Source organism: Actinomadura rubteroloni (genome assembly GCF_002911665.1).
In the GTDB taxonomy this organism is placed as follows: Bacteria; Actinomycetota; Actinomycetes; order Streptosporangiales; family Streptosporangiaceae; genus Spirillospora; species Spirillospora rubteroloni.
The window spans coordinates 1-230686 of record NZ_MTBP01000005.1; the positions used below are offsets into that span (position 1 = coordinate 1).

Sequence of the window (230686 nt, forward strand, 5' to 3'; positions counted from 1 at the left end):
TTTGGCGAGAGGGAAACACCCGGTTCCATTCCGAACCCGGAAGTTAAGCCTTTCAGCGCCGATGGTACTGCATGGGAGACTGTGTGGGAGAGTAGGACACCGCCGGACTTATTGTGGTTGAGGGCCATCCTTAGGGGTGGCCCTCAACGCATTTCCAGACACCTTTTCGGGCCCCGCCGACGGCGGGGCCCTTTTCGTGTTTCCCGGGGCGAGGCAGGCTCGGGGCAGTGGTGCGGAGCAGCGGGCGGTGAGGGTGGGTTGTCCACAGGTTGGCGGGCGGGTTGAGAAGCGGGTCGGGGGGCCGGGAGACTAGAGAGGTACGGTCCGCCCCCGGGTGGGAGGGGTTTGGTCTTGCGGGTTGAGTTGGTTGGGGGTGGTTCGGGTGCGGTTGAGCTGGGGTTTCTCTGGTGAGGGTGCGGCGTGGTGGCGTCCGGGTTGTGGCATTGTGGGTGTGTGAATCTGGACGACCTCGTCCGCCTGCGTCGGGCCCGTGACCTCATGGACCGTGAGTACGCGCAGCCGCTGGACGTCCCGGCGCTGGCGCGTGCCGCGCTCATGTCGCCGGGCCATTTCTCTCGGAGCTTCCGCGCTGCGTTCGGTGAGACGCCCTACAGCTATCTGATGACGCGTCGGATCGAGCGGGCCAAGGCGCTGCTGCGGCGTGGCGATCTGACGGTGACGGAAGTCTGCTTCGAGGTCGGGTGTACGTCGCTCGGGTCGTTCAGTTCGCGGTTCACCGAACTGGTCGGTGAGAGCCCGAGCGCCTACCGGGCCCGGAGTCATGATGACGGGGCGGCGATCCCGGCTTGCATCGCGAAGATCCATACGCGCCCGGTCCGGTCCGGAGGGGCGAACCCGGCCGGCCGGTCGTAGCATGACCTGCATGGACATCCAGCTCGCCCAGTGTTTCATCGCCGTGGACGACCATGACAAGGCGCTCGCGTTCTACCGGGACGTCCTGGGCTTCGAGGTGCGCAGCGACGTCGGGTTCGAGGGGATGCGCTGGGTGACCGTCGGTTCTCCGTCTCAGCCCGATGTGGAGATCGTGCTGGAGCCGCCACTGGCGCACCCGAACTCCTCGCCGGCCGACAAGGAGGTCATGGCGGAGTTGCTGGCCAAGGGCCTGCTGCGCGGCGTCATCTTCCGGACCGACGATTGCGACGCGGCGTTCGAGCGCATTCGCGCGGCGGGCGGTGAGGTGTTGCAGGAGCCGATCGACCAGCCGTATGGGGTCCGGGACTGCGCGTTCCGCGATCCGTCGGGGAACATGCTGCGGTTCAACCAGCCGCTCAAGAAGTAGCCGCAGTCTGCGGGGCGGTCGGTCGCGGGCTGTTGGGCGAGGAGCGGAATGACGTCGCGGTCGGTCAGGGCGTGGGCGTCAGGATTCCGTCGAGGGTCCGGGCCCATTGGCGCAGGAGGCGGTCGCGGCGGGCCGAGTCGTCGGTGAGCAGGTCGGCCAGGCCGAGGCCGCGCACCAGGTCGAGCGTCGCCTGCACGGCCTCCCGGACGCCGGGCACGGATTCGTCCGCGCCGAGCGCCTCCACCGTCAGCCGGTGCGCCTCCCGGCCGACCCGGGCCTCCAGCGGGACGACGCTGGCGCGGAGCTGATCGTCGGAGCTGGCCGCCACCCAGAGTTGGAGTGCTGCGCGGAACAGCGGGCTCGTGTACATGTCGCCCAGCATCAGGACGACCTCGAGCGTGGTCGGCCGCCGGCCCGGCGCGGTGTCGAGGCGTTCGCGCATCCGTGTCCGGCGCACCTCGCTGCCGTATTCGACGGCGGCCGTCACGAGTTCTTCACGCGTCCGGAAGTGGTGCTGCGCGGCCCCGCGCGAGACCCCGGCGCGTTCGGCGACGACGGTGACGGTCGTGCCCGCCCACCCGATCGAGGCGAGGCAGTCGATCGCCGCCTCCAGGAGGCGTTGCCGGGTCGCGCGGCTGCGGTCCTGGCGGGGCTGCCGGGGGGTCGCCTGGGTGGTCATCGCGTCCTTCGGTCGGTGGTCCACCAGTCAACCAAACCGGCGGCACAGAAAACAATCATGCACGATTGATTTTTTCTTGCCGGGCTGGCAGGCTGCGGGCCATGACGCGACCCTTGCGGATCGGGAACGCCTCCGGCTTCTACGGCGACCGGTTCTCCGCGGTGCGGGAGATGCTGGACGGCGGCCCGCTCGACGTCCTCACCGGCGACTACCTCGCCGAGCTGACCATGCTCATCCTCGGGCGCGGCCGGATGAAGGACCCGGACGCCGGCTACGCGACGACGTTCCTGCGGCAGATGGAGGAGTCCCTCGGGCTGGCGGCCGAGCGCGGCGTCCGGATCGTCACGAACGCGGGCGGGCTCAACCCGCGCGGTCTCGCGGCGCGGCTGCGGGAGATCGCGGCGCGGCTCGGCGTCGACGTCCGGATCGCGCACGTCGAGGGGGACGACCTGCTGCCGCGCGCCGCCGACCTCGGGCTCACGTCCCCGGCGTACGGCGCGCCGCTCACCGCGAACGCCTACCTCGGCGCGTGGGGGATCGCGGCGGCGCTGGAGGCGGGTGCGGACGTGGTCGTGACGGGACGGGTGACCGACGCGTCCCTCGTCGTCGGGCCGGCCGCCGCGCACTTCGGGTGGGCGCGCGACGACTGGGACGCGCTCGCGGGCGCGACCGTCGCCGGGCACGTCCTCGAGTGCGGCGCGCAGGCGACCGGGGGGAACTACGCGTTCTTCACGGAGGTCCCGCTGGGGGAGCCGGTGGGTTTTCCGCTGGCCGAGGTCCGCGCGGACGGGTCCAGCGTCATCACCAAGCACCCCGGCACGGGGGGCGCCGTTACGACCGAGACCGTCACCGCGCAGCTTCTGTACGAGATCGGCGGACCCGCCTATGCGGGGCCCGACGTGACGACGCGGTTCGACACCGTCCGGCTGCGGCAGGACGGGCCGGACCGCGTCGAGATCGGCGGCGTGCTCGGCATGCCCCCGCCCCCGGACACCAAGGTCTGCCTCAACCATCTCGGCGGGCACCGCAACGAGATGACGTTCGTGGTCACCGGGCTGGACGTCGACGCGAAGATCGCGCTTGCGCGGCGGCAGCTCGACGCGGCGTTCGGCGCGCGGCGGCCCGCTCGGATGGAATGGACGACGATCGGTGTCCCGGCGTCCGATCCCGTCACGCAGGGCGAGGCGACCGTGCTGCTGCGGTGCGCCGTCCTGGACGCCGATCCGGGCCTGGTGGGACGGACGTTCAGCGGCGCTGTCGTGGAGCTGGCGCTCGCCGGGTATCCCGGGTTCACGATGACGTCGCCGCCGGGGAAGGGATCGCCGTTCGGCGTGTACACGGCGGCGTTCGTGCCGAACGCGGAGGTGCGGCAGGTCGCCGTGCTGCCGGACGGGCACGAGGTGGCGATCGAGCCCGCGCCCGTCACCGCACCGCTCCCCGAAGCGCCGGACGGGTCCGAGCGGCGCGCGGCGGAGGAAAGGAAAGCTGGCCCAGATCAGCCCCCTCCCGCCCAGGGGGGCGACCCCACTTCCATTGTCCAACGCCCGAACGCCCCCGCGACACCCACCGCCGAACCTGTGGATAACCCGGAAGCCCGCACCGTGCGAGCCCCCCTGGGACGCATCCTCGGCGCCCGCAGCGGCGACAAGGGCGGCAACGCCAACATCGGCGTCTGGGCCCGCACCGACGCCCAATGGCACTGGCTCCACTCCTACCTCACCATCGACCGCCTCCGCGACCTCCTCCCCGAAACACGCCACCACCCCGTCACCCGCCACACCCTGCCCCACCTGCGCGCCCTCAACTTCGTCATCGAGGGCGTCCTCCAGGACGGCGTCTCCGCCTCCACCCGCTTCGACCCCCAGGGCAAGGCCCTGGGCGAATGGCTGCGCGCCCGTCGGGCCGACATCCCGGAGTCACTCCTATGACGTTCAAAAGCGCCCTGGACCCCCAGAGCCCCGACTACCAGAGCCGCCGCGCCGCCATGCTCGCGAAGATCGCCGAGCTGGACGCCGAGCACGCCAAGGCGCTGGCGGGCGGCGGCGAGAAGTACGTGACGCGGCACCGCAAGCGCGGCAAGCTCCTGGCCCGCGAGCGCATCGAACTCCTCCTCGACCCCGACTCCCCGTTCCTCGAACTCAGCCCGCTCGCCGCCTGGGGCAGCGACTTCCAGGTGGGCGCCAGCGTCATCACCGGCATCGGCGTCGTCGAGGGCGTCGAATGCATGATCGTCGCGAACGACCCGACCGTCCGCGGCGGCTCCAGCAACCCCTGGACGGTCAAGAAGAGCTTCCGCGCGTCCGACATCGCCCTGGAGAACCGCCTCCCGGTCATCAACCTGGTCGAGTCCGGCGGCGCCGACCTGCCCACCCAGAAGGAGATCTTCATCCCGGGCGGCCGGATGTTCCGCGACCTCACCCGCCTGTCCGCCGCCGGAATCCCGACGATCGCGCTCGTCTTCGGCAACTCCACCGCAGGCGGCGCCTACATCCCCGGCATGTGCGACCACGTCGTGATGGTGAAAGAGCGCGCGAAGGTGTTCCTCGGCGGCCCGCCGCTGGTGAAGATGGCGACCGGAGAGGAATCCGGCGACGAGGAACTGGGCGGCGCCGAGATGCACGCCCGCACGTCCGGCCTCGCCGACTACATGGCCGCCGACGAGCCCGACGCGCTGCGCCTCGGCCGCCAGATCGTCCGCAACCTGAACCACCGCAAGCACGGCCCGAAGCCCGCCGCGACGGTCCCGCCGCGATACGACCCCGAAGAACTCGCCGGGATCGTCCCCGAAGACCTCAAAGTGCCGTTCGACCCCCGCGAGGTCATCGCCCGCGTCACCGACGGCTCCGCGTTCGACGAGTTCAAGCCCCTCTACGGGACGAGCCTGGTCACCGGCTGGGCGCGCGTCCACGGCTACCCGATCGGGATCCTCGCCAACGCCCAAGGCGTCCTGTTCGGGGACGAGGCCCAGAAGGCCGCCCAGTTCATCCAGCTCGCCAACCAGACCGACACCCCGCTGCTCTTCCTCCACAACACCACCGGCTACATGGTCGGCAAGGAGTACGAGCAGTCCGGGATCATCAAGCACGGCGCCCTGATGATCAACGCGGTGGCCAACAGCAAGGTCCCGCACATCACGATCGTGATGGGAGCGTCGTACGGGGCGGGCAACTACGGCATGTGCGGACGGGCCTACGACCCCCGCTTCCTGTTCACCTGGCCCAGCGCCAAATCCGCGGTCATGGGCCCGCAGCAGCTCGCCGGCGTCCTGTCCATCGTCGCCCGCCAGGCCGCCGAGGCGCGCGGCCAGGTCTACGACGAGGACCAGGACCGGGCGATGCGCGAGCTGGTCGAGACCCAGATCGAGGCCGAGTCCCTCCCCTTCTTCCTGTCCGGACGGCTCTACGACGACGGTGTGATCGACCCCCGCGACACCCGCACCGTCCTCGGCCTGTGCCTGTCCGTCGTCCACAACGCGCCAGTACGCGGAGCCGACGGCTTCGGCGTCTTCCGGATGTGAGCCGATGATCGAGACAATTCTGGCGGCCAACCGGGGCGAGATCGCCCGCCGCGTCTTCCGCACCTGCCGCGACCTCGGCATCGGCACGGTCGCGGTCCACTCCGACCCCGACGCGGGCGCGCCGCACGCCCGCGAGGCCGACCGGGCTGTCCGGCTCCCCGGCGCCGCGCCGGCCGACACCTACCTGCGCGGTGACCTGGTCATCGCCGCCGCCCGGGCCGCCGGAGCGGACGCGGTCCACCCCGGCTACGGCTTCCTGTCGGAGAACGCCGCGTTCGCGCAGGCCGTCCTGGACGCCGGGCTGACGTGGATCGGCCCGCCGCCCGCCGCCATCGCGGCGATGGGCTCCAAGATCGAGGCGAAGAAGCTGATGGCCGCGGCGGGCGTGCCCGTCCTGCCCGAACTCGACCCCGCCGCGGTCACCGAGGACGACCTGCCGATCCTCGTCAAGGCGTCGGCGGGCGGCGGCGGACGCGGCATGCGCGTCGTCCGCGCCCTCGCCGACCTGGCCGGCGAGGTCGCCGCCGCCCGCCGCGAGGCCGAGTCCGCGTTCGGCGACCCCGCCGTCTTCTGCGAACCGCTGCTGGAGAACGCCCGCCACATCGAGGTGCAGCTCCTCGCCGACGCGCACGGGACGGTCTGGGCGCTCGGCGAACGCGAGTGCTCGATCCAGCGCCGCCACCAGAAGATCATCGAGGAGGCGCCGTCGCCCGCCGTGGACGCCGGCCTGCGCGCCCGCCTGTGCGGCGCCGCCGTCGACGCCGCCCGCGCGATCGGCTACACCGGCGCCGGGACGGTCGAGTTCATGCTGACCGCCGACGGACGCTTCTACTTCCTGGAGGTCAACACCCGCCTCCAGGTCGAGCACCCCGTCACCGAGTGCGTCTACGGGCTCGACCTCGTCCGCCTCCAGATCGAGGTCGCCGAGGGCGCGCGGCTCCCCGCCGAACCGCCCGCGCCGCGCGGCCACGCCATCGAGGTCCGCCTCTACGCCGAGGACCCCGCCGCGGACTGGCGGCCCGGCACCGGCACCCTGCGCGCCTTCGACGTCCCCGGCGTGGACGCCGAGTTCGCCGTCCCCGCCGCCCACGGCCTCCGCCTCGACAGCGGCGTCGCGGCCGGCGACACCGTCGGCGTCCACTACGACCCGATGCTCGCCAAGGTCATCGCCTGGGCGCCGACCCGCGCCGCCGCCGCGCGCCGCCTGCGCGCCGCCCTCACCGGCGCCCGCCTGCACGGCGTCACCACCAACCGCGACCTGCTCGCCACCATCCTGCGCGAGCCCGCGTTCCTCGCCGGGGACACCCACACCGGCTACCTGGACGCGGTCGGCCTCTCCGTCCTCGCCGCCCCGCTCGCCGGACCGGACGCCGTCGCCCTGTCCGCGCTCGCCGCCGCCCTCGCCGGCGCCGCCGCCGACCGCGCCGCCGCGCGCGTGCTCGGCGGGCTGCCGTCCGGGTGGCGCAACGTCCCGTCCCAGCCGCAGCGCAGGACCTACGAGACCCCGGACGGCGCGACGATCGACGTCGAGTACCGCCTCACCCGCGACGGCCTCCACGGCCACGACGCGGAACTGGTGTCCGCCGCGCCGGGCGAGGTCGTCCTCGACGCGGGCGGCGTCCGGCACCGCTTCGCCGTCGCCGCCGCCGGGGACCGCGTGGACGTCGACTCCCCGCTCGGGCCCGTCGCGCTGCGCGCCGTCCCGAGGTTCGCCGACCCCGCCGACCTCGTCGCGCCCGGCTCCCTCCTCGCCCCCATGCCCGGCACGGTCGTCCGCGTCGAGACCGCCGCCGGGGCGGACGTCGCCGAGGGCCAGACCCTCGTCGTCCTGGAGGCCATGAAGATGGAGCACCGCATCACCGCCCCCGCCGCCGGGACCGTCGCCGTCCTCGACGTCCGCGCCGGACAGCAGGTCGAGGCCGGGGCCGTCCTCGCCGTCATCGCCGCACCCCCCGAAAGGACGCCCGCGTGAACTACACCGAATCCGAGGAGCGGCAGGCCCTGCGCGCCGCCGTCGCCGACCTCGGCGCCAAGTACGGCCCCGAGTACTTCATCCGGAAGGCGCGGGCCGGGGAGAAGACCGACGAGCTGTGGCGGGAGGCCGGACGGCTCGGCTACCTCGGCGTGAACGTCCCCGCCGAGTACGGGGGCGGGGGCGGCGGCATCGGCGACCTCGCCGCCGTCTGCGAGGAACTGGCCGCCGCGGGCTGCCCGCTGCTGCTCATGGTCGTCTCGCCCGCCATCTGCGCGACGATTATCGCGCGGTCCGGCACCGAGGACCAGAAGAAGCACTGGCTGCCCCGCTTCGCCGACGGCTCGGTCAAGATGGCGTTCGCGATCACCGAGCCCGACGCCGGGTCCAACTCCCACCGCATCACCACCACCGCACGCCGCGACGGCGACGGCTGGGTCCTGAGCGGGCAGAAGACGTTCATCTCCGGTGTGGACGAGTCCGACGCCGTCCTGTTCGTCAGCCGCAGCTCCGACCAGAAGGGCAACCTGCGGCCGTCGCTGTTCATCGTCCCGACCGACACGCCGGGCTTCAACTGGTCGCCCATCGAGATGGAGATCGTCTCGCCGGAGAAGCAGTTCGTCTGCCACCTCGACGACGTCCGGCTGCCCTACGACGCGCTCGTCGGCGACGAGGACGGCGGCCTCCTCCAGCTCTTCGCCGGCCTCAACCCCGAGCGGATCATGGCGTCGGCGATGGGCGCGGGCATCGGCCGCCTCGCGCTCGCCAAGGCCACCGGCTACGCCAAGGAACGGCAGGTCTTCAAGACGCCCATCGGCGCGCACCAGGGCCTCGCCCACCCCCTCGCCGCCGCCAAGATCGAGATCGAGCTGGCCCGGCTCATGGCGCAGAAGGCCGCCGCGCTCTACGACGCGGGCGACGACCTCGGCGCCGGCGAGGCCGCCAACATGGCCAAGTACGCGACCGCCGAGGCCGCCGTCCACGCCGTCGACACCGCCATCCAGGTCCACGGCGGCAACGGCCTCACCAGCGAGTACGGCGTCGGAATGCTCGCCGGGGTCGTCCGGCTCATGCGCATCGCGCCCGTCAGCCGCGAGATGATCCTCAACTTCGTCGCCCAGCACACCCTCGGGCTCCCCAAGTCCTACTGATCCACCGCGCCGACGGGCCGCCTCCCCGGACGGGGGAGCGGCCCGTCGCCGTGTCCGGGAACGAGTGAGATGGCCCACAGAAGCCCGTTCGGGTGTGAGATATGCCACGAGAGCGGGCATCCAAACCCACAGGTCAACGGCGACTCGCGAACCTGCCTGCCAAGAAACCGGCTAAAACCTCGCCTGAATTGAGGCATTGCATGTGCTAAAACCCGTCTGAGGTTCGCGGGAAGGCACAAGACGGCGGACGGGAAGCGCCCCGTTCCGCCCGACCGCCCGTGCCCGCGCGGAGAGGATCTTCATGAGCACCGTGGAAGTCCCGACCATCGGGCAGGTCGTCGACACCGATCGCTATCCCCTCGAAGAACCCGGCGGGCCCGCCTGGAATTCCATTGTCGCCCGCACCCGGAAAGAACTGCGCGAGACCGGCTGCAGCGTCCTGCCCGACTTCGTCCGCCCCGCCGGCCGGGCCGCGCTCCGCGACGAGGGCGCCGCCATCGCCCCGCACGCCCACTACGACGTCGAGACCGTCAACGCCTACAACATCGACGTCGCGACCCCGCTCCCCGACGGCCACCCCGGACGCATCACCGTAGAACGCGGCAACGCCTTCGTCCCCCGCGACCGCATCCCCGCCGAGCACATCGTCCACCGGCTCTACACCGACGCCGGGTTCCAGCGCTTCGTCGCCGAATGCTTCGGGCTGCCGCGCGTCCACGAACTGGGCGACCCCCTCGCCGGCCTCTGCCTCAACGTCGTCGCGCCCGGCATGGAGCACCCCTGGCACTTCGACACCAACGAGTTCACCGTCAGCATGCTCACCCAGGAGGCCGACGAGGGCGGCGTCTTCGAGTACTGCCCCGGCATCCGCAGCGCGGCCGACGAGAACTTCGACGACGTCCGCGCCGTCCTCACCGGGCACGGCGGCCGGCTCGTCCGGCGGCTCGCGCTGCGCCCCGGCGACCTCCAGCTCTTCAAGGGCCGCTACTCCCTGCACCGCGTCAGCCCCGTCGCCGGCCGCACCGCCCGGCACTCGGCGATCTTCGCCTACAGCGAGCGCCCCGGCGTGATGGGCAGCGTCGCCCGCACCCGCCAGCTCTTCGGCCGCGTCCTGCCCGAGCACCTCGCCGCCGAGGGCCGCGCCGTCCGGGTCGACGCGCTCCTGGACTAGGGCGGCTCCCCGGCGGCCGGCGCCCCCGCCGGCCCCCGACCGCCCCGTCCCCTCCCGGAAGGACCCTTCGTGCAGTCCAGCACCGCCACTGGAAAGATCTCGCTCGACCACATTTACACCCAGCCCGACCCGCGCGATTACTTCACCACGCTCCGCAGGCTCGAATACCAGATCCCGCAGCAGGCCCAGCCGTTCTTCCGGGCGCTCGTGGACGAATACAAAACGGTGACCGGCACTCCCGTGCCCACCGTTCTCGACATCGGCTCGTCGTACGGGATCAACGCCGCGCTGATGAAATGCGGCGCCACGATGGAGGACCTCTACGACCGCTACGCCGGTGCGGACGCCGCCGCGCTGGAGCACGTCGCCCTCCTCGACCGCGACCGCGCGCTCGTCCGCTCCCGCCGCGACCCCGGCGTCCGGTTCACCGGCCTGGACGCGTCCGGGGAGGCCCTGGCCTACGCCCTCGCCGCCGGGTTCCTCGACGACGCCGTCCACGCCGACCTGGAGGAGAACGACCCGACGCCCATGCAGCGCGCCCGCCTGTCGCGCGCCGACCTGGTCGTCTCCACCGGCTGCGTCGGGTACGTCACCGAACGCACCCTCGCGCGCGTCATCGAGGCCCAGGACGGACGGCGCCCCTGGATGGCCCACTTCGTCCTGCGCATGTTCCCGTTCGACTCCGTCGAGGACGTCCTCGACAGCGCCGGCTACACCACCACCCGCTACGAACGGCTGTTCCCGCAGCGCCGCTTCGCGAGCCCCGACGAGCAGGCCGACGTGCTCGGCACGCTCCGCGCCGAGGGCGTCGACCCGGCCGGACGCGAGACCGAGGGCTGGTTCTACGCCCGCCTGTTCGTGTCGCGGCCCCGGGAGACGGCCGGCCGCGCCATCATCGACCTCGCGTCCGCCGCGACGGGCGGCACCGCCGCAAACCCCCACACCAAGGAACGACGTGAACACGACTGACGAACCCTCCGCCCGCACCTTCGGCAACGAGGACGCCCTGCCGCGCGTCCCGCTGCCCGCGCTGGAGGACACCTGCGAGCGGTTCCTCGCCTGGAGCGCGCCGCTGCTGACCCCGGCGGAACTGGAGGAGACGCGCGCGGCCGTCGCCGACCTGCTCGCCCCGGGCGGCGCCGGACGCGTCCTGCACGCAGCCCTGGAGGAGTACGACCGGAGTGAAGGCGTCCACAGCTGGCTCGACACCTTCTGGCCCTACCGCTACCTCGGCCGCCGGGACCGCATCGCCCTGAACGCCAACTTCGTCTTCCTCTTCCAGGACGCCGACCTCACCCAGGAGGACCGCGCCGCCGCCCTCATCACGGCGGCCGTGGACTACAAGCTGCGGCTCGACACCGAGAGCGTGCCGCCGGTCGCGCAGCGCGGACGCCCCCTGTCGATGGAGCAGAACAAGTACCTGTTCTCCGCCACCCGGATCCCGGGGGAGAAGCAGGACACCGTCCGCCTGCCGTACACCGACGCGTGGCCCGGCCCGTCAGACGCGCGGCACATCGTCGTGTTCCACCGCGCCAACATGTTCCGGATGGACGTCATCGGCCCCGACGGCGTCCCGCACACCCCCGCCGACCTCGCCGCCGGGCTCCGCGCCGTCCGCAAGGAGGGCGCCGCCCGCGCCGCCGCCGGGACCGCGCCCGGCCACCTCACCACCAAGGCCCGCGCCGCGTGGGCCGCGTCCCGGGCCGCGCTGCTCGCCCTCGACCCGGCCAACGCCGACGCCCTGGACACCGTCGAGACCGCGCTGTTCTGCGTCTGCCTGGACGACGTCGCGCCCAAGGACGACCACGAGGCCACCGACCACCTCCTGCACGGCGACAGCGGCAACCGCTGGTTCGACAAGGCCGTCTCGCTGATCGTGTTCGCCGACGGGTCGGCCGGGATCAACATCGAGCACTGCGGGCTCGACGGCACCACCGTCCTCAGCTTCGTCGACGACATGATGAACACCTCCACCGACGACCACGCCCGCAGCTCCGGCGCGCGGGCCCAGGGCGTCCCGGCGATCGAGCCCGTCCGGTTCGTGCTGGACGACGCGCTGCGCGCCGACGTCCACGCCGCCGCCGTCGCGTTCGCCGACTACGCCGCCGCGACCGCCACCGAGACCGTCGCCTTCGAGGACTTCGGCGCCAACGACGCCAAGAAGCTCGGGATCTCGCCGGACGCGTTCGTCCAGATGGCCTACCAGCTCGCCCACCAGCGCGCGAAGGGCCGCGTCGGCGCGACCTACGAGTCCATCGCGACCCGCCAGTACAACCGGGGACGCACCGAGGCGATGCGCGTCGTCACGCCCGAGGTGCTGGCGTTCGTCCGGACGCAGAACGACCCCGCCGCCACGGCCGACGAGCGCCGCGCCGCGCTGCGCGCCGCCGCCGAGGCCCACGTCGCGCGCGCCAAGGACTGCCAGGCCGGCCGCGCCCCCGAGCAGCACCTGTGGGAGCTCCAGCTCATCGCCGAGCGGCGCGGCGCGGAACTCGGCGTCGCCGAGGCGCCCGCGCTGTACTCCTCGCCCGGCTGGCGGATCATGCGCGACGACTACCTCAGCACCAGCTCCGCGCCGTCGGTCAACGTCAAGTACTTCGGGTTCGGCTCCACCAGCCCGCAGTGCATCGGCGTCGCGTACGTGCTGCTGCCCGACCGGTTCAACGTGTACCTGAGCACGCCGCGCACGGTCGCGGACGCGATGGAGTCCTTCGCCGGGCACCTGCGCGCCGCGGTCGCCGAGCTGCGCGAGCTGCTCGCCGGCGGCTGACGCGTCCGGCGCGGCGCCGGCGGGCCCTCAGCCCGCCAGCGCCGCGACCTGGGCCGCCAGCGGCGCGGACGCGGCCAGCCGGTTGTCGATCGCGTCGTGCGGGACGGGCGGCGGCTCGTCCGGGCGCATCCGCTCGGTGAACGCCGCGAAGGCCGCGAGCTTGCCCGTGTCGCGGGGCGAGGCGCGGGCGCGGAGCCGGTGCCGCAGCGTCGCGGCGTCCGAGCGGATCCACACCAGGCGGACGTCCGGGCCGCCGAGCGCCTCCGTCCACGCCGCCCACCGCGCCGGGTCGCGGATCTGCGCGGTGAACGGGCCGCTCAGCAGCACCGGGCAGCCCGCCGCGCGGACATCCCGCGCCGCCGCCGTCAGCCCCGCGTACTCGTGGGCCTTCACGTGCTCGTCGTACCAGGGGCCCTCGCGCTCGCCCGGATCCCGTCCGTGCGCGGCCAGCGTCGCCGCGACGAACGGGCCGAACAGCGTGTCCTTGTCCAGCAGGGCCGGGACGGGCCGCAGCCGCTCCAGCAGCAGCCCGCACACCGTCGACTTGCCCGCGCCCGGCGGCCCCGCCACCACCCACGCGGTCCCGGTCACGCGGGGAGCCTCATGCGGCGGGTGGCGAGCTTGCCGATCCGCTCCTCGTCGATCGCGTGGCCGAGGCCCGGCTGCGTCAGCGGCACCCCGACGACACCGCCCGCCGACCGCACCGGGGGCGTCACGAACACCGGGCCGCCCGCCGGGTCCGTCACCCCGCTCGGCAGCGTGCAGCCGGGCAGCGCGGCCAGCGCCACGGCCGCCGCCTGCCCGATGCCGAACACGCCGACGCCCGTGCACCACACGTCCCAGCCCGCCGCGTAGGCGCGGTCGTGCGCCGCGCGGGCCGCCGTCAGCCCGCCCAGCCGGTCGTAGCGCAGGTCCAGGACGCGGCCCGCGCCGAGCGTGATCGCGGCGTCCAGGCCCTCCAGATCGCCCACCGCCGGGGCCACCGCCGCGTCCACCCGCCGCTGGAGCCGGGCGTGGGCGGCCAGGTCGTCCGCCGGGAACGGGTGCGCGATCGCCAGCGGGCCGTAGGCGTCCAGCGCCTCCAGGGCCGCCAGGTGCGCCGCGTCCTCGGTGTAGGCGCAGCCCCCGTCGGCGACGACCGCGAGCGCCGGGAACGCCGCCCGGACGGCCCGCAGGAGCTCCACGTCCCGGCCCGGCCGCACGTCCAGCGTCACCCGCGTGTGCCCCGCGCCGACCGTCCGGTTCACGAGGGCGGGCAGCGCGTCGGGCGCGGCGTCGGCGGGGATCCGCGCGCCCGTCACGATCGACGTGCGCGTCCCGCCGAGCGCGTGCGCCAGCGGCAGGCCCCGGCCCCGGCACCACAGGTCCCAGCACGCCACGTCCACCGCCGCCGCCGCGCCGCGCCCGCCGAGCTCGGCCGCCGCCGACACGTCCTCGGGACGGTCCCAGTCCAGCCCCAGCAGCGCCGGGCCGAGCCGTTCCTCCAGATCCGCCCACGCGCCGCCCGCGACCGCCGGATCGGCGCCCGGCGCGACCTCGCCCCAGCCCACCGAGCCGTCCCCGCCCGCGAGCCGGACGAGGATGCTCTCCGGCCGCCGTCCGTGCGGCATCCGCACCCGGAAGGCGTCACAGCCCACGATCTGGGGCACCCGAACACGTCCTTCCACAGTCGGCCATCGTCACGTTCCATGATTCACCCGCCGCGCGGCCCGCCGCGCCACGGGGCGGCCGTCAGCGCCGGAACGGCCACCGGACCCGGTGCGGCGTGTACCCGCCGTCGGCGAGCCCGGCTTGCCGCTCGAACGGGTTCGCGGACGCGTGGTCGCCGCACAGCACCAGCGACACGCCCGCGCACACCAGGTACAGGGGGATCATCAGCGGGCCGAGCAGGAACGCGTACTGCGTCGCGTGCCGCCCCTCGTGCCGCAGCAGCGCCGGACGGTCCAGCAGGTCCGCCGCCGCCCGCCGCGCCGTCACGACGTTGCCGACCGTGAAGACCGGCGCCGCCGGGAGCGGCCAGCGGTAGCCGCCGGCGAGGATCAGCCCGTCCGGGCCGCGGCACCGCCCGCGCGCCGGCGAGCCGCGCGACCCCGCCGCCGCGAGCAGCAGCCCGAGCGGGGTCGACAGGTTGACGGCGTTGACGATCCGGCGGATCCGGAGGGGACGGTCCACCCTCCCATTGTGCCCCGCGTCACGACGGGCAGGTCGCCTCCAGCGACACCGGATGCGAGTCCCCGCCGCCGACCGCGCTCTCCCCGCCGCCCGCCGCCACCGGCCGCGAGGTCGAGGGCGACGCCGCCGCCTGCGGCGACTTCTCCTTCGGCGCGACGGCCTTGGCCGCCAGCCGCCGGATCAGCGCGTAGTCCGGGTTCGCCGTGCTGATCAGCGGCGGGACGAACTGGAGGCTGTCGATCTTGGCGCCGTCCTTCATCTTCCCCGACAGCTCGATCAGGCCCGGCAGCAGCTTCTGCGGGATGTCGGTGGACAGCGTGTGCTTGGCGGCCGTGGCGAGCTTGTCGAACTTCGTCAGGACGGTCCGCGCGTCCGCCTGCCGCGCGATGGCCCGCAGCAGGCACTTCTGCCGCCCCATGCGCGTGTAGTCGTCGCTGTCGGTGCGGGACCGCCCGTACCAGAGGGCCTCCTTGCCGCCCAGCGTGCGGTAGCCCGGCTGGAGGACGCCGCCGTTGCGCCCGTAGGGGATCGGCTGGGTGACCCGGACCTTGACGCCGCCCATCGCGTCCACGATGTCGGCGAAGCCGAACATGTCCACGAGGATGTAGTAGTCCACCGGCTGCCCGAGGACACCGGAGATCGTCTTGGTCAGCAGCTCGGGGCCCCGGTGGTTGCGCGCGACGCCCGGCACGACGTCCGGGTGGTCCTCGGCGTACTCGTAGACCTCGTTCAGCAGGCCGGGCGTGCCGGGGCCGTCGCCGGTGAAGCCGTAGGGGAAGCGGTCGCGCGCCGGGCCCGGCGGCAACTGCACCCGCTCCAGGTTGCGCGGCAGGCTCAGCAGCACGGTGTCACCGGTCTTGGTGTCGATGCTGGCCACCGTCATGCTGTCGGTGCGCACGCCCGTCCGGTTCGCCGCCGCGTCGCCGCCGAGCAGCAGGATGTTGACGCGCGACCGGTCCTTCCACGGGTCGTCGGCGTCCACCGGACGGCCGTCGCCGCCGAACCCGCCCGTCTTGAAGATGCTGGTCAGCGTGTCGCGCCAGACGTACATGTGGTGCGTGGCGAGCGCGAACGGCGCCGCGATCACCAGGCACATCGCGAGCGTCGCGGTGACGCCCGCGACGCGGGACACCGCCGCGAGCCCGTCCGGCCGCACGACCAGGTAGCTGCGCACGACGACCGCGATCCACACCGCCGCCAGCACGACGACGCCCGCCGCGATCGAGTTGATCAGGTCCGGGCGGCCGGCGAGCGGGTACAGGTCGTCGCGGTAGGACGACCAGACGACCAGCCCCGCCGCCACCAGCGCCCCGTAGAGCGCGAGCAGCAGCGCGCCCGCCGCGCGGCGCCCGGCCCACAGGTGCGCGATGCCCCACACCAGCGCGGACGCGAGCGTCAGCACGAGCGCCGTGGGCAGCCCCGCCGCGCGCCCCCCGGCCGGGCCGTCCTCCCCGGGGTCGTCGCGAGGTGTTCGCCCGTCGTTGGTACGACTCGCCATGTACGCTCCGATTCCCCGGGCGGGGTGCTGTCAGCACCAGACCTACTCTATGGACGCGCAAAACCGGGGCAAGGTTGGCGCGAACGGGCATCCGGTCGCCCCGGATGATCTTCTACCAGCTCGTCGCGAGCGGCATCCCCTCGGCGTAGCCCGCCGCGCCCTGCACGCCGACGGTCGCGCGCTCGTGGAACTCCTCCAGCGTCCGCGCGCCCGCGTAGGTGAACGAGCTGCGCACGCCCGCCACGATCGCGTCCAGGAGGTCCTCGACGCCCGGCCGCGCCGGGTCCAGGAACATGCGGGACGCGGAGATGCCCTCCTCGAACAGCGCCTTGCGCGCCCGGTCGAACGGCGAGTCCTCGGCGGTGCGCAGCGCGACCGCCCGCGCCGACGCCATCCCGAAGCTCTCCTTGTAGAGCCGGCCGTCGGCCGCGCGCTGCAGGTCGCCCGGCGACTCGTAGGTGCCCGCGAACCACGAGCCGACCATCACGTTGGACGCGCCCGCCGCGAGCGCCAGCGCCACGTCGCGCGGATGCCGCACGCCGCCGTCCGCCCACACGTGCCGGCCGAGCCGCCGCGCCTCGGCCGCGCACTCCAGCACGGCCGAGAACTGGGGGCGGCCCACGCCGGTCATCATCCGCGTCGTGCACATCGCGCCCGGCCCGACGCCGACCTTGACGATGTCGGCGCCCGCCTCGACCAGGTCCCGGACGCCCTCGGCCGTCACCACGTTGCCCGCCGCGACCGGCACGGCCGGGTCCAGCTTCCGGATCGCCGCCAGCGCCGCCAGCATTTTCTCCTGGTGGCCGTGCGCGGTGTCGACGACGAGGACGTCCGCGCCCGCCTCCAGCAGCGCCGCCGCCTTGGCCGGGACGTCGCCGTTCACGCCCACCGCCGCCGCGATCCGGAGCCGTCCGGCGTCGTCCACGGCCGGACGGTACAGGGTCGCGCGCAGAGCGCCGGTACGGGTCAGGAGCCCGGCGAGGTTCCCGGCGGCGTCCACGACGGGCGCCAGCCGGTGCCCGCCCCCGTGCAGCCGCGTGAACGCCTCGCGCGGGTCGATGCCGAGCGGCAGCGTCAGGACGTCGGAGGACATCACGGTGCGGAGCTGGGCGAAGCGGTCCACGCCCTGGCAGTCCGCGTCGGTCACCACGCCGACCGGGCGCTCGCCGTCCACCACGACGACGGCGTTGTGCGCCCGCTTGCCGAGCAGCGCCAGCGCCTCGCCGACGGTCTCGGTCGGCGACAGCCGCAGCGGCGTGTCCACGACGAGGTCACGCTGCTTCACCCACGCGACGACCTCGGCGACGACGTCCAGCGGGATGTCCTGCGGCAGCACGGCGATCCCGCCGCGCCGCGCGATCGTCTCGGCCATCCGCCGCCCCGACACCGCCGTCATGTTCGCGACGACGATCGGGATCGTCGTGCCCGACCCGTCCCCGCTGGCGAGGTCGACCTCCAGCCGCGAGCCGACCGCCGAGCGGCGGGGGACCATGAAGACGTCGTTGTAGGTGAGATCGTGAGCGGGACGCTCACCGTTCAGCAGACGCACGGCCGGACCACACACCAATCGGAGATCGAGGGTGTCTATCACCTCACATTCTCCTTCATACCGGGACGTGCCGCCGACCACGCCCCCGGTTGCCCCCGGAGCGGGCGTCCGTCTGGCCGGTTCCGGAAGCGTGCCGCTGACCTGCGACGTTGCGAATCGCCTGCCCCGCAGGGGCTCCCAGAGGTGACGCCGGTCCCGACGTGCCGTTGACGGCTGGGTAAAGTCACCTCTTGACGTTCTTGGACGCTCGTTGCACTTTTCTTACATGTGCTTCGGGAGATCAAGGGTTCGCCATGGGCCGCCGCAGAGGAAGACCGGGAGTCGCGCATGCAGGTCACGCCGCAGGAACCTGCGCCGCGCGCACCCGCGCCGAGGGGGCGCCGCGGCCCGTCCGGTGACCGGGGCCACGCACCGGCGCGCGGGCCGCCCGGTCGCGCGCCCCCGGTGATCCTGTCTCGTTGCGCTCTCGCACCGGTCGGAACCGCGTCGGAAACGTCGTCCCCGAAGACGTGCGCCGACGCTTCGACGGCCGCGGGACACCCGAAACACGAGCAGGATCAATATTTGACGGGATACCGCCCGGAAATGGAATGATCTTGCAGTTACCAAAAAAACGATCTTTCTACGCATGTCGAGGAGGAGAGCCGTGCTGGATGCGGTCGACGCCGTGCTCGTCCGCGAGCTCCAGCGGGATGGCAGGGCGACGTTCCAGGCGCTCGCCGACCGGGTCGGGCTGTCCCGGACGGCCGTGCGCGCGCGTGTGCAGAACCTTCTCGAAACCGAGGTCGTCCGCGTGGTGGGCATCGTGCACGCCGCGGTCGTGGGCGCCGAGGCCATCGGGCATGTGTCGGTCACCGTGGAGGGAGCCGCGCGCGAGGTCGCCGCGGCAGTCGCCGAACGTCCCGCCGTCAGCTTCGCCGCCCTCATCGCAGGGCCGTACGACCTCGTCGCGCAGGTCCGCACCCGCGACGACAACGCACTGGCGACCGAGATCGACCAGATCCGCGCCGTCCCCGGAGTCCGCTCCGCCGAGGTGTTCCGGTCGGTGGCCACCGTCCGGGACGCGCACGCCGTCGTCCGCGACCTCGGCGAGGTCACGCTCGACGACATCGACTGGCGGCTGCTCCAGGAGCTGCAGCGCGACGGACGCGCGCCCTACACCCGCCTCGCGGGCATCATCGGGCTGTCCCAGGCCGCGACGCGGGCCCGGGTGGTGCGGCTGATGCGGTCGGGCGTGATCCAGGTGACCGGCCTGGCCGACCCGCTCGCGCTCGGCGCCGCCGAGCAGGGCGGGTTCGGGCTGTCGATCACAGGGTCGCTGCGGCGCGCGGCCGAGGCGGTCGCCGAACTGGAGGGGGTGCGCTACCTCGCCACCGGCTTCGGCCGGTACGACGTGGTGGGGCTCGCCGAGGCGGCCTCCCGCGCCGAGCTGGTCGCCGTGTTGGACGCCGTCCGCTCGGTGCCCGGCGTGACGGTCCGGGAGTCCTGGCACCACCTGGACGTCGTCAAGGAGTCCTACGCGGTGGAGCTGCCCGAGAAGCCGCCGAACGGAATGTGAGGGACGGACCCGGGGAGGCCGCTCACCGACGGCTGAGAGCGGCCTCCTCCAGGTCCAGTTCGTGCAGGACGCGGTTCAGCACCTCGTCGTCGATCCGCCGTTCGTCGCGCATCCGGACGAACGTGGCGCGCTCGGCCGCGAGCATCTCCAGCCGCAGCCTGCGGTAGGCGGCGCTCGGGACCTCGGCGCCGCCCTGCCCGGTGCCGCCGCCGAGCCGCTCCCACGCGCGGAGCTGCTGCTGCTCGGCGAGGCCGCGCAGGCGCTGCACGACGTCCTCGTCCAGCGGCTCCTCGCTCGCGTCCGCCAGCTCGTCCAGGCGCTCCAGCGCGGCGCGGGCGGCGGCGTGGTGCGCGCCCGCCTCGGCCACCGTGTCCTCGTAGCGCTCGCGCTCGCCGCCGATCCCCAGCCGGCGGATCAGCGCCGGGAACGTCACGCCCTGCACCAGCAGGGTCGCGAGGACGGTCGTGAACGTCAGGTACACGATCAGGTCGCGGCCGGGGAAGCGGGCGCCCGAGGAGTTCGCGAACGGGATCGCGAACGCCGCCGCGAGCGACACCACCCCGCGCATCCCCGCCCAGCCCACCACGACGTGGCTCCGCCATCCGGCGCGGCGCTGCACCTCCCGCTGGCGCTCCGACACCAGCGCCGGGCCGTACGTCGTCGCGAACACCCACACGAACCGGGCGGCGACCGTCGCGCCGAACACCGCGACCGCCCACCAGGCCAGCTCGCCCCAGCCCCGTCCCGACAGGCCCTGCACGACGGGCGGGAGCTGCAGGCCGATGAGCAGGAACACCACCGACTCCAGCAGGAAGACGACGACCTTCCAGAACGACTGGCCGATCAGCCGCGTCGCCGCCGGGGACTCGGTGAACCGGTGCCCGAGGTACAGGCCGCTGACGACCACCGCGATCACGCCCGACGCCTCGACGACCTCGGCGATCAGGTAGGCGGCGAACGGCGCCACGACCGCGACGGTGTTCTCGACCAGCGGGTCCCGCACGCGCGTCCGCAGCCAGTGCAGCGGCGGGCCGAGCGCGAGGCCGACCACCGCGCCCGCGACGGCCGCGAACGCGAACCGGCCGAGGCCCTCGGCGATCGAGAAGCCCGCGCCGACGGCCGCCGCCAGCGCGACCCGGAACAGCGTCAGCGCCGTCGCGTCGTTGAACAGGCTCTCGCCGACCAGGATCGTGACCGTCCGGCGCGGCAGCCCGAGCCGCTGCGCGACGCTCACCGCCGCGACCGCGTCCGGGGGCGCCACGATCGCGCCGAGGACGAACGCCGACGCCAGCGGCAGCCCCGGGACGACCAGCCACGCCACGTAGCCCACGACGAGCGTCGTGAACAGGACCAGGCCCACCGACAGCAGGCCGATCGGGCGCAGGTTCTCCCGCATGTTGTAGTACGAGCTCTGCCAGGCCGCCGAGAACAGCAGCGGCGGCAGGAACGCGTACAGGACGAACTCGGGTTCCAGCCGGAACTCCGGGACGCCCGGCAGGTACGCGAGGGCGAGGCCGGCGACCACCAGCGCCAGCGGCGCGGCGATCCCGGCCCGCCGCGCGAACCCCGCGACGACCAGCGCGGTCACGGGTACGGCGAGCAGCCAGAGTGCGTGTGTCGCTCCCACCAGCCGATCATGGCACGAACCGGGCGCGGCCCGGTCCGGCGGCCGGGCACGGTCAGACCAGGGTCTCGTCCACGAAGCACCAGCGCCAGTCCTCGCCCGGCTCGAACGAGCGCATGACGGGGTGCCCCTCCTTCTCGAAGTGCGCCGACGCGTGCCGTCGCGGCGAGGAGTCGCAGCAGCCGATGTGCCCGCACGTCAGGCAGAGGCGCAGATGGACCCAGCGGGTCCCCTCGGCCAGGCACTCCGCGCAGCCTTCGGGCGTCTGCGGCGCGGGCGTCTCGGCGGGCAGCTCCGCCAGGTGGTCGCAAGCGGTCATACGGGTATCGTCGCACGTCCCCGGCCGCGGACGATCACCAGTGGTCGGGGCTGGCGGGCTCCTCGTCGGGCCGGCGCGAGCCGCCGAGCAGCCGCAGGTCCGACTCGACCATCATCGTCACCAGTTCCTCGAACCCGACCTCGGGCTCCCAGCCGAGCTGCTCGCGGGCCTTCTTCGGGTCCGCGCACAGCAGGTCGACCTCGGCGGGACGGGTGTACTTGCCGTCCAGGACGACGTACCGCTCCCAGTCCAGGCCGGCCGTGCGGAACGCGAACTCCACGAGGTCGCGGACGGACCGGGTCCGCCCGGTGCCGATCACGTAGTCCTCGGGGGACTCCTGCGCGAGCATCATCCGCATCGCGCGCGCGTAGTCGCCCGCGAAGCCCCAGTCGCGCCGGGCGTCCAGGTTGCCGAGGCGCAGCTCGGCGGCCAGCCCCAGCTTGATCCGCGCGACGCCGAGCGACACCTTCCGGGTGACGAACTCGGCGCCCCGGCGCGGGGACTCGTGGTTGAACAGGATCCCGCTCACCGCGAACATCCCGTACGACTCGCGGTAGTTCTGCGTGATGTAGTGCCCGTAGGTCTTCGCGACGCCGTACGGGCTGCGCGGATGGAACGGCGTCTTCTCGTTCTGCGGCGTCTCCCGGACCATGCCGAACATCTCCGAGGAGGACGCCTGGTAGAAGCGGATCTGCTCGCGGCCCGGCGTGCGGGACGCGCTGACGCCCGACACCACCCGGATGGCCTCCAGCGTCCGCAGGACGCCCATCCCGGTGACCTCGGCGGTCAGTTCCGCCTGCTGCCAGGACATGGGCACGTAGGAGATCGCGCCGAGGTTGTAGACCTCGTCGGGCTGGACCCGCTCGACCGCGGAGATCAGGCTGCCCTGGTCCAGGAGGTCGCCCGTCGTGATGCGGACGTCGCCGATGTGCTTGCGCAGCCGCGACACGTGCGGGTTGGCCTGACCCCGCACCAGACCCCACACCTCATACCCCTGCTCCAGCAGATGCTCGGCGAGGTACGAGCCGTCCTGCCCGGTGATGCCGGTGATGAGTGCTCGCCTGGACAGCGGATCCTCCTGGCTGAATAGGTCAGACGACGGACCCGTACCGGACGAAATCCGCAACGGGCATGAAACACGAGGTTAGCGACCCGGGGGCGATGCTGACGAGCGAGGGCGCCCGAATTGAACCGAATTTGCGTCGACCGGCCGGTGGTGGGCGCGTGGCGCGCCCCGGCGGGATGTGCGACCGTTCGGTCATGCCTTCCGCCGAGACCGCCGCGCCGCTGCGCCCGAACGGCCGTCCGCTGCCCCGCCGCGCGGTGATGGCGGTGGTCAACCGCACCCCCGACTCCTTCTACGACCGGGGCGCGACGTACGCGTTCGAGGCCGCGCTGACGGCCGTGGACCGCGTCGTCGCCGCCGGGGCCGACATCGTGGACATCGGGGGCGTCCGGGCCGGGCCGGGGGAGGACGTGGACGCCGCCGAGGAGCGCCGCCGCGTCGTGGACCTCGTCGCGGCCGTCCGGGAGCGGCACCCGGGCGTCGTGCTCAGCGTGGACACCTGGCGGGCCGAGGTCGGCGCGGCCGTCGCCGCGGCCGGCGCGGACCTGATCAACGACACCTGGGGCGGCGCGGACCCCGAGCTGGCCGCCGTCGCCGCCGAGTACGGCACCGGGCTCGTGTGCGCGCACCCGGGGACGCTGGAGCCCCGGATGCGCCCGCACCGGACGGCGTTCGACGACGTCGTCGCCGACGTCCTCGCCAAGGTCCTCGGGGAGGCCGAGCGGGCGCTCGCGCTCGGCGTGCCGCGCGACGGGATCGTCATCGACCCCGCGCACGACTTCGGGAAGAACACCCGCCACTCGCTGGAGATCACCCGGCGGCTCGGCGAGCTGACCGGGACGGGCTGGCCCGTCCTGGTCGCGGTGTCCAACAAGGACTTCGTGGGGGAGACGCTGGACCGTCCGGTGGACCGGCGCGGGCCGGGCACGACGGCCGTGCTCGCGCTGTCAGCCTGGCTCGGGGCGAGCGTGTTCCGCGTCCACGACGCCGCCGGGACGCGCCGGGCGCTGGCCGCCGTCGAGCGGCTCGCCCGAAACTGACCGGGGACTAGCCGGGGGCGGCGTGGCGCCGCCGCGCCCGGTAGGCCGCGACGTGCGTCCGGTTCCCGCAGGTGCGGCTGTCGCAGTAGCGGCGGCACCGGTTGCGCGACAGGTCCACGAGGACGCGCTCGCAGCCGGGCGCCGCGCACGCGCGCAGCCGGTCCAGCTCCCCGGCCGACACCACGAACGCCAGCGCCATCCCGCAGGCCGCCGCGACCCGGTCGCGCAGCGGGGCGCCCGGCGCGGAGAAGTGGACGTGCCAGTCGTGCCCGTCGTGGTCGGTGAGGTAGGGGCTCGCGCGCACCTCGGAGATCACGGCGTTGACGAGCCGCGCCGCCGCAGGGACGTCGGGCGCCAGGAACACGGCGTGAAGGCCGTCGCGCAGGCGCCGCACGGCGGCCAGGTCGGCGTCGGCGGGCGGGACCGTGCCGCCGAGCCCGGTGCGGTCGGCGAAGGCGCGCAGCGCGGGCAGCCCGTCCAGCCGCTCCGCGCCGCACGCCGCCGGGCCGGTGTTGACGAGGTCGGCGGCGGCCGTGAGCGCGTGGACGGCGTCATGGGCGAAGACCAACGGGGGACTCCCGTCTCCGGGGGGCCGGGGGGTCCACAGCCTATGCGGCGCCCCCGCGGCCGGTCAGCGCGCGTAGTGCGGATCGGCCACCACGGGATAGAACGAGCCTTCGTGCTGGACGCGCATGGTGAGCGTCTGGCCCTCCAGCGCGTAGTCGGCCTTCACCGGGCGGAACATCGCGTCCGACGCCCACGGGTTGTACAGGCGCCCCACTGTCGCGCCGTACCGCAGGTGGACGATGTCGTACCCGCCGGACGGCATCGCCTCCAGCGCGAGCCCGTCGGGAAGGGAGAGCGAGAACCGGAACTCCGTCGGGGCGTCCGGGCCGTGGATCACGGTCAGGAGGCGCACGCCGCCCACCGTCGTCTGCGCGAGCAGGTCGGTGTCGACGTCCACGCCCACGAACGCGCGCAGCGTCGGCCGCAGCACCTGCGCGACCGCGTCGCCGCCGACCGCGCCGAGGCCGATGTGGACCCGCTGCCCGTCCCGGGTCGGCACCCAGACGCCGTCGCGCGCCCGCTGCCCCCAGGCGACGTCCGGGTCCTCCTGCTCCTGGGGCTCGTTCCTGCCGCGTGCGACGAGCACGCGGGACGCCGCGCTCATCGCCGCGGCGGCCCCGTCCTGCGCGTGCCTCATGGCGGCCCCCTCGCCTTCCCGGCGCCACCGTCGCGCCGCCGACCCGATCCCGCGGGCGGGCCGCCGGACCGGCCCGGCCGACCCCGCGTTCCACCCGCGCGACGTTGGACTTTACACCAGGTTTATCTGATTCCGGTGCAGGTCGCCCGGTGGTCGGGGCCGTCCGGCGCGGCCCGTCACCGACCGTGGCGCGGCAGTTCCGCCAGGACGTCCGAGAGCCGGTCCAGGGCGCCCGCGATCCACGGCAGCGCGGCCGGGTCGGGGGCGGCGAGCGCGGCGAGGCGGTGCTCGTCCGTCGCGCCGTAGAGCAGGCTCGGCGCGACCCGCATCCGCAGCGCTCGCGGGTCGTCGCCGAACACCGCGCCGGGCAGGACGCCGACACCGTGCCGCTCCAGCAGCAGGGACGCCAGCTCCGCGCCCGTCCGGACGCCGGCCAGCGCGTCCCGCAGCGGCTCCAGGTCGGGGTAGAGGTAGAACGCCGCCGCCGGCTCGGGCACCAGCGCGCCCGCCGCGCGGAAGCGGAGCGCCACCGCCCGCGCCACGGCGGCGTGCAGGCGGCGGCTCCGGTCCACGCGCTCGGCCAGCTCGGGCGGCTCGCTCAGCGCGAGCGCGGCGGCGTGCTGCATCGGCGCGGGCGCGCTCGACCAGATCTCGCTGCCGACGCCGAGCAGGGACGTGCGCAGCGCCCGCCCGAACGGCCCGTCGGGCAGCCGGGCGACGCCGATCCGCCAGCCGCCCGCCGCGAACTGCTTGCTCAGCGCGGTGGTGACGACCGTCCGCTCCGGGGCGCACAGGGCCGCGCGCGGGACCGGGCTGGACGGGTCGTGCACGAGGTCGCCGTAGATCTCGTCGCTGATCACCGCCAGGTCGAGGTCGCGGGCCGCCGCGCACACCCGGCTGACCGTTTCCGGCCGCGCCAGCGTTCCGGTCGGGTTGTCGGGGAGCGTGAGGACGACCGCCCGGACCGTCCGGCCCCCCGCCCTGGCCCGCGTCACGGCGGCGGCGAGCGCGGCCGGGTCCGGGACCCCGCCCTCGCCCGGCGGCGTCGGGACGCGGACCGGCGCCGCGCCCGCCAGCGCGGTCTGCGCCGCGTAGGTGACCCAGCTCGGCGCGGGCACGACGACGTCGCCGCCGAGCGCGGTCAGCAGGCCGAACAGCAGCGCCTTGCTGCCCGGCCCCGCGACGACCTGGCCGGGGTCGGTGGGCAGGTCCCGGCGCGTCCAGTACCCGGCCGCGGCGGCGCGCAGCTCGGGCGACCCCGCGACCGGGCCGTAGGCGCCCCGCCCGGCGGCGGACGCCAGCGCCTCGGTGAGCAGCGGGTGGACGGGGATCCCGGCCTCCCCGAACCCGAGCGGCAGCACGGGGGCGCCCGCGCGGCGCCTGCGGTCCAGCGCCTCGTTCACCGCGAGCGTGGGCGACAGCGGAACGGGCCGGAGCGAGAATGACGGATCGGTGGTGGAAGTGCCGTCTGAAACGACGGAAACGGACATCCAAGGGCTCCAAGGACGGTGGAAGAAAGGAGTGAACCGGCCGGTTCCTTTCTCTCAGCCTGCCCGGCGCCTAGCATCGAGACAAGCGAGTCTCTTCGATGCCGACCCCAGGGAAGTCCGATGCTCGAACTGCGCAGGCTCCGGCTGCTCGCCGAGTTCGAGCGGCGCGGCAGCATCGCGGCCACCGCCGCCGCGCTCGGCTACACCGCGTCCTCGGTCTCCCAGCAGCTCGCCGCGCTGGAGCGCGAGGCGCGCGTCCCGCTGCTGGACCGCACCGCCCGCAGCGCCGAGCTGACCGACGCCGGCCGTCGCCTGGCACGCCGCGCCGAGGAGATCCTCGACCTCGTCGAGCGCGCCGAGGCCGAGCTGTCCGCGCACGCCGACGCCGTCACCGGACGGGTCGTCGTCACCGCGTTCCCGACGGCGGCCGTGGCGTTCGCGCCCGCGCTCGCCCGCAGCCTCGCCGAGCACCGGGGGCTCACCTTCGTGCTCCGGCAGGGCCGCCCCGACGACGCGATCCGCCAGGTCCGCGGCGGCGAGGCCGACATCGCGCTCGTGGACGACTGGACCGGCACGCTGCCCGACGAGGCCCCGCCCGCGCTGGAGTTCTTCCGGCTGCGCCGCGACCCGCTCGTCCTCGCCGTCCCCGCCGACCACCCGCTGGCCGACCCGGCCCGTCCGGTGGACCTGCGCGAGCTGCGCGACGAGCCGTGGATGGCGGCGCCGCGCGGCGAGCCGTCCCGCGAGGCGTTCGAGCGGCTGCTGGACGCGGCCGGCGGCGCGCGGCCCGTCCCGTGGGAGTTCGAGGGCCTGCACGCGATCCTCAGCCTGGTCGCGCGCGGCATCGGGATCACCGCCGTCCCCGCGCTGGCGCTCGCGGCGGGCGACGAGGGCATCGCGGTGCGGCGCATCCCCGGGACCGAGCTGTCGCGCGAGGTGCACGCCGTGACGCGCGGCGCGAGCGTGCGGCGCCCGCCGGTCGCGGCGACGCTGCGCGCCCTCTACGCGGCGGCCCGGACGGCCTGGCCCGGACCGCCCGCCGGATGATCACCCCTGGTCGAACCAGCCCTGCAGCCGCGCCGCGAACAGCAGGTCGCCCGAGACGCGGATCCGGCCCGTCATCAGCGCCTTGACCCCGTTCAGCGTGCCCGCCGACAGGCGCAGCAGGTCGGGCAGGCTCAGCGCCAGCGCGACCTTCGGACGCCCGTCCGGCGCGCCCCGGACGCTCTCGGCGCGGCCCTGCCCGATCCGGACGGTGTAGACCGCGACGCCGTCGGGTCCCTGGACGTCCCACCGGACGGCCCCCCGCGCCCGGCCCGCCTTCTCCGGCAGGAACCGGGACGCCATCACGGTGAAAAGCCGGTCGAGGATTCCGTCAATTCCGGCAGATTTGGCGAAATCACCGATCATCGCGTCGTCGACCCCCGGAACCGCCAGCAATGCGCGCAGTTCGGCCGGCGTCCCGACCGCGTGGAGCACCTGGTCCGCCCAGCCGTCGCCGGGGTCCTGATCCGCCTCGCCCATCGTCGTCCCCTCCCTCGTCACCCGGAACTATTCAATCCTTCATCCAATAAGGTCAAGGGGGAGAGGGTTCCGTGCGTCCCGCTGTGACCACGCCCGACATCACGTACCGTGGTGCGAAAGTCCGAGACACACGACCCCTGGCCGGCGGGCCGGGCCGACCTCTCGGGGGGAGCACGCCCGATGGACGACGCGACCTCGCACACGCACCCGCACCGCCCCCACACGTTCGAGCTGCCACGCCTGCGCGCCCTGCTCCTGCACGCCGCCCCCCGGTTCCTGGAGGGCGTGATCGCGCCCGTCGCCGTCTTCTACGCCGCGTTCGCCGTCCTCGGCCTGACCGGCGGCATGGTCGCCGCCGTCGCCTGGGTCTACGGCGGGATCGCCTGGCGGCGGCTGCGCGGCCACCCGGTCTCGGCGACGCTGCTGATCGCCGCCGTCGGCGTGACGGTCCGCGCCGCGCTCGGCGTCGTCACGCACAGCGCGGTGATCTACTTCCTCCAGCCGACGCTCGGCACCCTGCTCATGGCCGTGGTGTTCCTCGCGTCGGTGCCGCTCGGCCGTCCGCTGGCGCAGAAGCTCGCCACCGAGATGGTGCCGATGCCCGAGGCGTTCCTGAAGCACGCCCGCGTCCGCCGGTTCTTCCTGCGGATCTCGCTGCTGTGGTCGTTCGTGCTGTTCGCCAACGCCCTGGTCAGCCTGTGGATGCTGTTCCACCAGTCGGTCGGGACGTACGTCTGGGCGCGCACCGGGCTCGTCGTCGGCATCGGCGCGGTCGGCGTCTTCGTCTCGGTGTGGGGATTCCGCCGTCTGCTCCGGCATGTGAACGCGCGCCCCGCGCCCGCCTGATCCGTCCCGTTCCGACGGCCGTGAACTTTTCCGAGTTCACGGCCGTCTTTGTGTCTGGAGAACGGGACGCGCTCGGCGATCCGTCGCATCCCGGTCTCCGGTGACGGCGCGCTCGCGGGCCGTCACGCACGGCCGTCATCGGGTCCCGCGAGTCGAGTTGCAACGCTTTGATCTCAGACGTCGCGGAAACCCCATGACGTGGCAGAATCGTCGGCTTTTATCGCTAATGTCGGTGCCGATGACGGCGGGGTTTCGGGAGGAATGACGGTGCAGCGACGGGTGACCGCGGGAGTAAGCGTGGCGGGGGCGGCCGTGCTGGTCTTCGCGTCGGGCTGCTCCGGCGGCGAGAAGGGCGACGGCGTCACGGTCGGCGACACCGCCGAGGCCGGCGTGCCCCAGGTGACCGTCAGCCCCGGAAACGGCGAGGGTAAGGCGCTGCCCGAACGCGGCGTCCAGGTGAACGTCGCGGGCGGCACATTGCAGCAGGTCACCGTGACGCGGAAGGGCAAGCCCGTCACGGGCCAGCTCACCGCCGACAAGACGGGCTGGAAGTCCCGCACGCTGCTGCCCGGCTCGCAGTACGACGTCTCCGCGACCGCGACGAGCCCCAAGGGCAAGACCACCACGGTCACCGCGCGGTTCAAGACGATCAAGGCCGCGAACGAGCTGCGCGTCCTCGACGTCACCCCGAGCGCGAACGAGAAGGTCGGCGTCGGCATGCCGATCCAGGTGACCTTCAACCGGGCCGTCGCCGACAAGAAGGCCGTCGAGTCGGCCCTCGAGGTCAAGTCCGACAAGCCCGCCACCGGCGCCTGGTACTGGGTCAGCGACACCCAGGTCGTGTTCCGCACCGAGAACGGCAAGTACTGGCAGCCGAACCAGCACGTCCGGCTGCGGGCGAACATCGGCGGCGTGAAGACCGGCAAGCGGACGTACGGCACGGCCGACTTCACCCGCACGTTCCGCATCGGCGACGAGCACATCATCAACGCCAACACCAAGACGCACCGGCTCACCGTCACCAGGAACGGCGTCAAGGTCAAGAGCTGGGGCATCAGCGCCGGGCGCGGCGGACGCGTCGTCAACGGCGTCGACACCTACCTCACGACCAGCGGCGTCCACCTGACGATGGGCAAGGAGAATCCGGCGATCATGACGTCGGAGTGGATGGGCGTCGACCCCGAGGACAAGAAGAACGGCGGCTACAAGGAGGTCATCCCGTTCGCGGTGCGGATCTCCAACAGCGGCGAGTACATCCACTCGATGGCCGCGACCGTGTGGGCGCAGGGGCACCAGAACGTCAGCCACGGCTGCCTGAACTCCCCGCCGTCCGCCGCCCAGTGGTTCTACAAGTTCTCCTACCGGGGCGACCCGGTGGTCATCAAGGGGACGTCGCGGAAGCTCCAGTGGGACAACGGCTGGAGCTTCTACCAGATGTCCTGGTCGAAGTGGGTGAAGGGCAGCGCCCTCGACCGGACGGTCACCACCGGCTGATGATTGCGCGGACGGCGCGCGGGGCACGGGGCTAGGCACACCGCCCGTCTCAGATCGGGGGACCCGTGCCGGGCCGTACCCTGCCGCGCCGCGCGCTCCGCCGCGCCGGACGCGTCCCGCTCGCCGCCGCGCGCCGCGCGGCCCTGGCGCTGCTGCGGACGCTCGTCCGGCGCCGTCCCGCGCCGCCGCCCGCGGGGCGCCCGCGCGTCCGGATCCTGCTGCGCCACGCGTACGGGACGGGCGGGACGATCCGCACCGTCCTCGCCACGGCGGGCCACCTCGCGCGCGACCACGACGTGGAGATCGTCAGCCTGCTGAAGGAGAAGGACGCGCCGTTCTTCCCGCTGCCGCCGGGCGTCGCGGTGTCCTTCGCCGACGACCGGACCGTCCCGCCGGGCCGCGCCGCGCGCCTGCTGGGACGCCTGCCGAGCCTGCTGTTCTCGGTCGGCGGGAACCGCGCCACGCGCGAGACGCTGTGGACGGACCTGCGGGTCGCGCGGCTGCTCCTGGCCGGAAACGCCGACGTGCTCGTCGGCACCCGGCCCGCGCTGAACCTGCTCGCCGCCGAGATCGCCCCGCCCGGCGCGGTGACGATCGGGCAGGACCACATGAACCTGCGGGCCTACCCGCCCGCGATGCGCGCGGCGATCCGGCGCGCCTACCCCCGGCTGACGGCGCTGGCCGTGCTCACCGAGGCGGCCCGCGCGGAGTACGCGGCGGCGCTGGCCGGGACGGCGGTCCGGATCGTCCGGATCCCGAACGCGCTCGCCACCCCGCCCGGCGCCCCGTCGCGCCGCACGGCGAAGGTCGTGCTCGCGGCGGGCCGGCTGACCCGGCAGAAGGGCTTCGACCTGCTGCTGCGCGCCTACGAGCCGCTGTCCGCCGAGCATCCGGACTGGACGCTGCGGATCTTCGGCTCCGGCCCGCACCGCGCCCGGCTCGCCAGGCGCATCGCCGCGCGGGGCCTCACCGGGCGCGTCGAGCTGAACCCCCGCACGGCCGACCTGCCGGGGGAGATGGAACGGGCGGCGGTCTATGTGCTCTCGTCCCGGTTCGAGGGGATGCCGATGGTCGTGCTGGAGGCGATGAGCAAGGGCCTGCCGGTCGTCGCGTTCGACTGCCCGACCGGCCCGGCCGAGATGATCTCCCACGAGAGCGACGGGCTGATCGTCCCGCCCAAGGACGTCGCCGGGCTCACCGCCGCGCTGCGCCGCCTCATGACGGACGGCGACCTGCGCGACGAGCTGGGCGAGCGGGCGCGCGCGTCCGTCCGCGCCTACGACCCGGAGTGGATCGTCCCGCGCTGGACCGACCTCATCGACGAGCTGCTGGCCCCGCGCCGGCGCCGTCCGGTCACACGGCCAGTGCCAGGGCCGTCCCGGTGAACGCGGCGGCCAGGCCCGCCGCGACGCTCGCCGCCGCGTAGGCGACGGCGGTCCGTCCCGCTCCCGTCTCGGTGAGCCGCAGCGTCTCGTACCCGAACGTCGAGTAGGTCGTCAGCGCGCCGCAGAGGCCCGTCCCGGCCAGCGCCGACACCGCGTGCCCCGCCGGGAGCGCGGTGACGAAGCCGAGGATCGCCGAGCCGACGACGTTGACCGTCAACGTGCCCCACGGGAACGCCGACCGGTGCCGGGCCTGGACGGCGCGGTCGGCGAGGTAGCGCAGCGGCGCGCCCACGGCGGCGCCGAGCACGATGAGAAGAAGCGTCACCGGCGTCCTCCCGCGATGCGGCGCGTCACGGCGGAGCCGAGCGTCACGGCGGCCAGGGCGGCGGCCAGGGTGGCGGCCAGGTAGGCGACGGCGACGCCGGGGGCACCCGCGCGGACGGCTTGCTGCGCGTCCACGACGTACCCGGAGAACGTCGTGTACCCGCCGAGCACGCCGACGCCGAGGAACGGCCGCGTCAGCGCGGGCAGGCCCGGACGCGCCGCGAGGACGGCCATCAGCACGCCGATGAGCAGGCAGCCGGAGACGTTGACGAGGAACGTCGACCACGCGAAGCCCGTCGCGGCGTGGGGGAGCGCGGTGCCGGCGCCGTAGCGGGCCAGCGCCCCGAGCGCCCCGCCCGCCGCGATGACCGCGAGCACCGGCCACGGCACGCCGGGGACGATCTGCGGTTCGACGTCGGGATCGACGGGCTCCTGCGGCATGGCCACTCCCACCAGGACGGACACTGGCAGGGACCGTTGGCGGCGGTGCCGCGGTTCTCCCCGGACGACCTTCCGGGGGCGGCAGGCCCCACTGCCGCGACCCGGCCGATTGTAGCGACGGGCGGCGCGCCGTGCTTCGACCGCGAACCAGCGGGCATGTCACCGCATCTCAACAGGAGGACGGCGCACGGGGAACGCGCCGCACGCGACACCGAGGGGGATGCCATGAAGAGGACGATCGCAGGGGCGGCGCTCCCGCTCGCACTGCTCGGCGGCACGCTGACCGCCTGCGGCGGCGGGAACACCCCGAAAGCGAACGGAACGCCCACCCAGGGGGCGCCGGACTCGCCGTCGGCGATGCCCTCCGCCGGGGATCCGAACGCGCCCGCCGCGACGCCCACGACGACGGCGCCGAACGGGGGGCCGACGTCCCGTCCCGTGGCGCAGCCCGCGATCTCCCGCTGCCACACGTCGATGCTGTCGGCGTCGCTGGCCGCCACGGACGCCGCCGCCGGGCACCGCTACGCCTACCTCACGCTGACGAACCGCTCCGGGACGCGCTGCCGCCTGTACGGGTACGTCGGGATGCAGCTTCTCGGGTCGTCCGGCGCGCCGCTCACGACGAACGTCGAACGGCTCGGCCAGCCCGCGCCCGCCACGGTGACGCTCGCGCCCGGCACGTCGGTCCGCACGCGGGTCGGCTGGACGGTCGTCCCGACCGGCGCCGAGCCCACCGACGGCCCGTGCGCGCCGACCCCGGCCAGCGTGCGCGTCACGCCGCCCGACGAGCTGGACCACCTCACGATCCCGTGGACCCAGGGCATGGTGTGCGGCCTCGGACGGCTGGCCGTCACACCGGTCGGCGGCGTGTGAGATGCGTGAACCGAGTGGCGTTCGGTCTTGGCGGGCCCCCGCTTTAGCCCGGCGAAGGCGCGCTCGCCTACGATCCGTCCCATGACGGTCCCGCCTGATGAACTCGACCTGGCCGCCGCGTTCCCCCCGGTCGACCGCGACCGCTGGCGGGAGCTGGTCCGGGGGGTCCTGCGCAAGTCCGGGGCGGCGACGGACGACACGCCGCTCGCCGACGTCGAGGGACTGCTGACCCGCGACTCCTACGACGGCGTGCCGCTCGCGCCGCTCTACACCGCCGACGACGCGGTGCCCGGCCGGCCCGGTCTCGCGCCCGCGCCGCGTCCCGTCCGGCCGGACGGCGAGGGCCTCGCGGGCTGGGACGTCCGGCAGCACCACGCCGACCCCGACCCCGCCGCGACGCGCGAGGCGATCCTCGCCGACCTGGAGAACGGCGCGACGTCGGTCTGGCTGGCGCTCGGCGCGGGCGGGCTGCCCGTCGCGTCGCTGGCCGACGCGCTGCGCGGCGTCTACCTCGACCTCGCGCCGGTCGTCCTGGACGCGGGCGCCGAGACCGCCCTCGCGGCCGAGGCGTTCTTCGAGCTGCTCGCGGCCCGGGGCGCCGCCGCGTCGGCCGCCGGGAACCTCGGCGCCGACCCGCTCGGCCGCACCGCGCGCACCGGCGCCGCCGCGCCCGTCGCGGAGGCCGCCGACCTCGCCGTCCGGTGCGTGCGCGGCTTCCCCGCCCTGCGCGCGATCACCGTCGACGCCACCGTCTACCACGACGCGGGCGGCTCGGACGCCGACGAGCTGGGCGCCGCGCTCGCCGCCGCCGTCGCCTACCTGCGCGCGCTGACCGACGCCGGGCTGACCGTGGACGAGGCGTTCGGCCAGATCGACCTGCGCCTCGCCGTCAACGCCGACCAGTTCCTCTCGATCGCCAAGCTGCGCGCCGCGCGCCGCCTCTGGGCGCGGGTCGCCGAGGTCTGCGGCGCGGCCGAGGACACCGCCGCCCGCGTGCACGCCGTGACGTCCGGCGCGATGATGACGCGCCGCGACCCGTGGGTGAACATGCTCCGCACGACCGTCGCGGCGTTCGCGGCGGGCGCGGGCGGCGCCGACGCGGTGACCGTCCGGCCGTTCGACGCGCGGATCGGGCTGCCCGACGCGTTCTCCCGCCGCATCGCCCGCAACACCCAGACCCTCCTGCTGGAGGAGGCGAGCCTGGCCCGCGTCATGGACCCGGCGGGCGGTTCCTGGTACGTCGAGGCGATCACCGACGGCCTCGCGCACGCCGCCTGGGACTGGTTCACCGAGATCGAGCGGGCGGGCGGGCTCGGCGCCGCGCTGGCGTCCGGGCTCGTCGCCGGCCGGGTCGCGGCGACCTGGGAGCGCCGCCGCGCCGACATCGCGCACCGCCGCGCGCCGCTGACCGGCGTCAGCGAGTTCCCGAACCTCGCCGAGAAACTGCCCGAACGCCCGGTCGCGCCGGCGGCGCCCGGCGGGGGATTGCCGGTCGTCCGGTACGCACAGGACTTCGAGGACCTGCGCGACCGCGCCGACGCCCACGCCGCCGCGACCGGCGCCCGGCCCCGCGTCTACCTCGCCGTCCTCGGGCCCGTGGCCGTCCACACCGCGCGCGCGAGCTTCGCCGCCAACCTGTTCCAGGCGGGCGGGATCGAGACCGTCAGCGGGCCGCCGGAGGAGTTCGCCGCGTCCGGCGCGACCGTCGCGTGCCTGTGCTCGTCCGACCGGCTGTACGCCGAGCAGGCCGAGGACGCCGCGCGCGTCCTCAGGGACGCGGGCGCCCGCCGCGTGTGGCTCGCGGGCAAGGGAACCTTCCCCGGCGTCGACGACCGGATCTTCGCCGGATGCGACGCCGTCGCGGTGCTGACGACGACCCTCGGCGACCTGGGAGTGAACCGATGATCCCCGACTTCTCCGCGCTCGGCCTCGGCGACGCCGAGCCCGCCCGCAAGGCCGCCGACCGCTGGCGCGCCGGGGTCGCCGCCGCCACCGGCGCCGACCCGTCCGCGCAGGCGTGGGACACGCCCGAGGGCATCGCCGTCGCGCCGCTGTACACCGCCGACGACCTGGACGGCGTCGACTTCCTCGGCACCCACCCCGGCGTCGCGCCCTATCTGCGCGGCCCCTACCCGGCGATGTACGCGACGCAGCCGTGGACGATCCGCCAGTACGCCGGGTTCTCCACGGCCGAGGAGTCCAACGCGTTCTACCGCCGCAACCTCGCCGCCGGGCAGAAGGGACTGTCGGTGGCGTTCGACCTCGCCACCCACCGCGGCTACGACTCCGACCACCCGCGCGTCGCGGGCGACGTCGGCATGGCGGGCGTCGCGATCGACTCCATCTACGACATGCGGCAGTTGTTCGACGGCATCCCGCTGGACCGCATGAGCGTGTCGATGACGATGAACGGCGCGGTGCTGCCCGTCCTCGCGCTCTACATCGCGGCGGCCGAGGAGCAGGGCGTCAAGCCCGAACAGCTCGCCGGGACCATCCAGAACGACATCCTCAAGGAGTTCATGGTCCGCAACACCTACATCTACCCGCCCGCGCCGTCGATGCGGATCATCTCCGACATCTTCGCGTACACGTCGCAGCGGATGCCGAAGTACAACTCCATCTCGATCTCCGGCTACCACATCCAGGAGGCCGGGGCCACGGCCGACCTGGAGCTGGCGTACACGCTCGCCGACGGCGTCGAGTACATCCGCGCGGGCCGCGACGCGGGCCTGGACATCGACGCGTTCGCGCCCCGGCTGTCGTTCTTCTGGGCCATCGGCATGAACTTCTTCATGGAGGTCGCCAAGCTGCGCGCCGCGCGGCTGCTGTGGGCGCGGCTGGTGAAGCAGTTCGACCCGCAGAACCCGAAGTCGCTGTCGCTGCGGACGCACTCGCAGACGTCCGGCTGGTCGCTCACCGCGCAGGACGTGTTCAACAACGTCGCCCGCACCTGCGTCGAGGCGATGGCCGCCACGCAGGGCCACACCCAGTCGCTGCACACCAACGCGCTGGACGAGGCCCTCGCGCTGCCCACCGACTTCTCCGCGCGCATCGCCCGCAACACCCAGCTCCTGCTCCAGCAGGAGTCCGGCACGACCCGCACGATCGACCCGTGGGGCGGCAGCGCCTACGTCGAACGCCTCACCTTCGACCTCGCCCGCCGCGCGTGGGGGCACATCACCGAGGTCGAGCGGGCGGGCGGGATGGCGCGCGCGATCGACGAGGGGCTGCCGAAACTCCGGATCGAGGAGGCCGCCGCGCGTACGCAGGCCCGCATCGACTCCGGACGCCAGCCCGTCATCGGGGTCAACAAGTACCGGCCGGACGCCGAGGAGTCCATCGACGTCCTCAAGGTCGACAACGCGTCCGTGCGCGCGCAGCAGATCGAGAAGCTGCGGCGGCTGCGGGCCGAGCGCGACGAGCCGTCCGTCCGCGCCGCGCTCGCCGCGCTGACCGCCGCCGCCCGCGCCGCCGAGGACGGGACGCGCCCGTCCGACCTGGCCCACAACCTGCTCGCCCTGGCCATCGACGCCGCCCGCGCCAAGGCCACCGTCGGCGAGATCTCCGACGCGCTGGAGGCCGCCTACGGGCGCCACGCCGCGCAGATCCGTACCATCTCCGGCGTGTACCGGGAGGAGGCGGGCGAGGTGAGCGCCATCGAGGAGGCCCGCGCCGCGACCGGCGCGTTCGCCGAGGCCGAGGGCCGGCGGCCCCGGATCCTCGTCGCGAAGATGGGCCAGGACGGCCACGACCGCGGCCAGAAGGTCATCGCGACCGGGTTCGCCGACCTCGGCTTCGACGTCGACGTGGGCCCGCTGTTCCAGACGCCGGCGGAGGTCGCGCGGCAGGCCGTCGAGGCCGACGTCCACGTCGTCGGCGTGAACTCCCTCGCCGCCGGGCACCTCACGCTGGTGCCCGCGCTGCGGGCGGAGCTGGCCGCGCTGGACCGCGCGGACATCATGATCGTCGTCGGCGGCGTCATCCCGCCGCAGGACTTCGACGAGCTGCGCGCCGCCGGGGCCGCCGCCATCTTCCCGCCCGGCACGGTGCTCGCCGAGGCCGCCCTCGGGCTGCTCGCCGACCTGGCCGGACGGCTCGGGCACGAGGCGGCGTGAAGCCCGGCGCCGCCGACTACGCCGCCGGTGTCCGGGACGGCTCGCGCGCGTGGATCGCGCGTGCGATCACGCTCGTTGAGTCGTCGCGTCCCGACCACCGCGCGCTCGCCCAGGAGGTCCTGGTCGCGCTGACCCCGCACACCGGCGGCGCGCGGCGCGTCGGGATCACCGGGGTGCCGGGCGTCGGGAAGTCCACGTTCATCGACGCGCTCGGGACGGACCTGACCGCCGCCGGGCACCGCGTCGCCGTCCTCGCCGTCGACCCGTCCTCGACCCGGACGGGCGGCAGCATCCTCGGCGACAAGACCCGGATGCAGCGGCTCGCCACCGATCCGCGCGCGTTCATCCGTCCGTCTCCCACCGCCGGGACGCTCGGCGGCGTCGCCCGCGCCACCCGCGAGGCGATGGTCGTGATGGAGGCCGCCGGATACGACGTCGTGCTCGTGGAGACGGTCGGCGTCGGGCAGTCGGAGACCACCGTCGCCGACATGGTCGACTCGTTCCTGTTCCTCACCCTCGCCCGAACCGGGGACCAGCTCCAGGGCATCAAGAAGGGCGTCCTGGAGCTGGCGGACGTCATCGCCGTCAACAAGGCCGACGGCGACCACGCGCGGGAGGCGCGCCGGGCCGCGCGGGAGCTGGCGGGCGCGCTGCGGCTGCTGCGCAGCTCCGAGCGCGAGCACGACGTGCCGGTGCTGACGTGCAGCGGGCTCGACGGGACCGGGCTCGACGACGTCTGGACCAAGCTGGTCGAGCACCAGGACCGGATGCGCGCCTCGGGCGAGCTGGACCGGCGGCGCCGCCGACAGCAGGTCGGCTGGACGTGGGCGATGGTCCACGACCGGCTGCTCGGCGAGCTGCACGCGTCCCCGGCCGTCCGGGCGCTGACGCCGGAACTGGAGGACGCCGTCGCCGCCGGGACGCTCACGCCCGCCCTCGCCGCCGAGCGCCTGCTGGCCGCGTTCGGGCGCTGAGGCGCGGCGCGCCGCCGGTTCGCCGCGTGTCGGACGCGGCCGATCCTGTAAAAAAGGCGAATGGACGTCATCGAGCTGTCCGACCCGACCGACGCGCAGATCCGGCAGTGGCACGACGTGCTCGTGGCGGTGAGCGCGGGCGACCCGTCCGCCGGTCCGGCGCCCGGGGCCGAGCACACCGCCGCGCGGCTGCTCGGCGCCGACCGGGGCTCGCCGGAGCGGTTCTGGGCGGTGCCCGCGGGGGACGGCTTCGCGGCCGTCGCGGCGCTGCGGCTGCCCGGCGGGCCCGGCGCGGACCGGCCGGGGGAGATCGACGTCCAGGTGCGTCCGGAGCGGCGCCGCGCCGGGCTCGGACGGTCGCTGGTGCGCTCGGCCGCGGGCGCGCTGCGCGCCGACGGACGGCCCGGGGTCATCGCGCAGGTGTCGGCGGGGACGCCCGCCGTGCCCTTCCTGGAGGCGCACGGCTTCACCTGCGTGCTGACGCTGCGGGGGCTCGTGCTGCGGCTGGCCGACCTGCCGCCGGGACGGGTCGCGGGGCTGCTTTCCGCTGGTCCGTCCGGGTACACGCTCGTCCGGTGGCGGGGGACGGTGCCCGACGAGCACGCCGGCGCCCTCGCCCGCGCCAAGGACGCGATGGCGGACCTGGTCGAGTACGAGGGCGTGCCGTGGGACGCCGACCGCGTGCGCGAGATGGGGGAGCTGGTCGCCAAGCGCGGGGACTCCCTCTACACCGTCGCGGCCTTGCACGACGGGGCGATCGCGGGGTTCACCGAGCTGGTCGTCCCGGCGGGCGGCGGGGACCGCGCCGCGCAGTACGACACGGCGGTCGTGCCCGAGCACCGGGGACGGCGGCTCGGGATCTGGATGAAGGCCGCGATGCTGGACTGGGTCCGGTCCGAGCTGCCCGGCATCCGGGAGATCGAGACGGACAACGCGGGCGACAACCCGCACATGCTCGCGGTGAACGAGGAGCTGGGGTTCCTCCCGGAGCGGGAGACGCGGGAGTACCACGCGCTGGTCGCCGACCTGCCCTAGCGGGGTTATCCCCAGAACGAGGTTCTGGTTTCGGTGCCGGGGGTGTTCCGGCGAGCCTGGTCGCACGGTCCCCGCCCGGGGGCCGTTCCGACGGGAGGCCCGCCATGCACGCTTTTCTGGAGATCCCCGCGCCCGGCGCCCCGGCCGGCCGGTTCCTCGTGGCCGGCCCGGTCGCGCCGCCCCGCGCCGCCGCGCTGCGCGCGTCGCTCGCCCGGGGGCGGGGACGCACGGCCGCGCTCGCCCTCGACCTGCTCGGCTCGCCGTACCTGACGCTCACCGCCTGTCCCGCGCCGCCGGTGCCGGACGACCTGACCGGGCCGGGGATCGCGGCGGTGCGCCGGGCCGCGCGGCACACCCTGGTGACGCTCCGGCCGGACCCCTCGGCCGGGCCTTCGCGGACGGGCCGCCGGTTCCTCGCGCAGCGGCTCGTGGCCCGCGCCGCCGCGCACGCGTCGGGCGGATGCGCCGTGGACCTGGACGCCCGCCGGATCCTCGACCGCGACGTCGGGCCGCCGCGCGAGCCGGACGCCTTCGTGCTGGACTTCACCTGGCTGAGCGTGTTCGTCATGTGGGCGGGGTCGGGGCGGATCCGCGCGTTCACGCGGGGACTCGCCCGGTTCGGCCTGCCGGAGTTGTCGGTGCGGACGGCGCCCCTCGGTCACCTGCTGACGGCGGCGAACGTCCTGCGCGGGACGGCGGCGGGCCTGCTCAACGAGTACCTGACCACCAGAACGCGTCCAAGACCGTCCGGCGCCTCGCCCGGCCGCGCCTCCGCCGACGCGACCACCAGCGCCGCACGCGCCGACCCGTCCGTCCGCCCATGCACCTGCCCGCTCGGCACCGCGCCCGGCAGTCCGTCCGGCTGCACGTGCGGCAGCGCGTGCGGCAGCGCGCCCGGCAGCGGGTCCGGCACCGCGTCCGGCGACACGTGCGGCAGTCCGTCCGGCTGCGGGTCTGGCAGCCCGCCTGGCGGTGCGCGCGTCCGTTCGTCCGGCAGCCCGTGCGGCTGCGCGTGCGGCGGCGTGTCCAGCAGTCCGTCCGGCTGCGTGTGCGGCGGCCCGTCCGGCAGCCCGCCTGGTGGTGCGCGCGTCCGGTCGTCCGGCAGCGCGGCTCGTGGCGCGTGTGGGTGTCCGCCTGGCAGCCGGTCCGGCAGTTCGTCTGGCGATCCGGGCGGCGGCACGGGCGGCGGCCCGTCCGGCGGCCCGTTGAAGAGGGCGTCCGAGAGTTCGGGTGCGGGGTTGTGGCGTCTTCGTGCGGATCGGATCGTCGACCCGGACGACGTGCTGCGCTACTGGGGGGCGGAGCCGCTGTGGCGGAGGCGAGGGCTCGCGGTGCGGCTGGTCATGCCCGGTACGGCCGGCCTTCCCGGGGGCTCGGGCGGGTGGACGCTGGAGGTCGTCCCGCCGCCCGACGGCGACGGGGCGCGGTGGTGGGACGAACGCGCCGCGCGGCTGATTCCGCCGCTCAGCCGCCCCGTGAAGAACCGGTGAATACTCGCGCCGCCCGTCCTTTCCGCAGGGGAAACCCGCCGGGTTCTCGTTGCGGCCCGCGGGTTCCCGGCGGATATCCCGGCACCCGAAAAACAAGGAGCGAACGGTTGATCGCGCGTCTTCTCGGCGTCGGACGCCCCACGCGCGCGGGCGCCGGGGCCGTCGGGGACCGCCCGCGATCGGCGGAAACGTCGCCGCGACCCGGAAAATGGCGCCGCGCGCGCGGTATCCTCCAGATCGTAAATACCTTGCCGTCACCGGCCCGGCTGGGCATTCTGAGGACGCCCGCGAACGCGGGAACGAAACGGAATGCCATTTCCCCCGGCCGCCGGAACCGGCGGCGCGGGAAACCGGGTTCGAGTCCCGGCGGGGGAGCGGGCGCACGAGCGGCAGGAGGCGACCGATGGACGTACTGGTCCTCAACGCGTCGTACGAGCCCTTCCAGAAGGTGGACCTGCGACACGCCATACGCATGCTGGTCCGCGAGGTGGCCGTGGTCGAGGAGGCGGAGGAAGGCCGCACGATCGGGCGGTTCCCCGTCCCCCGCGTGCTGCGCCTCGTCCGCTACGTGGCGATGCGCTGGCGCCACGGCCGCCGCCCCCCGTGGAGCAAGCGCGGCGTCTACCTGCGCGAACGCGGCACCTGCGGCTACTGCGGCGGGCGCGGCCACACGATCGACCACGTCTTTCCGCAGTCGCGCGGCGGCGCCGACACCTGGGAGAACACCGTCCTCGCCTGCGGCAAGTGCAACAACCGCAAGGGCAACAAGACGCCCGGCGAAGCAGGCATGCGCCTGCGCGTCGCCCTGCGCGTCCCGACCTGGAACGAACTGTTCGACCTCTGACCGGCCCTTCAGCTTCCCTCTGCGGGAGGGCTTGATCATCCGTAGGATCGGGCGCCCCGGCCTTCCCCGAATCCCGGGGAAGGTCGGCGGAAACCTGCTGCGGTCCCGCCGCAACAACCGGCGTCTGCGGCGCCTGCTCCTCCTGGTCTGCGCTGAGACGAATCACATGACAAGACGCACACGCGAGGACCACGGCCTCCAACCACGCCGTGACGGGCCTTCAGGACGGACGGGATCAAACCGCCCTGCGCGATCGGGGGAAGTCCGGTCGGCTGCGCCGCGCTGTTGCCGTTCGGCGCGCATGGTTGCCGCGAGCCGGCCTGCGCGCCCAGCATGGGCGCATGAGGCTGACGACGATGACGCAGGTGACCGTGGACGGTGTGATGCAGGGCAACGGTCACGCGACTCCCGAGGAACTGGCGAGCGGGTTCACCCGGGACGGCTGGGCGCTCGGAGCATTCGCCGACGACACCGGCGAGATGATCACCGAGACCTACCAGCGGGCGGACGCGTTCCTGTTCGGGCGGCGCACGTACGAGATGTTCGCCGAGACCTGGGGCACCCGGCCGGAGATGCAGGCGCACCCCATCGGGGTGGCGCTCAACGGGGCGCAGAAGTACGTCGCGTCCAACAGCCTCAAGCAACCATCGTGGGGACCCGTCACACTGCTCGCCGGGGACGCGACCACAGCGATCAAGGAACTGAAGGAATCGTCACCGGGCGAGATCCAGGTGCACGGGAGCGCGACCCTGATCCGCTCGCTGCTCGCCGCCGACCTGGTGGACGAACTGACCCTGCTGGTCGTCCCCGTGCTTCTCGGACAGGGGATGCGGCTGTTCCCGGACGACGGGCCCGCCGCCGCGCTCGAAGTCATCAGCTCCCACACCGACGCGAGGGGCGTCGGCGTGCACGTGTACCGGCCGACCGGACAACCGGAGTTCCACCCGGCGCGGCCGACGTAGGCGGACGGCACCGCCCGCCTCCTACGCGGCCGGACCGCCCGGCGGGACCGCCCGGCCGTCCGATCCCGGCCGGCCGGGACGCGTGCCACGCGTGCCGCATGCGCCGGAACCCCGTGTCTCTCGACGTTCGGCGGCTTCAGGCTTGAATGCGGGTGTCGTTTACTCTTGTCGTCCGGCGTGCAGCGGCTCGGGTGGGTCAGGGGGCCGGGGCTGTCGGGGTGCCGGTGCGGGCGGCGGTCTGGGCGGCTTCGATGATCTCCAGGCCGGTGATGGCGTCGGCGAGGGTCACCGGGGGTGGTTCTTCGCCGGTCAGGGTGCGGGCCACTGCCGCGTAGAACTCTTGGTAGGCGCCCGGGGCGGTGGGTTCGGGGGTTGTCGCGCCGGGGGTTCCGAGGCGGCCGTAGCGGGGCGGGGGGACCTGGCCCCAGCCTGCGTCGAGGGGGGTGCCGCCCGCGCGCAGGGCGTCCTCCTGGGGGTCCATGCCGTGGACGGTGTAGGACGCCGCGGAGCCGAGGACGCGGAAGCGCGGGCCGAGGTCGGACGCGACTGCGCTCATCCACAGGTGGGAACGTTCCCCGCCGGGGTGGGTGAGGGCCACGAAGACGTCGTCGGGGGTGCGGGCGCCGGGACGGCGCGTGTCGATCTCCGCGTGGACGAGGTCGGGGCGGCCGAACAGCGCGACGGCCTGGTCGATGAGGTGGGAGCCGAGGTCGAAGAGGATCCCGCCCGCGTCGCGCGGGTCGCCGCTCTCGCGCCAGCCCGTCTTCACCTCGGGCCGCCAGCGTTCGAAGCGCGACTCGAAGCGGCGGACGGTGCCGAGCGCGCCGCCCTCGACCAGGCGCCGGACGGTCCGGAAGTCCCCGTCCCAGCGGCGGTTGTGGAACGGGATGACCGGCAGGCCGCGCACGGCGCTCAGCGCGGCCAGCGAGCGGGCGTCGGCGGCGGACGCGGCCACCGGCTTGTCCAGGACGACCGGGATGCCCGCCGTCAGCGCGGTGCGCGCAAGCGGAACGTGGTACCGGTTCGGGGCCGTCACGACGACGAGGTCGTACCGGCCGGTGGACTCCCACAGCCGGTCCGCGCTGTCGAGCACGGACGCCTCGGGGTACCGCTCGCGCACCGCCGCCGCCCGCCCCGCGTCCGCCGTGACGACGGCGTCGAGCCGCAGCCCCGGCGTCGTCGCGATCAGCGGCGCGTGGAACGCCGAGCCTCCGATTCCGTACCCGATGAGCGCCACCCGCAGTGTCATGCTCCGATCATGGCCGATCGGGTGACGGGCCGTGCCGCCGGGGGCATCGGCGAACCGTGATGATCCGCGCACGTCGTACGCTGTCGGGACGTGCCGCAACGCAAGGGGTGAACGTGTCCAAACCTGTGATCCTTACGGTCGACGACGACCCGAGCGTCTCCCGCGCGGTGGCGCGCGACCTGCGCCGCCGCTACGCGGAGGAGTTCCGGATCGTCCGGGCCGAATCCGGACCGCTGGCGCTGGACGCGCTCGCCGAGCTGAAACTGCGCGGCGACGACACGGCGGTCCTGCTCGCCGACCACCGGATGCCCGAGATGACCGGCGTCGAGTTCCTCGAACGCGCGATGGACCTGTACCCGTTCGCGCGGCGGGTCCTGCTGACCGCCTACGCCGACACCGACGCCGCCATCCAGGCGATCAACGTCGTGGACCTCGACCACTACCTGCTGAAGCCGTGGAACCCGCCGGAGGAGAAGTTCTACCCGGTGATCGACGCGCAGGTCGACGCGTGGCGGCGGACCGAGCGGCGCCGCCCGGCGGACCTGCGCGTCGTCGGGCACCGCTGGTCGGCGCGGTCCTACGAGGTCCGCGACTTCCTGGCCCGCAACCAGGTCCCGTACACGTTCCTGCTCGACACCGTCCCCGAGGCGGTGGAGCTGGTGAAGGCGGCGGGCTCCCCGGACCTCCCGCTCGTCGTGACGGCCGATGGATCGTTCCTCGCCGCGCCGTCGGACGCCGAGCTGGCCGCCGCCGTCGGCCTCACCACCGAGGCGGGCGCGGACTTCTACGACCTGGTCGTCGTCGGGGCGGGCCCGGCCGGGCTCGGCGCGGCGGTGTACGGGGCGTCGGAGGGCCTGCGGACGGTCCTGATCGAGCAGCACGCGTCCGGCGGGCAGGCCGGCCAGAGTTCGCGGATCGAGAACTACCTCGGGTTCCCCGACGGCGTGTCCGGCGCGCAGCTCGCCGACCGCGCCCGCCGCCAGGCCGAGCGGTTCGGCGTCGAGCTGGTCACGACGGGCCGCGTCACCGGGCTGGAGGCGCGCGGGCAGGCGCGGGTCGTCCGGCAGGCGGACGGCACGGAGATCGCCGCGCACGCCGTCATCCTCGCGACCGGCGTGTCGTACCGGCGGCTGACCGCGCCGGGCCTGGACGCGTTCACCGGGCGCGGCGTGTTCTACGGCGCCGCGACGGCCGAGACGCCGGGCTGCGCCGGGCAGGAGGTGTTCGTCGTCGGCGGGGCGAACTCGGCCGGGCAGTGCGCGGTGCACCTGGCGCGGACGGCCGAGCGCGTCCACCTCGTCGTCCGCGCGGCGGGCCTGGAGACGTCGATGTCGCACTACCTGATCGAGCAGATCGCCGCGCTGCCGAACGTCCGGGTCCACTGCCGCACGGCCGTCACGGCGGCCGACGGCGACGACCACCTGGAGCGCCTCACGCTGAGCGGCCCGGACGGCGAGTGGACGGCCGACGCGCAGTACCTGTTCGTGTTCATCGGCGCCGAGCCCCGCACGGACTGGCTGGGCGCCGACGTGGAACGCGACGCGGCCGGCTACGTCCTCACCGGCCCGGACATATCGGCGCCGGGCGGGACGGCCGTCCGCGCGCCCTACTTCCTGGAGACGAGCCTGCCGGGCGTGTTCGCGGCGGGCGACGTGCGCGCCGGGTCCATCAAACGGGTGGCGGCGGCGGTCGGCGACGGTGCGATGGCGGTGGCGCTCGTCCACCGCTACCTGGAGGGGTCATGACGGAGGTCGCGCCCGCGCGGCTGGGCGAGCTGTTCCTGTTCGAGGACCTGGACGAGCGCAAGCTCGCGTGGCTGGCCGAGCACGGCGCCGTCCGCTCCTACGCCGAGGGCGAGTCGGCGTGCGTGCAGGGCGAGCCCGCCGAGTTCCTCTTCGTGCTGCTGGACGGCTCGGTGTCGATGGTCCAGATGGTGCGCGGCCATGAGGCGGAGCTGACGCGAAGCTCCCAGCCCGGCGTGTACGGCGGCGCGGTCCAGGCGTACATCGGCGACCGGATCGAGCAGCGCTACCAGCACACGCTGCGGGCGGTGCGGCCGTCCACGATGTTCGTGCTGCCCGCCCGCAAGTTCGCGATGGCCGTCCGCAAGTGGTTCCCGATGGCGACGCACCTGCTGGAGGGCGTGTTCTTCGGGATGAACAACGCCCGCCGCATCGTGGACCAGCGCGAGCGGCTGACCGCGCTCGGCACGCTCACGGCGGGCCTGACGCACGAGCTGAACAACCCGGCCGCCGCCGCGTCCCGCGCGAGCGCCGAGCTGGGGGAGCGCCTGGGGTCGGCGCAGCGGCGGCTCGGCGAGCTGGCGGCGGGCGGCGTGGACTGCGAGCGGATCGCCGCGATCGTGTCGCTGCGCGAACGCCTCGCCGGATCGGCCGCGTGCAAGGTCGCCCGCGACCCGATCGCCGTCAGCGACGCCGAGGACGAGATCGGCGCATGGCTGGACGAGCACGACGTCCCCGACGCGTGGGACCTCGCGCCCGAACTGGTCGCCGCCGGGATCGGCCCGGCCGAGGCCGAGCAGGTCGCGGCGGCGGCGGGCGACCGCCTCCCGGCGGCGATGGCGTGGCTGGCCGAGGTCCTGGAGGTCGCGCAGCTCCAGGCCGAGATCGCCGAGGCGACCGGGCGGATCAGCGCGCTGCTGGAGTCGGCCCGCCAGTACTCCCAGCTCGACCGCGCGCCCTACCAGCCCGCCGACCTCGGGTCCCTGCTCGACAGCACGCTGACGATGCTGCACCGCAAGATCGGGCCGAAGGTGACGGTCCGGACGTCCTACGACCCGGACCTGCCGCCCGTCCCCGCGTTCGCCGCCGAGTTGAACCAGGTGTGGACGAACCTCATCGTCAACGCCCTCTACGCGATGGAGGGCGCGGGCACGCTGACGATCACGACGGCCCGCGACGGCGACACGGCCGTCGTCGTGGTCGGCGACACCGGAGCGGGCGTCGCCGAGGAGGACATGGACCGCCTGTTCACGCCGTTCTTCACGACCAAGCCGGTCGGGCAGGGCACCGGGCTCGGCCTGGACATCTCCTGGCGGATCGTCGTGGACCGGCACGGCGGCGACATCCGCGTGACGTCGCGTCCGGGCGACACGCGGTTCGAGGTCCGGCTGCCGCTGACGGCCGACCGGACGCCGTGACGGGCGCTCACCTCCGGAACGCCAGGTCGTGGCCGGGGCCGGACGTCCGGTAGACGGGCCCGGCCCCGAACGCGAGCACCTCGAACCGGACCGGGACGGCGTGGACGCGCCGTCCGGTGAGCGCCGCCATCATCGGCTCGGACAGGTCGATGATCGCGGGCGGCGCGTGCTGCGCGACCGCCCACGCGGCGGGCCCGAAGTCCTGGACGACTCCGACCGCGCTCCGCCCGCGGTAGCTGACGCGGACGCGCGTGCCGAGCGGCCAGTACGGGCTCGCGACCGTCCGGGCCGACATGCGGGCGCCGCGCGCGGTGGCCGCGTCCCAGAACGACGTGGCGGTGGCGACGCCGCGGGGCAGCCGCGCCCCGCGCCCGGCCCGGTACGAGGCCCGGGGCGAGGTTCCGTGCGAGACCCGGTGCGACGCGTAAGGACGCGCCGGACGGTACCCGGCGGCAGCGGCGGACCGGGTGCCGTCGGGGAGCGGCCCGGTGCGCACCGGGCGCGGCGCCTCGGCCTCCGGGACCTGCAGCGCGAACGCCGCCGCCCCGCCCGCGACGATGAGCGCCGTCGCGCCCGGGGCGGCGAACAGCGCGAGCATCCCGCGCCGCCGCCGGGCGCGCCGCACGTCCGGCGGGGCCGGGACGGGCGCCTCGGGGAGCGCGAAGTCGCCGAGCAGAGCCCGCAGGTGGTCCTCGACGGCGCGCTCGCTGATCTCCAGCAGCGCCGCGAGCCGCGCCGTCCGGCGGCCCGCCACGAGCAGGCCGAAGACGTGCTGCTCGGCGGCGGTCAGCTCGGCCCGGTTGTGCCGCAGGACGCGCGTCCGGGGCGCCGCGACGCCCGGCGGGACGCCGTCGGCCCGCAGGAGCAGGCGGGTGAGGAGCATGAGCTGATCGGCGGCGTCCCGAGCGCGTGCGTCCACCGCGTCCCTCCGGTCCTGCTGGCCCCGTCCGTCATGGATCGGGTACTCAGCGTAGGGATCAGGACGCGCACGAACGGCGGAACGACGAAACGCTATGAAAAGTCAGGAAAGTCGGATTGCTACTCGAACAGGTCCGGCTGCTCCCGCGTGATCTGGTCGTGCAGCGGCTGGTAGTTCACCCAGCCCGCGATGTCGTTCCCGATCTGCTTGTGCGTCAGGGCCGCGTTCGCCGGCTCGATCGGCACGACCGTCCCGGCCGCCTTGGCGACGAGCTGCACCTGGCACGACCGCTCCATCGTGATGAACCACCACGCGGCGGCGTCCACCGTGCTGCCGACCGTGAGCAGACCGTGGTTCCGCAGGATGACGGCCTTGTTGTCGCCGAGGGCGGCGGCGATGCGCTTGCCCTCCTCCAGGTCGGTGACGACGCCGGTGTAGTCGTCGAACAGGCCGTGGTCCTCGTAGAACGCGCAGACGTCCTGCGTGATCGGCTCCAGCTTCTGACCGAGCGCCGACAGCGCGCGCCCGTAGGTGGAGTGGCTGTGCGCGGCGGCGACGACGTCCGGACGGGCCTGGTGCACCTGCGAGTGGATCGCGAACGCCGCCTCGTTCACCGGGTAGCGGCCCTCCACGACCTGGCCCTGGTGGTTGACGAGGATCAGGTCGCTGACGCGGACGTGCTTGAACGACAGCCCGAACGGGTTCACCCAGAAGTGGTCGGTTTGCTCGGGGTCGCGCGCGGTGATGTGCCCGGCGACGCCCTCCTCGAACCCGAGCTTCCCGAACAGCCGCAGCGCCGCCGCCAGCCGCTCCTTGCGGTGCCGGCGCTCCTCCTCCACCGTCGCGAAGGACGGCGGCAGCCGGAAGATCAGATCGGTCGGGATGTTCCTCGTCAGATCCTCGTTGTTGGCCATGAACCCTCCTCGGCGAGCGCGATGCCTCCACCTTACGGCCGGATTCCTGCCCTAACGAGCCTGCTGACCGAAACGGCGGCCGGTCACTCGTAGAGCTGCCCGCAGACCGCGATCCGCGCCAGGTCCTCCCAGGTCACCGTGGTCAGCGGCCGGACGGGCGACCGCGTCGGCCCGCCGTCGGACGGGACCCGGGCGCCGTCGGACACGTCCCAGCCGCCGACGGCGCCCGCCACCGCGCACTCCAGGTACGTCGCCGGGTCGAAGTTGCACCAGCGCGGCGGGGTCGGGCGCGGTCCCGAGCCGGACGGGCGCGGCGCGTCCACGCCGAACCGGCCGCGCGGCCCCGGCGGCGCGGTGACGAAGTCCTCCAGATCGGCGATCTGGGCGATCAGCACGCGCTCCCAGTCGGCGTGGTCGCGGGGCCCGGCGCCGGGCAGCAGCAGGTCCCGGCCGGCCCACTTGGGGTCGAACGGCGCGGGGGAGACCGCGACCGCCGCCGAGAACAGCGCCGCCGCGTCGTCGGCCTCCAGGTCGTCGCGCTCGCGCAGCGGCAGGCTCACCTTCCACAGCGCGCGCAGGAACCCCGACAGCGACCACGAGCCCGCCCGCGTGTCGCGGCCGACCCGCAGCACGTGGAGGTACAGGTCGCGGTTGGTGCGGACGGACGGCGCGAACGGCCCCTCCACCCAGTACATCTGGCGGTGCGGCACCCCGCTCTCCAGGACGAGCACCTGCGCGAGCGCGGCGACGCGGGAATCGTGCGCGGACACATGGAACTCGTTGCCCAGGTCGTCCTGACGCATGACGTCCCATGTGCCCATACGGTCTCCCCGTTCTGCTGTCGCCGGCGGTGACGCCGATGCCCGTCCGCGCGATTGTCGCATCGACGGGCCGGTCGCCGCGGCGCGGGGCGCGCCGGTCATCCGCGCGCCCGGTGGACGACCTGCAGTTCGGTGAACCCGTGCAGCCCGTGCGGCCCGTTCTCGACGCCGAGCCCGCTCCACTTGAACCCGCCGAACGGCTGGTGCGGCGCGAGCGCGAGATGGGTGTTCACCCAGGCGGTCCCGCATTCGAGCCGCCCGGCGATCCCGGCGGCGCGGTCGGCGTCGGCGCCCCACACCGAGCCCGAGAGCCCGAAGAGGGTGCCGTTGGCGCGGGCGACGGCCTCCTCGACCGTCCGGTACCGGAGGACCGGGAGCGCCGGGCCGAACTGCTCCTCGTCCACGACCCGCGCGCCGTCGGGGACGTCGGCGAGGATCGTCGGCGCGAAGAAGTAGCCGGGGCCGGGCAGCGGCCCGCCGCCCGCCGCCGCGCGGGCTCCGCCCGCGAGCGCCTCGGCGACCAGCTCCCCGACGCGCTCGAACTGCGGACGGTTGTTCACCGGCCCGTACTGCACGCCCTCGGTCATGCCGTCGCCGACGCGGGCGGCGCGGGCCTGCGCGGCGAGCGCGTCGACCACGTCGTCGTACAGGGCGTCGGGGACGTAGACGCGCTTGACCGCCGAGCAGACCTGGCCGTTGTTGGCGAACGCGGCGCCGAACAGCCGTCCGGCGACGGCCGCCGGGTCGACGTCGTCCAGCAGGATCGCCGCGTCGTTGCCGCCGAGCTCCAGCGTCACGCGCTTCAGGTCGGGCGCCGCCGCCGCGGCCACCCGCCGCCCGGTCGCGACGCTGCCGGTGAAGCTGATCTTGCGCGGGACGGGATGGGACGTCATCCACGCGCCCAGCTCGTCCCCGCCCGTCACGACGTTGAGGACGCCGGGCGGCAGGACGTCCCGCAGCGCCTCGCCGAGCACCAGGCTGGACAGCGGCGTGTACGGCGACGGCTTCAGCACGACCGTGTTGCCCGCGAGCAGCGCCGGGGCGAGCTTCCACGCGGCCAGCAGCAGCGGGTAGTTCCACGGCGTGATGGCCGCGACCACGCCGACCGGGCGGCGCACGACCTCGACCAGCGCCCGCTCGTCGTCCTGGATGATCTCCCGGGGCAGGTCCAGCTCGGCGTAGTACTTGAACCAGACCCCTGCCCCGGCGACCTCCAGCGCCGCCTCGCCGAGCGGCTTGCCCTGCTCCAGCGTGACGATCCGGCCGATCTCCTCCGCCCGCGCGAACAGCAGGTCGGCGACGGCGAGCAGGGCCTTTCGCCGCGCGTCCTCGTCCGCCCGCCAGCCGGGCAGCGCCCGGGCCGCCGCCTCCATCGCCGCGTCGAGCTGGGCGCGCGAGGCGCCCGGCGCGTGCCCGGCGACGCGGCCGGTGGCCGGGTTCACCACGCCGAACGCGGCGTCCCCGGCGACGGCCCGGCCGTCGATCGTCATCGTCAGGTCGGCCACCGCGGTTCCTCCTCGGGCGAATCCGAATGGTGTTCAGTCAGTATTCACCCGGGACGGCGGCGGACTCCACGGAACTCAGGATCCGAGGACCCGGTCCAGGAGCGTCCGGTACTCGCGCAGCGCGAGCCGCAGCCGCTCGGTGTCGGACGCGGCGTCGTCCTCGTCGCGCGGGGAGAGCGCGAGCCTGCGCTGGGCGAGCGCGCGGCCGAGCGCGTCCACGGCCTCGCCGGTCAGCTCGTCGGCGCGGCGGACGGCGTCGCCGGGGTCGTCCACGAACGCGGCCTGCACGTCGTGCCAGCGCCGCCGGAACCCCTCGGCCTCGCCGGTGTCGAGCAGCCGGTCGCTCGGCGCGGGGCGCGCGTCGGCGTCCGGGCGCGGGTGCTCGCCGGGGACGGCGGCCGGACGGTCGGCGACCGTCCGCAGCGGCCCGGTCCCGGGTCCGCCGCCGGGGCCGTGGCCGGGCCCGGAGCCCGCGACGCGGCGGTCCGGCGTGCGCCGGGGCAGCTCGGGCGGCGCGACGGGCGCGGCCGGTGCGGCGGGCGGCGCGGCCGGGCGGCCGGCGGCCGTCCCGTGGCCCGCGGCGTGGCCGGTGGTCGGGTCCGTGGTGAGGTCCGTGCGCTGGTCGGTCGAGTGGCGGTCCATGAGGTCAGCTCCTCCGGGCGGTGTCGCGGGCGGGCTCGGCGGACTGGATCGGGCTGTCGGGGCGCGTGGCCTCGGCGGGCCGGACCTTCGGCGCGTCGGCGCGCTCGCGCTCGGGGACGGCCAGCAGGTCCTCCACCAGCGCGCGGTAGTGGACCATCGCCTGCCGCAGGTCCTCGGTCGAGGCGCCGCCCCCGGCGGCGCGGGCCCCGAGGGCGTGGCCGCGCCGGTAGTGGTCGAGCGTGCGGCCGTGCTCGACCGACAGCTCGCGGACGTTGGCGTCGAAGTCGCCGGTCGGGTAGCCGCGCTCGGTCATGACGACGGTGACGAGCTTGTCGGCGTCGGCGACGGCCGCGACGGGCTCGTCCACGAAGCGCTCCTGCAGCCCGGTCCACCAGGCGCGGTACTCCTCGCGCCGGGCCGGCTCCAGCTCGCGCAGGTCCAGGTCGCGGTGGTGGCGCTCGCGCTCCATCAGCTCGTGCTCGGCGCCGGCGCGGCCGTTGTGGCGCTCGACGGCGCGGTCGTACTCGGTGCCGAAACGCGACCTGAGCCGGTGGGTGCGGGCCTGGCGCCAGAGCAGATACCCGAGCCCGGCGAGGACGGCGGCGGCGATCACGATGACGACGACCATGAGGGCGGTCGGCATGGGGGATCCCTCCTGTCGGTGTGACGTCCGGATGGACCTTGCGCCGATGCCCTGGTCAAGGGAAGGTAAACCGACGGAGCGCACGTGGCCTCCTCAGCAGGGAGAACACGGACGCACCGGAGGAAATGACGGATAAGTCGGGATGTACTGCGCAAGTCGCGCGGGTCGTGTTCTGATGGACCGTCGACCGCCCCGAGGGCCGGGTCCGCGGCCCCCTTCGAGAGGTGATGCGTCGTGCGCCACGCCTTCGGTCTCGTCCTCGGCCTCCTGCTGACCCCCGCCCTGCTCTACGGCGCCGCGTGGGGCTTCGTCCAGGCCGGGAGGTCCTTCGACGCGCTGGAGGGGGCGGTCACCGACCCGCGGCGCCTCTACGGCTCGTTCGCGCTGCTCGCGGCGGCCGGGCTCGTCGTCGGCGTCATCGTCGTCGCGCGCTGGGCCTCGCCGCTCGTCTCGTTGGTGCCCGCGCTCGCGCTCATCGCGCTGTCGGCGTACTTCCTCGCCGACCCGGCCGGCGCGCTGGACCTGCCCGGCCGCGTCCCGCCCGGCGGCGCGCTCGACACCGGCCTGCAGGCTCTGCTCGGCTCCGGCGTGGACGCGCTGCTCGGCTTCGCGCTGCTCGTCCCGGCCTGGGCGCCCGGCCGCTGGGGCGGGCGCGGCGCGGACGGCGACGCCGCCTGGCACGAGCGCGCGGCCGGGGCGCACGGCCGCTGACATGCGGAAGGCCCCTCCGGGGTGTAGGTGCCGGAGGGGCCTTCCATCCTCAGGTAAGCCTTGAGGACTGCACCGGATCAGATCCGGCGGATCAGTGGAACTGGCCCTCTTCGGTCGAGCCCTTGAGCGCCGTGGTGGACGAGTCCGGGGCGATCGCGGTGCTGACCTGGTCGAAGTAGCCGGTGCCCGACTCGCGCTGGTGCTTGACGGCCGTGAAGCCGCGGTCGGCCGACGCGAACTCGCGCTCCTGCAGCTCGACGTAGGCGGTCATGCCGTTGCGGGCGTAACCGTAGGCCAGGTCGAACATCCCGTGGTTGAGGGCGTGGAAGCCCGCCAGCGTGATGAACTGGAACTTGAAGCCCATGTGGCCCAGCTCGCGCTGGAACTTCGCGATGGTCGCGTCGTCCAGGTGCGCCTTCCAGTTGAAGGACGGCGAGCAGTTGTAGGCCAGCATCTGGTCCGGGTACTCGGCCTTGACGGCCTCGGCGAACTTGCGCGCCAGCTCCAGGTCCGGGGTGCCGGTCTCCATCCAGATGAGGTCGGAGTACGGCGCGTAGGCCTTGGCGCGGGCGATGCAGGGCTCCAGGCCGTTGCGCACCCGGTAGAAGCCCTCGGAGGTCCGCTCACCGGTGATGAACTCGCGGTCGCGCTCGTCCACGTCCGTCGTGATCAGGGTCGCGGCCTCGGCGTCGGTCCGCGCGATGATCAGGGACGGCACGTTGGAGATGTCGGCCGCGAGACGGGCCGTGTTGAGGGTCTTGATGTGCTGCGAGGTCGGGATGAGGACCTTGCCGCCGAGGTGGCCGCACTTCTTCTCGGAGGCGAGCTGGTCCTCCCAGTGCACGCCCGCCGCACCGGCGGCGATCATGCCCTTCATCAGCTCGAACGCGTTGAGGACGCCGCCGAAGCCCGCCTCGGCGTCGGCCACGATCGGCGCGAGGAAGTGGGTGTCGCCCTCGCCCTCGGCCCACTGGACCTGGTCGGCGCGCAGCAGCGCGTTGTTGATGCGGCGGACCACCTGCGGCACGGAGTTGGCCGGGTAGATGCTCTGGTCCGGGTAGGTCTGGCCGGCCAGGTTCGCGTCGGCCGCGACCTGCCAGCCCGACAGGTAGATGGCCTTGAGGCCGGCCTTGACCTGCTGGACCGCCTGCATGCCCGTCAGCGCGCCGAGCGAGTGGACGTAGTCCTCCTCGTGCAGCAGCTTCCACAGGCGCTCGGCGCCGAGGCGGGCCAGCGTGGCCTCCTCCTGCACCGAGCCGCGCAGCCGGACGACGTCCTCGGCGGAGTACGTCCGCTCGATGCCCGCCCAGCGCTCGTCGGTCTCCCACTGCCGCCGCAGCTCGTCGGCTGCGCCCTTGAGGCGACTGTCGCTCATCGCATTGCCCTTCTGTGTCGTCCCCTGGGTGCTTGTCCATGACTATGCCCCGAAATCTTGGCATCAAGAAACCCGTAGGTAACGAAAGAACTGCGATATTTCCGCTACCATCAACCCATGACGACCTTGCGGCCAGAAGAACCCCTCAACTTGACGAGTGACGTCGATCTCGTCACCTTCGGGCAGCGGCTCCGTCATCTCCGCCGCTCGCGGGGGATGACCCTCTCCGACCTGGGCGGACGCGTCGGCCGCGCCCCCTCGCAGCTCTCGCTGCTGGAGAACGGGCGGCGCGAGCCGAAGCTGTCGCTGCTGCAGTCCCTCGCGTCCGCGCTGGACGTCCCGGTCGAGGAACTTCTGCGCCGCCAGCCGCCGAGCCGCCGCGCGCAGCTGGAGATCGCGCTGGAGGAGGCCCAGCGCGACCCGCTGTACCGGACGCTCGGCCTGTCGCACCTGAGGGCGGGCAAGCGGCTCCCCAACGAGGTCATCGAGCATATTCTCGCGCTGTACGGAGAACTGCGCCGCAGCCGCACCAAGCCGACCGCGAGCCCGGAGGAGGCCCGCAAGGCCAACGCCGAGCTGCGCCGCCAGATGCACGAGCGCGGCAACCACTTCGCCGACATCGAGAAGGTCGCGGCGCAGACTTTGGACGCGGTCGGCTACCGCAGCGGCGCGGTGTCGCAGGGGACGCTGATGACGCTCGTCGGGCACTTCGGGTTCGGGCTCCAGTACGTCAAGGACCTGCCGCGCTCGGTCCGGTCGATCACCGACCTGCGCAACCGGCGGATCTACCTGGAGCGCGAGCAGCTCGGGATGCACACGCCGCGCACGATCCTGCTCCAGACGCTCGGACACATCGCGCTCGACCACGACCAGCCCCGCGACTTCGCCGACTTCCTGCGCCAGCGCGTCGAGGCGAACTACTTCGGCGCGGCGATCCTCATGCCCGAGCGGGCCGTCGTCCCGTTCCTGCAGGAGGCCAAGGCCGCGCGGGAGCTGTCCGTGGAGGACCTCGCGGACGTGTTCTCGGTCTCCTACGAGATGGCCGCGCACCGCTTCACCAACGTCGCGACCCACCACCTGGGCCTGCAACTGCACTTCACCAAGAACGACGAGAACGGCACGATCTACAAGGCGTACGCCAACGACGGCCTGGTGTTCCCGCAGGACGAGGACGGCGCGATCGAGGGCCAGCGGATGTGCCGCGAGTGGGCGGGCCGCCACGTCTTCAACGCCGAGGACCGGTTCTCGGTCTACTACCAGTACACCGACACCCCGACCGGGACGTACTGGTGCCTGTCGCACATCGACCCGAGCCACGAGCGGGACTTCGCCATCACGCTCGGCGTGCGGTTCGAGGACTCGCGCTGGTTCCGGGGACGCGAGACCACCAACCGCGTCCGGTCGGCGTGCCCGGACGGCGACTGCTGCCAGCGTCCGCCGCAGGACCTCGCCGACCGGTGGGAGGGCATGGTGTGGCCGTCGGCGCGGGCGCACTCGCACGTCCTGTCGGTCCTGCCGCCCGGCGCGTTCCCCGGCGTGGACGAGGCGGACGTCTACGCCTTCCTGGACAAGCACGCCACCGAGTAGGGGGCCGGGAGGCGCGGTGCGGAAGATGGCGGCGGTGTGACGGCGCGGGGCGGACGGCCCGGTCGAATCCGGCGTGGAATGACCACTGTGTTGTGCGGGTGTTAACTCTTCGGGTCAGCCGCTTCCGGCCCGTTCCAAGAGGGGGCCATCTGCGATGACATCGGGTTCTCTGTGATCAGGAGCCCGTCAGGGACGTTCGCCCGAAGGGGAGGAGTGCCCATGCTGCCCGAGGCCGCGTCGTGGATGCACCGCCGTACGAGTTGCTCGGCCGACTGGCCGGTCGAGGCGCTGCTCACCGCCAAGGAGACCACCCGGATCAGCGTCGTGCTGCCCGCCCGGAACGAGGAGGAGACGGTCGGCGCCATCGTCGGCGCCATCCGCCGGGACCTCGTCGAGCGGGCGCCGCTCGTGGACGAGATCCTCGTCGTCGACTCCCGCTCCACCGACCGCACCGCGCAGGTCGCGGCGGCGGCCGGGGCGGAGGTCGTCGCGCAGGACGCCGTGCTGCCCGGCGAGGGCCGGATGTCGGGCAAGGGCGAGGCGCTGTGGAAGTCCCTCGCCGCCACCACCGGCGACATCGTCGTGTTCGTGGACGCCGACCTGCGCGGCTTCAGCACCACCTACGTGACGGGACTGCTCGGCCCGCTGCTCGCCGATCCCGAGGTCGGGTTCGTCAAGGGCTGCTACGACCGGCCGCTGATCACCGCGTCCGGGACGGCCGAGGGCGGCGGCGGCCGGGTCACCGAGCTGGTCGCGCGCCCGCTGATCAACCTGCACTGGCCCGCGCTCGCCGGGGTGATGCAGCCGCTCGGCGGCGAGTACGCGGGCCGCCGCGCGCTGCTGGAGCGGCTGCCGTTCGTCACCGGCTACGGCGTGGAGCTCGGGATGCTGCTGGACGTCCTGCAGACGGCGGGCCTGGACGCCATCGCCCAGGTGGACCTCGGCCGCCGCGTCCACTCGCACCAGACGACCGAGGCGCTCGGCGCGATGTCGGGCCAGATCCTGCTGACGGCGTGGTCCCGGTTGCAGCGGCACGGCCGGATGCTGCCGCTGGAGGAGCCCGCCACCGCGCTGACCCAGTTCCGCCGCTCGCCCGGCGGGCACGACCTCCGGGTGAGCGACGTGGGGGTCGGCGAACGCCGTCCGATGATCGAGGTGCCGGAGTACGCGGCGGGCCGGCGGTCGCTCCTGTCGTGAACGAGTGAGTGGCCGCGCCGCGTTCTTGCGCAATTTCCCGACAATCTCGCAGTTCACGCTGCGGAATCCCTGTGACCCTGGCCACGGTGTTACCCGTGGTAACTCGTCCGGGTGCTACCGTTGGTAACACGCGATATTGGAGAAAGGGTCAATAGATGAGCAACGAGGGAGCCCCGTTCTCGCTGGACCTCAGCGAGGACGTCCGCGAGGTTCAGCAGTGGGTCCACGAGTTCGCCAAGGACGTCATCCGTCCCGCCGCGGAGGAGTGGGACGAGCGCGAGGAGACCCCGTGGCCGATCATCCAGGAGGCGGCCAAGATCGGGATCTACTCCCTCGACTTCTTCGCCACCCAGTGGCTGGAGCCGACCGGCCTCGGCGTCCCGGTCGCCTTCGAGGAGCTGTTCTGGGGTGACGCGGGCATCGGCCTCGCGATCGTCGGCACCGGCCTGGCCGCCGCGTCCGTCGCCGCCACCGGCACGCCCGACCAGGTGACCGAGTGGGTCCCGCAGATGTTCGGGACCGCCGACGACGTCAAGCTCGGCGCGTTCTGCGCCTCCGAGCCCGACGCCGGGTCCGACGTCGGCTCCATCCGCGCCCGCGCCGTCTACGACGAGGCCAAGGACGAGTGGGTGCTCAACGGCACCAAGACCTGGGCCACCAACGGCGGCATCGCCCACATCCACGTCGTCGTCGCGTCGGTGTACCCCGAGCTCGGCAGCCGCGGCCAGGCCAGCTTCATCATCCCGCCGAACACGCCGGGCCTGAAGCAGGGCCAGAAGTTCAAGAAGCACGGCATCCGCGCGTCCCACACCGCCGAGGTCATCCTCGACAACGTGCGCATCCCGAGCCACCTCATCGTCGGCGGCAAGGAGAAGTTCGACGAGCGCATCGCCCGCGTCCGCGAGGGCAAGCGCGCCAAGGGCCAGGCCGCGATGAAGACGTTCGAGACCACGCGGCCGACCGTCGGCGCGATGGCGCTCGGCGTCGCGCGCGCCGGCTACGACTACGCCCTCCAGTACGCCCAGGAGCGCGAGCAGTTCGGCCGCAAGATCGGCGACTTCCAGGCCATCGCCTTCAAGCTCGCCGACATGAAGGTCCAGGTCGACGCCGCGCGCCTGATGGTCCACCGCGCCGCGTGGATGGCCCGCAACAGCAAGGACTTCAACGCGGCCGAGGGCTCGCAGGCCAAGCTCATCGCGTCGGAGACCGCCGTGCGCGTCACCGAGGAGGCCATCCAGATCCTCGGCGGCAACGGCTACACCCGCGAGTACCCGGTGGAGCGCATGCACCGCGACTCCAAGATCTTCACGATCTTCGAGGGCACCAGCGAGATCCAGCGCCTGGTCATCGGCCGCACCATCACCGGCCTGCCCATCCGCTGACCCTCTTTCCCAGGGGGGACGAACGTCCGGCGAGGCCCGGCACCGCACGGTGCCGGGCCTCGTCCCGTCTCCCGGCGCATAAGGCCGCCGTATCCGGGCAGGAGCCGGATCCGATGCGCTGGGAGGTGGACGAGATGACTTCGATCAGACCCGACCTCGACGGCCAGGCCCGCACGACGCAGCGCCGGACGTCGGAGGAGAACACCGGCGAGCTGGTGCGCCAGGCCGCGCAGCAGACGTCGGAGCTGCTGCGCGCCGAACTGCGCCTGGCGGTGGCCGAGGTCAAGGAGAAGGGCCGCAGCGCCGGGAAGGGCGCCGGGATGTTCGGCGGCGCCGGCCTGGTCGCGCTGTACGGCCTCGGCGCGCTCGCCGCGGCGGCGATCGCGGCGCTGGCGCTGGTGCTGCCGGTCTGGCTGGGCGCGCTGATCGTGGCGGTGGTGCTGTTCGCCGTCGCGGGCGTGCTCGCGCTCGCCGGACGGCGCGAGACGGCCCGCGCGGTGCCGCCCGTGCCGCAGGAGGCGATGGCGAGCGCCCGCCGCGACGTCGCCGAGATCCGGGAGAGGAGCCACCGATGACCGACGGCCCCGACCTCACCCCGACCGAACTGCGCGCCGACGTCGAGCGCGCCCGCGCCGACCTCGGCGACACCGTCGCGGCGCTCGCCGCCAAAGCCGACGTGAAGGCGCGCGTCCTGGACCGGGCCGAGGGCCTGCGCGACGGCGCCGCCGCCCGCGCCCGGCGGTCGGCCGAGTCCGCGCGGGCGATGGCCCGCGACGACTCCGCCCGCCGGGGCGCCGAGCGGTTCGCGCTGGCGGCCGGCGGCGCGGCGCTCGCCGCCGGGGCCGTCGTGTACGGGATCCGCCGGCGCCGCAGCTCATGACGGCCGGCACCGCCGGAGCGTCCCGGCGGGCGGCCCTGCGGCGCGCGGTGACCGGCTACACGCGCGACGGGCTGCCCGACCGGGCGGCGGCACTGACCTACTACGCCGTCCTGTCGATCTTCCCGGCGATGCTGGCGCTCGTGTCGCTGGTGGGCCTCGCGGGGACCGACACCGTCCAGCACATGATCGACAACGTGCGCCGGACGGCGCCCGCCGCGATCCGGCCCGTCCTCGTGAACGCGCTCACCGACCTGCAGGGCGGGCGCGCGGGCGCGAGCGTCGCCGGGATCCTCGGGCTCGCGGCCGCGTTCTGGTCGGCGTCCGGCTACGTCGGCGCGTTCATGCGCGCGGCCAACGCCGTCTACTCGGTGGAGGAGGGACGGCCGATCTACAAGACGCTGCCGGTCCGCGTCGGCATCACGTTCACGACGCTCGTGCTGCTCGCCGCGTCGGCCGTCATGGTCGTCGTGTCCGGGCCGCTCGCGCGGCGCGCCGGGGACGCTCTCGGCCTCGGCTCCACGGCGGTGACGGCCTGGGACATCGCCAAGTGGCCCGTCCTGCTGCTCGTCGTCGGCTTCGTGTTCGCGCTGCTGTACTGGGCGGCGCCCAACGTCCGGCAGAAGGTCCGCTGGGTGACGCCGGGCGTCGGCCTCGCGCTCGTCCTGTGGCTGATCGCCTCGGCGGCGTTCGCCGTCTACGTGGCCAATTTCGGCAACTACAACAAGACCTACGGCAGCATCGCGGGCGTCATCGTCTTTCTGGTGTGGCTGTGGATCAGCAATCTGGCGCTTCTGCTCGGCGCCGAGTTCGACGCCGAACTGGAGCGCGGACGGGCGATCGCCGCGGGCCGTCCGCCGGAGGAGGAGCCGTTCGCCGAGCCGCGCGACACCCGTGCGTTCGACGGCAGGTGAACCGTCCGCCACGCGTTGACACCCTTGTCATCACCGGACAGCGCGAACGGCCGAAAACCATTCGTTCCGGACAGTTCTCCGTCCGGTGCCCCGTCCTAGACTCCGGGCACACCACCCCTGGACCACGAGGCGGACACCAGTGGCAACAGCCGACGGCACGCTCCGGAAAAAGTCCCCCGAACAAATAGCCCGGCACTATTACACGCTCGTGGACGACGGGGACGTGGACGCGCTCGTCGCGCTGTTCCACTCCGCCGTCCGCTACGAGCGGCAGGGAACGCCCGACATCGACGGGATCGACGCGCTGCGCCGGTTCTACACGGGCGAGCGCGTCATCGACCGCGGACGGCACACGCTCGACCAGGTGCTGAGCGGCGGCGACTGGGTCGCGGTGCGCGGCCGGTTCGCCGGGGTGCTGCGCGGCGGCGAGGCGGTCGAGCTGCGCTTCACCGACTGGTGGCACTTCACCCCGGACGGCCTGGTCGACCGGCGCGAGAGCCTGTTCCCCGGACGCCGCGTCTGAGGGCGGACGTCCGAGGGAGGACGTGCGGGCGCGCGCCCCCAGCGGGGACGCGCGCCCGCGGCCGGGCGCTCAGCCGAAGCCGATGCCCCACGGGTCGCCCTGCGGGGCCGGCGCCGGGACGGCGGCCGGCGCGCGGTCGGCGCGGTGCGCGCGTCCCGCCTCCGGCCGGTCCGCCGCGGCACGGGCCCTGCGGAGCGGACGGCGGCCGGTCTCGGCCTCGCGCGCCTCGGGGCGGCGCGGGACGGTTGCCGTGATCTCGCCGGGCATGGTGCCTCACCTCGTTCTCTGCGACGGGGACGTGGGGGGACCGACGTCGAGTGTGACGGTTGCGCCTACCGAGAGCAAGGAAGATGTAACTGTTTGTATATCGTGTCGCCGGGGCAGGCTTCCACGCGCTCCGTGCCCGGCACCCGTTCGCAGGCCAGGCGGTGTTGTCACCGGGTAACACCCACGAGTAGCGTTCGCCTATGCCTCCGACCCGCCACCGTCCGCGCCCCCGCCGCCCCGCCCCCGGGACGCCGTCGTGACGGGCCAGGGAACGGCGCGCCCGGCCCCGCGCCGCGACCCCGGCCGCCGCCGGGCGCTGCTGGAGGCCGCCGACCGCGTCATCCAGCGCGAGGGCCCGGAGGCGTCGATGGCCGCCATCGCCGCCGAGGCGGGCATCAGCAAGCCGATCCTCTACCGCCACTTCGGCGACAAGAGCGGGCTCTACCAGGCGCTCGCCGAACGGCACACGCGGCGGCTGATCGCGGGCATCCGCACCGAGTTCTCCGGCACCGGCTCGCCGCTCGCCCGCGTCCGCTCCACGATCGACACCTACCTGACGACCGTCGCCGCGAACCTGCACCTGTACCGGTTCCTCATCCACCGCGCGAGCGCCGAGGACGCCGCGACGCACAGCGCGATGAGCACGATGATCCGCGAGGTGAGCCGCGAGCTGGCCGAGGTGCTGTTCGCCGAGGGCGCGATGGTCGACCAGGACCGCGCCTACGTCTGGGGGCACGCGCTGGTCGGCATGGTGCAGACGGCCGGGGACTGGTGGCTGGACCATCCCGAGGTGCCGCGCGAGGTCGTCGTGGACGGCCTGGCCGACCTCGTCCTCGGCGGGCTGTCGGCCGCGTCCGAGGGCCGGGTGCTCGAACTCTTCCAGGACCGCTGACCCCGGCGGCCCGCCGCGCGGACGGGCCGCCGCCGGCTCAGGACCCGGGGGCCGGGTCGAGGTCCAGGTCGCCCACGCGGGGGTCGTCGCGGTCGGCGAGGTAGTCGGACCCGCGTGTGAAGTCCGTCCCGTCCGGCGCCCCGACGCGCCGGAGCACGACCGTCGCGACGACCGCCACCGCCAGGTTCACGGCGAGCGCGAGCATCCCCGCGTAGACGGTGGTCGTCGTGTGCAGCCCGAGATCGTCCAGCGGGTACGCGGCGCCGCCGAAGTGCTCCTTGTGCTTGGCCGGGTTCGGGATCCGGTACAGCATCCACAGGCCGGCCGCGAGCCCCGCGACCCAGCCCGCGAAGAGGCCCCACCGGTGGAACCACCGCGTGAGGAGCCCGAGCCCGACCGACGGCAGGGTCTGCAGGATCAGGACGCCGCCGATGAGCTGCAGGTCGATGGAGAACTGCGGGTCGAGCAGCAGGATGCACGCGACCGCGCCGACCTTGACGACCAGCGACACGATCTTGCTGACCCGCGCCTCCTCCGCCGGGCTCGCGTCCGGCCGGACGAACTCGGTGTAGATGTTGCGGGTGAACAGGTTCGCCGCCGCGATCGACATGATGGCCGCCGGGACGAGCGCGCCGATCCCGATCGCCGCGAACGCCACGCCCGCGAACCAGCTCGGGAACTCCTGGTCGAACAGGACGGGCACGACCGTGTTGGTGTCGGGCGCGCCGCCGTCCGACAGCGGGACGACGCCCGCCGCGATCGCCATGAAGCCGAGCAGCGCGATGAGGCCGAGGACGAAGCTGTAGGCGGGCAGCGCCGCCATGTTCCGCTTGATCGTCCCCCGGTCGCGGCTCGCCAGCGCGCCGGTGACGCTGTGCGGGTAGAGGAACAGCGCGAGCGCCGAGCCGAGCGCGAGCATGGCGTAGTTGACCCGTCCGCTGCCGCCGAGCGTGACGCCGTCGGCGGGGGCCGGGGACTTGGCGAACTTGGCCTGCGCGGCGTCGAACACGTGGCCCCAGCCGCCGAGCTTGGCGGGCAGGTACAGGACGGCCGCGATGACGACGACGTAGATCAGCGCGTCCTTCACGAACGCGATGAGGGCCGGGGCGCGCAGCCCCGACTGGTAGGTGTAGGCCGCGAGGACGGCGAACGCGATGACGAGCGGCCAGTGCCCGCCGACCTCCATCGACTTCAGCACGGCCTCGATGCCGACGAGCTGGAGCGCGATGTACGGCATCGTCGCGACGATCCCGGTCACCGCGACGGCCAGCGCGAGCAGCGACGACCCGAACCGGGCGCGGACGAAGTCGGCCGGGGTGACGAACCCGTGGACGTGCGACACCGACCACAGCCGGATCAGCACCAGGAACACGAGCGGGTAGACGACGACCGTGTACGGGACGGCGTAGAACCCCGCCGCGCCCGCGCCGAACACCAGCGCGGGCACCGCGACGAACGTGTACGCGGTGTAGAGGTCGCCGCCGATGAGGAACCAGGTGATCCAGCTCCCGAACGACCGGCCGCCGAGCCCCCACTCGTCCAGCGTGTCGAGCCCGGGGCCGCGGCGCCACCGGGACGCGGCGAAGCCCAGCCCGCTGACCAGCAGGAACAGGGCGGCGGCGACGGACAGTTCGACGATGTGCGCGTCCGACACCGGCTCAGCCCCGCTTCCGCGTCGCGCGGTACACCGCGACGGTGCACAGGACCCCGACGGGGATGAACGCGAACTGGAGCCAGTAGAACGCGGGGACGCCGCCGAGCTCCGGGCCCTCCCGGTTGAACAGCGGTACGGCCAGCGGGAGCAGCACGGGCGGGACGAGCAGCCAGTTCCACCGGCTCCGGTCGGACCGCCGGGGCGGCTGCTCGGGTGACTGCGAGGACATGGGGAGCGCTCCTCGTGCGTCGGCGCGGCCCGGCGGCGGGCCGCGACTGCGGGACGGGCCGCGCGAGCGTATCCCGGACCGGGTCACGGGCCGGTCTCGGCGGCGGCACGACTCGGCCGCCAGGCAGGCCGACGGGGCCGGAACGGAGGCCCCTGGCGCGGTGACTTGGCCCCGGCCCGCGCGAGCGGGTACTGTCGCCCCATGCGAACCGGTCATCGCCAGTGGTGGTGGCGCCGCTGAGGCGGCGCCGGTTCTCGCACGTTCGACTTCCAGCGACCGCCCCGTCCGGCGGTCGTTTCGTTTTTCCGGCCACCGGCCGCGGGGCCTGACCACGAGGGGCCGCCACGGTGGAACCCACCGACCAGCAGCCGACGATCGGCCGGTTCGTCACGGCCGGGGGGATCCGCGTCACCCGGACCGCCACCCCCGTCGACTCCGCGCGCAAGTCCGACGTCCTGAACGGGCTCGTCGCCGCCGCGGGGGAGCGGCGCGGCGGCGTGCTGTCCTCCGGGATGGAGTACCCCGGCCGGTACAGCCGCTGGCACATGGCCTACGTCGACCCGTGCCTGGAGATCGTCGCGCGCGGCCGGGAGCTCACCGTCACGGCCCTCAACGCGCGCGGCGAGGTGCTCGTCCCGTCCGTCGCCGCCGCGCTCGCGCCGACCGGGGAGCCGCGCGGGACCGACGCCCGGCGCACGGCGGTGTTCGTGCCCGAGTCGGCGGAGTTCTTCACCGAGGAGGAGCGCAGCCGCCGCCCGACCGTCTTCACCGCGCTGCGCGCCGTCGTGGACCTGTTCCGCTGCGACGACCCGCACCTCGGCCTCTACGGCGCGTTCGGCTACGACCTGTCGCTCCAGTTCGAGCCGCTGCGCACCCGGCTGGAGCGGCCCGACGACCAGCGCGACCTCGTCCTGCACCTCGCCGACGAGATGGTCGTCGTGGACCGCAAGCGCGAGACGTCGCACCGCATGGCCTACGAGTTCGCCACCGCCGACGGCGGCGACACCACGGGCCTGCCGCGCGCGACCGAGCCCGTCCCGGTCCGGGCGCCCGCGCCGCTGCCGCCGCAGCCCGTCCCGGGCGTGTACGCGCAGATGGTCCGGGACGCGCGGGACAAGTTCGTCCGCGGCGACCTGTTCGAGGTGACGCCCGGCCACGCGATGCACGCCCGCTGCGCCTCGCCGACGGCGTTCTTCGAGCGGCTGCGCGAGTCCAACCCGGCGCCGTACGAGTTCCTGTTCAACCTCGGCGACGGCGAGTTCCTCGTGGGCGCGTCGCCGGAGATGTTCGTCCGGGTGTCCGGCGACCGCGTCGAGACCTGCCCGATCGCCGGGACGATCCGGCGCGGCGCCGACGCGCTGGAGGACGCCGAGCAGATCCGCGCGATCCTGTCGTCGGCCAAGGACGAGTCCGAGCTGACCATGTGCACCGACGTGGACCGCAACGACAAGTCCCGGGTCTGCGTGCCCGGCAGCGTCCGCGTCCTCGGCCGCCGCCAGATCGAGCTGTACTCGCGGCTCATCCACACCGTCGACCACATCGAGGGGCGGCTGCGGCCCGGCTTCGACGCGTTCGACGCGTTCCTCACGCACATGTGGGCCGTGACCGTCACCGGCGCGCCGAAGACGTGGGCGATGCAGTTCATCGAAGACCACGAGGACGCGCCGCGCCGCTGGTACGGGGGAGCGGTCGGCTGCGTCGGCTTCGACGGGTCGATGAACACGGGCCTGACGCTGCGGACCGCGCAGATCCGCGACGGCGTCGCGACCGTGCGGGCGGGCGCGACCCTGCTCTACGACTCCGTCCCCGAGGAGGAGGAGCGCGAGACGCACCTGAAGGCGAGCGCGCTGCTCCGGGCCCTCGCCGACGCGGCGGGCGAGGCCGGGCCCGCGCCGGAGGCCGAGCCCGAGCGGGCCGGCGCCGGGACGAAGGTGCTGCTGGTCGACCACGAGGACTCGTTCGTCAACACGCTCGCCGACTACTTCCGCCAGCACGGCGCGGACGTGGTGACGCTCCGGCACGGCTTCCCGACGCGGATGCTGGACGAGCACGCCCCCGACCTCGTCGTGCTGTCGCCCGGTCCGGGCCGTCCGGCGGACTTCGCGATGGACGCCCTGCTCGGCGAGCTGGACGCGCGCGGCCTGCCGGTGTTCGGCGTCTGCCTCGGCCTCCAGGCGATGGTCGAGCACGCGGGCGGGACGCTCGCCCTGCTGCCCGAGCCCGCGCACGGCAAGCCCGGCGAGGTGAAGGTCACCGGCGGCGCGCTGTTCGCGGGCCTGCCCGACCAGTTCACCGCCGCCCGCTACCACTCGCTGCACGCCACGCCCGACCGGGTGCGCGGCTTCGAGGTGACCGCGCTGACCGGCGACGTCGTCATGGCGATCGAGGACCCCGCGCGGCGGCGGTGGGCGGTGCAGTTCCACCCCGAGTCGATCCTGACGGCGGCGGGCTCGGCCGGGCACACGATCGTCGGGAACGTCCTGCGGCTCGCGGCGCGCAAAACCTGACGTCGGCTGTCATGTTTCCCGGGCAGGATCGGGAGCATGGAAGCGAACGCACCGAAGATCTGCCTGGTCGCGGGCGCGACGCGCGGCGCGGGCCGGGGCATCGCCGTGGCGCTGGGCGCGGCCGGGCACGTCGTGTACGTCACCGGCCGCACCACCCGCGCGGCGCGGTCGGAGATGGACCGGCCCGAGACGATCGAGGACACGGCCGATCTGGTCACGGCGGCGGGCGGCACCGGCGTGGCCGTCCCCGCCGACCACCTCGACCCCGCCGCCGTGACGGCCGTGGTCGACCGGATCCGCGCCGGCCACGGGCGCCTGGACGTCCTCGTCAACGACATCTGGGGCGGCGACCACCTCGCCGCGTTCGGGAAGCCGCTGTGGGAGCAGCCGCTCGACGCGGGGCTGCGGATGCTGCGCCTCGCGGTCGAGACGCACATCGTCACCAGCCACCGCGCGCTGCCGCTGCTGCTGGAGAACCCCGGCGGGCTCGTCGTGGAGATCACCGACGGGACGGCCGAGTTCAACGCCGAGTACCGCGCCGACGTCGGCCTGTTCTACGACCTGGCCAAGTGGTCGGTCATCCGGCTGGCGGCGGCGCAGGCCGCCGAGATCGGCCCGCGCGGCGGCACGGCGGTCGCGCTCAGCCCCGGCTTCCTGCGGTCGGAGGCGATGCTGGAGCGGTTCGGGGTCACCGAGGAGAACTGGCGCGACGGCGTCGCCGAGGACCCGCACTTCGCGATCTCCGAGACGCCCGCGTTCGTCGGCCGGGCCGTCGCCGCGCTCGCCGGGGACCCCGGCCGGGCGCGCTGGAACGGACGGTCGTTGTCGTCGGGGGAGCTGGCCCGCGCGTACGGGTTCACCGACCTGGACGGCAGCCGTCCCGACGCGTTCCGCTACATCACCGAGATCGCGCTCGCGGGCCGGCCCGCCGACGTCACCGGCTACCGGTAGAGCGCCGCGAGCCGCGCGCCCTCCTCCGCCAGGCGGGCGCGCAGGCCCGCCGGCTCCAGCACCTCGGCGTCGGCGCCGAGCCGCAGCAGCTCGAAGTAGGCGACGTCCTCGGACTCGACCGGGAGCGTCGCCGTCACCCAGCCGCGCGCGTCCGGCTCCCCGGCGGACTCGGCCGCCCGCCGCGCCGCGTAGCCGTCCACGGCGTGCCGCAGGCCGCGCAGCCCCGCCGGGCTCAGCCGCACGACGACCTCCGCGCGGAACATCGACCGCAGGAAGCCGTCGGCCTGGCCCGTCCAGAACGCGGCGAGGTCGAAGCGGCCGTCGCGGTCGAACGCCGCGCCCGTCGCCCGGACGGCCGTCACCCGGTCCGCGCGGTAGGTGCGGTGCTGCCCGTTCACCGCCGCGACCAGGTACCAGACGCCGTTCTTCAGGACCAGCCCGTACGGGTCGGCCGTCCGCTCGACCTCCGCGCCGGACGGGCGCCGGTAGCGCAGCTCGACGACCGCGTCGTCCCAGACCGCGCGCGCCAGCTCCGGCAGCAGGGCGGGCGGGGCGTGCGCGGTGTGCCAGCCGGGCGCGTCCAGATGGAACCGCTGCCCGGCGCGGGCGGGCGCGTCCCGCAGGGCCGCCGGCAGCGCCGCGACGACCTTCAGCTCGGCGGCGGCCACCGCGTCGGCGAGGCCCATCTCGGCGGCCGGGCCGGGCAGTCCCGCGAGGAACAGCGCCTCGGCCTCGGCGCGGCTGAGCCCGGTGAGCCGCGTCCGGTACCCGCCGACGAGCCGGAACCCGCCGTGCCGCCCCCGGTCGGCGTACACCGGGACGCCCGCCGCCGACAGCGCCTCGACGTCGCGGTGGATCGTCCGCTCCGACACCTCCAGCTCGGCGGCCAGCTCGGCGGCGGTCATCGCCTCCCGCGACTGGAGCAGCAGCACGAGCGAGATCAGCCGCGCCGCGCGCACGGGCTCAGACCTTGCGCCAGCGCGGGATCCAGGCGCCGTCCTCGACCTCGTAGTCGCCGAACAGCGCGGGCGCCTCGGCGCGGACGACCTCGCCGACCTTCCCGAACAGCAGCCGGATCTCCTCCTCGGCGCCCTCGGCCGTGCGCGCCTCGATCGTGTGGCGCAGCGTGCGGACGTTCGCCGTCCAGACCAGGCCGGTGCCGACGCCCTCGGGGGCGAACCGCCGCATGAACGACGTCCGGTGCTTCTTCTCCTTGAACGGGACGCCGTCGTCGTCCAGCCCGAAGTGCCCGGCCATCCAGAGCTGGAACTCCTCCATCTGCTCCAGCAGGGCGGTGGCGCGCTCCATCAGTTCCTTGTCGTCGCGCGCCCACTCGGGGAACCAGAACGGGATGTCCTGGAGCCGGACGAACCGCATCGACTCCTGCGAGATCGCCGTCCCCGGACGGTGCCGGACGAGTTCGTGCGTGAGCACCCGGCTGACGTTGTGCAGGACGAAGCTGAAGCTCACGTGCTCCAGTACCGAGCCGTGCATGCTGCGCAGGATGTTCTGGAGGTACTCGTCCTGGTCGGTCCGGACGCGGACGACGTTCGGGTTCAGCCCCGGCTCCCACGACCGGTAGCAGAGCCGCCCGGCGAACTCGGCGAGGTTCTGCGGGTCGTTCAGGCCGGCGTCGAGGTCGCCGCGGTCCAGGCGCTCCAGCCAGCTCTCCCCGCCGACGTCGCGCAGATACCGGGCGACCTCCGCGTAGTCGAGTTCCGGCTTGGCCACGAGGAAGACCTCGGGTTCCACGCTCTTCACTGCACTCCCATCCGTCGTCCGACCCGTCAAGGTTGCCAGGTCGCGGGCCTGCCCGCGACCGCGGGGCCCTGGCCGAGACGTCGCGGATGCGCCAGAGTGTGGCGGCATGACTGACATCAGCGTTGCCGTCGACGGCGTCGAGCGGTCCGCGTACCTGGCCGTCCCCGAGGGGGAGGGGCCGTGGCCCGCCGTCGTCGTGATCTTCGAGCTGGTCGGCGCGAACGCGGACATGCGCGCGCAGGCCGACCGGCTCGCGGCGAACGGGTACCTGGCGCTGCTGCCCGACCTCTACGACGGCAAACCGTGGATCCGGTGCGTCAGCCGGGCGATGCGCGAGTTCCGGGCGGGCAGGGGGCCGAGCTTCGCGTTCCTGGAGGCGTCCCGCGCGTGGCTGGCGGCGCGCGCGGACTGCACCGGCCGCGTCGGCGTCGCGGGGTTCTGCCTGGGCGGCGGGTTCGCGCTGCTGGCGGCGGCGGGCGGCGGGTTCGACGCGGCGGCCGTGAACTACGGGCTGCTGCCCAACGATCTGGAGGAGGCGCTGTCGGGCGCGTGCCCGGTCGTCGCGAACTACGGCGGACGGGACCGGCTGCTGAAGGGCGCGGCGGCGAAGCTGGACCGGACGCTCACGGTCCTCGGCGTCGACCACGACGTGAAGGAGTACCCCGACGCGGGCCACAGCTTCCTCACCGAGACGCCGGTGCCCGTGGCGGCGGTGCCGCTCATGCGGGTGACGCTCGGCGTCGGGATCGGCCGCGAGTTCGGCCCGGAGGCGTGGGAGCGCATCTTCGCGTTCTTCGGCGCCCACCTCGCCAACGGATCTACAACGTAAAGGCGGCGGGCGCATGACCTCCGGCGTCATGGCCGCGGTGATCCGCACGTCGTTACCGTGGGGCGCGTGACCACGATGACGACCGCGCTCGCCGACGTCCGACCGATCGGCGAGCACCTGCGCGCGTGGCGGCAGCGCCGCCGGATGAGCCAGCTCGAACTCGCCTCCGAGGCCGACGTGTCGACCCGGCACCTCAGCTTCGTGGAGACCGGACGGTCCGCGCCGAGCCGCGAGATGGTGCTGCGCCTCGCCGAGCACCTGGACGTCCCGCTGCGCGACCGCAACCTCATGCTCGTCGCCGCCGGGTACGCGCCCGTCTACGCCGAGACGCCGATCCGGGAGCCCCGGATGGACGCGGTGCGCGCGGCGCTGCGCCAGGTCCTGGACGGCCACGAGCCCTACCCGGCCGTCGTGGTGGACCGGTTCTGGAACCTCGTGGAGTCCAACGCCGCCGCCGGGCTGTTCCTGGAGGGCACGCCGCCGCACCTGCTGGCGCCGCCGGTGAACGTCCTGCGGCTCAGCCTCCACCCCGACGGCATGGCGCGGCACATCGCGAACCTGCCCGAGTGGCGCGCGCACATGGTCGGGCGGCTGCGGCGGCACGTCGCGCTGACCGGCGACGCGTCGCTCACCGCCCTGTACCGGGAGATGCGCGACTACCCGGACGCGGGGCCGGTCGGCGACGCGTTCCCGCCGCCGTCCGGAGACGAGGTCCTGGTCCCGCTGCGGCTCCGCGCGGAGGGCCGCGAGCTGGCGTTCTTCAGCACGATCGCGACGTTCGGCAGCCCGCTGGACATCACGGTCGCCGAGCTGGCGATCGAGTCGTTCTACCCGGCGGACCCGGCGACGGCCGCGTACCTGCGCGAGCGCGCGGACCGCTGACCGCGCGGGAACGGGACCCCGGCCCGCCCGCGCCGCGGGCCGGGGCCGCTCCCCCTGTTCCCCCCTCGGATGCCCCGCGGCTCCCCTTCCACGGCGCGGCGGGCGGGTCTCTAGGCGTGCGCGACCGGGCGGTCGCGGTCGGCGCCGGGCAGGACGGTCTCGCCGGTCGCGGCCAGTTCGTGGCGCACGCGGCCGGCCGGCACGCCGCAGCGGTCGAGCGCGTCGAGCGCGCCCCGGACCATCGCGGGCGGCCCGGCCACGTAGACGTCGTGGCCGGCGGGGTCGGGGACGGCGTCGAGCAGGTCCGCCAGCGCGTCCGGCAGCGGGCCGAACTCGTCCTGCGGGACGGCGGTCACCCGGACCTCGGGCCGGGCCGACTCCAGCCGCCGCAGGTCGGGCAGGTCGTAGAGGTCGTCGGCCGAGCGCGCCCCGGCGAACAGGCGGACGGTGCGTCCCGGGGCGTCCGCCGCGGCCTGCTCGGCGAGGGCCTTGAGCGGGGCGAGGCCCGTCCCGCCGCCGAGCAGCAGCAGGTCGCGGCCGGACTCGGGGTCGAGGGTGAGCCCGCCGGCGGGCGGGCCGAGCAGCAGCGTGTCGCCGGCCCGGGTCTCGCGAACGAGCGCGCCGCTCACCCAGCCGCCGGGCACCGACCGGACGTGCAGCCGCAGCGTCCCGTCCGGTCGCGGCGCCCCGGCGAGCGAGTAGGGCCGCCAGACGCGGGGCCAGCGGGACGTCTGGACGGTCGCGTGCTGCCCGGCGGCGAACGGGTAGGGCCGGTCGGGCACGAGCGTGAGGACGGCGAGGTCGGGGCGCCGCCGGTCGTGCTCGGCGACCTCGGCGACCCACCACGGCGGGCCGGCCGCGGCGTCGGCCTCGGCCGCCGCGATCATGAGCGCGGCGGCCCGCGCGTAGGCGGCGGTCCAGGCGGCCTCGGCGCGGGCGCTCCACGCCGCGCCCGCGAACCGGCGGAGGGTGGCGACGAGGGCGTCGCCGAACACGGGGTAGTGCTCGGGCAGCACCCCGTACTTGCGGTGGGCGCGGCCGAGCGGTTCGAGCAGTCCGGCGAGTTCCGCGGGCTCGTCGGAGCGGAACACGACGACGGTGAGGGTCCGGAACAGGCGGTCGCGGGAGACGTCCATCGCGGGCGGGAACAACGCGCGCAGGCGCGGTTCCGCCGCGAACAGGCGGCCGTAGAAATAGGCGGCGGCCTTGTCCTCCGTGACGTCTCCGGGGAGATATGTCGCTTTGAGTATTTCGGGTTCCACGGACATTACCGTTTTTCGCCCCCCAAGGCTTCGGTGGCCGGTTCCCGGTGTTCCCCGGCGCCTCTCCGCGCCCCCGGTCGTCCGGCTTGGTGAGATTCTCGCATCGGAAGCCGCAGGTACTCAACCGATTCCCGGCAAGCCGCACAGATCGCTGCGAAGAGTAATCGGCACGGGATTTGGCGTAATCGGGCGCGCGGACGGGGTCGGGTGGAGCATACTGATCGGTATCCGTGTCGGTTCCGCAAAGGGCGGATCGCGCTTTTCGGGGGACGTGCCGGAAATCCGGTGGACGATCCTTATTCACGGGGGAGAATTCTTCGACCCGGGGCGGGGCGTCCCGGCCGCCGCGACGATGCGCGATGATGCGGGACGGGCGGCGCCGGGCCGTCGGATGGATCACAGTCCGGAATGCCCGCGCCGAACCGGGGAACCGCACCGACGACGACGAAGGAGGCTTGTCATGGCACTGCACCCGCAGACCGCCCGGTTCCTGGAGCAGCTTCGCGGCCTGGCGGCGCTGGCCGTCGAGCCGCCCTCGATCGAGGAGTCGCGGCGCGTCCTCGGCGCCGAGTACCCGCTGGAGCGCCCCGAGCTGGCGCACGTCGAAGACTTGGCGGTGGACGGCCCCGGCGGCCCGGTACCCGTCCGCCGGTACCGGCCGGTGCCCGGGGAGGAGCCGCTGCCCGCGCTCGTGTACCTGCACGGCGGCGGGTGGGTGCTCGGCGGCCTGGAGAACGTCGACGTGTCCTGCCGCGACCTGGCCGCCGCGACGCGCTGCACCGTCCTGTCCGTCGACTACCGGCTTGCGCCCGAGCACCCGTTCCCGGCCGCCGTCGAGGACGCCTGGGCCGTGACCGGGGCGCTGTTCCGGACGCCGGAGCGGTTCGGGATCGACCCCGCGCGGATCGCCGTCGCCGGGGACAGCGCGGGCGGCAACCTCGCCGCCGCCGTCGCCCTGCTCGCCCGCGACGCGGACCTGCCGCTGGCGCACCAGCTCCTCGTCTACCCCGTCACCGACACCGCGCGCGACACCCCGAGCTGGGGCGCCTACGGTTCCGGCTACGGGCTGGACGCCAAGGAGATGGCGCGGTTCATGGACCTCTACCGGGGCGACGCCGACCCGTGCCACCCGCTGCTGGCGCCGCTGCGCGCCCCGGACCTGTCCGGCGTGGCGCCCGCGACGGTCATCACCGCCGAGTACGACATCCTGCGCGACGAGGGCGAGGCGTACGCGCGGCGGCTGGCGGCGGCGGGCGTCGCTGTCGAGCACCGGCGGTTCCCGGGCGTCGTCCACTCGTTCTTCCTGCTGCCCGAGCTGTTCGACACGGGCGCCGAGGCCCGGACGTGGGCGGTGGACCTGCTGCGCGTGGCGCTCGGCGTGGACCGGGAGCCGGTGCCCGGCGGGTCCTGACGGTCAGGGGAAGCGGCGGGACAGGGCCTCCAGCCCGCCGCCGTAGATCCCGCCGGAGAACGTCCGCTCCATCGCGCGCTCGTCGGCGGGGTCGGCGGTGAACGTCCCGCTCCACTCGATGAGGGCCCGTCCGGTGCCGGGGACGGGCGCGACGCGGATCCGGCCCCGGACGTCGCGGACCGGCAGCGGGCAGGACAGGGTCTCGTAGGCGTAGCGGCGGGCGGCGTCGTCGAGCGCGGTCAGCCGTTCGCGGAACACCGAGCCGGGGCCGATGAGCCGCCGGACGCAGCCGATCCGGTCGCCGGGACCGCCGTCCTCGATGACGGCCGTGTCGACGCCCGGCATCCACGCGGCGAGGCCCGCGAAGTCGCGGACGTAGGCCCACACCTCGTCGGCGGTGGCGTTGAGGACGGCGCTGGCGTACGGCCTCGGCATCGGGACTCCTCGGCGGGGCGGGACGGGAGGTGCCCCCATGCTGCGCCCCCGATGTGATCCGGGCAACACCCCCGGGGTCAGTCCGGCGGCGTCAGGCCGAGCGCGCGGACGACCAGGCGCGCGATCAGCCGGGCCGTCCGGTCCGGCGGCAGCGACGGCAGCACGATGTGGCTCATCACCAGCCGGACGGCGGCGTCGGCGACCTCGGGGAGGTCCGGTCCGACCAGCTCCGGCCAGCGCGCCCGCGCGTGCTCCACGACGCGGGCGCTCGCGGTGAACAGCACCGGCTCGGCCTGAGTCGTCAGCAGCGGCAGCAGTTCGTCGCCGCCCGCGCCGGTCAAGACGGCCTTCTTGATCGGGTCGTCGGCGGACAGCTCCAGGGTGAACTCGACCGCCGCGAGCACGGCCGAGTACAGGTCGTCGTGCGCGGTGAGGATGTGGTCGATGCCGTCCAGGTAGCGCTCGTTGTCGCGCAGCACGACGGCCTGCGCGAGGCCCCACTTGTCGCCGAACTCGTTGTAGACGGTCTGCCGGCTGACGCCCGCCGCGTCGGCGACGTCGCGCATGCGCACCGCCCGGTAGCCGCGGCGGACCAGCAGGTCGGCGGCGGCGTCGAGCAGAGCGTCGCGCACCGGGGAACCCATCGGAGACCTCCGTTCCAGGCGGCGGGGCCGGTGACCCGCCGTGTCCCGATTATCGCCGGGCGAACGCGGCGCGGACGCCGGGGTCGGCGCGCACCCGGGCGGGCGGCCCGGCCGCGACGACCCGGCCGCGGTCCAGGACGTACAGCGTGTCGCAGACGCCGAGGACGCGGTCCAGGTCGCGGTCGGCGACCAGCACGGCGACGCCCTCGGCGGCCAGTTCGCGCAGCAGCACCTCCAGCGCCCGCGCGGCGGGCACCGGCAGGCCGGCGGACGGGTCGTCCAGCAGCAGCACACGGGGCCGGGTCGCGAGCGCGCGGGCGATGTCGAGCAGCCGCGCCGTCCCGGGCGGGACGGCCGACGCCGCGCGGCCCGCGTGCGCGGCGATCCCGGTGCGGGCCAGCAGCGCGTCGGCCGTCGCACCGGACGCCTGGCGCAGCGCCTTGCGGCGGCTGCGGACGTCGCGCCACCCGCGCCCGGCGACCGGGCGGGTCCGCGCGTGGATCTCGACGGCCGCGCGGACGTTGTCGCGGACGGTCAGCGACCCGAACGGCGCGGCGGCGGCGGACGTCCGGGCCAGCCCGTGCCGCGCCCGGACGCGCGGGGCGGCGCCGGTGAGGTCGGCGCCGTCGAGGCGGACGGTCCCGGCGGCGCGCACCAGGCCGGTGACGGCGTCGGCGAACGCGGTCTTGCCCGCGCCCGGCGGCCCGACGAGCCCGGTGACGGCGCCGGGCGGGACGGCGAGGTCGACGTCGTGAAGGACGGTCAGTGCGCCGAACCGGACGGTCAGGCCCGTCGCCCGCAGGCCCTCAACGGCGGGCATCGAGGACCGTCCGGACGGCGGGGGAGCGGCGGGCGACGGCGAGGACGGCCCCGCACGCCAGCAGCGTCACGGCGGCCGGGAGCGCGCCCGCCCAGTCCCCGGCGCCGGTGCGGGCGGCTGCGGCCAGCGGCGGACCGGCGGCCCCCGCGATCCCGGCCGCGCACGCCCCCAGGCCCGCCCGGACGGCCCGCGCGGGCGCGCCGAGCAGGGCCGCCGCGTCCGGGTCGTCCAGGACGGCGCGCGCCAGCCGTCCGCGCGCCCCGCGCCGCAGCGCGACGGCGCCCAGGGCCGCGACCGCCGTCAGCGCGAGCCCGGCGAGCGCGGCCGGGACCGGCGGCGCCTGCCGGGCGGGGGGCAGCACGGCCACCGCCGCGACCAGCGCGGGCACACCGGCGGCGGCGCCCGCGCGGCGCAGCCGGGGGCCGGGGCCGAGCGCGGCGAGCAGCGCCCCGGCGCCCGCCGCGACCGGGCCGGCCGCGAGCCACGCCTGCCACGGGACGCCGCACGCGCCGCAGGCCAGGGCGCTCGCGCCCGCGACGGCGAGCGGCGCGGGGGAGACGCCGCCGTCGGGTGCGGCCAGCGGCGCGAGGGACAGCAGGGCGAGCGCGGCCCCGGCCGCCGCGACGGCGAGCACGGTGGGCGGCACCCCGGCGGCGAGCGCGAGGACGGGCGCCGCGAGCAGCGCGGCGGCGAGCGGGGAACGGCGTCGCATCGCACCTCCGGATGTGATGTGGATCACTCCCTGGGTCCACCCTAATGATCCCGTCCGGTCCCGGCAACGCCCCGGCGCCGCTCGGCTAGGCTGGTGCGTTCCGCTCTCGCCCGCCCCTCGTCCGGAGGTCCGTCAGCATGCCCGGGGGAACGCACGACGATCCGGAGCTCGCCGCCGAGCGGGCCTACCTCACCGACGCCCGCGCGGCGCTGCGGCGGATGCGCGAGCACGCGGAGGCGCAGTCCGCCGACACCGCCGCCGACTGGGTGTCGCGCCAGTTCCTGGAGTCCCTGCTCGACGAGCGCGTGGCCGCGCTCGCCGACCGGCCGGACGCCCCGCTGTTCTTCGGCCGGATGGACGGCGCCCCCGGGCCCGGCGTCCCCGGCACGCTGTACATCGGGCGGCGGCACGTCCACGACGGGGCCGAGGGCCGTCCGCTCGTCCTGGACTGGCGGGCCCCGGTCGCCCGCGCGTTCTACCAGGCGGGCCCCGGCGACCCGCTGGGCTGGACGCGCCGCCGCCGGTTCGGCTTCCAGGGCGGCGCGCTGACCGCGTTCGAGGACGAGCCGCTGGACGGCCGCGCGCTCGGCCCGTCCGCCATCCTCACCGCCGAGATCGAGCGGCCCCGCACCGGCCCGATGCGCGACATCGTCGCGACGATCCAGCCCGAGCAGGACGCGCTCGTGCGCGCGGACCTGACCGTCACCGTCTGCGTCCAGGGCGCGCCCGGCACCGGGAAGACCGCCGTCGGCCTGCACCGCGCCGCCTACCTGCTGTTCGCGCACCGCGAGCGGCTCGCGCGGTCCGGCGTGCTGATCGTCGGCCCGAACCGCGCGTTCCTCGCCTACATCGCGGCCGTGCTGCCCGCGCTCGGCGAGGTCAGCGTCGAGCAGGCCACCGTGGACGACCTGCTCGGCGCCCCCGCCGCGGCCGAGGACGCCGCGACCGCCGCGCTGAAGGGCGACGCGCGCATGGCGGACGTGCTGCGCCGGGCGCTGTGGCTGCACGTCCGCAAGCCCGAGGACGGGCTGCTCGTCACGCGCGGCGTCAACCGGTACCGGCTCGCCGACCACGAGGTCCGCGAGATCGCCGCCGCGCTGCGCGGCACGGTCCGCTACGGCAACGGCCGCGCGATGTTCGCGCAGCGGCTCGCGCACCAGATCCTCGTCCGGATGGAGCGGCGCGGCGAGGCCCCCGACGACCGCGTGCAGGACCAGGTCGCCCGGTCCAGGCCGGTCAAGGAGCTGCTGGACCGCGTCTGGCCGAAGGTGACGCCCGAGCAGGTCCTGTACCGGCTGCTGTCGGACGCCGACTTCCTCGCCGACGCCGCGCGCGGCGCCCTCGACCCCGCCGAGCAGGCCGCCCTGCTCTGGACGAAGCCGTACCGATCGCACCGGTCCGCGAAGTGGACCCGCGCCGACCGCGCCCTGCTGGACGAGCTGGCCGACCTCACCGAGCGGACGCCCTCGCTCGGCCATCTCGTCGCCGACGAGGCGCAGGACCTGTCCCCGATGCAGCTCCGCGCGCTCGGCCGCCGCTGCGCGAACGGGTCCGCGACCGTCCTCGGCGACCTCGCGCAGGGCACGACGCCGTGGTCGGCGCGCTCGTGGAAGGAGGTGCTGGAGCACCTCGGGCAGGACGGGGAGGTGGCCGAGCTGGCGACCGGGTTCCGCGTCCCCGGCACCGTCCTGGACTTCGCCGCGCGGCTGCTCCCGCACGTCGCGCCGGGCCTGGCCGCGCCGCGCTCGCTGCGCGCGGGCGCCGGGGCGCTCGCCGTCCGCCGCGTGCCCGACCTCGCGGCGGCCGTGGCGCGGGCCGCCGCCGAGGCGCTGGAGCGGCCCGGGTCGGTCGCGCTCATCGCGCCCGACGCGGCGGTCGCCGGGCACGCCGCCGCGCTCGCCGCGGCCGGGATCGCACGCGGCGTCCTCGGCCCGGACGGCGCCCCGGACGGGACGGACGCGCGGCTGCTCGTCGTCCCCGCGACCGTCGCCAAGGGCCTGGAGTACGACCACGTGATCGTCGCCGAGCCCGCCGCGATCGCCGCCGCCGAGGAACGCGGGCTCGCCCGGCTCTATGTCGTGCTGACCAGGGCCGTCAGCACGCTGACCGTCCTGCACACCGGCGGTCTGCCCGCCGCGCTGGCCGGACGGGACGTTGACGCGGGCGGTCCCGGTTCCTAGGGTGAGCGGCCTACCGACCGGTTGGTATGGAGGTCCGCCCGTGAGCACCGCCCCGCCGGACGAAGCCGGGCTGGACCGGCGCGTCCGGGACTTCCTCGCCGTCCACGACCCCGCCGCGACCGACCGGCGCGACTTCCTGCGCGCCCGCTTCGACGCCGGCCTGGCCTGGGTGCACTACCCGCCGGGCCTCGGCGGGCTCGGCGCGCCGCGCGCCCTCCAGGACGGCGTCGACCGGCTGTTCGCGGCGGCGGGCGCGCCCGGCAACCGGCCCGAGCGCAACGCGATCGGCCTCGGCATGGCCGCCCCGACGATCCTCGCGTTCGGCACCGACGAGCAGAAGAAGCGGTTCCTGCGCCCGCTGTGGACGGGCGAGGAGGTCTGGTGCCAGCTCTTCAGCGAGCCCGGCGCCGGATCCGACCTCGCCGCGCTCGCGACCCGCGCCGTCCGCGACGGCGACGGCTGGACCGTGGACGGCCAGAAGGTCTGGACGTCGATGGCGCACGAGGCCAGGTTCGCGATCCTCGTCGCCCGCACCGACCCCGGCGTGCCCAAGCACCGCGGCATGACGTACTTCGTGTGCGACATGACCGACCCGGGCGTCGAGGTCCGGCCGCTGCGGCAGATGACCGGCGAGGCCGAGTTCAACGAGGTGTTCCTGACCGGTGCCCGGATCCCGGACGAGCACCGGCTCGGCGCGGTCGGCGACGGCTGGCGCGTCGCGATGGCCACGCTGATGAACGAGCGCGTCGCGATCGGCGGGCACGCCGCGCCCCGCGAGGGCGGCATGATCGGCGTCGTCGCCGCGCTCTGGCGCGACCGCCCCGACCTGCGCACCCCGGGCCTGCACGCCGAGCTGCTGCGGCTGTGGGCCGACGCCGAGGCGGCCCGGCTGACCGGCGAGCGGCTGCGCCAGCAGCTCGCGGCGGGCGCACCCGGCCCGGAGGGGTCGGCGGCCAAGCTCGCGTTCGCCCGCCTCAACCAGGAGATCTCCGGGCTGGAGCTGGAACTGCTCGCCGAGGACGGCCTGCGCTACGACGACTGGACGATGCGGCGTCCCGCCGAGGTGGACTTCACCCGCCGCTCGCCCGGCTACCGCTACCTGCGCGCCAAGGGCAACTCGATCGAGGGCGGCACCTCGGAGATCCTGCGCAACATCGTCGCCGAGCGGATCCTCGGGCTGCCCGCCGAGCCCCGCGCCGACAAGGACGTGCCCTGGAAGGACCTCCCCAAGTGAGCGACCTGCTGTACTCCGACGTCGAGGACGACCTGCGCGCCGGGCTCCGCGCCCTGCTGGCCGAGGCGTGCGCGTGGCCGGACGTCCTCGCCGGGACCGAGACCGACGCGCCCTACGACGCCGCGCTGTGGGAGCGGCTGACGGAGATGGGCGTGACCGCGCTGCCGGTGCCCGAGGCGGCGGGCGGCGCGGGCGCGTCGTGGCGGGAGGCGTCGGTGGTGCTGGAGGAGCTGGGCCGGGCCGTCGCGCCCGTCCCGTTCCTCGGCGCGGCCGTCCTCGGGACCGCCGCGCTGCTCGCGGCGGGCGCCCCGGACCTGGCGGCGGACGCGTCGGCCGTCCTCGCCGTCCCGCTCAGCACCCCGCCCGGCGCCGCGCCCGACGGCGTCCGCGCCGACGGCGGCCGGCTGACCGGTGTGATCACGGCCGTCGCGGACGCGGGCGCGGCGGCGACCCTGCTCGTCCCGGCGGGCGACGGCCTGTACGCGGTGGACCCCGGCGCGGACGGCGTCCGCGTCACCGAGGTCGTCGCGCTCGACATGACCCGGCGGCTGTCGGACGTCGCGCTCGCCGACGCGCCCGCCCGCCGGATCGGCGATACCGGCGCCGTCACCGCCGCGCTCACCACCGGCGCGGCGCTGCTGGCCGCCGAGCAGCTCGGGATCGCCGAACGCTGCCTGGAGATGACGGTCGAGTACGTCAGGACGCGGTACCAGTTCGGCCGTCCGGTCGGGTCCTACCAGGCGCTCAAGCACCGGCTCGCCGACCTGTGGGCGGCGGTCGCGCAGGCCCGCGCGGTCGTCCGGTACGCGGCCGGGTGCGCCGCGTCCGGCGACCCGGACCTGCCCGTCGCCGCCGCCGTCGCGCAGGCGCACTGCTCGGCCACGGCCGTCCGCGCCGCCGAGGAGTGCGTGCAGATGCACGGCGGCATCGGGTTCACCTGGGAGCACCCGGCGCACCTCTACCTCAAGCGGGCCAAGAGCGCGTCCCTGGCGCTCGGCACCGCCGACCGGCACCGCGCCGCCCTCGCCGGGCTGGTCGGCCTGCCCGCCTGAGGACTCAGCCCGCGCGCCACCCGAAGCGGAAGCCCCGGCCGCGTCCGGACGGGCGTCCGCCGGCGGCCAGCGACTCCAGCAGCGCGTCCATCGCCGGGGGCCGCACGCACACCAACGTCGCGCGGGCGCGCCGGGCGCAGTGCAGCCGCACCGACGGACGCAGCAGCCGCGACAGCGCCGACCGCTCGCCGCGCCCGACCACGAGCAGGTCGTCCTCCCGGGCGATGCGGACGAGCACCGAACCGGGCTCGCCGATCAGCACGAGCGTCTCGGGCCGGGGGACGTCGGCGGCGACCTCGGCGAGCAGCCGCTCCACGAGGTCGATCCCGGCCGCGTACAGCGCCTCGGTCACGCCGCCGCCGAGCTGCCCGGCCGCCGACACGTGCGGGGGCAGCGGCGCGGCGTGCACGACGAGCAGCGGCAGGCCCCGCAGCCGGGCCTCGCCGATCGCCCAGGCGAGGGCGCAGCGCGCGCCGGCCGAGTCGTCGATCCCCACGACCACGCGCGGTCCGCCCGCGGGCCTCACGATCACCTTTCCTCCCGGGGACGCCGGGCACGGGTGCGTGCGTCGGTTACGGCTTCCAGGGTGCAGGCTCGGCCGTCGCCGCGAAAGGGTTTTACCTTCACCCGCCGATGTTTTACCGCCTTGTGGCGTCGGCCCGATCCATCTGGACCGTTCTGTCGGTGCCGTCGCCTACTCTCGGCCCCAACCTCGACACCGTCCAGCGAAGGCGACCACGATGCCGACCACCGCGCCCGACCGGGAGAGCGAGTTCCAGCGGCTGACCGACGCGCACCGGCGCGAGCTGCTCGCCCACTGCTACCGCATGCTCGGTTCCATCCACGACGCCGAGGACCAGGTGCAGGAGACCTACCTGCGCGCCTGGCGGGCCTACGACGGGTTCGAGGGACGGTCCTCGCCGCGCTCCTGGCTCTACACGATCGCGACGAACGTCTGCCTGACCGCGCTGGAGCAGCGCGGACGCCGCCCGCTGCCGAGCGGGATCGGCGCCCCGGCCGACCCCGAGCGCCCGGTCGTCGCGGCGCCCGAGGTCCCGTGGCTGGAGCCCGCGCCGGACGCGGTGCTCGCCGCCGGGCCGGGCGCCGCCGATCCGGCCGCCGTCGCGCAGTCCCACGAGGCCAGCCGGCTCGCGTTCGTCGCCGCGCTCCAGCACCTGGCGCCCCGGCAGCGCGCCGTGCTGCTGCTGCGCGACGTGCTGCGCTGGAAGGCCGCCGAGGTCGCCGCCCTGCTGGAGACGACGACCGCGTCGGTCAACAGCGCGCTGCAGCGGGCGCGGGCGCGGCTGGCCGAGGTCGGGCCCGACCCCGACGCGCTCGCCGAGCCGGGCGACCCGCGCACCCGCGCCCTGCTGGACCGCTACACCCGGGCGTTCGAGGCCGCCGACGTCGGCGCGCTGGTCGAGCTGTTCCGGCGGGACGCGCTGTGGGAGATGCCCCCGTTCCCCGAGTGGTTCCGGGGCGCCGAGGCCATCGCGCGGCTCATCGCGGTGCAGTGCGACCCCGAGCCGGGGGAGCTGCGGCTGGTGCCGACCGCCGCCAACGGGCAGCCCGCCTACGGGATGTACCGGCGCGGCCCGGACGGCGTCCACCGGCCGTTCCAGCTCCAGGTGCTGACGATCTCCGGCGGCGTGGTCGCCCACGTCGCGGCGTTCTTCGACACCGGCCTCTTCGCGGTCTTCGGCCTGCCCGAGACGTGGACGGAGGACGCCGCCCCCGCCCGGTGAGACACACGTCACCGATCTGGCAGTGGCTGAAATTTTGCATCTTGCGCAAGTTCGTTCTACGGTGAGGATCATGACCGTGGACGGAGGACTGCGCGAGCGCAAGAAGGCGGCGACGCGCGCCGCGCTCGGCCGCGCCGCCGTCCGGCTCGCGACCGAGCGCGGCGCCGAGCGCGTCACGGTCGAGGCGATCGCCGCCGCGGCCGGCGTCTCGCCCCGCACGTTCCACAACTACTTCCCGGGCCGCGACGAGGCGATCGTCGCGCCGCTCCTGGACGCGGCGCACCGCCTGGTCGCCGAACTGCGGGCGCGCCCGGCCGCCGAGCCGGTGGGCGAGGCGCTGCGGGCGGCCGTCCGCGCCGCGCTGCTCCCCGGCGGCGAGCCCGAGCCGTCGCGCGACCTGCTGCGGATCGTCCGGGACGAGCCGGGACTCGTCGGCCGCCACCTGTGCGGCCTGCTGGACACCCAGCGCGCCATCGCCGCGATCATCGGCGCCCGGACCGGCACCGACCCGTCCGCCGACCTCTACCCGAACCTGGTCGCGGGCGTCGCCGCCGCCGCGCTGCGCACGTCCGCCGACCTGTGGCTGGACGCGCCCGACCGCGACCTCGGCGCGCTCGTCGACGAGGCGTTCGCGCTCCTGCGGACCGGGCTGCCCGCCCCGCACTCGCCCGGCCCCTGACCGTCCCCGCCCCACCGCCCGATCCTCGTGACCTCCCGGGACGCCCGACCGCGTCCCGGCGACGATGGGACCCCCTTCTCTTGGCCACCTTCCTGTACCGGCTCGGCCGGTTCTCGTTCCTCCGCCGGCGGCTCGTCGCCCTCGTCTGGGTGGCGCTCGCCGTCCTGTGCGGAGTGGGCGCCGCGACTTTGCACGGCCAGACCTCCGACGACTTCTCCGTCCCCGGCACCGAGTCGCAGCGCGCGATCGACCTGCTCAAGGACAAGATGCCGCAGGCCAACGCCGACGGCGCGACCGCGAGCATGGTGTTCGCGGCCCGGCCGGGGCAGAGCCTGACGGCCGGCCCGGCCCGGGACGCCGTGGAGCGCGCGGTCGCCGCGCTGCGCACGAGCCCGCAGGTCGCGTCCGTCGCCGACCCCTACACCGCGAAGGCGGTGGCGCCCGACGGCCGGACGGCGCACGCCGAGGTCGCCTACAAGGTCGTCCCGATCGACGTGACCGACCAGGCCCGGGACGCGCTGACCGCCGTCGCGGCGCAGGCCCGCGCCGCCGGGCTGACGGTCGAGACGCGCGGCACCGCCACCCAGGCGACGCCCGAGCAGAGCGCCACCGAGGTCATCGGCGTGGCCGTCGCCGCCGTCGTCCTGTTCATCACCTTCGGGTCGCTGATCGCGGCCGGGCTGCCGCTGCTGAACGCGATCCTCGGCGTGGCCATCGCGATGTCGCTGATCACGGCCGCCAGCGGGTTCCTCGACATGAGCTCGTTCACCTCCACGCTCGCGCTGATGCTCGGCCTCGCCGTCGCCATCGACTACTCGCTGTTCATCGTGTCCCGCTACCGGCACGAGATCGCCGAGGGCCGCGAACCCGCCGAGGCCGCCGGACGCGCCGTCGGGACGGCCGGGTCCGCCGTCGTGTTCGCGGGCCTCACCGTCGTCATCGCGCTCGCCGGGCTGTCGGTCGTCGGGCTCCCCGTCCTCACCCAGATGGGCCTGGCGGCGGCCGTCGCGGTCGTCGTCGCCGTCCTCATCGCGCTCAGCCTGCTGCCCGCCCTGCTCGGGTTCGGCGGCCGGCGCGTCGCCCGCGCGGGCTCGCGGCTCGCGCGCGGCGGCCCCCGGCCCGGCCGCGCCCCGGCGGGCGAGCGGTGGGCGCGGTTCGTGCTGCGCCGCCCGCTGCCGGTGCTGCTGCTCGCCGTCCTCGGGCTCGGCGTCCTCGCGCTCCCGACGCTGGACCTGCGGCTCGGGCTGCCCGGGGACGAGGTCGCCGCGCCGTCCACCACCCAGCGCAAGGCCTACGACATGCTGAGCGACGGGTTCGGGCCCGGCTCCAACGGGCCGCTGCTCGTCCTCGTGGAGGGGACGGGCGCCAAGGCGAGCGCGGAGCGGTTCGCGGGCGAGCTGCGGACGCTCGCGGACGTCAAGGTCGTCTCGCGGCCCGCCACCAACACGGCGCAGGACACCGCGCTGCTCACCGTCGTGCCCCGCAGCGGGCCGAGCGAGGACGGCACCGAGAAGCTCGTCGGCGCCATCCGGGACCGGGCCGCCGCGTCCGGGACGAACGCGATGGTCACCGGGCAGACGGCCATGAACATCGACATCTCGGCCAAGATGTCGGGCGCGCTCGTCCCCTACCTCGCGGTCGTCGTCGGGCTGGCGTTCCTGCTGCTCCTGCTGGTGTTCCGGTCGGTCATGGTGCCGCTGAAGGCGACCGCCGGGTTCCTGCTCACCGTGCTCGCCACGTTCGGCGCCGTCGTCGCGGTGTTCCAGTGGGGCTGGCTCGACGGGCTCCTCGGCATCGAGACGACCGGCCCGATCATGAGCCTCATGCCGATCTTCATGATCGGCGTGGTGTTCGGGCTCGCGATGGACTACCAGGTCTTCCTCGTCACCCGGATGCGCGAGGAGTACGTCCACGGCGCGTCGCCGCACGAGGCGGTCGCCGTAGGGTTCCGGCACGGCGCCCGCGTCGTCACCGCCGCCGCCATCATCATGATCGCCGTCTTCGCCGGGTTCCTCGCCTCGGACGAGACGATGATCAAGCTGATGGGCTTCGCGCTGTCGGCGGGCGTGCTGTTCGACGCGTTCGTCGTCCGGATGACGATCGTCCCGGCCGCGATGGCCCTCGCCGGGCGCTCCGCCTGGTGGCTGCCGCGCTGGCTGGACCGTCTCCTGCCCAACGTGGACGTCGAGGGCGAGCGGCTGCGGCACCGGCTCGCCGCCGAGCCCGGCCGCGAGCGGGCCGCCGTCGGCACCTGACGGTCCCCGGGCCGTCCCCTCTCCCGCCGGGACGGCCCCCGGGACCCGCACCCCACCCCCCGAAGGACCGCCTCATGACCGTCGCACCACCGCCCCGAACCCCCGCGCCCGCCGCCGCGCGCCACCGCGTCCGCGGCGGCGTCCGGCCCCATCCGGTGTGGGAGCTGCTGCTCATCGCCGTGCTGTACGCGGTGTACCGGATCGGGCGCGTGCTCGCGTCCGGGCACGTCGGCGAGGCGATGCGCAACGCCCACCGGGTCTGGGACCTGGAGCGGACGGTGCGCCTGCCGGGCGAGGAGCGCGTCCAGGCGCTGTTCCTGCACAGCGAGTCGGTCATCCACGTCGTGAACTGCTACTACGCCTACGTCCACTTCCCGGCGATCGTGGTGTTCATGCTCTGGATGTACCTGCGGCGGCCCGCCTACTACCGGTGGGTCCGCTGGGTGCTCATCGGGCTCACCGGGCTGGCGCTCGTCCTGCACCTGAGCATGCCGCTCGCCCCGCCCCGGATGCTCGGCATCGACGGGCTCATCGACACCGGGCAGCGGTACGGCCCGGCCGTGTACGGGGCGCCGCAGGCCCACAGCATCGCCAACCAGTACGCCGCGATGCCGTCCCTGCACATCGGCTGGGCCATCGTCATCGCGATCGGCCTCATCGTGTCCGCCCGGACGCGCTGGCGCTGGCTGTGGGTCCTGCACCCGGTCGCGACGGTCCTCGTCGTCGTCGGCACCGCCAACCACTACTGGCTGGACGGCATCGTCGTCTCGGTCCTGCTCGCCGCCGTGCTGGTCGCGCTGCGGCCGTCCTTCCGCCGTGCGAGGGAGGCGGACGCGCCCGCCATCGGCGAGTATGGGTAGCACCACCCGAAGGTAAGGACGGTCTCATGAGCGACATGCCCCGCCGTGCGGTCACCCGGACCGCCAAGCTCGCCACGCTGCCGCTCGGGTTCGCCGGGCGGACCGCCGTCGGCCTCGGCAAGCGGACGGTGGGCCGTCCCGCCGAGGCCGTCGCCGCCGAGATGCAGCGCCGCACCGCCGAGCAGCTCTTCACCGTCCTCGGGGAGCTGAAGGGCGGGGCGATGAAGGTCGGCCAGCTCCTGTCGATCTTCGAGGCGGGGCTGCCGGAGGAGGTCGCCGAGCCGTTCCGCGCGAGCCTCACCAAGCTCCAGGAGGCCGCGCCGCCGCTGCCCGCCGCGACCACCCACCGCGTCCTCGCCGAAGGGCTCGGGCCGGGCTGGCGGAACCTGTTCGAGCGGTTCGACGACCGTCCGGCCGCCGCCGCGTCGATCGGGCAGGTCCACCGGGCCGTCTGGCACGACGGCCGCGAGGTCGCCGTCAAGGTGCAGTACCCCGGCGCCGACGAGGCGCTGATGAACGACTTCAAGCAGCTCGCCCGGCTCAGCCGGTTCGCCGCGCCGCTGTTCCCCGGCGTCGAGATGAAGCCGGTGATCGCCGACCTGCGGCGGCGGCTGGAGAAGGAACTCGACTACGTGGACGAGGCGCGCGCGCAGAAGGCGTTCCGCGCCGCGTACGCGGGGGACCCGGACGTGCTCGTGCCCGCCGTCGTCGCGCAGGCCGGGAACGTCCTGGTCACCGAGTGGATCGAGGGCACGCCGCTCGCCCGCGTGATCGCCGACGGCACGCAGGAGGAGCGCGACCGCGCCGGGCTGCTGCTGTTCCGCTTCCTGCTGTCGGGTCCGGCGCGCTGCGAGCGCATCCACATCGACCCGCATCCGGGCAACTTCCGGCTCATGCCCGACGGGCGGCTCGGCGTCCTGGACTTCGGCGGCGCCGCCCGCGTCCCGGCCCGCCTCCAGCGGTCGATCGGGCGGCTGCTGCGCATCGGGACGCTCGGCGACCCCGAGGCGATGGCGGACGCGCTGCGCGCCGAGGGGTTCCTGGACGCCGCGGCCGACGTGGACGTCGAGCGCGTCGCCGAACTCGTCGCGCCGCACGTCGAGCCGTTCACGACCGACACCTTCCGCTACACCCGCGCGTGGATGCGGGCGCAGGCCGCGCGGGGCCTCGGCATGGCCGGCGACCTGCGTCCCGGCGGGCTCGCGCGGCACCTGCGGCTGCCGCCGGAGTACCTGGCGGTGAGCCGCGCCCTCGCCGCGTGCGGCGGCGTGCTGTGCCAGCTGGAGGCCGAGGGCGCGTTCCGGGCCGAGGCGCTGCGCTGGCTGCCCGGCTTCGCCGACGACGACGCCGACGAGCCGGACGCGGCCGGGGCCTGACCGCCCCGCCCGCCGTGCCGCGCGGTCAGCCGAGCGCGCGGGCCTCCTCCTCCTCGACCTGCCGGTTCCACTCGCGCTTGGACGACTGCCAGCCGTCCTCGTCCCGGCCGGTCCGCCAGTAGCCCGAGATGGACAGCCGGTCCAGGGGGATCCCGCGCTCGACGCGCAGGTACCGCCGCAGGTCCCGGACGAACCCGGCCTCGCCGTGGACGAACGCGTGGACCGTCCCGGCCGGGAACTCAAGCGCCCGCACGGCCGCGACCAGGGCCTCGCCCACCGGCCGCCCGGAGCGCTCCAGCCAGGTCAGCTCGGCGCCGCCGGGAACCTTGATGTCCTGGCGCTCCGCCGCGTCCGCCACCTCGACGAACGCCCGGACGGGCACGCCGTCGCCGATCCGCTCCAGCGCCGCCGCGATGGCGGGCAGGGCGCTCTCGTCGCCCGCGAGCAGGTGCCAGTCCGCGTCCGGGTCGGGGGCGTAGGCGCCGCCGGGGCCGAGGAACAGGATCTCGTCGCCGGGCCGCGCCGCCTTCGCCCACGGCCCGGCCAGGCCGGTGTCGCCGTGGTACACGAAGTCGAGGGTCAGCTCGCCCGCGTCCCGGTCGTAGGACCGGACGGTGTACGTCCGCGTCACGGGCCACTGGTCGCGCGGGTACTCCGCGCGGACGGCGGCGATGTCGAACGGCTCGGGATACCGCACGCCGGGCTGGGGGAACAGGAGCTTGACGTAGTGGTCGGTGTACTCGCCCGCGCCGAAGTCCGCGAGCCCGGGGCCGCCGAGGACGACCCGGATCATGTGGGGGGTGAGCTGGCGCGTCCGCAGCACCGTGGCGGTGCTCACGGACGGGCCCTTGCGCTCCGTCGCCATGGGTCCTCCGATGCAGAGATGTTGTTAGGTAAGCCTAACTCTCCCTGTGGGGTGAGTCGGGGTGCTCGCCCGGATCGTCCCCCGCCGGGATAGGTTCTCCCGGAACCCGCCGCCGGGAAGGAGCCCGCCCCCCTCATGGCCGACTTCGTGGGAGCACTCGACCAGGGTACGACGAGCACCCGTTTCATGATCTTCGACCGGGGCGGCGCGGAGGTCGCCCGCCACCAGCTCGAACACCAGCAGATCCTGCCCCGCGACGGATGGGTCGAACACGATCCGGCCGAGATCCGCGACCGGGCCGGCGACGTCGTCGCGGGGGCGCTGGAGCGCGCGGGCCTCACCGCCGCCGATCTGGACTCGGTCGGCATCGCCAACCAGCGCGAGACCACGATCGTCTGGGACCGCCGCACCGGACGGCCCTTCGGCAACGCGCTCGTCTGGCAGGACACCCGCACCCGCCGCATCGTGTCCGCGCTGGAGCGCGACGGGCGCGGCGACGTCGTCCGGCGCCGCGCCGGGCTCCCGCCCGCGACCTACTTCGCCGCCGGAAAGCTCCAGTGGATCCTGGAGAACGCCGACGGCGCCCGCGCCGCCGCCGAGCGCGGCGACGCGCTGTTCGGGACGGTCGACTCCTGGCTGCTGTGGACCCTCACCGGCGGCCCGGACGGCGGCGTCCATGTCACCGATGCCACCAACGCCAGCCGCACGATGCTGATGGACCTGGAGACGCTCGACTGGGACGACGAGCTGCTCTCCTTCTTCGGCGTGCCCCGCGCGATGCTCCCGCGGATCCGCCCGTCGTCGTCCGCCGAGCCCTACGGCACGACCCGGCCAGGCGGCCCGTTCGGCGGGGAGGTGCCGCTCACCGCCGCGCTCGGCGACCAGCAGGCCGCGATGGTCGGCCAGGTCTGCTTCGCGCCCGGGGAGGCCAAGAACACCTACGGCACCGGCAACTTCCTGCTGCTGAACACCGGCACCGAGCCCGTCCGGTCCGAGGCGGGGATGGTGACGACCGTCTGCTACCGGTTCGGCGACGAGCCCCCGGTGTACGCGCTGGAGGGGTCCATCGCCGTCACCGGCTCGGCCGTGCAGTGGCTGCGCGACCAGCTCGGCGTCATCGACGACGCCGCGCAGAGCGAGGCGCTGGCCGCGACGGTCCCCGACAGCGGCGGCGCCTACTTCGTCCCCGCGTTCTCCGGGCTGTTCGCGCCGTACTGGCGCAGCGACGCGCGGGGCGCGGTCGTCGGGCTGTCGCGGTTCCACACCTCCGCGCACCTGGCCCGCGCGACGCTGGAGGCGATCTGCTACCAGTCCCGCGACGTCGTGGAGGCGATGCGCGCGGACTCGGGCGTGGCGCTGGACGTCCTCAAGGTCGACGGCGGCGTCACCGCCAACGCGCTGTGCATGCAGACGCAGGCGGACGTGCTCGGCGTCCCGGTGTCGCGCCCGGTCGTCGCCGAGACCACCGCGCTCGGCGCCGCCTACGCCGCCGGGCTCGCGACCGGGTTCTGGCGCGGCACCGACGAGCTGCGCCGCAACTGGGCCGAGGACCGGCGCTGGGAGCCGTCCTGGGACGACGACCGCCGCGCGCGGGGCTACGCGGGCTGGCGCAAAGCGGTCGAACGCACCCTGGACTGGGTCGAGGACGACTGACGAAACGCCGGGTCTCCGACCGAGGCGCCAGAAACCGCTTGTACTACGCGTGAGTACGTGATGACCTTCCGTAGCGATCCGGGGTTGCCCGGACGGACTGAATCGGAGGGTCGACATGAGGCGAGGGACGACGGCGGCGGCCGTGGCGGTCGCGGTGTCCGCCGCGGGGCTGGCCGCGGTGGCGCCGCGGGCCGAGGCGGCGCAGGCGCCAAGGATCACGCGGTTCCTCGGCGAGCGGCGGCTGCCGCACCTGGCGAAGTTCCGCAACACGACGGTCGGGGGGTTCTCCGGCGTCGACCGCGACCCGCGCACCGGCACCTGGTACCTGGTCTCCGACGACCGCTGGCGCTACGAGCCCGCGCGGTTCTACACCGCGACGTTCCCCATCGACCGGCGGACGGGCCGGCTCGGCGCGGTGACCCTCACGGGCGTCCACACGTTCGCCAAGCCCGAGGGCGGCCCGTACCCCGGGTACGGCAAGCCGCGCTCGGTGGACCCCGAGTCGATCCGGTTCGACCCGGTGACGCGGCGGCTGGTGTGGGGCAACGAGGGCGACCGTCCGGACGCGACGCACGACGTCCCGCTCGCGCCCGCGTCCGTGCAGTTCGCGGACGTGCACGGACGCTACGCCGGAGCGCTGACGCTGCCCGCGAACGCGCGGCTCACGGCGGCCGAGCAGGGGCCGCGCCGCAACGCCGGGTTCGAGGGCGTGGCCGTCACCAGGCACACCATCAGCGCGATGCTGGAAGGCCCCCGCTACGAGGACGGCGCGCCGCCGTCGCCCGAGCACGGCGCGTCCGCCCGGCTCACCGTCTGGGACCGCTCGGGCCGCGTCCGCGGGCAGTACGCCTACCCGATCGACCGGCTGCCCGCGCGTCCCGTCCCGGCCGACGGCCAGAGCGACAGCGGCGTGTCGGAGATCCTGCCGATCGACGGGCACCGCTACCTGGCGCTGGAGCGGTCGTGGATCGAGGGCGTCGGCTACCGGACGAAGCTGTACGCGTTCGACGTGCGGGGCGCGTCCAACGTCCTCGCGCGGACCTCGCTGCGCGACCGCGCGCCGTACCGCCCGGTGAGCAAGCGGCTCGTCGCGGACCTGACGAACGTCAGCAGGCCCGCGCAGAACCTGGAGTCGCTGGCGTGGGGGCCGCGGCTGGCGACCGGCGAGTGCACGCTGATCGCCGGGTCCGACGACAACTTCGACAAGGGCGAGGTCACCCAGTTCCTCGGGTTCGCCCTGCGCGGAGCCTGCCCCGCTTGACCTGGAGCGCGCTCCAGGTGATCGACTGGCCCCCATGAAGTACACACGACTGGGACGCACGGGGCTGAAGGTCAGCCGGCTCGTGCTCGGCACCATGAACTTCGGCCCCGTGACCCACGAGGCGGACAGCCACAAGATCATGGACGCGGCGCTCGACGCGGGCGTGAACTTCTTCGACACCGCCAACGTGTACGGCTGGGGGGAGAACAAGGGCCGCACCGAGGAGATCATCGGGACCTGGTTCGCGCAGGGCGGCGGACGGCGCGACAAGACCGTCCTCGCGACCAAGGTCTACGGCGACATGGGCGACGACAAGTCGCCGTGGCCGAACGACGGACGGCTGTCGGCGCTGCACATCCGCCGGGCCGCCGAGGCGTCGCTGAAGCGGCTCGGCACCGACCGCATCGACCTGTACCAGTTCCACCACATCGACCGCACGACGCCGTGGGACGAGATCTGGCAGGCGATCGACGTCCTCGTCCAGCAGGGCAAGGTGCTGTACGCCGGATCGTCCAACTTCCCCGGCTGGGGCATCGCGCGGGCCAACGAGACCGCCGCGCGGCGCGGGTCGCTCGGCCTGGTCAGCGAGCAGTGCCTCTACAACCTGGCCGAGCGGCGCGCGGAGATGGAGGTGATCCCGGCCGCGCAAGAGTACGGGCTCGGCGTCATCCCGTGGTCGCCGCTGCACGGCGGCGTCCTCGGCGGCGTGCTGCGCAAGCGGGCCGAGGGCGCGGCGGGCCGGTCGGCGTCCGGCCGGGCCGTGGACGCCCTGGACGACCCGGCGACGCTCGACCGCGTCGAGCGGTACGAGGCGCTGTGCGCCGACCACGGGCACGACCCCGGCGAGGTCGGGCTGGCGTGGCTGCTGTCGCGCCCGGGTGTGACCGGGCCGATCGTCGGGCCGCGCACGATCGGGCAGTTCGAGTCGGGCCTGCGCGCGGTGGACCTGGAGCTGTCCCCGGAGTTCCTCGCCGCGCTGGACGAGATCTTCCCCGGCCCCGGCCCCGCGCCGGAGGCGTTCGCCTGGTGACCCCGGCCGGGCGGGACGGCCGCGGAATGCCGTCCCGCCCGGCCCGGTTGAACACGGTGAGCGTCCACCGACGAGAGGAGGCCGTGATGGCCACCGTGGAGCTGACCCGGGACACCTTCGACGCGACCCTGGACGACGGCATGGTCCTCGTCGACTTCTGGGCGTCCTGGTGCGGGCCGTGCCGGGCGTTCGCGCCGGTGTACGACCGCGTCTCCGACAAGCACCCGGACGTGACGTTCGCCAAGGTCGACACCGAGGCCGAGCCGGAGCTGTCGGCCGCGTTCGAGATCAGCTCGATCCCGACGCTGCTGATCGTCCGCGACAAGGTCGTCCTGTACGCCGAGCCGGGCGCGCTGCCCGAGCAGGCCCTCGAAGACCTCATCGAGCAGGCCAAGGCCCTCGACATGGACGAGGTCCGCAAGAAGATCGCCGAGCAGGGCTGAGCGGCGCGGGGGCTCAGCCGATCCAGACGGTCTTGGCGTTGCAGAACGCGTGGATCCCCGGATCGGACAGCTCCCGCCCGTACCCGGACCGCTTCACGCCGCCGAACGGCAGCTCGGGGTAGGACGTCGTCATCCCGTTGACGAACACCTGGCCCGCCTCCAGCTCCCGGACGAACCGGTCGCGTTCGGCGGCGTCCCCGGTCCACACGTTCGAGCCGAGGCCGAATCCGGTGGCGTTGGCGAGGTCGATGGCGGCGTCGGCGTCCGCGACGCGGAACAGCGATGCGACGGGCGCGAACACCTCTTCGTGGAACATCCGCATGTCGGGCGTCACGTCCGCGACGACGGTCGGCGGGTAGTACCAGCCGGGCCCGTCCGGGCGCGTCCCGCCGCACAGCACGGTCGCGCCCCGCTCGACGGCGTCGGCGACCAGGGCCTCCACGCCCGCGCGGGCCTTCTCGTCCACCAGCGGGCCGACGTCGGTCTCCGGGTCGCGCGGGTCGCCGACGCGCTGCGCCGACATCTCCGCGACGAACGCCTCCTGGAACTCGTCCGCGACGTCCTCGGCGACGATGAACCGCTTCGCCGAGATGCAGCTCTGCCCGTTGTTGAGGCAGCGGGACACGGCGGCGACCCCGGCGGCGCGCTCGACGTCCGCCGACGGCATGACGATGAACGGGTCGCTGCCGCCGAGTTCCAGCACGGCCGGCTTGACCTCGTCGGCGGCGGCGCTCGCGACGGCCCGGCCCGCGCGCTCGCTGCCGGTCAGCGTCGCGGCGCGCACGCGCGGGTCACGGACGATCCGGTCCACGGCCGACGACTCCACCAGCAGCGTCTGGAACACGCCCTCGGGGAACCCGGCGCGCAGGAACAGGTCCTCCAGGAACAGCGCCGTCTGCGGGACGTTCGACGCGTGCTTGAGCAGCCCGACGTTCCCCGCCATCAGCGACGGCGCCGCGAACCGGATCACCTGCCAGAGCGGGAAGTTCCACGGCATGACGGCCAGCACGGGCCCGAGCGGCTCGTACCGGACGAACGCGCGCCGCGCCCCCACGGCGGGCGCGTCGGCCTCCCGGTCGGCGAGGAACCCCTCGGCGTGCGCGGCGTAGTACCGCAGCGCCGCCGCGCACTTGTGCGCCTCGGCGCGGGCGGCCTTGAGCGTCTTGCCCATCTCCGTCGTCATGATCGCGGCGATGTGGTCGGCCCGCGCGTCCAGCAGTTCGGCGGCGGCGTTCATCCAGCGCTCCCGGTCGGCGAACGACGTCCGCCGGTAGGCGCGGAACGCCGTCGCGGCGCGGTCCAGCGCCCGGTCGATCTCCTGCTCCGACATCGCGTCGAAGGTCTTCTCCACGTGCCCGGTGGCCGGGTCGGCGGTGGCGATGGCCATGATCGCGTTCCCCCTGTCCGTTGTGCGAACGGGGAGGCCCTGCCCGGGGCGGGCTAGGAGAAACCCGGCGCGCCGACGAGGCAGACGGGCGTCGGGACGGCCGCCGCCGTGCCCTTGGGGACCGGGACGCCGTCCGCGCCGAGCCGGAACGTCGTCACCCCGCCGCCGCGCTCGTTGGCGACGTGCACCCACGGGTCGTCGACATGGAGGTCGCGGGGCCAGGAGCCGCCCGTCGGCACGTCGGCCACGGGCGCGAGGACGGCGCCGCCGTCGGCGACCCGGTGCGCGGTGAGGACGTCGGGGCCGCGCGTCGTCGTGTAGGCGAACGTCCCGTCGGCGCCGAGCGCGATGCCCGACCCGAGCGCGTCCGCGCCCGGGTCGGCGGCGGTGGCGGGCGACTCGGCCGTGACCGCGAGGTCGGCGTAGGACGCGCGGGGCGTCAGCACGAGCAGCCGGGGCTCCAGCTCGCAGATCACGTACACGAACCCGGCCGGGTGGACGGCCAGGTGGCGCGGCCCGTACCCGGCGGGCACCCGCGCCTCGCCCACCGGCAGCAGCCGGCCGCCGTCGGCGCGGAACGCGCGGAGCACGTCGGCGCCGAGGTCGGCCGCGAGGACGGTCCCGTCGGGCGCCCACGCGACGGAGTGCGGATGCGCGCCGTCCTGCCGGTCGGTCTTCGGGCCGGAACCCGAGCAGACCGCGATGTCGGGGTCCCCGGCGAACGTGCCGTCGGGCGCCAGCGGGATCGCCGCGACGGCCCCGCCGGCGTAGCAGGCCGCGAGCAGCGTGCGCCCGTCCGGCGCCACGGCCAGATGGCACGGCTCGGCGGGCAGCTCGCGGGTCCCCGCCAGCAGCAGCCCGTCGGTCTCCTCGACATAGACCGACACCGCGCCCGGATCGTTCTCGCCGACCGCGTACAGCACCGTGTGGCGCGGATGGACGGCCAGCCACGACGGGTTCTGCGCGCCCGCCGTCAGCACGGGGTCCTCCAGCGTGCCGTCGCCACGGCGACGCAGCAGGTAGACGCCGTCCCCGTCGCCCTGGTCCCCGGTGTAGCAGCCCGCCCACAGCCATTCGGCGTCCATGCGCGTCCCCCCTCGCCCCTACGTCCCCGGCCGCGCCGCGCGGAAACCCCGCCGCGCGGCCCGCGAATATGATCACCTGGGGTGGGCAGGACGGTGGTCCCGTCCGGTAGGGCGAGAGAAGAGGGGACGATGGCTGACATCACCGGCTCGGCGGAATGGTCCGCCCTGGCCGCGCACCACGACGAGATCGCCGGCACGAGCCTGCGGGAGCTGTTCGCCGCCGATCCGGGCCGGGCCGAAGCCATGACGATCACCGCGGGCGACCTCGCGCTCGACTGCTCCAAGCACCGCGCCACCGCCGAGACCCTGCGGCTGCTGACCCTGCTGGCCGACCGCGCCGGGCTGCGCGACCGCATCGAGGCGATGTTCAGCGGCGCGCACGTCAACGTCAGCGAGGACCGCGCCGTCCTGCACACCGCGCTGCGCCTCCCGCCCGGGTCGGCGCTGACGGTGGACGGCCAGGACGTGGCGGGCGACGTCCACGCCGTCCTGGACCGGATGGCCGTGTTCAGCGAACGCGTCCGGTCGGGGGAGTGGCGCGGCCACACCGGCGAGACGATCACGACGGTCGTCAACATCGGCATCGGCGGCTCCGACCTCGGCCCCGCGATGGCCTACGAGGCGCTGCGCGACTACGCCGACCTGCCCGGACGGCCCGGCGAGCGCATCGCGGCCCGGTTCGTCTCCAACGTGGACCCGGCCGACATCACCGGCGTCCTCGCCGAGGCCGACCCGGCGCGGACGCTGTTCGTCGTCAGCTCCAAGACGTTCGGGACGCTGGAGACCCTCACCAACGCCCGCGTCGCCCGCGACTGGCTCGTCGGACGCCTCGGCGACGAGAAGGCCGTCGCGCGGCACTTCGTCGCCGTGTCCACCAACGCCGACCGCGTCGCCGACTTCGGCATCGACACCGGCAACATGTTCGGCTTCTGGGACTGGGTCGGCGGACGCTACTCCTTCGACGGCGCCATCGGCCTCTCCCTGATGATCGCCATCGGCGGCGAGCGGTTCCGGGAGATGCTCGCCGGGTTCCACACGATCGACGAGCACTTCCGCACCGCGCCGTTCGAGGTCAACGCGCCGGTCGTGCTGGGCCTGCTCGGCGTCTGGTACAACGACTTCTTCGGCGCCGAGACCCGCGCCGTCCTGCCCTACAGCCAGCGCCTCGCGCGGTTCCCCGCCTACCTCCAGCAGCTCACGATGGAATCCAACGGCAAGTCCGTCCGCGCGGACGGCACGCCCGTCGCGGCGGCCACCGGGGAGATCTTCTGGGGCGAGCCGGGCACCAACGGCCAGCACGCCTTCTACCAGCTCCTGCACCAGGGGACCCGGCTCGTCCCGGCCGACTTCATCGGGTTCGCCGAGCCGTTCGAGGACGCGGCGGCCGGCGGCCCCGGCATGCACGACCTGCTCACCGCGAACCTGCTGGCCCAGACGTCCGCGCTGGCGTTCGGGAAGACCGCCGCCGAGATCGCCGCCGAGGGGACGCCCGCCGCGATCGTCCCGCACAAGGTCATGCCGGGGAACCGGCCGTCCACCACGATCCTCGCCCCGAAGCTGACGCCCGCGACCCTCGGGCAGCTCGTCGCGCTGTACGAGCACGTCGTGTTCGTGGAGGGCGTGATCTGGGGGATCGACTCCTTCGACCAGTGGGGCGTCGAACTCGGCAAGGTCATGGCCAACGACCTCGTGCCCGCGCTGACGTCCGACGCGCCCCCGGCGGAACTGCCCGACCCGTCCACGGCCGCGCTCGTCCGCCGCTACCGCGCGCTGCGCGGACGCGCCGTCTGAAACGCCCCCGCGACTGCGGGAACGCGCGAACCGGGCCGGCGGCGCGGGCCGGCCCGGCGGCGGTGGTCAGCCGTGCGCGGCGGCCGCGCCCTGCGTCGTCCAGCCCTGCGTGCGCAGCAGTTCGCCGAACTCTGCAAAGGAGATGAAACCGTCACGGTCGAAGTCGGCCAGCTCGAACCGGTGTTGCACCTGGGCCTTGTTCCAGGACAGTCCCAGCAAGTCCAGGACCAGGGAGAACTCCATCAGATCGAGCTTTTCGTCACCGCCGAGGTCCGCGCGCGAGAACACGGCGAGAAGGTCGTCCTCGGTCGGCTTGGTGGTCATATCGCTCCTTGGCATGGGTCCGAATGTGCCCCGCATCATGTCATGACGATCGGGAACTCATGAAGCGAAACGCCGAACTCGCCGCACCGGTTCCCGGTGCACCCATTCCGGCCGGTGAGAATTGCGTGACGCGCACGAAACCGGCGCGGGTCGCGGAGATAAAGCCCCAATTCCGCCGCCGTTAATCGGGGACGGAACCCGTCCGGTACTCCTGCGGGCTGACGCCGTGCGCGCGTTTGAACGCGGTGCTCAGCGCGAACGGCGTCCCGTAGCCCACGCGCCGCGCCACCGCCTCCAGCGTCGCGTCGGTCTCGCGCAGCAGGTCCGCCGCCTGCGCGAGCCGCAGCCCCGTCAGGTACGCCATCGGCGGCTCGCCGACGAGCCCGGCGAACCGGCGGGCGAACGCGGCGCGCGAGGCACCGGCCCGCGCCGCCAGTTCGGCGACCGTCCAGGGCCGGGACGGGTCGGCGTGCAGCAGCCGCAGCGCCGGGCCGACCACCGGGTCGCCGTGCGCCCGGTACCAGCCGGGGGGCGCGGCGCCGGGCCGGGCGAACCAGGCGCGCAGCACCGCGATGAGGACGACGTCCAGCAGCCGGTCCAGGACGACGTCCTGGCCCGGTTCGTCCCGGCGGATCTCGGCGTCAAGCAGCGCGGCGAGCGGCGCCGCGAACGCGCCCGCGGCGTCGCCGGGCAGGACGAGCAGCGGCGGCAGCGCGGCGAGCAGCCGCCCGGTGACCGCGCCGCGCAGCCCGTAGGTGCCGATGAGCAGCACGGTCGAGCCGTCCGGGTCGTTGCCCCAGGCGCGGAACCCGAACGTCATCCGCTCGGTGAGGGACTCGCCGTCCGGCGTCGTGCAGCGCTGCCCCGGGTGGATGACCGCCTGGACGGGCGTCGCCGGGTCGCCGCCGACGGTGTAGGCGTCGGGGCCGCGCGCGATCGCGACGTCCCCGGGCCGCAGCCGCAGCGCCGCGCCGTCGGAGCCGGTCAGCCACGCCTCGCCGTGCGTCAGCGCCATCAGCGTGAGCGGCGCGCGGTCGCGGACGAGCACCGACCACGGCGGCGTGAACGTCGCCCGCAGCAGGAACGCTCCACGGGCGCGCGGGCCGTCGAGGAGGTCGGCGAGCGCGTCGGTGCCCGGCTCGTCCACGGTGGCCGTCGCGTCCATGGGCCTCACGGTAGCCGTGGACGCTCGCGTATGCCCACGCGCGTCCCGGCGATGGGACTTTCCGCGTCCGGGCGGTGGACTGGAGGAACACGGCGGGCGTTCGGGCCCGTCCGACGTTCCGGCCCGACGGCCGGGGGAAGGGGACCGCCATGCGCACGGCACTCGCCGCGCTCCCCGGCGCCCTGGCGCTGCTCATGTCCGCCGCGATGGCGGGGACGTTCTTCGGATTCTCGGTCGGCGTCATGCCGGGCCTGGGCGCGTCCCCGGGCGCGGCGGCGATCACCGCGATGCAGGGGATCAACCAGCGCATCCAGAACCCGCTGTTCCTCGCCGCGTTCATGCTGGCGCCGGTCGCCGCCGCCGCGGCCGGGGCCGTCCTGTGGTCGATGGACCGCAAGACGGCCGCGCTGCTGTTCTTCGCGTCGGCGGCCGTCTACGTGGCCGGAGTGTTCCTGCCGACGGTCGCCGTCAACGTGCCGATGAACGACGCGCTGGCCCGGCTGCACGCCCCGGTCGCCGACGCCGCCCGCGAATGGGACCGCTACTCCGGCCGCTGGACGGCCTGGAACCACGTCCGCACGCTGTTCGGCGGCGCGGCGACCGCGCTGGCCGCCGCCGCGTTCTGGGCCTGGAACCGCTGACCGGGCACCGGGGGGCCGGGCGCGACGCCCGGCCCCCCCCCGGATTCACGCCTCGGCGACGGGCAGGTGCAGCCGCCCGCCCGCCGACCGGAACTCGGCCGCCTTCTCCTTCATCCCCTCGGCCAGGGCCGCCTCGGGGTCGAGCCCGCGCTCGTCGGCGAACCGCCGCACGTCGCGGGTGATCTTCATGGAGCAGAAGTGCGGCCCGCACATCGAGCAGAAGTGCGCGGACTTCGCCGCCGGGGCGGGCAGCGTCGCGTCGTGGAAGGCCCGCGCGGTGTCGGGGTCCAGCGACAGGTCGAACTGGTCCTCCCACCGGAAGTCGAACCGCGCCCGCGACAGCGCGTCGTCCCACGCCTGCGCGCCCGGGTGGCCCTTGGCGACGTCGGCGGCGTGCGCGGCGATCTTGTAGGCGATCACGCCCGCCTTCACGTCGTCGCGGTCGGGCAGCCCGAGGTGCTCCTTCGGCGTGACGTAGCAGAGCATCGCGGTGCCGTACCAGCCGATCATCGCGGCGCCGATCGCCGAGGTGATGTGGTCGTAGCCCGGCGCGATGTCGGTGGTCAGCGGGCCGAGCGTGTAGAACGGCGCGTCCGCGCACCACTCCCGCTGGAGGTCGACGTTCTCCTTGATCTTGTTCATCGGGACGTGCCCGGGACCCTCGTTCATCACCTGCGTGTCGTACTCGGCCGCGATCGCCGTCAGCTCGCCCTGCGTGCGCAGCTCGGCGAACTGCGCCTCGTCGTTGGCGTCGGCGATCGACCCCGGCCGCAGCCCGTCCCCGAGCGACCAGGTGATGTCGTACGCCGCGAAGATCTCGCACAGCTCGCGGAAGTGCGTGTAGAGGAAGTTCTCCTCATGGTGCGCCAGGCACCACGCCGCCATGATCGACCCGCCGCGCGAGACGATCCCGGTCGTCCGGCGCGCCGTCAGCGGGACGTGCGCGAGCAGCACCGCCGCGTGGATCGTCATGTAGTCCACGCCCTGCTCGGCCTGCTCGACGACCGTGTCGCGGAACAGCTCCCAGGTCAGCGCCGCCGGGTCGCCGCCCGCCTTCTCCAGCGCCTGGTAGAGCGGGACGGTCCCGATCGGGACCGGCGAGTTGCGCAGGATCCACTCCCGCGTCGTGTGGATGTCGCGGCCGGTGGACAGGTCCATCACCGTGTCGGCGCCCCACCGCGTCGCCCACGTCATCTTGGCGACCTCGTCCTCGACCGACGACGCGACCGCCGACGTCCCGATGTTGGCGTTCACCTTCACCAGGAAGTTCCGGCCGATGATCATCGGCTCGATCTCCGGATGGTTGACGTTGGCGGGAAGCACCGCGCGCCCGGCCGCCAGTTCGTCCCGGACGAACTCCGGCTCGACGCCCTCGCGCAGCGCCACGTACTCCATCTCCGGCGTCACGATCCCGCGCCGGGCGTAGGCGCGCTGCGTGACCGCGCCGCCCGCCGCCCGGCGCGGCCGGCGGGCCGGGAACGCCGTCGCGTCCGCGTCCCGCCCGGGACGGCGCCCGTCGTCCTCCGGCCGGACCGTCCGGCCCGTGTACTCCTCGGTGTCCCCGCGTTCCTCGATCCACTCCGCCCGCAGCGGCGGGAGGCCCCGCCGCGGATCCGCCTCGAACGACGGATCGGTGTACGGCCCGGACGTGTCGTACAGCACCACCGCGCTGCCGTCGCTCAACGGCACCTCCCGCATCGGCACCCGCAGGTCGGGACGGGACCCCTGCAGATACGTCTTGCGGGCGGGCGGCTTGGCGGACGTGTTTGACTCGTTGTCGTTCGTCACGACCCGATCTCTCCCTACGCCGGCATTACCCGGTCAGGTTCGAGCGGTCAGCGGCCGTCTCAGCCGCTATCTCAGCCCGGTTCGCCGGGCCCCCGCGATCTGTCGCCCACGACCGTAACCGCAGCGCCCCCGGTTGCCGCAACCGGCCCGTCCGGGTTATGGGCGGTCAGCCGAAGCGGTGCGCGGCGACGGCCCGCAGATGCGCCGCCCGCTCGTCCTCGGGCAGGAACGCCGCGCGGAACGAGTTGGCCGCGAGCAGGCGCGACGTCTCGTCGTCCAGCCCGAGCGCCGCGTAGTTGTCCTCGATGTATCCGCCGAAATAAGACGGGTCGTCGGAGTTCACGGTGACGAGCAGACCCGCGTCCAGCATCCGGGGCAGTGGGTGCGCCGCCAGGTCCGGGACGCAGCGCAGCCGGACGTTCGACAGCGGGCACACCGTCAGCGGCACCCGCTCGCGCACCAGCCGCGCCACCAGCTCCGGGTCCTCCAGCGACCGGATGCCGTGGTCGACGCGCTCGGCGCCGAGGACGTCCAGGACCTCCCGCACGTACGCCGGCGGCCCCTCCTCGCCCGCGTGCGCGACGCGGCGCAGCCCCGCATCCCGCGCCCGCCCGAACACCTCGGCGAACGGCGCGGGCGGGTTGCCGACCTCGGCGGAGTCCAGCCCGACGCCGGTGACGAGCGTCCCGAACCACGGCCGCGCCGCCTCGAACACCTCCAGCGCCTCGGCGGCGGGACGGTCCCGCAGGAAGCACATGATGAGCCGCGTCGTGATCCCGTGCCGCGCGGGCGCCGCCGCCAGCGCCGCGCCGAGCCCGTCCAGCACCGTGGCCAACGCCACACCGCGCGCCAGGTGCGCCTGCGGGTCGAAGAAGATCTCCGCGTGCCGGACGCCCTGCGCCGCCGCCCGCGCCAGGTACGCGTCGGCCAGCTCGGTGAAGTCCCGTTCGGTGCGCAGCACCGCCATGAGCGCGTAGTAGAGGTCCAGGAACGACGCCAGGTCGGTGAAGGAGTACGCGGCGCGCAGCGCGTCCGCCGACGCGAACGGCAGCTCCACGCCGTTGCGCGCCGCGCAGGCCAGCGCCGCCTCCGGCTCCAGCGTCCCCTCGATGTGCAGGTGCAGCTCCGCCTTCGGGACGGGGACGGTCACGGCGGCCTCCGCAGGGACGCGACGACGATGTATCGGTCCAGGTCATGCTAGGGCCGCGACGCCCCTGGGACGCCCGCCGAACCGCCCGGTAGGGTCGGGCTCGTCGGGGACAGGGGACGGATCGGAGCGCGGCCTGGTGGGCACGGACGACGGCGGCAACGACGGCGCGGCGCGCGATCGCGGACGAGTACCGTCCCCCGCGGAGAACAGGGTCCTGACCGTCCCGAACCTGCTGAGCTTCGCCCGGCTGCTCGGCGTCCCGCTGTTCCTCTGGCTCGTCCTGGCCGAACGCGACGGCTGGGCGCTCGGCGTCCTCGTCTTGGCGGGCCTGTCGGACTGGCTCGACGGCCGCCTCGCGCGGGCGCTGAACCAGACCAGCAGGCTCGGGACCCTGCTCGACCCCGCCGCCGACCGGCTCTACATCCTCGCGACGCTCGTCGGGCTGACCGTCCGCGACGTCGTCCCGCTGTGGCTGGTGGTCGCGCTCGTCGCGCGGGAGGTCGCGATCGTCCCGATCGCGCCGATCCTGCGGCGGCTCGGCTACCAGGGCGCGCTGCCCGTCCACTTCGTCGGGAAGGCGGGCACGATGTGCCTGCTGTACGCCTTCCCGCTGCTGCTGCTCGGTGACCACCACGGCGCCGCCGCGACCGCCGCGAAGGTCGCGGGCTGGGCGTTCGCCGGCTGGGGCACCGGGCTGTACTGGTGGGCGGCCCTGCTGTACTGGGAGCAGACGCGGCGCCTCGTGCGCGACGCCCGCGCCGGCTCCCCACCCGAGCCGGGCACCGCGCCCGGCGGCGACCCGAAGGGAGCCCCGAACCCCCGATGAAGGCCGTCGTGATGGCGGGCGGAGAGGGGACGCGGCTGCGTCCCATGACCGCCAACCAGCCCAAGCCCCTGCTGCCCCTCCTCAACCGTCCGATCATGGAGCACGTGCTGCGGCTGCTGAAGCGGCACGGCTTCGACGAGACCGTCGTCACCGTCCAGTTCCTCGCCTCGCTGATCCGCGACTACTTCGGCGACGGCTCCGAACTCGGCATGACGCTCAGCTACGCGACCGAGGAGGTCCCGCTCGGCACCGCCGGGAGCGTCAAGAACGCCGAGGCCGCGCTGCGCGACGACCGGTTCGTCGTCATCTCCGGGGACGCGCTCACCGACCTCGACCTCACCGACATGGTCCGCTTCCACCGGGAGAACGGCGCGCTCGTCACGATCGGCCTCAAGCGCGTCCCGAACCCGCTGGAGTTCGGCATCGTCATCGCCGACGAGCGGGGGCGCATCCAGCGGTTCCTGGAGAAGCCCACGTGGGGCCAGGTGTTCTCCGACACCGTCAACACCGGCATCTACGTCATGGAGCCCGAGGTCCTCGACCACGTCGCGACCGGACGGCCCGTGGACTGGTCCGGCGACGTCTTCCCCCGCCTCCTCGCCGAGGGCGCGCCGCTGTTCGGGTACGTCGCCGACTGCTACTGGGAGGACGTCGGCACCCACGAGAGCTACCTCAAGGCCCAGGCCGACCTGCTGTCCGGCCTCGTCGACGCCCGCATCGACGGGTTCGAGACCTCCCCGGGCGTCTGGATCGGGGAGGGCGCCGAGATCGACCCCGGCGCGGTGCTGCGCGGCCCGCTGTTCATCGGCGACTACGTCCAGGTGGAGAAGGGCGCCGAGCTGCGCAAGTTCACCGTGCTCGGCAACAACGTCGTCGTCCGCGAGGGCGCGCAGCTCCACCGCGCCGTCCTCGGCGACAACGTCTTCGTCGGGCCGTTCGCCGACCTGCGCGGCTGCGCGGTCGGCAAGCGCACCGACCTCATGGCGGGCGCCCGCGTCGGCGAGGGCGCGATCATCGGGGACGAGTGCACGATCGAGCCCGAGGCCGTCGTGCACGGCGGCGTGAAGATCTACCCGTTCAAGACGATCGAGGCCGGCGCCGTCGTCAACACCAGCGTCATCTGGGAGTCGCGCGGGCGGCGCACGCTGTTCGGGCCGCGCGGCGTGTCCGGGCTCGTCAACGTCGACATCACGCCCGAACTGGCCGTCCGGCTCGCCGGCGCCTACGCCACGACGCTCAGCAAGGGCTCGACCGTCGTCACCGGACGGGACGCCTCCCGCGCCGCCCGCACCCTCAAGCGCGCCGTGATCAGCGCGCTCACCGCCGGGACGGTCAACGTCCAGGACCTGGAGGCGTGCACCCTGCCCGCCGCCCGGTTCCGCGCCGCGCGCGAGGAGTGCGCGGGCGGCGTCTACGTCCGCACCACCCCCGGCGACTCCCAGAGCGTCGACATCATGTTCTTCGACCCGTCCGGCGCCGACCTGTCCCAGGCCGCCCAGCGCAAGCTGGAGCGGGTCTTCGGCCGCCAGGAGTACCGGCGGGCGTTCCCCGGCGAGATCGCCGAGCTGACCTACCCCGCCCGCTCCGCCGAGGCCTACACCCGCGACCTGCTGGACCGCGTCGACACCGGCGGCGTCCGCGAGGCCGAGCTGAAGATCATCCTGGACTGCGCGGGCGGGACGGCCTCGCTCGTCCTGCCGAGCCTGCTCGGCCGCGTCGGCGTGGAGTTCCTCACGCGCGGCAACGCCCTGGACGAGATCACCCCCACCGAGACCGCCGAGCAGCGCGCCGCGGGGCTGGCCCGGCTCGGCGAGCTGGTCGCGTCGTCGCGGGCGGCGTTCGGCGTCCGGTTCGACACCGTCGGCGAGCGGATCTCGCTGGTGGACGAGAACGGCGCCGTCATCCCCGACGACCGGGCGCTGCTCGTCCTGCTCGACCTCGTCGCCGCCGAGCGGCGCGGCGGCCGGGTCGCGCTGCCCGTCACCACCACCCGCGTCGCCGCCGACGTCTGCGCCGCGCACGGCGTCGAGGTGATCTGGACCACCACCGCCCAGCCCGACCTCACCCGCGCCGCCGCCGCCCCGGACGTGATCTTCGCCGGGGACGGGCGCGGCGGCTTCGTCGTCCCCGAGTTCGGCTCGTCGGTGGACGGCCTCGCCGCGTTCCTGCGCCTCGTCGGGCTGGTCGCGCGCGCCGGCCGGCCGCTGTCGCGCATCGAGGGCGCCATCCCCGCCGCGCACCTGCTGCGCCGGTCGGTGCCGACGCCGTGGGCGGCCAAGGGGGGCGTCATGCGGCGCGTCGTGGAGGCGGCGGGCGACGCGGTGATCGACACCACCGACGGCGTCCGCGTGGTCGACGGCGACCGCTGGACGCTCGTCCTGCCCGACCCGGCCGAGCCCGTCACCCACCTGTGGGCCGAGGCGCCCGACGCCGCCGCCGCCCGGGACCTGGTCGACACCTGGGCCGCCGTCGTGGAGGGGGCCGTGTAGCGCGGGAAACGCCCGGCCGGTTCCGGACCGTGACCACCGTCACCCCGGTGATCGTCCGGCGCGCGAACCGGTGCGCGGGCGCGATACGGTCGGACGACGAGGGACGGACACGAAGGCCGCGACGTGCGGGAACGGCCCGTCCGCCCGGCCGCCGCCGCAGCGGCGGGGGGCCGGGTCCGCGCGGCGGCGTGGACCGCGATCATCGCGGACGGTAGCGTTGGACGGTCGGCGCTCCCGTCCGGTTGACCCCTCGGGCACTACCCGCGTAAGTTGCGGCAACCGTCGAGTGAACGGGCGGGGAGCCGGACCGTGATCGGGGGCGGGTCCCCGGCGTGGGTTGGTAGAACGATGCGCGCGGCGCGGGCGGTCCCCTCGGGGGCGGTGCGCGGCGCGCCGATGGTAGGAGGCCGAGCCGATCTATGCCGAGCGTCTACTGCACGCAGTGCGGTCACGCCAACCCGGATGATGCCCGTTTCTGCTCGAATTGCGGCACTCCGCTGGCCCGTGCCGGACAGCCTCCGCTGCCGCCCCCGCCTCCGCCGCGCGAGTCGCCCGGCGAGTCGACCTCGACCATCTCGATCGGCGGCTTCGAGGCCCTGGAGGCCGCCACCGAGCAGGCCGAGGCCGAACCGGCCGGGGCCGACCAGTTCGCCGTCGAGGCGCTCCCGCCGGGCACCGCGCTGCTCGTCGTGAAGCGCGGCCCGAACGCGGGCAGCCGCTTCCTGCTCGACAAGGACCGCACCTCCGCCGGGCGCCACCCCGGCAGCGACATCTTCCTCGACGACGTCACCGTCTCCCGGCGGCACGCCGAGTTCACCCGCCAGGGCGGCTCGTTCGCCGTCCGCGACGTGGGCAGCCTGAACGGCACCTACGTGAACCGGCAGCGCATCGACCAGGCCGGGCTGGCGGGCGGCGACGAGGTGCAGATCGGCAAGTTCCGGCTGGTCTTCCTGAGCAACGCCCAGCACGGCTGACGGCGGGCGGCGCCGATGAGGGGAGGTCCATGAGCGCGGAGGCGTCCAGGGCGCCGATGACGATCGGCGACGTCCTCGGACTGCTGCGGCCCGACTTCCCCGACATCACGGTCTCCAAGATCAGGTTCCTGGAGGCCGAGGGGCTCATCGAGCCGCGCCGCAGCCCGTCGGGGTACCGCAAGTTCGGCCCCGGCGACGTGGACCGGCTGCGGTTCATCCTCACCGCCCAGCGCGACCAGTACCTGCCGCTGCGGGTCATCCGCGAGCGGCTGCGGGCGCGCGACCGGGGCGAGGCCGTCCCGGCCCCGGCGCCGCCGGGCGACCGGCGCCGGCCCCGGACGCTGGTGGCCGCCCCGGTGCCCGACCCGGCGCCCGCGCCCGAACCGCCCGTCCGGCTGTCGCGCCGCCAGCTCCTGGACGGCGCGGGCATCCCCGCCGACCTGCTCGACGCGATGGAGGAGTACGGGCTCGTCCGCCGCGCCGGCGGGGCGGGCGCTCCCTTCGACGCCGAGGCGCTGACCGTCGCGCGCGCCGTCGCGGCCCTGTGCGAGCACGGCCTGGAGGTGCGGCACCTGCGGGCGCTCAAGGCCGCCGCCGACCGGCAGGTCGGGCTGATCGAGCAGGCCGTCGGGCCGATGCTGCGCCGCCGCCATCCCGGCGCGCACGAGGAGGCCGCCGAGGCCGCGCGGTCCCTCGCCGACCTCGCCGTCCGGCTCCACACCGCGCTGGTGTGGGCGGGCCTCCGCGAGACGCTGGAACCCTGACGCCCGTCCCCTTCGCCCGATTCGCCCGCGCCGAGGAGTAGGCATCTCGGACACGGGGTGTACGTTGGCATGAGGGACCGGTCACGGCCGGTCCGCCGCAGGGTCGTCCGGATGCCGTCGAGTCCGCAGGGAGCCGCCGTGAAGCAGATGGAGGTCGTCGGCGTGCGGGTCGAGATGCCCTCCAATCAGCCGATCGTCCTGTTGAAGGAGACGGGCGGGGAACGCTACCTGCCGATCTGGATCGGCGCCGTCGAGGCCACCGCCATCGCCTTCGCCCAGCAGGGCGTGCTGCCCGCGCGCCCGCTCACCCACGACCTGTTCCGCGACGTCGTGGAGGCGCTCGGGGTCCAGCTCCGGACGGTGAACATCACCGCGCTGCGCGAGGGCGTCTTCTTCGCGGACCTGGTGTTCTCCAACGGCGTGGAGGTCAGCGCCCGCCCGTCGGACTCGATCGCGCTGGCGCTGCGCACCGGCGCGACGATCTTCGCCAGTGAGGACGTGCTGGAGGAGGTCGGCGTCGCGATCCCCGACGAGCAGGAGGACGAGGTCGAGAAGTTCCGCGAGTTCCTCGACACGATCTCGCCGGAGGATTTCGGCCGCGCCGGTTGAGGACGCGGGCCGCTCGTCATGAGAGAGTCGTCCCGAGGACGTCCGGACGTCTTGCGGAGGACGGTTTTCTTACGGCTCCGGTGAGCGGGGCGTCGGCGGAGGGTCAACGATGATCTTCGCCTGGGTGGTTCGGGCGGGTACGCCGGGCTTTCCGGGGGTCGTCCTCCTGGGAAACGGGTAGGGATTCGATGCGGCCGTAGGTGCGCCGGTTTGCCCACGCGGAGGCGGTTCATCCGGGCATGCGACGCGCCGACGGCGAACGTTGACCACACTCTGACCGGCACCTACCGTGCTGGTGGAACACCCGTGGCATCCGTTGAACCCCCTTGACGGAGCGTCGCGGGCTGATAGAAGCCGGAGGTCCGCGTGGCGGTGAGCAGCGGCGAGGGCAAGGCGACCCCCGACAGGCGCAGGGCGTCCGAGCACGCCGGTGAGCAGGGTCTGCTCTTCGACGCGCAGGTGTCGGCACCGCCCGGCGACGTCGGCTACCGCGGCCCCACGGCGTGCGCGGCGGCGGGCATCACCTACCGGCAGCTCGACTACTGGGCGCGCACGGGGCTGGTGACGCCGGGCGTCCGGTCCGCGCACGGCTCGGGCAGCCAGCGGCTGTACGGGTTCCGGGACGTGCTGGTGCTGAAGGTCGTCAAGCGGCTGCTGGACACGGGCGTGTCCCTCCAGCAGATCCGGACGGCGGTCACCCATCTGCGCGACCGCGGCGTCAACGACCTGGCGCAGATCACGCTCATGAGCGACGGCGTCAGCGTGTACGAGTGCACCTCGGCCGACGAGGTCGTGGACCTGCTCCAGGGCGGGCAGGGCGTGTTCGGGATCGCGCTCGGCCGGGTCTGGCAGGAGGTCGAGGGCAGCCTCGCCGAACTGCCCGCCGAGCAGGCCGCCGTCGAGGACGGCGGGCAGCCGCAGGACGAGCTGGCGCACCGCCGCCGCGCCCGCAAGACCGGCTGAGCGTCGCTCAGATCGCCTCCTTGCGCTGGAGGTAGGCGAACGCGGCCCAGCCGGGCAGCACCGGCAGCCACAGGGTCAGCAGCCGGAACAGCAGTACCCCCGACGTCGCGGTCTCCGCGCTCAGCCCGGAGATCGTCAGCGCCAGTGTCAGCGCCCCCTCGACCGCCCCGAGGCCGCCCGGCGTGGGCGCGGCGTTGCCGAGGGCGTTGGCGGTCAGGTACACCACGACCATCGTCGTCCACGGCAGCGCGCCGCCGAACGCGCGGACCGAGGCGTCCAGGCAGGTGACGAACGTGACGGTCATGAGCAGCGTCCCGCCGAGGCCGGTGCTGAGCTTGCGGGGGGACTGAAGGACGTCCACCAGCCGCGGCACGACGCCGGAGAACATGGCCCGCAGCCGCGCGGTGACGAGCCGCCGCACACGCGGGATCGTTAGCGCCGCCGCCGCGACCGCCGCGACCGCGAGCAGCACGACGACGATCAGCCGGGACGGCGCGAGGTCGCGCGTGGCGTTGCCCGCCGACCCGGTGACGAACCCGAACACCACCAGCAGCAGGACGTGGCTGAACACGGCCGTGAGCTGCGACGCGCCGACGCTCGTCACGGCCGCGCCCGGCCGCACCCCGGAACGTTGCAGGTAGCGGGTGTTGACCGCCACGGCGCTCACCGCCGACGGCGCCACGAGCTTGACGAACGACGCCGCGACCTGGACGATCACCGTCCGCCCGAGCGGCAGCCGCTCGGGCACGAACCCGAGCAGCAGCAGCGCCGACGCCAGGTACGTCCCGGCCGACGCGGCGAGCCCGACGAGCACCCACCCCCACTGCGCGGTGGACACCAGGTGCATCAGGTTGATGCTGCTGACCTGCGGGATGACGATGTAGGCGGCGATGCTCGCGGCGACGATCGTCACGATCGTCCGGGGCCGGAAGCGCTCCAGCCGGACCGGCGGCGCCTCGTTCTCGGGCTCCAGCCGCAGGATCTGCTCGCGGATCCGGGCGAGGACGTCGCGCTCGCGGCGCAGGGCGGCCCGGGTGCCGCGCGACAGCGCCACGCCCTGCAGCAGCGGGACGGCGGCGGCGAGCGGGGCCTCCCCGAGCACGGCGGCGGCGGTCGCGACGGCGCGCTCGGGCCCGGCGCGCAGCGCGAGCGTGGCGAGGAGCTGGGCGAGGTCGAGGCGGAGCGCGAGGTCCCCGGCGGCGGTCTCGCCGACGTCCAGATGGCGGAGCCAGACGCGGCCGGCCTCGTCGACGAGCAGCGCGTCGTCCTCCAGCCGCCGGTGCGCGAGCCGCGCGGCCTGGAGCTTGGCGAACTGGCGCCAGGCGTCGTCCAGGAGCGCGTCGGTGACGTCCTCGCCGGGCAGCTCGCGCAGGCTGCGGGCCGGGACGTGCTCGTAGGCCAGCAGCGCCGCCTCGGTGCCGACCTCGCACGCGCCGAGGAGCCGCTGCGTCCGGGCGCCGGACGCGTGCACCGCGTACGCCATCAGCGACTCCTGCTCCAGCGACCGGCGCAGAGACCGCACGGCGCGGCGCGGAACCGTGTCGCGGAACCGGACGAGCCGCCACACGCGGCGCAGCAGGCCCGCGCTCTGGGTGTCGCGGTCCAGGACGTGGACGTCCAGGCGCCAGCCCTCGTCGTCGGCGAGCGCGACGCCGTAGCGGCGCGGGTCCTCGTCGTCGGCCGAGATCCGGCGGGCGCGGACGGGCCGCAGCCCGATCCGGGCGAGCGCCGCGACGACCGTGGCGCCGGACGGCCGGGGGTTCGGCGCGCCGACGGCGTAGAGCGTGCCGTAACCGATCGCGCGGCCGAGGAAGTAGGTCGCGGCCAGCGCCGCCACCGACGCGTAGGACGCGGTGAGCCCGGTGAGCGCGGCCAGCCCGATCATCGACCACGTCGCGATCTGCCAGCGTCCCCGGCCCGCCATCCCGACCGCGCTGACGAACGCGATCACCGGCGCGATGTCGGTGTGGACGGGCTGGGACCCGGCGCCGCCCCAGATCAGCGAGTCCAGCACCCCGCCGGGCGCGGCGGGCGCGACGAAGTCGTCCAGCACGATCGTCAGCCCGAGCGTGATCACGGCGGCGAGCAGGGCGATGGCGACGCGGACGCCGTCGCGGCGCAGCACCCGCTCCACCGCGAACGCGACCGGGACGGCCAGCACGCCGAAGCTGGAGCACAGCGTCGCCAGGGTCAGCAGCAGGCGCGGCGCGTGCGCGGTCCCGGCGGCGATGTCGGTCTCGATGCCGTGCGCGGTCTGCTGCGCGATCGACACGAGCAGCATGACCCCGGCGAGGCCGATCAGCGACGCGGCGAAGCGGATGGCGTCGGCGGGACGCCGGATGCGCTCGGGGAGTTTCGGCTCGTCCACCCGCGGCGCGGGCGCAGGAGCGGCGGGGCCGGGGACGGTTTCGGGCGCCGTCGGGTTCGACGGCCGGTCCGGCCGGCGCACACGCTCCACCCAGCACCCCTCGTCTCCGTCGGCCGTGAGCTGTGGTTATCGTACTGGCCGGGCTCCGCGCCGGTCGCCGCAGCGCCCCGGCGGGCCGGGGTGCGGGACGCGCCCGGCCGTTGGATAGAGTCGATCACGGACAGCCGTCGACCCCGCGCGGGAGAGATCCCGGGCCGCCAGCGCCGGGACGCCGAAGGGGCAACCCTCCCCGGAACCTCTCAGGCAAAAGGACCGCGCGGACGAGGCGCCTCTGGAAAGCGGGCTCCGCCGTGCGCGGGCCACACCGAAGGGGAAACCCCGCTCGCGGGCGGGGGAAGCTCTCAGGTGCCATGACAGAGGGGGAGAAGGCAGGAGACCGGTGACGCGTCTCACCGACCGCTGCAGCCCCAGGAGGCTCTCCCACATGACGGCTCGACACCTTTCCCCGGTGGCCACGCCCCGCCGGCCCCGGACGGTCTTCGCCGACCGCCACATCGGCCCGGACGCGTCCGACCGCGACCGCATGCTCGCGGCCGTCGGGTACTCCACCGCCGAGGCGCTGGTCGACGCGGCCGTCCCCGCCGGGATCCGCACCGACCGCCCGCTGGACCTGCCGCCCGCGCTGAGCGAGCCGGCGGCGCTGGCGCGGCTGCGCGAGATCGCGTCCCGCAACACGGTGCTGGCCTCGATGATCGGGCTCGGCTACCACGGGACGATCACGCCGGGGGTGATCCTGCGCAACGTCCTGGAGAACCCCGGCTGGTACACCGCGTACACGCCCTACCAGCCGGAGATCTCGCAGGGCCGGCTGGAGGCGCTGCTGAACTTCCAGACGGCCGTGAGCGACCTCACCGGGCTGCCGGTCGCGAACGCCTCGATGCTGGACGAGGGCACCGCCGCCGCCGAGGCCATGACGCTGGCGCACCGCGCGACCCGCCGCAAGGAGCCCGGCGCGTTCCTGGTGGACGCCGACGCGCTGCCGCAGACGATCGAGGTCGTCCGGACGCGGGCGGTGCCGCTCGGCATCGACCTGGTCGTCGCGGACCTGTCCGGCGGGCTGCCCGACGGCGAGTTCTTCGGCGTGCTGCTGCAGTACCCGGGGGCGTCGGGGGCCGTCCGGGACCTGGCGCCGGTGATCGAGGCGGCGCACGAGCGCGGCGCACAGGCCGTCGTCGCCGCCGACCTGCTCGCGCTGACGCTGCTGCGGTCGCCGGGCGAGGCGGGCGCGGACATCGTGGTCGGCTCGGCGCAGCGGTTCGGCGTCCCGTACGGGTTCGGCGGGCCGCACGCGGGCTACCTGGCCGTCCGCGAGGGGCTGCAGCGGCAGTTGCCGGGCCGGCTGGTCGGGCTGTCGGTGGACGCCGACGGTTCGCCCGCCTACCGGCTCGCGCTCCAGACCCGCGAGCAGCACATCCGCCGGGAGAAGGCCACCAGCAACATCTGCACCGCCCAGGTCCTGCTGGCCGTCATGGCGAGCATGTACGCGGTCTACCACGGGCCGGACGGGCTCGCCGCGATCGCCCAGCGCGTCCACGGGCACGCCGCCGGGCTCGCGTCCGCCCTGCGGGACGGCGGGGTGGAGGTCGTCCACGGGGTGTTCTTCGACACCGTCCTCGCCCGGGTGCCCGGCCGCGCCGGCGCCGTGCTGGCCGCCGCCCGCGAGCGCGGCGTCAACCTGCGGCCGGTGGACGCCGACCACGTCGCCATCGCGTGCGACGAGCGGACGCTGCCCGAGCACGTCACCGCCGTCCTCGCCGCGTTCGGCGTGGCCGCGGACGTGCCCGCCGAGCCCGCCGAGGCGTTCCCGGACGTCCTGCGCCGCGAGAGCCCGTACCTGACGCACCCGGTCTTCCACGAGCACCGGTCCGAGACGGCGATGCTCCGGTACCTGCGCCGCCTCCAGGACCGGGACGTCGCGCTGGACCGCTCGATGATCCCGCTCGGCTCCTGCACGATGAAGCTGAACGCCACCGCCGAGATGGAGCCCGTCACCTGGCCCGAGTTCGCGGACCTGCACCCGTTCGCCCCGCTCGACCAGGCCGCCGGGTACCTGGAGCTGATCGGCGAGCTGGAGGCCGCGCTCGCCGAGATCACCGGGTACGCGAAGGTGTCGGTCCAGCCGAACGCCGGATCGCAGGGCGAGCTGGCGGGCCTGCTGGCGATCCGGGGCTACCACCGGTCGCGCGGCGAGGAGCACCGCGACGTCTGCCTGATCCCGTCCTCGGCGCACGGGACGAACGCGGCGAGCGCCGTCATGGCCGGGATGCGGGTCGTCGTCGTGGCCTGCGACGACGGCGGCAACATCGACGTGGACGACCTGCACGCCAAGCTCGCGAAGCACGGCGCGTCAGTGGCCGCGATCATGGTGACGTACCCGTCCACGCACGGCGTGTTCGAGGAGACGATCACCGACGTGTGCGCGGCCGTCCACGCGGCGGGCGGCCAGGTCTACGTGGACGGCGCGAACCTCAACGCGCTGGTCGGCCTCGCCCGTCCCGGCGAGTTCGGCTCCGACGTCTCCCACCTCAACCTGCACAAGACGTTCTGCATCCCGCACGGCGGCGGCGGGCCGGGCGTCGGCCCGGTCGGCGTCCGCGAGCACCTCGTCCCGTTCCTCCCGACGCACCCGCTGCGCCCGGAACTCCCCGGAACCGGGACGATCTCGGCGGCGCCGTGGGGTTCGGCGGGCATCCTGCCGATCTCCTGGGCCTACATCGCGATGATGGGCCCGGACGGCCTGCGCGCCGCCACCGAGGGCGCCGTCATCGCCGCCAACTACCTCGCCGCCCGCCTCGCCCCGCACTACCCGATCCTCTACACCGGACGCGGCGGCCTCGTCGCCCACGAGTGCATCGCCGACCTCCGCAAGATCACCAAGCGGACCGGGATCACCGCCGAGGACGTCGCCAAGCGCCTCATCGACTACGGCTTCCACGCCCCGACGCTCTCGTTCCCCGTCGCCGGCACCCTGATGATCGAGCCGACCGAGAGCGAGGACCTCGCCGAACTCGACCGGTTCGTGGACGCCATGGTCGCGATCCGCCGCGAGATCGACCGCGTCGAGTCCGGCGAGTGGGACCCCGAGGACAACCCGCTCCGCAACGCCCCCCACACCGCCGCGTCCCTGCTGGCCGACGACTGGAAGCACTCCTACACGCGCGAAGAGGCCGCCTACCCCCTCCCGTCGCTGCGCCAGGACAAGTACTGGCCGCCCGTCCGCCGCATCGACCAGGCCTACGGCGACCGCAACCTCGTCTGCTCCTGCCCGCCGCCGGAGGCGTTCGAGGACTGACCCGCGCGGGCGCGGCGGACCCGTCCGCCGCGCCCGTCCGGCCGCGCGTCGCGGGTGGGCCCGGGGGCCGGCGAACGCTAGGCTTCTGGGCGCCGACCCCGACCCCCAGAGGGCAGTAGACCGATGAGCGACACGCCGGATCCGGCGCAGTTGTGCGAGCGCGCCCGCGCGCTCGCCGAGAACGGCGACCCCGGCGGCGCCGCCCGGCTGTTCGAGCAGGTGCTCGACCTCGGCGACACCCCGCACCGGGCGCGTGCCGCGCTCGGCCTCGCGGTCGTCCTGGACGACGCCGGCGACGTCGCGGGGGCACGTGCCGCCGACCGCGCCGCCATCGCCACCGGCGACCCCGAGTACGGGCCGCGCGCCGCCTACCACCTCGCTCTCACGCACGAGCGCGCGGGCGAGCGCGACCAGGCCGCGCCCGCCTGGCGGACGGTCGTGGAGTTCGGCAACCCCGCCTACCTGCCGCCCGCCCGGCTCGCGCTGGCCCGCATCGCCGACGACGCCGGGGACTTCGCCGCCGCCCGCGAGCACTGGGAGGAGGCCGTCGCGACCGGCGACCCCGAGTACGGCACGCTCGCCGCGCACGACCTCGCGCAGCGGCTGCTGGAACGCGGCGAGCCGGCCCGCGCCCAGCGCGTCCTCACCGCGGGGCTGAAGCTCATCGAGCCCGGCGGTGCCCCGTACGCGTACGCCCGGCTCGCCGTCGCGCTCGGCATCGCCTGCCTGGACCAGGCGATCGGCGCGTTCGGCGCCGCCCTCGCCGACGGCCCCGCCGACCCCGAGGTCGCGCCGCTGGCCACCGAACTGCTCGCCCGGACGCTGCCGCTGCGCGGCCGGGGCGAGGAGGCGCGCGAGGCCTGGCGGCGCGGGCTCGCCGACCCGGCGGTGGCGGGCCAGGTCCGCGCCCGGCTGCGCCGCGACTTCGCCGCCGACGAGGAGGAGCCCGGCGACCCCGCCGCGCTGTGGTGGGAGCCGGTGCTGGAGGGCGCCGCCGCCGACGGGACGCTCCCCGCCGTCGCCGGGGAGGCGTTCGGGGCACTGGACCACATGTACGCGCTGCTGGCCGTCCGGAAGGCCGAGGACACCGACGCCCCGGCGGACCGGCGCGCCCTCGCCGAGGCCGTCCAGGTCCCCGGCGCGTACGCGTGGGGGCCGTTGCTGCACGAGAGCTTCGCCGAGCGGCTGCGCCTCGCGCTCGGCGCGCCCGCCGACGCCGACCGCGACCCGGCCGCCCCCGACCCCGCCTGACACCGGCCCCCCCGTCCGCCACGCGTGGACGAACCGGCGTGCGTTCGCCACGGCCGCCCCGCGATCCCGACGTACAGCCGGCCGGTTACGAGACGCGCCACGAGCGGCGACCACAGGCCCCGATCCCGCTAGGCCGGGTTCGGGCGCACGGCTCGTTCGGCGATGCGGAGGGTGGCGCGACGGGGGAGGAGCCGGGGGAGACGGGAGAGGAGCGCGTTGACGCGGCCGTCGACGGCGCTGGGACGGCCCCGGTCCAGGGCGGCGAAGGTCGTGGCGACGACCTGTTCGGGGCTGCGGCGCTTGCCCATGGACGCCTCCTCCGCGCCGACCACGTCGAAGAAGGGGGTGTCGGTCGAACCGGGGCAGATCGCGACGACCCGGACGCCTGTTCCGGCGGTCTCGGCCCAGAGCGCTTCGGTGAAGGAGAGCACGAACGCCTTGGTCGCCCCGTAGACGGCCATGTGCGCGATCGGCTGGAAGGCCGCCGTGCTGGCGACGTTGACCACCACCCCGGACCGGCCGGCGATCATCGCCGGGAGGAAGCGCGTGGTCAGGTCGACGACCGTCGTGCAGTTGAGGCTCACCTGCTCGGTGAGGCGTTCGGGGTCGGCGGTCGCGACGTCGCCGTGGGTGGCGAATCCGGCGTTGTTGATCAGGATGTCCACGGTCCGGCCGAGTTCGGACACGTGACCGGCGAGGATCTCGGCCGCGCCGGGCCGGGCCAGGTCCAGCGGCGCGACGTCGACGCGCACCCCGTGCGTAGTGCGCAGATCGTCGGCCAGCTCCTTGAGCTTGCTCTCCCTGCGGGCCACGAGGATCAGCGCGGCCCCGCGCGCCGCCAGCTCACGCGCGTAGGCGGCGCCGATTCCGGTGGAGGCGCCGGTGATCAGCGCCGTCCGGCCTTTGACGTCCATGACGGTTCCCTTCATTTAAACAGCTTGGACGGTATGTTTTCGTCCCGGACGTTCGCGCGCCGGGGTCCAGGAGTCCTCAGTCGCGGACGAGCGCGAGTTCCGTGAGTTCGAGCAGGACGCGCGCCCGTTCGGCGAACCGCTCGCCCGCCTGCTCGCCGGGATCCAGGACGTCGGTCAGCGACTTCAGCCCGTCGAAGGCCCCCACCAGCACGACGGCCAGGGCCTCGGGATCCGGGCCCGCCCGGAGTTCCCCGTTCGCCTGGCCGTCCCGGATCAGGCCGGCCACGAAGTCCACCCATCGCCGCATCGGCCGCCGGACCTGGTCCGCGGCCGCGGGATCGTCCGACAGCTCCCTGGTCAGGCGGGTGACGCTCCACGCTCCCGGATCGTCGCGGATCAGGTCGAGCATCGCGTGGACGAGCGCCCGCAGCCGCCCGGGCGCTCCGGACGCGGCCAGCACCCGTCCGCCGACCTTCTCCAGCCACCGCGCCTGCTGGTCCTCCAGCACGGCCAGCGCCAGCTCCCGCTTCGACGGGAAGTAGAAGTAGAAGGCGCCCTTGGTCAGCCCGGACGCCGCGATCAGCTCGTTCTGCGTGGTGGCGGTGTAGCCGCGTTCCGCGAACACCCGCGCCGCCGTCGCCAGCAGGAACGCGCGGGTGGCCTCGCCCTTGGGCGTCGCCGGGTTCTTCGTCGACTGGGTCACGCGCCCAGAATAAACCTCCTGGCCGGTATGTAAACCCTTGACATACCGGCCAGGAGGTTTTTTTCTTGAGACCTCACGCACAAGGAGCGGCCATGATGATCAGAAACCTCGCGAGCGTCCTCGACGACATCCCCCGGATGAGCCGCCACATCCGCATCCGGCGCCCGGTCCGCGCCACCCCCGACCGGCTGTTCGAGATCATCGCGACCGGTGAGAACCAGGCCGCGTGGGCCGAGGGCTACCGCCGGACGACTTGGCACACCCCCGTACCGCACGGCGTCGGGACCGTCCGGGACATCCACCTGCGCTGGATCTCGGTCCGCGAGCGCATGCTCGCCTGGGAGCCCGGCGCCCGCTTCGCCTTCAGCTCCGACGCGATGACCCTGCCGCTGACCCGCCGCCTCATCGAGGACATCCGGTTCCGCCCTTCCGGCGACGGCCACGCCGACCTCGACTGGCAGGTGCACTACACCCCGTCCGCGCCGTTCCGTCCGCTATCCGGAGCACTGGAACGCCGCATGTTCCGCCCGATGTTCGAGTCGTTCGCCAACGGCCTGGCCGCCTACGCCGAGGCGCACCCCCGCCTGACCTAGCGGGCCGGGTGCTGCGGGCGCCGGTCGTGTCGGAGCGCGCGACCAGTCCGGCGACCGCAACGGCTCACGAAGAGGCGGGCGGACGGGTGTCAGTCGGCCAGGTCCCGCTGCGCTATGACGTCCCGGACGCGGACGCGGATCAGCAGTTCGCCCGGGACGGCGTTGCGGCGGCCGAACTCCTCGCCGCGTTCGTCGCCCATGTAGCGGGCGCCGATGCGGATCGAGAGGGGCAGCATCGCGTCCACGTCCTCGGACAGTTCCGCCTCGCCGTGGATCGTCACGAAGGAGTAGGGCGGGGTGTCGTCCTCGACGCACAGGGACACGCGCGGCTCCCGGCGGAGGGCGCGGCCCTTGACCGTCCGGGCGCCGGTGTTGAAGACGAGGTCGTCGCCGTCCAGGACGAACCAGACGGGCGTGACGTGCGGCGTCCCGTCCTTGCGGGTGACGGCGACCTTCGCGGTGCGGGTGCCCTCGGCCACGAACTCGCGCCACTCGGGCTCGCTCATGTTCTCCATGCCCGGGAGTGTGCCCACGATGATCAACGTTGATGCGGCCCGCTACGGTGACGGGCATGGAGATCGAGACGGAGCGGGGGACGGCCGAGGCGACGCTGGACGGCCCCGCCGATCCGGCCTTCCTGCTGGTGCTCACGCACGGCTCGAACGGCGGCGTGGACGCGCCGGACCTGCTGGCCGTCCGGGACGCCGCGCTCGGCGCCGGGGGCGCGGTCGCGCGCGTGCTCCAGCCGTTCCGCCGGGCGGGACGCCGCGCGCCCGGGCCGGCGGACAAGCAGGACGCGGCGTGGCTGGAGGCCGTCGCCGCCGTCCGCGCGCTGTACCCGCCGGTGCCGCTGGTGCAGGGCGGACGCAGCAACGGCGCGCGCGTCGCGTGCCGGACGGCCCGGGCCGCCGGCGCCGCGGGGGTCGTCGCGCTGGCGTTCCCGCTGCGTCCGCCGGGGCGCCCGGAGCGGTCACGGGCCGAGGAGCTGCGGACGGCGGGGGTGGAGGTGCTGGTGGTGAACGGCGACCGCGACCCGTTCGGGGTCCCGGACGCGGCGGACGCCGCGGCGGTCGTCGTCCTGCCGGGGGAACGGCACGACCTGGCGCGGGACCCGGCGGCGGCCGGGGCGGCCGCGCTGCCGTGGCTGCGCCGATGGGCCGCACCGGCCCTTTCGGGCTAGTCACGCGGTTCGGGCGGGGGCCGGTACGGGCACGGCCCCGGCGCCCGGGCGAGATCAGGCCGCGGGGACGGCTCCGGTGCCGGTCGGCCGGCGCGGCGCGACCACGCCGCCGTCGGGCAGCAGCTCACCGGTGTCGTCGAAGATCACGACCCCGTTGCAGAGCAGGCTCCACCCCTGCTCGGGGTGGCGCGCCACGGTGCGCGCGGCGTCACGGTCGGACGCGGTGGACACGGGACAGGGCGGTTGGTGCGGGCACATCGGCGTGCCTCCGGATCTCGGTCTGAATGTGATGTCGGTCATTGGGACGCGTCCCAGTGTGGAACGGTTCACGGGCCACCGGCCATAGCCCGATGGGACGGTTGTCCGGTGGCCCCGGGCGCGGGCGCCCGCGCGGCCGCCCGTCGCGCACGCCCGCCGGACCGGTGGCGGCGCGACGGGGCACGCCGCGGGACGGACGCGCTGGTCACAGCGTCGCTCGCGAATAGCACGACCGCACCGTTCGACACGCCGCACGGGGCGAGAAGAGTCGCGACGGTCAGTAGAACGTATCCGTCCGGCGGCCCGCTCCGGCCACGGTCGAACGCCCGTTTCGGTCGGACCGCCCGGGACGGGACCCTACGATTGGCGGGCGTGGACCGTCGGCGTGGGCGCCGCACGGCCGGGACGAAGGTGAGGGCGCTATGCGCGTGGCGCTGTTCGTCGCGTGTTTCAACGACGCGCTGTTCCCCGCCACCGGCCGCGCCGTCGTGCGGCTGCTGGAGCGCCTGGGCCACGAGGTCGCCTTCCCGTCCGCGCAGACGTGCTGCGGGCAGATGCACTGGACGACCGGCTACCACGCCGAGGCCGCCGGGCTGGCGCGCGGGTTCGCGGCGGCGTTCGCGGGCCACGACGCGATCGTGACGCCGTCGGCGTCCTGCGCGGCGACCGTCCGGCGCGACCACGCGCGGATGCTGCGCGCGGCGGGCGAGCGGGACGTGCCGCCCGTGCCGCCCGTCCACGAGCTGACCGAGTTCCTGGTGGACGTCCTCGGCGTCACCGACGTCGGCGCGTCCTTCCCGCACCGCGTCGCCTACCACCCGACCTGCCACTCCGCGCGGGCGCTCGGCGCGGGCGACCGGCCGCTGCGGCTGCTGCGCGCGGTCCGGGGGCTGGAGCTGGCCGAGATCCCGGCGGCCGAGGAGTGCTGCGGGTTCGGCGGGACGTTCGCGCTGAAGAACGCCGACGTGTCGGTCGCGCTCGCCGCCGACAAGGTCCGCCACATCCGGTCCGCCGCGCCCGACGTCGTCTGCGCCGTCGACAACTCCTGCCTCGCCCACATCGGCGGGGCGCTGTCGCGGGAGCGGTCGGGCGTGCGCGTCCTGCACCTCGCCGAGATCCTCGCCGGGGACGGCGCGTGACCCCCCGGCCGAAGTTCGCCGCGGCGGCCCGCCCGGCGCTCGCCGACACTGCGCTGCGTCGCGCGCTCGCCGACACGGCCGCCGACGCCCGGGCCCGGCGTGCCGCCGCCGTCGCCGAGCTGCCGGACTGGCCGGCACTGCGGGCGGCCGGCCGCGCCGTGAAGGACCGGACGCTGCTCAACCTCGACGCCTGCCTGGAACGGCTGGAACGCGCCGTCGCCGACGCGGGCGGGACCGTCCACTGGGCGGAGAACGCGGCGCAGGCCGCGCGGACCGTGGTCCGGCTCGCGGCGGGCGCCGGCGAGGTCGCCGCCCCCGCCGCGCCGGTCCTGGACGAGATCGGGCTCGACGGCGCGCTCGCCGCCGCCGGGATCGCCGTCCACCGCACCGGCGCGCACGCGGCCTTCCCGGCCGGGGCGCGCGTCGCGGTCACCGGAGTCGACTTCATGGTCGCCGAGACCGGCACGATGGTCGCGCTGGAGCGGGCGGGCGACGTGTGGCGGTGCCTGACCGTCCCGGACGCGCTGATCACGGTGGCCGGGCTGGAGCAGGTCGTCCCCGACCGGGCGGACCTGGAGGTCCTGCTGCAGTCGGTGTCGCGGTCGGCGGGGGAGCGGCTCGCGCCGGTCGTGTCGGCGTGGACGGGCGTCGTCGCGGGGGACGGGCCGGCCGCGTTCCATCTCGTCCTGCTCGACAACGGCCGCACCCGCGCGCTCGCCGACGAGGTCGGACGCGCCGCGCTGCGCTGCGTGGGCTGCGACGCCTGCCTGCACGTCTGCCCGGTGTACGAGCGGACGGGCCCCGAGCCCTACGGCGCGCCCCACGCGGGACCGATCGGCGCCATCCGCACCCCGCAACTGCGCGGCGTCGCCTCGGCGGCGAACGCGTCGCTGCCGTTCGCGTCCACGCTGTGCGGGGCGTGCGCGGACGTGTGCCCGGTCGAGATCGACATCCCCGAGGTCCTGGTGCGGCTGCGCGGGAAGGTCGTGGACGCGCGGCGCGGCCGTCCGGTGCCCACGCCCGAGCTGGCGATGATGCGCGCGGCGGCCTGGACGCTCGCCGACCCGCAGCGGTACGAGGCGGCGCTGCGCGGCGGGACGCGCTGGGCGCGGCTGCTGGCGCGCGGCGGCCGGATCCGCCGCCTGCCCGGACGCCTCGGCGTGTGGACCGACGCCCGCGACCTGCCCGCCCCGCCCGCGCGCAGCTTCCGCGTGTGGTGGCGCGACCGGGGGGAGCGGCCGTGACGTCCCGCGACCGCGTGCTCGCCCGGATCCGGGACGCGCTCGGCCCGGAGCGCGGCACCCCGGTGGCGGTGCCGCGCGACTACCGGCGCCACCTCGGCGCGGGCCGCGCGGACGTGCTCGCGCTGTTCCTGGAGCGGGTCGCCGGACACGGGACGCCGGTACGGCACGTCGGCGCGGACGAACTGGCGACCGCGCTGGCCGCCGCGCTCTGGGCCCGGGACGTGAAACGGATCAATGTTCCGTCCGGCCTGCCCGCCGGCTGGCTCGCCGAACTGGACGGCGTCGAGATCGTCCCCGACGCCCCGGACGCCGCCCCGGACGCGGTCGTCACCGGCTGCGCGGCGGCGGTCGCCGAGACCGGCACGATCGTCCTCGACGGCGGACGCGGCCAGGGCCGTCGCGCGCTGACCCTGCGGCCCGCCCTGCACCTGTGCGTCGTCCACGCCGACCAGATCGCCGGAACGGTGCCCGAGGCGGTCGCGCGCCTCCTCCCGTCCCGCCCGCAGACCTGGCTGACCGGCCCGGCCATCGCACCGGGCCCGTCCCGCACCCCGTCCCCGCACGGCCCGTCCGCCCTGGAAGTCCTGGTCGTCGAAGACTGACCCCCCGAGCGGCCAGAGCATCCCGGGCGGGCCGAGCACTCCGAGCGGGCCGAGCATCCCGGGCGGGCCGAGCATCCCGGGCGGGCCGAGCATCCCGCGTGGGCCGAGCATTCCGCGTGGGCCGAGCACCCCGCGTCGCCCGACCACCGCGACCACGGGCCGAGCGGGCCGAGCGGGCGGCGTGGTCTGGTGGATGGTGGGGTTGGGCCGGCGGGGGTCCGGCGTCTGGGGTGGGCGGTGCCGGGTCAGATGGCGTTGAGGACCAGGTTCAGGCCGGCGTCGAAGCGGTGGCGCCAGGCCGGGTCGGGGTCGCCCTCGCCGGCGCGGGGGGTGCCGCGCGCCTCCAGGGCCGCGTGCCCGATCACGTAGCCGAGCAGTGTGTGCGCGGCCACGAGGGCGTCCTGTTCGGGGACGCCGCCGCGCCGCAGGATCTCGCGGAGTGAGGCGGCCGTCTCGGTCAGCGCGGCCGGGTTGCGGCGCGTCACGACGAGCGGGAGGACGCCGGCGTGTTCCAGGAGGCGTTCGCGGTAGGCGGCGGCCCAGCGGCGCAGCGCGTCGCGCCAGGCCGCGGCGTCGGCGGGGGGCGGGGCGGGGGCCGCCGCGACGTGCGTGACGAGCGCGTCCAGGAGTTGTTCCTTGCCGCGGGGCAGATGGTGGTAGATCGCCATCGCCTCGACCTCCAGCGCGTCGCCGAGGCGGCGCATGGTGAGGCGGGCGAGGCCCTGGCCGTCCACGATCCGCAGCGCGGCGTCGATGATCCGGTCGATGGACAGCGGCGGACGGTGCTGGGCGTTGACGCTGGGCTGGCGGACCATGCGGCGCCTGCCTTTCCTGGCCGGGGTCGTCGTCTCCAGCGTAACCTTACTGCGTAAAGGGCGCGGCTTCGGTATCCGGCCGGGCGTGTCCGCGCGTACGCTGGCCCGAAGCGAAGATCGACCTGACAGGGAGCACCGCCATGCCGCTGGGCCGCCGGGTGAGCAAGGACGTCGCCGCGCCGTACGAGGCGGACCAGCGAGCGGCGGCCGGGTACCGGGCGCTGCTGGCCGCCGCGGGGGAGGCCGAGACGGCGTTGCGCGCCGCGCAGGCCGCCGACGCTCCCGAGCCCGAGGTCCGGACGCTCACGATCGGGTTCGACCAGGCCCTGACCGCCGCGCTCGACGCCGCCGAGGCCGCCGAGCGCGCCGCGATGGGGCCGCGCGCCTACAGCGTCCCCGAGCAGGACGCGTCCGCCCGCCGCGCCGCGCAGATCCAGCGGCGCAAGGCCAAGGCGCGCCCGGCGGTCAAGCCGTGGACCGAGGAGGCCGACCGGCTGCGCACCGCCCGCGAGGCGCTGCGCCTGGGCTACCGGACGGTCCCGGCCGTCGCCCGCTGAACGGGCCCGCTGAACGCGCCCGGGGGACCGTCCGGCGATTCGCCGGGCGGACACGGCGCGGACACGGCGCGGACGAGTGGAACCGGCCGCCGAACTCTGGGATTCTGCGGTCGCGGGAACGCCGGACGCCCGGACGGGCGCCGCGGCGCAGGTGCTCGGGCACGCCGAAGCGGCGCCCGACGCAGTGTTCGGGGGGACACGTGGAGCGCACGCCGCCGGACCGGGACCGCGTCCTCGCGTCCTACCGGGACGGGGTCGGCGCGGTCCGCGCGCAGGCCGCCCGGATCACCGACTGGCGGGCGCCGACGCCGTGCGCCGAGTGGCGGGCGGCCGACCTCGCCGGGCATCTGCGGTGCGTCGCCGAGAACCATCTGGAGTATTTGCAGGACGCGCCGGACAGCAGGCTCGCGAAGCTGTTCGCGGGCGAGACGGCGACCGCCGTCCTGATCCGGCGGCAGGCGCGGCAGAACGCGGCGGAGCTGGCGGTGCTGCCCGCCGAGTCCGGTCCGGAGCGGATCGCGGCGTTCACTGTGTCGGCGGGGGCGTACGCGGACCTGGTGTCCGACCAGTGGGACCGGACGAATCTGGTCTATCGTGGGACGAAGTACACCGTCGGGGACCATGTCGGCGCCGCGTGCGTCGAGTGGCACCTGCACGCGTGGGACCTCGCGCGGGCCGCGGGCGCCGACCACGAACCGGACGATCCGGAACTGCTGGCGGCGGCGTGGCACTGGGGGGTTCCGCATCTGCCGCTGGCGCCCGGCGCGGCGTGGCCGGCCGTGCTGCGGTCGTCGGGCCGGGTGCCGGACCGCTGGCCCGGCGGGTCCGGAGACGCCCGTTCCGTCCGGTCCTCACCGCCGCCCGCCGCCGAAGTGCGCAGGATGTAGCAGTCCGGGCACAGTTCGCGCCGACGACCGTAACGGGCCGTCCCTAGCTTCTGCGGGGACGGACGAACGGGAGGGCGACAACATGACGGCGGTGACGGACGCGACGACCGGAAAGGCCGGCGCGGAGGCTCGCAGGGGCCGCTACTGGATCGACGACTGGGAGCCGGACGACGAGCGGTTCTGGTCCGCGACGGGCCGCCGCGTCGCGGTCCGCAACCTGGCCTGCTCGATCCTGACCGAGCACCTCGGCTTCTCGGTGTGGCTGCTGTGGAGCATCGCGGTGCTGAACCTGCCGAAGGTGGGCATCACGCTCTCGGTCGGGCAGACGCTGTGGCTGACCACGCTGCCGAACCTGGTGGGCGCGGCGCTGCGGATCCCGTACACGTTCGCGCCGGCGAGGTTCGGCGGGCGCAACTTCACGATCATCAGCGCGCTGCTGCTGCTGATCCCGTGCGGGCTGTTCGTGTACGCGATCGAGCACCCGTCGATCCCGTTCTGGGCGCTGCTGCTGATCGCGGCGACGACGGGCCTCGGCGGCGGCAACTTCGCCTCGTCGATGGCGAACATCACGCACTTCTACCCGGTGAAGCGGCAGGGCCTGCCGCTCGGGCTGAACGCGGCGGGCGGGAACCTCGGCACGAGCGTGACGCAGCTCGCGATGCCGCCGCTGATCGTCGCGGCCGGGCTCGTCGCGGTCGGCTGGGTGTGGATGCCGCTGGTGGTCGTGGCGGCCGTGCTCGCGTACTTCTTCATGAACAACCTGACGCGGGCCAGCGCGTCCTACACGGGCCGGGAGATGGCGGGCAGCGCCCGGGACCGGCAGACGATCGTCATGTCGGTCCTGTACGTCGGGACGTTCGGGTCGTTCATCGGGTACTCGTTCAGCTTCGGCGTGCTGATCAAGAACCAGTTCCCCGAGGTGACGGGCTCGCACGTCATCTGGCTCGGCGCGCTGGCGGGGTCGCTGGCCCGTCCGTTCGGCGGCTGGCTCGCCGACCGGTTCGGCGGGGCGCGGGTGACGATGGTGAACTTCCTGTTCATGGGCCTCGGCATCGGCGCGGTCGCCTACGCCGTCCACGCCAAGGACTGGACGGGCTTCCTCACCGCGTTCCTGTTCGTTTTCGTGACGACGGGCATCGGCAACGGCTCGACCTACAAGATGATCCCGGCGATCTTCCGGACGCGGGCCCTGGCGAAGGCGGCGGGCGATGACGAGGCGACGGCGGTCGCGGCGGCGCGGCGGCAGGCGGCGGCGGCGATCGGGCTGATCTCGGCGGTCGGCGCGGCGGGCGGCGTGCTCATCCAGCAGACGTTCCGGATCTCGATCGAGAAGACCGGCAGCATCGGGAACGCGCTGCTGATCCTGGCGGCGTTCTACCTGGTCTGCCTCGGGCTGACCTGGTTCTCCTACCTGCGGCGCGGCGGGACGGGCGAGAACGCCTCCCGGGTCTTCGCCGAGGCGGGCGTGTAGCACGGGCGCATCCCCCTGAAACGGGCGGCGGGCGTTCCCACATGGCCGGGAGCGCCCGCCGCCGTCCGCGCTCGGGAGATCATCGGCGTGGGGACGGGCGCGACCGGGTAGATCATCCGCGCGGGGCGACGGGGGAGAGGAAACGACTCTGATGGGGACCTGCGAGGTCTGCGGCAACGACTACGAGCTGTCGTTCGAGGTCCACGCGCGGGGCGGCGTGCACACGTTCGACTCGTTCGAGTGCGCGATCACCGCGATGGCGCCGATCTGCGAGCACTGCTCGTGCCGGATCATCGGGCACGGGATGGACGTGGGCGGGCGCTGGTACTGCTCGGCGCACTGCGCGCGGGTCGCCGAGCCGGAGCGGGCGGGGGCGATCCGCGACAGCGTGCCGGTGTGACACCGGGCCCTGCGGCCGGCCTCGTCCCTCAGCGGGACGGGGCCGGTTCGCGTCCGTCCTCCAGGTAGACGGCGCGGCCCTCGCCGAGAGCGCGCAGGCTCGGCACCATGCGGCGCGCGATGTGCGGCGGGGCGAGGTCGGGGATCTTGTCCGGCGCGGCGAGCGTGTAGTCGGACAGTTCGTCGGGGGGCAGCCGCAGCCGCCCGACCTCCTCGGCGGTGATCGTGCCGCCGAACACGAAGACGTTGACGGCGTCCACGCCGTCGTGCGGCGACCCCCAGTCCACGCAGACCAGGCCGCCGAGCCGGGGGACGAGCCCGAGCTCCTCCTCGCACTCGCGGACGCACGCGCGCAGCGGTGACTCGCCCTCCTCGATGACGCCGCCCGGCAGGAACCAGCCGTTCTTGTAGGTCGGTTTGACGAGCAGCACCCGGCCGAGGTCGTCGAGGAGCAGCGCCGCGGCGGCGCCGCGGGTCCGGGGCAGCGAGGCGAGGTACGCGAGGTCCGGCATGGGACGAGGCTAGACGCGGCGGCCCCCGGGCGGAGGCGGGTCGCGGCGGGACGTGGCCGGTTCGCCCGTGCGGGGGCGCGGGCGCCCTGCGATCCGTGCGGCGGTCGCGGCGGGCGGCGGCGAATGGGCCACGACGGCGGCGGACAACGCTTGACACGTGATCGTCAAGACGGGCGGCGCGGCGGCGGGACCGCCCGGCCCGCAAGGGCTCCCGGCGTTCCCGCCAAGCGGCGCCGGATTTCCGGATCGCGAAAAAAGTTCGTTAATTCGCATGGATCCGATTGCGTTATGACCACGAATCGGTTTCAGAGTGAGCGGCTTTTAACACGCCGGTGACAAAGGGGACGCAATCACGAAACGGCCTCTGCTGAGGATCGCCCCATGGACGACGGAGGGGACGCGCTCATGCATGTGGTGGTAGCCGGTCACGGGCCGACGGGCCACCGCCTGGTGGAGGCGCTGCGGGAACGGGATTCCGAGGGTTCGCTGCGGATCACGGTGCTGGGGGAGGAGACGCGCACAGCCTACGACCGGGTGGCGCTGACCTCCTATCTGACCGAGGACGCCGATCTCGGTTACCCGGCGCACGGCACGGAGGTCGAGGTGATCACCGGCGACCCGGTCGCCGAGATCGACCGGGCGGCGCGGACCGTGCGGACCGCGTCCGGCCGGGCGCTCGCCTACGACGCGCTGGTGCTGGCCACCGGGTCGTCGCCGTTCGTGCCGCCGGTCGAGGGCCGCGAGCTGCCGGGCGTCTTCGCCTACCGCACCATCGACGACCTGGACGCGATCCGCGACGCCTGCACGGCGGCGGGCGCCGGGGCGGGCGGTGTCGTGGTCGGCGGCGGGCTGCTCGGGCTGGAGGCGGCGCGGGCGCTGCAGGGCCTCGGGATGGACACCCACGTGGTCGAGGTCGCGCCGTGGCTGATGCCGCGCCAGCTCGACGAGGGCGGCGGCGCCATGCTGCGCCGCCACATCGAGGGCCTCGGCATGGCGGTGCACGCCGGGACGCCGATGAAGGGCCTGGCCGGACGCGACGGCCGCGTCGCCCGGGTGGACCTGGCCGACGGCTCGGCGATCGACGCCGCCGTCGTGGTGTTCTCCGCGGGCATCCGGCCGCGCGACGAGCTGGCGCGGGCCTGCGGCCTGCCGGTCGGCGAGCGCGGCGGGATCGTGGTGGACGAGACGTGCCGCACCGCCGACGAGGCGATCTACGCCGTCGGGGAGTGCGCCCTGGTCGGCGGCCAGGTCTACGGGCTCGTCGCGCCGTGCTTCAGCATGGCCGAGGTCGCCGCGGACGCGCTGCTGGCCCGCGCGTCCGGCCGCACGAGCGCCGCCCGGTTCGAGGGCGCGGACCTGTCCACCAAGCTCAAGCTGATGGGCGTGGACGTCGCGAGCTTCGGCGACCCGTTCGCCGACGCGAAGGACGGCGCGCTCGGCGTCACCTACACCGACCCGGTCGCGGGCGTCTACAAGCGGCTGATCGTCAGCGACGACGCCAAGACGCTGCTCGGCGGCGTCCTGGTCGGCGACGCGTCGGCCTACCCGACGCTGCGGGCCCGGATCGGCGGCACGCTGCCCGGCACGCCCGAGCAGGCGCTGTTCGGGGACGTCGAGGCGGCCGACGGCGACCTGCCCGACGCGACCGTCATCTGTAGCTGCAACAACGTCTGCGCCGGCACGATCCGGACGGCGGTCCGCGACGAGAGCCTGACCGACGTCGCCGCCGTGAAAACCTGCACCCGCGCCGGCACCACCTGCGGGAGCTGCGTCCCGCTGGTCAAGAAGCTGCTGGACGCGGAGCTGACCGCCGCGGGCATCGAGGTCAGCAAGGCGCTGTGCGAGCACTTCGACCACAGCCGCGCCGAGCTGTTCGACATCGTCCGGGTGCGGGGCATCACGACGTTCACCCGGCTCATCGAGGAGCACGGGCGGGGCCGGGGCTGCGACATCTGCAAGCCGGTCGTCGCGTCGATCCTCGCCAGCCTCGGCAACGGGCACATCCTGGAGGGCGAGCAGGCGGCGCTGCAGGACACCAACGACCACTTCCTCGCCAACATCCAGAAGAACGGCACGTACTCGGTGGTGCCGCGCATCCCGGGCGGGGAGATCACGCCGGAGCGGCTGATCGTCATCGGCGAGGTCGCCCGCGACTTCGGCCTCTACACCAAGATCACCGGCGGGCAGCGGATCGACCTGTTCGGCGCCCGCGTCGAGCAGCTCCCCGAGATCTGGCGGCGGCTGGTGGAGGCGGGGTTCGAGTCCGGGCACGCCTACGGCAAGTCGCTGCGGACGGTGAAGTCGTGCGTCGGGTCGACCTGGTGCCGCTACGGCGTCCAGGACTCGGTGGCGATGGCGATCCGGCTGGAGCTGCGCTACCGGGGCCTGCGGTCCCCGCACAAGCTCAAGTCGGCCGTTTCAGGCTGCGCCCGCGAGTGCGCGGAGGCGCAGGGCAAGGACTTCGGGATCATCGCGACCGAGAAGGGCTGGAACCTCTACCTCGCCGGGAACGGCGGGATGCGGCCCCGGCACGCGGACCTGTTCGGCAGCGATCTCACCGACGAGGAGCTCGTCCGGTACATCGACCGGTTCCTCATGTTCTACATCCGCACCGCCGACCGCCTCCAGCGCACCGCGACCTGGCTGGAGAGCCTGGACGGCGGCATCGACTACCTCCGCGAGGTCATCGTGGAGGACCGGCTCGGCATCTGCGCCGAGCTGGACGCCGCGATGGAGCGGCACGTCGCCGCCTACTCCGACGAGTGGCGCGACACCCTGGAGGACCCCGAGAAGCTCGGCCGGTTCGTCTCCTTCGTGAACGCCCCCGAGACGCCCGACCCCAGCATCGTCTTCGAGTCCGAACGCGACCAGATCAAGCCGGTCCTGGTGGCCGGCCCCCGCCTGGAGGTTGCCGCCCGATGACCATGACCACCGAATCGACGATCGGCCTGGAGGCGCCGCCCGGCGCCCGGTGGATCGACGTGTGCGCCTACGACGACCTGCTCCCCGAGCGCGGCGCGTGCGCCATCATCGACGGCGTCCAGGTGGCGGTGTTCCGCACGTTCGAGGGCGACCTGTACGCCTTGGCCAACCTGGACCCGTTCAGCGGCGCGCACGTCATCTCGCGCGGCATCCTCGGCACCCGCGCGGGCGCGCCGACCGTCGCGTCGCCGATGTACAAGCAGGTCTTCGACCTCCGCACGGGCGGCTGCCTGGACGACCCGGACGTCGCCCTGCCGACCTTCCCGATCCGCCGCTCGGCGACGGGCGACCGCGTGGAGGTGGGGTTGAGCGATGAGCACCGAGAATGAACCGCTCGCCGGATTCGCCGTCGGGGTGACCGCGGCGCGCCGCCACGAGGAGCTGGCCACGCTGCTGGAGCGCCGGGGCGCGCGCGTCGTCCACGCCCCGGCGATCCGCCTGATCCCGCTGGCCGACGACGTCGAGCTGCTGGAGGCCACCCGCGAGTGCGTCTCCCGCCCGTTCGACCACCTCGTCGTGACCACCGCGATCGGGTTCCGCGCCTGGCTGGAGGCCGCCGACGGCTGGGGCCTGCGCGACGGGCTGCTGGACCGGCTCGCCGGGGTGAGCGTGCTGGCGCGCGGCCCGAAGGCGCGCGGCGCGATCCGCTCGGCCGGGCTGACCGAGCGCTGGTCGCCGTCCTCGGAGAGCTGCGCCGAGGTGCTGAAGCACCTGCTGGAGCAGGACCTGGCGGGCCGCCGCGTCGCCGTGCAGCTCTACGGCGAGCAGCTCCCGGAGTTCACCGGCGGGCTGCGCGCGGCGGGCGCCGAGGTGATCGAGCTGCCGGTGTACCGCTGGTCGCGCACCGACGACTCCACGCCGCTGCGGCGGCTGGTCGGGCAGGCCGTCGCGGGCACGGTGGACGCGATCACGTTCACCAGCGCCCCGGCCGTCGCCGCGACGCTCGCCGTCGCGGCCGAGGACGGCCTGGAGGACGCGCTGCTGGAGACCCTGCGCACCAACGTCGTCGCCGCGTGCGTCGGCCCGGTCACCGCGCAGGCGCTGACCGAGCGGGGCGTCCCGACCGTCCAGCCCGAGCGGCCCCGCATCGGCGCGCTCGTGCGGGCGCTCGTGTCGGAGCTGCCGCGGCACCGGTCGCGGCGGCTGCAGGTGCGCGGCACGTCGCTGGAGCTGCGCGGGCACGCGGTCGTCCTGGACGGCCAGCTCCGCCCGATCGCGCCCGCGCCGATGGCGATCCTGCGGGCGCTCGCACGACGTCCCGGGCACGTGGTGTCGCGGGCCGAGCTGACCGGCGTCCTGCCGAGCCGGCTGGTGATGAGCGGCGCGCCGTGGTCGCGCGACACCCGGCCGCAGGCCGACGAGCACGCCGTCGAGATGGCGGTGGCGCGGCTGCGGCGCGGCCTCGGCCGCTCGGGGATCGTGGAGACGGTCGTGAAGCGCGGCTACCGGCTCGCGTGCGACCCGCGGCTGGCCGAACCGGTCGGGGCGGAGTTCGGCGGTGCGTGACGGCGCCCCGGTCCTGCTGGCGGTCGCGCACGGCACCCGCAGCGCCGCGGGCGTCGCGGCCGTGCGGGAACTGCTGCGCCGGGTCCGGGCGCTGCGGCCGTGGGTCCCGGTCGCCGAGGCCTACGCCGAGATCGCCGAGCCCCGGCTGGAGGACGCCCTGCGCGCCGCCGGGGACCGGCCGGTCGTGCCGGTCCCGCTGCTGCTGGCGCGCGGCTACCACGCGCTGATCGACATCCCGGGCCGGGTGGAGCGGCTGCGCCCGGACGCGCTGCCGGGCCGTCCGCTCGGCCCCGACCCGCTGCTCGCCGACGCGCTCGCCGCCCGGCTCCGCGCGCTGGGCGAGCCGCGGCGCGGGGACGCGGTGGTCCTGGCCGCGGCGGGCTCGTCGGACCCGGTCGGCGTCGCGGACGTCGAGGCGGCGGCGCGGCTGCTGTCGCGCCGGCTGCGGCGCCCGGTGGCGACCGGGTTCGTCGCGGCGGGCGGCCCGTCGCTCGCCGACGTGGTCGCCGACCTGCGCGCAGCCGGCGCCGAACGCGTCCTCGCGGCGTCCTACGTGCTCGCGCCCGGGTTCTTCCACGACCGCATGGCCGCGTCCGGCGCGGACGCGGTCACCGCGCCGCTCGGCGCGCACGACGCCGTGGCGCGGCTGCTGCTGCGGCGCTACGACCAGGCCCGCCTGAGCGCGGGCTCGGCGGTGCCGGTCCCCTGACCTCTCGTCCGGCCCCCGGTCAGGGGACCGCGCTTCCGCCCTGCGCCGCGTCCGCGAACCGGGGGTCGTGGTGGGCGAGGACTTTGCGGACGAGCGCGCGGAACTGCTCGGTCTCGGCGGGCGTCAGCGCCGCGAACAGGCGCGCGTCGCGCTCGCGCAGCCGCTCCAGGTCGGCGCGCAGGAAGCGGCGCCCCTCCTCGGTGATCTCGACGGCGTAGCGGCGGCGGTCGGCCGGGTCGCGGCGCCGGACGGCGTAGCCCGCGCCCTCCAGATCGTCCAGGATCCCCACCAGGTCGGCCGGGTCGGTGCGCACCCGGTCGCTGATCTCCCGCTGCGCGAGCGCGCCCTCGTCGGCCAGGCACGCCAGGACGATCACATGCGGCCAGCGCACGACGCCGCCCCTGCCCCGTCCGGGCCGGGACGTCCCGCCGCCCGCCTCGCGGCGGATCAGCCGGACCAGCTCCACGGTCAGATACGTCGGCATCGCCAGGAACGTGTCGGGCGGGGCCTCGCGCTTGTCCATCGGATCGTCCTCGGGGTCGGGGCGACATTTCTCTCTTGACCGGAGAGATGGGACAAGCCTACGGTAGGCGCGGCCCACGGACGAACCGCGAGGGAGGCCGGATGCGGGCAGGAGAACCGGCCGTCGAGGCCGACGGACTGGTGAAGACGTTCGGGGACGTGACGGCCGTCGCGGGCATCGACCTGCGGGTCGCCCAGGGGGAGGTGTTCGGCTTCCTCGGCCCGAACGGCGCGGGCAAGTCCACGACGATCAACATGCTCTGCACGCTGCTGCGCCCGTCGGGCGGGGCGGCGCGCGTCGCGGGGCACGACGTGGTGACCGGACGCGACGACGTCCGCCGCAACATCGGCCTGGTCTTCCAGGACCCGACCGTCGACGGCTACCTCAGCGCCGAGCAGAACCTGCGCTTCCACGCCGAGCTGTACGGCGTCCCGCGCAACCGCACCGCCGACCGGATCCGGCAGGTGCTGGAGATGGTCGCGCTGTGGGACCGCCGCGCCGACCTCGTCCGGACGTTCTCCGGCGGGATGCGGCGGCGGCTGGAGATCGCGCGCGGGCTGCTGCACGCGCCGCGCGTGCTGTTCCTGGACGAGCCGACCGTCGGCCTGGACCCGCAGACCCGCGCGTCCATCTGGGACTACATCCGGCGGCTGCGGGACGCCGAGGACGTCACGATCTTCATGACCACCCACTACATGGACGAGGCCGAGTACTGCGACCGCATCGCGATCATGGACTCGGGGCGGATCGTGGCGCTCGACACGCCCGAGGCGCTGAAGGCGGGCGTCGGCGCGGACCGCGTCCGGATCCGCACGTCCGACGACGACGCGGCCGTCGCGGCGCTGAAAGAGCGGTTCGGGCTGGACGCCGTGGTCGCCGACGGGCAGGTGACGTTCAGCGTCGCGTCCGGCGGGGAGTTCGTGCCGCGCCTGTTCGCGGAGCTGGGCGTGCCGATCAGCGCGGTGAGCGTGGCGCGGCCGTCGCTGGACGACGTGTTCATGAAGTTCACCGGGACGTCGATCCGCGACGCCGAGCAGGGCGGCGCCAACGACGCGCTGCGGATGAGGATGCGGGGGAGATGACCGGCATGGGAACCCAGTCCGCTCCGGACGTGGTGCGCGTCCGGGTGCCCGGGCGGAGCGTGCGGCACGACCTGCGCGCGATCAAGATCGTCCTGCACCGGGAGCTGATCCGCTTCTGGCGGGACCGGATGCGGATGGTGTCGGGGCTCGTCCAGCCGGTGCTGTGGCTGCTGGTCATGGGCACCGGGCTGTCGGAGCTGGTGCGCGGCGGGACGACCGCCGCCGGCGGCACCGTCGACCTGCGGACGTTCATCTTCCCCGGCGTCTGCGCGATGTCGGTGATGTTCACGGCGATGTTCTCCGCCGCGTCCATCGTGTGGGACCGCGAGTTCGGGTTCCTGCGCGAGATGCTCGTCGCGCCGATCAGCCGGGCGTCGATCGTGATCGGCAAGTGCGTCGGCGGGGCGCTCGTCGCGACGCTCCAGGGCGTGGTGATCCTCGCGCTGGCCGGGCTCGCGCACGTCCCGTACCACCCGGTGCTCCTGCTGGAGATGCTCGGGATGATGTTCCTGTGCGCGTTCGCGCTCACCGGGTTCGGCGTCATGCTGGCCGCGCGCATCACCACGCTGCAGGCGTTCTTCGCGCTGAACCAGATGGCGCTGATGCCCATGATGTTCCTGTCGGGCGCTCTGTACCCCCTGAACGGGCTGCCGGCCTGGCTCGGCGTCCTGACGCGGTTCAACCCGCTCACCTACGCCGTCGACCCGATGCGGCACATCGTCTTCCGGTACCTGCACACCGACGCGGCGCTGCGCGCCCGGTTCAACCCCGGCGTGACGTGGAACGGGTGGCACGTCCCGATCTGGCTGGAGATCGTCATCGTCGCCGCGATGGGCCTGGCGATGATGGGCGTCGCGATCGTGGAGTTCCGCCACGGCGACTGACGCGCGGGGCGCCGGCCGCCGGGGGACCGGGCTAGACGGCGAAGTCGAGCAGGGGACGGGCGTTGCTCGGGTGCCGCAGCTTGGACAGCGACTCCTTCTCGAGCTGCCGGATCCGCTCGCGCGTCAGGCCGAGAGCCTTGCCGATCTCGTCCAGTGTGCGGGGCGTCCCGTCGTACAGCCCGAACCGCATAGCCATGATCTTGGCCTCGCGCGGGGACAGGACGTCCAGCGTGCGGCGGAGCTGGTCGGCCATGAGCTGGCGGTCGACCAGGTCGGCGGCCTCGGGGCTGTCGGTGTCCTCGATGAGGTCGCCGATGCGGGTCTCGCCGTCCTCGCCGATCGTGGAGTCCAGGCTGATCGGCTGGCGGCTGGTGCGCAGCAGCTCGCGGATCTGCTCGGGGCTGCGGTCCAGCTCGACGGCCATCTCCTCGGGCGTGGGCTCGCGGCCGAGCCGCTGGTGCATGTCCCGCTCGACCCGGCTGACCTTGCTCAGCAGCTCCAGGACGTGGACGGGCAGCCGGATCGTCCGCGCCGAGTCGGCGAACCCGCGCTGGATCGCCTGCCGGATCCACCACATCGCGTAGGTGGAGAACTTGTAGCCCTTGGAGTAGTCGAACTTCTCGACCGCGCGGATGAGCCCGAGGTTGCCCTCCTGGACGACGTCCAGCAGCGACAGGCCCCGGTCGGAGTACTTCTTCGCGACCGACACGACGAGCCGCAGGTTCGCCTCCAGCATGTGCGCCTTGGCGCGCTGCCCGTCGGCGACGACCCACTCCAGGTCGGCGCGCAGGTCGTCGGGGACGTCCCCGCTCTCCAGCTTGTACTCCGCGTACAGGCCGGCCTCGATGCGCTTGGCCAGCTCGACCTCCTGCTCGGCGGTGAGGAGCTGGCGGCGGCCGATGGCCTTGAGGTAGGTGTGGACGGAGTCGCCCATCACCGTGGTGGTGTCGTCCAGGTCGGGGGCGGGCTCGACCTCGACCTCGGTGACCTCGAACGGCTCGGTGTCGGCGTCGCCGGCGGCCGGGACGGGGGGAGCGGCGGGGGCGGCCATGACGGCGTCCTTGGCGGTCGTGCCGGTGGTCGCGGCGGCGGCGCGGCTGACGCGCCGCTTGCGGGCGGGGGGCTTGCGGGCGCCGTCGGCGGCGCCGGGCGCCGCTCCGTCCTCGTCGCCCTCGGTCATGCGGATTCCGGCGTCGGCGAGCCCGCGCAGGATGGAGCGGCCGCGGGCGGGGCTGACCCCGGCGGCGGCGAAGGCGCGGCGGACCTCGTCCAGGGCGAGACGGCCCTGCGCGCGGCCTCGCTCGATGAGGTCGTCCAGGGCGGGACCCGGCGGCTCCGTGAGCGGGGTCTCGGCGGCGGATCGCGGCATGGTGGCGCCCCCTCCCTTCGGTCGTGATGGGTGCGGCGGAGACGTTTTCTCTCGTGACGCGCGCAATAACGGGAACGTCGGACAGAGGTCCCGTTGTTCCCGGCGGCGCCCGTCCGGGGGTCCGGACCTTGCCTTACTATGTAAAGGTCACGGGCGGGTCAGCTCGCGCTCGGGCGCTGGCCGAGCGCATGCCCATAGCGGGCCACAACGCGTGCACGCAGGTCCGGATCGTCGCGCGGGACGGGCTCCAGGAACACCTCGTCGATCTCCGGATGGGCGTCCTGCAGCTCGCGGGCCAGGCGCACGCACGTCCGCTCCACGTCCCCGGACGTCAGCCCGTCGCGGAAGTCCAGCCGGGCGCAGACGAGGACGCGGTCGGCGCCGACCGTCATCGTCACGAGGTCGACCAGCCAGTCGATCTCGGGCGCGGCGGCCAGCCGGTCGCGGACGCCGCCGACGAGCCGGGGGTCGGCCTGGACGCCGATGAGCAGGTTGAGGTTCACGCGGCCGAGCGCGAGGGCGACGGCGGTGAGCAGCACGCCGATGAGGACGGAGCCGACGCCGTCCCAGACGGCCGCGCCGGTGAGCTGGTGGAGGCCGAGGCCCCCGAACGCCAGCAGCAGGCCGGTGAGGGCCGCCGAGTCCTCCAGCAGGACGCTGAGCGAGGTCGGCTCGTCGGTGCGCCGCAGGTAGGCCAGGAAGGGCAGGCCCTCGGCGCGGGCGTCGGCGCGGACCTGCCGGACGGCCTGCCGCCAGGAGATCCCCTCCAGGACGAACGAGACGGCGAGGACGGCGTAGCCGACGCGCGGATCGGTCCCCCCGTGCCCGGCGATGATCGTCTCGACGCCCTGGTAGAAGGCGAACAGGGCGCCCATGCCGAAGATCGCGACGGCGACGAGCAGGGTCCAGATGTAGCGCTCCTTGCCGTGCCCGAAGGGGTGGCGGCGGTCGGCGGGGCGTCCGCTGCGGCGCAGGCCGACGAGCAGGAGGACCTCGTTGAAGGTGTCGGCGACGGAGTGGGCGGCCTCGGCGCCCATCGACGCCGAGCCGGTGAGCACGGCGGCGGCGATCTTGGCGATGGCGATGCCGAGGTTGGCGGCGAGCGCCAGGAAGACCGTCAGGGTGCTCTCGTGTCCCTGGTCGCGGGCGGGCTGCGTCATGGTGCGGCTCGTTCCCCGCCGCCGGGGTCCTACTCCGGGGGGCGGCGCAGGAGGGCGCGGTCGGGCTTGCCGGACGGGAGCAGCGGGATCTCGGCGACGAGGTCGAGCGCGCGGGGCGCGGCGGGGGCGGGCAGGTCGGCGCGGACCCAGTCGCGCAGCTCGTCCAGGGACGGCGGGGGGCCGGCGGGGACGACGACGGCGGTGACGCGCTCGCCCCATTCGGGGTCGGGGCGGCCGACGACGGCGACGTCGGCGACGGCGGGGTGGCGGGCGAGGACGGCGGCGACCTCGCCGGCGACGACCTTCTCGCCGCCGGTGTTGATGACGTCGTCGGCGCGGCCCCGGACGCGGAACCGTCCGTCCTCCAGGACGCCGAGGTCCTGGGTGACGTACCAGTCGCCGTCGCGGGCGGCGGCGGTGAGGTCGGGGCGGAGCCGGTAGCCGGTGAACAGGACGGGTCCGGCGACGCGGACGCGGTCGCCGGGGCCGACGGCGACGCGGACGCCGTCGAGGGGGACGCCGTCGTAGGCGCAGCCGCCGCAGGTCTCGCTCATGCCGTAGGTGGTGCGGACGCGGGCGCCGCGGGCGCGGGCGCGGTCGAGGAGGGCGGGGTCGGCGGCGGCGCCGCCGAGCAGGATGGTGGCGAAGCGGGCGAGGTCGGCGCCGGCGTCCAGGAGGCGGCGGAGCTGGGTGGGGACGAGGGAGACGTGCGCGGCGGGGGAGGCGGCGACGGCGGCGGGGTCGAAGCGGGGGTGGATCTCGGGGTCGGTGCCGGCCAGGAGGGACCGGACGAGGACCTGGAGCCCGGCGATGTGGCTGGTGGGGAGGCAGCAGAGCCAGCGGTCGCCGGGGGCGGCGCCGACGCGGTCGAGGGTGGCGGCGGCGGAGTGGCGGAGGGCGGCGGCGGACAGTTCGACGGCCTTGGGCGTGCCGGTGCTGCCGGAGGTGGCGATGAGGACGGCCGTGCCGGGGTCGACGGGGACGCCGCCGGGCCGCGTGGTGGTGCCGTCCTCGGTGGTGACGGCGTGCGGGGCGGCGGCGTCCAGGAGGGCGGTGCGGGCGGGGGCGGGCAGGTCCGGGGGGAGGGGGAGGATCGCGGGTCCGGTGCCGTCCAGGGCCGCCGCGAGGGCGGTGAGCAGGCGGGGGCCGGGCGGCAGGGCGACGGCGTGGAGCGGGCGGTCCATGGGGCGTCACGCTAGTACGGGGCGCGCGGCGGGGAGCGGCCACCCCGCTGAACGCGTTCATCTTCCGGCCCGGTTGAATAATGGGCCACGGCCGGGCGGCGACGGCGCCGCGGCAGGGAAGGGGAACTCATGGTCTCGGAGCTGTTCGACCCGTCCGCGTGGAAGGAGGTGGAGGGGTTCGGGTTCACCGACATCACCTACCACCGGTCGGTCGAGCACGGGACGGTCCGGATCGCGTTCGACCGCCCCGAGGTCCGCAACGCGTTCCGTCCCCACACCGTCGACGAGCTGTACCGGGCGCTGGACCACGCGCGGATGTCCAGCGACATCGGGTGCGTGCTGCTGACGGGGAACGGGCCGTCGCCCAAGGACGGCGGCTGGGCGTTCTGCTCGGGCGGGGACCAGCGGATCCGGGGCAAGGACGGCTACAAGTACGCCGAGGGCGAGACGTCGGAGACGATCGACCCGGCGCGGGCGGGGCGGCTGCACATCCTGGAGGTGCAGCGGCTGATCCGGTTCATGGGCAAGGTCGTGATCTGCGTGGTGCCGGGGTGGGCGGCGGGCGGCGGGCACAGTCTGCACGTCGTGGCGGACCTGACGCTGGCCAGCCGTGAGCACGCCCGGTTCAAGCAGACCGACGCGGACGTGGCGAGCTTCGACGGCGGGTTCGGGTCGGCGTACCTGGCGCGGCAGGTCGGGCAGAAGTTCGCGCGGGAGATCTTCTTCCTCGGCGACACCTACGACGCCGACGCGGCGCACCGGATGGGGATGGTGAACGCGGTCGTCCCGCACGCCGAGCTGGAGCGCACGGCGCTGGAGTGGGCGCGGAAGATCAACGGCAAGAGTCCGACGGCGCAGCGGATGCTGAAGTTCGCGTTCAACATGATCGACGACGGTCTGGTCGGGCAGCAGGTGTTCGCGGGGGAGACGACGCGGCTCGCCTACGGCACCGACGAGGCGGCCGAGGGACGGGACTCCTTCCTGGAGAAGCGCGCACCCGATTGGTCGCGTTTCCCGTGGTACTACTAGGATTTCCCGATCTTTTTCCGGACGGCACGAGGGCAGGGGGCGAGCGCGTGCGGGTCTACTCCATCCCGATGCGGACGCGGTTCCGCGGCATCACGCGGCGGGACGGGGCGCTCCTGCACGGCCCAGCGGGATGGGGTGAGTTCTCCCCGTTCGCCGAGTACGGCCCGGCCGAGGCGGCGCGCTGGCTGGCCGCCGCGCGGGAGGCCGCGCACGAGGGGTGGCCCGCGCCGGTCCGCGACGGCGTCCCGGTGAACGCGACGATCCCGGCGGTCGGGCCGGAGCGGGCGTTCGCGCTGGCCAAGGAGTCCGGCTGCCGCACCGCGAAGGTGAAGGTCGCCGAGCCGGGGCAGTCCGGCGCCGACGACATGGCGCGGGTGGAGGCCGTCCGCGACGCCCTCGGGCCGGACGGGCGGATCCGGGTGGACGCCAACGGCGGCTGGGACGTCGACCAGGCCGCCGCGATGATCCGCTCGCTGGACCGGTTCGAGCTGGAGTACGCCGAGCAGCCGTGCCCGACGCTGGACGACCTGAAGCGCGTCCGGCTGCGCGTGGACGTCCCGATCGCCGCCGACGAGTCGGTGCGCCGCGCCGAGGACCCGCTGAAGGTCCGCGCGGCGGGCGCGGCCGACATCGTGGTCTTGAAGGTGCAGCCGCTCGGCGGGGTGCGGGCGGCGCTGCGCGTCGCCGAGGCGGTGGGGCTGCCGGTCGTGGTGTCGAGCGCGGTGGAGACGTCGGTGGGCCTGGCGGCGGGGGTGGCGCTCGCGGCGGCGCTGCCGGAGCTGCCGTTCGCGTGCGGGCTCGCGACGCTGTCGCTGCTGGAGGGCGACGTGGTGGACGCGCCGCTGGTCCCGGTGGACGGCGTGCTGCCGGTGCGGCGTCCGGACGTGGACCCGGCCGCGCTCGCCCGCCACGAGCCGGGCGGGGACGCGGCGGAGCGCTGGGCGGAGCGGGCGCGCTCGGCCGGGCGTCATCTGCCCGGCGCGGAGCCGTCGCGGTGAACCCGGCCACGGCCCTGGCGACCGTCCTGGTGGACGAGCTGCTGCGGTGCGGGATGACCGACGCGGTCCTCGCGCCCGGTTCGCGGTCGGCGGCGCTGGCGCTGGCGCTGCACGAGGCCGAGAGCGCGGGGCGGGTCCGGCTGCACGTGCGGATCGACGAGCGGTCGGCGTCGTTCCTCGGGCTCGGGCTGGCGCGCCGGTCGGGCCGTCCGGTGGTGCTGGTGTGCACGTCGGGGACGGCGGCGGCGAACTTCCATCCGGCGGTCATCGAGGCGCACGAGGCGGGTGTGCCGCTGCTGGTCGTCACCGCCGACCGTCCGCCGGAGCTGCGGGCGACGGGCGCGAACCAGACGATCGACCAGGTGAAGCTGTACGGGACGGCCGTGCGGTGGAGCGCGGAGATCGGTGTGCCGGAGAACCGGCCGGGGATGGTGTCGTACTGGCGGTCGCTGGCCAGCCGCGCGTACGGGCTGGCGCAGGCGCCGTCGCCGGGTCCTGTGCACCTGAACGCGGCGTTCCGGGAGCCGCTCGTCCCCGACGGCGACGACACGTGGTGCGAGCCGCTGGACGGCGACGCGACGGGCGCGTGGACGCGGGTCCGGGCGGCGACGCCGGGGTCGGTGCTGCACGTGCCGCCGACGCGGCGCGGGATCCTCGTGGTCGGGGACGGCGCGGTGAACGTCAAGCGGTACGTGGCGGCGGCGTCGATGGCGGGGTGGCCGGTGCTGTCGGAGCCGTCGGGCAACGCCCGCTACGGCGACCACGCGCTGTCGGCGCACCATTTCCTGCTGGGCGTCCCGGAGTTCGTGGAGCGGCACCGGCCCGAGGTGGTCGTGACGCTCGGGAAGCCGGGGCTGTCGCGGCCGCTGCTGGCGCTGCTGCGGCGGGCCGAGGAGCACATCGTGCTCGCGCCGGACCTGGCGCGGTGGCCGGACCCGGTGCGGTCGGCGACGCAGGTCGCGCAGGACGTGGAGATCCCGGTGGTGTCGGGCGACGACGCGTGGCTGCGGTCGTGGCGGGCCGCCGACCTGGCCGCCGCCGCCGCGATCGACCGGGTGCTGGACGCCGTCCCGGAGGTCAGCGAGCCGCGCCTGGCGCGGGACCTGGTGGCGTCGCTGCCGGGCGGGGCGCTGCTGTTCACGTCGGCGAGCATGCCGATCCGGGACCTGGACCAGGTGATGCGGCCCCGGCGCGGCGTCCGGATCATGGCGAACCGGGGGGCGAGCGGGATCGACGGGCTGGTGTCGTCGGCGATGGGAGCGGCGCTGGCGCACGGCGGACGGTCCTACGCGCTGCTGGGGGACCTGGCGTTCCTGCACGACCAGAACGGGCTGCTGGCCGGCGCGGGGGAGCGGCGTCCGGATCTGGCGCTGGTCGTCGTGAACAACCGGGGCGGGGGGATCTTCTCGCTGCTGCCGCAGGCGGCGGTGCCCGACCCGTTCGAGCGGGTCTTCGGGACGCCGCACGACGTGGACCTGGAGGCGGTCGCGGCGGCGCACCGCGTCCCGTACCGGCGGCTGGAGGCGGCGGCGGACCTGCCGAAGCTGGTGGCGGGGGAGGGCTTGCGGATCATCGAGGCGCGGACGGACCGGGCGGTGAACGCGGACCTGCACGCGGAGTTGCGGTCGGCGGCGCAGGGGGCCGTGCGGGAGCTGCTGGCCTGAGCGCGGCGGGACCGGGCGGCGCCGGGCTCCGTTGCCCGACGTGAACTTACAATGTAAAGGTGCCCGGCGTTTCAGCCGTCAATTTCAGGAACCCACCAGACGATCGACGAGCGCGGCAGTGTCCTCGTCGGTCCAGCCGTTGCGGGCGAGCCAGCCGAGCGGGCCGCCGAAGCTCTCGTCCACGCGGGCGAGGAACTTCTCCATGATCTCCGCGTGCGGCCGGTGGGTGTCGGACGGGCGGGAGTCCAGGTCGGCGGCGTAGGTGGTGGAGCCGCGGAGCCGGCCGAGGATCCGGTCGAGGCGGTCGCCGGTCGCGACGTAGTCGGCGACGACGGCCTCGCGGTGGACGCCGACGGCCTCCAGCGCGAACGCGCACACGACGCCGGTGCGGTCCTTGCCGGCGGCGCAGTGGACGATGGCCGAGCCGTCGGCGCGGGTCATGACGCGCAGGGCGGCGACGATGTTGTCGGCGCGGTCGTCGAGGTAGCCGAGGTAGTGGGCGATCGAGCGGTCCTGTTCGGGGCCGCCGTGGTCGTCGCGGTGCTGCCAGGGGAGGACGCGGTCGAGGTCGACGGTGTCGGCGGCGACGTCGGTGTTGCGGCCGCCTTCGGCGAAGAGGGAGAGGTGGTGGAGGGTGACGGAGGGGGTCCGGGCGAGGGGTCCGGGGCCTTCGAGGCGTACTTCGGTGTCGCTGCGCAGGTCGATGACGTTCTTCAGGCCGTAGTCGTCCAGGAGGAGGCGGACGTCGGCGACCGTGAGGTCCTGGAGGTTGTCCGAGCGCAGGACCCGGCCGCGCCGGGTGGTCCGGCCGTCGGCGGTCGGGAGTCCGCCGAGGTCTCGCACGTTGACGGCGCCGTCCAGGGGAATCCACCGCGTGCTTTGGTTCATGTCTTGTAACTGTATCGGGCGAAACATGCCGGTCTTTTACTGAGGGTGGGGTTGGCGGGTCAGGCGGTGGGTTGCGTGGACCCGGTACTTGAGGGGTGGTCGGGGGTTGGCTCTGGCGGGGGGCGTGCTTTCGGGGGTGGTGCCCTAGGTTCGTGGTGTCGGTTTCATGGACGTGGGAGGGTTTCATGACGGTTGTTCTGGATGGGACGCCGGAGCGGGTGGGCGGGTCGTTCGGTCCGTTGGTGCGGCGGGTGCGGGCGGCGGGGCTGCTGGAGCGGCGGCGTGGTTATTACGTGCGGTCGGTGGGGCTGAACGTGGCGGGGACGGTGGGGTTGTGGACGGGTGTGGGGTTGCTGGGGGCGGCGGGGGGCGGGGCGGCGTGGGGTGCGGTGGCGCTCGGTGTCCCGTTGGCGGTGGTGTCGGCGCGGACGGCTTTTCTGGGGCATGACGCGGGGCATCGGCAGATCGCGCGGTCGCCTCGGGTGAATCGTTTTCTGGGGTTGGTGTTCGGGAATTTGATGGTGGGGATGGGGCACGGGTGGTGGACGGATAAGCACAATCGTCACCATGCGAATCCGAATCATGTGGGGAAGGATCCGGATGTGGGCGAGGGCGTGCTGGCGTGGACGCGGGGTCAGGCGTCGGGGCGGCGTGGTGCGGGCGGTTGGCTGGTGCGGCATCAGGCGGGGTTGTTCTTCCCGCTGCTGTTGCTGGAGGGCGTGAACCTGAAGGTGGGGAGCGCGTTGTTCTTGCGGGGCCGTCCGCGCAGGCAGCGGTGGGTGGAGGGTGCGCTGCTGGTGGCGCATCTGGCGGCGTATGCGGGGTTGGTGTTCGGGTTGCTGCCGGTGGCGCAGGCGGTGGCGCTGGTGGCGGTGCACCAGGCGTTGTTCGGGTTGCATCTGGGGGCGTCGTTCGCGCACAACCACAAGGGGATGGAGATGCCGGGGGAGGGTGACCGGTGGGATCATCTGCGGCGGCAGGTGCTGACGTCGCGGAATGTGCGGGGCGGCCGGGTGGCGGATTATGTGTTCGGGGGGTTGAACTACCAGATCGAGCATCATCTGTTCCCGAGTGCGGCGCGGCCGAATCTGCGGCGGTTGCAGCCGTTGGTGCGGGAGCATTGTGCGCGGGAGGGCCTGCCGTACACGGAGGCGGGGGCGTTGGAGTCGTACCGGATCGCGCTCGGGCATCTGCGGTCGGTGGGCGCGGAGGGGTAGCGGGCCGGCGGGGCTTAGGGTTGCGGGTTATGCCTGAGGGTCACACTGTTCATCGTCTCGCCGCGGAGCATCGCCGGGTTTTCGGTGGTGGTCCGGTGGTGGCGGGGAGTCCGCAGGGGCGGTTCGCGGCGGGGGCGGCGTGGATCGACGGCCGGGTGCTGGTGGGTGCGGAGGCGCACGGGAAGCATTTGCTGGTGGGGTTCGAGGGTGAGCGGGTGTTGCACGTTCATCTGGGGATTTATGGGACGTACGGGTTCGGGGCGGTGCCGGCGCCGGAGCCGGTGGGGGCGGTGCGGTTGCGGTTGGCGGGGGCGGCGGGGTTCGCGGATCTGCGCGGGCCGAACGTGTGCGAGCTGCTGGAGCCGGGTGAGGTGAAGCGGTTGCGGGATCGGCTGGGTCCGGATCCGTTGCGGGCGGACGGGGACGCGCGGGAGGCGTTCGCGCGGGTGGCGCGGAGCCGGGTGCCGGTGGCGGCGTTGTTGATGGATCAGTCGGTGGTGGCGGGGCCGGGGAACATCTACCGGGCGGAGGTGCTGTTCCGGCAGGGGGTGTGTCCGGAGGTTCCGGGGCGGGAGCTGGGGTGGGAGCGGTGGTCGGCGTTGTGGGAGGACTTGGTGGTGTTGATGCGGGAGGGGGTGCGGACGGGGCGGATCGACACGGTGCGGGCGGAGCACATGCCGGAGGCGATGGGGCGTCCGCCGCGTGTGGATGATCATGGTGGTGAGGTGTACGTGTACCGGCGTGCGGGGTCGCCGTGCCTGGTGTGCGGGGCGGTGGTGGCGACGCGGGTGGTGGGGGGCCGGAATTTGTTCTGGTGCCCGGGGTGCCAGGCGGGGTAGTGCGAGTCAGCCTTCGAGGGCGTAGCGCATGGCGCGGAATTTGTTGTGGGCTTCGGCGAGTTCGTCGGCGGGGCGGGAGTCGGCGACGATGCCGCAGCCGGCGAAGAGGCGGGCGCGGTCGCCGTCGAGTTCGGCGCAGCGCAGGGCGATGCCCCATTCGCCGTCGCCGCGTGCGTCGATCCAGCCGACGGGGGCGGCGTAGCGGCCGCGGTCCATGTTCTCCAGGTCGGCGATGAGGTCGAGGGCGGTGGGGGTGGGGGTGCCGCCGACGGCGGGGGTGGGGTGGAGTGCGGCGACGACGTCGAGGACGGAGTGGTGGGCGGCGAGGTGGCCGCGGACGGGTGAGGCGAGGTGGAGGACGTTGGGGAGGGTGAGGATCTCGGGTGCGGCGGGGATGTGGAGGTCGTCGCAGAGGGGGGTGAGGGCCTGGCGGACCATTTCGATGGCGTAGGCGTGTTCGTGGTGGTCTTTGGCGGAGGTTCGGAGGGCGCGGGCGCGGTCGGGGTCTCCGGCGGGGGCGGTGCCGGCGAGGACGAGGGATTCGACGGTGCCGCCGGTGCGGCGGACGAGGAGTTCGGGGGTGGCGCCGACGAGTCCGTCGCAGGCGAAGGTGTAGCAGCCGGGGAAGCGGTCGGCGAGGCGGCGGAGCAGGACGCGGGGGTCGATGGGGGCGGTGGCGGTGGCGTGGAGGTCGCGGGCGAGGACGACTTTGCCGAGGTGGCCGGCGCGGATGCGGGTGACGGCGGTGGCGACGGCGTCCTGCCAGGTGGCGGCGGTGTGGGCGCCGTCGGTCCAGGTGAGGGGGCCGGGCGGGGCGGGGGGGCGCAGGAGGTCCAGGGGGCCGGGGTCGTCGCCGATGGTGGTGATCCAGGCGGTGCCGTCGCGGCGGCCGAGGACGCGGCGGGGGACGATGAGGGTGGTGCCGGGGGAGTCGGGGGTGAAGCCGAAGGTGCCGAAGGCGACGGGTCCGGTGCCGGGGAGGCGGAGGGGGTCGTGGACGTCGGCGCCGGCGAACAGGTCGCGCAGGAGGCGGTCGGCGGTGGTGAAGCGGTCGGTGCCGCCGGGGAGGGTGATGCGGGCGGCCTCGCCCCAGCCGATGATGCCCTGGCCGTGGCGGATCCAGGCGAGGGCCTGGGGGCCGGGGAGGTGGGCGACGAGGTCGCCGGGGTCGGCGACCGGTGCGGTGTGGACGGTGAGGTGGTCCGTGGTGGTCGCGGCGAGCTTCACGATCTCCACTGTACGGGAGTTTTGAACTCGTTCAAACGGTGGGGGCGGCCGGGAGTGCTGAGGCGTGCGCCACAGGCGGCGCATGCCGGCGGCCGTCAGCGGTGGGCGCCGAGGAGGCGCCAGGCGGCGGGGAGCAGCCCGGCCGCAAGGACGATCTTGAGGGCGTCGCCGGCGAGGAACGGCGTGAACCCGAGGTGGAGCGCGGTGCCGGGGCCGACGTGCAGGGACGCCATGAGGTAGGGCAGGCCGACGGCGTAGAGGATCGCGGTGCCGGCGAGCATGGTCGCGGCGGTGCGGGCGGGGGTGCGGTCGCCGCCGCGCCGGGCGAGGGCGCCGACGGCGGTGGCGGCGGCGACGAAGCCGAGGAGGTAGCCGAAGGTGGGGCTGTCGGTGCCGGACTGGCCGTCGGCGAACCAGGGGAGTCCGGCGATTCCGGCGAGCAGGTAGGTGAGCATGGCGAGGGCGGCGCGGGGGCCGCCGAGGGCGGCGCCGGTGAGCAGGACGGCGAAGGTCTGGCCGGTGACGGGGACGGGGGTGCCGGGGAGGGGGACGCTGATCTGGGCGGCGAGGCCGGTGAGGGCGGCGGCGGCCAGGACGAGCGCGGTGTCGCGGGCGAGGGCGCCGGGCGGGAGGTCGCCGAGGACGGTGCGGGGGCGGCGGGCGGCGGCGAGGTCGGCGGTGGTCACGGAGGCCCTCCAGACGTGTTTGTTCCTGTTCGCAACTTAGCGAACGGTATGTCCGGGGCGGGTGTGGCGGGGGTACAGGAAGCGGCGCGGATGTTTTGTGCGGTCAGGCGCTTCCGTGGGCGCGGGGGGTGCGGGCGAGGTAGACGACGTCGGGTTCGCCGCGCGGGACGGGGACGGTGCGGACGTCGACGTCGGCGAAGCGGGTGCGCAGCAGGGCGGTGAAGCCGGGGGCGTCGGCGGCGCTCCAGACGGCGAGGACGCCGCGGGGGGTGAGGCGGCGGGCGAGGCGGTCCAGGCCGGCGGGGGAGTAGAGGCGGGCGTTGCCGGGGGTGACGGTCCAGTGGGGTCCGTTGTCGATGTCGAGGCAGAGGGCGTCGTGGGTGCCGGGGTCGGTGTCGAGCCAGTCGAGGAGGTCGGTGAGGTGGAGGCGGACGCGGGGGTCGTCGAGGGCGCCGGCGGAGGCGGGGCGCAGGGGGCCGCGGTGCCAGGCGGCGACGGCGGGTTCGCGTTCGATGACGGTGATGGCGGTGAGGCGGGGGTCGGCGGCGGCCTCGGCGAGGGAGAACCCGACGCCGAGGCCGCCGATGACGATACTGGCGGGTGCGGTGAGGTGCTCGGTGGCGGCGCGGACGAGGAGGCGTTCGGAGGTGCCGTCGCGGGTGTCCATGAGGAACACGCCGTTGCTGATGATCTCGTGGTGGGGCCCGGTGCGGCGCAGGACGAGTTCGCCGCCGGTGCCGGCGGCGCGGTCGACGACGAGGGGGCGCGGGTCCGGGTGCATGGGCGTCCACGGTAGCGGCGGGCGGGTGCGCGTGGGTCTGGGCAGGGCGGGGGCGGCGGGCTAGGGTGCGGGTCCATGTCGGACTTCTCCCCTTCGGATGGTGCGCCGGCCGGGCGCGGGGCGGACCGGGGCCTGCTGGCGGGCCGCCGGATCCTGGTGGTGGGCGCGGGGACGCGCCGCAGCGACGACCCGGACGCGCCGGTCGGGAACGGCCGCGCGATCGCGGTGGTCGCGGCGCGGGAGGGCGCCGAGGTGGCGTGCGCGGACGTGGACGAGGTCGCGGCGGCGGGGACGGCGAAGCGGATCACCGACACCGGCGGCGGCGCGCACGTGCTGGTGGGGGACGTCGGTGATCCGGGCGACGCGGCGCGGATGGTGGCGGACGCGGCGCTGCGCCTGGGCGGGCTGGACGGCGTGGTGGTGAACGCGGGGATCGGGACGGGGTACGGGCTGGCGGGGACGTCGGTGGCGGACTGGGACCGGGTGCTGGCGGTGAACCTGCGGGGTCCGTTCCTGGTGGCGCGGGAGGCGCTGCCGTTGCTGGGCGAGGGCGGGTCGGTGGTGTTCACGGGGTCGCTGGCGGGCGCGAAGCCGGGGAGCCGGTCGCCGTCCTACGACGCGTCCAAGGCGGGGCTGGAGGGGCTGGCGCGGCACGCGGCGGCCGAGGGCGCGCCGCGCGGGGTGCGGGTGAACGTGGTGGCGCCGGGGCTGATCGACACGGTGATGGGGCGGTCGGCGTCGGCGGGGAACGCCGACCGGGAGCGGTCGGCGAGGCTGATCCCGCTGGGCCGGCAGGGGACGGCGTGGGAGGTGGCCGAGGCGGTGGTGTTCCTTCTGTCGTCGCGGGCGTCGTACATCACCGGGCAGGTGATCGGTGTGGACGGCGGGCTGTCCACGCTGCGGTGAGGTTCAGTGGGCGTGGGCGGTGCCGACGATGAGCAGGACGGCGGCGACGCCGGCGCCGGTCGCGGCGAGCGTGGCGGCGCGGGGGTGCCCGGCGTGGGCCTCGGGGAGGATGTCGGCGGCGGCCAGGTAGAGCAGGACGCCGGACACGAACCCGAGGTAGGGGCGCAGGACGTGGCCGGGGACGGCGATGACGGTGGCGAGGGCGGCGCCGGCGACGGGCGCGAGCATCGCGGCGGCCAGGAACCGCGCGGCGCGGCGCCGGGCGGCGGGGCGGCGCAGGGACGCGAAGGTGACGGTGGTGAACCCGTCGGCGAAGTTGTGCGCGAAGATCGCGACGCAGACGAGCAGGCCGGTGGCGCCGGGTGCGCGCAGCGCGACGCCGATGGTGAGGCCGTCCAGGAAGGTGTGGGTGATGAGGGCGCCGGCGGCGACGCGCCCGGACGCGCCGGGGTGGCGGTGCGGGGCGTACTCGCCCTCGTGGGCGCGGTGCGCGGCGGTGAGCTGCTCGGCGACGTGCAGGGCGGCGAACCCGGCGGCGAACGCGATCATGGGGAGGGGGACGTGCAGGACGGCGGGCGCCCCGGCGGCCAGGGCCTCGGGGATGAGGTCGAAGGACACGACGCCGAGGACGATGCCGCCGGCGAGCCCGAGGACGAGGTGGCGGCGGTCGCGGGCGCGCAGCGCGAGCGTCCCGCCCGCCAGGATCATCGCCGCGGCCACCAGCGACAGCAGCACGGCCATGCCGGGGGTCCTACCCGCGTGCGGGCGGGGTTCCCCGCCGCCCCCTTCCATGATCGTTTTACGGTGTGCGGCGCGAGCACGGCCCCGGGTCGGTGACAATGGCTCGCTATGCGGCGACGGAAGCGATCTGGGGTCAGGGCGTTCACGGCGGGCGCGGCGGCGGCGGTCCTGCTGGCCGGCGCGGGCGGGTGCGGGTTCGGCGGCGGGGAGGGCGCGGCCGAGGCGGCGCGGGTCCCGGCGGCGGGCGCGTCGGCGGAGTGCCCGGCGGTGCCCGCGCCCGGCGACGGCCCGGCGCGGCAGGTCCGCGCGATGTGGATCACGACGGTCGGCGGCGCGGACTGGCCCGCGGGGGCCCGCACGGTGAAGGCCCAGCAGGACCGGTACCGCAAACTGCTGGACACCGCGCGCGCGATGCGGTTCAACACGGTGTTCGTGCAGATCCGCCCGGACGGCGACGCGTTCTACCCCTCGCCGTACGAGCCGTGGTCGCAGTGGATCACCGGGACGGCCGGGAAGGACCCGGGCTGGGACGTGCTGGGGTTCATGGTGAAGGAGGCCCACGCCCGGGACCTCGAGTTCCACGCCTGGTTCAACCCCTACCGGGTCGCCAACGACCCGGACCGCTCCAAGCTCGCCCCCTCCAGCCCCGCCCGCGCGCACCCCGACTGGGTCCACGCCTACGGCGACGGCCTGTGGTACGACCCTGGGCTGCCGCAGGTCCGCGACCTGGCCACCCGCGCGGTCATGGACGTCGTCGCCAAGTACGACATCGACGGCGTCCACTTCGACGACTACTTCTACCCCTATCCCGAGGACGGGAAGGACTACCCCGACCAGGCCGCGTACAAGGCCTACGGGCACGGGACGGGGAAGGCGGCGTGGCGGCGGCAGAACGTGGATGCGCTCGTGCGGGACCTGGACGCCCGCATCCACCGCGCCAAGCCGTGGCTGCGGTTCGGGATCAGCCCGTTCGGGGTGTGGCGCAACGCCTCCACCGACCCCGGCGGGTCCAGGACGAGCGCGCTGCAGAGCTACGACGACCAGTACGCCGACACCCGCCGCTGGGTGAAGGAGGGCTGGCTCGACTACGTCACCCCGCAGCTCTACTGGCCGATCGGGGACCCGCGCGCCGACTACCGCACCCTGGTCGAGTGGTGGGCGGACCTGGTGCGCGGCACCGACGTGCAGCTCACCATCGGGCAGGCCGCGTACCGCGTCGGGGAGGGCGGCGCGTGGCGGCGCGCGGGGGAGCTGTCGCGGCACCTGGCGCTCAACGCCCGCTACCCGCAGGTCCGCGGGGACGTGTTCTTCAGCGCCGCCGACGTCGCCGCCAACCGCGCCGGGTTCGCCGCCAAGCTGCGCGCCGACCACTACGGGCGCCCCGCGCTGCTGCCCCCCGCGCCCGGTGGCGCCGCGCCGCCCGGCGTCCGCGCCGTGACGGCCGTCCCCGCCGAGGGGCCGGGGGTGCGGGTGCAGTGGCGGACGCAGGAGTCGGCCGCGTCCTACGCGGTGTACCGGGTGGACGGGACGGGGCCGGCGTGCGCGCCCGTCCGCCCCGACCGGCTGCTGGCTTCGGTGCGCGGCGGCGGGGTCCTGGACGCCACCGCCGCGCCCGGCCGGACCTACACCTACTACGTCACCGCGCTGGACCGCGGCCACCACGAGAGCGCCCCCGCGCGGGCCGCGACCGCGACCGCCGCCCACGGCTAATGATCTTGGAAGCGGGGGAAGAATACGGCACCACGTCCCCCGGAGGTTGAAGCATGGCGCTGTCGATGGAGGAGCGGCGGCTCCTCGCCGAGATCGAGGTCCGGCTGACCGCGGACGACCCGCGGCTCGCGGTCCGCATGACCAGGCTCGGCCGGGACCGGCGGCGGCGGATCCGCCTCATCACCGCCGTCGCGATCGTCGCCGTGGCCGCCGCGGCGGCGCTCGCCGGCGCGCTGCTCGCCGCGTTCGGCTGACCGCGTCCGGCCGGCCGGCACCCGACCGGCACCGCCCGGAAAACCTGAGGAGAAACGAAAGAACGGGCTCCGGCGAGACGGAAGTCTCGCCGGAGCCCGTAGCGTCCGGAGGCCGGTGCGGACGGTCGCCTCACGGCGAAAGGCACAACGAGGCTCCTGCCCGGAAAAGATCCGGCGGTATTCCCCGAAGGCTGTGAATAGAGCCCGGGGGACACGGTGCCGCACCGGCCGTCTCCACTCTAACCGCTCCCGCGCCCCGCCGTGACCGCCCGCGCCCGTGCCAGGGTGCGGCCGGGTGCGGGGCCGGGGTTCGTCAAGTGCGGTTTGGGCGGGCCCGCCGCGCAGCACGCCGAAGAACGGAGGACTCACACCATGACCGACGGCAGAAGCGACGCCGAGACCGGCGCCTCGACCGGCGACCGTCCGGGCCGCGCCCGGCTGGCGTCCCCGGCGGGCCGCCGCGTGCTCACCGCCACCGTCCTCGGCTCGGGCGTGGCGTTCCTGGACGGCTCGGTCGTCAACGTCGCGCTGCCCGCCATCGGCCGGGGCCTGGGCGGCGGCCTCACCGTCCTGCAGTGGGTCCTGGACGGCTACCTGCTCACCCTCAGCGCCCTGCTGCTGTTCGGCGGCGCCCTCGGCGACCGGCACGGGCACCGCCGGGTGTTCACCGCCGGGCTCGTCCTGTTCACCGCCGCGTCGCTGGCGTGCGGGCTCGCGCCCGGCCCCGCCGCGCTCATCGCCGCGCGCCTGGTGCAGGGCGCGGGCGGGGCGCTGCTGGTCCCCGGCAGCCTCGCCATGATCGACGCGATCATCGACGAACGCGACCGCGGCGCCGCCGTCGGCCGCTGGGCCGCGCTGTCGGGCGTCGCCGCCGCCCTCGGCCCGTTCGCCGGGGGATGGCTGGTGGACGTCGCGTCGTGGCGGTGGGTGTTCCTGGTCAACGTGCCGCTCGCCGCGCTCACCCTCGCCGCGCTGCGCCGCGTCCCCGAGACCCGCTCGGCCCGCCCCGGCCGCCTGGACTACGCGGGCGCGGCCACCGTCACCGCCGGGCTCGGCGGGACCGTGTACGCGCTCATCGAGATCCCCGCGCACGGCTGGACGGCCCCCGCCGTCGTCCTGGCCGTGGCGGGCGTCGCGGCGCTGGCCGCGTTCCCCTTCGCCGAGCGCCGCTCCCGCGACCCGCTGCTGCCGCTGGGGATGCTGCGGTCCCGGCAGTTCGTCGGCGTCAACCTCACCACCCTCGCCGTGTACTCCGCGCTCGGCGGCGCCCTGTTCCTGCTGACGCTGCAGTTGCAGAACTCCCTCGGGTACTCCGCGCTGCGCGCCGGGACCGCGACGCTCCCCATGACGGTGATCATGATGGTGCTGTCGGGGCGGGCCGGGGCGCTCGCGCAGCGCACCGGCGCCCGCCCCCTCATGACGGCCGGGCCGCTCGTCGCGGGCGCCGGCGTCGCGCTGCTGGCCCTGGCCCGGCCCGGCGCGTCCTACCTCACCGGCGTCCTGCCCGGCGTCGTGGTGTTCGGGCTCGGGATGGCCGCGACCGTCGCGCCGCTCACCGCGACCGTCCTCGCGTCGGTGGACGAGGACCACGTCGGCGCCGCGTCCGGCACCAACAACGCCGTGTCGCGGCTGGCGTCGCTGCTGGCCGTCGCGGTCCTGCCGTCCGCCGCCGGGATCGGCGCCCACGGCGCCGCCGGGCCGCTCGGCGCCGGGTACTCCCGCGCCATGCTCATCGCCGCCGCCGTCTGCGCCCTCGGCGGGCCCGTCGCGTTCCTCACCGTCCGCAGGTCCGTGCGCGTCCACCGGCACATGCCCGCCGGGCTCCACCACTCCTGCCAGGACCCCGGCACCCGCGAACCCGCACCCGAGCGGACCTGAGCCCGGGTCAGGACAGTTCGGCGGCGATGCCCTCGAAGTCCTCGCCCGCCAGCACCAGCGTCCCCGTGCTCCCGATCGCCTGCGTCGCCTCGGCCCGCCCGAGCTGCCGCGTCGCCGCCCGGTCCAGGTACGTCTCGATCAGCCGCGCGCCCGTCAGCCGACCCCGGCCGCGCAGCAGCGGCATCTCCCGCCGCACCACCCGCCACGCGTCCGCGCCCAGCCGCAGCCGCCGCTCCTCGGCCAGCAGCCCCAGCAGCCCCTCCCGCACCGCCGGGACCGACAGGTCCGGCAGCCGCACCGCCCGCAGGTCCGTCAGCAGCTCCGGCGACGCCGCCGACAGCTCCCCGACCCGGTCGGGCGCGCACGTCGCCAGCAGCGCCGTGTCGCTCACGCCCTCCAGCCGCGCCCGGTAGATCGTCGTCGCGTACTGGCGGCCCTCGGGATGGTCCAGGATCAGGTCGTCCAGGCCGTCCAGCAGCAGCGCGTGGCCCGCGTGCGCGTCCAGCGCCGCCCGCAGCCCGTCCGGGCCGCCGTCGCGCAGGTCCTCGGCGTGCACCGTGCGGACCTCGCCCGAGGACACCTCCACCTCCGCCAGCGCCCGCGCCACCATCCGCGCCAGCCGCCGCTGCCCCGACGACGGCGCCCCGATCAGCAGCAGCGCCGGCACCGACGCGCTCGACACCTCCTGCCCCCGCAGCCGCGCCGCCCACTTCCCCCGGCGCCGCGCCTCGGTCACCACCCGCTCCACGTCGTCGGCGCCGCACAGGAACCGGATCCCGTACGCCTCGGCGACCCGCGGGCCCGGCTCCTCCCGCGCCGCCTGCGGCGGCGGAGGCGGCGCCTCCGACACCGGAGCGGGCGGCGGCGGCAGCTCCTGCCCGCCCGGACGCGCGTCCAGCCGCGGATCCAGCCGCGGGTCGAGCTGCGTCCGGTACGGATCGGAGTCCAGCTGCGTGCCCGCCGCGCGGTCGGCCGCGCCCGGCCCGTCCGGCCACACCGGCGGCGACCCCGCAGGCAGGCCCGCCGGCAGGCCCGCCGGCAGACCGGGCGGAGGGCCGGGCGGGGGAGCGGACGGCGGGGCCTGCGCCCCGCCCTGCTCCTGCGCGGGCGGCCCGGCGTGCGCGTCGCCGGAGTCCGGCGCGGCGTCCTCGCCGGGACGCGGACCCGGCGGCGCCACCGGCGGCGCGGCGGGAGGCGCGGCCGGGGGAGCGGCGGGCGGGGGCAGCGGGGAGCGCGCCTGCGGCGACGCCGGGCCCGCCGACGGCCGCCCCTGCTCCCCGTCCGGGGGCCCGGGCGCGACGGGCGCGTCCGGCGCGGGACGGCCCGCCGCCAGATGCGCCCGCGCCGCCGAGATGATGTCCCACGCGCTCAGCTCGTCGGTCGAGGGCGGCGAGTAGTTCGCCGGGCTCGTCAGCTCCGCCGCGACCGCCTGCGGCACCGCGAACCCCGTCGCCGGCGGCGGGACCTGCGCCAGCCGGCACCACGTCAGCCCGATCCCGTACGTCGTGGCCAGCAGCGCCGCCAGCACCCCCGCGTCACCCGACCGCAGCGCCTCGGGCAGCCGCCCGTCGCGCGGCCACAGCGTCCGCAGCGGATGCGCCGGATCGGCCAGCACCGCCTGCAGCGTCCGCGCCGAGTCCGGGTCCAGCCACCGCTGCAGCGCCGGGAGCGCGCCCGGCGCCGCCTGCAGATCGGCCGCCAGCACCGCCAGGCCCGCGTGCCGCACCCGGTCGTGCCCCCGCCCCTGCCCGCCCGGGCCGGCCGGGGCCGCGCCCGCCGGGGCCGGCGGCACCGCGCCGAGCTCGGCGACGATCTGCTGCAGGTCGTACAGGGCCAGGCGCAGGTACTCGCCGGGCGCGGTGTCGCGCAGCAGCGGCGTCGCGAACTCCGCCGGGCACCGCCGCCGCCACTCCTGCACGATCGCCTGCGGCCCGTACCGGACGGTCGCCAGATCCTGCTGGACGTACTGCAGGGACGCGCCCGTCACCGCCGCGAGCGCGTCGGCGCCCGGCCGGAACCGCTCGTCGCCCTGCAACCCCGTCGCGACCTCGTACATCACCCGCGCGACGTGCGCGGCGCCCGGCCCGTCGCCCGCGCCGAGCCGGTGGACGTAGTAGCCCGCCAGCGTCGAGAAGTCCGGCGGCATCATCCAGTGCAGCCGCTCGGCCGGGGTCGTCAGGTAGTAGGTGAACGACTCGATCAGCGGATGCTCGGTCAGCGCGACCGGCGCGCCCGCGCACCACAGCAGCGCGCCCCACGCCGCCGCGACCGTGCTCGGCGTCCCCGCCTGGAACATCGGGTCCTGCTGGGCGAACTGCGCCGGGTTCACCGCCAGCGCCGTCGTCAGCGCCTGCGAGATCCGCGCGACGACGCCGGTGTCGGGGAGCGGGCCGAGGAACCCCAGCGACGCCATCCGCCCCGTCGACAGGTCCGGGCCCGTCGGGTAGAGCTGCGGCGGCACCGGCGGCGTCCCCGCGCCGCGCGGCGCCGGGACCGCGACGGCCCGGTCGGCGGGGTCGGGCGGCGGCGGGCACGGATGCCACGTCCCGTCCAGCCCGCACCGGTACCAGCGGCCCCACGCCCCGAACAGCCACCACTCGCCCGCGCCCCACAGCATCCGCGCCGCGATCTGCTCGCTGCGCTGCTGCGCCGCCGCGGTCTGCCACCACGGCGCCGCGACCAGCTCGCGGACGTTGGCCTCCACCGCGGCGAAGAGATCCCCCGGCCGCGCCGACGCTGCGCCGGGTCCCGTCCCGGCCCCCTGCCCGTTCACCCCGCGAATAGTAGTCCTCCCGGGCTGACGCGCCGCATCCCCGCACATACCGGCGAGTACCCGCCCGGGGCGCCCTAGCGGTGGAGGCGGCGCACCGCGGCCGACGCGCACGCCCGCGCCATGATCCTCGCCGCGCGCCAGGGCGCCGGGGAGGCCCTCGCCGAGATACCCGCCGACGTCCGCGCCGCCGCCAAGGCCGTCTTCGTCCTTCTCCGGACACGGCCTCGGCGCCGCCGGAGCCGGGGGCGGTGACGCGCGCCACGCCCCCTGAGGGGCGCCCGCCCGCAAATTGAGTGCCGAGGCGCCCGCCGCGCTTCCTAGACTCCATGACTGCGGAGGCAATCATGGACACCCCCACCCTGCTCACCCACCTGCAGACCCATGACCGGCCGCTGACCCTTCCCCGGGGCGGCGGCCCCCGGTGGGACGACGCCGCCCTGCACGCCGCCGCCCGCGCCGCCGCACCCGAGCCCTACGCCCTGCTCGGCCTGGCGCCCGGCGTCCACCCCTGGCAGCGCGCCCGCGTCCTGCTCCAGCTCCTCACCGCCTCCCAGGCCGGCCTGGACGACCCCGCCCGCGCCACCCTCGCCGCCGCCGCGCACCTGCTCGCCCGCGCCGCGCCGCCCGGCCACGTCATCACCGCCCTGCTCGCCCTGCGGCGGCTGCGCGCCAACCACAAGCACACCACCCGCGCCGTCCTGCGGTTCGTCCTGGAGCACCCCGACGCCGACGCGCTCATCGCCGCCCGCCGCGCCGCCCTCGCCGACTGCTTCGAGCACGCCCTCGGCACCGCCACCGCCCGCGGCTGCGCCCGCCGCGTCGCCGCCGGCGACACCGGGTCGGACTACCTGCGGCGCCGCCTCCTGCGCTTCCTCGCCGACCCCGCCGCCGCGCTCCCGCGCGTCACCGCCCTCTACACCGAACCCGGCCCGCCCGCCGGAGCGGTCCCGCTGCCCGGCGCGGCGCCGGTCCCGCTGGACGGGCCCGTCATCGCCCCGCCCTTCGACGGCGCCGTCGCGCTCATGCTGCCCGCCGGTCCCGAGCCGCCGCACGTCCGCGCCCTGCGGACCGCCCTGGCCGCCGCCTGCCCCCGCCTGCGCGTCCACCACGGCCCCGCCGACGGCGACGACGGCGCCGTGCGCTGCGGCGGCGGCGAACGCGCCCTGCGCGGCCCCGCCGACGCCGACGCGCTCGTCCCCTGGATCATCGCCCACGCCCCCGGCGGCCCCGGCTGGCTCCACCGCGCCCTGCGCGCCCGCCTCCCCGGCCCCCCGCCCGACGGAGCCCCGGACGAAGCCTCCGACGGCGCCTCCGACGGCGGACGGGCCGTCCTGACCCGCCCGCGGCGCCCGCCACCGTAGGGAACAGGCGCGTCATTTGTCACCTGACTTCACAACGGACGCCGCAAGTGGTGTCCCTGATGCGAAGACCGTCCCGCGACAGTGACCGTACGGTCGTGCCCTATATATGCGGCGGAGTCACGACCGGACCCCTCTTCCACCGCCGGGCACCGGACGCCGCACCGCTGACGCAGGAACGCGTACGAACGCCGAAGGAGCCCTCATGACCGCGGGTGTCGCCGATGTGGGGCGCAGAGCCCCGCTGCCGGACATCGCTCCCAAGCCCGTCCCCATGATCGAACGCATCAGCGTCGTGGTGTTCGTCGTGGCCCCCATCGTCGGCGTCGCCGCCGCCGTCCCGTTCGCCTGGGGCTGGGGCATCGGCTGGACCGACGTCGCGATCTTCGCGTTCCTCTACCCCTTCAACGCGCTCGGCATCACCGTCGGCTACCACCGCTACTTCACCCACCAGGGCTTCAAGGCCAAGCGCTGGCTGAAGATCGCGCTGGCCGTCCTCGGCGGGCAGGCGTGGCAGGGCTCGGTGATCTTCTGGGTGTCCGACCACCGCCGCCACCACAAGTACTCCGACCGCGACGGCGACCCCCACTCCCCGTGGGCGTTCGGGCCCGGCGTGTGGGGCCTCACCAAGGGCCTGTTCCACGCCCACATGGGCTGGCTGTTCCGCAAGACCCGCACCTCCCGCACCAAGTACGCGCCCGACCTGCTGAAGGACCCCGACCTGCGGTTCCTCGGACGCAACGAGATCTACGTCCTCATCGCCGCCAGCACCCTGCTGGTCCCGATGGGCCTCGGCGCGCTGCTCACCTGGTCCTGGCACGGCGCCCTCACCGCCCTGTTCTGGGCCGGGATCCTGCGCGTCTTCGCCGGCGACCACGTCACCTTCTCCATCAACTCGATCTGCCACGTCTTCGGCAAGAAGCCGTTCAAGACCCGCGACGAGTCCCGCAACGTGTGGTGGCTGGCCATCCCGTCCTTCGGCGAGTCCTGGCACAACCTGCACCACGCCGACCCGACCTGCGCGCGGCACGGCGTCCTGAAGGGCCAGGTCGACATCAGCGCCCGCACCATCTGGCTGTTCGAGAAGCTCGGCTGGGTCTGGGACGTCCGCTGGCCCGACGCCGACCGGCTCGCCGCCCGCCGCGCCCAGCCCGACCCCGAACCCGCCGCCGCCTGACGCCCGGGCCGACGCCCGGCGTCGGGCGCCGGCCCGACCACCCCGTCCCTCCACTGGAGCGCCCCCTCATGACCACCCTCAAGGAACTCGACCGCACCCCCCTCGTCCAGCGCCTCGCCAAGTGGGCGCAGCTCTACCCCGACGACCGCGCCTACACCTACATGGACTACAGCGAGGACGTCGACGGCGTCGCCGTCGACATGACGTGGGGCGAGCTGGACCAGCGCGCCCGCGCGCTCGCCGCCACCCTGCGCCAGGTCACCGACCCCGGCCAGCGCGCCGCGCTGCTGGCCCCCCAGACCCTCGACTACATCATCGGGTTCCTCGGCTGCATGTACGCGCGGGTCGTCGCCGTCCCGCTGTTCTCCCCGGACCTGCCCGGCCACGCCGACCGGCTCCTGGCCGTGTACTCCGACTCCGAGCCCGAGACCGTCCTGACGATCACCTCCGCGCTCCCGCACGTCGAGGCGTTCTTCGACCAGAACACCGTCCCGCGGCCCAAGCAGATCATCACCGTCGACACCATCGACACGTCCCTCACCTTCGAGGACGAGCCGATCTCCCCCGACGACCTGGCCTACCTGCAGTACACCTCCGGGTCCACCCGCGTGCCCGCCGGCGTCATGCTCACCCACGGCAACCTCGCCGTGAACGCCGAGCAGTGCTGGGGCGTGTTCGACGGCATCCCGCGCGTGTCGACCGGCGTGAACTGGCTCCCGCTGTTCCACGACATGGGCCTGGTCACCGCCGTCGGCCTGCCCATCGCCTACGCCAGCCCCGCCGTCCTGATGGACCCCGTCGCGTTCATCATGCGGCCCATCCGCTGGCTGGAGCTGCTCAGCAAGCAGGGCCACGCGTTCACCTGCGCCCCCAACTTCGCCTACGAGTACCTGGCCACCAAGGTCAGCGACGAGGAGAAGGCCGGGCTGGACCTGTCGGGCGTCCAGGTGTTCATGAACGGCGCCGAGACCATCCGCGAGGAGAGCCTGCAGCGCTACCTCGACGCCTACAGCCCCTACGGGCTGCGGCCCGAGGTGCAGGTCCCCGCCTACGGGCTCGCCGAGGCCACCGTCTACGTGGCGTCCTCGTCCCGGTACGAGCTGCCGACCGTCCGCGCGTTCGACCGCGACGCCCTCAACGCCGGCGTGCTGGAGCCGTGCGACAAGGACGCCGAGCGCGCCAGCGTCCTGGTCGGCTGCGGGCAGCCCTACGGGCAGCTCGTCGCGATCGTCGACGCCGACACGGGCGAGCGCAAGCCCGACGGGCACATCGGCGAGATCTGGATCCACGGCCCCAACGTCACCGCCGGGTACTGGAACCGCCCCGAGGAGACCGCCCGCACCTTCGGCAACAAGCTCGCCGGCGAGCGCGGCGACCTGCCCGAGGGCCCGTGGCTGCGCTCGGGCGACCTCGGCGTCTGGTACGAGGGCGAGCTGTGGATCACCGGCCGCATCAAGGACCTCGTCATCATCGACGGCCGCAACCACTACCCGCAGGACCTGGAGTACACCGCGTTCCACGCCCACGAGGGCGTCCGCCGCGGGTACGCCGCCGCGTTCTCGGTGGACGGCGAGGAGGGCGAGGTCCTCATCATCGTCGCCGAGCGCAACCGCCGCGTCCCCATCAAGCGCCTCGACCCGGTCGCCGTGACCGACGCCGTCCGCGCCGCCGTGCAGCAGCACCACGACGTCCGCGTCCACGAGCTGGTCCTCATCGAGCCCGGCGGGCTCGTCCGCACCAGCAGCGGCAAGGTGTCGCACACCGCGACCCGCAAGGCCTACCTGGACGGCGCGCTGCCCGTCACCGACCTGAGCGCCGAGGGCTGACCCGCCCGGGACCCCGTGAACCCGCCCCCCAGGGGGCGGGGCGGCGGCCCGTCACCGCACGCCGAGGGGGCGCCGGTGACGGGCCGCCGCCCCTTCCGGGGCCGGAAACGTGAAAGGCGCCCGGCGGGACCTCCCGCCGGGCGCCTTTTTCCGCGCTCAGGTCACTGCACGGGGTCCGCGCCGATCGACTTCATCAGCGTCGGCCAGATGAAGGTCGCCTCGCGGATCCACGCCGGCCAGTTGTGCCGTCCGTCGCCGTAGATGTGCGCGGTGTAGGGGACCTTCGCCTCGTCCAGCTTCTTCTGGAACTCCTTGTTGTCCGAGCCGATCGCGATCTCGCTCAGCAGGCCGATGTCCCACGGCGCCACGTTCGGGTCGCCCGGGCCCGGACGGCCCGTCGTCCCCGACGAGAAGAAGATGCCCGTCCCGCGCAGCTTGTCCACCAGCGACGCCGGGTCGTGGGCCTTCCAGTTCGCGTCGTCGGCCCACGGGATGCCCCAGATCGCGTACGGGTCCTGGCCGTTGCCCGCGTTGGTGAACATCAGCATCGCCGGCATCCCCGGCGACCGCATCGACAGCGTCCCGCTCAGCGACGCCACGTACTTGAAAATCCCCTGGTGCCGCGCCGCGTAGCTCATCGCGCCCTGCGCGCCCGAGGAGTTCCCGATCGCCGCCGCGACCGAACTGGCCCCGTAGTTGCGCTCGACCAGCTCGCGGACCTCGGTGGTGTGGAACGTCTCCCACTTGGGAGTGCCGCCCTTGCCGTAGTTGTACCAGTCGGTGTACGAGCCGTTCTCGCCCTCCGGCATCACGACCAGGACGTTGTACTTGCGCGCCCAGTCCTCGATGTCGGTGTTCTTCGTCCAGGACGTGTAGTTGTCCTGGCCGCCGTGGAAGGCGTACAGCACCGGGTACTTCGTCGAGGAGCCCCGCGTCCAGCCCTTGGGCAGCAGCAGCCGCGTCTTCACCGACTTGCCGAGCGACGGCGAGGAGATCGTGATGTCGACCTCCCCGTCGGCGACCTGCTGCTCACCGGTGATCTTGGCGCCGGTGTCGGCGGCGGTGAAGCCCGCCGCCGACACCGGGACCACGGCCACGACGCCCGCACCGGCCGCCAGCGCGGCACCGACCGCCGACGCGGCCAGGGAACGGCGCCACCGCACGCGGGGTCTGACGGTTACGGAGAGGGTCATGACACTCCCAGGGGGCCTGCGAAGACGAAAGAAGCGGCCGGCACCGGCCGCGCGACTAGTGCGCCGAGTGTCGCGGAACCGTCCAAGACGATCTATGGGTCCGGGTGACAAGAAAAACGGGCCGTCCTGTGCCATGGTGAGTCCGCCGGCCGCGCCCGCGACCGTGCGTCGCCGCCACGGCCCGCGCCGTCACGCTCCGCGCGCCCCGCAGGTCACTCGCCGACGGCCGCGCCCGCGTCGTGCGCGGGCTCGGGGCGCGCCTCCCACTCCCGCCGCAGCATCGCGTACACGACCTCGTCGCTCCACTCGCCCTTGACCAGCTCGTTCTCCCGCAGATGCGCCTCCCGGCGCATCCCGAGCCGCTCCAGCACCCGCGCCGACGCCTCGTTGCGGGCGTCGATGCGGCCCACGATCCGGTGCAGGCCGAGCTCCTCGAAGCCCAGCCGCAACCCCTCGGCCGCCGCCTCCGTCGCGTACCCGTGGCCGTGGAAGTCGGGGTTCAGGACGTAGCCGATCTCGCCCTGGCAGTGCGCGCGGCTGGACCACTGCAGGTTGACCTCGCCCATCAGCGCGCCGGAGTCGGCCGCGACGACCGCCGCGACCAGCCAGTCGCCCTCGCGCTCCAGCGTCGCCGCGTCCATCTTCTGCCGCAGGAACACCCGCGACTCCTCCAGCGTCCGCGGCTCCCACGCCAGGAACCGCGCCACCTCCGGCTGGGACTGGTAGGCGTACAGGCCCTCCAGGTCGCCGGGCTGGAACGGCCGCAGCAGCAGGCGCCGGGTACGGAGCGGGTATCGGGGGCGAAGCACACGACGATCCTAGGACGCGCGCCCCCGAACGCAACGGCGCGTTCGGAGAATTTCACATCGTACGGACGGCGACGGCCCCGTCACCACCCGTCACGGCCTGTCGCCGCGTGTCAGCCGCGCCCCACGAATGACGGCATCCCCGTCGCCAGCACCGACATGAACTGCACGTTCGCCTCCGGCGGCAGCTCCGCCATGTAAAGGACGCCCGCGACCGCGTTCGCCACGTCCATCACCGGCTCGGCGCGCACCGACCCGTCGGCCTGCAGCGTCCCCGCGCCGAACGGCCCCGTCATCTCCGTCGCGGCGTTCCCGATGTCGATCTGCCCGCACGCGATGCCGTGCGCGCGGCCCTCCAGCGACAGCGCCTTGGTCAGCCCCGTCACCGCGTGCTTGCTCGCGGTGTAGGCCACCGACCGGGGACGCGGCGTGTGCGCCGACAGCGACCCGTTGTTGATGATCCGGCCGCCGCGCGGGTCCTGGCCGCGCATCAGCGCGAACGCCGCCCGCGCGCACAGGAACGCGCCGGTCAGGTTCGTCGCGATGACGGCGTCCCACTCGGCGACCGGGAACTCCTCCACCGGCGCGGGCGCCCCGAACACGCCCGCGTTGTTGAACAGCAGGTCCAGCCGCCCGAACCGGCCGGCGACGGCGGCGAACAGCGCGTCCACCGACTCCGGGGACGTCACGTCCGCCGCGACCGTCAGGGCCCGGTCCGCCGCGCCGCCGCCCGCCGCGCGGGCGGTCGCCGCCAGCGGCTCCGCGCGGCGCCCCGCCAGCGCGACCCGCCAGCCGCGGGCCAGCAGCGCCGCCGCCACCCCGGCGCCGATGCCCGAGCCCGCGCCGGTCACCAGCGCCACCCGTCCCGCGTCCCGTCCCGCGCCGTCCACCGCGCCTCCCTTCGGCGCGATCATCGAACCACACGCCGGTCAGCCCGTCGCGACCCACTCCACCCGGTGCGCCTCGGTCGGGTCCGGGGCCTCCCAGCGGCGCGCGAGCCGGCCGATCACCGCGTCCGGGACCGGGACGGGCCGCGCCCGGTTGCGGGCCCGCAGCACGTGCGGCGGCGCCTCCACCGCCACGACCTCCACCCGCGCCCGGTAGGACGCGGCCAGCCCCACGCACTGCTCGCGGAGCTGCCGCGACACGTTCGTGGCGTTCCACGCGAACGGCCGCCCCGCCCGCAGATGCCCCCGCGCCGCCTCGAACGCCGCCGCCGCGACCGGCCGCTGGTCGCCCGCCGGGTCCACGCCGAGCGCGCGGCGCAGCGCGTCCAGGCTCACCACCGGCACGCCGGGGCGGTGCGCGGCCAGCCACGTGTCCTTGCCCGCCCCCGGCAGCCCCGACATCACCGTCACCGTCGCGCGCGTGTCGTCGTAGGCGGCGTAGGACGGGTCGCGCCCGTCCTTGCGGAAGTACCAGAAGCGGGCGTGGTCGGAGGGGAACGCGCGCGGACGGTCCAGGCACTCCTGCTCGGCGCAGTACTCGGCGAACAGCGCGATGCTGTCCAGCACCTGCGCGGCGTCCCCGCAGACCCGGCCGAGCAGGTCGGCGGTCGCCAGCAGCGCCAGGTCGTCGTTGCGGGCCACGAGGCTCACCCGGAACGCGATCCGCTGCAGGTCCGGGCGCTCCAGCGCCCAGAACGGCACCTGGTGGTGGCGGACCAGCGCCGCCACGTGCTCCCGCCACGCCGGCGGCGCGCCCAGCTCCCACAGGATCCGCCGCACCATCAGGTCCCCGGCCCGCGAGTGCCCGGGCGCGGTGATCCGCCCGCCGTCCTCGTGCCGCGTGCAGGACGGCTTGGCGACGTCGTGCATCAGCACCGCCGTGAACAGCCGCACCCGCTCGGCCTCCGGACGCGCCCGGAACTCCGGCAGCGCCGCCATCGCCTCGCACGCCATCCGCGTGTGGACCTCCACGTCGCCCTCGGCGTGGTGGACGGCGTCCTGCGGCACCCCCGCAAGGTCGCGCACCCACCCGAACGCGTCCCGGATCCGGTCCCACGGGACGTCCCAGCGCGGCGGCGCCGGGCACAGCTCAGCCAGAACGCGCATACAGCACCCCCGGGTCGGCCAGGCCGTTGGCGACGATCGGGAGGTCCAGCCAGTGCGACCCCGCGTCCAGCACCGCCGTCACGAACCCCGCCCGGACCCACTTGTAGCGGCCCACCGTCCGGCCGCCCTCCTCCACCTTCACGTAGAGGCCCTCCATCTCCTCGGCCGCGTCGGTCTCGGCCGCGACCCGGCCCGGGTCGGCGCCGCCCGCCTCAGCGGCCGCGGCCAGCGCGTCCCGCCAGCGCGGCGTCCGGCACCTCGACGGCCCGACCAGCGCGGTCAGGTCCTCCAGCCGGCGCAGCGCGCCCTCGAACAGGACGGGCACCGCCGCCACCGGCGTCCCCGCCAGAAGCTCGGCGCGCGCGGGCGTGGACAGGAACGTCCCGTCCCGGCGGTCCAGGACGTCGAACGCGCAGAAGTAGTGCGGCAGCGCGTCGTAGAAGACGGTGTGCTTGGCGTACAGCCACTCCCCGTACAGGACGTACCGGTCGGCCAGGCGCGGGTGCAGCACGTCGCGCACCGACGCCGCCCACGCCTTCAGCGGCGCGAACTGCCGCTCGCGCGGCCCGCCCGACAGGTAGTGCCCGCGGCTCTGCAGCAGCAGCTCGCCGCCGGAGCCGAAGCTGATGCCCGCGTTCGCGCCGTCCAGCTTCTCCTCCACGACCAGGTGCCGTCCGGCGATCTCGGTGAACGGCGCCGCCGCCAGGTCGTGGTCGCCGGGCTGCAACCGCGACCCCGCCAGATGCCGCGTCCGCGGGTACTTGCGAAGCATGGAGCAGTTGTAACGGCGGCGGACGGCCCGCACCAACCGGTTTTCCCCTCAGCCGACCCCCGCCATCATCCGCGCCAGCGCCGCCCGCGACGTGATGTGCAGCTTGCGGTAGATCCGGGTGAGGTGGACGTCGACCGTCCGGGGGCTCAGCGACAGCTCCTCGGCGATCTCCCGCGTCTTGCGGCCGAGGCCCGCCCGCTCGGCGATCTCCCGCTCCCGCACCGTCAGCACCGCCAGCCGGTCCTCGGGGACCGGCGCGCCCGCAGGCACCCCGTCCAGGTCCAACCGCCGCAACTGGTCCTGCACCGCCGCCGCGCCGCTGCGCCGCGCCAGCTCCGCCGCCAGCAGCACCGCGCCCTCGGCCTCGGCGCGGCGGCCGAGCGCCGCCAGGCACGCCGCCTCCGCCGTCACCGCCAGCGCCTGCGCGTGCGTCGCGCCCGCCGCCGCGAACAGCCGCACCGCCTCCCGGTACAGCTCCAGCGCGCCGCCGGGGTCGCCGTCGGCGCGGCGGGCGTGCGCCAGCGCCGCCAGCGCGTGCCCGCGCGGCCCCGGACGGCACGCCGCGTCGGCCGCGTCCGCGACGTCGCGCGCCTGCTCGGCCCACTCGCCGGTCAGCGCCGCCGGGACCGGCGCCGCGCCCGTCCGCCGGATGTCCAGCGCCGCCGCCGTCAGCGTCTCCAGCGCCGACGCCCGCAGCCCGCGCGGCAGCGCGTGCAGGCCGCCGCCGCCCGCGTCCAGCAGCAGCATCATGCAGCGGCGCGGGTCGCCCGACAGGCGCGCCGCGACCGCCAGAGCGACCGGCGCCGCCGCGCTCCAGTGGAACCGCCGCTCGTGCAGGACCCGCTCGGCCTCCTCGCCCAGCTCCACCGCCTCGGCGGCCCGGCCCGTCCACGCCGCGGCCAGCGACTCCAGCACCAGCGCCATCCCGCGCACGTGGTCGGCGTTGACGCGCTCGGCGACCTCGCGGGCCTCGGCCGCCAGCCGCCGCGCCTCGCCCGGCCGGCCGCCGTTCATCCGCAGCGCCGCCTCGCCGACCAGCAGCACCGGCAGCAGGTGGACGTGGCAGCGCGTGCGGGCGATCGTCGTGCCGCGCCGCAGGTGGCGCCGCGCGTCCTCGGCCCGCCCGATCAGCGCCTCCGCCCAGCCGAGGATCCCGAGGTACTCCGGGTGCGCGGCCAGGTCGGCGTCCGACAGCCGGTCGGTGAGCGCGGCGGCGGCCGCCGCGTAGTGCGCGGCGCCCTCGGCGTCGTCCTGGAACGCGTCGCACAGCGCGCCGAGCGCCAGCGCGCCCACCTCGGCGACCCGGTCCTCGTGCAGCGCCGCCAGCCGCCGCGCCAGCTTCACCTGGTCGCAGGTCGGCGCGACGCCGTCGACCGCGCCGATCGCGCCGTGCGCGATGATCAGCGCGGTGGTCTCGCGCGGCGGGACGTCGGCCGGCAGCTTGGTCAGCTCGCCCTCCAGCAGCGACCGCGCCTTGGCGTAGTCGCCGAGCAGGCACACCACCAGCGTGTAGAACGCCGTCGTCCGCACCCGCACGTCGTGGTCGTCGTCGGCGGGGATGAGGCGCAGCGTCTCGTCCAGCAGGTCCCGGCTCTCGCGCAGCCGCCCCGCCACCCCGAGCGCCTCGGCCAGCCGCAGCATCGTCGCCGGCCGCGCCCGCCCCTCGCCCTGGAACCGCAGCGCGGTCCGCAGCAGCCGGATCGCGGTCTCGGGGTCCGACATCAGCGCGTCGTCGGCGGCGCGGCACAGCACGTCCAGGTCCGCCGGGTCCGGGCCGGACACGCAGCGCTCGACGTGGACGGCGAGCTGCGTCGCCGACGCGCCCCGCCCCGCCAGGAAGCCGGCCGCGCGGCGGTGCGCGGCGGCGTGCCAGCTCCGCTCGGTCCGGTCGTAGACGAGGCGGCGCACCAGCGGGTGCCGGAACGTGAAGTAGGAGCTGTCGCCGACCGGGCGGAGCAGGTCGCGGCGGGTCAGGCCGCCGAGCGCCGTCCGCGTCCCCTCCAGGCCGATGTCGGCGACGGCGGTGAGGGTGTCCAGGTCGGACTCGTCGCCGAGGACGGCCGCCGCCGAGATCACCCGGAACTCGCACGCGTCCAGGTGCCCGATCTCGTCCAGGATCAGCGTGGCCTGCTGCTCGGGCACCCGGCCGCGCTCGCGCTCGCCCGCCAGCGCCCGCAGGTACAGCGGGATGCCGCGGCTCTCGTTGTGCAGCTCGCGCAGCGCCGCGTCGGCGGCGGACGCGCCGAGCACCTCGGCGGACTGCTCGGCCGACAGCGGCGCCAGCTCCACCCGCCGCACCGTCCCGATCTCCACGCCGTGCGCCAGCGCGCCGCGCAGCCGCGCCGACGCCTGCCGGGGGCGCTGCGCGACGACCATCAGCAGCGGCGCCGCCAGCGGGCGGTGGACGAGCTGCTCGACCATCTCCACCGAGCCGCCGTCGGCCCAGTGCGCGTCGTCCAGCAGCACCACCAGGCCGTCGGAGGAGCACGCGCTCAGCAGGATCCGCATCGTCTGGTACAGCATGTGCCGGTCCGCGTGCTGCCCCGGGTCGCCCCACACCCACGGGCTCCCCATCAGCTCGATGAGCCGGTCGCGGGTGCCGCGCGGCAGGCTGTCGACCAGGTCCGGCGCGCCCTCGGGGCACAGCGCCATCGCCAGCGTCCGCAGCAGCGCGTTGCGGCGGCTCTCGGTGTAGCGGTCGTGCATGACGCGGATCCCGCGCGCCGCCGCCTCCCGGGCCGTCTCGTTGAGCAGCCACGTCTTGCCCATCCCGGGGTCGCCGACCAGTTCCACGACCTGCGCGCGGCTGCCCCCGAGACCGTCGAGCGCGGCGCTCATCAGCCGGGACTCGCTCCGGCGGACGCCCCGGGTACGGGGACCGCGCCTGATGCCTTCCACCACTGACCGGTTCCTCTCGTTGCACTCCGCGCGACCCCCCGTGACCATGGCGGGACGAGAACTCCGGGACGCCCCCGCGGCTGCCTGACTGGACGTTGACAAGGAACACGAAAACCGTAGTCCGGGCCGGTTACGCCGAGGTAAAATCCCGGCACTCGCCGTATGCCCGTGTTGTCTACCTGAAAACTAGGAAAGTCTTCGGGAAAATGAGCGGGAAAATTGGCTCCGCCCGAGGCGCAGAGGGCTTCGCCGGGCCTGCCGAGCCGCGCTCGGCGCCGCCGTCCGGCGCTCGGGGAACGGCCGGTTCCGGCCGTTCTCGAATTCGGATCCTTTCATTGTGCGCACGTGCGGTCAAGGTCGCCCGATTTCCATTTAGGTCAGTTTAAGGTTTCATTTAGACGCGTCCGGAACGATGGCGCTTACGGTGCCGCCGCATATCTGTGCAGAAAGTGAGTTCCGTTGGACGACGTCTCGCCTTTCCGCCCCGCCGCGGACGGCGGTCCCCACGACGCCCACCCTGCCCGCGCGCCGCGCCGCGCGCCAGGGCGCGCCCCGGCCGGACCCGGCCCCGCCGCCCGGCGGACGCGCGGCCCGGCGGCCGTCGCCGCCCTCGGGCTGGCCGGCGCGCTGGCCGCCGCGTGCGGCGGCTCCGGCCACGCCGGCGGGGACGCCGCGGGCCTCACCTACGCCAGCGCGGGCCTGGTCAACTGCCTGGACCCGCAGGCGAGCGCGTCCCGCCTGATCTCCATCATCGACCGGAACCTGTTCGACTCCCTCGTCGCGACCGGGCCCGACGGGAGGATCCAGCCCTGGCTCGCCACCAAATGGGAAGTCTCACCCGACGGTAAGGCCTACACGTTCCATCTGCGCTCCGGCGTGACGTTCCACGACGGCACCCCGCTGGACGCCGCCGCCGTCAAGGCGACGATGGACCACGCCGTCGACCCCAAGACCAAGTCGGTGTACGCCTCCAGCCTCCTCGGCCCCTACACCGGCACCAAGGTCGTGGACGCCTCCACCGTCCGCATCGGCCTGTCCAAGCCCTACGCGCCGCTGCTCCAGTCGCTCAGCACGCCCTACCTCGGCATCCAGTCGCCGAAGGCGCTGCGCGCGTCCTGCACCAAGCCGGTCGGGTCCGGGCCGTTCTCGTTCGTGAGCTGGACGCAGAACACCAGCATCGTCCTGAAGCGCAACCCGTCCTACGCCTGGCAGCAGGCCACGGCCAAGCACACCGGGCCCGCCAAGCTCGCGCAGCTCACCTTCCGGCTCGTCCCCGAGGACGGCGCCCGCTACGGCGCCCTCACCAGCGGGCAGGCCGACCTCATCGACGACGTCCCCACCGCGAACGTGAAGGCGCTGAAGAGCGCGTCGGGCCTGCGGTTCCTCCAGAAGGACATCCCGGGCACCGTCGAGAACATCACGTTCAACGCGAGCCGGCCGCCGCTGAGCGACGTGAAGGTCCGCCAGGCGCTCCAGCGCGCCGTCAACGTCGACCAGCTCGTCAAATCGGTGTTCACCGGCGTGTACGCCCGCGCGTGGAGCGTCCTCAGCCCCGCCACCCCCGGCTACACCGCGTCGCTGCGGAACTCGATCCCCTACGACCCGGCCGCCGCCGCCAAGCTGCTGGACGAGGCGGGCTGGACCGGACGCGACTCCGCCGGCTACCGCACCAAGGACGGCAAGCGGCTGTCGGTGCGCTGGCCCGTCGGCGCCCAGCTCATCCGGCCGTCGGAGAACATCCTCGCCCAGGGCGTCCAGGCCGAGGCCAAGAAGGCCGGCATCGAGATCCAGTACGTCTCGGAGGACTCCGGCGCGTTCGTCCGCGACGTCCTCGCCGGCAACCTCGACCTCTACATCAACAACTGGCGCGCCCTGAACCCCGACATCCTGCGCAACATGTACGCCTCCGACCGCGTCCCGTCCGTCGGCGGCAGCAACATGTTCCACCTCAAGGACCCGCAGCTCGACGGCTGGCTCAACAGCGCCGCCGCCAGCGAGGACGCCGCCGCCCGGCAGAAGGCCTACGCCGACGCGCAGACCCGCATCGTCCAGCAGGGACTGTCGCTGCCGCTGTTCGTCCCGTCCGAACTGCTCGGCGTGTCCGGCAAGGTGCAGAACCTGAACTTCGACGCGTCCCTCTACCTGCAGTTCTACGACGTCTCGCTGGGCAAGGCGTGAAGCAGGACCCGGGCGCCGAACCGGACGCGCCGCCGTCGGGCGCACCGCGCGGGGGCGGCCGCGCCGCCCTCGCGCGGTGGGTCGCGCGGCGGCTGCTGCTCGCGGCCGTCGTCGTGCTCGGCGCGGCGACCGTCACGTTCGGGGCGCTGCGCCTGGCCCCCGGCGACCCGGTCAAGGTCATGGTCGGGCTCAGCGCCGCGCAGAACCCCGAGATCGTCGCCCAGGCCCGGCACGAGACGGGCTTCGACCGCCCCCTCGCCGTCCAGTACGCCGACTTCCTCGGCGACCTGGCGCGCGGCGACCTCGGCTGGTCCTACCAGCTCCAGGAGTCGGTCCCTGCGGTCATCGCCGACAACCTGTGGCCGACGGTGTCGCTGACGCTCACCGGGTTCGCGCTGGCGCTCCTGGTCGCGGTGCCGCTCGCCGTCGCCACCGCCGGGCGCCGCCCGGCCTGGCGCGCCCTGTCGTCCCTGCTGGAGCTCGTGACCGTCTCCATCCCCGGCTTCTGGGTCGGGCTGCTGCTGCTCACGTTCTTCTCCTTCCGCCTCCACGTGTTCCCCGCGACCGGCGGCACCGGGCTCAGCGGCCTCGTCCTGCCCGCGATCACCCTCGCCCTCGGCCTCGTCGGGCTGTTCACCCAGATCCTGCGCGACGGCATGGCCCGCGCCCTGGACCAGCCGTTCGCGCTCAGCGCCCGCGCCCGCGGCACCGGCGAGACCGCCGTCCGGCTCCGGCACGCCCTGCGGCACGCCCTCATCGCGATCAGCACCATCTCCGGCTGGACGGTCGGCGCCCTGCTCACCGGCGCCGTCGTCGTCGAGACCGTGTTCGGGCGCCCCGGGCTCGGCCGCGTCCTCGCCACCGCCATCCAGAACCGCGACTTCCCCGTCGTCACCGGCATCACCATCGTGTCCGGCGCCCTGTTCACCCTCATCACCCTCGGCGTCGACCTCCTCTACCGCGTCGTGGACCCGAGGCTGCGCGAGGCGCCCGCATGAGGCGGATCCCCGCCGCGCTCGCCGCCGCGGTCCTGCTCCTGGTCGCCGTCGCCGCGCTGTGGCCCGGCCTGCTCGCCACCGACCCGCCCAACGCCGTCGACCCCACGCAGGCGCTCCTCGGCCCCGGGCCCGGGCACTGGTTCGGGACCGACCAGCTCGGCCGCGACATCTACAGCCGCGTCGTGCACGGCGCCCGCCCGTCCCTGCTGCTCGGCCTCGGCGCCACGCTCGTCGCGGTCGGCGCCGGCGCGGTCCTGGCGATGGTCGCCGTCGTCGGCGGACGCGTCGCCGACGAGATCGTCATGCGCCTCACCGACGTCCTGCTGGCCTTCCCCGGCGCGCTGCTCGCCCTGCTCGTCGTCGCGATCCTCGGCCCCGGCACCGGGAACGCCACCCTGGCGATCGGCGCCGCGTTCGCGCCCGGGTTCGCGCGGCTCGTGCGCGGCGAGGCGCTGGTCGTCCGCGAGTCCGACTACGTCCGCGCCGCGACCGTCCTCGGCTACCGGCGCGCCGAGGTGTACCTGCGGCACGTCCTGCCGAACGCGCTGCCGCCGCTGCTCGTCCTCGCGACCCTCAGCGTCGGCACCGCCGTCCTGGCCGGCTCGGCGCTCAGCTTCCTCGGCCTCGGCCCGCAGCCGCCGAGCCCCGAGTGGGGCGCGATGCTGTCGGCCGGACGGGACCTGCTCGGCAGCACCTGGGCCATCGCGGTGTTCCCCGGCGCCGCGCTCACCGCCACCGTCGTCTGCGTCAACATCGTCGGCCGCGACCTGCGCGACCGGTTCGAGGGGAGGCGTCCGGGTGCCGGATGACGACCGCCTGCTCGCCGTGGAGGACCTCCGCGTCGGCTTCGGGACCGTGGCCGCCGTCCGCGGCGTCGACCTGGACCTGCGGCCCGGCGAATGCCTCGCCGTCGTCGGCGAGTCCGGCTCGGGCAAGAGCGCCACCGCCCGCGCCCTGGTCGGCCTGTCGGGCGGGACGGTCCGCGCCCGCCGCATGGAGCTGGCCGGACGCGACCTCACCGCCCTGCGCGACCGCGAGTGGCGCGCCGTGCGCGGCGGCCGGATCGGGCTGGTCCTGCAGGACGCCCTGTCGGCGCTGGACCCGCTGCGCACCGTCGGCGCCGAGATCACCGAGACCCTCGCCAACCACCGCACCGTCGACCGCTCCGCCCGCCGCGCCCGCGCCGTGTCGCTGCTCGGGCAGGTCCGCGTCCCCGAACCCGAGGTCCGCGCCCGCCAGCACCCCCACGAGCTGTCGGGCGGGCTGCGCCAGCGCGCCCTCATCGCCTCGGCCATCGCCGCCGACCCGCCGCTACTCATCGCCGACGAGCCCACCACCGCCCTCGACGTCACCGTCGCCGCGCAGATCCTCGACCTGCTCGCCGAGCGCAAGGCCGCCGGGACCGCGATCCTGCTCATCAGCCACGACCTCGCCGTCGTCGCCCGCCTCGCCGACCGGATCGCCGTCATGCACGGCGGCGTCCTAGTCGAGGAGGGGCCGCCCGGCGAACTGCTGCGCGCCCCCGCCCACCCCTACACGCGGGAACTGCTCGCCGCGATCCCGTCCGCGCACGCCCGCGGCACCCGCCTGTCGGTGCGCGCCGCCGACGGCGCCCCCGCCGACGGAGGCTGCGGGTACGCGGCGCGCTGCCCCCTGGCGACCGACCGGTGCCGCACCGAGCCGCCCGCCCGCGTCGCCGTCGCCGACGGCCACCACGCCCGCTGCTGGCGCACCGACGCGCCGTGGCCCGCCCCGCCCGCCCGCACGGCCCGCACCCGCGACACCGCCGCCGCCGACACCGTCATCGAGGCGCGCGGCCTGGCCAAGGCGTTCCGCGGCCCCGACGGCGCCGCGCGCCCCGCCGTCGCCGGCGTGTCGTTCACGCTGCGCGCCGGCCGCACCCTCGGAATCGTCGGCGAATCCGGATCGGGCAAGTCCACCACCGCCCACCTCGTCATGGGCCTGCTGGAGCCCGACGACGGCACCGTCGCGCTGCTCGGCCGCCCCTGGTCGCACCGGCCCGAGGCCGAACGGCGCGCCCTGCGGCCCCGGCTCCAGCTCGTCCAGCAGGACCCGCTCGCCTCGTTCGACCCCCGCTACACCGTCGAGCGGATCATCGGGGAGGGCCTCGGGCACCCCGGCCGCCGCGCCGCCCGCGCCCACCGCGACGCGATCGCCGCCCTGCTGCGCCGCGTCGGCCTGGACGCCGCGCTGCTGGACCGCCGCCCCCAGGAGCTGTCGGGCGGGCAGCGCCAGCGCGTCGCCGTCGCCCGCGCCCTGGCCCCCGGGCCCGCCGTGCTGGTCTGCGACGAGCCCGTGTCGGCGCTGGACGTGTCCGTCCAGGCGCAGATCCTCGACCTGCTCACCGATCTTCAGGACGACCTCGGCGTCGCGCTGCTGTTCATCTCCCACGACCTCGGCGTCGTCCACCACATGAGCGACGACGTCCTGGTCATGCGCGACGGCGCGGTCGTGGAGTCCGGGCCCGTCGAGGACGTCTTCCAGAACCCGTCCCACCCCTACACCCGCGCCCTGCTCACGGCCCTGCCGAGCATCGACGCCGGGGACCGCCCCGTCGTGCTCGACGGCCCCGCCGACATCTGAGGAACGGACGACGTCCCGGCGCCGAACGGGCGCGCCGGGACGTCGCCGGGCGGGGAGCCCCCGGCGCTACAGCGCCAGGCCCTGGGGGAGCGGCGCGGAGCCGAACAGCTCGCGCAGCCCCGTGATGGAGCGCCGCCGCGCCGCCGGGTCGGTGACCATCGACACGACCATCAGCTCCTCGGCGCCCGTGCGCTCCAGCAGGTCGGCGAGCTGGGCGCGCACCCGGTCCGGGCCGCCCGCCACCTGCGGCGCGAGGAACTGGTCGCGCCAGGCGGCCTCCTCGGCCGTCCAGGGGTGGGCGGCGGCCTGCTCGGGCGTCGGGAACGGCTCGGGCGGGCCGGTCAGCGACTTCAGCAGCGCCAGCGCCGCCGGGACGTTGCGGAAGCGGGCCTCTTCGTCGGTGTCGGCGACCGTCACGCCCGCCGCGATGATCGAGTACGGGCTCGACAGGTACTCCGACGGCCGGAACTCGCGGTGGTAGGTGCGCAGCGCCGCGACCGAGTTCTGCGGGCTGAAGTGGTGCGCGTGCGCGAACGGCAGGCCCCGGTGCGCCGCCATCCGCGCGCCGTTCTCGCTGGACCCGAGGACCCACAGCGACGGCTTGCCGGTCAGCGGCGGGTTCGCCGCGACCTTCTGCAGCGGGTGCCCGGCGGGGAAGTCGGCGCGCAGGAACCCGAGCAGCTCGGCGAACTGCTGCTCGAAGTCCAGCGCCAGGGCGTCCACCCGCAGGGCGCGCGCGACGCCCGGGTCGTGCGGTGGCGTCCGGCCGACGCCGAGGTCGACGCGTCCGGGGTACAGGGCGCTGAGCGTGCCGAACTGCTCGGCGACGACGAACGGCGCGTGGTTGGGCAGCATGACGCCGCCCGTCCCGACGCGCAGGCGGGTGGTCGCGCCGCCGACGGCCGCGGCGGTGACGGTCGGGGACGAGCTGGCGATGTTGGGCGAGTTGTGGTGCTCGGCGATCCAGTAGCGGGTGAAGCCGAGCTCCTCCACGTACCTGGCCTGCTCCAGGGTGGCCCGCAGAACGCCGGACGGGGTGGACTCCACGTCCACCGGCATGATGTCGAGGACGGACAGCGGAAGCGGGGCGAGGTCGGTCATGCGGCTCAAGGCTCCTGTCAGGGCTGGTGAGGTGGTCGTTGCCGGGGGGCGGCGCTGGGCCGCGTGGGAGAATCGGTCGGGTCTCGTACTATGAGGAGCACTGCTCCAGAAATATACGGAGCAGTGCTCCGATTGACAAGGGGGAATCATGGCCGCCGCACGCACCCCGGGACTGCGCACCGACGCCCGGCGCAACCGCGAGACCCTGCTCGAAGTGGCCGCGACGGTCTTCGCCGAGCAGGGCACCGAGGCGTCGCTGCGGGACGTGGCCCGCCGCGCGGGCGTGGGCATCGGCACCCTCTACCGGCACTTCCCGACCCGCGACGCGCTCCTTGAGGCCGTCCTGCACGACGGCCTGGACGCCCTGCGGGCCCAGGCCGAGGAGTCCCTGGACGCCGAGTCGCCGGGCGCCGCGCTGGCGGCGTGGCTGGAGCGGTTCTCCGCCGGCGCCGGCGGCTGCCAGGGCGTGCCCGGATCGGTGATGGGCGCGCTCCAGGACGAGCGGTCGGAGCTGTTCGCGGCGTGCTCGGCGATGCGGACGTCGGTCACCCGGCTGCTGGAGCGCGCGCAGGAGGCGGGCGAGGTCCGCCGCGACGTCGACGCCGACGACCTGCTGACGATGGCCGCGGCGGTGGGCTGGGTCGCCGAGCACGGCGACCGGGCCCGCGTCGCGCGCGTCCTTGAGGTCCTGAACGACGGCCTGGGCCAGGGGGATCCTTCATGACCGGCTCGTTCCGTTTTCGCGCGCAAGGGACCCCGCCATGATCGCCGCCGAATCTAAAGCCGCGCTAATCCACAAGTGATGTAGGTCTCTTTAGCGGAATGTACGTATTTCCTCTGATGCGGCCTGAGCGGCGGTCTTGGCACGGTGATGCCGAGTCAGAATCCTGACGGCAACCAGGACCCCGGGAGCATTAGTGCGATACGAGATCCTCGGCCCGCTCCGCGTCGTCGACGGGGACGACGTGCTGACCATCAGCGCGCACAAGATGGAGGTATTGCTCGCGACACTGCTGATCCGTTCCGGCCAGGTCGTCTCGCTCGACCAGCTCATCACCGAGATCTGGAACCACGATCCGCCCAAGAGGGCCACCGCCGCCCTGTACGTGTACATCTCGCAGCTCCGCAAGCTGCTGAGCGGCGGCGGGCGGGCCACCAGCCCGATCCGCACCCGCACCCCGGGCTACCAGCTCTGCCCCGGCGGCGACGAGCTGGACCTGGAGCAGTTCCAGGACCTCGTCAACGCCGGCCGCCAGGCCACCCGCGCCGGACGCCACGAGCAGGCCGTCGCGGCCTACCGCGAGGCGCTCGGCCTGTGGCGCGGTCCCGTGCTCAGCGAGCTGCGCGACGGGCCCATCGTCACCGGGTTCGTGTCGTGGCTGGAGGAGGTGCGGCTGGAGTGCAGCGAGAAGCTCGTCGAGTCCAGCCTCGCCCTCGGCTGGCACCGCGAGGTGATCGGGTTCCTGTACGCCCAGGTCACCGAGCACCCGCTGCACGAGGCGTTCTACCGGCAGCTCATGCAGGCCCTGTACCGCTCCGAGCGGCGCGCCGACGCGCTCAACGTCTACCAGCTCGCCCGCACGACCCTGCGCGAGCAGCTCGGCCTGGAGCCGGGCCGCGCCCTGCGGGAGACGCAGCAGAGCATCCTGGTCGCCGACGAGCGCCTGGACGTCCGGACCGCCGTCTGATGGGGACCGCAGTGAACGACGCAGCCTGGATCCGCCGCTTCCACCCGGGGCCGGAGGGGGTCCCGCTGGTGGTGTGCCTCCCGCACGCGGGCGGCTCGGCGAGCTTCTACCACCCGCTGTCGGCGGCGCTCGCCCCGCACGCGGAGATGCTCGCCGTGCAGTACCCCGGCCGCCAGGACCGCCGCTCCGAGCCGTTCGCGGCGACGATCGACGAACTGGCCGACCGGATCGCGGCGGCGCTGCGTCCCTGGCGCGACCGGCCGCTGGCGCTGTTCGGCCACAGCATGGGCGCGCTGGTGGCGTTCGAGACGGCGCGGCGCCTGGACGACGTCCCGGTGCTGTTCGCCTCGGGGCGGCGCGCGCCGTCGCTGGTGCGGCCCGAGACCGTCCACGCCCGCGACGACGCCGGGCTGCTGGCCGAGCTGCGGCACCTGGCGGGCACGCAGGCCGAGCTCCTCGGCGACGAGGAGCTGCTCGGGCTGATCCTGCCGTCGCTGCGGGCCGACTACGCCGCGCTGGACGCCTACCGGCTCCCCGCCGACGCCGAGCCGCTGGACTGCCCGGTCACGGTGCTGGTCGGCGACGCCGACCCGGTCACCCCGGTGGAGGAGGCGCGGGCGTGGGAGGCGCACACCACCGGCCCGTTCGACCTGCGGGTGCTCCCCGGCGGCCACTTCTTCGTGGCCGACCAGCGCGCCGCCGTCGCCGCGCTGATCCTGGACGGCCTCGGCGCCGGCGCGGCCCGCTAGGACGACGGAGACGACGGAGACGACGGAAGCGGCGGCCATCCCGAATATGGCCGCCGCTCCCGTACGCTGAGGGGTCAGAAGTTCTCCAGGCCGTCCTTGACGTCGGCGAGCAGGTCGGCGGCCTCGGCGCCGTCGATGACGCGGTGGTCGAAGGACAGGTTCAGGCGCATGACCGGGGCCACCGCGACCGCGCCGTCGCGGACCACCGGACGGTCCAGGATCCGGCCCACGCCGAGCGTCACCGTCGTCCCGCCGAGCGAGTGGAAGCCGTCCACCGGGCGGTGCCCGAGCGAGGTCACCGAGAACGTGCCGGTGGTGTCGGGGCGCTTGTCCAGCGCCCGCGCGGCCAGCTCGTAGGCCGCCCAGCCGACGGCGGCCGGCAGCCGGTGCAGCAGCCGCGCGCCCGCGAAGTCGGGCAGCGTGTGCGGGTCGCCGTCGCGCAGCGCCTCGACGCGGTCCTGGACGGCGTCCAGATCGACCCGGTCCAGGTCCTTGACGAGCCCCGACAGCACCACGCGGTGGCCGTTCAGCGTCCGGTCCAGGGTCAGCTTGCCGTTCACCGGGGCGTACCGGGCGACCTTCGGCGAGAGGCCGCCCCCGATCGCTGCGTTGGCCTCCGGATGCTTGGCCAGCGCCCGTCCCGCCGCGTGGAGGACGTAGGCGACGATCGAGTACCGGCGGCCGGTCTCCCGGTGCTCCAGGACGCGCGTCATGTCGATCTCGGTGTCCAGGAACACCGGCGGGACGCGGCGCAGCCGCGCGAGGAACAGCAGCGTGTGGCGGCGCTCGCGGGCGATCGCGGCGATGTCGGCCAGGCCGCTCACGGCGCCACCGCGAGGTCGTAGACGCCGGCCAGGCTGGACGTCTCCAGCACGTCGGGCAGCGAGATCCGGCGCCCCGTCGCCCGCTCCAGCGCGGTCAGCAGCGCCAGCAGGTGGACCGAGTCCCAGCCGTCGAGCCGGTCGAACGCCACGCCCACGGTCTCGGTGGTCACCGCAAGGCCCAGCTCGTCGCGGACGAGTTCCACGAAGTCGTCGATGGTGTTCACGCCGCCCATCGTCGCGGCCCGGACTAAAGCCCGCCTTACTCCGAATGAATCGGCGAAACGGCGTCCAAGACTCGCTTTAGGCGAGCTTTCCATCATCAGGTGCACTTTCCACCGAAGAGATCGGAAGAGGAATCGCCATGCTGAAGTCGCTCGCCGCCGTCGCCGCGCTGGCCGCCGCGACGGGTTCGATCCTGCTCGTTCCGGGCTCGGCGAACGCCAAGGACGCCAAGGGCACGAAGAAGTGGGGGCCGATTCCCACCGCGATCTGCAAGGAGTGGCCGAGCCTGACCGACGTCCTCATCTGGCAGAAGGAGACCATCCCGCCGGGCGAGGGCCTCCAGATCGGGACCGACACGATCTACCACGACAAGCTCGTCGACCCGACGGGCGCGACGGTCGGCTACGAGGACGGCCGCATCACCGTCATCCAGAAGCGCGCGTCCGACGGGCACTTCATCGGCTGGATCGAGCAGACCGCGACGATCGGGAACAACGAGTTCAAGACGTCCGGCCTGTTCGACATGACCGAGGTCATCTTCCACGGCGGCACCGGCCACATGTTCGCGGTCGGCACCCGCGGCGCCTACAAGGGGTGGGTGGGGGACTGGACCCTGAAGGTCGAGGCCCCCACCGTCGAACCCAAGATCTGGCAGGCGCACGACACCGTGAACATCTGCAAGATCAACCGCTAGGCGGCCACCGCCGGCGCGGAGGCGCCCTCCACGGGGTCGTCCTCGTGATTGACCCCGTGGAGCAGGATGAACCCCGCGATCGCCGAGGCGGCCATCAGGCCCGCCCCGATCGCGAACCCGACGTGCAGGCCGCTGTTCAGCGCCAGCTCCGGGGCGTGCCCGGACTTGGCCTGGTCCTCCGTGCGGCTGGTCACGAAGCTCGACATGATCGCCAGGCCGAGCGCGCCGCCGACGTAGCGGGTGACGTTGAGCAGCGCGGACGCCAGGCCCTTGTCCTCCGCTGAGACGCCCATCAGGCCCGCCGTCATGATCGGGAAGAACACGATCCCGAGGCCGAGGCCGAGCGCGGTGGACGGCAGGATGACGTCGGTCAGCAGCTCGCCGTCGGCGGAGATCTGCGTGAACCAGGCCAGCGACACGGCCGACACGACCGAGCCGAGCACCATCGTGTAGCGCAGCCCCATCGCCTTGACCAGCAGCGGCCCGAGCGCGGCCACCACCAGCAGCATCGCGGTGAGCGGCAGGAACGACAGGCCGGTCTTCAGCGGCGAGTAGTGCAGCACCTCCTGCTGGTAGAGCGTCGCGCAGAAGAACGTGCCGAACATCGCGCTGCCGCACAGCGCCGACACCGCGTTGGCGCCGGACACCGCCCGGATGCGGAAGATCGACAGCGGCATGATCGGCTCGCCCGCCAGGTACCGCTCGTGGACGAGGAAGTACACCAGCAGCGCGACGCCGCCGCCGAGCAGGGCGATGGTGCGGCCGGACGTCCAGCCGTGCGTGTCGGTCTGCGCCATGCCGTAGGCGATGAGGCACAGGGCGGCGGTGCCGCTGACGGCGCCGACCAGGTCGAACTTGTGGCGCTTGTTCTCGCTGGTGCCCGACGGCAGGAACATCAGCGCGGTGACGACCAGGACGAGCCCGATCGGCAGGTTGATCCAGAAGATCCAGCGCCAGCCGGGGCCGTCCACCAGGACGCCGCCGAGGATCAGGCCGAGCGAGGTCGAGATCCCCGCCGCCCCGCTCCAGACGGCCATCGCCAGCAGCCGCGGCTTGCCCTCGGGGAACATGATCGCGATGAGGGCCAGCGTCATCGGGATGATGAACGCGGCCGTGAGGCCCTGGACGCCGCGCGTGACGACGAGCGTGAACGCGTTCTGCGCCACGGCCGACCCGAACGAGGCCGCCGTGAACAGCACGACGCCGCCGAGGAAGATCCGGCGGTGCCCGAACAGGTCGCCGGCGCGCCCGCCGACGAGCAGGAAGCCGCTGAACAGCACCAGGTAGGCGTTGACCACCCAGGGCAGGTCGGCGGCGGAGAAGTCCAGCTCGCGCTGGACGGTGGGCAGCGCCACGTTGACGACCGTGACGTCGATCGCGTCGACCAGGCCCGCCAGGCACAGCGCGAACAGCCCGATCTTGTGGGCGCGCGTCCAGGTGAACGAGTCCGGGAGACTCTGCTGCTCTGTTTCGGTCATGGCCACCTTCCGGTGCGGCTTCGGGAATAGAATTGGAGCGGCGCTCCGATAGTAACGGAGCGCCGCTCCACTTCCAAGCGCGGCCGGGTTAACGGCGGGGGCCGAACCAGCGTCCGAGCGCCTCCGCCAGGTCGCCGCCGCCCTCGGCCGCCACCCAGACCACGTGCCCGTCGGGACGGACCAGCGCCGCCGGGACGTCCGCGCCCGGCAGCGGCTCGCGCACGACCAGGTCGACGCGGTCCCGCCGGCCGTCCAGGGCGCCGTCCGGCACCCCGCCGCCGAAGTCCAGCAGCGCGCCCCGGCCCGGCTCCAGCTCCACCCGCAGCCGCCGCCCGACCAGCGGATGCGCGCCCTCGCCGCCGAGCGGGTAGCGGACGCCCAGCCCCATCACCGTCTCGGCCAGGAACCGGTTGGTGTCGGGCAGCGCGATCAGCGCGGCGAACAGCTCGCGCAGCGGCTGCGCGCTTTCCGGCGGGGCCGCCAGCGCCTCCTGCGCCTGGACGTTCACGCAGATCCACCGGCCGACCGGGTGCCGCTCGCCGTGGTAGGTGTCCAGCAGCCCGTCCGGCGCCCACCCGCCGATCTCGGCGGCCAGCTTCCAGCCCAGGTTGGACGCGTCGTGGAAGCCCGCGCTGAGCCGCTGCCCGTTGAACGGGAAGAACACGTGCGCGGCGTCCCCGGCCAGGAACACCCGGCCGCTGCGGTAGGCGTCGGCGTTCGCGGTCGGGTTCCGCGTCCGGACGAGCCACCGCGCGGTCGCCTTCTTGAACCGGGTGCCGGTCAGGCGCTCCACGCGGTCGTTCAGCTCGTCCAGCGTGACGGGCGCGTCCGGGTCGGCGGGCGCCACGCCCCACTCGGCCGTGTTGATCCGCCAGACGCCCGGCTCGGCGGGCGTCCCCGCGTACGTCCCGCCGACGGGGGAGTAGGACGCGCCGACCTGCTCGGGCAGCAGGTCGGCGAAGTCCGCCTCGATGTCGCCGAGCAGCCCGTAGAACTTGGCGTCCCGCAGCGGGAACCCGATCCCGGCGAGCCGCCGGACGGTGCTGTCCGGGCCGTCGCAGCCCACGACGTAGGACGCCGTCAGCGTCTCGCCGCCGTTGCAGGTGACGGTGACCGCGTCGTCGTCCTGCTCCAGCCCGGTGACCTCCGCGCCCCGCACGACCGTGACGCCCAGCTCCCGCGCACGGGCTTCGAGGTGCCGCTCGATCCGCCACTGCGGGACGATCATGGACGGCGGGTGCTCGGCCAGCACCGGCGCCAGGTCCAGCCACAGGTTGGAGAAGTGCGCGGCGGGCAGGTCCATCGCGTACTGCCGCAGCGGCTCCAGCAGCCCGCGCTGCTCCAGCAGCTCCACGACCGCCCCGTTGATCGCCATGCCCGGGGACCGCAGGTCGGTGCCGTCCCGGCGCTCAAGGACGGTCGCCGCGACCCCGGCGGCGCCCAGCTCGCAGGCCAGCGCCAGCCCGACCGGTCCCGCTCCGACGATGACGACCGCAGTGCTCACGAGGATTCCTTCCGCAGATGGTGGACGAGGTCGCGGGGCGTGGGGTGGTCGTAGATCGCGACGGTCGGGACCACCACGCCGGTCGCCGCGCGGAGCCGGTTGCTGAACTCCAGGGCGGTGAAGGACGAGAACCCGGCGTCCAGGAACACGTCGTCCGGCCCGAGCGGCTGCCCGAGCGTCTCGCCCGCGTAGGTGACGACGGCGTCCAGCAGCAGCGCGTCGCCGTCCTCGGGCGCGGCCTCGGCCAGCCGCCGCAGGAACTCCGCGCCCTCGGGCGAGGCGTCGGCGAACGCCAGGTGCGGCGCGGCGGCGGGCAGCTCGGCGACCAGCCGGGGGTCGCGCAGGGACGGGACGAACGTCGCCCAGTCGATGTCGGCGACCACCACCGCCGGGCGCCCCTCCGCGACGGCCTCCTCCAGGACGGACGCGGCGGGACCGGCGACCGAGGCGTCCACGCCCCAGGCGACGGCGAGCGCGGGCAGCCCCTTCTGGCGGCGACGCCGCGCCAGCGCCTCGGCGTAGGCGGCGGCGCCAGCGTCCTCGGCCGGGCCGCCGAACACCGCCGCCGTGGAGGTGAACATGACGAACGCCGTCAGGTCCAGCGGCTCGGTCAGCTCGTGCCACCGCCGCAGGACCGGCACCGGCATCGGCTCGGCGAGCACCACCGCCGTCAGCGGCGGCAGGTCGCCGGTCACGGCCGCCAGCAGCGCGCCCGGGTCGCATCCGGCGACGGTCACCGGGACGTCCACGCCCTCGGGCAGGGGCTCGGTGAGGACCAGGTGCTCGGCGCCGTTGCGGGCCAGCCAGCGCGCCGCGTGCCCGCCCGCCCCGACGACCAGGACCGTCCCCGACGGCCGCCACCGCGCGGCGGCGGGCGCCGCCTGCTCCAGCCGGGGCGCGAACGCGCCCGTGCCGCGCAGCGCGATGCGCTCCTCGCCGTCCTCGGCGCCGAGGACGTCGGGCAGCCGGTCCAGGGCGGGGGCGTCCAGCAGCTCGGGCAGGTCCACCAGCCGCGCCGGCAGGCCCCACAGCTCGGCCTGGACGGGGTCGTCGGCGACGACGTCGGACGGGCCGACCGCGACCGTCGCGCGCGTCGCGATCCACAGCGGCGCGGTGACCTTCGCGGTCTCCAGCGCCTCGATGAGCGCCCGGTTCGCGGCGACGCCGGGCAGCAGGGACAGGACCCCGGCGGGCGCGGCGCCCGCCGGGACCGCGTCCGGGCCGGGCACCGCGACGACCTCGTGGCCGTGCGCGGTGAGCGCGGCGGCGATCGCGGGCTCGTCCGGGCCGACCAGCAGCCACGTCCCCGGCCGGGACCGCGCCGGGGCCTCCGGGACGGCCCGCCACCCGACCCGGAACCGCCAGTCGCGCTGCCGGCGCAGCGCCGACAGCGCCGGGAGCAGTTCGGCCAGCGCCGCGCGCCCGCCGCCGTCCACGTCCAGGCACGCCGCCAGCTCCGCCAGGTCGCCGCCCTCGACGGCGTCCCAGAACCGCCGCTCGGGCGAGGCGCCCTGCGCGGTCTCGACGGGACGGGCGTCCAGCCAGTAGCGGCGCCGCTCGAACGGGTACGTCGGCAGGTCCGCGTGCCCGGCCGGACGCGGCCCGACCACGCGGCCGAAGTCGACGTCCGCGCCGCGCGCGTGCAGGCGGCCGAGCGCGGTGAGCAGCGTCCGCCGCTCGGGCCGCCGGGACCGCAGCGCGGGCGCGAACACCGCGCCCGACTCCGGCAGCGCCGCGTGCGCGAGCGAGGTGAGCACCGGGTCGGGGCCGAGTTCGAGGTACACGCGGGCGCCCGCCGCGTCCAGCGCCCGCACGCCGTCGTGGAACCGGACGGCGTCGCGGATGTGCCGCACCCAGTACTCGGGCGTCGCGACGTCCCCTTCGGTGTTCGCCGCGATCGGGATGCGCGGCCTGCGGTAGGTCAGCGTCTCGGCGACGGCCCGGAACGCGTCCAGGACGCCGTCGGTGTGCGGGGAGTGGAACGCGTGGCTGACCTTCAGCGCCTTGGACTTGAACTCCCGGCCCACACGGGCGACGGACTCGGCGTCGCCCGACACCACGACCGAGCGCGGGCCGTTGACGGCGGCGATGGACACCGTCGCGTCCAGCAGCGGCAGGACCTCTTCTTCGGTGGCCTGGAGCTGCGCCATCGCGCCGCCCTCGGGTAGGTCCTGCATGAGGCGGGCGCGGGCGGCGACGAGCGTGCACGCGTCGTCCAGGTCCAGGACGCCCGCGACGTGCGCGGCGGCCAGCTCCCCGATCGAGTGGCCGAGCAGGTGGTCGGGCGTGACGCCCCACGACTCCAGCAGCCGGAACAGCGCGACCTCCAGCGCGAACAGCGACGTCTGGGTGAAGCGCGTCTCGTTCAGGCGCGGGTCGTCGCCGAACATCACCTCCTTCAGCGGGAGGCCGACGCGCTCGGCGATCGCGTCCAGCGCCGCGGCGAACACCGGGTACGTCTCGTACAGCTCGCGGCCCATCCCGGCGCGCTGGCTGCCCTGGCCGGTGAACAGGAACGCCAGCCGGCCGGGCGCGGCGACGTCCTTGACCACGTTGGTGGCCGTGTCGCCCTCGGCGAGGACGTCCAGGCCGCGCAGGAACTCCGTCCGGTCCTGCGCGACGACGACGGCGCGGTGCTCGAACGGGCTGCGGCCCGTCGCGAGCCCGTGGGCCACCTGGAGGTCGGTCGTCTCCGGGCCGAGGCGGTCGCGCAGCCGCCGGGCCTGCCGCCGGAGCCCCTGCTCGGTCCGCGCGGACAGCACCCACGGCAGGACGCCCGGCGTCGCCGGCTCGTCGGTCCCCTCGGGGGCGGGCGGCTGCTCCACGATGACGTGCGCGTTCGTCCCGCTGATGCCGAACGACGACACGCCCGCGCGGCGCGGACGGCCCGTCTCCGGCCAGGCGCGGGCCTCGTCCAGCAGCTCGACGCTGCCCGCGTCCCACTCGACGTGCGGGGTCGGCGCGTCGATGTGCAGCGTCTTCGGGAGCCGTCCGTGCCGGATGGCCTGGACCATCTTGATGACGCCCGCGACGCCCGCCGCCGCCTGCGTGTGCCCGATGTTGGACTTCAGCGCGCCGAGCTGGAGCGGGTGCTCGCGGTCCTGCCCGTACGTGGCGAGGAGCGCCTGCGCCTCGATCGGGTCGCCGAGCGTCGTGCCGGTGCCGTGCGCCTCGACCGCGTCCACATCGCCGGGAGCGAGGCGCGCGTCGTCCAGCGCCTGCCGGATCACGCGCTGCTGGGACGGGCCGTTCGGCGCGGTCAGCCCGTTGGACGCGCCGTCCTGGTTGACCGCGCTGCCCCGCACCACCGCCAGGACCGGGTGGCCGTTGCGCTGCGCGTCCGACAATCGCTCCAGCAGGAGCAGACCCGCGCCCTCGGCCCAGCCGGTGCCGTCGGCCGCGGCGGCGAACGGCTTGCACCGGCCGTCGGGCGCCAGGCCGCGCTGACGGCTGAACTCCACGAACAGCGTCGGCGTCGCCATGACGGTCACGCCGCCCGCCAGCGCCAGATCGCAGTCGCCCTTGCGCAGCGCCTGGCTCGCCAGATGCACCGCGACCAGCGACGACGAGCACGCCGTGTCGACCGTGACGGCCGGGCCTTCGAGCCCGAACGTGTAGGCGACGCGGCCGGACGCGATGCTCGGCGCGCTCCCGCTGCCCAGCACCGCCTCGAACTCCTCCGGCGGCGCGACCATCAGCCGCGCCGCGTAGTCGGAGTACATGACGCCCGCGAACACGCCCGTCCGCGAGCCGCGCAGCGAGACCGGCCCGATCCCGGCCCGCTCCATCGCCTCCCACGTCAGCTCCAGCAGCAGCCGCTGCTGCGGGTCGATCGCCAGGGCCTCGCGCGGGCTGATCCCGAAGAACTCCGGGTCGAAGTCGGCCGCGTCGTAGAGGAAGCCGCCCTCCCGCGCGTACGTCTTGCCGGACGCGCCCGGATCGGGGTCGTACAGCTCGTCCACCGCCCAGCCCCGGTCGGCGGGCAGGTCGCCGACGACGTCCAGCTCCTGCTCGACCAGCCGCCACAGCTCCTCGGGGGAGCGCACCCCGCCCGGGTAGCGGCAGCTCATCGCGACGATCGCGATCGGCTCGTCCTGCTTGGCCTCCACCTCCTCCAGGCGCTTCCGGGTGCGCTGGAGGTCGGCGGTGACGCGCTTGAGGTAGGCGACGAGCTTGTCTTCGGTGGTCTGCTCAGTGGCCATCGGTCAGGACACCCCGAGTTCGTTGTCGATGAGGTCGAAGATCTCGTCGGTGCTGGCCGCCTCGATCCGGTCCGCCGCGTCCCCGGCGGCGTCGCCGGTCCAGCCGCGCGCGAGCGCCTGGAGCCGCGCGGTGATCCGCGCGCGGGCCTCGGCGTCGGCGTCGGATTCGACGCGGGTCAGCTCGTCCTCCAGCCGGTCCAGCTCGGTCAGCAGCCGCTCGGCGGCCGAGACCTCCTCGGGGACGAGGCGCCGCTCCAGCAGGTCGGCGATCGCGGCCGGGGTGGGATGGTCGAAGACCAGCGTCGCGGGCAGCCGCAGCCCGCTCGCCGTATTGAGCCGGTTGCGCAGCTCCACGGCCGTCAGCGAGTCGAAGCCCAGCTCCTTGAACGCCCGGCCCGCGTCGACGGACTCGGCGCCCGAGTGCCCGAGGACCGTGGCGACGCTGCCGCGCACCAGGTCCAGCAGCAGCCGGTGCCGCTCCGGCAGTTCCAGCCCCGCCAGCCGCTCGGCCAGGCCCGGCCCGTCCGACGCCGCCGCGGCCGTCCGCACCGGGACCCGGACGAGCCCGCGCAGCAGCGGCGGCAACTGGCCTTCGGCCGCCCGCGCCCGCAGCGCCGCCGGGGCGAGCCGCGCCGCCACCACGACCGGACGGGCGTCGGCCAGGGCCGCGTCGAACAGCGCGAGGCCCTGCTCGTTGGTCAGCGGCGCGATCCCGCCGCGCGACATGCGCGCCAGGTCCGCGTGCCCGAGGTGGCCGGTCATGCCGCTGGCCTCCGCCCAGTGCCCCCACACCACCGACGTGCCGGGCAGGCCGTCCGCGCGGCGCCGCTCGGCGAGCGCGTCCAGGAACGTGTTCGCGGCGGCGTAGTTGGACTGGCCCGGGTTGCCGAGCGTCGCCGACGCCGACGAGAACAGCACGAACGCCGCCGCGTCGGCGCCGACCAGTTCGTGCAGGTTCCAGGCCGCGTCCACCTTCGGGCGCAGCACCGTCTCCAGCCGCTCGGGGGTGAGGGAGGTGAGGACGCCGTCGTCCAGCGCCCCGGCCGCGTGGACGACCGCGCTGATCGTCCGGCCGTCCAGCAGCGCGGCGAGGGCGGCGCGGTCGGCGGTGTCGCAGGCCGCGATCTCGACCGTCGCGCCGAGCCCGGTCAGCTCGGCCTCGATCTCGGCGGCGCCCGCCGCCGCGCGGCCGGACCGGCTGACCAGCAGCAGGTCCCGGACGCCTTGCCCGGTGACCAGGCGTTTCGCGACGAGCCCGCCGATCGTGCCGGTCGCCCCGGTGACCAGGACCGTCCCGGCCGACAGGCCGGCGGGCTCGGCGGGCACCGCGTCGCGCCGCGCGAGGCGCGGGACGAGCAGCGCGCCGCCGCGCAGCGCGAGCTGCGGCTCGTCGGAGGCCAGCGCCGTCGCCAGCGCCGCCCGCGACGCGTCCGCGTCGTCGGTGTCCAGCAGCGTGAAGCGGCCGGGGTTCTCGTTCTGCGCCGACCGCAGCAGGCCCCACACCGGCGCCGTCGTGACGTCGGGCGCCTCGCCCGGCGCCGCCGCGACCGCACCGCGCGTCAGGACGACCAGCCGCGCCGCCGCGAACCGCTCGTCGGTCACGAACGCCTGGAGGGCTTCCATGACCGCGATCGTGGTGGCGCGGACGGCCGCCGGGACGTCTCCGCCGGACGGGGCGGGCGTCAGCACCACCACGTCCGGCACCGCGTCCAGCTCGGCGAGATCTGCGACGACCGTGTAGGCGCCCGGGGCGAGCGGCGCCGGGGTCGCGGCGGCCGTCCAGTCCAGGGCCAGCAGGGCGTCCCGGTCGCCGGCCGGCGGCGCGAGCTGCTCGGGCGCCACCGGCCGCACCGCGAGCGACCGCACCGACGCGACCGGCGCGCCGGACGCGTCCGTGAGCGCCAGCGCGACCGCGTCGCCCTCGGCCTTGGACAGCCGGGCCCGGACCGACGTCGCGCCCGCCGCGTGCAGCGTCACCCCGCCCCAGGAGAACGGCAGCCGGACGCCGCCGCCCTCCCCGTCGCCCTCGCCGCCGAGCAGCAGGACGTGCAGGCACGCGTCCAGCAGCGCCGGGTGGATCCCGAACCCGTCCGGCGTGCCCTCGGGGACGGCGACCTCGGCGTACAGGTCGTCGCCGTCCCGCCAGGCCGCGCGCAGGCCCTGGAACACCGGGCCGTAGCCGTAGCCGAACTCGGCGAGCCGCTCGTACAGGCCGTCCACGGGGATCTGCGTCCCGGCCGGCGGCCACGCCAGCGCGGGCGGTTCCTCGGGCGGCGCGGCGGTGAGGCGGCCGGTGGCGTGCAGCGTCCACGGCGCGTCGGCGTCGGGACGGGCGTGGACGCTCACGTCGGCGGCGTCGCCGTCCGGGGCGCCGACCGTCACCTGCACCTGGAGCGCGCCGGACTCGGGGAGGATGAGCGGCGCGTGCAGCGTCAGCTCGTCCACGTGCTCGTGGCCGGTCTGCCGTCCGGCGTGCAGCGCGAGGTCCACGAACGCGGTGCCCGGCAGCAGGACCGCCTCGCCGACCGCGTGGTCGGCCAGCCACGGCTGCGTCCGCGCCGAAAGCCGTCCGGTGAACACGCTGCCCTCGCCCGCCGCGAGCGACACCGCCGCGCCGAGCAGCGGGTGCTCGGCGGCGTCCAGGCCGATCTCGGCGGGGTCGCCGGTCGAGGTCGGGGCGTCCAGCCAGAAGTGGCGCCGCTGGAACGCGTAGGTCGGGAGGTCGACGCGTCCCGTCCCGGCGGTGCCGAGGACGGTCGGCCAGTCGATCGCCACTCCGTGGACGTGGGCGCTGGCCAGCGCGGTGAGGTACTGGACGTCGTCGCCCTTGTCGCGGCGGAGCGTGTGCAGGGCGGTCAGGTCCTCGGAGATCTGCTGGAGCGGGTAAGTGAGGACCGGGTGGGGGCTGGACTCGATGAACGTCCGGTGGCCCGTCCGGACCAGGTGCTCGACGGCTTGGTGGAGCTGCACCGGATGCCGCAGGTTCTCGTACCAGTACTCGCCGGTCAGCGTGGTCGTGTCGATGAACGCGTTGTGCAGCGTCGAGTAGAACGGGATCTTCGCCTCGGCCGGGCGGATGTCCTTGAGGGCCTTGAGCAGGTCGTCCTTCAGCGGCTCGACGTAAGGGGAGTGGGACGCGTAGTCCACAGGGACGAGCCGGGCTTGCACCCCCTGCTCCTGGTAGTTCTCGACCAGCTCCCGCAACGCCGTGGCGTCACCGGAGATGACGGTCTGGTTCGGGCCGTTGTAGGCCGCCACGTACGCGCCGTCCGGCAGGTCGACGGCGTCGGCCGCGAGCGGGATCGACGCCATCGTCGTGTCGCCCGTGATGATCGTCAGGGTCTTGCTGCGCAGCGCCACGACGGCCGCCGCGTCCTCCAGCGTCAGCGCCCCGGCGATGTAGGCGGCGGCGATCTCGCCTTGGGAGTGCCCGATCACCGCGTCGGGCCGGACGCCCGAGTGCTGCCAGAGGTGCGCGAGCGACACCATGATCGCCCACAGCGCGGGCTGGACCGTGTCCACGCTCTCCAGCGCCGACAGATCGGTCGGATCCCACGTCACGTAGGGGCTGAGCGCCCGCACGCACGCGTCGAGATGGTCCCGGAACACCGCGTTCGTCGCGTACAGGTCGGCGGCCATGCCCGCCCACTGCGAACCCTGGCCGGGGAAGACGAACACCGTCTTGCCGGGGTTGCCGACCGTGCCGGTCACGACCTGGCCGGGCTCCCCGCCTGCGGCGAGGGCGGCGAGCCGGTCCGCCAGGTCCGCCCGGCCGGCGCCGATGACGACGGCCCGGTGGTCGAACGCCTCCCGCGTCGTCGCCAGGGCGTGCGCGACGGCGGCCGGGGCCGTCCCGGCGAGCGCGTCGCGGAGCCGTCCGGCCTGGTCGCGCAGCGCCCGCTCGGTCCGCGCGGACAGCGGCAGGGCCACCGGTCCGTCATGCGAGTCGTCGTGATCGGCGGGCGCGGGCTCCTCGGCGTCGGCGCTCTCCAGGATGACGTGCGCGTTCGTCCCGCTGATGCCGAACGACGACACGGCGGAGCGGCGCGGGCGCCCGGTCTGCGGCCACGGCGTGTTCTCGGTCAGCAGCGCCACCGACCCGGCCGTCCAGTCGACCTCGCCGGTCGGCGCGTCCACGTGCAGCGTCTTCGGCAGGACGCCGTGCCGCATCGCCAGGATCATCTTGATGACCCCGGCGACGCCCGCCGCCGCCTGCGTGTGCCCGATGTTGGACTTGATCGAGCCGAGCCACAGCGGCTCCTCGCGCTCGCGCCCGTAGGTCGCGAGCAGCGCCTGCGCCTCGATGGGGTCGCCGAGCTTGGTGCCGGTGCCGTGCGCCTCGACGGCGTCCACCTCGGCCGCGTCCAGGCCCGCCGACGCCAGCGCCGCGCGGATCACGCGCTGCTGCGACGGCCCGTTCGGCGCGGTCAGCCCGTTGGACGCCCCGTCCTGGTTGATCGCCGTGCCGCGCAGGACGGCGAGCACCGGGTGCCCCGCGCGCCGCGCCTCCGACAGCCGCTCCAGGACGAGCAGGCCCGCGCCCTCGCCCCAGCCGGTGCCGTCCGCGCCGTCGGCGAACGCCTTGCAGCGCCCGTCGGGCGCGAGCCCGCGCTGGCGGCTGAACTCGATGAAGATCCCGGGCGAGGCCAGCACCGTCACGCCGCCCGCCAGCGCCCGGTCGCACTCGCCGTTGCGCAGCGCCTGCGCCGCGAGGTGCAGGGCCACCAGCGAGGACGAGCACGCCGTGTCGACCGTCACGGCCGGGCCTTCGAGCCCGAACGTGTAGGAGATGCGGCCGGACGCCACGCTGGTGGTGTTCCCGGTCATGAAGTAGCCCTCGCCGCCCGACAGCGACGCGTGCAGGCCGGGGACGTAGCTCTGCGCGATGACCCCGGTGAACACGCCCGTCCGGGAGCCGCGCAGCGCCTCGGCCGTCAGCCCGGCGCGCTCGAACGCCTCCCACGCCGTCTCCAGCAGGATCCGCTGCTGCGGCTCCATCGCCAGCGCCTCGCGCGGGCTGATCCCGAAGAACTCGGGGTCGAACTCGCCCGCCTCATAGAGGAACGCGCCCGTGTTGACATAGAACTTGCCGGACTTGTCCGGGTCGGGATCGTAGAGGCCGTCGATGTCCCAGTTCCGGTTCTCCGGCAGGCCGCCGACCGTGTCCACGCCCTCCGACAGCACCCGCCACAGCGCCTCCGGCGTGTCCGCGCCGCCGGGGAAGCGGCAGCTCATCGCGACGATCGCGATCGGCTCGTCCGCCGTGCCGGGCGCGGCGCGGTGCCCGGCGGGGACGGCGTCGGCCGCGCCCACCAGCTCGTCGCGCAGATGCCGGGCCAGGGCGACCGGCGTCGGATGGTCGAAGATCAGCGTGGACGGCAGCCGCAGCCCGGTCGCCGCGCTCAGCCGGTTGCGCAGCTCGACGCCGGTCAGCGAGTCGAAGCCGATCTCGTTGAACGGCCGCGCGACCTCCACCGCGTCCGCGCCCGAGTGGCCGAGGACGGCGACGACGTGGTCGCGGACCAGCTCGATCAGGGCGCGGTCGCGGGCGGCGTCGTCCAGCCCGGCCAACTCGGCGGCCAGCGAGGTGTCGGCGGGCGAAGCGGCGGCGCGCCGCAGCGGCGCGGGCACCAGGCCGTGCAGCAGCGGCGACAGCTTCCCTTCGGCGGCCTGGGCGCGCAGGACGGACGTGTCCAGCCGCACCGGCACCAGCGCCGGACGGTTCTGCGCGACGGCCAGGTCCAGCAGCGCCAGGCCCTCCTCGGCCGTCAGCGGCGCGACGCCGCCGCGCCCGATGCGGCCCCGGTCACCGTCCGACAGGCGTCCGGTCATCGCGCTGACCGGGTCCCACAGGCCCCACGCGAGGCTGGTGGCGGGCAGGCCGTCCGCCGCGCGGACCGCGCCGAGCGCGTCGAGGAACGCGTTGCCCGCCGCGTAGTTGCCCTGGCCCGGGTTGCCGATGACCCCGGCGACCGAGGAGAACAGGACGAACGCCGCCAGGTCGCGGTCGCGGGTCAGCTCGTGCAGGTTCCACGCGCCGTCCACCTTGGGACGCAGCGCGGTGTCGATCCGCTCGGGGGTGAGGGAGGTGAGCGTCGCGTCGTCCAGCGCGCCCGCGACGTGGTAGACGGCCGCCAGATCCACGCCGGCCAGCAGCGTCCCGAGAGCGGTGCGGTCGGCGATGTCGCAGGCGGCGACCGTGACGTCGGCGCCCTGCGCGGTCAGCTCGGCCTCCAGCTCCAGCGCGCCTTCGGCGTCCCGGCCGCGCCGGCTGACCAGCAGCAGGCTCCGGACGCCGCGCTCGGCGACCAGGTGCCGGGCGACGAGCGCGCCGAGCGTGCCGGTCGCGCCGGTCACGAGGACGGTGCCGTCCAGCGCGGGCGGCGCGGCGTCCTCGGGCGTCAGCCGCGCGAGCCGGGGCAGGAGGAGCTGCCCGTCGCGGACCGCCGCCTGCGTCAGCCCGGACGCCAGGACCGCCGCGACGGCGTCCCGGGACGCGGGCGCGTCGTCCAGGTCGACCAGGACGAACCGGCCCGGGTGCTCGTTCTGCGCGGACCGCACCAAACCCCAGACCGCCGCGCCGGGCAGGTCGCGGACCCGCTCGCCCGGCCCGGCCGCGACCGCGCCGCGCGTGACGACCACGACCGGGCCGTCGGCGTCCAGGGCGCCCCGCAGCGCGTCGAGCGCGCGGTGCGTCGCCAGGCGCACGGCCGTCGGGACGTCGTCCGACGCCGCCTCGACCTCGAACAGCGTCGCGCCGCCGAGGCCGTCGGGCACCGAGGCGGGCGGCCCGGCGGGCTCCCACCGCAGCTCGTACAGCGAGCGGGGCGCCGCGCGCCGGACGGCCGGGGCCGCCTCCACCCGCACCGCGTCCGCCGTCGCGACCAGGTCCCCGGCCGCGTCGGTCATCGTCAGCGCGAACGTGCCGGCCGTGCCGGGCACCGGGCTCAGCCGCAGCCGCGCCGCCGTCGCGCCGGTCGTGTGGACGGTCACGCCGCTCCACTCGCGCGGCGTCAGCACCGCCGCGTCCTCGCCCTCGCCCGCGAGCTGCAGCGCGGCCTCGAACAGCGCCGGGTGCAGGACGTAGCCGTCGGCGTCGGCGTCCTCGGGCAGGACGGCCTCGGCGAACAGGTCGTCCCCGGCCCGCCACGCGGCGGCCAGCGGACGGAACAGCGGTCCCGGCCGGCGGCCCTCGTCGGCGAGCCGGTCGTAGAGGGCGTCCACGTCGACCGGGGCGGCGTCCGGCGGCGGCCACGACGCCGTCGGCACCGGCACGACCGGCCACACCGCCGCGAGCGTCCCGGTCGCGTGCCGGGTCCACGGCTCGTCGTCGGCGTCGGCCGCCTCCGGACGGGAGTGGACGAACACCGGGCGCAGGCCGTCCTCGTCGGTCACGTCGAAGGTGATGAGGAGCTGCACCGCGCCGTCGGCGGGGAACGTCAGCGGGATGTCCAGGCCGAGGTCCTGCACGCGCGGCCGGCCCGCGCGGCGGCCCGCCTCCAGCGCCAGCTCGGTGATCGCCGACGCCGGGACGGTCGTGATCCCGTCCACGGTGTGGTCGGCGAGCCACGGGTGCGTCCGCAGCGACAGCCTGCCGGTGAACACCGTCGTGTTGCCGTCCGCGAGCGTCACCGAGGCGCGCAGCAGCGGATGGTCGCTGCGGGCCAGGCCGAGGTCCGTCGCGTCCGAGACGGTGTCGGGCGCGTCGATCCAGAACCGCTGCCGCTGGAACGGGTAGGTCGGGAGCGGGACGGTGCCCGGCGTGCCCGCGAACTGGTCCGTCCAGGCGACCGGGATGCCGCGCGCGTGGGTGCGGGCGAGCGCGGTCAGGAACGTGTGCGGCTCGGGCCGGGACGGGCGCAGCAGCGGGACCGCCGCCTCGTCCGGGCCCGGCTGGACGAGCGTGCTGAGCGTCGTGTCGGGGCCGAGTTCGAGGAACGTCGCGACACCCGCCGCCCGCAGCGCCGCGACGCCGTCGTGGAACCGGACGGCCTCCCGCACGTGCCGCGTCCAGTAATCGGGCGAAGACAGTTCCTCGTCCGTCGCCACCGCGCCGGTCAGGTTCGACACGACCGGGATCCGCGCGGGCCCGAACGTCACGCTCGCGGCGACCGCGCCGAACGCGTCGAGCATCGGGTCCATGAGCGGGGAGTGGAAGGCGTGGCTGACCTTGAGGCGCCGCGTCCGGATCCCGCGCGCGTCCAGGGCGGCGGCGACGCGGTCCACGACGGCGGCGTCGCCGGACACCACGGTCGCGTCCGGGCCGTTCACCGCCGCGAGCGAGACGCCGTCCTCCAGCAGCGGCCGGACGACGTCCTCGGCGGCCCGCACCGACAGCATCGCGCCGCCCGCCGGAAGCTCCTGCATGAGCCGGGCGCGGGCCGCGACGAGCCGCGCCGCGTCCGGCAGGTCCAGGACGCCCGCGACGTGCGCGGCGGTCAGCTCGCCGATCGAGTGGCCGATGAGGTGGCCGGGCACGACGCCCCACGCCTCCACCAGCCGGTACAGGGCGACGCCGAGCGCGAACAGGGCGGGCTGGGTGTAGCGGGTCTCGTGCAGCGCCGCGTCGCCGTCGGCGAACATGACGTCCTTCAGCGGACGGTCCAGGTGCTCGTCCAGGTGCGCGCAGACCTCGTCCAGCGCCGCCGCGAACACCGGGTACGTCGCGTACAGCTCGCGGCCCATCCCGTGGCGCTGGCTGCCCTGGCCGGGGAACAGGAACGCGGGCCTGCCCGGCTCCAGTTGCGGGACGTCCTCGACGATCACCGCAGGGGACTCGCCGCGCGCGTAGGCCGCCAGCGCCGCCAGCGCCTCGTCCCGGTCCCCGGCGAGCAGGACGGCCCGCCGGTCGTGCAGGGCGCGCGTCGTCAGCAGCGAGTAGGCGATGTCGACGGAGTCGAACTCGGGGTGCCAGGCGAGGACGTGCTCCAGCCGTCCCGCCGACTCCCGCAGCGCCGCGCCGCCGCGCGCCGACAGCGGCCACGGCACCGGCCCGTGCCACTCCGGACGCGGCGCGGGCTCGGCCTGCTCCTCGGGCTCGGGCGCCTGCTCCAGGATGACGTGCGCGTTCGTCCCGCTGATCCCGAACGCCGACACGGCCGCGCGGCGCGGCCGCCCGGTCTCCGGCCACGGGGTGTTCTCGGTGAGCAGCCGCACCGAACCGCGTCCCCAGTCGACCTGCGGGGTGGGCTCGTCCACGTGCAGGACCTTCGGCACGACGCCGTTGCGCAGCGCCTCCACCATCTTGATCACGCCCGCGACGCCCGCCGCCGCCTGCGTGTGCCCGATGTTGGACTTGATCGCGCCGAGCAGGACGGGCCGCTCCCGGTTCTGCCCGTACGTCGCGAGGAGCGCCTGCGCCTCGATCGGGTCGCCGAGAGTCGTGCCGGTGCCGTGCGCCTCGACGGCGTCCACGTCGCCGGGCGCGAGCCGCGCGTTGGCGAGCGCCTCGCGGATGACGCGCTGCTGCGACGGCCCGTTGGGGGCGGTGAGGCCGTTGGACGCGCCGTCCTGGTTGACCGCGCTGCCCCGGACGACCGCGAAGATCGGGTGGCCGTTGCGCTGCGCGTCCGACAGCCGCTCCAGCAGGAGCAGACCCGCGCCCTCGGCCCAGCCGGTGCCGTCGGCCGCGGCGGCGAACGGCTTGCACCGGCCGTCGGGCGCCAGCCCGCCCTGGCGGCTGAACTCGGCGAAGATGCTCGGCGCCGACATGATCGTCGCACCGCCCGCCAGCGCCAGGTCGCACTCGCCGTTGCGCAGCGCCTGCGCCGCAAGATGCAGTGTGACCAGCGACGACGAGCACGCCGTGTCGACCGTGACGGCCGGGCCTTCGAGCCCGAACGTGTAGGCGATGCGGCCGGACGCGACGCTCGTCGCCGTCCCGGTGAGGAAGTAGCCGCCGAGCCCCGCCGGGGCCTTGGTCAGCCGCGACGCGTACTCCTGCGCGATGACGCCGGTGAACACGCCCGTCCGCGACCCGCGCAACCCGTCCGGCGTGAGGCCGGCCCGCTCGAACGCCTCCCACGCGATCTCCAGCAGGACCCGCTGCTGCGGATCCATCGCCAGCGCCTCACGCGGGCTGATGCCGAAGAACGACGCGTCGAAGTCGGCCGCGTCGGACAGGAAACCGCCCTCCACGACGCGCGTGACGCCCTCGTCCTCGTACATCTTGTCGACGTCCCAGCCCCGGTCCACGGGAAGGCCGCCCACGGCGTCGCCGCCGTCGTGGACCAGCCGCCACAACTGCTCGGGGAACTGCACGTCCCCGGGGAACCGGCAGCTCATCGCCACGATCGCGATCGGCTCGCTGGCCCGCGACTCGGCCTCGTGCAGCCGCCTGCGCGCCTGCCGCAGGTCCGCGGTGGCACGCTTGAGATAGTCGCGGAGTCTGTCCTCGTTCACCATGCGGTGCCACCCCTCGTGTCGTGCGTCGTCATGGGTCGTCAGAGCATTCCGAGTTCGTTGTCGAGCGCGTCGAACAGCTCGTCGTCGGAGACCGCGTCCAGGTCGGCCTCCTCGGCCGCCGGGACGGTCTCGAATCGCCGCAGCAGGCCGTGCAGGCGGGTCAGGGCGCCGTCGCGGGCCGTGTCGTCGGTCAGCGCGGACAGCGTCGCCTCCAGCCGGTCCAGGTCGGCGAGCAGGTCGTCGCCCGCGTCCTGGAACAGCTCGCCGTGGAGGAAGCGGGTCAGCGCGGCCGGGGTCGGGTGGTCGAAGACCAGCGTCGCGGGCAGCCGCAGGCCCGTCGCCGTGCCGAGCCGGTTGCGCAGCTCGACGGCGGTCAGCGAGTCGAAGCCCATCTCCTTGAACGCCCGCTCGGCCTCGATCTGGCGTCCGTCGCCGCGCGCGAGCACGGCGGTGACGGTCCGGCGGACGAGCCCGAGCAGGTGCTCCAGCCGCTCCTGCTCGGCCAGCGGCGCGAGCTGCCGGGCGAGCGGGGAGCCGTCGGCCGCGGCGGCGGGGGCGGCGGACCGGCGGACGCCCTTCACCAGGCCGCGGAACACCGGCGGGAGCAGGCCCTCGGCGGCCTGGGCGCGCAGCGCCGACGGGACGAGCCGCGCCGCCGCGACCACCGGACGGTCCGCCGCGAGCGCCGCGTCGAACAGCGCGAGGCCCTGCTCGGCGGTGAGCGCGCCGATGCCCGTCCGGTTGATGCGGGATTGGTCGGCCTGCTCGGTCATCGCGCCGGCCTCCGCCCAGAGGCCCCACGCGATGCTCGTCCCGGGCAGGCCCTGTGCGTGGCGGTGGCGGGCGAGCGCGTCCAGGTAGGCGTTCGCGGCGGCGTAGTTGGCCTGGCCGGGGCTGCCGACCGTGCCCGCCAGCGACGAGAACAGGATCAGCGGGACGCCGGGCGCCAGCTCGTGCAGGTTCCACGCCGCGTCGGCCTTCGGCCGCAGGACCGTGTCGACGCGGTCGGCGTCCAGCGCGGTGAGGACGCCGTCGTCCAGCACGCCCGCCGAGTGGACGACGGCCGCCAGCGGGTGCTCGGCCGGGACGCCGGCCAGCAGCGCGGCGAGCGCGTCGCGGTCGGCGGTGTCGCAGGCCGCGACCGTCACCGCGACGCCGTGCGCGGTCAGCTCGGCCTCCAGCTCGCGGGCGCCCGGTGCGTCCGGGCCGCGCCGGCTGGTGAGCAGCAGCCGTTTCACCCCGTAGGACGCCGCCAGGTGCCGGGCGACGAGCGCGCCGAGCGCCCCGGTCGCGCCGGTGACGAGCACGGTGCCGTCGAACGCGACGGGCTTCGGCTCGGCCGGGGCGCGGGTGAGGACGGGCACGTGCGCGGTGCCGTCCTCGATCCGGAGCTGCGCCTCGCCGGTCGCCAGCGCCGCCGGGACCGCCGCGACCGACGCCGGGCGGCCGTCGTGGCGCAGCAGCACGAACCGGTCGGGGTTCTCGGTCTGCGCCGACCGGACCAGGCCCTCCACCGCCGCGCCCGCCAACGTCTCCTCGCCCTCGGCGACGAAGACGAGCCGTTCGTCCGCCGCGTGGTCCTCCTTCAGCCAGGCCTGGAGCAGGTCCAGCGTGCGGTGGGTGGCCTCGCGGACGTCCGTCCAGGTGACCGGGACGGTGTGCGGGGTGACGGTCCCGGACGCGTCCAGCGTGACCGGTGTCCAGTCGAGGGCGAGCAGGGACGCGTCCGAGCGGGCCTCCACCGGGCCGAGCCCGTCTTTAGGCAGCGCGGTGAACGCGACCGACCGGGCCGACGCGACCGGCGTGCCGGACGTGTCGGCGAGGGCGACCGCGAACCCGTCGCCGGTACGCGCGAGGTGGACGCGCAGGTAGGTCGCACCGGTCGCGTGCAGGGCGACGTCCGTCCACGCTGACGCGAACGGCGGCGCGTCTCCAGCGGGGGTGAGCGCCGGGTGCAGCGCCGCGTCGAGCAGCGCCGGGTGCAGGCCGAAGCCCGCGACGCCGGTGTCCTCGGGCAGCGCGACCTCGGCGTAGAGGTCGTCGCCGGACCGCCAGGCCGCCCGCAGCCCGGCGAACACCGGGCCGTGGTCGAAGCCGAGGGCGGCGAGGCGGCCGTACACCTCGTCGGGGTCCAGGGCCTCGGCGCCGGCGGGCGGCCACGCGGCGGGCATCGCCGGGACGGGCGGCGCGTCGGCGGTGAGGCGGCCGGACCCGTACCGGGTCCAGGCGGGGGCGTCGTCGTCCTCGCCGGGCTCGGGACGGGCGTGGACGGTCAGCTCCCAGCCGCCGTCCGCCGCCGTCACGCCGACCTGGAGCTGGTGCGCGCCGGTCGGCGGGAGGACGAGCGGCGCGTCGAGCGCGAGGCCGGCGACGGCCGCCGCGCCCACGCGGTCGGCGGCGTGCAGGGCCAGCTCCACGAGCACGGCCGGGGGGACGACCCCGGCGTCCAGGACGGAGTGGTCGGCCAGCCACGGCTGCGCGTGCGCCGAGAGCCGTCCGGTGAGGACGGTCCGGCCGCCGTCGGCCGTGGTGATCGCGGCGCTGAGCAGCGGGTGGCCGGTGTCGTCCTGGCCGTGGTCGCGCGGGCGGCCCGCGCCGGACGGGGCGTCCAGCCAGTAGCGGCGCCGCTGGAACGGGTAGGTCGGGAGTCCGGCGACGCTGACCGGCGCGGTCGTGTCGAGGCCCTGGGTCGTGAGGACGGCGGGCCAGTCGATCGCCAGCCCGTGGACGTGGGCGTTGGCCAGCGCGGTGAGGTACTGGGCGTCGTCGCCCTTGTCCCGCCGCAGGGTGTGCAGCGCGGTCAGGTCCTCGGAGATCTGCTGGAGCGGGTACGTCAGCACCGGGTGGGGGCTGGACTCGATGAACGTCCGGTGCCCGGTCTCGACCAGGTGCTCCACCGCCTGGTGGAGCTGGACGGGGTGCCGCAGGTTCTCGTACCAGTACTCGGCGGTGAGCGCCGTGGTGTCGATGAACGCGTTGTGCAGCGTCGAGTAGAACGGGATCTTCGCCTCGACCGGCTTGATGCCCTTGAGCGCTTCCAGCAGCTCGTCGCGCAGCGGCTCGACGTACGGCGAGTGCGACGCGTAATCCACAGGAACGAGCCGGGCTTGCACTCCATCCGCCTGGTACCTCTCGACCAGCTCCCGCAGCGCGGTCGCGTCACCGGAGACGACGGTCTGGCGCGGGCTGTTGTACGCCGCCACGTACGCGCCGTCGGGCAGCGCGATCTCGTCGGCGGGCAGTGGGATCGACGCCATCGTGGTGTCGCCGGTGATCGTGATGAGCGTCTTGCTGCGCAGCGCCACCACGGCGGCGGCGTCCTCCAGCGAGAGCGCGCCCGCGATGTAGGCGGCGGCGATCTCGCCCTGCGAGTGGCCGATGACCGCGTGCGGCTGGACGCCGGACTCCCGCCACAGGTGCGCGAGCGACACCATAATCGCCCAAAGCGCGGGCTGCACGGTGTCCACGCTCTCCAGCGCCGACAGGTCGGTCGGGTCCCAGGTCACGTACGGGCTGAGGGCCTGAACGCACCGGTCCAGGTGCTCCCGGAAGATCGGGTTGGTGGCGTAGAGGTCGGCGGCCATGCCCGCCCACTGCGAACCCTGGCCCGGGAAGACGAACACCGTCTTGCCCGGGTCGCCCGTCACCCCGGACACCACGTGCTCGGCGGCCTCGTCGCGGGAGAGCGCGAGCAGCCCGTCCCGGAGCGCGTCGGCCGAGCCGCCGACCACGACGGCCCGGTGGTCGAACGTGTCGCGCCCGACGGTCTGCGCGTGGACGAGCGCGGCCGGGTCGTCCAGCCGCTCGGCGAGCAGCGCGGCCTGCGCCCGGAGCGCCGCCGGGTCCTTGGCCGACAGCGGCAGCGGCAGCGGCCCGGCGGGCGCGGCCGGGGCCGCCGGCTCGGCGGCGGGCGGCTGCTCGATGATGACGTGCGCGTTCGTCCCGCTGATGCCGAAGGACGACACGGCCGCGCGGCGCGGACGCCCGGTCTCCGGCCACGGCACCTCGTCCATCAGCAGCGACACCGCGCCCGCGTCCCAGTCCACCTCGGGGCTGGGCGCGTCGATGTGCAGGGTCTTCGGCAGGACGCCGTGCCGCATGGCCTCGACCATCTTGATGATCCCCGCGACTCCGGCGGCGGCCTGCGTGTGCCCGATGTTGGACTTGATCGACCCGAGCCACAGCGGCTCCTCGCGCTCCCGCCCGTACGTGGCGAGCAGCGCCTGCGCCTCGATCGGGTCGCCCAGCGTCGTGCCGGTGCCGTGCGCCTCGACGGCGTCCACGTCCGTGGTCGAGAGGCGCGCGTTGGCGAGCGCCTGGCGGATGACGCGCTGCTGGGACGGCCCGTTCGGCGCCGTCAGCCCGTTGGACGCGCCGTCCTGGTTGATCGCCGAGCCCCGGACGACCGCGAGCACCGGGTGCCCGTTGCGCCGCGCGTCCGACAGCCGCTCCAGCAGCAGCAGGCCCGCGCCCTCGCCCCAGCCGACGCCGTCCGCGCCCGCCGAGAACGGCTTGGACCGGCCGTCCGCCGCGAGGCCGCGCTGCCGGCTGAACTCCACGAACAGCGCGGGGGTCGCCATGACGGTCACGCCGCCCGCCAGCGCCAGTTCGCACTCGCCCTCGCGCAGCGCCCGCGCCGCCAGGTGCAGCGCGACCAGCGACGATGAGCACGCCGTGTCGATCGTGATCGCCGGTCCCTGGAGGCCGAGCGTGTAGCTGATCCGGCCGGACGCGATGCTGGACGCGCTGCCCGTCCCGATGTAGCCCTCGAACGGCTGCGGCGCGGGCGTCAGCCGGGCGCCGTAGTCGTCGTACATGAGCCCGGTGAACACGCCGGTGCGGCTGCCGCTCAGCGACCCGGCCGCGATGCCCGCGCGTTCGATCGCCTCCCACGCCAGTTCCAGCAGGATGCGGTGCTGCGGGTCGGTGGCCTGCGCCTCGCGGTCGCTGATGCCGAAGAAGTCGGCGTCGAAGTCGGCCGCCCGGTGCAGGAAGCCGCCCTCGCGGGTGTAGGACGTCCCGGTGTGCGCGGGGTCGGGGTCGTAGAGGCGCTCCAGGTCCCAGCCCCGGTCGGACGGGAACGTCGTGACGGCGTCCGCGCCGCCCGCGACCAGGTCCCACAGCTCCTCGGGCGACGTCACGTCGCCGGGGAACCGGCACGCCATCGACACGATCGCGATCGGCTCGTCGTGCGCGGCCGTCGCGACGGCGACCGGCGCGTCCTGCGGGGCCTCGCCGAGCAGTTCGTCCCGGACGTGCCCGGCCAGCGCCTCCGACGTCGGGTGGTCGAACACGAGCGTCGCGGGGAGCCGCAGCCCGGTGAGGACGTTCAGCCGGTTCCGCAGCTCGACGGCCATCAGCGAGTCGAAGCCGAGGTCCTTGAACGCCCGGTCGGCCTCGACGCGCTCGCCGGACGTGTGGCCGAGCACGGCGGCGACGACGCCGCGCACCGCGTCCAGCACGATCCCGAGCCGGTCGGCCTCGGGGCTCGCCGCGACGTGCCGCGCGAGGTCGGCGCCGCCCGCCCCGGCCCGGCGCGCCGGGGTCCGGACGAGCGAGCGCAGCACGGCCGGGACGTCCCCGCCCCCGGCGCGCAGCGCGGCGAAGTCGAACCGGGCGGGCGCGAGGACGGGTTCGGCGCCGGTGAACGTCCGGTCGAACAGCTCCAGCGCGTCGTCCTCGGCGAGGACGGTGATCCCGCCGCGCGGACGCGGCGCCGCCTGCTCGGCCATGCCGTGGTCCCACAGGCCCCAGGCGAGGCTGACGGCGGGCTGCCCGTGTGCGCGGCGGAGTTGCGCGAGGGCGTCCAGGAAGGTGTTCGCGGCGGCGTAGTTGGCCTGGCCGGGCCCGCCGAGCAGCCCGGCGAGCGAGGAGAACAGCACCAGCGGCGTGCCGGGCAGCAGCCGGTGCAGGTTCCAGGCGGCGTCCACCTTGGGACGCAGGACGGTGTCGAGGTCGTCGGCGGTGAGGGTGCCGACCGTCGCGTCGCGCAGCACGCCGGCGGTGTGGACGACGGCGGCGAGTTCCCGGCCGTCCAGCAGCGCGGCGAGCGCGGCGGGTTCGGCGACGTCGCAGGCGGCGACGGTGACGGCCGCGCCGAGCGCGGTCAGCTCGGCCTCCAGCTCCGCCGCGCCCGGGGCGTCGGCCCCGCGGCGGCTGACGAGCAGCAGGTCCCGGACGCCGTGCCGGGTCACGAGCCGCCGGGCGATGAGCGCGCCGAGCGCGCCCGTCGCGCCCGTCACCAGGACTGTTCCGTCGGCGAGCGCGCCCGGCTCGGCCGGGACGGTCGCGCGGACCAGGCGCGGCGCGAACAGGTCGCCGTCGCGGACGGCGATCTGCGGCTCGTCGGACGCCAGCGCGGCGGGGAGCGCGTCGCGGGACGCGTCCGAGCCGTCGAGGTCGACCAGCGCGAACCGGTCCGGGTGCTCGGCCTGCGCGGAGCGCACGAACCCCCAGACCGCCGCCGCGACCGGGTCGGGCGCGGCGCCGGTCGCGTTCTCGGTGACGAACACGAGCCGGGGACGGTCCTCGGTGAGCCAGTCCCGCACGAGCCGCAGCACGTGCCGTGTCGCCGCGTGCGTGGCGGTGACGACGTCGTCGCCGCCGTCCAGGGGCGGGGCGACCACGTGGTCGTGCGCGCCGCCGGACGGGACCGGGACCGGCGTCCACTCGACCCGGAACAGCGCCGAGTCCAGCGGCGACGCGGCGGCCGCCGCCGCGCGCAGGGCGACGGCCCGCACGGACGCGACGGGGGCGCCGGTCTCGTCGGCGACGTCCAGCGCGTAGGCGTCGTTCCCGGCGGGCGCGAGCCGGACCCGCAGCGTGCGGGACGCGGCCCGGTGCAGCGCGATATCGCTCCACGCGAACGGGACGCGGGTCGTCCGGTCGTCCCCGGCGGTGAGCGAGAGGGCGTGCAGGGCGGCGTCGAGCAGCGCCGGGTGGACGGCGAAGCCTTCGGCCGGGTGGTCGGCGGGCAGGTCGACCTCGGCGAACACCGCGTCGTCCCGCCGCCACGCGGCGCGCAGGCCCTGGAACACCGGGCCGTACTCGTAGCCGGCGTCGGCGAGCCCGTCGTAGAAGCCGGCGACGTCCACGGGCGTCGCGTCCCGCGGCGGCCACGCCGTCTCGGGGACGCCGCCGCGCGCGGCCTCGGGGGCGAGCGTGCCGGTGGCGTGCCGGATCCAGTCGCCGTCGGCGCGGGAGTGGACGGCGAGGTCGCGGCGTCCGTCGCCGTCCGGGGCGCCGACCGCGACCTGGAGCCGGACCGGGCCGTCGGCGACCGTCAGCGGCGCCTCCAGGACGAGGTCGGCGAGGTGCGGCGCGTCCGCGCGGCGTCCCGCGTGCAGGGCCAGTTCGACAAGCGCGGTGCCCGGCACGATCGTCGCGCCGGCGATGCGGTGGTCGGCGAGCCACGGTTGGTCGCGGAGCGAGACCGTGCCGGTGAACAGCAGCTCCTCGGTCCCGGCGGGCTCGACGACGGCGCGCAGCAGCGGGTGCTCGGCCGCGTGGAGCCCGAGCCCGGCCGGGTCGCCCGTCCCGGTGGGCGCGTCGAGCCAGAAGCGTTCGTGCTGGAAGGCGTAGGTGGGCAGCTCGACGGGGCGTCCGCCCGCGAACACGGCCGCCCAGTCCGCCGCGACGCCGTGGACGAACAGGTGCGCGAGCGCCCGGTGCAGCGCGACGCCGTCGGGCTGCTTGCGGCTCAGCGCGGACACGGCCGGGCCGTCGGCGAGCGTGGCGAGGACGGCGTCCGGGCCGATCTCCAGATACGCGCCGACGCCCTGCGCCTGGAGTTCGCGCAGGCCGTCGTGGAAGCGGACGGCGTCGCGGATGTGCCGCACCCAGTAGTCGGGCGTGGTGATGTCGCCGGTCGTGTTCGCCGCGATGGGGATCTTCGGTTCGTTGTAGGTGAGCGTGGACGCGACGTCCCGGAATTCGTCCAGGATCGGGTCCATCAGCGGCGAGTGGAAGGCGTGGCTGACGGTCAGCCGCTTCGCCTTGAAATGTTGCGCGATTTCCTCGGCGGCGGCTTCGTCGCCGGAGATGACGATCGAGTTCGGCCCGTTCACGGCCGCGATCGAGACCGCGTCGTTCAGATGCGGCGCGACCTCTTCTTCGGTGGCCTGGAGGGCGATCATCGCGCCGCCGGCCGGGAGGCTCTGCATCAGCTTGCCGCGTGCGGCGACCAGTGTGCAGGCGTCGTCCACGTCCAGGACCCCGGCGACGTGGGCCGCCGCCAGCTCACCGATGGAATGGCCGAGCAGGTAGTCAGGCTTGACGCCCCACGACTCGAACAGCCGGTAGAGCGCGACTTCCAGCGCGAACAACGCGGTCTGCGTGAATTGGGTGTCGTTCAGACGCGGATCGGCGCCGAACATGACGTCCTTGAGCGGCAGGTCGATGCGCTCGAATACCGCGTCCAGCGCCTCGGCGAACACCGGGTAGGTCTCGTAGAGTTCGCGGCCCATTCCGGCGCGCTGGCTGCCCTGGCCGGTGAACAGGAAGGCGAGCCCGCCCTTCACCGGGCCGCCCTCGACGGTCAGCGCGGCGGGCGTGCCCCGGCTCAGCGCGTCCAGCCCGGCGAGCAGGTCCGCGCGGGACGCCCCCGCCATCCCGGCGCGGTGCGCGAACGCCGTCCGCCCGGTGGCGAGCGTGAGCGCCGCGTCGGCGACCGCGAGGCCGGGCCGCCGCGCGAACTCCTGCCGCAGCCGCGCCGCCTGGTCGCGCAGCGCGGCGGCCGACGCGGCCGACAGCAGCAGCGGGCGCACCGCCTCCGACGCCTCGGCGGCGTCCTGCGCACGCTCTTCCAGGATGACGTGGGCGTTCGTCCCGCTGATCCCGAAGGACGACACGGCCGCCCGGCGCGGACGCCCGGTCTCCGGCCACGGCGCGTTCTCGGTCAGCAGCTCGACGGCGCCCGCCGTCCAGTCCACCTGCGCGCTGGGCTCGTCCACGTGCAGGGTCTTCGGCAGCACGCCGTGCCGCATCGCCTCGACCATCTTGATGATGCCCGCGACGCCCGCCGCCGCCTGCGTGTGCCCGAGGTTGGACTTGACGGCCCCGAGCCGCAGCGGCGCCGTCCGGTCCTGCCCGTAGGCGGCGAGCAGCGCCTGCGCCTCGATCGGGTCGCCGAGCGGGGTCCCGGTGCCGTGCGCCTCCACCGCGTCGATGTCGCCGGGCGCGAGCCGCGCGTTGGCGAGCGCGGCGCGGATCACGCGCTGCTGCGACGGCCCGTTCGGCGCGGTGAGGCCGTTGGTCGCGCCGTCCTGGTTCACGGCGGTGCCGCGCACGACGGCGAGGATCGGGTGGCCGTTGCGCTCGGCGTCCGACAGCCGCTCCAGGAGCAGCAGGCCCGCGCCCTCGCCCCAGGCCGTCCCGTCGGCCGCCGCCGCGAACGGCTTGCACCGGCCGTCGGGCGCGAGCCCGCGCTGCCGGCTGAACTCGATGAACAGCGCGGGCGAGGACAGCACCGTCGCGCCGCCCGCGAGCGCGAGGTCGCAGTCGCCGTTGCGCAGCGCCTGCGCGGCGAGGTGGACGGCGACCAGCGACGACGAGCACGCCGTGTCGATCGTGATCGCCGGGCCCTCGAACCCGAACGTGTAGGCCACGCGGCCCGACGCGATGCTCGGCGCGCTCCCGTTCCCGATGAAGCCTTCGTACTCGGCGGGGACGCCCTGCAAGAAGCGGCCCGCGTAGTCGGAGTACATGATCCCGGTGAAGACGCCGGTCTTGGAGCCGCGCAGCCCGTCCGGACGGATCGCCGCGCGCTCCAGCGCCTCCCACGCCAGCTCCAGCAGCAGCCGCTGCTGCGGGTCGATCGTGCGGGCCTCACGCGGCGAGATGCCGAAGAAGTCCGGATCGAACCCGGTGGCGTCGGCGAGGAACCCGCCCTCGCGCGTGTAGGACGTGCCGAGGTGGTCGGGGTCGGGGTGGTAGAGGCCGTCGACGTCCCAGCCGCGGTCGCCGGGGAACGCCGAGATCGCGTCCCGGCCGTCCGCCACCAGCCGCCACAGGTCGCCCGGCTCGCGCACACCGCCCGGATACCGGCAGCTCATCGCGACGATCGCCACCGGCTCGGTGGCGGCGCCGACGAGCTGCCGGTTCTCCTTGCGCAACCGCTCGACCTCCTTCAGGGAGGTGCGCAGCGCCTCGACGACCTTCGCGTCGGATGAGGCCATTCGAGATCCCCTCGCTCGTCTTCGGTCAGGCCGCTGAGTCGTCGCCCAGGGCCAGGCGGATCAGTTCGTCGGTGTCCATGTCGTCCACGTCGGCGTCCTCGCCGGACGCGGCGGGCTCGGCCAGGTCGGTCAGCCGCAGCAGCGCGTCCAGCACGCCCGCGTCGCGCAGCCGCGTCAGCGGGACGGTGCCGAGCGCCCGCCGCAGCCGGGTCTCCAGGTCGCCGTCGCCGGACTCGCCGGGCGCCAGTTCCGTCAGCAGCTCGGCGGCCAGCGCCCGCGGGGACGGGTGGTCGAACACGAGCGTCGCGGGCAGCCGGAGCCCGGTGGCGGTCCCCAGCCGGTTGCGCAGCTCGACCGCCATCAGCGAGTCGAACCCGAGTTCGTTGAACGCCCGTCCGGGGTCCACGTCGTCGGCGGAGGCGATGCCGAGCACCGCCGCGACGTTGCCGTTGACCAGGTCGAGGACCCGCGTGCGCCGCTCGTCGGCGGGCAGCTCGGCGAGCTGGCCGGCGAGCGACACCGCGGCGGGCGCGGCCTCGGCGGCGCGGCGCTGCGGACGCCGCCGGACGAGCCCGCGCAGCAGCGGCGGCAGCGCGTCCCCGCGCTCGCGCAGCGTCGCCGCGTCGAACCCGGCCGTCACGACCGCCGCCCGGCCCGCGTCGAGCGCGGCGTCGAACAGCGCCAGCCCGCGTTCGGCGGTGAGCGGGACGATCCCGGCGCGGGCGATGCGGGCGCGGTCGCCGTCGTCCAGCCGGTCGGCCATCGCGCCCGCCTTGTCCCACAGGCCCCAGGCGAGGCTGACGGCGGGCAGCCCGGCGTCCCTGCGGTGCCGGGCCAGCGCGTCGAGGAACGTGTTCGCGGCGGCGTAGTTGGCCTGCCCTGCGTTGCCGAGGACGCCCGCGAGCGCCGAGAACAGCACCAGCGGCGTGTCCGGGACGAGCGTGTGGAAGTTCCACGCCGCGTCGATCTTCGGCCGCAGGACGGTCGCGAGCCGCTCGGAGGTGAGCGCGGTGAGGACGCCGTCGTCCAGCACGCCCGCCGCGTGGACGACCGCGCCGAGCGGCACGTCCAGCGACTCCAGCAGCCCGGCCAGGGCGGCCCGGTCGGCGGTGTCGCAGGCGGCGATCGTGACGTCCGCGCCGTGCGCGGTCAGCTCGGCCTCCAGCTCGATCGCGCCGTCGGTCGCGTGGCCGCGCCGGCTGACCAGCACCAGGTGCCGGATGCCGTGCTCGGTGACGAGGTGCCGGGCCAGCAGCCCGCCGAGGGCGCCGGTGCCGCCGGTGATGAGGACGGCGGCGCCGGGGTCGAGCGTGAGCGGCGTGTCCTGCCGCGCCGGGGCGAGGCGGGGCGTGCGGGGTTCGCCGCCCCGGACGAGGAGCTGCGGTTCGCCCGTCGCCAGCGCGGCGGGGATCGCGGCCAGGGACGGGTCCGTGCCGTCCGTGCCGACCAGGACGAACCGTCCCGGGTGCTCGGTCTGCGCGGTGCGGGTCAGCCCCCACAGCGGCGCGTGCGCCAGGTCGCCGTCGCGGGTGATCACGGCCAGCCGCGCGTCGTCCAGCCGGGGGTCGTCCAGCCACGCGCGCAGCGTGCCGAGCAGCGCGGCGGTGAGGTCGTGCGCGGCGGCGAGCGGGTCGGCGTCCCCGGTCGGGTCGAGCGGGAGCAGGACGGTCGGCGGGACGTCGGCGCCGTCGTCCAGCGCGGCCCGCAGCGCGGCGAGGTCGGCGTACGGGGTGAACGGGCCGGGGGCGCCGGGGGCCAGGACCGCCCAGCCGTCCGGCGCCGCCGCCGGGACGGACCCGGCCGGGCCCCACTCGATCTCGTGGACCTGCGCGTCCCCGCCGGTGCGGACGGGCGCGATCTGGTCGGCGGCCGTCGCGCGGAACTGCACCGCGCCGATGTCGGCGACCGGGGTCCCGGCCTGATCGGTGACGGTCAGCGTGACCTGGCCGGGCCGCCCGGTGGCGGCGGTGCGGACCCGGACCGCGGTCGCGCCGACGGCGTGCAGCGTCACGTCCGACCACGCGAACGGCAGCCACACCTGGTCGCCGCCCTCGTGCTCGGGCAGCAGCCCGCCGAGCGCGACGGTGTGCAGCGCGGCGTCCAGCAGCGCCGGGTGCAGCCCGAACGCGCCCGGCTCGTCGGCGGGCAGGACGACCTCGGCGTACACCGCGTCGTCGTCCCGCCACGCCGCCCGCAACCCCTGGAACAGCGGGCCGTAGTGGTAGTCGCGGGCCGCGAGGTCGTCGTAGAGGGCCGCGATGTCCAGGCGGGACGCGTCCGTCGGCGGCCACACCGGGACCGGCGGGGTTTCGACGGGCTCCGCCGCTCCGGTGAGGAGCCCGGTCGCGTGCCGCGTCCACGGCCGGCCCTCGTCGTCGGCGGGACGGGAGTGGATCGTGAACGCCCCGTCCGGGGCCACCGCGAGCTGGATCCGCACGGCGCCGTGCTCGGGCAGCGGCAGCGGCGCGTGCAGCGTCAGCTCGGCGACCTGCTCGACGCCGACGTGGTGCGCCGCGTGCAGCGCGAGGTCCACGTAGGCGGTCGCGGGCAGCAGCGGAGCCGCGCCGATCGTGTGGTCCTCGATCCACGGCTGCGTCCGCAGCGACAGCAGGCCGGTGAACAACGTGCCGCCGTCGTCGGCGAGTTCGACGGCCGCGCCGAGCAGCGGGTGCTCGGCGTCGCCGAGGCCGAGGTCGGCCGCGGCGGCGGGCGTCATGGGCGCGTCCAGCCAGTACGGCGTGCGCTGGAACGGGTAGGTCGGCACCTCCACGTACGGGGCCGGGCCCGCGCCGAGCACCGCGTCCCAGTCGACGCGGGCGCCGTGGGCGTGCGCGGCGCCGAGCGCGGTGAGCGCGGTGAGCGGCTCGGGGTGGTCGCGGCGGAGCGCGGCGACGGCCGTCGCGTCGCCGAGCGCGGTGCTGGCGAGCGTCGACAGGACGGGGTCGGGGCCGAGTTCGAGGAACGTCGTGACGCCGTGCGCGTGCAGTTCGAGCAGGCCGTCGTGGAAGCGGACGGCGTTGCGGATGTGGTCCGTCCAGTACTCGGCGGTGCTCACGTCGCCGGCCGTGTTCGTCGCGATCGGGATCTCCGGCGCGCGGTAGGTGAGCGCGGCGGCGATGGCGCGGAATTCGTCCAGGATCGGGTCCATGAGCGGCGAGTGGAAGGCGTGGCTGACGGTCAGGCGCCGCGCCTTGAAATGCCGCGCGATCTCGTCGGCCGCCGTCTCGTCGCCGGAGATGACGACGGACTTCGGCCCGTTCACCGCCGCGATGGAAACGGCGTCGTTGAGGTGCGGGAGGACCTCTTCCTCGGTGGCCTGGACGGCGATCATCGCGCCGCCCGGCGGGAGGCTCTGCATCAGCCTGGCGCGGGCCGCGACCAGCGTGCAGGCGTCGTCGAGGTCCAGGACGCCCGCCACGTGCGCAGCGGCGAGTTCCCCGATGGAATGGCCGAGCAGGTGGTCCGGCTTCACACCCCAGGACTCGAACAGGCGGAACAGCGCCACTTCCAGCGCGAACAGCGACGTCTGCGTGTACTGCGTGTCGTTCAGCCGCAGATCGTTGCCGAACATGACCTCCTTGAGCGGCAGGTCGATCCGGTCGAGAACGGCGTCCAAAGCCTCGGCGAACACCGGATAGGCGTCGTAGAGTTCGCGGCCCATTTCGGGACGCTGGCTGCCCTGGCCCGTGAACAGGAACGCGAGCTTCCCGCCCGGCACGCCGACGTCGACCGCGTCCAGGCCGGACAGCAACGACTCCCGGTCGTCGCCGACGACGACCGCGCGGTGGTCGAACACGGCGCGGGCGCGCAGCGCGCGGGCGACGGCGGCCAGGTCGGCGTCCGGGTCGGCGGCGAGCCGGTCCCGCAGGTGGACGGCCTGGTCCCGCACCGCCTGCGCGGTCTTCGCCGACAGCAGGAACGGCAGCGCGGGCGGCGCGGCGGCGGGCTCGGCGGTCTTCACGGGGGCCTGTTCGAGGATGACGTGCGCGTTCGTCCCGCTGATCCCGAACGCCGAGACGCCCGCGCGGCGCGGCCGTCCCGTCTCCGGCCAGTCGCACGCGGCGTCCACTAGCGCGACCCGTCCGGACTCCCAGTCGACGTGCGGGCTCGGCGTGTCGACGTGCAGGGTCTTCGGCACCCGGCCGCGCCGCATCGCCTCGATCATCTTGATGACGCCCGCGACGCCCGCCGCCGCCTGCGTGTGCCCGATGTTCGACTTCACGGCGCCGAGCAGCAGCGGCGTCTCGCGCTCCTGCCCGTACGTGGCGAGAAGCGCCTGCGCCTCGATCGGGTCGCCGAGCGTGGTTCCGGTGCCGTGGGCCTCGACGGCGTCCACCTCGGCGGGCGTGAGCCGCGCGTTGGCGAGGGCCTGGCGGATCACGCGCTGCTGGGACGGCCCGTTCGGCGCGGTGAGGCCGTTGGACGCGCCGTCCTGGTTCACGGCCGTCCCCGAGACGACCGCCAGCACCTCGTGGCCGTTGCGCTCGGCGTCCGAGAGCCGCTCCAGGAGCAACAGCCCGGCGCCCTCGGCCCAGCCGGTGCCGTCGGCGGACGCGGCGAACGGCTTGCACCGGCCGTCCGGCGCCAGCCCGCGCTGGCGGCTGAACTCCAGGAAGATGCTCGGGCTCGCGATGATCGTCGCGCCGCCCGCCAGCGCCAGGTCGCATTCCCCGCTGCGCAGCGCCTGCGCGGCCAGGTGCAGCGCGACCAGCGACGACGAGCACGCCGTGTCCACGGTGACGGCCGGGCCTTCGAGCCCGAGGCTGTAGGCGATCCGGCCGGACGCGACGCTCGTCGTCGTGCCGGTGAGGAAGTAGCCGCCGACGCCGTCGGGCACCTTGCGCAGCGGCGACGCGTACTCCTGCGCGATGACGCCGGTGAACACGCCCGTCCGGGACCCGCGCAGCGACGTCGGGTCGATCGACGCCCGCTCGAACGCCTCCCACGCGACCTCCAGCAGCAGCCGCTGCTGCGGGTCCATCGCCAGGGCCTCGCGCGGGCTGATCCCGAAGAACTCGGCGTCGAACCCGGCCGCGTCGTAGACGAACCCGCCGCGCTTGACGTAGAAGCGGCCGGGGACGCCGGGCTCGGGGTCGTACAGGCCGTCGATGTCCCAGTGCCGGTCCTCGGGCAGCTCGCCGATCACGTCGGTCTCGTCGGCCAGCACCCGCCACAGGTCCTCGGGCGACCGGACGTCGCCGGGGAACCGGCACCCGATCGCCACGACCGCGATCGGGTCGTCGCCCGCGACCGTCGCGGCGGGGCCGGCCTGGACCTCGGCGGGACCCGCGTCCAGCAGTTCGGCGAGCAGCCGCGCCGCGAGCGACTCGGGCGTCGGGTGGTCGAACACGAGCGTCGTCGGGAGCCGCAGGCCGGTGAACGCGTTGAGCCGGTTGCGCAGCTCGACGGCCGTGAGCGAGTCGAAGCCCAGTTCCTTGAACGCCCGTCCGGCGTCGATCGCGTCGGTGGCGGGACGGCGCAGGACGGCGGCGGTGGTCGTCCGGACCAGGTCCAGGACGACGTCGAGCCGCTCGCCCTCGGTCCGTCCGGCGAGCCGCTGCGCGAACGCGGCGGACCCGGCGGCGGCCCGGCGCGCCGACGTCCGGACGAGACCGCGCAGGACCGGCGGCAGCGTCCCCTGCTCGGCCTGCTCGCGCAGACCCGCCAGCTCGAACCGGGCGGCGGTGACATCCGGGAGCCCGGCGGCCAGTGCCGCATCGAACAGGGCCAGGCCCTCGTCCGGGGCGAGCGCCGCGACGCCGCCGCTCACCATGCGGGCGCGGTCGGTGGCGGAGAGGTCGCCGGTGAGGTCGCCCGGCTCGTCCCACAGGCCCCAGGCGATGGACGTCCCGGGCAGGCCCGCGGCGGCGCGGAGCCGGGCGAGCGCGTCCAGGAACGTGTTGGCCGCCGCGTAGTTGGCCTGGCCGGGGTTGCCGAGGACGCCCGCGAGCGAGGAGAAAAGGATCAGCGGCGTCTCGGGGGCCAGGTCGTGCAGGTTCCACGCCGCGTCCACCTTGGGCCGCAGCACCTGCTCGACGTGCTCGTCGGTCAGCCCGGCGAGCGTGGCGTCGCGCAGGACACCGGCCGTGTGGACGATGGCGCCGAGGTCGCGGCCGTCCAGGAGTGCGGCGACGGCGTCGCGGTCGGCGGTGTCGCAGGCGGCGAAGGTAACCGTGGCGCCGAGCGCGGTGAGGTCGGTTTCCAGCTCGGCCGCGCCGGGCGCGTCGGCTCCGCGTCGGCTGACGAGCAGCAGATCGTTCACGCCGTGCTCGGTGACCAGATGCCGGGCGACCAGGCCGCCCAGCGCGCCCGTCGCGCCCGTCACCAGGACGGTGCCACTGATGGTCAGCGGCCCGGAGGGCTCGGCGGGGGCCAGGCGCGGGACGCGGAGGCCGTCCGGGCGCAACGCGAGCTGCGGTTCGCCGGTCGCCACGGCGGGCGCGAGGTCGTCGGCGGTGACGTCCGCGACCGTGTCGACCAGCGTGAACACGCCGGGGTTCTCCGCCTGCGCGGACCGCACCAGCCCCCACACCGCCGCCGCGACGGGGTCGGGCGCGGCGCCGGTCGCGTTCCGGGTGACCACGACGAGACGGGACGAGGCGAACCGCTGGTCGGCCAGCCAGTCCCCGAGCACGCCCAGCATGTGCCGGACGGTCGCGTGCGCGGCGGCCGGGACGTCGCCGTCCGGCACCGCGACCGGCGCGAGCACCACTTCGGGCGCGGACGCGTCGCCCGCGATCTCGTCCAGGAACGCCCACGTGCCGGTCGCGGGCGCCGCCGGGGCGGCGACCTCCCACCAGTCCAGCGCGTGGAGCGGACGGCGCGGCGCGGCCGACAGCTCGCCGGGCGCCGGGGCCCGCAGCGCCAGCCGCTCGATCGTCAGGACGGGCGCGCCCGCGGCGTCGGTGAACACCGCCGTGACGGTGCCGTCCGGGCCGGGGGAGACGCGCAGCCGCAGGTCCCGGCCGGCCGTCGCGTGGACCTCGACGCCGCCGAGCGCGCCGGGCAGCGCGGTGCCGGGGTGCGCGGCGTAGGCGAGCTGGAAGGCCGCCTCGATCAGCGCGGGGTGGACGGCGTGCCCGGACGGGTCCACGTCGTCGGGCAGCGCGACCTCGGCGTACTGGTCGTCGCCGTGCCGCCAGGCCCGCTGGATCGTCTGGTGGAGCGGGCCGACGCGGCGGTCCCGGTCGGCGAGCCGGTCGTAGATCGCGTCCGGGTCGACCGGGTCGGCGCCCGGCGGCAGCCAGCCGGTCGCGGCGGGCGCGGTCGGCGCGCCGAGGCGGGCGGTCGCGTGGTGCGTCCAGGGCAGCTCGTCGTCGGCGACGGGACGGGAGTGGACGTTCAGCTCGCCGTCCGCCACCGCCACCTGGAGCTGCGCGGACCCGTCGGCCGGGACGGTCAGCGGCGCGTGGACCACGACGTCGTCCACGCGCGTGTGCCCGGCCCGCTCGGCGGCGTGCAGGACGAGGTCGGCGAGCGCGCCGGCGGGCAGCAGCGCGGTGCTTCCGATCGTCTCGTCCGCCGGGCCGGACACGCGGCCGGTGAAGACCGTGCCCTCGCCGGACGCGAGCGCGACGACGGCCGACAGCAGCGGATGCCCGGCCGGGCGCAGCCCCGCCGCGCCGATGCCGCCCTGGTCGGCGACCGGGTCCAGCCACAGCCGCCGCCGCTGGAACGGGTAGGTCGGCAGCTCGACGTGCCGGGCGGACGCGGTGTCCAGGACGGCCGGCCAGTCGACGGTCACGCCGTGCGCGTGGGCGTTGGCGAGCGCGGTGAGGAACTGCGTCTCGTCGCCCTGGTCGCGGCGCAGGGTGTGCAGCGCGGTCAGGTCTTCGGAGATCTGCTGGAGCGGGTAGGTGAGCACCGGGTGCGGGCTGGACTCGATGAACGTCCGGTGACCCGATTCGACCAGGTGTTCCACGGCCTGGCGCAGCAGCACCGGACGGCGGAGGTTCTCGTACCAGTACTCGGCCGTGAGGGTCGTGGTGTCGATGAACGCGTCGTGCAGCGTCGAGTAGAACGGGATCTTCGCCGCGACGGGCCGGACGTCCTTCAGCGCTTCCAGCAGTTCGTCGCGCAGCGGTTCGACGTACGGCGAGTGCGACGCGTAGTCCACAGGAACGAGCCGGGCTTGCACTCCCTGCTCCTGGTAACGCTCGACCAGGTCGCGCAGCGCGGTCGCGTCGCCGGAGATGACGGTCTGCGTCGGGCTGTTGTAGGCGGCGACGTGGGCGCCGTCGGGCAGGTCGATGTCCCCGGCCGCGAGCGGGATCGACGCCATCGTGGTGTCGCCCGTGATGGTGAGCAGCGTCTTGCTGCGCAGCGCGACGACGGCCGCCGCGTCCTCCAGCGACAGCGCCCCGGCGATGTAGGCGGCGGCGATCTCGCCCTGCGAGTGCCCGACGACGGCGTGCGGCTGGACGCCGGACTCGCGCCACAGATGGGCCAGCGACACCATGATCGCCCACAGCGCGGGCTGGACCGTGTCGACACTTTCCAGCGCCGACAGATCGGTCGGGTCCCAGGCCACGTACGGGCTGAGGGCCTGAACGCACCGGTCCAGGTGCTCCCGGAACACCGCGTTCGTCGCGTACAGGTCGGCGGCCATACCCGCCCACTGCGAACCCTGACCCGGGAACACGAACACCGTCTTGCCCGGGTCGCCCGCGACGCCCGTCACGACGCCCGGCGCGTCCTCCTCGGCGGCGAGCGCGGCCAGCGACGCGCGCAGCTCCGCCTCGTCCCGGCCGACGACGACGGCGCGGTGCGCGAAGGAGCTGCGCCCGGTGGCGAGGGCGTGCGCGACGTCGCGCGGGTCCGCGTCCGTCACGCCGCGCAGCCGCTCGGCCTGGTCGCGCAGCGCGGGCGCGGACTTCGCCGAGATGATCCACGCCGACGGCCGGGACGCCGGACGCTCCGGCCCCGCGTCCTCGACCGCCGGGGCCTGCTCCAGGACGACGTGCGCGTTCGTGCCGCTGATCCCGAACGACGACACGGCCGCGCGCCGCACCCGGCCCGCGTCGGGCCAGTCGCGGGCGTCGGCCAGGAGCGCGACGCGGCCGGCGTCCCAGTCCACCTCGGGTGTGGGCGCGTCGACGTGCAGCGTCTTCGGCAGGACGCCGTGCCGCATCGCCTCGACCATCTTGATGACGCCCGCGACGCCCGCCGCAGCCTGCGTGTGCCCGATGTTCGACTTGATCGACCCGAGCCACAGCGGGTGCTCGCGGCCCTGCCCGTAGGTGGACAGGAGCGCCTGCGCCTCCAGCGGGTCGCCGAGCCGCGTGCCGGTGCCGTGCGCCTCGACCGCGTCCACGTCGGCGGGGGTGAGGTCGGCGGCGGCGAGCGCGGCGCGGATGACGCGCTGCTGGGACGGCCCGTTCGGCGCGGAGATCTGGCTGGTCGTCCCGTCCTGGTTGATCGCCGAGCCGCGCAGGACGGCGAGGACGGGATGGCCGTGGCGCTGCGCGTCCGACAGCCGCTCCAGCAGCAGCAGGCCCGCGCCCTCGCCCCAGCCGACGCCGTTGGCCGCCGCAGCGAACGGCTTGGACCGGCCGTCGGGCGCGAGGCCCTGCTGCCGGCTGAACTCCACGAACAGGTCCGGCGTCGCCATCAGCGTGACGCCGCCCGCGAGCGCCAGCTCGATCTCGTGGTTGTGCAGCGCCTGGGACGCCAGGTGCAGCGCGACCAGCGACGACGAGCACGCCGTGTCGATCGTGATCGCCGGTCCGTGCAGCCCGAGCGTGTAGCTGATCCGGCCGGACGCGACGCTCGTCGCGCTGCCCGTCGCGATGTACCCCTCGTACGGCTGCGGCGCGGGGCTGAGCCGGGCGCCGTAGTCGTCGTACATGACGCCGGTGTAGACGCCGGTGTGGCTGCCGTTCAGCGCGAGCGGGTCGATGCCCGCGCGTTCGATCGCCTCCCACGCCAGCTCCAGCAGGATGCGCTGCTGCGGGTCGACGGCCTGCGCCTCGCGGAAGTTGATGCCGAAGAAGTCCGGGTCGAACTCGGCGGCGTCGTGCAGGAATCCGCCGTGCCGGGCGTAGGACGTCCCGATCTTGTGCGGGTCCGGGTCGTACAGGTCCTCGATGTTCCAGCCCCGGTCGGACGGGAACGGCGTGATCGCGTCGGTGCCGTCGGCGACGAGCCGCCACAGGTCGTCCGGCGCGGCGACGCCGCCGGGGTAGCGGCAGCTCATCGCCACGATCGCGATCGGCTCCTGGGCGCGGCTCTCGGCGTCCCGCAGCCGCTGCCGGGTCTGGTGCAGCTCGGCGGTCACCCGCTTGAGGTAGTCGCGGAGCTTGTCCTCGTTCACCATCTGCCTCGCCCCGTCCTTAGGAGATGCCAAGTTCGTTGTCGATGAAGTCGAAGATCTCGTCGTCGCTGGCGGAGCCGATCTGCTCGGCGACCTCGGTCTCGCCGGGGTCGCCGTCGGTCTCGCCGAGCCGGGCGAGGAACTGCTGGATGCGGCCGGTGAGGACGCGGCGGTCCTCCCCGGCGGGGGCGAGCGCGGCCAGGTCGGCCTCGATCCGGTCCAGTTCGGCCAGCACCGACGCGGTCGACGCCCCGCCCGCGCCGAGTTCGCCGGACAGGTGCCGGGCCAGCGCGTTCGGCGTCGGGTGGTCGAACACGAGCGTCGCGGGCAGCCGCAGCCCGGTCGCCCCGCCGAGCCGGTTGCGCAGCTCGACGGCCGTGAGGGAGTCGAAGCCGATCTCGTTGAAGCCCCGGTCGGGGTCGACGCCGTCGGCGTCGGCGTGGCCGAGCACGGCCGCCGCCTGGCTCCGGACGAGCCGGGTCAGTTCGCGCAGCCGCTCCTCGGGGTCCAGGCCGTCCAGCGCGAGGGTCGCGGCGGGCGCCGCGCGCCGCGTCGGGGGGACGCGCACCAGTCCGCGCAGCGCGGGGGAGAGCGTCCCTGCGGCGGCCTGGTCCCGCAGCGCCGTCGTGTGGAGCCGCGCCGCGACGACCACGGGTGCGGCCTGGGCGAGCGCCGCGTCGAAGAGGGCGAGGCCCTGCTCGTGACTGAGCGACAGGACGCCGGTCTCGGCCATGCGGGCGCGGTCGGTATCGCTGAGGTTGTCGGTGAGGTCGCCGGGCTCGTCCCAGAGGCCCCAGGCGATTGACGTCCCGGGGAGCCCTTGCGTTGCGCGGTGCTGCGCGAGGGTGTCGAGGAACGTGTTGGCCGCCGCGTAGTTGGCCTGGCCGGGGTTGCCGAGGACGCCCGCGAGCGAGGAGAACAGGACCAGCGGGGTCTCGGGGGCGAGCGTGTGGAGGTTCCACGCCGCGTCGACCTTCGGGCGGAAGACCTGGTCCAGGTGGTCGTGGGTGAGGCCGGTGAGGGTGGCGTCGCGCAGGACGCCTGCGGTGTGGACGATGGCGCCGAGGTTCCGGCCGTCCAGGAGTTCGGCGACGGCGTCACGGTCGGCGGTGTCGCAGGCGGCGAAGGTGACGGTGGCGCCGAGGGCGATGAGGTCGGTTTCCAGTTCGGTGGCGCCGGGGGCGTCGGCGCCGCGTCGGCTGACGAGCAGCAGATCGCTGACGCCGTGCTCGGTGACCAGGTGCCGGGCGACCAGGCCGCCGAGGGCGCCGGTCGCTCCGGTGACCAGGATCGTGCCGTCCAGCGTCAGCGGTTCCCCGGCGGGCTCGGCCGGGCGGGTGACGCGCGGCGCGTGGACGGCTCCGGCCCGGATCGCCAGGCGCGGCTCGTCCAGCTCGTCCGCCGCGGCGAGCGCGGCGGGGACGGCCCGCACGGACGCCGCGTCGTCGTCCAGGTCCAGCAGGACGAACCGGCCCGGGTCCTCCGCCTGCGCCGACTTCACCAGGCCCCAGACCGCCGCCGCGCCGAGGTCGGCCGCGTCGTCCAGCGCGACCGCGCCGCGCGTGACCAGCACCAGGCGGGCGGTCGCGGGGGCGCTCTGGAGCAGGTCCAGGACGGTCCGGGCCGTCGCGTGGGCGGACGCGGCGGCGTCGCCGTCCGCGCCCGTGACCGGGACGATGATCGTCTCCGTCGGCGGCACGGCCGCGAGGTCGGCGTAGTGCTCGACGGTGCCGGGCAGGTCGTCCAGCCCGGCGCCGAGGACGGTCCAGCGGCCCGGCTCGGTCCGGGCCGGCGTCTGGACCGGCGTCCAGCCGAGGACGAACAGCGCGTCGTTGCCGCGCGCCGGAAGCGTGAGCGGGCGCACCGCCAGCGACGCGACGGACGCGACCGGCGTCCCGTCCGTGCCGGTGACCGTGATCGCCACCCCGTTGGACGTCGGCGAGACCCGGACGCGGGCTTCCGTCGCCGCGCCGTGCAGGGTGACGTCCGTCCAGGAGAACGGGAGCTGGAGCGCGTCGTCGGCCTGGTCGAGGAGCAGGACGTGCAGCGCGGCGTCCAGCAGCGCCGGGTGCGGTTCGTATCCGGCGGTGTCGGTGCCGGACGGCAGCGCGACCTCGGCGTACAGGTCGTCGCCGTCGCGCCACGCGGCGCGGAGGCCCTGGAAGAGCGGGCCGTAGTCGTAGCCGCGTTCGGCGAGCCGTTCGTAGAGGCCGTCCACGTCGATCGCCTCGGCCATGGCGGGCGGCCGGGTGGACGGCGTGTCCGCGGCGGTCGCGTTGGCGAGGACGCCGGTCGCGTGGCTCGTCCACGGCTGGTCGTCGTCGGCGCCGGAGTAGAGGGCGAAGCGGCGCTCCCCGGCGTCGTCGGGGGCGTCCAGGGCGAGCTGGAGGCGGACGGAGCCGTCCTCGGGCAGCGTCAGCGGCGCGTCCAAAGTGAGTTCGGCGACGCGGTCCAGGCCGGTGTCCCGTCCGGCGGCGGCGGCGAGTTCGAGCAGCGCCGTCGCCGGGACCAGGACCGTCCCGGACACGGCGTGGTCGGCGAGCCAGGGGTGCGTGCGCAGCGAGATCCGGCCGTTGAACACCGTCCCCTCGCCGGACGCCAGTTCCACCTTCGAGCTGAGCAGCGGGTGGTCGGACGTGCCGAGCCCGGCCGAGCCGAGGTCGCCGGCCGCCGCCGGGGCGTCCAGCCAGTACGTCCCGCGCTGGAACGGGTAGGTCGGCAGGTCCACGTGCGCGGGTCCCGCGCCGAGCACGGCGTCCCAGTCCACGGCGGCGCCGCGCGCGTGGGCGGTGCTCAGGGCGGCGAGCGCCGTGATGGCCTCGGGCCGCTTCCGGCGCAGGACGGGGGCCGCCGTGGCGTCGGCGAGCGCGGTGCTCGCCAGCGCGGTGAGGACGGGGTCGGGGCCGAGTTCGAGGAATGTCGTGACGCCGTTGTCGTCGAGTTCGCGCAGGCCGTCGTGGAACCGGACGGCATTGCGGATGTGACCCACCCAGTACTCGGGGGTCGTGATGTCGCCGGTCGTGTTCGCGGCGATCGGGATTGTCGGCTGGTGGTAGGTGAGCGTGGACGCGATCTCGCGGAATTCTTCGAGGATCGGGTCCATGTGCGGCGAGTGGAAGGCGTGGCTGACGGTCAGCCGCTTGGCCTTGAAATGTTGCGCGATTTCTTCGGCGGCGGCTTCGTCGCCGGAGATGACGAGCGACTTCGGCCCGTTGACCGCCGCGATCGAGACGGCGTCGGTGAGGTGAAGCTGAACGTCCTCCTCCGTGGTCTGGAGGGCGATCATTGCGCCGCCGCCCGGCAGGCTTTGCATGAGCCGGGCGCGGGCCGCCACGAGCTTGCAAGCGTCGTCCAAGTCGAGAACCCCGGCGACGTGTGCGGCAGCGAGTTCACCGATGGAGTGGCCGAGCAGGTGGTCGGGCTTGACGCCCCACGCCTCGAACAGCCGGTACAGCGCGACTTCCAGCGCGAACAATGCGGTCTGCGTGAACTGGGTGTCGTTGAGGCGCGGATCGTCGCCGAACATGACGTCCTTGAGCGGCAGGTCGATCCGTGCGAATACTGCGTCCAGAGCCTCGGCGAAGACCGGGTAGGTCTCGTAGAGTTCGCGGCCCATTCCGGCGCGCTGACTGCCCTGACCCGTGAACAGGAAGGCGAGCTTGCCGGTGCTCGTGGCCGCTTCTACGACCCCCGGGTGCCCGGAGCCGGACGCGAGCGCGTCCAGCCCGGCGAGGAAGCCGTCCCGGTCTGCGGCCACCACGGCGGCCCGCCGGTCGAACGCGGGCCGGCCGCGCAGCGCGCGGGCGACGGCCGCCGCGTCCAGCTCGGGAGCGGCGGCGACCCGGTCGCGCAGGTCCCGCGCCCGGTCCCGCAGCGCCGCGTCGGACTTCGCCGACAGCAGCCACGGCAGCGTGCGCGGCGCCCCGGCGGGCTCGGGCGCGGCCGTCTCGGGCGCCTGCTCGATGATGACGTGCGCGTTCGTCCCGCTGATCCCGAACGACGACACGGCCGCCCGGCGCGGACGCCCGGTCTCAGGCCACGGGACGTCCTCGGTCACGAGCGCGACGGCCCCGGCGTCCCAGTCCACCTCGGGACTCGGCGCGTCCACGTGCAGCGTCCTCGGCAGGACGCCGTGCCGCATCGCCTCGACCATCTTGATGATCCCGGCGACCCCGGCGGCGGCCTGCGTGTGCCCGATGTTGGACTTCAGTGCGCCGAGCAGCAGCGGCGTCTCCCGGTCCTGCCCGTAGGTGGCGAGGAGGGCCTGCGCTTCGATCGGGTCGCCGAGCCGGGTGCCGGTGCCGTGCGCCTCGACGGCGTCCACCTCGGACGGCGTGAGCCGCGCGGACGCGAGCGCCTGCCGGATGACCCGCTGCTGCGACGGCCCGCTCGGCGCGGTCAGCCCGTTGGACGCGCCGTCCTGGTTGATCGCGCTCCCGCGCAGGACGGCGAGGACCGGGTGCCCGTTGCGCCGTGCGTCCGACAGCCGCTCCACGAGCAGGAGCCCGGCGCCCTCGGCCCAGGCCGTCCCGTCGGCGGCGGCGGAGAACGGCTTGCACCGGCCGTCGGGGGCGAGTCCGCGCTGCCGGCTGAACTCGACGAACGTCGAGGGCGTGGCCATGACCGTCACGCCGCCCGCGAGCGCGAGCGAGCACTCGCCGTTGCGCAGCGCCTGCGCGGCCAGGTGCAGCGCCACCAGCGAGGACGAGCACGCGGTGTCGACCGTGACCGCCGGGCCTTCGAGCCCGAACGTGTAGGCGATCCGGCCGGACGCGATGCTGCCCGCGCTGCCGGTCCCGACGTAGCCGTCCAGCTCGTCGGGACGGCGGTCGAGCAGCCGCCCGGCGTAGTCGTCGTACATGACCCCGGTGAACACCCCGGTCGCGGTGCCCTGGACGGCCGCCGGGTCGATGCCCGCCCGCTCGAACGTCTCCCACGCGATCTCCAGCAGGATGCGCTGCTGCGGGTCGATGGCGAGGGCCTCGCGCGGCGAGATGCCGAAGAACGCCGGGTCGAAGTCGGCGGCGCGGTGCAGGAACCCGCCGTGCCGGGTGGACGAGCGGCCGGCGCGTTCGGGGTCGGGGTCGTAGAGGTCGTCGTCCCAGCCCCGGTCGGACGGGAACGGCGTGATCGCGTCCACGCCCCCGGCGACCAGTTTCCACAGGTCCGCGGGGGAGTTGACGTCGCCGGGGTAGCGGCACGCCATCGCGACGATCGCGATCAGGTCGTCGTCCACGGCGGCGGCGGTCGTCCCGGCGGTGATCTCCTCGGCGCCGCCGGACAGCTCCGCCGCCAAGTGACGGGCCAGCACCGCGGCCGTCGGGTAGTCGAACACGAGCGTCGCGGGCAGCCGCAGTCCGGTCGCCGTGTTGAGGCGGTTGCGCAGCTCCACGGCCATCAGCGAGTCGAAGCCCAGCTCCTTGAACGCCTGCCCGGTGTCGATCCCGGCCGGGTCGGCGTGGCCGAGGACCGCCGCGACGGCCTCCCGGACCAGGTCGAGCGTGTCGCGGTCGCGTCCGGCCGGGGCCGTGCGCGCCGGGGCTGGGACGAGCCCGCGCAGGACCGCCGGGATCGCGGTGTCCAGGGCGCGCAGGGCCGTCCGGTCGAACCGCGTCGCCACGGTCACCGGGCCGCCCGCGCCGAGGGCCGCGTCGAGGAGGTCGAGGCCCTGCTCCGCGCTGAGCGGCAGGACGCCCGCCTTGGCGAGCCGCCCCCGGTCGGTGTCGGTGAGGGTGCCCGTCATCGCGCCGGTCCCGTCCCAGAGGCCCCAAGCGATGGACGTCGCGGGACGGCCCTCCGCGTGCCGGCGCCGCGCGAGCGCGTCCAGGAACGTGTTCGCAGCGCCGTAGTTGCCCTGGCCCGCGTTCCCGAGGATCCCGGCGGCGGACGAGAACAGGACGAGCGGGACGTCCGGCACGAGCCGGTCCAGGTTCCCCGCCGCGTCCGCCTTCGCGCGGAGCACTGTGTCGAGACGGTCCGGCGTGAGGGACGTGACGACGCCGTCGTCCAGCACGCCCGCCGAGTGGATCACCGCCGTCAGCGGACGCTCGACGGTGGCCAGCAGCGCGGCGAGCGCGTCGGCGTCGGCGGTGTCGCAGGCGGCGATCGTGACGTCGGCGCCGAGCGCGGCGAGGTCGGCTTCCAGGTCGGCGGCGCCGGCCGCGTCCCGGCCGCGGCGGCTGGTCAGCAGCAGGTGCCGCGCGCCGTGCGCCGTGACGAGGTGCCGGGCGACCAGCGACCCGAGCGCGCCGGTTCCACCGGTGATGAGGACGGTGCCGTCCGGGTCCGGGGTGATCGGCGTGCCGGGCGCGTCGGCCGCGCGGACGAGCCGGGGGACGAGCGGCACGCCCGCCCGGATCATGAGCTGCGGTTCCCCGGTCGCGAGCGCCGCCGGGACCGCCGCCTCCGACGCGGGGTCGCCGTCGAGGTCGAGCAGGACGAACCGGTCGGGGTTCTCCGTCTGCGCCGACCGGACGAGCCCCCACACCGTCGCCTGCGCCGGGTCGGTCAGCGCGTCCCGCGTGACGAGGACGAGCCGGCCCGCGTCGGCGGCCAGCCACTCCTGGACGAGCGCGAGCGCCACGTGCGCGGTGGCGTGCGCGTCGTCCGGCGCGACGGGGGCGAGGACGAACCGTCCGTCGGCCGCGAGCGCGGCGGGGTCGCCGGCCAGCGGGACGACGTCGGCGGGCGCGGCGGCCGGGGCGACCGGGACCCAGTCCAGGTCGAACAGGGTGCTCGCGCGCCGGTTCCGCTCGACGGCGATCGCGCGCAGCGTCAGCGCGTCGGCGGTCAGCACCGGGTTCCCGGCCTGGTCGGCGATCGTCAGCCGGACCGTGTCGTCCCCGGCCGGGGCGAGCCGGACGCGCAGCGCCGTCGCGCCCGCGCCGTGCAGCGTGACCCCGCTCCACAGGAACGGCACCTCGCCGGTCAGGTCGCGGACGAGGCCGAGCGCGTGCAGCGCGGCGTCCAGCAGCGCCGGGTGGACGCCGTACCCGGCCGCGTCCACGCCGTCGGGCAGGACGACCTCGGCGTAGGCGTCGTCGCCGTCCCGCCAGGCGGCGCGCAGGCCGCGGAAGGCGGGGCCGTAGCCGTAGCCGAGGTCGGCGACGTTCTCGTAGTGGTCGGCGGCGTCGAGCGGGACGGCGCCGTCCGGGACGCGCACCGGCTCCGGCGCGGACCCGGCCGTCGTGAGGGCGCCGCTCGCGTGCCGCGTCCAGGGGCCGTCGCCGGCGCGGGCGTGGACGGCGACCGTCCGCGTGCCGTCCTCGGCGGCCGTCCCGACGACGACCCGCAGCCGCACCGGGGCGTCGGCGGGCAGGACGAGCGGGCTCTCCAGTGTGAGGTCCGCCAGGTGCGGAGCGCCCGCGAGGCTCCCGGCGTGCAGCAGCAGTTCCACGAAGCCGGTGCCGGGGAACAGCGTGGTGCCCGAGACGGCGTGGTCGGCGAGCCAGGGGTGCGTGCGCAGCGAGATCCGGCCGGTGAGCGTCAGGCCGTCGCCCTCGACGTCCTCGACGGCGGCGGTGACGAGCGGGTGGCCGGTCGCGCTCAGGCCGAGCCCGTCGGCGTCGGCGGGCTCGCCGGTCGCGGGCGCGTCGAGCCAGTAGCGGGCGTGCTGGAACGGGTAGGTGGGCAGCGGCGCGAGCGCGGACGCGGGGACGATCCGCGTCCAGTCCACCTTCGCGCCGTGCGCGTGGGCGGTGCCGAGCGCGGCGAGCAGCGCGGGGACCTCGGGCCGCTTGCGGCGCAGGACGGACGCCGCCGCGACCTCGGTGAACGCCGTCCGGGCGAGCGCCGTCAGGACGGGGTCGGGGCCGAGTTCGAGCAGCGTGGTAACGCCGTTGTCGTCGAGTTCGCGCAGGCCGTCGTGGAACCGGACGGCGTTGCGGATGTGGCCCACCCAGTAGTCGGGAGTCGTGATGTCGCCGGTCGTGTTCGCGGCGATCGGGATTTTCGGCTCGTGGTAGGTGAGCGTTGCGGCGATGGCGCGGAATTCTTCGAGGATCGGGTCCATCAGCGGCGAGTGGAACGCGTGGCTGACGGTCAGGCGCTTCGCCTTGAAGTGCTGCGCGATTTCCTCGGCGGCGGCCTCTTCACCGGAGATGACGATCGAGTTCGGCCCGTTGACCGCCGCGATCGAGACCGCGTCGTTCAGGTAGGGCTCGACCGACTCTTCGGTGGTCTGGAGCGCGATCATCGCGCCGCCGGTCGGGAGGCTCTGCATGAGCCGGGCACGGGCCGCCACCAGTTTGCACGCGTCGTCCAGGTCCAGGACTCCCGCGACGTGCGCGGCGGCGAGTTCACCGATCGAGTGGCCCAGGAGACGGTCGGGCTTGACGCCCCACGACTCCAGGAGCCGGTAGAGAGCGACTTCCAGCGCGAACAACGCGGTCTGGGTGAACTGCGTGTCGTTGAGACGCGGGTCGTCGCCGAACATGACGTCCTTGAGCGGCAGGTCGATCCGCGCGAACACCGCGTCCAGCGCCTCGGCGAACACCGGATAGGCGTCGTAAAGCTCGCGGCCCATTCCGGCGCGCTGACTGCCCTGGCCAGTGAACAGGAACGCCAGCTTCCCGGGGCCTGCCGCGCCCTGGACCACGTTGTCGGCCGGAGTCCCGGTGGCGAGCGCGTCGAGGCCGCGCAGCAGCCCGTCCCGGTCGCCGACGACGACCGCGCGGTGGTCGAACACGGTCCGCGTCGCGGCGAGCGTGTACGCGGCGGCCACCGGGTCCACGTCGCCGAGTGCCGCGCCGAGCCGCGCGGCCTGGTCCCGCAGCGCCTCCGGCGACCGCGCCGACAGCACCAGCGGCAGTGGCCCGGCGGGCGCGGCCGGGGCCGCCGGCTCGGCGGCGGGCGGCTGCTCGATGATGACGTGCGCGTTGGTCCCGCTGATCCCGAAGGACGACACGCCCGCCCGCCGGGGACGGCCGACGTCCGGCCACGGCGTGCTGTCGGCGAGGAGTTCGACGGACCCGGTCGTCCAGTCCACGTAGGGCGACGGCTCGTCCAGGTGCAGCGTCTTCGGCAGGACGCCGTGCCGCATCGCCTCGACCATCTTGATGATCCCGGCGACCCCGGCGGCGGCCTGCGTGTGCCCGATGTTCGACTTGATCGACCCGAGCAGCAGCGGCGTCTCCCGGTCCTGCCCGTAGGTGGCGAGCAGCGCCTGCGCCTCGATCGGGTCGCCGAGCCGGGTGCCGGTGCCGTGCGCCTCGACCGCGTCCACGTCGGCGGGCGCGAGGCGGGCGGCGGCGAGCGCCTGTCGGATCACCCGCTGCTGCGACGGGCCGCTCGGCGCGGAGAGCTGGCTGCTCGTCCCGTCCTGGTTGATCGCGGTGCCCCGGATCACGGCGAGCACGGGGTGCCCGTTCTTCTCCGCGTCCGAGAGCCGTTCGAGCAGCAGCAGCCCCGCACCCTCGCCCCAGCCGGTGCCGTCGGCGGCGGCGGCGAACGCCTTGCACCGCCCGTCCGGCGAGAGCCCGCGCTGGCGGCTGAACTCGATGAACGTCGCGGGCGTCGCCATGACCGTCACGCCGCCCGCCAGCGCCAGCCCGCATTCGCCGTTGCGGAGCGCCTGCGCCGCGAGATGCAGCGCCACCAGCGACGACGAGCACGCGGTGTCGACCGTGACGGCCGGGCCTTCGAGCCCGAACGTGTACGCGATCCGCCCGGACGCGACGCTGCCCGCGCTCCCGGTGACGAGATACCCCTCGAACCCCTCGGGCGCGGTGTGCAGCCGCGAGCCGTAGTCGTTGTACATGACGCCCGTGAACACGCCCGTCGCGCTGCCGCGCACCGAGTCCGGCGTGATCCCCGCCCTCTCGAACGTCTCCCACGCGACCTCCAGCAGGATGCGCTGCTGCGGGTCGATGGCCAGGGCCTCGCGCGGCGAGATCCCGAAGAACGCCGGGTCGAAGCGGTCGGCGTCGGTGAGGAAGCCGCCCTCCCGCGCGTACGAGCTGCCGGTGCGGTCGGGGTCGGGGTCGTAGAGGCGCTCCAGGTCCCAGCCCCGGTTGTCGGGGAACCCGCTGACGGCGTCCGCGCCGCCGGCGACGAGCCGCCACAGGTCCTCGGGCGTCGCGACGCCGCCGGGGTAGCGGCAGCCCATCGCGACGATCGCGATCGGCTCGTCCGGCTCGGCCCGGCCGGCGGGCGCGGCGGGGACGAGCGCGTCGCCCGTGCCGAGCAGTTCGTGCTTCAGGTGCGCGGTGAGCGCGGCCGGGGTCGGGTGGTCGAACACCAGCGTCGCGGGCAGCCGCAGCCCGGTCGCCGTGTTGAGGCGGTTGCGCAGCTCGACGGCGGTCAGCGAGTCGAAGCCGCTCTCGCTGAAGCCCCGGTGCGGGTCGATGGTCTCGGGCGTGGCGTGTGCGAGGACGGTCGCGACGTTCGTCCGGACGAGGTCGAGCAGGATCGTGTCGCGCTCGTCGGCGTCCGCGCGGCGCAGCCGGTCGGTGAGCGAGGACGCGGGGGCGGCGGCGCGCCGGACGGGTGTCCGGATGAGATCCCGCAGGACGGCCGGGGGCTCGGCGCGCAGCGCGGCCAGGTCGAGCCGGGCCGGGACGACCAGCGCCGCGTCCGAGGCCACCGCGACGTCGAACAGCGCGAGCCCCTGCTCGGCGGTCAGCGGGAGGATGCCGCCGCGCCCGAGCCGGGCCAGGTCGGCGTCGCTCAGCGTGCCGGTCATCGCGCCGGTCTCGGCCCACAGGCCCCAGGCGAGGGACGCGCCGGGCAGCCCGTTCGCGCGCCGGTGCTGGGCGAGCGCGTCGAGGAAGGTGTTCGCCGCCGCGTAGTTCGCCTGGCCGGGCGTGCCGAGGACGCCCGACACCGAGGAGAACAGGAACAGCGGCGTCTCCGGGACGAGCCGGTGGAAGTTCCACGCCGCGTCCGCCTTGGGCCGCAGGACGGTCGCGAGGCGTTCGGGGGTCAGCGACTCGACGATGGCGTCGTCCAGCGTCCCGGCCGCGTGGACGACCGCGCTCACGGTGCGCCCGGCCAGCAGCGCGGCGAGCGCGACGCGGTCGGTGGTGTCGCACGCGGCGATCGTGACGGACGCGCCGTGCGCGGTGAGTTCGGCTTCCAGCTCCAGCGCGCCGGGGGCATCGGGGCCGCGCCGGCTGACGAGCAGCAGGTCCCTGACGTCGTGCCGTTCCACCAGGTGCCGGGCCAGCAGCGCGCCGAGCGAGCCGGTGCCGCCCGTGATGAGGACCGCGCCGTCGCCGCCGAACGGCGACACCGCCTCCGCCGACGCCCGCCGCCGTTCCAGGCGCGGCACGTGGACGGCGCCGCCGCGCACCGCGAGCTGCGGTTCGCCGGACGCCACCGCCGCCGGGACGGCCCGCAGCGAGGCTTCGTCGTCGTCCGCGTCCAGCAGCACGAGCCGGTCGGGGTGCTCGGCCTGCGCGGACCGGACGAGCCCCCACAGCGCGGCGGCGGCGAGGTCGGTGACGTCGTCGTCGGCCCCGGTCGCGACGGCGCCGCGCGTCACGACCACCAGCGGGGTCGTCGCGTCGGACGCCAGCCACGCCTGGACCAGTCCCAGCACACGGGCCGTCTCGGCGTGGACGCCTTCGGCCGGGTCGCCGGACCAGCCCGCCGGGAGCAGCACCGGCCCGGCGGCGTCCGCCGGGAGGCCATCGCTCGCGGTCGCCCCGAGCGCGGTGGTGAGGGCCGCGTCCGCACCGACGACGGTCCAGCTCTGCGGCTGGTCGGACGCGGGACGGATCGGCCGCCATGCCAGCCCGAACAGGGCGTCACGGTGCGGACCGTCCGGCGTGTACGGGCGGACGCCGAGCGCGTCGACCGTGATGAGCGGCGCCCCGGTGGCGGCGTCGGCGATCGTGAGCGTGACCGTGTCGGCGCCGGTCGGCGTGAGCGCGACCCGCGCCGCCGCCGGGGAGGCGGTGCCGTGGAACGTCACGCCGGACCACGAGAACGGCAGCCGGATCCGGCCGGGCTCGTTGTCCACGGTCAGCGGGCGCAGCGCCGCGTCCAGCAGCGCCGGGTGGACGGCGTAGGGCGCGACGTCGGTGTCGCCGGGCAGGCTCAGGTCGGCGTAGTAGGTGTCGTTGAGTTTCCACAGCCCGGTGACGCCCTGGAACAGCGGGCCGTAGTGGTAGCCCTGCGCGGCGAGGTCGTCGTGCAGTTCGTCCACGTCCAGCGGCGTCGCGCCGGGCGGCGGCCACGCGGCGGGCAGCGGCTCGGCGGCGGGGACGCGGTCGCTCAGCGCGCCGGTCGCGTGCCGCGTCCAGCCCGGCTCGTCGGCGGTGCGCGAGTGGATCGCGACGGGCCGCGTGCCGGACGCATCCGGCCCGGCCACGACGACCTGAAGCTGCACGGCGCCCGCCGGGGTCAGCGCGAGCGGCTGCTCCAGCGTCAGGTCCTCGACGCGGTCCAGCCCGAGGCGGCGGCCCGCCTGGGCGGCCAGCTCCACGAACGCGCTCGCGGGCAGCAGCGGCGTCCCGAGGATCGCGTGGTCGGCCAGCCACGGCTGCGCGGCGAGCGAGACCCGTCCGGTGAGGACGAGCCCGTCGCCGTCGGCGGGCTCCAGGACCGCGCCGAGCAGCGGGTGGCCGGTGCCGGTGAGCCCGGCGGCGCCGAGGTCGCCGGTCGCGGCGGGCGGCGCGAGCCAGTACTCCGCGCGCTGGAACGGGTAGGTCGGCAGCTCGACGTGGCGCCCGCCCGCCGGGACGGCCGTCCAGTCGACCGGGACGCCGGTCTGGAACAGGTGCGCGAGCGCGGCGTCCAGCGCGGCCCGCTCGGGCTTCTTGCGGCTGAGCGCGGACGCGGCGGGACCGTCGGCGAGAGTCGCGAGGACGGCGTCCGGGCCGATCTCCAGGTACGTCGTGACGCCGTTCGCCTGCAATTCCCGCAGGCCGTCGTGGAACCGGACGGCGTTGCGGATGTGGTTCGTCCAGTACTCGGCCGTGGTGATGTCGCCGGCCGTGTTCGCGGCGATCGGGATTTTCGGCTCGTGGTAGGTGAGCGTCGCGGCGATCGCCCGGAATTCGTCCAGGATCGGGTCCATCAGCGGCGAGTGGAACGCGTGGCTGACGGTCAGGCGCTTCGCCTTGAAGTGCTGCGCGATCTCCTCGGCGGCGGCCTCTTCACCGGAGATGACGATCGAGTTCGGGCCGTTCACGGCGGCGATGGAGACCGCGTCGTTCAGGTAGGGCTCGACCGACTCTTCGGTGGCCTGGAGGGCGATCATCGCGCCGCCGGGCGGGAGGCTCTGCATGAGTTCTCCGCGCGCGGCGATGAGCGCGCAGGCGTCGTCCAGGTCCAGGACCCCGGCGACGTGCGCGGCGGCGATCTCGCCGACGGAATGGCCGAGCAGATGGTGGGGCGTGACGCCCCACGACTCGAACAGCCGGTAGAGCGCGACCTCCAGCGCGAACAGCGAGGTCTGCGTGAACCGGGTCTCGTTGCGGCGCGGGTCGTCGCCGAACATCACTTCCTTGAGCGGAAGGTCGATGCGGTCGAGAACGGCGTCCAGCGCGTCGGCGAAGACCGGGAAAGTGTCGTAGAGCTCGCGGCCCATTCCGGCGCGCTGGCTGCCCTGGCCCGTGAACAGGAACGCGAGCTTCGCC

170 protein-coding genes, 1 rRNA gene and 2 riboswitches (1 of these 173 cut by a window edge) are annotated in these 230686 nt (G+C 74.9%); of the genes, 97 read left to right on the top strand and 74 right to left on the bottom strand.

The window, feature by feature from the left end:
- The 3 genes from rrf to BTM25_RS26665 all read left to right on the top strand — a co-directional run.
- Nucleotides 1-108: ribosomal RNA gene (gene rrf / locus BTM25_RS26655) — 5S ribosomal RNA — on the top strand; the annotation flags it as partial.
- A gap of 390 nt (nucleotides 109-498) precedes the next feature.
- Complete coding sequence (locus BTM25_RS26660; protein WP_235828738.1) at nucleotides 499-873, top strand: helix-turn-helix transcriptional regulator; 375 nt, start codon at nucleotides 499-501, stop codon at nucleotides 871-873.
- A 10-nt stretch (nucleotides 874-883) separates the two neighbouring features.
- The gene (locus BTM25_RS26665; protein ID WP_103566551.1) at nucleotides 884-1300 is read left to right on the top strand and encodes a VOC family protein; all 417 of its coding nucleotides are present in this window, start codon (nucleotides 884-886) and stop codon (nucleotides 1298-1300) included.
- A 64-nt stretch (nucleotides 1301-1364) separates the two neighbouring features.
- On the opposite strand, the gene BTM25_RS26670 is transcribed toward BTM25_RS26665, so the two are convergent.
- Nucleotides 1365-1979 carry a TetR/AcrR family transcriptional regulator gene (locus tag BTM25_RS26670; protein WP_103566552.1) on the bottom strand — a complete coding sequence of 205 codons (615 nt, stop codon included), beginning with the start codon at nucleotides 1977-1979 and terminating at the stop codon, nucleotides 1365-1367.
- A gap of 101 nt (nucleotides 1980-2080) precedes the next feature.
- On the opposite strand from BTM25_RS26670, the gene BTM25_RS26675 reads away from it, so the two are divergent.
- From BTM25_RS26675 to BTM25_RS26705, 7 genes are all read left to right on the top strand, one after another.
- Nucleotides 2081-3907, top strand: a complete 1827-nt coding sequence (locus tag BTM25_RS26675) for an acyclic terpene utilization AtuA family protein (protein ID WP_103565959.1) — start codon at nucleotides 2081-2083, stop codon at nucleotides 3905-3907.
- Nucleotides 3904-5496: an acyl-CoA carboxylase subunit beta gene (locus BTM25_RS26680; protein WP_103565962.1), complete on the top strand. Its 1593-nt coding sequence runs from the start codon at nucleotides 3904-3906 to the stop codon at nucleotides 5494-5496. Before BTM25_RS26675 ends, BTM25_RS26680 begins: the two co-directional genes overlap by 4 nt.
- Before the next feature lie 4 nt (nucleotides 5497-5500).
- Complete coding sequence (locus BTM25_RS26685) at nucleotides 5501-7468, top strand: acetyl/propionyl/methylcrotonyl-CoA carboxylase subunit alpha (protein ID WP_103565964.1); 1968 nt, start codon at nucleotides 5501-5503, stop codon at nucleotides 7466-7468.
- The gene (locus BTM25_RS26690) at nucleotides 7465-8619 is read left to right on the top strand and encodes an acyl-CoA dehydrogenase family protein (RefSeq protein WP_103565967.1); all 1155 of its coding nucleotides are present in this window, start codon (nucleotides 7465-7467) and stop codon (nucleotides 8617-8619) included. The genes BTM25_RS26685 and BTM25_RS26690 overlap by 4 nt, the downstream gene beginning before the upstream one ends.
- 301 nt (nucleotides 8620-8920) lie before the next feature.
- Nucleotides 8921-9790 (top strand): HalD/BesD family halogenase, encoded by an 870-nt coding sequence (locus tag BTM25_RS26695; protein WP_103565970.1) that lies wholly within the window; start codon nucleotides 8921-8923, stop codon nucleotides 9788-9790.
- A 69-nt stretch (nucleotides 9791-9859) separates the two neighbouring features.
- Nucleotides 9860-10759, top strand: coding sequence for a class I SAM-dependent methyltransferase (locus tag BTM25_RS26700; RefSeq protein WP_205648296.1), 900 nt, complete (start codon nucleotides 9860-9862; stop codon nucleotides 10757-10759).
- A complete protein-coding gene (locus BTM25_RS26705) occupies nucleotides 10746-12560 on the top strand; it encodes a choline/carnitine O-acyltransferase (protein ID WP_103565972.1) in 1815 nt (604 codons plus the stop codon). Before BTM25_RS26700 ends, BTM25_RS26705 begins: the two co-directional genes overlap by 14 nt.
- Before the next feature lie 27 nt (nucleotides 12561-12587).
- Here the strand turns inward: BTM25_RS26705 and BTM25_RS26710 are convergent, their stop codons facing one another.
- From BTM25_RS26710 to BTM25_RS26730, 5 genes are all read right to left on the bottom strand, one after another.
- A complete protein-coding gene (locus BTM25_RS26710; protein WP_103565975.1) occupies nucleotides 12588-13151 on the bottom strand; it encodes an AAA family ATPase in 564 nt (187 codons plus the stop codon).
- Nucleotides 13148-14209 carry an enolase C-terminal domain-like protein gene (locus BTM25_RS26715; protein WP_103565977.1) on the bottom strand — a complete coding sequence of 354 codons (1062 nt, stop codon included), beginning with the start codon at nucleotides 14207-14209 and terminating at the stop codon, nucleotides 13148-13150. Before BTM25_RS26715 ends, BTM25_RS26710 begins: the two co-directional genes overlap by 4 nt.
- Before the next feature lie 82 nt (nucleotides 14210-14291).
- Nucleotides 14292-14732 carry a hypothetical protein gene (locus BTM25_RS26720; RefSeq protein WP_103565978.1) on the bottom strand — a complete coding sequence of 147 codons (441 nt, stop codon included), beginning with the start codon at nucleotides 14730-14732 and terminating at the stop codon, nucleotides 14292-14294.
- 19 nt (nucleotides 14733-14751) lie between these two features.
- On the bottom strand, nucleotides 14752-16230 hold the full coding sequence (locus BTM25_RS26725) for an LCP family protein (RefSeq protein ID WP_103565980.1): 1479 nt from the start codon (nucleotides 16228-16230) through the stop codon (nucleotides 14752-14754).
- 112 nt (nucleotides 16231-16342) lie between these two features.
- Nucleotides 16343-17779: a GuaB1 family IMP dehydrogenase-related protein gene (locus tag BTM25_RS26730; protein WP_103565983.1), complete on the bottom strand. Its 1437-nt coding sequence runs from the start codon at nucleotides 17777-17779 to the stop codon at nucleotides 16343-16345.
- A gap of 646 nt (nucleotides 17780-18425) precedes the next feature.
- On the opposite strand from BTM25_RS26730, the gene BTM25_RS26735 reads away from it, so the two are divergent.
- Nucleotides 18426-19337 carry an Lrp/AsnC family transcriptional regulator gene (locus tag BTM25_RS26735; protein WP_103565987.1) on the top strand — a complete coding sequence of 304 codons (912 nt, stop codon included), beginning with the start codon at nucleotides 18426-18428 and terminating at the stop codon, nucleotides 19335-19337.
- A 22-nt stretch (nucleotides 19338-19359) separates the two neighbouring features.
- Here BTM25_RS26735 and BTM25_RS26740 read toward each other — a convergent pair whose 3' ends face one another.
- From BTM25_RS26740 to BTM25_RS26750, 3 genes are read right to left on the bottom strand one after another with little or no spacing between them, the layout of a single operon-like run.
- On the bottom strand, nucleotides 19360-20964 hold the full coding sequence (locus tag BTM25_RS26740) for a Na+/H+ antiporter (protein ID WP_103565989.1): 1605 nt from the start codon (nucleotides 20962-20964) through the stop codon (nucleotides 19360-19362).
- Nucleotides 20965-21016: 52 nt separating this feature from the next.
- Nucleotides 21017-21280, bottom strand: a complete 264-nt coding sequence (locus BTM25_RS26745; protein WP_103565991.1) for a ubiquitin carboxyl-terminal hydrolase 14 — start codon at nucleotides 21278-21280, stop codon at nucleotides 21017-21019.
- A 34-nt stretch (nucleotides 21281-21314) separates the two neighbouring features.
- Nucleotides 21315-22349 (bottom strand): GDP-mannose 4,6-dehydratase, encoded by a 1035-nt coding sequence (locus BTM25_RS26750; protein ID WP_103566555.1) that lies wholly within the window; start codon nucleotides 22347-22349, stop codon nucleotides 21315-21317.
- A gap of 191 nt (nucleotides 22350-22540) precedes the next feature.
- Here BTM25_RS26750 and folP point away from each other — a divergent pair, with 191 nt between their 5' ends.
- A complete protein-coding gene (gene folP, locus BTM25_RS26755; RefSeq protein WP_103566557.1) occupies nucleotides 22541-23386 on the top strand; it encodes a dihydropteroate synthase in 846 nt (281 codons plus the stop codon).
- Nucleotides 23387-23393: 7 nt separating this feature from the next.
- Here the strand turns inward: folP and BTM25_RS26760 are convergent, their stop codons facing one another.
- The 3 genes from BTM25_RS26760 to BTM25_RS26770 form a co-directional block, all read right to left on the bottom strand.
- A complete protein-coding gene (locus BTM25_RS26760; protein WP_103565993.1) occupies nucleotides 23394-23954 on the bottom strand; it encodes a CGNR zinc finger domain-containing protein in 561 nt (186 codons plus the stop codon).
- Nucleotides 23955-24017: 63 nt separating this feature from the next.
- Nucleotides 24018-24590, bottom strand: coding sequence for a hypothetical protein (locus tag BTM25_RS26765; protein ID WP_103565996.1), 573 nt, complete (start codon nucleotides 24588-24590; stop codon nucleotides 24018-24020).
- Between the two features lie 176 nt (nucleotides 24591-24766).
- A complete protein-coding gene (locus BTM25_RS26770) occupies nucleotides 24767-26080 on the bottom strand; it encodes a pyridoxal phosphate-dependent aminotransferase (RefSeq protein ID WP_103565998.1) in 1314 nt (437 codons plus the stop codon).
- A 120-nt stretch (nucleotides 26081-26200) separates the two neighbouring features.
- On the opposite strand from BTM25_RS26770, the gene BTM25_RS26775 reads away from it, so the two are divergent.
- Nucleotides 26201-27127 (top strand): LysR family transcriptional regulator, encoded by a 927-nt coding sequence (locus BTM25_RS26775; protein WP_103566001.1) that lies wholly within the window; start codon nucleotides 26201-26203, stop codon nucleotides 27125-27127.
- On the opposite strand, the gene BTM25_RS26780 is transcribed toward BTM25_RS26775, so the two are convergent.
- Nucleotides 27128-27604, bottom strand: a complete 477-nt coding sequence (locus BTM25_RS26780) for an SCP2 sterol-binding domain-containing protein (protein WP_103566004.1) — start codon at nucleotides 27602-27604, stop codon at nucleotides 27128-27130.
- Between the two features lie 180 nt (nucleotides 27605-27784).
- Between BTM25_RS26780 and BTM25_RS26785 the strand changes: the two genes are divergently transcribed.
- The 3 genes from BTM25_RS26785 (at nucleotide 27785) to BTM25_RS26795 (ending at nucleotide 31329) form a co-directional block, all read left to right on the top strand.
- On the top strand, nucleotides 27785-28450 hold the full coding sequence (locus BTM25_RS26785) for a VC0807 family protein (protein ID WP_103566007.1): 666 nt from the start codon (nucleotides 27785-27787) through the stop codon (nucleotides 28448-28450).
- A gap of 297 nt (nucleotides 28451-28747) precedes the next feature.
- Entirely contained in the window at nucleotides 28748-29944 is a 1197-nt protein-coding gene (locus BTM25_RS26790; RefSeq protein WP_235828717.1) for a L,D-transpeptidase, read from the top strand.
- Nucleotides 29945-30009: 65 nt separating this feature from the next.
- Entirely contained in the window at nucleotides 30010-31329 is a 1320-nt protein-coding gene (locus BTM25_RS26795) for a glycosyltransferase family 4 protein (RefSeq protein ID WP_235828719.1), read from the top strand.
- Here BTM25_RS26795 and crcB read toward each other — a convergent pair.
- Together crcB and BTM25_RS26805 are read right to left on the bottom strand one after the other, a co-directional pair.
- Nucleotides 31298-31654: a fluoride efflux transporter CrcB gene (gene crcB / locus BTM25_RS26800; protein ID WP_103566014.1), complete on the bottom strand. Its 357-nt coding sequence runs from the start codon at nucleotides 31652-31654 to the stop codon at nucleotides 31298-31300. The genes BTM25_RS26795 and crcB overlap by 32 nt on opposite strands.
- Nucleotides 31651-32094 carry a fluoride efflux transporter FluC gene (locus tag BTM25_RS26805; protein ID WP_103566017.1) on the bottom strand — a complete coding sequence of 148 codons (444 nt, stop codon included), beginning with the start codon at nucleotides 32092-32094 and terminating at the stop codon, nucleotides 31651-31653. Before BTM25_RS26805 ends, crcB begins: the two co-directional genes overlap by 4 nt.
- 225 nt (nucleotides 32095-32319) lie before the next feature.
- Between BTM25_RS26805 and BTM25_RS26810 the strand changes: the two genes are divergently transcribed.
- The 8 genes from BTM25_RS26810 (at nucleotide 32320) to BTM25_RS26845 (ending at nucleotide 42387) form a co-directional block, all read left to right on the top strand.
- Nucleotides 32320-32967 carry a DUF4232 domain-containing protein gene (locus BTM25_RS26810; RefSeq protein ID WP_168212257.1) on the top strand — a complete coding sequence of 216 codons (648 nt, stop codon included), beginning with the start codon at nucleotides 32320-32322 and terminating at the stop codon, nucleotides 32965-32967.
- A gap of 81 nt (nucleotides 32968-33048) precedes the next feature.
- The gene (locus BTM25_RS26815; RefSeq protein ID WP_103566022.1) at nucleotides 33049-34872 is read left to right on the top strand and encodes a methylmalonyl-CoA mutase subunit beta; all 1824 of its coding nucleotides are present in this window, start codon (nucleotides 33049-33051) and stop codon (nucleotides 34870-34872) included.
- Nucleotides 34869-37082 (top strand): methylmalonyl-CoA mutase, encoded by a 2214-nt coding sequence (scpA, locus tag BTM25_RS26820; RefSeq protein WP_103566024.1) that lies wholly within the window; start codon nucleotides 34869-34871, stop codon nucleotides 37080-37082. The genes BTM25_RS26815 and scpA overlap by 4 nt, the downstream gene beginning before the upstream one ends.
- A complete protein-coding gene (gene meaB / locus BTM25_RS26825) occupies nucleotides 37079-38056 on the top strand; it encodes a methylmalonyl Co-A mutase-associated GTPase MeaB (protein ID WP_103566026.1) in 978 nt (325 codons plus the stop codon). Before scpA ends, meaB begins: the two co-directional genes overlap by 4 nt.
- Nucleotides 38057-38116: 60 nt before the next feature.
- On the top strand, nucleotides 38117-39091 hold the full coding sequence (locus BTM25_RS26830) for a GNAT family N-acetyltransferase (RefSeq protein ID WP_103566028.1): 975 nt from the start codon (nucleotides 38117-38119) through the stop codon (nucleotides 39089-39091).
- 104 nt (nucleotides 39092-39195) lie between these two features.
- A complete protein-coding gene (locus tag BTM25_RS26835) occupies nucleotides 39196-40581 on the top strand; it encodes a hypothetical protein (protein ID WP_103566031.1) in 1386 nt (461 codons plus the stop codon).
- Between the two features lie 403 nt (nucleotides 40582-40984).
- Nucleotides 40985-41425: an HNH endonuclease gene (locus BTM25_RS26840; RefSeq protein ID WP_103566033.1), complete on the top strand. Its 441-nt coding sequence runs from the start codon at nucleotides 40985-40987 to the stop codon at nucleotides 41423-41425.
- A 341-nt stretch (nucleotides 41426-41766) separates the two neighbouring features.
- Nucleotides 41767-42387 (top strand): dihydrofolate reductase family protein, encoded by a 621-nt coding sequence (locus tag BTM25_RS26845; RefSeq protein WP_103566035.1) that lies wholly within the window; start codon nucleotides 41767-41769, stop codon nucleotides 42385-42387.
- A 196-nt stretch (nucleotides 42388-42583) separates the two neighbouring features.
- Here the strand turns inward: BTM25_RS26845 and BTM25_RS26850 are convergent, their stop codons facing one another.
- On the bottom strand, nucleotides 42584-43636 hold the full coding sequence (locus BTM25_RS26850; RefSeq protein ID WP_103566038.1) for a Gfo/Idh/MocA family oxidoreductase: 1053 nt from the start codon (nucleotides 43634-43636) through the stop codon (nucleotides 42584-42586).
- Nucleotides 43637-43749: 113 nt separating this feature from the next.
- Here BTM25_RS26850 and BTM25_RS26855 point away from each other — a divergent pair, with 113 nt between their 5' ends.
- Together BTM25_RS26855 and BTM25_RS26860 are read left to right on the top strand one after the other, a co-directional pair.
- Nucleotides 43750-45381 carry an FAD-dependent oxidoreductase gene (locus BTM25_RS26855; protein WP_235828720.1) on the top strand — a complete coding sequence of 544 codons (1632 nt, stop codon included), beginning with the start codon at nucleotides 43750-43752 and terminating at the stop codon, nucleotides 45379-45381.
- Nucleotides 45378-46796 carry an ATP-binding protein gene (locus tag BTM25_RS26860; protein ID WP_103566042.1) on the top strand — a complete coding sequence of 473 codons (1419 nt, stop codon included), beginning with the start codon at nucleotides 45378-45380 and terminating at the stop codon, nucleotides 46794-46796. Before BTM25_RS26855 ends, BTM25_RS26860 begins: the two co-directional genes overlap by 4 nt.
- A gap of 7 nt (nucleotides 46797-46803) precedes the next feature.
- Here the strand turns inward: BTM25_RS26860 and BTM25_RS26865 are convergent, their stop codons facing one another.
- From BTM25_RS26865 to BTM25_RS26890, 6 genes are all read right to left on the bottom strand, one after another.
- A complete protein-coding gene (locus tag BTM25_RS26865; RefSeq protein WP_103566045.1) occupies nucleotides 46804-47715 on the bottom strand; it encodes an RlpA-like double-psi beta-barrel domain-containing protein in 912 nt (303 codons plus the stop codon).
- A 119-nt stretch (nucleotides 47716-47834) separates the two neighbouring features.
- On the bottom strand, nucleotides 47835-48629 hold the full coding sequence (locus BTM25_RS26870; protein ID WP_205648297.1) for a class II aldolase/adducin family protein: 795 nt from the start codon (nucleotides 48627-48629) through the stop codon (nucleotides 47835-47837).
- Nucleotides 48630-48712: 83 nt separating this feature from the next.
- Nucleotides 48713-49450, bottom strand: a complete 738-nt coding sequence (locus BTM25_RS26875) for a hypothetical protein (RefSeq protein ID WP_103566046.1) — start codon at nucleotides 49448-49450, stop codon at nucleotides 48713-48715.
- A gap of 98 nt (nucleotides 49451-49548) precedes the next feature.
- Nucleotides 49549-50955: an aldehyde dehydrogenase family protein gene (locus BTM25_RS26880; protein WP_168212258.1), complete on the bottom strand. Its 1407-nt coding sequence runs from the start codon at nucleotides 50953-50955 to the stop codon at nucleotides 49549-49551.
- Between the two features lie 75 nt (nucleotides 50956-51030).
- Complete coding sequence (locus tag BTM25_RS26885) at nucleotides 51031-51597, bottom strand: hypothetical protein (RefSeq protein ID WP_103566049.1); 567 nt, start codon at nucleotides 51595-51597, stop codon at nucleotides 51031-51033.
- A gap of 4 nt (nucleotides 51598-51601) precedes the next feature.
- The gene (locus BTM25_RS26890; protein ID WP_205648298.1) at nucleotides 51602-52240 is read right to left on the bottom strand and encodes a hypothetical protein; all 639 of its coding nucleotides are present in this window, start codon (nucleotides 52238-52240) and stop codon (nucleotides 51602-51604) included.
- Nucleotides 52241-52474: 234 nt separating this feature from the next.
- On the opposite strand from BTM25_RS26890, the gene BTM25_RS26895 reads away from it, so the two are divergent.
- Nucleotides 52475-52951 (top strand): hypothetical protein, encoded by a 477-nt coding sequence (locus tag BTM25_RS26895; protein ID WP_103566053.1) that lies wholly within the window; start codon nucleotides 52475-52477, stop codon nucleotides 52949-52951.
- A gap of 91 nt (nucleotides 52952-53042) precedes the next feature.
- Here BTM25_RS26895 and aceA read toward each other — a convergent pair whose 3' ends face one another.
- Nucleotides 53043-54326, bottom strand: a complete 1284-nt coding sequence (gene aceA, locus BTM25_RS26900) for an isocitrate lyase (RefSeq protein WP_103566056.1) — start codon at nucleotides 54324-54326, stop codon at nucleotides 53043-53045.
- Nucleotides 54327-54476: 150 nt separating this feature from the next.
- Between aceA and BTM25_RS26905 the strand changes: the two genes are divergently transcribed.
- From BTM25_RS26905 to BTM25_RS26935, 7 genes are all read left to right on the top strand, one after another.
- Complete coding sequence (locus BTM25_RS26905; protein WP_103566060.1) at nucleotides 54477-55913, top strand: helix-turn-helix domain-containing protein; 1437 nt, start codon at nucleotides 54477-54479, stop codon at nucleotides 55911-55913.
- 219 nt (nucleotides 55914-56132) lie between these two features.
- Entirely contained in the window at nucleotides 56133-57110 is a 978-nt protein-coding gene (locus tag BTM25_RS26910; RefSeq protein WP_103566062.1) for a glucosyl-3-phosphoglycerate synthase, read from the top strand.
- A gap of 155 nt (nucleotides 57111-57265) precedes the next feature.
- Nucleotides 57266-58492, top strand: coding sequence for an acyl-CoA dehydrogenase family protein (locus BTM25_RS26915; protein WP_103566065.1), 1227 nt, complete (start codon nucleotides 57266-57268; stop codon nucleotides 58490-58492).
- 134 nt (nucleotides 58493-58626) lie between these two features.
- Nucleotides 58627-59067, top strand: coding sequence for a phage holin family protein (locus tag BTM25_RS26920; protein ID WP_103566565.1), 441 nt, complete (start codon nucleotides 58627-58629; stop codon nucleotides 59065-59067).
- Complete coding sequence (locus BTM25_RS26925) at nucleotides 59064-59372, top strand: DUF3618 domain-containing protein (RefSeq protein WP_103566067.1); 309 nt, start codon at nucleotides 59064-59066, stop codon at nucleotides 59370-59372. The genes BTM25_RS26920 and BTM25_RS26925 overlap by 4 nt, the downstream gene beginning before the upstream one ends.
- Nucleotides 59369-60283: a YihY/virulence factor BrkB family protein gene (locus BTM25_RS26930; protein ID WP_103566070.1), complete on the top strand. Its 915-nt coding sequence runs from the start codon at nucleotides 59369-59371 to the stop codon at nucleotides 60281-60283. The genes BTM25_RS26925 and BTM25_RS26930 overlap by 4 nt, the downstream gene beginning before the upstream one ends.
- Nucleotides 60284-60422: 139 nt before the next feature.
- A complete protein-coding gene (locus tag BTM25_RS26935; protein ID WP_103566072.1) occupies nucleotides 60423-60806 on the top strand; it encodes a nuclear transport factor 2 family protein in 384 nt (127 codons plus the stop codon).
- Between the two features lie 69 nt (nucleotides 60807-60875).
- Here the strand turns inward: BTM25_RS26935 and BTM25_RS26940 are convergent, their stop codons facing one another.
- Nucleotides 60876-61073 carry a hypothetical protein gene (locus tag BTM25_RS26940; protein WP_103566075.1) on the bottom strand — a complete coding sequence of 66 codons (198 nt, stop codon included), beginning with the start codon at nucleotides 61071-61073 and terminating at the stop codon, nucleotides 60876-60878.
- Nucleotides 61074-61329: 256 nt separating this feature from the next.
- On the opposite strand from BTM25_RS26940, the gene BTM25_RS26945 reads away from it, so the two are divergent.
- The gene (locus tag BTM25_RS26945) at nucleotides 61330-61965 is read left to right on the top strand and encodes a TetR family transcriptional regulator (protein WP_103566076.1); all 636 of its coding nucleotides are present in this window, start codon (nucleotides 61330-61332) and stop codon (nucleotides 61963-61965) included.
- A gap of 37 nt (nucleotides 61966-62002) precedes the next feature.
- On the opposite strand, the gene mctP is transcribed toward BTM25_RS26945, so the two are convergent.
- The gene (gene mctP / locus BTM25_RS26950; protein WP_103566079.1) at nucleotides 62003-63619 is read right to left on the bottom strand and encodes a monocarboxylate uptake permease MctP; all 1617 of its coding nucleotides are present in this window, start codon (nucleotides 63617-63619) and stop codon (nucleotides 62003-62005) included.
- A gap of 4 nt (nucleotides 63620-63623) precedes the next feature.
- Nucleotides 63624-63848, bottom strand: a complete 225-nt coding sequence (locus tag BTM25_RS26955) for a DUF3311 domain-containing protein (protein ID WP_103566082.1) — start codon at nucleotides 63846-63848, stop codon at nucleotides 63624-63626.
- A gap of 347 nt (nucleotides 63849-64195) precedes the next feature.
- On the opposite strand from BTM25_RS26955, the gene BTM25_RS26960 reads away from it, so the two are divergent.
- Nucleotides 64196-66355, top strand: a complete 2160-nt coding sequence (locus tag BTM25_RS26960) for an anthranilate synthase component I (RefSeq protein WP_103566084.1) — start codon at nucleotides 64196-64198, stop codon at nucleotides 66353-66355.
- A 36-nt stretch (nucleotides 66356-66391) separates the two neighbouring features.
- Nucleotides 66392-67306: an SDR family oxidoreductase gene (locus BTM25_RS26965; RefSeq protein ID WP_103566086.1), complete on the top strand. Its 915-nt coding sequence runs from the start codon at nucleotides 66392-66394 to the stop codon at nucleotides 67304-67306.
- On the opposite strand, the gene BTM25_RS26970 is transcribed toward BTM25_RS26965, so the two are convergent.
- Nucleotides 67297-68265, bottom strand: a complete 969-nt coding sequence (locus tag BTM25_RS26970) for a helix-turn-helix transcriptional regulator (RefSeq protein WP_103566088.1) — start codon at nucleotides 68263-68265, stop codon at nucleotides 67297-67299. The two genes, BTM25_RS26965 and BTM25_RS26970, sit on opposite strands and share 10 nt — an antisense overlap.
- Nucleotides 68266-68269: 4 nt before the next feature.
- A complete protein-coding gene (gene thyX, locus BTM25_RS26975; protein WP_103566091.1) occupies nucleotides 68270-69067 on the bottom strand; it encodes an FAD-dependent thymidylate synthase in 798 nt (265 codons plus the stop codon).
- A 106-nt stretch (nucleotides 69068-69173) separates the two neighbouring features.
- Here thyX and BTM25_RS26980 point away from each other — a divergent pair, with 106 nt between their 5' ends.
- Both BTM25_RS26980 and BTM25_RS26985 read left to right on the top strand, forming a co-directional pair.
- Entirely contained in the window at nucleotides 69174-69896 is a 723-nt protein-coding gene (locus BTM25_RS26980) for a dienelactone hydrolase family protein (protein WP_103566094.1), read from the top strand.
- Between the two features lie 75 nt (nucleotides 69897-69971).
- A complete protein-coding gene (locus BTM25_RS26985) occupies nucleotides 69972-70778 on the top strand; it encodes a helix-turn-helix domain-containing protein (RefSeq protein ID WP_103566567.1) in 807 nt (268 codons plus the stop codon).
- Nucleotides 70779-70888: 110 nt separating this feature from the next.
- On the opposite strand, the gene BTM25_RS26990 is transcribed toward BTM25_RS26985, so the two are convergent.
- A complete protein-coding gene (locus BTM25_RS26990) occupies nucleotides 70889-72046 on the bottom strand; it encodes a globin domain-containing protein (RefSeq protein WP_103566095.1) in 1158 nt (385 codons plus the stop codon).
- Nucleotides 72047-72500: 454 nt separating this feature from the next.
- On the opposite strand from BTM25_RS26990, the gene BTM25_RS26995 reads away from it, so the two are divergent.
- Nucleotides 72501-73451: an alpha/beta hydrolase gene (locus tag BTM25_RS26995; RefSeq protein WP_103566098.1), complete on the top strand. Its 951-nt coding sequence runs from the start codon at nucleotides 72501-72503 to the stop codon at nucleotides 73449-73451.
- Nucleotides 73452-73454: 3 nt separating this feature from the next.
- On the opposite strand, the gene BTM25_RS27000 is transcribed toward BTM25_RS26995, so the two are convergent.
- From BTM25_RS27000 to BTM25_RS27015, 4 genes are all read right to left on the bottom strand, one after another.
- Complete coding sequence (locus BTM25_RS27000; RefSeq protein WP_103566100.1) at nucleotides 73455-73886, bottom strand: SRPBCC family protein; 432 nt, start codon at nucleotides 73884-73886, stop codon at nucleotides 73455-73457.
- Between the two features lie 77 nt (nucleotides 73887-73963).
- Nucleotides 73964-74530, bottom strand: coding sequence for a TetR family transcriptional regulator (locus BTM25_RS27005; RefSeq protein WP_103566104.1), 567 nt, complete (start codon nucleotides 74528-74530; stop codon nucleotides 73964-73966).
- Nucleotides 74531-74579: 49 nt separating this feature from the next.
- On the bottom strand, nucleotides 74580-75350 hold the full coding sequence (locus BTM25_RS27010) for an ABC transporter ATP-binding protein (RefSeq protein ID WP_103566106.1): 771 nt from the start codon (nucleotides 75348-75350) through the stop codon (nucleotides 74580-74582).
- A complete protein-coding gene (locus tag BTM25_RS27015) occupies nucleotides 75337-76062 on the bottom strand; it encodes a hypothetical protein (RefSeq protein WP_103566108.1) in 726 nt (241 codons plus the stop codon). The genes BTM25_RS27010 and BTM25_RS27015 overlap by 14 nt, the downstream gene beginning before the upstream one ends.
- A 137-nt stretch (nucleotides 76063-76199) precedes the next feature.
- On the opposite strand from BTM25_RS27015, the gene BTM25_RS27020 reads away from it, so the two are divergent.
- Genes BTM25_RS27020 through BTM25_RS27030 form a run of 3 tightly spaced genes read left to right on the top strand, consistent with a single transcriptional unit; the run spans nucleotide 76200 to nucleotide 80528 of the window.
- Nucleotides 76200-78242 (top strand): HelD family protein, encoded by a 2043-nt coding sequence (locus tag BTM25_RS27020; protein WP_103566112.1) that lies wholly within the window; start codon nucleotides 76200-76202, stop codon nucleotides 78240-78242.
- 40 nt (nucleotides 78243-78282) lie between these two features.
- Nucleotides 78283-79476, top strand: coding sequence for an acyl-CoA dehydrogenase family protein (locus tag BTM25_RS27025; protein WP_103566113.1), 1194 nt, complete (start codon nucleotides 78283-78285; stop codon nucleotides 79474-79476).
- Entirely contained in the window at nucleotides 79473-80528 is a 1056-nt protein-coding gene (locus BTM25_RS27030; RefSeq protein ID WP_103566116.1) for an acyl-CoA dehydrogenase family protein, read from the top strand. The genes BTM25_RS27025 and BTM25_RS27030 overlap by 4 nt, the downstream gene beginning before the upstream one ends.
- A 4-nt stretch (nucleotides 80529-80532) precedes the next feature.
- Here BTM25_RS27030 and BTM25_RS27035 read toward each other — a convergent pair whose 3' ends face one another.
- Nucleotides 80533-81060: a universal stress protein gene (locus BTM25_RS27035; protein ID WP_103566118.1), complete on the bottom strand. Its 528-nt coding sequence runs from the start codon at nucleotides 81058-81060 to the stop codon at nucleotides 80533-80535.
- A 136-nt stretch (nucleotides 81061-81196) separates the two neighbouring features.
- Here BTM25_RS27035 and BTM25_RS27040 point away from each other — a divergent pair, with 136 nt between their 5' ends.
- From BTM25_RS27040 to BTM25_RS27060, 5 genes are all read left to right on the top strand, one after another.
- Complete coding sequence (locus BTM25_RS27040; RefSeq protein WP_407923416.1) at nucleotides 81197-82273, top strand: sigma-70 family RNA polymerase sigma factor; 1077 nt, start codon at nucleotides 81197-81199, stop codon at nucleotides 82271-82273.
- 70 nt (nucleotides 82274-82343) lie between these two features.
- Complete coding sequence (locus BTM25_RS27045) at nucleotides 82344-82952, top strand: acyl-CoA-like ligand-binding transcription factor (protein ID WP_103566123.1); 609 nt, start codon at nucleotides 82344-82346, stop codon at nucleotides 82950-82952.
- 80 nt (nucleotides 82953-83032) lie between these two features.
- On the top strand, nucleotides 83033-85207 hold the full coding sequence (locus BTM25_RS27050; RefSeq protein WP_103566126.1) for an MMPL family transporter: 2175 nt from the start codon (nucleotides 83033-83035) through the stop codon (nucleotides 85205-85207).
- Nucleotides 85208-85281: 74 nt separating this feature from the next.
- Nucleotides 85282-86067, top strand: a complete 786-nt coding sequence (locus BTM25_RS27055) for a phosphatase PAP2 family protein (RefSeq protein WP_103566128.1) — start codon at nucleotides 85282-85284, stop codon at nucleotides 86065-86067.
- 26 nt (nucleotides 86068-86093) lie between these two features.
- Nucleotides 86094-87443, top strand: coding sequence for an ABC1 kinase family protein (locus BTM25_RS27060; protein WP_168212259.1), 1350 nt, complete (start codon nucleotides 86094-86096; stop codon nucleotides 87441-87443).
- A 25-nt stretch (nucleotides 87444-87468) separates the two neighbouring features.
- Here BTM25_RS27060 and BTM25_RS27065 read toward each other — a convergent pair whose 3' ends face one another.
- Nucleotides 87469-88308, bottom strand: a complete 840-nt coding sequence (locus BTM25_RS27065) for a siderophore-interacting protein (RefSeq protein WP_103566130.1) — start codon at nucleotides 88306-88308, stop codon at nucleotides 87469-87471.
- 135 nt (nucleotides 88309-88443) lie between these two features.
- On the opposite strand from BTM25_RS27065, the gene glpK reads away from it, so the two are divergent.
- From glpK to trxA, 4 genes are all read left to right on the top strand, one after another.
- Nucleotides 88444-89961 carry a glycerol kinase GlpK gene (gene glpK / locus BTM25_RS27070; protein WP_103566132.1) on the top strand — a complete coding sequence of 506 codons (1518 nt, stop codon included), beginning with the start codon at nucleotides 88444-88446 and terminating at the stop codon, nucleotides 89959-89961.
- 115 nt (nucleotides 89962-90076) lie between these two features.
- Complete coding sequence (locus BTM25_RS27075; protein WP_103566134.1) at nucleotides 90077-91222, top strand: esterase-like activity of phytase family protein; 1146 nt, start codon at nucleotides 90077-90079, stop codon at nucleotides 91220-91222.
- Nucleotides 91223-91256: 34 nt separating this feature from the next.
- On the top strand, nucleotides 91257-92252 hold the full coding sequence (locus tag BTM25_RS27080; RefSeq protein ID WP_103566137.1) for an aldo/keto reductase: 996 nt from the start codon (nucleotides 91257-91259) through the stop codon (nucleotides 92250-92252).
- Nucleotides 92253-92338: 86 nt separating this feature from the next.
- Nucleotides 92339-92695, top strand: coding sequence for a thioredoxin (gene trxA, locus BTM25_RS27085; RefSeq protein ID WP_103566139.1), 357 nt, complete (start codon nucleotides 92339-92341; stop codon nucleotides 92693-92695).
- Nucleotides 92696-92708: 13 nt separating this feature from the next.
- Here trxA and BTM25_RS27090 read toward each other — a convergent pair whose 3' ends face one another.
- Both BTM25_RS27090 and BTM25_RS27095 read right to left on the bottom strand, forming a co-directional pair.
- A complete protein-coding gene (locus BTM25_RS27090) occupies nucleotides 92709-94082 on the bottom strand; it encodes an NADP-dependent succinic semialdehyde dehydrogenase (RefSeq protein ID WP_103566141.1) in 1374 nt (457 codons plus the stop codon).
- Between the two features lie 53 nt (nucleotides 94083-94135).
- Nucleotides 94136-95167 (bottom strand): lactonase family protein, encoded by a 1032-nt coding sequence (locus BTM25_RS27095; RefSeq protein ID WP_103566145.1) that lies wholly within the window; start codon nucleotides 95165-95167, stop codon nucleotides 94136-94138.
- Between the two features lie 129 nt (nucleotides 95168-95296).
- On the opposite strand from BTM25_RS27095, the gene pgi reads away from it, so the two are divergent.
- Nucleotides 95297-96958, top strand: a complete 1662-nt coding sequence (pgi, locus tag BTM25_RS27100) for a glucose-6-phosphate isomerase (RefSeq protein WP_103566147.1) — start codon at nucleotides 95297-95299, stop codon at nucleotides 96956-96958.
- Nucleotides 96959-97024: 66 nt separating this feature from the next.
- On the opposite strand, the gene BTM25_RS27105 is transcribed toward pgi, so the two are convergent.
- Entirely contained in the window at nucleotides 97025-97282 is a 258-nt protein-coding gene (locus BTM25_RS27105; protein WP_103566150.1) for an EF-hand domain-containing protein, read from the bottom strand.
- A gap of 181 nt (nucleotides 97283-97463) precedes the next feature.
- Nucleotides 97464-98447 (bottom strand): AraC family transcriptional regulator, encoded by a 984-nt coding sequence (locus BTM25_RS27110; RefSeq protein WP_103566152.1) that lies wholly within the window; start codon nucleotides 98445-98447, stop codon nucleotides 97464-97466.
- Nucleotides 98448-98596: 149 nt separating this feature from the next.
- On the opposite strand from BTM25_RS27110, the gene BTM25_RS27115 reads away from it, so the two are divergent.
- Complete coding sequence (locus tag BTM25_RS27115; RefSeq protein WP_103566154.1) at nucleotides 98597-99088, top strand: anthrone oxygenase family protein; 492 nt, start codon at nucleotides 98597-98599, stop codon at nucleotides 99086-99088.
- Nucleotides 99089-99133: 45 nt separating this feature from the next.
- Here the strand turns inward: BTM25_RS27115 and thiC are convergent, their stop codons facing one another.
- Both thiC and BTM25_RS27125 read right to left on the bottom strand, forming a co-directional pair.
- Nucleotides 99134-100876 (bottom strand): phosphomethylpyrimidine synthase ThiC, encoded by a 1743-nt coding sequence (thiC, locus tag BTM25_RS27120; protein WP_103566156.1) that lies wholly within the window; start codon nucleotides 100874-100876, stop codon nucleotides 99134-99136.
- Nucleotides 100869-100982: riboswitch (TPP riboswitch) on the bottom strand. It overlaps the preceding gene by 8 nt.
- A gap of 60 nt (nucleotides 100983-101042) precedes the next feature.
- On the bottom strand, nucleotides 101043-102026 hold the full coding sequence (locus tag BTM25_RS27125; RefSeq protein ID WP_103566158.1) for an adenosine deaminase: 984 nt from the start codon (nucleotides 102024-102026) through the stop codon (nucleotides 101043-101045).
- A 136-nt stretch (nucleotides 102027-102162) separates the two neighbouring features.
- Between BTM25_RS27125 and BTM25_RS27130 the strand changes: the two genes are divergently transcribed.
- The 6 genes from BTM25_RS27130 to BTM25_RS27155 all read left to right on the top strand — a co-directional run bounded on the left by BTM25_RS27130 (nucleotide 102163) and on the right by BTM25_RS27155 (nucleotide 108651).
- Nucleotides 102163-102852, top strand: a complete 690-nt coding sequence (locus BTM25_RS27130; RefSeq protein WP_103566159.1) for a CDP-alcohol phosphatidyltransferase family protein — start codon at nucleotides 102163-102165, stop codon at nucleotides 102850-102852.
- Nucleotides 102849-105341, top strand: coding sequence for a sugar phosphate nucleotidyltransferase (locus tag BTM25_RS27135; RefSeq protein WP_103566161.1), 2493 nt, complete (start codon nucleotides 102849-102851; stop codon nucleotides 105339-105341). Before BTM25_RS27130 ends, BTM25_RS27135 begins: the two co-directional genes overlap by 4 nt.
- Nucleotides 105342-105760: 419 nt before the next feature.
- Nucleotides 105761-106315, top strand: a complete 555-nt coding sequence (locus BTM25_RS27140) for an FHA domain-containing protein (protein WP_103566164.1) — start codon at nucleotides 105761-105763, stop codon at nucleotides 106313-106315.
- 29 nt (nucleotides 106316-106344) lie between these two features.
- Nucleotides 106345-107079, top strand: a complete 735-nt coding sequence (gene ftsR, locus BTM25_RS27145) for a transcriptional regulator FtsR (protein WP_103566167.1) — start codon at nucleotides 106345-106347, stop codon at nucleotides 107077-107079.
- 138 nt (nucleotides 107080-107217) lie between these two features.
- Nucleotides 107218-107688 carry a bifunctional nuclease family protein gene (locus BTM25_RS27150; protein WP_103566169.1) on the top strand — a complete coding sequence of 157 codons (471 nt, stop codon included), beginning with the start codon at nucleotides 107218-107220 and terminating at the stop codon, nucleotides 107686-107688.
- A 366-nt stretch (nucleotides 107689-108054) separates the two neighbouring features.
- Nucleotides 108055-108651 (top strand): MerR family transcriptional regulator, encoded by a 597-nt coding sequence (locus tag BTM25_RS27155; RefSeq protein WP_103566171.1) that lies wholly within the window; start codon nucleotides 108055-108057, stop codon nucleotides 108649-108651.
- A gap of 7 nt (nucleotides 108652-108658) precedes the next feature.
- Here BTM25_RS27155 and BTM25_RS27160 read toward each other — a convergent pair whose 3' ends face one another.
- Nucleotides 108659-111109, bottom strand: coding sequence for a lysylphosphatidylglycerol synthase transmembrane domain-containing protein (locus BTM25_RS27160; RefSeq protein WP_235828722.1), 2451 nt, complete (start codon nucleotides 111107-111109; stop codon nucleotides 108659-108661).
- 138 nt (nucleotides 111110-111247) lie between these two features.
- Nucleotides 111248-111344: riboswitch (glycine riboswitch) on the top strand.
- A gap of 159 nt (nucleotides 111345-111503) precedes the next feature.
- On the opposite strand from BTM25_RS27160, the gene gcvP reads away from it, so the two are divergent.
- Both gcvP and BTM25_RS27170 read left to right on the top strand, forming a co-directional pair.
- Complete coding sequence (gene gcvP, locus BTM25_RS27165; RefSeq protein ID WP_103566176.1) at nucleotides 111504-114371, top strand: aminomethyl-transferring glycine dehydrogenase; 2868 nt, start codon at nucleotides 111504-111506, stop codon at nucleotides 114369-114371.
- A 123-nt stretch (nucleotides 114372-114494) separates the two neighbouring features.
- Nucleotides 114495-115622, top strand: coding sequence for a tetratricopeptide repeat protein (locus tag BTM25_RS27170; protein ID WP_103566177.1), 1128 nt, complete (start codon nucleotides 114495-114497; stop codon nucleotides 115620-115622).
- A 128-nt stretch (nucleotides 115623-115750) separates the two neighbouring features.
- Here BTM25_RS27170 and BTM25_RS27175 read toward each other — a convergent pair whose 3' ends face one another.
- Complete coding sequence (locus tag BTM25_RS27175) at nucleotides 115751-116551, bottom strand: SDR family NAD(P)-dependent oxidoreductase (RefSeq protein ID WP_205648299.1); 801 nt, start codon at nucleotides 116549-116551, stop codon at nucleotides 115751-115753.
- Between the two features lie 61 nt (nucleotides 116552-116612).
- Nucleotides 116613-117239 (bottom strand): TetR/AcrR family transcriptional regulator, encoded by a 627-nt coding sequence (locus BTM25_RS27180; RefSeq protein ID WP_103566182.1) that lies wholly within the window; start codon nucleotides 117237-117239, stop codon nucleotides 116613-116615.
- A 92-nt stretch (nucleotides 117240-117331) separates the two neighbouring features.
- Here BTM25_RS27180 and BTM25_RS27185 point away from each other — a divergent pair, with 92 nt between their 5' ends.
- On the top strand, nucleotides 117332-117832 hold the full coding sequence (locus BTM25_RS27185; protein ID WP_103566185.1) for an SRPBCC family protein: 501 nt from the start codon (nucleotides 117332-117334) through the stop codon (nucleotides 117830-117832).
- Between the two features lie 89 nt (nucleotides 117833-117921).
- On the opposite strand, the gene BTM25_RS27190 is transcribed toward BTM25_RS27185, so the two are convergent.
- The gene (locus BTM25_RS27190) at nucleotides 117922-118347 is read right to left on the bottom strand and encodes a PPOX class F420-dependent oxidoreductase (protein WP_103566188.1); all 426 of its coding nucleotides are present in this window, start codon (nucleotides 118345-118347) and stop codon (nucleotides 117922-117924) included.
- 56 nt (nucleotides 118348-118403) lie between these two features.
- Here BTM25_RS27190 and BTM25_RS27195 point away from each other — a divergent pair, with 56 nt between their 5' ends.
- Nucleotides 118404-119012, top strand: coding sequence for an alpha/beta hydrolase family protein (locus BTM25_RS27195; protein WP_103566190.1), 609 nt, complete (start codon nucleotides 118404-118406; stop codon nucleotides 119010-119012).
- A 54-nt stretch (nucleotides 119013-119066) separates the two neighbouring features.
- Here BTM25_RS27195 and BTM25_RS27200 read toward each other — a convergent pair whose 3' ends face one another.
- Nucleotides 119067-119270, bottom strand: coding sequence for a DUF5999 family protein (locus BTM25_RS27200; protein WP_103566192.1), 204 nt, complete (start codon nucleotides 119268-119270; stop codon nucleotides 119067-119069).
- Nucleotides 119271-119692: 422 nt separating this feature from the next.
- Between BTM25_RS27200 and BTM25_RS27205 the strand changes: the two genes are divergently transcribed.
- The 3 genes from BTM25_RS27205 to BTM25_RS27215 are packed head-to-tail and all read left to right on the top strand — an operon-like array spanning nucleotide 119693 to nucleotide 122255.
- Nucleotides 119693-120409: a (Fe-S)-binding protein gene (locus BTM25_RS27205; RefSeq protein ID WP_103566194.1), complete on the top strand. Its 717-nt coding sequence runs from the start codon at nucleotides 119693-119695 to the stop codon at nucleotides 120407-120409.
- On the top strand, nucleotides 120406-121653 hold the full coding sequence (locus tag BTM25_RS27210) for an LUD domain-containing protein (RefSeq protein WP_103566197.1): 1248 nt from the start codon (nucleotides 120406-120408) through the stop codon (nucleotides 121651-121653). Before BTM25_RS27205 ends, BTM25_RS27210 begins: the two co-directional genes overlap by 4 nt.
- Nucleotides 121650-122255 carry an LUD domain-containing protein gene (locus tag BTM25_RS27215; RefSeq protein ID WP_235828723.1) on the top strand — a complete coding sequence of 202 codons (606 nt, stop codon included), beginning with the start codon at nucleotides 121650-121652 and terminating at the stop codon, nucleotides 122253-122255. The genes BTM25_RS27210 and BTM25_RS27215 overlap by 4 nt, the downstream gene beginning before the upstream one ends.
- Nucleotides 122256-122500: 245 nt before the next feature.
- Here the strand turns inward: BTM25_RS27215 and BTM25_RS27220 are convergent, their stop codons facing one another.
- Nucleotides 122501-123070: a TetR/AcrR family transcriptional regulator gene (locus BTM25_RS27220; protein WP_103566198.1), complete on the bottom strand. Its 570-nt coding sequence runs from the start codon at nucleotides 123068-123070 to the stop codon at nucleotides 122501-122503.
- A gap of 140 nt (nucleotides 123071-123210) precedes the next feature.
- Here BTM25_RS27220 and BTM25_RS27225 point away from each other — a divergent pair, with 140 nt between their 5' ends.
- The 4 genes from BTM25_RS27225 to BTM25_RS27240 all read left to right on the top strand — a co-directional run bounded on the left by BTM25_RS27225 (nucleotide 123211) and on the right by BTM25_RS27240 (nucleotide 126385).
- Nucleotides 123211-123627, top strand: a complete 417-nt coding sequence (locus BTM25_RS27225) for a plectin (RefSeq protein WP_103566201.1) — start codon at nucleotides 123211-123213, stop codon at nucleotides 123625-123627.
- Between the two features lie 200 nt (nucleotides 123628-123827).
- The gene (locus BTM25_RS27230) at nucleotides 123828-124514 is read left to right on the top strand and encodes a maleylpyruvate isomerase N-terminal domain-containing protein (protein WP_103566203.1); all 687 of its coding nucleotides are present in this window, start codon (nucleotides 123828-123830) and stop codon (nucleotides 124512-124514) included.
- 82 nt (nucleotides 124515-124596) lie between these two features.
- Nucleotides 124597-125985, top strand: coding sequence for an MFS transporter (locus tag BTM25_RS27235; protein ID WP_103566207.1), 1389 nt, complete (start codon nucleotides 124597-124599; stop codon nucleotides 125983-125985).
- A gap of 151 nt (nucleotides 125986-126136) precedes the next feature.
- Entirely contained in the window at nucleotides 126137-126385 is a 249-nt protein-coding gene (locus BTM25_RS27240) for a hypothetical protein (RefSeq protein WP_103566210.1), read from the top strand.
- Between the two features lie 28 nt (nucleotides 126386-126413).
- Here the strand turns inward: BTM25_RS27240 and BTM25_RS27245 are convergent, their stop codons facing one another.
- The gene (locus BTM25_RS27245; RefSeq protein ID WP_103566211.1) at nucleotides 126414-126896 is read right to left on the bottom strand and encodes an NUDIX domain-containing protein; all 483 of its coding nucleotides are present in this window, start codon (nucleotides 126894-126896) and stop codon (nucleotides 126414-126416) included.
- A gap of 381 nt (nucleotides 126897-127277) precedes the next feature.
- Between BTM25_RS27245 and nirB the strand changes: the two genes are divergently transcribed.
- From nirB to BTM25_RS27265, 4 genes are read left to right on the top strand one after another with little or no spacing between them, the layout of a single operon-like run.
- A complete protein-coding gene (gene nirB, locus BTM25_RS27250) occupies nucleotides 127278-129818 on the top strand; it encodes a nitrite reductase large subunit NirB (RefSeq protein ID WP_103566214.1) in 2541 nt (846 codons plus the stop codon).
- Nucleotides 129815-130207, top strand: coding sequence for a nitrite reductase small subunit NirD (nirD, locus tag BTM25_RS27255; protein ID WP_103566215.1), 393 nt, complete (start codon nucleotides 129815-129817; stop codon nucleotides 130205-130207). The genes nirB and nirD overlap by 4 nt, the downstream gene beginning before the upstream one ends.
- A complete protein-coding gene (locus tag BTM25_RS27260; protein WP_103566218.1) occupies nucleotides 130191-131384 on the top strand; it encodes a uroporphyrinogen-III synthase in 1194 nt (397 codons plus the stop codon). The genes nirD and BTM25_RS27260 overlap by 17 nt, the downstream gene beginning before the upstream one ends.
- A complete protein-coding gene (locus tag BTM25_RS27265) occupies nucleotides 131377-132093 on the top strand; it encodes a sirohydrochlorin chelatase (RefSeq protein WP_103566220.1) in 717 nt (238 codons plus the stop codon). Before BTM25_RS27260 ends, BTM25_RS27265 begins: the two co-directional genes overlap by 8 nt.
- Nucleotides 132094-132112: 19 nt before the next feature.
- On the opposite strand, the gene BTM25_RS27270 is transcribed toward BTM25_RS27265, so the two are convergent.
- Nucleotides 132113-132616, bottom strand: coding sequence for a MarR family winged helix-turn-helix transcriptional regulator (locus BTM25_RS27270; RefSeq protein ID WP_103566222.1), 504 nt, complete (start codon nucleotides 132614-132616; stop codon nucleotides 132113-132115).
- 101 nt (nucleotides 132617-132717) lie between these two features.
- On the opposite strand from BTM25_RS27270, the gene BTM25_RS27275 reads away from it, so the two are divergent.
- Nucleotides 132718-133698 carry an ATP-binding cassette domain-containing protein gene (locus BTM25_RS27275; RefSeq protein WP_103566224.1) on the top strand — a complete coding sequence of 327 codons (981 nt, stop codon included), beginning with the start codon at nucleotides 132718-132720 and terminating at the stop codon, nucleotides 133696-133698.
- On the top strand, nucleotides 133695-134582 hold the full coding sequence (locus BTM25_RS27280; protein WP_235828725.1) for an ABC transporter permease: 888 nt from the start codon (nucleotides 133695-133697) through the stop codon (nucleotides 134580-134582). The genes BTM25_RS27275 and BTM25_RS27280 overlap by 4 nt, the downstream gene beginning before the upstream one ends.
- Before the next feature lie 31 nt (nucleotides 134583-134613).
- Here the strand turns inward: BTM25_RS27280 and BTM25_RS27285 are convergent, their stop codons facing one another.
- The 3 genes from BTM25_RS27285 to BTM25_RS27295 all read right to left on the bottom strand — a co-directional run bounded on the left by BTM25_RS27285 (nucleotide 134614) and on the right by BTM25_RS27295 (nucleotide 138295).
- Nucleotides 134614-135951 (bottom strand): RNA polymerase sigma factor, encoded by a 1338-nt coding sequence (locus tag BTM25_RS27285; RefSeq protein WP_103566227.1) that lies wholly within the window; start codon nucleotides 135949-135951, stop codon nucleotides 134614-134616.
- Between the two features lie 158 nt (nucleotides 135952-136109).
- Nucleotides 136110-137111 (bottom strand): cation diffusion facilitator family transporter, encoded by a 1002-nt coding sequence (locus tag BTM25_RS27290; RefSeq protein WP_103566229.1) that lies wholly within the window; start codon nucleotides 137109-137111, stop codon nucleotides 136110-136112.
- 29 nt (nucleotides 137112-137140) lie between these two features.
- Complete coding sequence (locus BTM25_RS27295) at nucleotides 137141-138295, bottom strand: AMP-binding protein (RefSeq protein ID WP_103566232.1); 1155 nt, start codon at nucleotides 138293-138295, stop codon at nucleotides 137141-137143.
- A gap of 129 nt (nucleotides 138296-138424) precedes the next feature.
- Here BTM25_RS27295 and BTM25_RS27300 point away from each other — a divergent pair, with 129 nt between their 5' ends.
- The 3 genes from BTM25_RS27300 to menD are packed head-to-tail and all read left to right on the top strand — an operon-like array spanning nucleotide 138425 to nucleotide 141986.
- Nucleotides 138425-139324 carry a 1,4-dihydroxy-2-naphthoyl-CoA synthase gene (locus BTM25_RS27300; protein ID WP_103566234.1) on the top strand — a complete coding sequence of 300 codons (900 nt, stop codon included), beginning with the start codon at nucleotides 138425-138427 and terminating at the stop codon, nucleotides 139322-139324.
- Nucleotides 139325-139371: 47 nt separating this feature from the next.
- On the top strand, nucleotides 139372-140322 hold the full coding sequence (locus tag BTM25_RS27305; protein ID WP_103566236.1) for an o-succinylbenzoate synthase: 951 nt from the start codon (nucleotides 139372-139374) through the stop codon (nucleotides 140320-140322).
- Nucleotides 140319-141986, top strand: coding sequence for a 2-succinyl-5-enolpyruvyl-6-hydroxy-3-cyclohexene-1-carboxylic-acid synthase (menD, locus tag BTM25_RS27310; protein WP_103566238.1), 1668 nt, complete (start codon nucleotides 140319-140321; stop codon nucleotides 141984-141986). Before BTM25_RS27305 ends, menD begins: the two co-directional genes overlap by 4 nt.
- Before the next feature lie 84 nt (nucleotides 141987-142070).
- Here the strand turns inward: menD and BTM25_RS27315 are convergent, their stop codons facing one another.
- Nucleotides 142071-142874, bottom strand: coding sequence for a tyrosine-protein phosphatase (locus BTM25_RS27315; protein ID WP_103566241.1), 804 nt, complete (start codon nucleotides 142872-142874; stop codon nucleotides 142071-142073).
- Nucleotides 142875-143059: 185 nt separating this feature from the next.
- Here BTM25_RS27315 and BTM25_RS27320 point away from each other — a divergent pair, with 185 nt between their 5' ends.
- Nucleotides 143060-144091 (top strand): fatty acid desaturase family protein, encoded by a 1032-nt coding sequence (locus BTM25_RS27320; protein ID WP_103566244.1) that lies wholly within the window; start codon nucleotides 143060-143062, stop codon nucleotides 144089-144091.
- Between the two features lie 29 nt (nucleotides 144092-144120).
- On the top strand, nucleotides 144121-144930 hold the full coding sequence (locus BTM25_RS27325) for an Fpg/Nei family DNA glycosylase (protein ID WP_103566246.1): 810 nt from the start codon (nucleotides 144121-144123) through the stop codon (nucleotides 144928-144930).
- A 6-nt stretch (nucleotides 144931-144936) separates the two neighbouring features.
- Here the strand turns inward: BTM25_RS27325 and BTM25_RS27330 are convergent, their stop codons facing one another.
- The 3 genes from BTM25_RS27330 to BTM25_RS27340 all read right to left on the bottom strand — a co-directional run bounded on the left by BTM25_RS27330 (nucleotide 144937) and on the right by BTM25_RS27340 (nucleotide 147624).
- Nucleotides 144937-146157 (bottom strand): isochorismate synthase, encoded by a 1221-nt coding sequence (locus BTM25_RS27330; RefSeq protein ID WP_205648300.1) that lies wholly within the window; start codon nucleotides 146155-146157, stop codon nucleotides 144937-144939.
- Between the two features lie 95 nt (nucleotides 146158-146252).
- On the bottom strand, nucleotides 146253-146843 hold the full coding sequence (locus BTM25_RS27335) for a biotin transporter BioY (RefSeq protein ID WP_103566251.1): 591 nt from the start codon (nucleotides 146841-146843) through the stop codon (nucleotides 146253-146255).
- Nucleotides 146844-146946: 103 nt separating this feature from the next.
- Complete coding sequence (locus tag BTM25_RS27340) at nucleotides 146947-147624, bottom strand: spermidine synthase family protein (protein ID WP_103566254.1); 678 nt, start codon at nucleotides 147622-147624, stop codon at nucleotides 146947-146949.
- A gap of 75 nt (nucleotides 147625-147699) precedes the next feature.
- Between BTM25_RS27340 and BTM25_RS27345 the strand changes: the two genes are divergently transcribed.
- Nucleotides 147700-148530 carry an SDR family NAD(P)-dependent oxidoreductase gene (locus BTM25_RS27345; protein WP_103566255.1) on the top strand — a complete coding sequence of 277 codons (831 nt, stop codon included), beginning with the start codon at nucleotides 147700-147702 and terminating at the stop codon, nucleotides 148528-148530.
- A gap of 3 nt (nucleotides 148531-148533) precedes the next feature.
- Here the strand turns inward: BTM25_RS27345 and BTM25_RS27350 are convergent, their stop codons facing one another.
- Nucleotides 148534-149271, bottom strand: coding sequence for a ZIP family metal transporter (locus BTM25_RS27350; RefSeq protein ID WP_103566258.1), 738 nt, complete (start codon nucleotides 149269-149271; stop codon nucleotides 148534-148536).
- A 108-nt stretch (nucleotides 149272-149379) separates the two neighbouring features.
- On the opposite strand from BTM25_RS27350, the gene BTM25_RS27355 reads away from it, so the two are divergent.
- From BTM25_RS27355 to BTM25_RS27365, 3 genes are all read left to right on the top strand, one after another.
- Entirely contained in the window at nucleotides 149380-150981 is a 1602-nt protein-coding gene (locus tag BTM25_RS27355; protein WP_103566262.1) for a glycoside hydrolase family 10 protein, read from the top strand.
- Between the two features lie 53 nt (nucleotides 150982-151034).
- A complete protein-coding gene (locus BTM25_RS27360) occupies nucleotides 151035-151235 on the top strand; it encodes a DUF3040 domain-containing protein (RefSeq protein WP_103566264.1) in 201 nt (66 codons plus the stop codon).
- Between the two features lie 372 nt (nucleotides 151236-151607).
- Nucleotides 151608-153113 (top strand): MFS transporter, encoded by a 1506-nt coding sequence (locus tag BTM25_RS27365; protein ID WP_103566267.1) that lies wholly within the window; start codon nucleotides 151608-151610, stop codon nucleotides 153111-153113.
- Nucleotides 153114-153120: 7 nt separating this feature from the next.
- On the opposite strand, the gene BTM25_RS29845 is transcribed toward BTM25_RS27365, so the two are convergent.
- Nucleotides 153121-155886, bottom strand: a complete 2766-nt coding sequence (locus BTM25_RS29845) for a hypothetical protein (protein ID WP_168212260.1) — start codon at nucleotides 155884-155886, stop codon at nucleotides 153121-153123.
- 344 nt (nucleotides 155887-156230) lie between these two features.
- On the opposite strand from BTM25_RS29845, the gene BTM25_RS29850 reads away from it, so the two are divergent.
- The 3 genes from BTM25_RS29850 to BTM25_RS27385 all read left to right on the top strand — a co-directional run bounded on the left by BTM25_RS29850 (nucleotide 156231) and on the right by BTM25_RS27385 (nucleotide 160247).
- Entirely contained in the window at nucleotides 156231-157247 is a 1017-nt protein-coding gene (locus tag BTM25_RS29850) for a hypothetical protein (protein ID WP_168212261.1), read from the top strand.
- 202 nt (nucleotides 157248-157449) lie between these two features.
- Nucleotides 157450-158421: an acyl-CoA desaturase gene (locus BTM25_RS27380; RefSeq protein WP_103566269.1), complete on the top strand. Its 972-nt coding sequence runs from the start codon at nucleotides 157450-157452 to the stop codon at nucleotides 158419-158421.
- Between the two features lie 68 nt (nucleotides 158422-158489).
- Nucleotides 158490-160247, top strand: coding sequence for a fatty acyl-AMP ligase (locus tag BTM25_RS27385; protein ID WP_103566272.1), 1758 nt, complete (start codon nucleotides 158490-158492; stop codon nucleotides 160245-160247).
- A gap of 161 nt (nucleotides 160248-160408) precedes the next feature.
- Here the strand turns inward: BTM25_RS27385 and BTM25_RS27390 are convergent, their stop codons facing one another.
- From BTM25_RS27390 to BTM25_RS27415, 6 genes are all read right to left on the bottom strand, one after another.
- Complete coding sequence (locus tag BTM25_RS27390) at nucleotides 160409-161440, bottom strand: alpha/beta hydrolase (RefSeq protein WP_103566273.1); 1032 nt, start codon at nucleotides 161438-161440, stop codon at nucleotides 160409-160411.
- A gap of 212 nt (nucleotides 161441-161652) precedes the next feature.
- Nucleotides 161653-162249 (bottom strand): GNAT family N-acetyltransferase, encoded by a 597-nt coding sequence (locus BTM25_RS27395; RefSeq protein WP_103566276.1) that lies wholly within the window; start codon nucleotides 162247-162249, stop codon nucleotides 161653-161655.
- 110 nt (nucleotides 162250-162359) lie between these two features.
- Complete coding sequence (locus BTM25_RS27400) at nucleotides 162360-163160, bottom strand: SDR family oxidoreductase (RefSeq protein WP_103566279.1); 801 nt, start codon at nucleotides 163158-163160, stop codon at nucleotides 162360-162362.
- Between the two features lie 15 nt (nucleotides 163161-163175).
- On the bottom strand, nucleotides 163176-164300 hold the full coding sequence (locus tag BTM25_RS27405; protein WP_103566281.1) for an AAA family ATPase: 1125 nt from the start codon (nucleotides 164298-164300) through the stop codon (nucleotides 163176-163178).
- Entirely contained in the window at nucleotides 164284-165072 is a 789-nt protein-coding gene (locus BTM25_RS27410) for an RNA ligase family protein (protein ID WP_103566577.1), read from the bottom strand. Before BTM25_RS27410 ends, BTM25_RS27405 begins: the two co-directional genes overlap by 17 nt.
- A 48-nt stretch (nucleotides 165073-165120) precedes the next feature.
- A complete protein-coding gene (locus tag BTM25_RS27415; protein ID WP_103566283.1) occupies nucleotides 165121-168018 on the bottom strand; it encodes a helix-turn-helix transcriptional regulator in 2898 nt (965 codons plus the stop codon).
- 411 nt (nucleotides 168019-168429) lie between these two features.
- Here BTM25_RS27415 and BTM25_RS27420 point away from each other — a divergent pair, with 411 nt between their 5' ends.
- The 4 genes from BTM25_RS27420 to BTM25_RS27435 are packed head-to-tail and all read left to right on the top strand — an operon-like array spanning nucleotide 168430 to nucleotide 173750.
- The gene (locus BTM25_RS27420) at nucleotides 168430-170148 is read left to right on the top strand and encodes an ABC transporter substrate-binding protein (protein WP_103566285.1); all 1719 of its coding nucleotides are present in this window, start codon (nucleotides 168430-168432) and stop codon (nucleotides 170146-170148) included.
- Nucleotides 170145-171146, top strand: a complete 1002-nt coding sequence (locus BTM25_RS27425; RefSeq protein ID WP_103566287.1) for an ABC transporter permease — start codon at nucleotides 170145-170147, stop codon at nucleotides 171144-171146. The genes BTM25_RS27420 and BTM25_RS27425 overlap by 4 nt, the downstream gene beginning before the upstream one ends.
- On the top strand, nucleotides 171143-171955 hold the full coding sequence (locus tag BTM25_RS27430; RefSeq protein ID WP_103566289.1) for an ABC transporter permease: 813 nt from the start codon (nucleotides 171143-171145) through the stop codon (nucleotides 171953-171955). The genes BTM25_RS27425 and BTM25_RS27430 overlap by 4 nt, the downstream gene beginning before the upstream one ends.
- On the top strand, nucleotides 171945-173750 hold the full coding sequence (locus BTM25_RS27435; protein ID WP_103566291.1) for a dipeptide ABC transporter ATP-binding protein: 1806 nt from the start codon (nucleotides 171945-171947) through the stop codon (nucleotides 173748-173750). The genes BTM25_RS27430 and BTM25_RS27435 overlap by 11 nt, the downstream gene beginning before the upstream one ends.
- A 66-nt stretch (nucleotides 173751-173816) precedes the next feature.
- Here the strand turns inward: BTM25_RS27435 and BTM25_RS27440 are convergent, their stop codons facing one another.
- Complete coding sequence (locus BTM25_RS27440; RefSeq protein ID WP_103566293.1) at nucleotides 173817-174851, bottom strand: LLM class flavin-dependent oxidoreductase; 1035 nt, start codon at nucleotides 174849-174851, stop codon at nucleotides 173817-173819.
- A 148-nt stretch (nucleotides 174852-174999) separates the two neighbouring features.
- On the opposite strand from BTM25_RS27440, the gene BTM25_RS27445 reads away from it, so the two are divergent.
- From BTM25_RS27445 to BTM25_RS27455, 3 genes are all read left to right on the top strand, one after another.
- The gene (locus BTM25_RS27445) at nucleotides 175000-175575 is read left to right on the top strand and encodes a TetR/AcrR family transcriptional regulator (protein WP_103566296.1); all 576 of its coding nucleotides are present in this window, start codon (nucleotides 175000-175002) and stop codon (nucleotides 175573-175575) included.
- Between the two features lie 193 nt (nucleotides 175576-175768).
- Nucleotides 175769-176539 carry an AfsR/SARP family transcriptional regulator gene (locus tag BTM25_RS27450; RefSeq protein WP_103566298.1) on the top strand — a complete coding sequence of 257 codons (771 nt, stop codon included), beginning with the start codon at nucleotides 175769-175771 and terminating at the stop codon, nucleotides 176537-176539.
- Nucleotides 176540-176550: 11 nt separating this feature from the next.
- On the top strand, nucleotides 176551-177288 hold the full coding sequence (locus BTM25_RS27455) for a thioesterase II family protein (protein ID WP_235828727.1): 738 nt from the start codon (nucleotides 176551-176553) through the stop codon (nucleotides 177286-177288).
- A gap of 74 nt (nucleotides 177289-177362) precedes the next feature.
- On the opposite strand, the gene BTM25_RS27460 is transcribed toward BTM25_RS27455, so the two are convergent.
- Both BTM25_RS27460 and BTM25_RS27465 read right to left on the bottom strand, forming a co-directional pair.
- Nucleotides 177363-178112 (bottom strand): 2-oxo acid dehydrogenase subunit E2, encoded by a 750-nt coding sequence (locus BTM25_RS27460; protein WP_205648301.1) that lies wholly within the window; start codon nucleotides 178110-178112, stop codon nucleotides 177363-177365.
- The gene (locus BTM25_RS27465; protein ID WP_103566582.1) at nucleotides 178109-178336 is read right to left on the bottom strand and encodes an acyl carrier protein; all 228 of its coding nucleotides are present in this window, start codon (nucleotides 178334-178336) and stop codon (nucleotides 178109-178111) included. Before BTM25_RS27465 ends, BTM25_RS27460 begins: the two co-directional genes overlap by 4 nt.
- 137 nt (nucleotides 178337-178473) lie before the next feature.
- On the opposite strand from BTM25_RS27465, the gene BTM25_RS27470 reads away from it, so the two are divergent.
- Nucleotides 178474-179028, top strand: a complete 555-nt coding sequence (locus BTM25_RS27470) for an allene oxide cyclase barrel-like domain-containing protein (RefSeq protein ID WP_103566303.1) — start codon at nucleotides 178474-178476, stop codon at nucleotides 179026-179028.
- Here BTM25_RS27470 and BTM25_RS27475 read toward each other — a convergent pair.
- The 7 genes from BTM25_RS27475 to BTM25_RS27505 all read right to left on the bottom strand — a co-directional run.
- On the bottom strand, nucleotides 179025-180506 hold the full coding sequence (locus BTM25_RS27475) for an MFS transporter (protein WP_103566306.1): 1482 nt from the start codon (nucleotides 180504-180506) through the stop codon (nucleotides 179025-179027). The two genes, BTM25_RS27470 and BTM25_RS27475, sit on opposite strands and share 4 nt — an antisense overlap.
- Nucleotides 180507-180594: 88 nt before the next feature.
- Entirely contained in the window at nucleotides 180595-182010 is a 1416-nt protein-coding gene (locus tag BTM25_RS27480) for an FAD-dependent monooxygenase (RefSeq protein WP_168212263.1), read from the bottom strand.
- A complete protein-coding gene (locus BTM25_RS30840; RefSeq protein ID WP_103566310.1) occupies nucleotides 182007-186212 on the bottom strand; it encodes a type I polyketide synthase in 4206 nt (1401 codons plus the stop codon). Before BTM25_RS30840 ends, BTM25_RS27480 begins: the two co-directional genes overlap by 4 nt.
- A gap of 3 nt (nucleotides 186213-186215) precedes the next feature.
- Complete coding sequence (locus BTM25_RS27490) at nucleotides 186216-196616, bottom strand: type I polyketide synthase (protein ID WP_103566312.1); 10401 nt, start codon at nucleotides 196614-196616, stop codon at nucleotides 186216-186218.
- A 38-nt stretch (nucleotides 196617-196654) separates the two neighbouring features.
- Nucleotides 196655-206791 (bottom strand): type I polyketide synthase, encoded by a 10137-nt coding sequence (locus tag BTM25_RS27495; protein ID WP_103566315.1) that lies wholly within the window; start codon nucleotides 206789-206791, stop codon nucleotides 196655-196657.
- A 25-nt stretch (nucleotides 206792-206816) separates the two neighbouring features.
- Nucleotides 206817-217106 (bottom strand): type I polyketide synthase, encoded by a 10290-nt coding sequence (locus BTM25_RS27500; protein WP_103566320.1) that lies wholly within the window; start codon nucleotides 217104-217106, stop codon nucleotides 206817-206819.
- 16 nt (nucleotides 217107-217122) lie between these two features.
- Nucleotides 217123-230686, bottom strand: the 3' portion of a protein-coding gene (locus BTM25_RS27505) for a type I polyketide synthase (protein ID WP_103566322.1). Its footprint extends 9413 nt past the window's final position; the window shows 13564 of its 22977 coding nt (coding positions 9414-22977); the start codon falls outside the window, past its right edge — the gene reads right to left on this strand; the stop codon is at nucleotides 217123-217125.

Bases quoted from the DNA above. Each gene is read 5' to 3' on its own strand.
- BTM25_RS26830 (WP_103566028.1), top strand. From the start codon at position 38,117: ATGGACGTCATCGAGCTGTCCGACCCGACCGACGCGCAGATCCGGCAG.
- BTM25_RS27080 (WP_103566137.1), top strand. From the start codon at position 91,257: ATGAAGTACACACGACTGGGACGCACGGGGCTGAAGGTCAGCCGGCTC.
- folP (WP_103566557.1), top strand. From the start codon at position 22,541: ATGCCTTCCGCCGAGACCGCCGCGCCGCTGCGCCCGAACGGCCGTCCG.
- BTM25_RS26870 (WP_205648297.1), bottom strand. From the start codon at position 48,629: ATGGCCAACAACGAGGATCTGACGAGGAACATCCCGACCGATCTGATC.
- BTM25_RS27490 (WP_103566312.1), bottom strand. From the start codon at position 196,616: ATGGTGAACGAGGACAGACTCCGCGACTATCTCAAGCGTGCCACCGCG.
- BTM25_RS26765 (WP_103565996.1), bottom strand. From the start codon at position 24,590: ATGAGGCACGCGCAGGACGGGGCCGCCGCGGCGATGAGCGCGGCGTCC.
- BTM25_RS27095 (WP_103566145.1), bottom strand. From the start codon at position 95,167: ATGGACGCCGAATGGCTGTGGGCGGGCTGCTACACCGGGGACCAGGGC.
- BTM25_RS27225 (WP_103566201.1), top strand. From the start codon at position 123,211: ATGCCGCTGGGCCGCCGGGTGAGCAAGGACGTCGCCGCGCCGTACGAG.
- ftsR (WP_103566167.1), top strand. From the start codon at position 106,345: ATGAGCGCGGAGGCGTCCAGGGCGCCGATGACGATCGGCGACGTCCTC.
- BTM25_RS27495 (WP_103566315.1), bottom strand. From the start codon at position 206,791: ATGGCCTCATCCGACGCGAAGGTCGTCGAGGCGCTGCGCACCTCCCTG.
- BTM25_RS27115 (WP_103566154.1), top strand. From the start codon at position 98,597: ATGCGCACGGCACTCGCCGCGCTCCCCGGCGCCCTGGCGCTGCTCATG.
- BTM25_RS26920 (WP_103566565.1), top strand. From the start codon at position 58,627: ATGACTTCGATCAGACCCGACCTCGACGGCCAGGCCCGCACGACGCAG.
- BTM25_RS29850 (WP_168212261.1), top strand. From the start codon at position 156,231: ATGGACACCCCCACCCTGCTCACCCACCTGCAGACCCATGACCGGCCG.
- BTM25_RS27000 (WP_103566100.1), bottom strand. From the start codon at position 73,886: ATGCCGAGGCCGTACGCCAGCGCCGTCCTCAACGCCACCGCCGACGAG.
- BTM25_RS27055 (WP_103566128.1), top strand. From the start codon at position 85,282: ATGACCGTCGCACCACCGCCCCGAACCCCCGCGCCCGCCGCCGCGCGC.
- BTM25_RS26955 (WP_103566082.1), bottom strand. From the start codon at position 63,848: ATGTCCTCGCAGTCACCCGAGCAGCCGCCCCGGCGGTCCGACCGGAGC.
- BTM25_RS27065 (WP_103566130.1), bottom strand. From the start codon at position 88,308: ATGGCGACGGAGCGCAAGGGCCCGTCCGTGAGCACCGCCACGGTGCTG.
- BTM25_RS26680 (WP_103565962.1), top strand. From the start codon at position 3,904: ATGACGTTCAAAAGCGCCCTGGACCCCCAGAGCCCCGACTACCAGAGC.
- BTM25_RS27270 (WP_103566222.1), bottom strand. From the start codon at position 132,616: ATGGACAAGCGCGAGGCCCCGCCCGACACGTTCCTGGCGATGCCGACG.
- BTM25_RS27245 (WP_103566211.1), bottom strand. From the start codon at position 126,896: ATGCCGGACCTCGCGTACCTCGCCTCGCTGCCCCGGACCCGCGGCGCC.
- BTM25_RS27320 (WP_103566244.1), top strand. From the start codon at position 143,060: ATGACGGTTGTTCTGGATGGGACGCCGGAGCGGGTGGGCGGGTCGTTC.
- BTM25_RS27400 (WP_103566279.1), bottom strand. From the start codon at position 163,160: ATGATCGCGCCGAAGGGAGGCGCGGTGGACGGCGCGGGACGGGACGCG.
- BTM25_RS26980 (WP_103566094.1), top strand. From the start codon at position 69,174: ATGACTGACATCAGCGTTGCCGTCGACGGCGTCGAGCGGTCCGCGTAC.
- BTM25_RS27240 (WP_103566210.1), top strand. From the start codon at position 126,137: ATGGGGACCTGCGAGGTCTGCGGCAACGACTACGAGCTGTCGTTCGAG.
- BTM25_RS27445 (WP_103566296.1), top strand. From the start codon at position 175,000: ATGGCCGCCGCACGCACCCCGGGACTGCGCACCGACGCCCGGCGCAAC.
- BTM25_RS26965 (WP_103566086.1), top strand. From the start codon at position 66,392: ATGGAAGCGAACGCACCGAAGATCTGCCTGGTCGCGGGCGCGACGCGC.
- trxA (WP_103566139.1), top strand. From the start codon at position 92,339: ATGGCCACCGTGGAGCTGACCCGGGACACCTTCGACGCGACCCTGGAC.
- BTM25_RS26915 (WP_103566065.1), top strand. From the start codon at position 57,266: ATGAGCAACGAGGGAGCCCCGTTCTCGCTGGACCTCAGCGAGGACGTC.
- BTM25_RS26810 (WP_168212257.1), top strand. From the start codon at position 32,320: ATGAAGAGGACGATCGCAGGGGCGGCGCTCCCGCTCGCACTGCTCGGC.
- BTM25_RS27415 (WP_103566283.1), bottom strand. From the start codon at position 168,018: ATGGTCACGGGGGGTCGCGCGGAGTGCAACGAGAGGAACCGGTCAGTG.
- BTM25_RS27475 (WP_103566306.1), bottom strand. From the start codon at position 180,506: ATGACCGAAACAGAGCAGCAGAGTCTCCCGGACTCGTTCACCTGGACG.
- BTM25_RS27410 (WP_103566577.1), bottom strand. From the start codon at position 165,072: ATGCTTCGCAAGTACCCGCGGACGCGGCATCTGGCGGGGTCGCGGTTG.
- BTM25_RS27380 (WP_103566269.1), top strand. From the start codon at position 157,450: ATGACCGCGGGTGTCGCCGATGTGGGGCGCAGAGCCCCGCTGCCGGAC.
- BTM25_RS26670 (WP_103566552.1), bottom strand. From the start codon at position 1,979: ATGACCACCCAGGCGACCCCCCGGCAGCCCCGCCAGGACCGCAGCCGC.
- BTM25_RS27195 (WP_103566190.1), top strand. From the start codon at position 118,404: ATGGAGATCGAGACGGAGCGGGGGACGGCCGAGGCGACGCTGGACGGC.
- BTM25_RS27345 (WP_103566255.1), top strand. From the start codon at position 147,700: ATGTCGGACTTCTCCCCTTCGGATGGTGCGCCGGCCGGGCGCGGGGCG.
- BTM25_RS26775 (WP_103566001.1), top strand. From the start codon at position 26,201: ATGCTCGAACTGCGCAGGCTCCGGCTGCTCGCCGAGTTCGAGCGGCGC.
- BTM25_RS27015 (WP_103566108.1), bottom strand. From the start codon at position 76,062: ATGCGACGCCGTTCCCCGCTCGCCGCCGCGCTGCTCGCGGCGCCCGTC.
- BTM25_RS27470 (WP_103566303.1), top strand. From the start codon at position 178,474: ATGCTGAAGTCGCTCGCCGCCGTCGCCGCGCTGGCCGCCGCGACGGGT.
- BTM25_RS27325 (WP_103566246.1), top strand. From the start codon at position 144,121: ATGCCTGAGGGTCACACTGTTCATCGTCTCGCCGCGGAGCATCGCCGG.
- BTM25_RS27440 (WP_103566293.1), bottom strand. From the start codon at position 174,851: ATGACCGACCTCGCCCCGCTTCCGCTGTCCGTCCTCGACATCATGCCG.
- BTM25_RS27060 (WP_168212259.1), top strand. From the start codon at position 86,094: ATGAGCGACATGCCCCGCCGTGCGGTCACCCGGACCGCCAAGCTCGCC.
- BTM25_RS26840 (WP_103566033.1), top strand. From the start codon at position 40,985: ATGGACGTACTGGTCCTCAACGCGTCGTACGAGCCCTTCCAGAAGGTG.
- BTM25_RS27140 (WP_103566164.1), top strand. From the start codon at position 105,761: ATGCCGAGCGTCTACTGCACGCAGTGCGGTCACGCCAACCCGGATGAT.
- BTM25_RS27010 (WP_103566106.1), bottom strand. From the start codon at position 75,350: ATGCCCGCCGTTGAGGGCCTGCGGGCGACGGGCCTGACCGTCCGGTTC.
- BTM25_RS26845 (WP_103566035.1), top strand. From the start codon at position 41,767: ATGAGGCTGACGACGATGACGCAGGTGACCGTGGACGGTGTGATGCAG.
- BTM25_RS26665 (WP_103566551.1), top strand. From the start codon at position 884: ATGGACATCCAGCTCGCCCAGTGTTTCATCGCCGTGGACGACCATGAC.
- BTM25_RS26875 (WP_103566046.1), bottom strand. From the start codon at position 49,450: ATGGGCACATGGGACGTCATGCGTCAGGACGACCTGGGCAACGAGTTC.
- BTM25_RS26910 (WP_103566062.1), top strand. From the start codon at position 56,133: ATGCTGCCCGAGGCCGCGTCGTGGATGCACCGCCGTACGAGTTGCTCG.
- BTM25_RS26815 (WP_103566022.1), top strand. From the start codon at position 33,049: ATGACGGTCCCGCCTGATGAACTCGACCTGGCCGCCGCGTTCCCCCCG.
- BTM25_RS27190 (WP_103566188.1), bottom strand. From the start codon at position 118,347: ATGGAGAACATGAGCGAGCCCGAGTGGCGCGAGTTCGTGGCCGAGGGC.
- BTM25_RS27355 (WP_103566262.1), top strand. From the start codon at position 149,380: ATGCGGCGACGGAAGCGATCTGGGGTCAGGGCGTTCACGGCGGGCGCG.
- BTM25_RS26990 (WP_103566095.1), bottom strand. From the start codon at position 72,046: ATGTCCGTGGAACCCGAAATACTCAAAGCGACATATCTCCCCGGAGAC.
- BTM25_RS26780 (WP_103566004.1), bottom strand. From the start codon at position 27,604: ATGGGCGAGGCGGATCAGGACCCCGGCGACGGCTGGGCGGACCAGGTG.
- pgi (WP_103566147.1), top strand. From the start codon at position 95,297: ATGGCTGACATCACCGGCTCGGCGGAATGGTCCGCCCTGGCCGCGCAC.
- scpA (WP_103566024.1), top strand. From the start codon at position 34,869: ATGATCCCCGACTTCTCCGCGCTCGGCCTCGGCGACGCCGAGCCCGCC.
- BTM25_RS27290 (WP_103566229.1), bottom strand. From the start codon at position 137,111: ATGACGCAGCCCGCCCGCGACCAGGGACACGAGAGCACCCTGACGGTC.
- nirD (WP_103566215.1), top strand. From the start codon at position 129,815: ATGACCATGACCACCGAATCGACGATCGGCCTGGAGGCGCCGCCCGGC.
- BTM25_RS27360 (WP_103566264.1), top strand. From the start codon at position 151,035: ATGGCGCTGTCGATGGAGGAGCGGCGGCTCCTCGCCGAGATCGAGGTC.
- glpK (WP_103566132.1), top strand. From the start codon at position 88,444: ATGGCCGACTTCGTGGGAGCACTCGACCAGGGTACGACGAGCACCCGT.
- BTM25_RS27205 (WP_103566194.1), top strand. From the start codon at position 119,693: ATGCGCGTGGCGCTGTTCGTCGCGTGTTTCAACGACGCGCTGTTCCCC.
- BTM25_RS27020 (WP_103566112.1), top strand. From the start codon at position 76,200: ATGCCCGGGGGAACGCACGACGATCCGGAGCTCGCCGCCGAGCGGGCC.
- BTM25_RS26785 (WP_103566007.1), top strand. From the start codon at position 27,785: ATGGACGACGCGACCTCGCACACGCACCCGCACCGCCCCCACACGTTC.
- BTM25_RS27280 (WP_235828725.1), top strand. From the start codon at position 133,695: ATGACCGGCATGGGAACCCAGTCCGCTCCGGACGTGGTGCGCGTCCGG.
- BTM25_RS27135 (WP_103566161.1), top strand. From the start codon at position 102,849: ATGAAGGCCGTCGTGATGGCGGGCGGAGAGGGGACGCGGCTGCGTCCC.
- BTM25_RS26695 (WP_103565970.1), top strand. From the start codon at position 8,921: ATGAGCACCGTGGAAGTCCCGACCATCGGGCAGGTCGTCGACACCGAT.
- BTM25_RS26660 (WP_235828738.1), top strand. From the start codon at position 499: ATGGACCGTGAGTACGCGCAGCCGCTGGACGTCCCGGCGCTGGCGCGT.
- BTM25_RS26835 (WP_103566031.1), top strand. From the start codon at position 39,196: ATGCACGCTTTTCTGGAGATCCCCGCGCCCGGCGCCCCGGCCGGCCGG.
- BTM25_RS26850 (WP_103566038.1), bottom strand. From the start codon at position 43,636: ATGACACTGCGGGTGGCGCTCATCGGGTACGGAATCGGAGGCTCGGCG.
- BTM25_RS27365 (WP_103566267.1), top strand. From the start codon at position 151,608: ATGACCGACGGCAGAAGCGACGCCGAGACCGGCGCCTCGACCGGCGAC.
- nirB (WP_103566214.1), top strand. From the start codon at position 127,278: ATGGACGACGGAGGGGACGCGCTCATGCATGTGGTGGTAGCCGGTCAC.
- BTM25_RS27285 (WP_103566227.1), bottom strand. From the start codon at position 135,951: ATGCCGCGATCCGCCGCCGAGACCCCGCTCACGGAGCCGCCGGGTCCC.
- BTM25_RS27005 (WP_103566104.1), bottom strand. From the start codon at position 74,530: ATGGGTTCCCCGGTGCGCGACGCTCTGCTCGACGCCGCCGCCGACCTG.
- BTM25_RS27175 (WP_205648299.1), bottom strand. From the start codon at position 116,551: ATGAAGGGAACCGTCATGGACGTCAAAGGCCGGACGGCGCTGATCACC.
- BTM25_RS26860 (WP_103566042.1), top strand. From the start codon at position 45,378: ATGACGGAGGTCGCGCCCGCGCGGCTGGGCGAGCTGTTCCTGTTCGAG.
- BTM25_RS27220 (WP_103566198.1), bottom strand. From the start codon at position 123,070: ATGGTCCGCCAGCCCAGCGTCAACGCCCAGCACCGTCCGCCGCTGTCC.
- BTM25_RS26995 (WP_103566098.1), top strand. From the start codon at position 72,501: ATGGCACTGCACCCGCAGACCGCCCGGTTCCTGGAGCAGCTTCGCGGC.
- BTM25_RS27200 (WP_103566192.1), bottom strand. From the start codon at position 119,270: ATGTGCCCGCACCAACCGCCCTGTCCCGTGTCCACCGCGTCCGACCGT.
- BTM25_RS26770 (WP_103565998.1), bottom strand. From the start codon at position 26,080: ATGTCCGTTTCCGTCGTTTCAGACGGCACTTCCACCACCGATCCGTCA.
- BTM25_RS27185 (WP_103566185.1), top strand. From the start codon at position 117,332: ATGATGATCAGAAACCTCGCGAGCGTCCTCGACGACATCCCCCGGATG.
- BTM25_RS27045 (WP_103566123.1), top strand. From the start codon at position 82,344: ATGACCGTGGACGGAGGACTGCGCGAGCGCAAGAAGGCGGCGACGCGC.
- BTM25_RS26925 (WP_103566067.1), top strand. From the start codon at position 59,064: ATGACCGACGGCCCCGACCTCACCCCGACCGAACTGCGCGCCGACGTC.
- BTM25_RS26675 (WP_103565959.1), top strand. From the start codon at position 2,081: ATGACGCGACCCTTGCGGATCGGGAACGCCTCCGGCTTCTACGGCGAC.
- BTM25_RS27500 (WP_103566320.1), bottom strand. From the start codon at position 217,106: ATGGTGAACGAGGACAAGCTCCGCGACTACCTCAAGCGGGTGACCGCC.
- BTM25_RS27260 (WP_103566218.1), top strand. From the start codon at position 130,191: ATGAGCACCGAGAATGAACCGCTCGCCGGATTCGCCGTCGGGGTGACC.
- BTM25_RS26745 (WP_103565991.1), bottom strand. From the start codon at position 21,280: ATGACCGCTTGCGACCACCTGGCGGAGCTGCCCGCCGAGACGCCCGCG.
- BTM25_RS27295 (WP_103566232.1), bottom strand. From the start codon at position 138,295: ATGGACCGCCCGCTCCACGCCGTCGCCCTGCCGCCCGGCCCCCGCCTG.
- BTM25_RS27105 (WP_103566150.1), bottom strand. From the start codon at position 97,282: ATGACCACCAAGCCGACCGAGGACGACCTTCTCGCCGTGTTCTCGCGC.
- BTM25_RS27235 (WP_103566207.1), top strand. From the start codon at position 124,597: ATGACGGCGGTGACGGACGCGACGACCGGAAAGGCCGGCGCGGAGGCT.
- BTM25_RS27090 (WP_103566141.1), bottom strand. From the start codon at position 94,082: ATGGCCATCGCCACCGCCGACCCGGCCACCGGGCACGTGGAGAAGACC.
- BTM25_RS27315 (WP_103566241.1), bottom strand. From the start codon at position 142,874: ATGAACCAAAGCACGCGGTGGATTCCCCTGGACGGCGCCGTCAACGTG.
- BTM25_RS26725 (WP_103565980.1), bottom strand. From the start codon at position 16,230: ATGGCGAGTCGTACCAACGACGGGCGAACACCTCGCGACGACCCCGGG.
- BTM25_RS27110 (WP_103566152.1), bottom strand. From the start codon at position 98,447: ATGGACGCGACGGCCACCGTGGACGAGCCGGGCACCGACGCGCTCGCC.
- BTM25_RS27075 (WP_103566134.1), top strand. From the start codon at position 90,077: ATGAGGCGAGGGACGACGGCGGCGGCCGTGGCGGTCGCGGTGTCCGCC.
- BTM25_RS26930 (WP_103566070.1), top strand. From the start codon at position 59,369: ATGACGGCCGGCACCGCCGGAGCGTCCCGGCGGGCGGCCCTGCGGCGC.
- BTM25_RS30840 (WP_103566310.1), bottom strand. From the start codon at position 186,212: ATGGCCACTGAGCAGACCACCGAAGACAAGCTCGTCGCCTACCTCAAG.
- BTM25_RS26940 (WP_103566075.1), bottom strand. From the start codon at position 61,073: ATGCCCGGCGAGATCACGGCAACCGTCCCGCGCCGCCCCGAGGCGCGC.
- BTM25_RS26890 (WP_205648298.1), bottom strand. From the start codon at position 52,240: ATGCCGACCGCCCTCATGGTCGTCGTCATCGTGATCGCCGCCGCCGTC.
- aceA (WP_103566056.1), bottom strand. From the start codon at position 54,326: ATGAGCGACAGTCGCCTCAAGGGCGCAGCCGACGAGCTGCGGCGGCAG.
- BTM25_RS26885 (WP_103566049.1), bottom strand. From the start codon at position 51,597: ATGGACCGCCACTCGACCGACCAGCGCACGGACCTCACCACGGACCCG.
- BTM25_RS27275 (WP_103566224.1), top strand. From the start codon at position 132,718: ATGCGGGCAGGAGAACCGGCCGTCGAGGCCGACGGACTGGTGAAGACG.
- gcvP (WP_103566176.1), top strand. From the start codon at position 111,504: ATGACGGCTCGACACCTTTCCCCGGTGGCCACGCCCCGCCGGCCCCGG.
- BTM25_RS26985 (WP_103566567.1), top strand. From the start codon at position 69,972: ATGACGACCGCGCTCGCCGACGTCCGACCGATCGGCGAGCACCTGCGC.
- BTM25_RS27350 (WP_103566258.1), bottom strand. From the start codon at position 149,271: ATGGCCGTGCTGCTGTCGCTGGTGGCCGCGGCGATGATCCTGGCGGGC.
- BTM25_RS27405 (WP_103566281.1), bottom strand. From the start codon at position 164,300: ATGCGCGTTCTGGCTGAGCTGTGCCCGGCGCCGCCGCGCTGGGACGTC.
- BTM25_RS27390 (WP_103566273.1), bottom strand. From the start codon at position 161,440: ATGACCCTCTCCGTAACCGTCAGACCCCGCGTGCGGTGGCGCCGTTCC.
- BTM25_RS27430 (WP_103566289.1), top strand. From the start codon at position 171,143: ATGAGGCGGATCCCCGCCGCGCTCGCCGCCGCGGTCCTGCTCCTGGTC.
- BTM25_RS26685 (WP_103565964.1), top strand. From the start codon at position 5,501: ATGATCGAGACAATTCTGGCGGCCAACCGGGGCGAGATCGCCCGCCGC.
- BTM25_RS26805 (WP_103566017.1), bottom strand. From the start codon at position 32,094: ATGCCGCAGGAGCCCGTCGATCCCGACGTCGAACCGCAGATCGTCCCC.
- BTM25_RS27170 (WP_103566177.1), top strand. From the start codon at position 114,495: ATGAGCGACACGCCGGATCCGGCGCAGTTGTGCGAGCGCGCCCGCGCG.
- BTM25_RS27300 (WP_103566234.1), top strand. From the start codon at position 138,425: ATGGTCTCGGAGCTGTTCGACCCGTCCGCGTGGAAGGAGGTGGAGGGG.
- BTM25_RS27385 (WP_103566272.1), top strand. From the start codon at position 158,490: ATGACCACCCTCAAGGAACTCGACCGCACCCCCCTCGTCCAGCGCCTC.
- BTM25_RS27340 (WP_103566254.1), bottom strand. From the start codon at position 147,624: ATGCACCCGGACCCGCGCCCCCTCGTCGTCGACCGCGCCGCCGGCACC.